Annotated in this window: 204 protein-coding genes, 1 tRNA gene, 3 pseudogenes and 1 riboswitch (2 of these 209 running past the window's edge); of the genes and pseudogenes, 145 read left to right on the top strand and 63 right to left on the bottom strand. The window is 48.1% G+C overall.

What is annotated here, in order from left to right:
• The 3 genes in view from ACYVUU_RS06635 to ACYVUU_RS06625 are tightly spaced (each overlapping or abutting the next) and all read left to right on the top strand, a layout consistent with a single transcriptional unit that may run on beyond the window.
• A protein-coding gene (locus ACYVUU_RS06635; protein ID WP_484500401.1) for a class A sortase crosses the window boundary here: on the top strand, positions 1 to 33 show its final stretch. The gene continues 669 nt to the left of window position 1, outside the view; only the last 33 of its 702 coding nucleotides appear in the window; the start codon falls outside the window, past its left edge; the stop codon is at positions 31 to 33.
• On the top strand, positions 30 to 2,306 hold the full coding sequence (gene recJ / locus ACYVUU_RS06630) for a single-stranded-DNA-specific exonuclease RecJ (protein WP_484500400.1): 2,277 nt from the start codon (positions 30 to 32) through the stop codon (positions 2,304 to 2,306). Before ACYVUU_RS06635 ends, recJ begins: the two co-directional genes overlap by 4 nt.
• Positions 2,296 to 2,823: an adenine phosphoribosyltransferase gene (locus ACYVUU_RS06625; protein ID WP_439775577.1), complete on the top strand. Its 528-nt coding sequence runs from the start codon at positions 2,296 to 2,298 to the stop codon at positions 2,821 to 2,823. The genes recJ and ACYVUU_RS06625 overlap by 11 nt, the downstream gene beginning before the upstream one ends.
• Before the next feature lie 86 nt (positions 2,824 to 2,909).
• On the opposite strand, the gene ACYVUU_RS06620 is transcribed toward ACYVUU_RS06625, so the two are convergent.
• Positions 2,910 to 3,212, bottom strand: coding sequence for an ArsR/SmtB family transcription factor (locus tag ACYVUU_RS06620; protein ID WP_439775576.1), 303 nt, complete (start codon positions 3,210 to 3,212; stop codon positions 2,910 to 2,912).
• Positions 3,213 to 3,326: 114 nt separating this feature from the next.
• On the opposite strand from ACYVUU_RS06620, the gene ACYVUU_RS06615 reads away from it, so the two are divergent.
• From ACYVUU_RS06615 to ACYVUU_RS06605, 3 genes are all read left to right on the top strand, one after another.
• Positions 3,327 to 4,214 (top strand): cation diffusion facilitator family transporter, encoded by an 888-nt coding sequence (locus ACYVUU_RS06615; protein WP_484500399.1) that lies wholly within the window; start codon positions 3,327 to 3,329, stop codon positions 4,212 to 4,214.
• A 202-nt stretch (positions 4,215 to 4,416) separates the two neighbouring features.
• Positions 4,417 to 5,442 (top strand): branched-chain amino acid aminotransferase, encoded by a 1,026-nt coding sequence (locus tag ACYVUU_RS06610; RefSeq protein ID WP_484500398.1) that lies wholly within the window; start codon positions 4,417 to 4,419, stop codon positions 5,440 to 5,442.
• A 117-nt stretch (positions 5,443 to 5,559) separates the two neighbouring features.
• Positions 5,560 to 6,693, top strand: a complete 1,134-nt coding sequence (locus tag ACYVUU_RS06605; protein ID WP_484500397.1) for an AI-2E family transporter — start codon at positions 5,560 to 5,562, stop codon at positions 6,691 to 6,693.
• Between the two features lie 119 nt (positions 6,694 to 6,812).
• Here ACYVUU_RS06605 and ACYVUU_RS06600 read toward each other — a convergent pair whose 3' ends face one another.
• Both ACYVUU_RS06600 and ACYVUU_RS06595 read right to left on the bottom strand, forming a co-directional pair.
• A complete protein-coding gene (locus tag ACYVUU_RS06600) occupies positions 6,813 to 7,760 on the bottom strand; it encodes an LCP family protein (protein ID WP_484500396.1) in 948 nt (315 codons plus the stop codon).
• A 60-nt stretch (positions 7,761 to 7,820) separates the two neighbouring features.
• The gene (locus tag ACYVUU_RS06595; protein ID WP_484500395.1) at positions 7,821 to 10,079 is read right to left on the bottom strand and encodes an HAD-IC family P-type ATPase; all 2,259 of its coding nucleotides are present in this window, start codon (positions 10,077 to 10,079) and stop codon (positions 7,821 to 7,823) included.
• Between the two features lie 194 nt (positions 10,080 to 10,273).
• On the opposite strand from ACYVUU_RS06595, the gene ACYVUU_RS06590 reads away from it, so the two are divergent.
• A complete protein-coding gene (locus ACYVUU_RS06590; RefSeq protein ID WP_484500394.1) occupies positions 10,274 to 11,125 on the top strand; it encodes a LysR family transcriptional regulator in 852 nt (283 codons plus the stop codon).
• A 133-nt stretch (positions 11,126 to 11,258) separates the two neighbouring features.
• Positions 11,259 to 12,443 carry a class I SAM-dependent methyltransferase gene (locus tag ACYVUU_RS06585; protein WP_439776294.1) on the top strand — a complete coding sequence of 395 codons (1,185 nt, stop codon included), beginning with the start codon at positions 11,259 to 11,261 and terminating at the stop codon, positions 12,441 to 12,443.
• Between the two features lie 47 nt (positions 12,444 to 12,490).
• Here the strand turns inward: ACYVUU_RS06585 and ACYVUU_RS06580 are convergent, their stop codons facing one another.
• Both ACYVUU_RS06580 and ACYVUU_RS06575 read right to left on the bottom strand, forming a co-directional pair.
• Entirely contained in the window at positions 12,491 to 13,993 is a 1,503-nt protein-coding gene (locus tag ACYVUU_RS06580; protein WP_484500393.1) for an ABC transporter substrate-binding protein/permease, read from the bottom strand.
• Positions 13,994 to 14,015: 22 nt separating this feature from the next.
• Complete coding sequence (locus tag ACYVUU_RS06575; protein WP_439776296.1) at positions 14,016 to 14,756, bottom strand: amino acid ABC transporter ATP-binding protein; 741 nt, start codon at positions 14,754 to 14,756, stop codon at positions 14,016 to 14,018.
• A gap of 517 nt (positions 14,757 to 15,273) precedes the next feature.
• Between ACYVUU_RS06575 and ACYVUU_RS06570 the strand changes: the two genes are divergently transcribed.
• Complete coding sequence (locus ACYVUU_RS06570; RefSeq protein WP_484500392.1) at positions 15,274 to 15,882, top strand: DUF4230 domain-containing protein; 609 nt, start codon at positions 15,274 to 15,276, stop codon at positions 15,880 to 15,882.
• Positions 15,883 to 15,966: 84 nt separating this feature from the next.
• On the opposite strand, the gene ACYVUU_RS06565 is transcribed toward ACYVUU_RS06570, so the two are convergent.
• The 3 genes from ACYVUU_RS06565 to eno form a co-directional block, all read right to left on the bottom strand.
• Positions 15,967 to 17,457: a DUF6693 family protein gene (locus tag ACYVUU_RS06565; protein ID WP_484500391.1), complete on the bottom strand. Its 1,491-nt coding sequence runs from the start codon at positions 17,455 to 17,457 to the stop codon at positions 15,967 to 15,969.
• Between the two features lie 34 nt (positions 17,458 to 17,491).
• Positions 17,492 to 17,881 carry a DUF2752 domain-containing protein gene (locus ACYVUU_RS06560; protein ID WP_484500390.1) on the bottom strand — a complete coding sequence of 130 codons (390 nt, stop codon included), beginning with the start codon at positions 17,879 to 17,881 and terminating at the stop codon, positions 17,492 to 17,494.
• A 161-nt stretch (positions 17,882 to 18,042) separates the two neighbouring features.
• Entirely contained in the window at positions 18,043 to 19,320 is a 1,278-nt protein-coding gene (gene eno / locus ACYVUU_RS06555; RefSeq protein WP_002879863.1) for a phosphopyruvate hydratase, read from the bottom strand.
• Positions 19,321 to 19,623: 303 nt separating this feature from the next.
• Here eno and ACYVUU_RS06550 point away from each other — a divergent pair, with 303 nt between their 5' ends.
• A complete protein-coding gene (locus ACYVUU_RS06550) occupies positions 19,624 to 20,460 on the top strand; it encodes a DegV family protein (RefSeq protein WP_439776300.1) in 837 nt (278 codons plus the stop codon).
• A gap of 96 nt (positions 20,461 to 20,556) precedes the next feature.
• Here ACYVUU_RS06550 and ACYVUU_RS06545 read toward each other — a convergent pair whose 3' ends face one another.
• Positions 20,557 to 21,144, bottom strand: coding sequence for a phosphatase PAP2 family protein (locus tag ACYVUU_RS06545; RefSeq protein WP_439776301.1), 588 nt, complete (start codon positions 21,142 to 21,144; stop codon positions 20,557 to 20,559).
• 247 nt (positions 21,145 to 21,391) lie between these two features.
• Here ACYVUU_RS06545 and ACYVUU_RS06540 point away from each other — a divergent pair, with 247 nt between their 5' ends.
• A complete protein-coding gene (locus ACYVUU_RS06540) occupies positions 21,392 to 22,216 on the top strand; it encodes a hypothetical protein (RefSeq protein ID WP_484500389.1) in 825 nt (274 codons plus the stop codon).
• A gap of 70 nt (positions 22,217 to 22,286) precedes the next feature.
• Here the strand turns inward: ACYVUU_RS06540 and ACYVUU_RS06535 are convergent, their stop codons facing one another.
• The gene (locus ACYVUU_RS06535; protein ID WP_484500388.1) at positions 22,287 to 23,189 is read right to left on the bottom strand and encodes a LysR family transcriptional regulator; all 903 of its coding nucleotides are present in this window, start codon (positions 23,187 to 23,189) and stop codon (positions 22,287 to 22,289) included.
• A gap of 404 nt (positions 23,190 to 23,593) precedes the next feature.
• Between ACYVUU_RS06535 and ACYVUU_RS06530 the strand changes: the two genes are divergently transcribed.
• The 3 genes from ACYVUU_RS06530 to ACYVUU_RS06520 all read left to right on the top strand — a co-directional run bounded on the left by ACYVUU_RS06530 (position 23,594) and on the right by ACYVUU_RS06520 (position 31,425).
• Entirely contained in the window at positions 23,594 to 25,333 is a 1,740-nt protein-coding gene (locus tag ACYVUU_RS06530; protein WP_484500387.1) for an ABC transporter ATP-binding protein, read from the top strand.
• Entirely contained in the window at positions 25,330 to 27,099 is a 1,770-nt protein-coding gene (locus tag ACYVUU_RS06525) for an ABC transporter ATP-binding protein (protein ID WP_484500386.1), read from the top strand. Before ACYVUU_RS06530 ends, ACYVUU_RS06525 begins: the two co-directional genes overlap by 4 nt.
• Positions 27,100 to 27,354: 255 nt before the next feature.
• Positions 27,355 to 31,425, top strand: a complete 4,071-nt coding sequence (locus ACYVUU_RS06520; protein ID WP_484500385.1) for an EAL domain-containing protein — start codon at positions 27,355 to 27,357, stop codon at positions 31,423 to 31,425.
• Positions 31,426 to 31,459: 34 nt separating this feature from the next.
• On the opposite strand, the gene ACYVUU_RS06515 is transcribed toward ACYVUU_RS06520, so the two are convergent.
• On the bottom strand, positions 31,460 to 32,359 hold the full coding sequence (locus ACYVUU_RS06515; RefSeq protein ID WP_439775489.1) for a YitT family protein: 900 nt from the start codon (positions 32,357 to 32,359) through the stop codon (positions 31,460 to 31,462).
• 74 nt (positions 32,360 to 32,433) lie between these two features.
• Between ACYVUU_RS06515 and ACYVUU_RS06510 the strand changes: the two genes are divergently transcribed.
• A complete protein-coding gene (locus ACYVUU_RS06510; protein WP_484500384.1) occupies positions 32,434 to 33,624 on the top strand; it encodes a CCA tRNA nucleotidyltransferase in 1,191 nt (396 codons plus the stop codon).
• A gap of 25 nt (positions 33,625 to 33,649) precedes the next feature.
• Here ACYVUU_RS06510 and trhA read toward each other — a convergent pair whose 3' ends face one another.
• Complete coding sequence (gene trhA, locus ACYVUU_RS06505) at positions 33,650 to 34,312, bottom strand: PAQR family membrane homeostasis protein TrhA (protein WP_484500383.1); 663 nt, start codon at positions 34,310 to 34,312, stop codon at positions 33,650 to 33,652.
• Positions 34,313 to 34,447: 135 nt separating this feature from the next.
• Between trhA and ACYVUU_RS06500 the strand changes: the two genes are divergently transcribed.
• The 24 genes from ACYVUU_RS06500 to gtfB all read left to right on the top strand — a co-directional run bounded on the left by ACYVUU_RS06500 (position 34,448) and on the right by gtfB (position 61,902).
• A complete protein-coding gene (locus tag ACYVUU_RS06500) occupies positions 34,448 to 35,293 on the top strand; it encodes a DegV family protein (RefSeq protein WP_439775505.1) in 846 nt (281 codons plus the stop codon).
• A gap of 3 nt (positions 35,294 to 35,296) precedes the next feature.
• A complete protein-coding gene (locus ACYVUU_RS06495) occupies positions 35,297 to 35,527 on the top strand; it encodes a YozE family protein (RefSeq protein ID WP_439775506.1) in 231 nt (76 codons plus the stop codon).
• A gap of 74 nt (positions 35,528 to 35,601) precedes the next feature.
• Positions 35,602 to 36,459 (top strand): ribosome biogenesis GTPase YlqF, encoded by an 858-nt coding sequence (gene ylqF / locus ACYVUU_RS06490; RefSeq protein WP_439775507.1) that lies wholly within the window; start codon positions 35,602 to 35,604, stop codon positions 36,457 to 36,459.
• Positions 36,449 to 37,219 carry a ribonuclease HII gene (locus ACYVUU_RS06485; RefSeq protein WP_484500382.1) on the top strand — a complete coding sequence of 257 codons (771 nt, stop codon included), beginning with the start codon at positions 36,449 to 36,451 and terminating at the stop codon, positions 37,217 to 37,219. Before ylqF ends, ACYVUU_RS06485 begins: the two co-directional genes overlap by 11 nt.
• Before the next feature lie 96 nt (positions 37,220 to 37,315).
• The gene (gene dprA / locus ACYVUU_RS06480) at positions 37,316 to 38,155 is read left to right on the top strand and encodes a DNA-processing protein DprA (protein WP_484500381.1); all 840 of its coding nucleotides are present in this window, start codon (positions 37,316 to 37,318) and stop codon (positions 38,153 to 38,155) included.
• 126 nt (positions 38,156 to 38,281) lie between these two features.
• Complete coding sequence (topA, locus tag ACYVUU_RS06475) at positions 38,282 to 40,456, top strand: type I DNA topoisomerase (protein ID WP_439775510.1); 2,175 nt, start codon at positions 38,282 to 38,284, stop codon at positions 40,454 to 40,456.
• Between the two features lie 137 nt (positions 40,457 to 40,593).
• Complete coding sequence (trmFO, locus tag ACYVUU_RS06470) at positions 40,594 to 41,913, top strand: methylenetetrahydrofolate--tRNA-(uracil(54)-C(5))-methyltransferase (FADH(2)-oxidizing) TrmFO (RefSeq protein ID WP_439775511.1); 1,320 nt, start codon at positions 40,594 to 40,596, stop codon at positions 41,911 to 41,913.
• Positions 41,913 to 42,800, top strand: coding sequence for a tyrosine recombinase XerC (gene xerC, locus ACYVUU_RS06465; protein ID WP_484500380.1), 888 nt, complete (start codon positions 41,913 to 41,915; stop codon positions 42,798 to 42,800). The genes trmFO and xerC overlap by 1 nt, the downstream gene beginning before the upstream one ends.
• Before the next feature lie 116 nt (positions 42,801 to 42,916).
• Positions 42,917 to 43,450, top strand: coding sequence for an ATP-dependent protease subunit HslV (gene hslV, locus ACYVUU_RS06460; protein ID WP_003618695.1), 534 nt, complete (start codon positions 42,917 to 42,919; stop codon positions 43,448 to 43,450).
• A gap of 2 nt (positions 43,451 to 43,452) precedes the next feature.
• A complete protein-coding gene (hslU, locus tag ACYVUU_RS06455) occupies positions 43,453 to 44,847 on the top strand; it encodes an ATP-dependent protease ATPase subunit HslU (RefSeq protein WP_484500379.1) in 1,395 nt (464 codons plus the stop codon).
• 63 nt (positions 44,848 to 44,910) lie between these two features.
• Positions 44,911 to 45,807, top strand: coding sequence for an aldose 1-epimerase family protein (locus ACYVUU_RS06450; protein ID WP_439774645.1), 897 nt, complete (start codon positions 44,911 to 44,913; stop codon positions 45,805 to 45,807).
• 182 nt (positions 45,808 to 45,989) lie between these two features.
• Positions 45,990 to 47,345, top strand: coding sequence for a Rib/alpha-like domain-containing protein (locus ACYVUU_RS06445; RefSeq protein WP_484500378.1), 1,356 nt, complete (start codon positions 45,990 to 45,992; stop codon positions 47,343 to 47,345).
• 151 nt (positions 47,346 to 47,496) lie between these two features.
• Entirely contained in the window at positions 47,497 to 48,231 is a 735-nt protein-coding gene (locus ACYVUU_RS06440) for a TFIIB-type zinc finger domain-containing protein (RefSeq protein WP_484500376.1), read from the top strand.
• Between the two features lie 128 nt (positions 48,232 to 48,359).
• Positions 48,360 to 48,431, top strand: a tRNA-Gln gene (locus ACYVUU_RS06435).
• Positions 48,432 to 48,571: 140 nt separating this feature from the next.
• The gene (lysA, locus tag ACYVUU_RS06430) at positions 48,572 to 49,882 is read left to right on the top strand and encodes a diaminopimelate decarboxylase (RefSeq protein ID WP_484500375.1); all 1,311 of its coding nucleotides are present in this window, start codon (positions 48,572 to 48,574) and stop codon (positions 49,880 to 49,882) included.
• A 180-nt stretch (positions 49,883 to 50,062) separates the two neighbouring features.
• On the top strand, positions 50,063 to 51,247 hold the full coding sequence (locus ACYVUU_RS06425) for an aminotransferase class I/II-fold pyridoxal phosphate-dependent enzyme (RefSeq protein ID WP_484500374.1): 1,185 nt from the start codon (positions 50,063 to 50,065) through the stop codon (positions 51,245 to 51,247).
• 247 nt (positions 51,248 to 51,494) lie between these two features.
• The gene (gene secY2 / locus ACYVUU_RS06420; protein ID WP_484500373.1) at positions 51,495 to 52,706 is read left to right on the top strand and encodes an accessory Sec system protein translocase subunit SecY2; all 1,212 of its coding nucleotides are present in this window, start codon (positions 51,495 to 51,497) and stop codon (positions 52,704 to 52,706) included.
• 18 nt (positions 52,707 to 52,724) lie between these two features.
• Positions 52,725 to 54,290, top strand: coding sequence for an accessory Sec system protein Asp1 (asp1, locus tag ACYVUU_RS06415; RefSeq protein WP_484500372.1), 1,566 nt, complete (start codon positions 52,725 to 52,727; stop codon positions 54,288 to 54,290).
• Positions 54,290 to 55,843, top strand: a complete 1,554-nt coding sequence (asp2, locus tag ACYVUU_RS06410; protein WP_484500371.1) for an accessory Sec system protein Asp2 — start codon at positions 54,290 to 54,292, stop codon at positions 55,841 to 55,843. Before asp1 ends, asp2 begins: the two co-directional genes overlap by 1 nt.
• A 2-nt stretch (positions 55,844 to 55,845) precedes the next feature.
• Positions 55,846 to 56,463 carry an accessory Sec system protein Asp3 gene (gene asp3, locus ACYVUU_RS06405; RefSeq protein ID WP_439775103.1) on the top strand — a complete coding sequence of 206 codons (618 nt, stop codon included), beginning with the start codon at positions 55,846 to 55,848 and terminating at the stop codon, positions 56,461 to 56,463.
• A 4-nt stretch (positions 56,464 to 56,467) separates the two neighbouring features.
• Positions 56,468 to 58,855, top strand: coding sequence for an accessory Sec system translocase SecA2 (secA2, locus tag ACYVUU_RS06400; protein ID WP_484500370.1), 2,388 nt, complete (start codon positions 56,468 to 56,470; stop codon positions 58,853 to 58,855).
• Entirely contained in the window at positions 58,848 to 59,054 is a 207-nt protein-coding gene (locus ACYVUU_RS06395; protein WP_484500369.1) for a hypothetical protein, read from the top strand. The genes secA2 and ACYVUU_RS06395 overlap by 8 nt, the downstream gene beginning before the upstream one ends.
• Before the next feature lie 9 nt (positions 59,055 to 59,063).
• On the top strand, positions 59,064 to 60,569 hold the full coding sequence (gtfA, locus tag ACYVUU_RS06390) for an accessory Sec system glycosyltransferase GtfA (RefSeq protein ID WP_484500368.1): 1,506 nt from the start codon (positions 59,064 to 59,066) through the stop codon (positions 60,567 to 60,569).
• The gene (gene gtfB / locus ACYVUU_RS06385; protein WP_484500367.1) at positions 60,562 to 61,902 is read left to right on the top strand and encodes an accessory Sec system glycosylation chaperone GtfB; all 1,341 of its coding nucleotides are present in this window, start codon (positions 60,562 to 60,564) and stop codon (positions 61,900 to 61,902) included. The genes gtfA and gtfB overlap by 8 nt, the downstream gene beginning before the upstream one ends.
• A gap of 856 nt (positions 61,903 to 62,758) precedes the next feature.
• Here gtfB and ACYVUU_RS06380 read toward each other — a convergent pair.
• From ACYVUU_RS06380 to ACYVUU_RS06355, 6 genes are all read right to left on the bottom strand, one after another.
• Positions 62,759 to 63,043, bottom strand: coding sequence for a hypothetical protein (locus ACYVUU_RS06380; protein WP_484500366.1), 285 nt, complete (start codon positions 63,041 to 63,043; stop codon positions 62,759 to 62,761).
• A 21-nt stretch (positions 63,044 to 63,064) separates the two neighbouring features.
• The gene (locus ACYVUU_RS06375; RefSeq protein ID WP_484500365.1) at positions 63,065 to 63,352 is read right to left on the bottom strand and encodes a hypothetical protein; all 288 of its coding nucleotides are present in this window, start codon (positions 63,350 to 63,352) and stop codon (positions 63,065 to 63,067) included.
• A gap of 837 nt (positions 63,353 to 64,189) precedes the next feature.
• Positions 64,190 to 64,510, bottom strand: coding sequence for a hypothetical protein (locus tag ACYVUU_RS06370; protein ID WP_484500364.1), 321 nt, complete (start codon positions 64,508 to 64,510; stop codon positions 64,190 to 64,192).
• Between the two features lie 750 nt (positions 64,511 to 65,260).
• A complete protein-coding gene (locus ACYVUU_RS06365; protein WP_484500363.1) occupies positions 65,261 to 65,473 on the bottom strand; it encodes a hypothetical protein in 213 nt (70 codons plus the stop codon).
• Between the two features lie 420 nt (positions 65,474 to 65,893).
• The gene (locus ACYVUU_RS06360) at positions 65,894 to 66,376 is read right to left on the bottom strand and encodes a hypothetical protein (protein ID WP_484500361.1); all 483 of its coding nucleotides are present in this window, start codon (positions 66,374 to 66,376) and stop codon (positions 65,894 to 65,896) included.
• 237 nt (positions 66,377 to 66,613) lie between these two features.
• Positions 66,614 to 73,054 (bottom strand): MucBP domain-containing protein, encoded by a 6,441-nt coding sequence (locus ACYVUU_RS06355; protein ID WP_484500360.1) that lies wholly within the window; start codon positions 73,052 to 73,054, stop codon positions 66,614 to 66,616.
• Positions 73,055 to 73,148: 94 nt separating this feature from the next.
• Here ACYVUU_RS06355 and ACYVUU_RS06350 point away from each other — a divergent pair, with 94 nt between their 5' ends.
• The 3 genes from ACYVUU_RS06350 (at position 73,149) to ACYVUU_RS06340 (ending at position 75,160) form a co-directional block, all read left to right on the top strand.
• Positions 73,149 to 73,730 carry a hypothetical protein gene (locus ACYVUU_RS06350; protein WP_484500358.1) on the top strand — a complete coding sequence of 194 codons (582 nt, stop codon included), beginning with the start codon at positions 73,149 to 73,151 and terminating at the stop codon, positions 73,728 to 73,730.
• Positions 73,731 to 73,939: 209 nt separating this feature from the next.
• Positions 73,940 to 74,824: a YitT family protein gene (locus ACYVUU_RS06345; protein WP_439775545.1), complete on the top strand. Its 885-nt coding sequence runs from the start codon at positions 73,940 to 73,942 to the stop codon at positions 74,822 to 74,824.
• A 66-nt stretch (positions 74,825 to 74,890) separates the two neighbouring features.
• Positions 74,891 to 75,160 carry a PepSY domain-containing protein gene (locus ACYVUU_RS06340; protein WP_439775546.1) on the top strand — a complete coding sequence of 90 codons (270 nt, stop codon included), beginning with the start codon at positions 74,891 to 74,893 and terminating at the stop codon, positions 75,158 to 75,160.
• Between the two features lie 59 nt (positions 75,161 to 75,219).
• Here ACYVUU_RS06340 and ACYVUU_RS06335 read toward each other — a convergent pair whose 3' ends face one another.
• Positions 75,220 to 76,077: a pyruvate, water dikinase regulatory protein gene (locus ACYVUU_RS06335; RefSeq protein ID WP_439775547.1), complete on the bottom strand. Its 858-nt coding sequence runs from the start codon at positions 76,075 to 76,077 to the stop codon at positions 75,220 to 75,222.
• A 168-nt stretch (positions 76,078 to 76,245) separates the two neighbouring features.
• On the opposite strand from ACYVUU_RS06335, the gene rpsU reads away from it, so the two are divergent.
• From rpsU to lpdD, 17 genes are all read left to right on the top strand, one after another.
• Positions 76,246 to 76,422 carry a 30S ribosomal protein S21 gene (rpsU, locus tag ACYVUU_RS06330; protein WP_002880182.1) on the top strand — a complete coding sequence of 59 codons (177 nt, stop codon included), beginning with the start codon at positions 76,246 to 76,248 and terminating at the stop codon, positions 76,420 to 76,422.
• A gap of 154 nt (positions 76,423 to 76,576) precedes the next feature.
• Entirely contained in the window at positions 76,577 to 77,524 is a 948-nt protein-coding gene (locus ACYVUU_RS06325) for a PhoH family protein (RefSeq protein WP_296226704.1), read from the top strand.
• Positions 77,524 to 78,048 carry an rRNA maturation RNase YbeY gene (gene ybeY / locus ACYVUU_RS06320; RefSeq protein ID WP_484500357.1) on the top strand — a complete coding sequence of 175 codons (525 nt, stop codon included), beginning with the start codon at positions 77,524 to 77,526 and terminating at the stop codon, positions 78,046 to 78,048. Before ACYVUU_RS06325 ends, ybeY begins: the two co-directional genes overlap by 1 nt.
• Before the next feature lies 1 nt (position 78,049).
• Positions 78,050 to 78,469 carry a cytidine deaminase gene (gene cdd / locus ACYVUU_RS06315; RefSeq protein ID WP_484499026.1) on the top strand — a complete coding sequence of 140 codons (420 nt, stop codon included), beginning with the start codon at positions 78,050 to 78,052 and terminating at the stop codon, positions 78,467 to 78,469.
• Positions 78,453 to 79,358 carry a GTPase Era gene (gene era, locus ACYVUU_RS06310; protein WP_484500356.1) on the top strand — a complete coding sequence of 302 codons (906 nt, stop codon included), beginning with the start codon at positions 78,453 to 78,455 and terminating at the stop codon, positions 79,356 to 79,358. Before cdd ends, era begins: the two co-directional genes overlap by 17 nt.
• Positions 79,358 to 80,107 (top strand): DNA repair protein RecO, encoded by a 750-nt coding sequence (recO, locus tag ACYVUU_RS06305; RefSeq protein ID WP_484500355.1) that lies wholly within the window; start codon positions 79,358 to 79,360, stop codon positions 80,105 to 80,107. The genes era and recO overlap by 1 nt, the downstream gene beginning before the upstream one ends.
• 265 nt (positions 80,108 to 80,372) lie before the next feature.
• Positions 80,373 to 81,284, top strand: coding sequence for a glycine--tRNA ligase subunit alpha (gene glyQ / locus ACYVUU_RS06300; protein WP_003618715.1), 912 nt, complete (start codon positions 80,373 to 80,375; stop codon positions 81,282 to 81,284).
• Positions 81,277 to 83,343 carry a glycine--tRNA ligase subunit beta gene (glyS, locus tag ACYVUU_RS06295; RefSeq protein ID WP_484500354.1) on the top strand — a complete coding sequence of 689 codons (2,067 nt, stop codon included), beginning with the start codon at positions 81,277 to 81,279 and terminating at the stop codon, positions 83,341 to 83,343. The genes glyQ and glyS overlap by 8 nt, the downstream gene beginning before the upstream one ends.
• Before the next feature lie 25 nt (positions 83,344 to 83,368).
• Complete coding sequence (gene dnaG, locus ACYVUU_RS06290; protein ID WP_484500353.1) at positions 83,369 to 85,207, top strand: DNA primase; 1,839 nt, start codon at positions 83,369 to 83,371, stop codon at positions 85,205 to 85,207.
• A gap of 4 nt (positions 85,208 to 85,211) precedes the next feature.
• The gene (gene rpoD / locus ACYVUU_RS06285; protein WP_484500895.1) at positions 85,212 to 86,297 is read left to right on the top strand and encodes an RNA polymerase sigma factor RpoD; all 1,086 of its coding nucleotides are present in this window, start codon (positions 85,212 to 85,214) and stop codon (positions 86,295 to 86,297) included.
• A gap of 41 nt (positions 86,298 to 86,338) precedes the next feature.
• The gene (gene rpoD / locus ACYVUU_RS06280; protein ID WP_484500352.1) at positions 86,339 to 87,460 is read left to right on the top strand and encodes an RNA polymerase sigma factor RpoD; all 1,122 of its coding nucleotides are present in this window, start codon (positions 86,339 to 86,341) and stop codon (positions 87,458 to 87,460) included.
• Between the two features lie 35 nt (positions 87,461 to 87,495).
• On the top strand, positions 87,496 to 88,632 hold the full coding sequence (locus ACYVUU_RS06275; protein ID WP_484500351.1) for a sigma-70 family RNA polymerase sigma factor: 1,137 nt from the start codon (positions 87,496 to 87,498) through the stop codon (positions 88,630 to 88,632).
• 155 nt (positions 88,633 to 88,787) lie between these two features.
• Positions 88,788 to 89,522 (top strand): DUF554 domain-containing protein, encoded by a 735-nt coding sequence (locus ACYVUU_RS06270; protein WP_484499027.1) that lies wholly within the window; start codon positions 88,788 to 88,790, stop codon positions 89,520 to 89,522.
• A gap of 110 nt (positions 89,523 to 89,632) precedes the next feature.
• Positions 89,633 to 90,511 carry a LysR family transcriptional regulator gene (locus ACYVUU_RS06265; protein ID WP_484500349.1) on the top strand — a complete coding sequence of 293 codons (879 nt, stop codon included), beginning with the start codon at positions 89,633 to 89,635 and terminating at the stop codon, positions 90,509 to 90,511.
• Positions 90,512 to 90,601: 90 nt separating this feature from the next.
• Positions 90,602 to 92,086, top strand: a complete 1,485-nt coding sequence (locus ACYVUU_RS06260) for a UbiD family decarboxylase (protein ID WP_484500348.1) — start codon at positions 90,602 to 90,604, stop codon at positions 92,084 to 92,086.
• Positions 92,087 to 92,101: 15 nt separating this feature from the next.
• Positions 92,102 to 92,668, top strand: a complete 567-nt coding sequence (locus ACYVUU_RS06255) for a UbiX family flavin prenyltransferase (RefSeq protein WP_484500346.1) — start codon at positions 92,102 to 92,104, stop codon at positions 92,666 to 92,668.
• Positions 92,665 to 93,075: a prenylated flavin chaperone LpdD gene (gene lpdD / locus ACYVUU_RS06250; protein ID WP_484500345.1), complete on the top strand. Its 411-nt coding sequence runs from the start codon at positions 92,665 to 92,667 to the stop codon at positions 93,073 to 93,075. The genes ACYVUU_RS06255 and lpdD overlap by 4 nt, the downstream gene beginning before the upstream one ends.
• Positions 93,076 to 93,189: 114 nt before the next feature.
• Here lpdD and ACYVUU_RS06245 read toward each other — a convergent pair whose 3' ends face one another.
• The gene (locus ACYVUU_RS06245; protein ID WP_484500344.1) at positions 93,190 to 94,635 is read right to left on the bottom strand and encodes a 6-phospho-beta-glucosidase; all 1,446 of its coding nucleotides are present in this window, start codon (positions 94,633 to 94,635) and stop codon (positions 93,190 to 93,192) included.
• A 475-nt stretch (positions 94,636 to 95,110) separates the two neighbouring features.
• On the opposite strand from ACYVUU_RS06245, the gene ACYVUU_RS06240 reads away from it, so the two are divergent.
• The 9 genes and pseudogenes from ACYVUU_RS06240 to ACYVUU_RS06200 all read left to right on the top strand — a co-directional run bounded on the left by ACYVUU_RS06240 (position 95,111) and on the right by ACYVUU_RS06200 (position 103,970).
• Positions 95,111 to 95,431 (top strand): PTS sugar transporter subunit IIB, encoded by a 321-nt coding sequence (locus tag ACYVUU_RS06240; RefSeq protein WP_439775666.1) that lies wholly within the window; start codon positions 95,111 to 95,113, stop codon positions 95,429 to 95,431.
• A gap of 162 nt (positions 95,432 to 95,593) precedes the next feature.
• Entirely contained in the window at positions 95,594 to 95,914 is a 321-nt protein-coding gene (locus ACYVUU_RS06235; protein ID WP_439775672.1) for a PTS lactose/cellobiose transporter subunit IIA, read from the top strand.
• A gap of 21 nt (positions 95,915 to 95,935) precedes the next feature.
• Positions 95,936 to 96,475: a hypothetical protein gene (locus ACYVUU_RS06230; RefSeq protein ID WP_484500343.1), complete on the top strand. Its 540-nt coding sequence runs from the start codon at positions 95,936 to 95,938 to the stop codon at positions 96,473 to 96,475.
• 65 nt (positions 96,476 to 96,540) lie between these two features.
• Entirely contained in the window at positions 96,541 to 97,899 is a 1,359-nt protein-coding gene (gene celB / locus ACYVUU_RS06225) for a PTS cellobiose transporter subunit IIC (protein WP_439775668.1), read from the top strand.
• 143 nt (positions 97,900 to 98,042) lie between these two features.
• A complete protein-coding gene (locus ACYVUU_RS06220; RefSeq protein WP_439775669.1) occupies positions 98,043 to 98,369 on the top strand; it encodes a heavy metal-binding domain-containing protein in 327 nt (108 codons plus the stop codon).
• A gap of 5 nt (positions 98,370 to 98,374) precedes the next feature.
• On the top strand, positions 98,375 to 99,097 hold the full coding sequence (locus tag ACYVUU_RS06215) for a PTS sugar transporter subunit IIA (RefSeq protein WP_484500341.1): 723 nt from the start codon (positions 98,375 to 98,377) through the stop codon (positions 99,095 to 99,097).
• 22 nt (positions 99,098 to 99,119) lie between these two features.
• A pseudogene (locus ACYVUU_RS06210) lies at positions 99,120 to 99,920 on the top strand (glycoside hydrolase family 36 N-terminal domain-containing protein); the annotation flags it as partial.
• Between the two features lie 217 nt (positions 99,921 to 100,137).
• On the top strand, positions 100,138 to 101,463 hold the full coding sequence (locus ACYVUU_RS06205; RefSeq protein ID WP_484499781.1) for an RNA-guided endonuclease InsQ/TnpB family protein: 1,326 nt from the start codon (positions 100,138 to 100,140) through the stop codon (positions 101,461 to 101,463).
• A gap of 767 nt (positions 101,464 to 102,230) precedes the next feature.
• The gene (locus tag ACYVUU_RS06200) at positions 102,231 to 103,970 is read left to right on the top strand and encodes a sensor domain-containing diguanylate cyclase (protein WP_484500340.1); all 1,740 of its coding nucleotides are present in this window, start codon (positions 102,231 to 102,233) and stop codon (positions 103,968 to 103,970) included.
• A gap of 47 nt (positions 103,971 to 104,017) precedes the next feature.
• On the opposite strand, the gene ACYVUU_RS06195 is transcribed toward ACYVUU_RS06200, so the two are convergent.
• The gene (locus ACYVUU_RS06195) at positions 104,018 to 104,890 is read right to left on the bottom strand and encodes an AraC family transcriptional regulator (RefSeq protein WP_484500339.1); all 873 of its coding nucleotides are present in this window, start codon (positions 104,888 to 104,890) and stop codon (positions 104,018 to 104,020) included.
• Positions 104,891 to 104,894: 4 nt separating this feature from the next.
• Positions 104,895 to 105,785 (bottom strand): alpha/beta hydrolase, encoded by an 891-nt coding sequence (locus ACYVUU_RS06190; RefSeq protein ID WP_484500338.1) that lies wholly within the window; start codon positions 105,783 to 105,785, stop codon positions 104,895 to 104,897.
• A gap of 210 nt (positions 105,786 to 105,995) precedes the next feature.
• Between ACYVUU_RS06190 and ACYVUU_RS06185 the strand changes: the two genes are divergently transcribed.
• The 5 genes from ACYVUU_RS06185 to ACYVUU_RS06165 all read left to right on the top strand — a co-directional run bounded on the left by ACYVUU_RS06185 (position 105,996) and on the right by ACYVUU_RS06165 (position 111,659).
• On the top strand, positions 105,996 to 107,192 hold the full coding sequence (locus ACYVUU_RS06185; protein WP_484500337.1) for an MFS transporter: 1,197 nt from the start codon (positions 105,996 to 105,998) through the stop codon (positions 107,190 to 107,192).
• Positions 107,193 to 107,319: 127 nt separating this feature from the next.
• Complete coding sequence (locus tag ACYVUU_RS06180) at positions 107,320 to 109,209, top strand: alpha/beta hydrolase family protein (RefSeq protein WP_484500336.1); 1,890 nt, start codon at positions 107,320 to 107,322, stop codon at positions 109,207 to 109,209.
• Positions 109,210 to 109,332: 123 nt separating this feature from the next.
• A complete protein-coding gene (locus tag ACYVUU_RS06175; protein WP_484500335.1) occupies positions 109,333 to 110,196 on the top strand; it encodes an aldo/keto reductase in 864 nt (287 codons plus the stop codon).
• Positions 110,197 to 110,333: 137 nt separating this feature from the next.
• Positions 110,334 to 111,179 (top strand): alpha/beta hydrolase, encoded by an 846-nt coding sequence (locus ACYVUU_RS06170; protein ID WP_484500894.1) that lies wholly within the window; start codon positions 110,334 to 110,336, stop codon positions 111,177 to 111,179.
• A gap of 18 nt (positions 111,180 to 111,197) precedes the next feature.
• Entirely contained in the window at positions 111,198 to 111,659 is a 462-nt protein-coding gene (locus ACYVUU_RS06165) for a GNAT family N-acetyltransferase (RefSeq protein WP_484500334.1), read from the top strand.
• A gap of 55 nt (positions 111,660 to 111,714) precedes the next feature.
• Here ACYVUU_RS06165 and ACYVUU_RS06160 read toward each other — a convergent pair whose 3' ends face one another.
• A complete protein-coding gene (locus tag ACYVUU_RS06160) occupies positions 111,715 to 111,933 on the bottom strand; it encodes an antitoxin of toxin-antitoxin stability system (RefSeq protein ID WP_439775963.1) in 219 nt (72 codons plus the stop codon).
• Between the two features lie 394 nt (positions 111,934 to 112,327).
• On the opposite strand from ACYVUU_RS06160, the gene ACYVUU_RS06155 reads away from it, so the two are divergent.
• The 3 genes from ACYVUU_RS06155 to ACYVUU_RS06145 all read left to right on the top strand — a co-directional run bounded on the left by ACYVUU_RS06155 (position 112,328) and on the right by ACYVUU_RS06145 (position 114,921).
• A complete protein-coding gene (locus tag ACYVUU_RS06155; RefSeq protein ID WP_484500333.1) occupies positions 112,328 to 112,762 on the top strand; it encodes a hypothetical protein in 435 nt (144 codons plus the stop codon).
• Positions 112,763 to 112,855: 93 nt separating this feature from the next.
• Entirely contained in the window at positions 112,856 to 114,046 is a 1,191-nt protein-coding gene (locus tag ACYVUU_RS06150; protein WP_484500332.1) for a glycosyltransferase family 2 protein, read from the top strand.
• A complete protein-coding gene (locus ACYVUU_RS06145) occupies positions 114,043 to 114,921 on the top strand; it encodes a hypothetical protein (protein WP_484500331.1) in 879 nt (292 codons plus the stop codon). The genes ACYVUU_RS06150 and ACYVUU_RS06145 overlap by 4 nt, the downstream gene beginning before the upstream one ends.
• A gap of 88 nt (positions 114,922 to 115,009) precedes the next feature.
• Here ACYVUU_RS06145 and ACYVUU_RS06140 read toward each other — a convergent pair whose 3' ends face one another.
• Positions 115,010 to 115,681, bottom strand: a complete 672-nt coding sequence (locus ACYVUU_RS06140; RefSeq protein WP_484500330.1) for a hypothetical protein — start codon at positions 115,679 to 115,681, stop codon at positions 115,010 to 115,012.
• 143 nt (positions 115,682 to 115,824) lie between these two features.
• On the opposite strand from ACYVUU_RS06140, the gene ACYVUU_RS06135 reads away from it, so the two are divergent.
• From ACYVUU_RS06135 to ACYVUU_RS06090, 10 genes are all read left to right on the top strand, one after another.
• Positions 115,825 to 116,406 carry a TetR/AcrR family transcriptional regulator gene (locus ACYVUU_RS06135; protein WP_484500329.1) on the top strand — a complete coding sequence of 194 codons (582 nt, stop codon included), beginning with the start codon at positions 115,825 to 115,827 and terminating at the stop codon, positions 116,404 to 116,406.
• Entirely contained in the window at positions 116,393 to 117,010 is a 618-nt protein-coding gene (locus tag ACYVUU_RS06130; protein WP_484500328.1) for an MBL fold metallo-hydrolase, read from the top strand. The genes ACYVUU_RS06135 and ACYVUU_RS06130 overlap by 14 nt, the downstream gene beginning before the upstream one ends.
• Positions 117,011 to 117,080: 70 nt before the next feature.
• Positions 117,081 to 118,481, top strand: coding sequence for a hypothetical protein (locus ACYVUU_RS06125; RefSeq protein WP_484500327.1), 1,401 nt, complete (start codon positions 117,081 to 117,083; stop codon positions 118,479 to 118,481).
• A 36-nt stretch (positions 118,482 to 118,517) separates the two neighbouring features.
• Entirely contained in the window at positions 118,518 to 119,654 is a 1,137-nt protein-coding gene (locus ACYVUU_RS06120; RefSeq protein WP_484500326.1) for a sigma-70 family RNA polymerase sigma factor, read from the top strand.
• Entirely contained in the window at positions 119,647 to 122,952 is a 3,306-nt protein-coding gene (locus ACYVUU_RS06115; protein ID WP_484500325.1) for a DEAD/DEAH box helicase, read from the top strand. The genes ACYVUU_RS06120 and ACYVUU_RS06115 overlap by 8 nt, the downstream gene beginning before the upstream one ends.
• Positions 122,953 to 123,281: 329 nt before the next feature.
• Positions 123,282 to 123,845 carry a restriction endonuclease subunit S gene (locus ACYVUU_RS06110; protein ID WP_484500324.1) on the top strand — a complete coding sequence of 188 codons (564 nt, stop codon included), beginning with the start codon at positions 123,282 to 123,284 and terminating at the stop codon, positions 123,843 to 123,845.
• Positions 123,838 to 125,280: an N-6 DNA methylase gene (locus tag ACYVUU_RS06105; protein ID WP_484500323.1), complete on the top strand. Its 1,443-nt coding sequence runs from the start codon at positions 123,838 to 123,840 to the stop codon at positions 125,278 to 125,280. The genes ACYVUU_RS06110 and ACYVUU_RS06105 overlap by 8 nt, the downstream gene beginning before the upstream one ends.
• Positions 125,281 to 125,359: 79 nt before the next feature.
• On the top strand, positions 125,360 to 128,560 hold the full coding sequence (hsdR, locus tag ACYVUU_RS06100; protein ID WP_484500322.1) for a type I restriction-modification system endonuclease: 3,201 nt from the start codon (positions 125,360 to 125,362) through the stop codon (positions 128,558 to 128,560).
• A 19-nt stretch (positions 128,561 to 128,579) separates the two neighbouring features.
• Positions 128,580 to 130,028, top strand: a complete 1,449-nt coding sequence (locus ACYVUU_RS06095) for a class I SAM-dependent DNA methyltransferase (protein ID WP_484500321.1) — start codon at positions 128,580 to 128,582, stop codon at positions 130,026 to 130,028.
• Positions 130,018 to 131,466, top strand: coding sequence for a restriction endonuclease subunit S (locus ACYVUU_RS06090; protein ID WP_484500320.1), 1,449 nt, complete (start codon positions 130,018 to 130,020; stop codon positions 131,464 to 131,466). The genes ACYVUU_RS06095 and ACYVUU_RS06090 overlap by 11 nt, the downstream gene beginning before the upstream one ends.
• 543 nt (positions 131,467 to 132,009) lie before the next feature.
• Here ACYVUU_RS06090 and ACYVUU_RS06085 read toward each other — a convergent pair.
• Positions 132,010 to 132,882 carry a helix-turn-helix transcriptional regulator gene (locus ACYVUU_RS06085; RefSeq protein ID WP_484500319.1) on the bottom strand — a complete coding sequence of 291 codons (873 nt, stop codon included), beginning with the start codon at positions 132,880 to 132,882 and terminating at the stop codon, positions 132,010 to 132,012.
• A gap of 129 nt (positions 132,883 to 133,011) precedes the next feature.
• Here ACYVUU_RS06085 and ACYVUU_RS06080 point away from each other — a divergent pair, with 129 nt between their 5' ends.
• The 6 genes from ACYVUU_RS06080 (at position 133,012) to ACYVUU_RS06055 (ending at position 140,412) form a co-directional block, all read left to right on the top strand.
• Entirely contained in the window at positions 133,012 to 134,742 is a 1,731-nt protein-coding gene (locus ACYVUU_RS06080; RefSeq protein ID WP_484500318.1) for an FAD-dependent oxidoreductase, read from the top strand.
• A 96-nt stretch (positions 134,743 to 134,838) separates the two neighbouring features.
• Positions 134,839 to 135,462 carry a CatB-related O-acetyltransferase gene (locus ACYVUU_RS06075; protein ID WP_484500317.1) on the top strand — a complete coding sequence of 208 codons (624 nt, stop codon included), beginning with the start codon at positions 134,839 to 134,841 and terminating at the stop codon, positions 135,460 to 135,462.
• A gap of 178 nt (positions 135,463 to 135,640) precedes the next feature.
• The gene (locus tag ACYVUU_RS06070) at positions 135,641 to 137,377 is read left to right on the top strand and encodes a mucin-binding protein (protein ID WP_484500315.1); all 1,737 of its coding nucleotides are present in this window, start codon (positions 135,641 to 135,643) and stop codon (positions 137,375 to 137,377) included.
• A 361-nt stretch (positions 137,378 to 137,738) separates the two neighbouring features.
• The gene (locus ACYVUU_RS06065; protein WP_484500314.1) at positions 137,739 to 138,938 is read left to right on the top strand and encodes a hypothetical protein; all 1,200 of its coding nucleotides are present in this window, start codon (positions 137,739 to 137,741) and stop codon (positions 138,936 to 138,938) included.
• Between the two features lie 20 nt (positions 138,939 to 138,958).
• The gene (locus ACYVUU_RS06060) at positions 138,959 to 139,186 is read left to right on the top strand and encodes a hypothetical protein (protein ID WP_484500313.1); all 228 of its coding nucleotides are present in this window, start codon (positions 138,959 to 138,961) and stop codon (positions 139,184 to 139,186) included.
• A gap of 170 nt (positions 139,187 to 139,356) precedes the next feature.
• Positions 139,357 to 140,412 (top strand): bifunctional transcriptional activator/DNA repair enzyme AdaA, encoded by a 1,056-nt coding sequence (locus ACYVUU_RS06055; protein WP_484500312.1) that lies wholly within the window; start codon positions 139,357 to 139,359, stop codon positions 140,410 to 140,412.
• A gap of 48 nt (positions 140,413 to 140,460) precedes the next feature.
• Here ACYVUU_RS06055 and ACYVUU_RS06050 read toward each other — a convergent pair whose 3' ends face one another.
• Together ACYVUU_RS06050 and ACYVUU_RS06045 are read right to left on the bottom strand one after the other, a co-directional pair.
• A complete protein-coding gene (locus tag ACYVUU_RS06050) occupies positions 140,461 to 141,291 on the bottom strand; it encodes a M23 family metallopeptidase (RefSeq protein WP_484500311.1) in 831 nt (276 codons plus the stop codon).
• Positions 141,291 to 141,731, bottom strand: a complete 441-nt coding sequence (locus ACYVUU_RS06045) for an NUDIX domain-containing protein (RefSeq protein ID WP_484500310.1) — start codon at positions 141,729 to 141,731, stop codon at positions 141,291 to 141,293. Before ACYVUU_RS06045 ends, ACYVUU_RS06050 begins: the two co-directional genes overlap by 1 nt.
• Positions 141,732 to 141,875: 144 nt before the next feature.
• Here ACYVUU_RS06045 and ACYVUU_RS06040 point away from each other — a divergent pair, with 144 nt between their 5' ends.
• From ACYVUU_RS06040 to pepT, 3 genes are read left to right on the top strand one after another with little or no spacing between them, the layout of a single operon-like run.
• On the top strand, positions 141,876 to 142,568 hold the full coding sequence (locus tag ACYVUU_RS06040) for a tRNA (adenine(22)-N(1))-methyltransferase (RefSeq protein WP_484500309.1): 693 nt from the start codon (positions 141,876 to 141,878) through the stop codon (positions 142,566 to 142,568).
• Positions 142,561 to 143,361 carry a Nif3-like dinuclear metal center hexameric protein gene (locus ACYVUU_RS06035; RefSeq protein ID WP_484500308.1) on the top strand — a complete coding sequence of 267 codons (801 nt, stop codon included), beginning with the start codon at positions 142,561 to 142,563 and terminating at the stop codon, positions 143,359 to 143,361. The genes ACYVUU_RS06040 and ACYVUU_RS06035 overlap by 8 nt, the downstream gene beginning before the upstream one ends.
• Before the next feature lie 40 nt (positions 143,362 to 143,401).
• Positions 143,402 to 144,640 carry a peptidase T gene (gene pepT / locus ACYVUU_RS06030; RefSeq protein WP_484500307.1) on the top strand — a complete coding sequence of 413 codons (1,239 nt, stop codon included), beginning with the start codon at positions 143,402 to 143,404 and terminating at the stop codon, positions 144,638 to 144,640.
• Positions 144,641 to 145,016: 376 nt separating this feature from the next.
• Here pepT and ACYVUU_RS06025 read toward each other — a convergent pair whose 3' ends face one another.
• The 4 genes from ACYVUU_RS06025 to ACYVUU_RS06010 form a co-directional block, all read right to left on the bottom strand.
• Positions 145,017 to 145,202: an LBP_cg2779 family protein gene (locus ACYVUU_RS06025; protein ID WP_439774892.1), complete on the bottom strand. Its 186-nt coding sequence runs from the start codon at positions 145,200 to 145,202 to the stop codon at positions 145,017 to 145,019.
• 69 nt (positions 145,203 to 145,271) lie between these two features.
• Complete coding sequence (gene lepB / locus ACYVUU_RS06020) at positions 145,272 to 145,841, bottom strand: signal peptidase I (RefSeq protein WP_439774891.1); 570 nt, start codon at positions 145,839 to 145,841, stop codon at positions 145,272 to 145,274.
• 75 nt (positions 145,842 to 145,916) lie between these two features.
• The gene (lepB, locus tag ACYVUU_RS06015; RefSeq protein WP_439774890.1) at positions 145,917 to 146,483 is read right to left on the bottom strand and encodes a signal peptidase I; all 567 of its coding nucleotides are present in this window, start codon (positions 146,481 to 146,483) and stop codon (positions 145,917 to 145,919) included.
• Between the two features lie 43 nt (positions 146,484 to 146,526).
• On the bottom strand, positions 146,527 to 147,363 hold the full coding sequence (locus ACYVUU_RS06010) for a site-specific integrase (protein ID WP_484500306.1): 837 nt from the start codon (positions 147,361 to 147,363) through the stop codon (positions 146,527 to 146,529).
• Between the two features lie 227 nt (positions 147,364 to 147,590).
• Here ACYVUU_RS06010 and ACYVUU_RS06005 point away from each other — a divergent pair, with 227 nt between their 5' ends.
• From ACYVUU_RS06005 to ACYVUU_RS05980, 6 genes are all read left to right on the top strand, one after another.
• Entirely contained in the window at positions 147,591 to 148,430 is an 840-nt protein-coding gene (locus tag ACYVUU_RS06005) for an alpha/beta hydrolase (protein ID WP_484500305.1), read from the top strand.
• A 37-nt stretch (positions 148,431 to 148,467) separates the two neighbouring features.
• Positions 148,468 to 148,659 carry a hypothetical protein gene (locus ACYVUU_RS06000; protein ID WP_439774888.1) on the top strand — a complete coding sequence of 64 codons (192 nt, stop codon included), beginning with the start codon at positions 148,468 to 148,470 and terminating at the stop codon, positions 148,657 to 148,659.
• A gap of 60 nt (positions 148,660 to 148,719) precedes the next feature.
• A complete protein-coding gene (locus ACYVUU_RS05995) occupies positions 148,720 to 149,310 on the top strand; it encodes a sugar O-acetyltransferase (RefSeq protein WP_484500304.1) in 591 nt (196 codons plus the stop codon).
• A gap of 187 nt (positions 149,311 to 149,497) precedes the next feature.
• Positions 149,498 to 151,381 (top strand): sugar MFS transporter, encoded by a 1,884-nt coding sequence (locus tag ACYVUU_RS05990; RefSeq protein ID WP_484500303.1) that lies wholly within the window; start codon positions 149,498 to 149,500, stop codon positions 151,379 to 151,381.
• A gap of 3 nt (positions 151,382 to 151,384) precedes the next feature.
• Positions 151,385 to 154,402, top strand: a complete 3,018-nt coding sequence (lacZ, locus tag ACYVUU_RS05985; RefSeq protein WP_484500302.1) for a beta-galactosidase, LacZ type — start codon at positions 151,385 to 151,387, stop codon at positions 154,400 to 154,402.
• A 49-nt stretch (positions 154,403 to 154,451) separates the two neighbouring features.
• Positions 154,452 to 155,459 carry a LacI family DNA-binding transcriptional regulator gene (locus ACYVUU_RS05980; protein WP_439774884.1) on the top strand — a complete coding sequence of 336 codons (1,008 nt, stop codon included), beginning with the start codon at positions 154,452 to 154,454 and terminating at the stop codon, positions 155,457 to 155,459.
• Positions 155,460 to 155,522: 63 nt separating this feature from the next.
• Here ACYVUU_RS05980 and asnS read toward each other — a convergent pair whose 3' ends face one another.
• From asnS to ACYVUU_RS05965, 3 genes are all read right to left on the bottom strand, one after another.
• Complete coding sequence (gene asnS / locus ACYVUU_RS05975) at positions 155,523 to 156,821, bottom strand: asparagine--tRNA ligase (protein ID WP_484500301.1); 1,299 nt, start codon at positions 156,819 to 156,821, stop codon at positions 155,523 to 155,525.
• Positions 156,822 to 156,880: 59 nt separating this feature from the next.
• On the bottom strand, positions 156,881 to 157,897 hold the full coding sequence (gene asnA, locus ACYVUU_RS05970; RefSeq protein WP_484500300.1) for an aspartate--ammonia ligase: 1,017 nt from the start codon (positions 157,895 to 157,897) through the stop codon (positions 156,881 to 156,883).
• A 363-nt stretch (positions 157,898 to 158,260) separates the two neighbouring features.
• A complete protein-coding gene (locus ACYVUU_RS05965) occupies positions 158,261 to 158,875 on the bottom strand; it encodes a DedA family protein (protein WP_484500299.1) in 615 nt (204 codons plus the stop codon).
• Between the two features lie 400 nt (positions 158,876 to 159,275).
• Here ACYVUU_RS05965 and ACYVUU_RS05960 point away from each other — a divergent pair, with 400 nt between their 5' ends.
• The 6 genes and pseudogenes from ACYVUU_RS05960 (at position 159,276) to ACYVUU_RS05935 (ending at position 162,613) form a co-directional block, all read left to right on the top strand.
• Entirely contained in the window at positions 159,276 to 159,776 is a 501-nt protein-coding gene (locus ACYVUU_RS05960; RefSeq protein ID WP_484500298.1) for a hypothetical protein, read from the top strand.
• 85 nt (positions 159,777 to 159,861) lie between these two features.
• Complete coding sequence (locus ACYVUU_RS05955; protein ID WP_439774649.1) at positions 159,862 to 160,362, top strand: GNAT family N-acetyltransferase; 501 nt, start codon at positions 159,862 to 159,864, stop codon at positions 160,360 to 160,362.
• A pseudogene (locus tag ACYVUU_RS05950) lies at positions 160,352 to 160,483 on the top strand (plastocyanin); the annotation flags it as partial. The gene ACYVUU_RS05955 and the pseudogene ACYVUU_RS05950, both read left to right, overlap by 11 nt.
• A 172-nt stretch (positions 160,484 to 160,655) precedes the next feature.
• Positions 160,656 to 161,132, top strand: a complete 477-nt coding sequence (locus ACYVUU_RS05945; protein WP_439774650.1) for a Panacea domain-containing protein — start codon at positions 160,656 to 160,658, stop codon at positions 161,130 to 161,132.
• On the top strand, positions 161,125 to 161,550 hold the full coding sequence (locus tag ACYVUU_RS05940) for a hypothetical protein (RefSeq protein ID WP_439774651.1): 426 nt from the start codon (positions 161,125 to 161,127) through the stop codon (positions 161,548 to 161,550). The genes ACYVUU_RS05945 and ACYVUU_RS05940 overlap by 8 nt, the downstream gene beginning before the upstream one ends.
• 151 nt (positions 161,551 to 161,701) lie before the next feature.
• Positions 161,702 to 162,613 (top strand): M48 family metalloprotease, encoded by a 912-nt coding sequence (locus tag ACYVUU_RS05935; protein ID WP_484500296.1) that lies wholly within the window; start codon positions 161,702 to 161,704, stop codon positions 162,611 to 162,613.
• A gap of 41 nt (positions 162,614 to 162,654) precedes the next feature.
• On the opposite strand, the gene ACYVUU_RS05930 is transcribed toward ACYVUU_RS05935, so the two are convergent.
• Both ACYVUU_RS05930 and ACYVUU_RS05925 read right to left on the bottom strand, forming a co-directional pair.
• A complete protein-coding gene (locus ACYVUU_RS05930) occupies positions 162,655 to 163,515 on the bottom strand; it encodes an SDR family oxidoreductase (RefSeq protein ID WP_484500294.1) in 861 nt (286 codons plus the stop codon).
• Positions 163,516 to 163,537: 22 nt separating this feature from the next.
• Positions 163,538 to 163,999: an Rrf2 family transcriptional regulator gene (locus tag ACYVUU_RS05925; RefSeq protein WP_484500293.1), complete on the bottom strand. Its 462-nt coding sequence runs from the start codon at positions 163,997 to 163,999 to the stop codon at positions 163,538 to 163,540.
• Between the two features lie 337 nt (positions 164,000 to 164,336).
• Here ACYVUU_RS05925 and ACYVUU_RS05920 point away from each other — a divergent pair, with 337 nt between their 5' ends.
• The 4 genes from ACYVUU_RS05920 to ACYVUU_RS05905 all read left to right on the top strand — a co-directional run bounded on the left by ACYVUU_RS05920 (position 164,337) and on the right by ACYVUU_RS05905 (position 169,388).
• Positions 164,337 to 165,260, top strand: coding sequence for an ATP-binding cassette domain-containing protein (locus ACYVUU_RS05920; RefSeq protein WP_484500292.1), 924 nt, complete (start codon positions 164,337 to 164,339; stop codon positions 165,258 to 165,260).
• 3 nt (positions 165,261 to 165,263) lie between these two features.
• Positions 165,264 to 166,784, top strand: a complete 1,521-nt coding sequence (locus ACYVUU_RS05915; protein ID WP_484500291.1) for an ABC transporter permease/substrate-binding protein — start codon at positions 165,264 to 165,266, stop codon at positions 166,782 to 166,784.
• Between the two features lie 100 nt (positions 166,785 to 166,884).
• Positions 166,885 to 168,315, top strand: coding sequence for an NADP-dependent glyceraldehyde-3-phosphate dehydrogenase (locus ACYVUU_RS05910; RefSeq protein WP_484500290.1), 1,431 nt, complete (start codon positions 166,885 to 166,887; stop codon positions 168,313 to 168,315).
• 161 nt (positions 168,316 to 168,476) lie between these two features.
• On the top strand, positions 168,477 to 169,388 hold the full coding sequence (locus ACYVUU_RS05905) for a homoserine O-succinyltransferase (RefSeq protein WP_484500289.1): 912 nt from the start codon (positions 168,477 to 168,479) through the stop codon (positions 169,386 to 169,388).
• Positions 169,389 to 169,463: 75 nt separating this feature from the next.
• Here ACYVUU_RS05905 and ACYVUU_RS05900 read toward each other — a convergent pair whose 3' ends face one another.
• Positions 169,464 to 170,216: a PrsW family intramembrane metalloprotease gene (locus tag ACYVUU_RS05900; protein WP_439774659.1), complete on the bottom strand. Its 753-nt coding sequence runs from the start codon at positions 170,214 to 170,216 to the stop codon at positions 169,464 to 169,466.
• A 240-nt stretch (positions 170,217 to 170,456) separates the two neighbouring features.
• On the opposite strand from ACYVUU_RS05900, the gene ACYVUU_RS05895 reads away from it, so the two are divergent.
• From ACYVUU_RS05895 to ACYVUU_RS05855, 9 genes are all read left to right on the top strand, one after another.
• Complete coding sequence (locus ACYVUU_RS05895) at positions 170,457 to 170,654, top strand: hypothetical protein (protein WP_439774660.1); 198 nt, start codon at positions 170,457 to 170,459, stop codon at positions 170,652 to 170,654.
• Between the two features lie 106 nt (positions 170,655 to 170,760).
• A complete protein-coding gene (locus tag ACYVUU_RS05890) occupies positions 170,761 to 171,501 on the top strand; it encodes an SAM-dependent methyltransferase (RefSeq protein WP_484500288.1) in 741 nt (246 codons plus the stop codon).
• Positions 171,501 to 172,475 carry a hypothetical protein gene (locus tag ACYVUU_RS05885; protein WP_439774662.1) on the top strand — a complete coding sequence of 325 codons (975 nt, stop codon included), beginning with the start codon at positions 171,501 to 171,503 and terminating at the stop codon, positions 172,473 to 172,475. The genes ACYVUU_RS05890 and ACYVUU_RS05885 overlap by 1 nt, the downstream gene beginning before the upstream one ends.
• Complete coding sequence (locus ACYVUU_RS05880) at positions 172,468 to 173,892, top strand: RsmB/NOP family class I SAM-dependent RNA methyltransferase (RefSeq protein ID WP_484500287.1); 1,425 nt, start codon at positions 172,468 to 172,470, stop codon at positions 173,890 to 173,892. The genes ACYVUU_RS05885 and ACYVUU_RS05880 overlap by 8 nt, the downstream gene beginning before the upstream one ends.
• A 46-nt stretch (positions 173,893 to 173,938) precedes the next feature.
• Positions 173,939 to 174,787 carry an LD-carboxypeptidase gene (locus ACYVUU_RS05875; RefSeq protein WP_484500893.1) on the top strand — a complete coding sequence of 283 codons (849 nt, stop codon included), beginning with the start codon at positions 173,939 to 173,941 and terminating at the stop codon, positions 174,785 to 174,787.
• Between the two features lie 309 nt (positions 174,788 to 175,096).
• Positions 175,097 to 175,819, top strand: a complete 723-nt coding sequence (locus ACYVUU_RS05870; RefSeq protein ID WP_484500285.1) for a Fic family protein — start codon at positions 175,097 to 175,099, stop codon at positions 175,817 to 175,819.
• Positions 175,820 to 175,947: 128 nt separating this feature from the next.
• Positions 175,948 to 180,399 carry an Eco57I restriction-modification methylase domain-containing protein gene (locus ACYVUU_RS05865; protein ID WP_484500284.1) on the top strand — a complete coding sequence of 1,484 codons (4,452 nt, stop codon included), beginning with the start codon at positions 175,948 to 175,950 and terminating at the stop codon, positions 180,397 to 180,399.
• Positions 180,399 to 181,133 (top strand): DNA methyltransferase family protein, encoded by a 735-nt coding sequence (locus tag ACYVUU_RS05860; RefSeq protein WP_484499129.1) that lies wholly within the window; start codon positions 180,399 to 180,401, stop codon positions 181,131 to 181,133. Before ACYVUU_RS05865 ends, ACYVUU_RS05860 begins: the two co-directional genes overlap by 1 nt.
• A 129-nt stretch (positions 181,134 to 181,262) precedes the next feature.
• Positions 181,263 to 181,832 carry a GNAT family N-acetyltransferase gene (locus ACYVUU_RS05855; RefSeq protein WP_484500283.1) on the top strand — a complete coding sequence of 190 codons (570 nt, stop codon included), beginning with the start codon at positions 181,263 to 181,265 and terminating at the stop codon, positions 181,830 to 181,832.
• 1 nt (position 181,833) lies between these two features.
• On the opposite strand, the gene ACYVUU_RS05850 is transcribed toward ACYVUU_RS05855, so the two are convergent.
• Positions 181,834 to 182,409, bottom strand: coding sequence for a hypothetical protein (locus ACYVUU_RS05850; protein ID WP_484499131.1), 576 nt, complete (start codon positions 182,407 to 182,409; stop codon positions 181,834 to 181,836).
• A gap of 93 nt (positions 182,410 to 182,502) precedes the next feature.
• Between ACYVUU_RS05850 and ACYVUU_RS05845 the strand changes: the two genes are divergently transcribed.
• From ACYVUU_RS05845 to ACYVUU_RS05810, 8 genes are all read left to right on the top strand, one after another.
• A complete protein-coding gene (locus ACYVUU_RS05845; RefSeq protein ID WP_484500282.1) occupies positions 182,503 to 183,231 on the top strand; it encodes a hypothetical protein in 729 nt (242 codons plus the stop codon).
• A 169-nt stretch (positions 183,232 to 183,400) separates the two neighbouring features.
• Entirely contained in the window at positions 183,401 to 184,186 is a 786-nt protein-coding gene (locus ACYVUU_RS05840; protein WP_484500281.1) for an exonuclease domain-containing protein, read from the top strand.
• A 144-nt stretch (positions 184,187 to 184,330) separates the two neighbouring features.
• Positions 184,331 to 184,771 carry a LytTR family DNA-binding domain-containing protein gene (locus ACYVUU_RS05835; RefSeq protein WP_484500280.1) on the top strand — a complete coding sequence of 147 codons (441 nt, stop codon included), beginning with the start codon at positions 184,331 to 184,333 and terminating at the stop codon, positions 184,769 to 184,771.
• Between the two features lie 12 nt (positions 184,772 to 184,783).
• Entirely contained in the window at positions 184,784 to 185,218 is a 435-nt protein-coding gene (locus ACYVUU_RS05830; RefSeq protein ID WP_484500279.1) for a DUF3021 domain-containing protein, read from the top strand.
• 130 nt (positions 185,219 to 185,348) lie between these two features.
• A complete protein-coding gene (locus ACYVUU_RS05825; RefSeq protein ID WP_484499135.1) occupies positions 185,349 to 186,680 on the top strand; it encodes a dihydrolipoyl dehydrogenase family protein in 1,332 nt (443 codons plus the stop codon).
• A 270-nt stretch (positions 186,681 to 186,950) separates the two neighbouring features.
• On the top strand, positions 186,951 to 187,895 hold the full coding sequence (locus ACYVUU_RS05820; RefSeq protein ID WP_484500277.1) for an AAA family ATPase: 945 nt from the start codon (positions 186,951 to 186,953) through the stop codon (positions 187,893 to 187,895).
• Positions 187,864 to 189,495: a VWA domain-containing protein gene (locus ACYVUU_RS05815; protein WP_484500276.1), complete on the top strand. Its 1,632-nt coding sequence runs from the start codon at positions 187,864 to 187,866 to the stop codon at positions 189,493 to 189,495. Before ACYVUU_RS05820 ends, ACYVUU_RS05815 begins: the two co-directional genes overlap by 32 nt.
• Before the next feature lie 8 nt (positions 189,496 to 189,503).
• Positions 189,504 to 190,772 (top strand): hypothetical protein, encoded by a 1,269-nt coding sequence (locus ACYVUU_RS05810; protein WP_484500275.1) that lies wholly within the window; start codon positions 189,504 to 189,506, stop codon positions 190,770 to 190,772.
• A gap of 64 nt (positions 190,773 to 190,836) precedes the next feature.
• Here ACYVUU_RS05810 and dapF read toward each other — a convergent pair whose 3' ends face one another.
• Both dapF and ACYVUU_RS05800 read right to left on the bottom strand, forming a co-directional pair.
• On the bottom strand, positions 190,837 to 191,823 hold the full coding sequence (gene dapF / locus ACYVUU_RS05805; protein ID WP_484500274.1) for a diaminopimelate epimerase: 987 nt from the start codon (positions 191,821 to 191,823) through the stop codon (positions 190,837 to 190,839).
• A 1-nt stretch (position 191,824) separates the two neighbouring features.
• Complete coding sequence (locus tag ACYVUU_RS05800) at positions 191,825 to 193,198, bottom strand: aspartate kinase (protein WP_484500273.1); 1,374 nt, start codon at positions 193,196 to 193,198, stop codon at positions 191,825 to 191,827.
• A gap of 225 nt (positions 193,199 to 193,423) precedes the next feature.
• Positions 193,424 to 193,600: riboswitch (Lysine riboswitch) on the top strand.
• Positions 193,601 to 193,720: 120 nt separating this feature from the next.
• Between ACYVUU_RS05800 and dapD the strand changes: the two genes are divergently transcribed.
• From dapD to ACYVUU_RS05760, 8 genes are all read left to right on the top strand, one after another.
• On the top strand, positions 193,721 to 194,434 hold the full coding sequence (dapD, locus tag ACYVUU_RS05795; protein WP_484500272.1) for a 2,3,4,5-tetrahydropyridine-2,6-dicarboxylate N-acetyltransferase: 714 nt from the start codon (positions 193,721 to 193,723) through the stop codon (positions 194,432 to 194,434).
• Positions 194,435 to 194,494: 60 nt separating this feature from the next.
• Entirely contained in the window at positions 194,495 to 195,649 is a 1,155-nt protein-coding gene (locus ACYVUU_RS05790; protein WP_484500271.1) for an N-acetyldiaminopimelate deacetylase, read from the top strand.
• 22 nt (positions 195,650 to 195,671) lie between these two features.
• Positions 195,672 to 196,601, top strand: a complete 930-nt coding sequence (dapA, locus tag ACYVUU_RS05785; RefSeq protein ID WP_484500270.1) for a 4-hydroxy-tetrahydrodipicolinate synthase — start codon at positions 195,672 to 195,674, stop codon at positions 196,599 to 196,601.
• Position 196,602: 1 nt separating this feature from the next.
• Positions 196,603 to 197,382, top strand: a complete 780-nt coding sequence (dapB, locus tag ACYVUU_RS05780) for a 4-hydroxy-tetrahydrodipicolinate reductase (RefSeq protein ID WP_484500269.1) — start codon at positions 196,603 to 196,605, stop codon at positions 197,380 to 197,382.
• A gap of 37 nt (positions 197,383 to 197,419) precedes the next feature.
• Positions 197,420 to 198,601 carry an aminotransferase class I/II-fold pyridoxal phosphate-dependent enzyme gene (locus ACYVUU_RS05775; RefSeq protein ID WP_484500268.1) on the top strand — a complete coding sequence of 394 codons (1,182 nt, stop codon included), beginning with the start codon at positions 197,420 to 197,422 and terminating at the stop codon, positions 198,599 to 198,601.
• 98 nt (positions 198,602 to 198,699) lie between these two features.
• A complete protein-coding gene (locus ACYVUU_RS05770; protein WP_439775078.1) occupies positions 198,700 to 199,287 on the top strand; it encodes a peptidylprolyl isomerase in 588 nt (195 codons plus the stop codon).
• 31 nt (positions 199,288 to 199,318) lie between these two features.
• Positions 199,319 to 199,855, top strand: coding sequence for an SLAP domain-containing protein (locus tag ACYVUU_RS05765; protein ID WP_439775079.1), 537 nt, complete (start codon positions 199,319 to 199,321; stop codon positions 199,853 to 199,855).
• Positions 199,856 to 200,079: 224 nt separating this feature from the next.
• On the top strand, positions 200,080 to 200,637 hold the full coding sequence (locus ACYVUU_RS05760; protein ID WP_484500267.1) for a GNAT family N-acetyltransferase: 558 nt from the start codon (positions 200,080 to 200,082) through the stop codon (positions 200,635 to 200,637).
• A 244-nt stretch (positions 200,638 to 200,881) separates the two neighbouring features.
• Here ACYVUU_RS05760 and ACYVUU_RS05755 read toward each other — a convergent pair whose 3' ends face one another.
• Complete coding sequence (locus tag ACYVUU_RS05755; RefSeq protein ID WP_484500266.1) at positions 200,882 to 201,733, bottom strand: diacylglycerol/lipid kinase family protein; 852 nt, start codon at positions 201,731 to 201,733, stop codon at positions 200,882 to 200,884.
• 214 nt (positions 201,734 to 201,947) lie between these two features.
• On the opposite strand from ACYVUU_RS05755, the gene ACYVUU_RS05750 reads away from it, so the two are divergent.
• Positions 201,948 to 202,490 (top strand): hypothetical protein, encoded by a 543-nt coding sequence (locus ACYVUU_RS05750; protein ID WP_484500265.1) that lies wholly within the window; start codon positions 201,948 to 201,950, stop codon positions 202,488 to 202,490.
• Between the two features lie 49 nt (positions 202,491 to 202,539).
• Here the strand turns inward: ACYVUU_RS05750 and ACYVUU_RS05745 are convergent, their stop codons facing one another.
• Complete coding sequence (locus tag ACYVUU_RS05745) at positions 202,540 to 202,812, bottom strand: hypothetical protein (RefSeq protein WP_484500264.1); 273 nt, start codon at positions 202,810 to 202,812, stop codon at positions 202,540 to 202,542.
• A 102-nt stretch (positions 202,813 to 202,914) separates the two neighbouring features.
• On the opposite strand from ACYVUU_RS05745, the pseudogene ACYVUU_RS05740 reads away from it, so the two are divergent.
• A pseudogene (locus ACYVUU_RS05740) lies at positions 202,915 to 203,628 on the top strand (transposase); the annotation flags it as partial.
• 224 nt (positions 203,629 to 203,852) lie between these two features.
• Here ACYVUU_RS05740 and ACYVUU_RS05735 read toward each other — a convergent pair.
• From ACYVUU_RS05735 to ACYVUU_RS05720, 4 genes are all read right to left on the bottom strand, one after another.
• The gene (locus ACYVUU_RS05735; RefSeq protein WP_484500263.1) at positions 203,853 to 204,149 is read right to left on the bottom strand and encodes a YjcQ family protein; all 297 of its coding nucleotides are present in this window, start codon (positions 204,147 to 204,149) and stop codon (positions 203,853 to 203,855) included.
• A gap of 49 nt (positions 204,150 to 204,198) precedes the next feature.
• A complete protein-coding gene (locus ACYVUU_RS05730; RefSeq protein WP_484500262.1) occupies positions 204,199 to 204,438 on the bottom strand; it encodes a crAss001_48 related protein in 240 nt (79 codons plus the stop codon).
• Positions 204,439 to 204,507: 69 nt separating this feature from the next.
• The gene (locus tag ACYVUU_RS05725; RefSeq protein WP_484500261.1) at positions 204,508 to 204,816 is read right to left on the bottom strand and encodes a hypothetical protein; all 309 of its coding nucleotides are present in this window, start codon (positions 204,814 to 204,816) and stop codon (positions 204,508 to 204,510) included.
• On the bottom strand, positions 204,813 to 205,913 hold the full coding sequence (locus ACYVUU_RS05720; protein WP_484500260.1) for a hypothetical protein: 1,101 nt from the start codon (positions 205,911 to 205,913) through the stop codon (positions 204,813 to 204,815). The genes ACYVUU_RS05725 and ACYVUU_RS05720 overlap by 4 nt, the downstream gene beginning before the upstream one ends.
• 170 nt (positions 205,914 to 206,083) lie before the next feature.
• On the opposite strand from ACYVUU_RS05720, the gene ACYVUU_RS05715 reads away from it, so the two are divergent.
• The gene (locus ACYVUU_RS05715) at positions 206,084 to 206,548 is read left to right on the top strand and encodes a pyridoxamine 5'-phosphate oxidase family protein (RefSeq protein ID WP_484500259.1); all 465 of its coding nucleotides are present in this window, start codon (positions 206,084 to 206,086) and stop codon (positions 206,546 to 206,548) included.
• A 62-nt stretch (positions 206,549 to 206,610) separates the two neighbouring features.
• Here the strand turns inward: ACYVUU_RS05715 and ACYVUU_RS05710 are convergent, their stop codons facing one another.
• The 11 genes from ACYVUU_RS05710 to ACYVUU_RS05660 all read right to left on the bottom strand — a co-directional run bounded on the left by ACYVUU_RS05710 (position 206,611) and on the right by ACYVUU_RS05660 (position 221,337).
• Positions 206,611 to 208,485, bottom strand: coding sequence for an FtsX-like permease family protein (locus ACYVUU_RS05710; protein ID WP_484500258.1), 1,875 nt, complete (start codon positions 208,483 to 208,485; stop codon positions 206,611 to 206,613).
• Between the two features lie 22 nt (positions 208,486 to 208,507).
• Entirely contained in the window at positions 208,508 to 209,260 is a 753-nt protein-coding gene (locus ACYVUU_RS05705) for an ABC transporter ATP-binding protein (protein WP_484500257.1), read from the bottom strand.
• Between the two features lie 155 nt (positions 209,261 to 209,415).
• On the bottom strand, positions 209,416 to 210,486 hold the full coding sequence (locus ACYVUU_RS05700) for a hypothetical protein (protein ID WP_439775364.1): 1,071 nt from the start codon (positions 210,484 to 210,486) through the stop codon (positions 209,416 to 209,418).
• A 37-nt stretch (positions 210,487 to 210,523) separates the two neighbouring features.
• Positions 210,524 to 210,922 (bottom strand): arsenate reductase ArsC, encoded by a 399-nt coding sequence (locus ACYVUU_RS05695; RefSeq protein WP_439775365.1) that lies wholly within the window; start codon positions 210,920 to 210,922, stop codon positions 210,524 to 210,526.
• 12 nt (positions 210,923 to 210,934) lie between these two features.
• Positions 210,935 to 211,363, bottom strand: coding sequence for a hypothetical protein (locus ACYVUU_RS05690; RefSeq protein ID WP_439775366.1), 429 nt, complete (start codon positions 211,361 to 211,363; stop codon positions 210,935 to 210,937).
• Positions 211,364 to 211,503: 140 nt separating this feature from the next.
• On the bottom strand, positions 211,504 to 212,364 hold the full coding sequence (locus ACYVUU_RS05685) for an ABC transporter permease (protein ID WP_484500256.1): 861 nt from the start codon (positions 212,362 to 212,364) through the stop codon (positions 211,504 to 211,506).
• The gene (locus ACYVUU_RS05680) at positions 212,361 to 213,275 is read right to left on the bottom strand and encodes an ABC transporter ATP-binding protein (RefSeq protein ID WP_484500892.1); all 915 of its coding nucleotides are present in this window, start codon (positions 213,273 to 213,275) and stop codon (positions 212,361 to 212,363) included. The genes ACYVUU_RS05685 and ACYVUU_RS05680 overlap by 4 nt, the downstream gene beginning before the upstream one ends.
• 319 nt (positions 213,276 to 213,594) lie before the next feature.
• Positions 213,595 to 215,001 carry an aldehyde dehydrogenase family protein gene (locus ACYVUU_RS05675; RefSeq protein ID WP_484499151.1) on the bottom strand — a complete coding sequence of 469 codons (1,407 nt, stop codon included), beginning with the start codon at positions 214,999 to 215,001 and terminating at the stop codon, positions 213,595 to 213,597.
• A gap of 138 nt (positions 215,002 to 215,139) precedes the next feature.
• Entirely contained in the window at positions 215,140 to 215,385 is a 246-nt protein-coding gene (locus ACYVUU_RS05670) for a hypothetical protein (RefSeq protein WP_484500255.1), read from the bottom strand.
• Positions 215,386 to 215,421: 36 nt separating this feature from the next.
• Entirely contained in the window at positions 215,422 to 216,204 is a 783-nt protein-coding gene (locus ACYVUU_RS05665; RefSeq protein ID WP_484500254.1) for an SDR family NAD(P)-dependent oxidoreductase, read from the bottom strand.
• A 177-nt stretch (positions 216,205 to 216,381) separates the two neighbouring features.
• Positions 216,382 to 221,337 (bottom strand): Cna B-type domain-containing protein, encoded by a 4,956-nt coding sequence (locus ACYVUU_RS05660; RefSeq protein ID WP_484500253.1) that lies wholly within the window; start codon positions 221,335 to 221,337, stop codon positions 216,382 to 216,384.
• Between the two features lie 413 nt (positions 221,338 to 221,750).
• Here ACYVUU_RS05660 and ACYVUU_RS05655 point away from each other — a divergent pair, with 413 nt between their 5' ends.
• From ACYVUU_RS05655 to kefF, 5 genes are all read left to right on the top strand, one after another.
• On the top strand, positions 221,751 to 222,179 hold the full coding sequence (locus ACYVUU_RS05655; protein ID WP_484500252.1) for a GNAT family N-acetyltransferase: 429 nt from the start codon (positions 221,751 to 221,753) through the stop codon (positions 222,177 to 222,179).
• A 180-nt stretch (positions 222,180 to 222,359) separates the two neighbouring features.
• Positions 222,360 to 222,872: an SRPBCC family protein gene (locus tag ACYVUU_RS05650; protein WP_439775998.1), complete on the top strand. Its 513-nt coding sequence runs from the start codon at positions 222,360 to 222,362 to the stop codon at positions 222,870 to 222,872.
• 28 nt (positions 222,873 to 222,900) lie between these two features.
• The gene (locus tag ACYVUU_RS05645; RefSeq protein ID WP_484499153.1) at positions 222,901 to 223,728 is read left to right on the top strand and encodes an SDR family NAD(P)-dependent oxidoreductase; all 828 of its coding nucleotides are present in this window, start codon (positions 222,901 to 222,903) and stop codon (positions 223,726 to 223,728) included.
• Between the two features lie 33 nt (positions 223,729 to 223,761).
• The gene (locus tag ACYVUU_RS05640; protein WP_484500251.1) at positions 223,762 to 224,271 is read left to right on the top strand and encodes a MerR family transcriptional regulator; all 510 of its coding nucleotides are present in this window, start codon (positions 223,762 to 223,764) and stop codon (positions 224,269 to 224,271) included.
• Between the two features lie 35 nt (positions 224,272 to 224,306).
• Positions 224,307 to 224,870: a glutathione-regulated potassium-efflux system oxidoreductase KefF gene (kefF, locus tag ACYVUU_RS05635; RefSeq protein ID WP_484500250.1), complete on the top strand. Its 564-nt coding sequence runs from the start codon at positions 224,307 to 224,309 to the stop codon at positions 224,868 to 224,870.
• Positions 224,871 to 225,093: 223 nt separating this feature from the next.
• Here kefF and ACYVUU_RS05630 read toward each other — a convergent pair whose 3' ends face one another.
• The 5 genes from ACYVUU_RS05630 to ACYVUU_RS05610 all read right to left on the bottom strand — a co-directional run bounded on the left by ACYVUU_RS05630 (position 225,094) and on the right by ACYVUU_RS05610 (position 228,861).
• Positions 225,094 to 225,735: a tyrosine-type recombinase/integrase gene (locus ACYVUU_RS05630; RefSeq protein WP_484500249.1), complete on the bottom strand. Its 642-nt coding sequence runs from the start codon at positions 225,733 to 225,735 to the stop codon at positions 225,094 to 225,096.
• Between the two features lie 317 nt (positions 225,736 to 226,052).
• Positions 226,053 to 226,373 carry a hypothetical protein gene (locus ACYVUU_RS05625; RefSeq protein ID WP_484500248.1) on the bottom strand — a complete coding sequence of 107 codons (321 nt, stop codon included), beginning with the start codon at positions 226,371 to 226,373 and terminating at the stop codon, positions 226,053 to 226,055.
• 11 nt (positions 226,374 to 226,384) lie between these two features.
• Positions 226,385 to 226,789, bottom strand: a complete 405-nt coding sequence (locus ACYVUU_RS05620; protein ID WP_484500246.1) for a helix-turn-helix transcriptional regulator — start codon at positions 226,787 to 226,789, stop codon at positions 226,385 to 226,387.
• Positions 226,790 to 227,018: 229 nt separating this feature from the next.
• Entirely contained in the window at positions 227,019 to 227,957 is a 939-nt protein-coding gene (locus ACYVUU_RS05615; RefSeq protein WP_484500245.1) for an ATP-binding protein, read from the bottom strand.
• Positions 227,958 to 228,123: 166 nt separating this feature from the next.
• A complete protein-coding gene (locus ACYVUU_RS05610; RefSeq protein WP_484500243.1) occupies positions 228,124 to 228,861 on the bottom strand; it encodes a MerR family transcriptional regulator in 738 nt (245 codons plus the stop codon).
• 94 nt (positions 228,862 to 228,955) lie between these two features.
• On the opposite strand from ACYVUU_RS05610, the gene ACYVUU_RS05605 reads away from it, so the two are divergent.
• Positions 228,956 to 230,293: an MATE family efflux transporter gene (locus tag ACYVUU_RS05605; RefSeq protein WP_484500242.1), complete on the top strand. Its 1,338-nt coding sequence runs from the start codon at positions 228,956 to 228,958 to the stop codon at positions 230,291 to 230,293.
• A 46-nt stretch (positions 230,294 to 230,339) separates the two neighbouring features.
• On the opposite strand, the gene ACYVUU_RS05600 is transcribed toward ACYVUU_RS05605, so the two are convergent.
• Positions 230,340 to 230,686, bottom strand: the final stretch of a protein-coding gene (locus ACYVUU_RS05600) for a DUF554 domain-containing protein (protein WP_484500241.1). 379 nt of this gene lie beyond the right edge of the window; 347 of the gene's 726 nt are visible here — the last part of the coding sequence; its start codon lies beyond the right edge, outside the window; its stop codon occupies positions 230,340 to 230,342.

The raw sequence follows: 230,686 nt of genomic DNA, 5'->3' as shown, positions 1-230,686 counted from the left end.
AAGCAGAATTTGGAGATGTTTAAACTTCGATGAAATGGCAAGAAAGAACAGCTGCTCCTTTGGCAAGCAGCTTGGTTGAGGAATTCCAACTTAGCCCGTTAACGGCTAAGTTGTTTTCTTTGCGGGGAATTGACAGCGAAGAAAAAATCGACTACTGGCTCCGCGCCACTGAAAATGACCTGGCTGACCCTTTTTTGATGCATGACATGGACAAGGCTGTGGGCCGGATCAACCAAGCCTTAGATGAGGGCGAAAAGATTACCATTTACGGTGACTATGATGCTGACGGGATTACCGCTACGGCGATTATGACAGAAATGCTGTCAATCATGGGGGCTGACGTCCATTATTTCATTCCTGACCGCTTTAAAGACGGCTACGGGCCAAGTCTGGACCGCTACAAGGAAATTGTGGCCGATGGGACCAAATTGATCATCACCGTTGACAACGGGGTAACCGGGATTGAAGAAGTTGCTTATGCCCAGTCCCAGGGCGTTGACGTGATCGTTACCGACCACCACACCTTCAAAGACGAGATGCCAGATGCCTATGCCCTGGTGCACTGCAATTACCCGGGCCAGGCTTATCCTTTTGACGACTATTGCGGGGCCGGGGTGGCTTATACCATCGCCCGGGCTGTCTTAGAAGACACGGCCAGCGAATTTTTGGAATTGGCCATGATCGGGACTATTGGGGACATGGTCAAGGTCTCCGGTGAAGGGCATATTATCGTCAAGCGGGGCCTGGAGATGCTGAATGAAAGCTCCCGGCCAGGCTTAAGAGCCCTCATTCACAATGCCGGCCTTACTCCGGGGATGATCGATGAAGAAGACGTTGGCTTCAGCATTGCCCCGCGGCTAAACGCCTGCGGGCGCCTGGCAGATGCCAGCCTGGCCGTAAGGCTGCTTTTGGCGGAAAGTCCGGGTGAGGCCCAGGAATTGGCTGACCAGATCGAAAAACTGAACAATGAGCGAAAAGAGTTGACCCAAGCGACCATGCAGGCGGCAGAAGCCCAAATCAAGACCCGGGGCTATCAGAAAGACGCGACTCTGACTCTTTACGATCCTGCCTGGCATGAAGGGGTCATGGGGCTGGTAGCCAACAAGGTGGTTGAAAAATACCACAAGCCGACCTTGATGCTGACGAAAAACGAAGCCGGCATAGTCAAGGGCTCTGGCCGGTCCAGTGAAGGCTTTAACCTTTTCAACGCCTTAAAGCCTTTTGAAGGCAAGTCCATTACCCAGTTTGGCGGCCACGACTTTGCCTGCGGCCTGTCGACGACAGAAGAAAAATTGAATCAGCTGCGCCAGGACTTTAACCATAGCTTTAAGGCAGGGGAGAAGGCTCCGGAAAAGGTCCAGGAATATGATGGCACGATCAGTCCTTTGGACGTTGATTTGACCAGCGTTTATGACCTGGCCCAGGCTGGGCCTTTTGGCACGGACAACCCTCAGCCGGTCTTTTTGCTTGACAAGCCGCAGATCTCTGGCTTCCGCCCCATGCGGAAGGGCTGCAGTTTCCAGGTGGGCCCGGTCAGGGCGGTTGATTTTGACCATGGCTTAAACCAAACCATTTTGCCTTACCTGCAGCAGATGCTGGTCAAGCTTGCTTCTAACACCTTTAAAGGCAAGACGAATGTCCAGTTCCGGATCGTTGACCTGCATTACGGACAGTCCCTGTATGCTCAGCCGGCCCGGGTCGTTGACTTCCGCGGCCAGGAGACCTTGCTCGGCTTTGCTGACAAGTATCTCTTGTTTGATGAGAAAAATCTCACCCAGGCCATGAACCATTTTGGTATCAGCAAGGAGCAGATTTCCCTGGCCAAGGACAATGAAGACCTTAGCCAGCAGATCGTGTCTGTTCTTGACGTGCCAGCCAATGAAGCCCAACTCAATTTTGTCCTGGCAAAACAATACCGGCAGCTTTACCTCCGCTTTCAGCTGGATCAGCTGCCAGGAGAGGCTCTGCCCAGCCGGGGAAATTTTGGCCTGGTCTGGCAGTACTTTTTGGCCCACCCAGGGCTAAAGCCGAATGATTACATGCAGGCTGCCAGCCAGCTGGGGATGGATCCGGACAGCATCATGTTTATTTTGAGGGTGTTTTTTACCCTTGATTTTGTTAAAATGGAAGAGGACAGATTGCTCCCTAAGCCGAGTCCGGCAAAGAAGTCTTTGGACGATTCAGCCTACTACCGGTCAGTGAAAGCAGAATATGCCTTCGTTAACAAATTACGAACAATCTCTTCGAATGAATTAATTCGCTATGCCAATGGTCTAGCAAATGGAGGATTACAAAATGTCAATTGATTTTAAGAAGTACATTGCCAGCATCAAGGACTTCCCGAATGAAGGGATCATCTTCCGGGACATCACCCCGATCCTGCAAGACGGCGAAGCCTTCGCGGCAGCTACTCACGAAATTGCTGAATACGCCAAGAGCAGGCAAGCTGACGTGATCGTCGGACCAGAAGCCCGGGGCTTTTTGGTCGGGACTCCGGTAGCAATCGAACTGGGTATCGGCTTCGTGCCAGCCCGTAAGCCCCACAAATTGCCACGTGAAGTCGAAGCCGCGGCTTACGACCTGGAATATGGCTCAAACGTGCTGGAAATGCACAAGGATGCTATTAAGCCTGGCCAAAGAGTAGTCATCTGCGACGACTTGATGGCTACGGCCGGCACCTTGCACGCTACTAAGGAATTGATTGAACGCTTGGGCGGGAAGGTTGTTGGGGCAGCCTTCTACATCGAACTGACTGACCTTAAGGGCAGAGAAAAGTTCCCTGACGTGGACATCTTCTCCCTGGTTCAATACAGCGGGTCTTAAGCGCTGAAAAAGAAGAGACAATTAGAAAAACGGCTTTTACGAAAAGGTAAAAGCCGTTTTTATTTGTATTAAAAATTAAAAGTAAACTACTGCAGCTGGTCCAGGTGGTCCAGGTGCTCGGTCATCGCGTCGATGATCTGCACGATATCCTGGTCGTTGATGGAATAGTAGACAAAAGTGCCTTCTTTGCGCTTTTGCACGAAATCATACTGCTTCAAAATGCCCAGCTGCTTGGAAATCACTGGCTGTGAAACGCCCAGGTGGTCAACTATCGCGGAAACCGGGCTTTCGCCATGAGTTCTCAAGTAAAAGAGAATGTGAATCCGCAGGCTGTTGCCCAAGACCTTGAAGAGGCGGGCCGCCTGGTCGATCAGTTCTTCATGTGTCATGAGGGCCTCCTTTCCAGTTATCCCCCTTGATTATATATCATTTTTGGTATATAGTGTAGGTATGATGAAACATACCAAAAACGATATATATTCTAGATTGCGCAGGTACAAATCATGAAAGACCAATCTTCTAAAAGATATTTGTGGGTAACAATTTTCAATGTCGTCATCACCGCCGCGGAAATTGTCGGTGGGATCGTCTCCGGTTCCCTGGCCCTTTTGTCAGATGCCTTGCATAACTTGAGTGATGTCATCTCAATTATTGTGGCCTTTGCGGCCAATTTGATTGCGAAAAAGAGCAAGGATCAGCATAAGACTTTTGGCTACAAGCGGGCTGAAACTCTGGCAGCTTACACCAACGGCCTCTTCTTGCTGGTCATCAGCATCTATCTCTTTATCTCAGCCATCCAGCGCTTCAGCAAGCCTGAGCCGATTGAAGGGGGAGTCATGTTCATCGTCTCCCTGGTTGGCTTAGCCGGCAACTTGATCTCCATGCTGATTTTAGGCAAGGGGAGCAAGGAAAACTTGAATGCCCGGGCTCTTTTTTTGAACATGATGTCGGACACCTTATCCAGCGTTGCCGTCGTTGTGGGCTCACTCTTGATCTACTACCAGAACTGGACCCTGGTGGACCCGATTTTGACTATGGCCGCGGCAATTTTCCTCTTGAAAGAGGCTTTTGAAGTCACCAGAGACTCAGCAAATGTTCTGATGGAAACTAACCCTAACCTGGACCTGGCTGCCATCGAAAAGGCGGTTTTGGCCTTTAAGGAAGTAAGACAGCTCCACCACCTGCATGTTTGGCGCTATTGCGACGACACCATCATGCTGGACGCCCACATTGTCGTTGACTCTGGTCTTACCGCCAAGCATATTGAGGAGCTTGATGAAGAGCTTGCTGCTTGCTTGAAAGAAAAATTCGGCATTAACCACGTCACCCTGCAGGCAGAATGCAGCCGGGGGTTGGATGAGGACCTTTTGTCAACCAACAAGGAAAATTAAGAAATAATGAGCTAGCTTTAGAAAATGAGGAAATAGGGGCAAAAAGCTTGATTTCAGCAGGTGTTTTGCCTTAGGAGAATTAAAGTTAGCGAAAAATAGCAAGAAAATGAAAATAATTTTAAAAGGCCCTTGCCAACTTTCAGAAAGAGTATTATAGTTACTTCTATAAAAACTAGTGATTGAATTTTTAGGAGGTAATATCATGGCTAAAAAAGATCTCGATTGGGCAAATATCGGCTTTGGCTATCATCAAACCGACAAGCGATACGTGGACTATTTCCACGACGGCGCCTGGGAAGGCGGCAAGCTGATCGATGACCCAAACGTTGTTTTAAATGAATGTGCTGAAACCCTGCAATACGCCCAACAGGTTTTTGAAGGGATGAAGGCCTACACCTGGAAGGATGGCTCTGTTGTTGTTTTCCGGCCAGACCAAAACGCGGAACGGATGTACAACTCTGCTAAGCGGATCGAAATGGAGCCTTATCCAAAGGATAAGTTTGTTGATGCCATCGACCAAGTAGTCAAGGCTAATGTTGACTGGGTACCGCCATACGGCTCAGGCGCGACTCTTTACCTGCGTCCATACGAAATCGGCACGACCCCAATCATCGGCGTTGCTCCGGCAACTGACTACATGTTCAGAATCTTTACGACTCCTGTTGGCCCATACTACAAGGGCGGGGCTACTCCAGTTGCCGTACAAGTTGCGCAATACGACCGTGCCGCACCTCGCGGGACTGGTCACGTTAAGGCCGCTTTGAACTATGCCATGAGTTTGAAGGCGACTGTTACTGCCCACCAGGCTGGTTTTGCTGAAAACATGTACCTGGACCCAGCTACTCAAACCTACATTGAAGAAACGGGTGGCTCAAACATTATCTTCATCGACCAAAACAACCACTTGGTCGTTCCTAAGTCAAATTCAATTTTGCCATCAATCACTAGACGCTCCATTGTATACTTGGCTGAACACTATCTCAACTTGACGGTTGAAGAAAGAAAGGTCCGCTTTGACGAAGTTCCATCCTTCAAGGAATGTGCTTTGGTCGGCACGGCTGCCGTATTGTCACCAGTTGGCCGCATCGTCAACGGCGACCAGGTCATCGACCTGCCATCAGGCATGGACAAGCCAGGCAAGTTCATGGAAGAGCTTTACAACACTTTGACTGGCATCCAAAACGGGGAAGTCGAAGCCCCAGAAGGCTGGATCCACCACGTGATGTAAAATCATCAATAAAAATATGATAAAAAATAGCAGTTTTGCAACTGCTATTTTTTTATTGCTTTGGCCAGGGGGAGAAACTGTTATAATAAAAGCTAGTCAAACTAGCGAGGTGGAATGATGAACAAATTTTGGAACCACATTGATCAGAAGTATTTTAAGATTGCCCTCTACTGTCTGGGCACGGTCTTTGCCGGTCTCTTCATCCTGCTTTTGGCCTATGAGTCAACTGGCTTCTGGGTCAGGGTAGGCAAGATCCTGGCGGCGATTGCCCAGCCTCTGACCTATGGCCTGGTTTTAACCTATCTCTTGCTGCCTTTGACCAACTTCTTTGACCGGAAGTTTTCCAAAGGCAGCAGCCGGGGAGCAGTGGCGACAGCCAGCCGGTCAGCCGCGGTAGCCTTGACCCTGCTCTTGCTTTTGCTGGTTATTTTACTGGCCGCGACAGCGGTTTTCGTAACTTTTTCAAAGCAGCTGAGCCATTTCAGCCTGGACAGCCTGCAAAGTCTTTATGACCAGCTGAAGGCCCAGTACAGCAGCTTTATCAACGAAATCATGGCCTACCTGCAAAAGCAAGGCTGGTCGACTAGCGGTATGGTTTCCTACCTGCAAAAAGGGGTTGGCAGGGTAACTGGCTTTTTGAGCGACTTCTTCTTCGGGGTGATTTTTGCCATCTACTTCCTCTACGACGGCCAGCGGATCGCGGCTTACTGGAAGAGAAACCTGGGCACCCTCTTAAACAGAAAAGTCATCAACGGGATCAAAGTCTTCCTGGCTGACGCTGACCGGGCCTTCTCTGGCTATATCAGAGGGCAGATCGTCGACGCTTTTATCGTTGGCCTCTTGGTCAGCCTGGCCATGCTGATCGCCAAGGTCCCATATGGCCTTTTGATCGGACTGGTGACCGGACTGGGGAACCTGATCCCCTACTTTGGCCCGATTTTAGGCTATGGGATGGTAATTTTAGCCTGCACCCTCAGCCAGAACATGACGGCCCTGATCGTGGGGATGATCATACTTTTGCTGATCCAGGCGATTGACGGCAATATTCTCAACCCCAAGCTTTTATCTTCAGCCATCCATATCCACCCTCTGTACGTTATTGCCTGCGTGATTGCCGGCGGGGCCATGGGCGGCTTTGTCGGGATGCTGATTGCCGTCCCAATGGGGGCCTTGCTGAAAACTGAATTCGAGCGCTTGATTGCCTACCGGCAAAAGCAGCTGGACAAAAGCAAGCAGGTAAGGGAAGATTAATCAGCAAGTAGAAAAAACTAACAGCAAAGTAAAAGGACTCGCGAAAGCGGGTCCTTTTTGACAGATTAAACAGTAATAAGTATCAAGCATTTAGTATTTAGTAGTTAGTTAAGTTTGCCTTACTGGCCATTAGCCAGCTGGACTTTTTTGAGGCCCGCAGCCTGCCGAACCAGGTTGCTGATTCTCTGCCGCTCTGCCAGGGTGATGTGCTGGTAGGAGACTCCATCTTGGTTAAAACCGCTCCCGTGGGTGTAGTCGGTTTCCAGCTGGTCGCCGCTGGCCAGGTAAGACTTGGCCATCTGGGTCAAGTCACTGAAAGTCAAATCAGTTCTGACCTGGCTGGAGACAGAATTAAGGAAGGCAGGCTTTAAGAGGCTCTGGACATCGGCTCCGCTCTTAATAATGGCGGTCAAAACCTGTCTTTGCCGTTTTTGCCGGCCGTAGTCGCCTTTAGGGTCGTCATAGCGCATCCGGCAGTATTCCAGGGCCTTGTCCCCGTTCATGTGGGTCGTCACGCCCTTTTTGTAGCTGTAGCCTTCGTAGTCAAAGCTCATGAGGGGAGTGATGTCGACTCCGCCCAGCTGGTCGATGATTGACTTCATCCCGCCCATATTGATCAAGGCATATGCATTGACAGGGATCTTGAAATACCGATCCAAGGTTTGGCTGAGTAGCTTGACCCCGCCATAAGTATAGGCGGCATTGATTTTAGAAGGGGAGTATTGGGGATATTGGGGGAAGTTGACCTGGAAGTCCCGCTCGATGCTGACGATGGTTGACTTCTTGGTCTGGGGGTTAAGGACCAAGACCATGATGGAGTCGGTCCGCCCCTTGTAGTCCCGGCCCAGGGCCCCGGTGTCAGTTCCCATCAAGAGGACGACCAGGGGCCTGTTTTTCTTTAAAACTTCCTCCTTGCTGCCATTTTCAGCCGCCTTTAAGCCGCTTTTTTGGTAGGACCGGCTTACGGCTCTTTCCACATTGAAGTAGCTGTAGGCCAGCATGCCGGATAAGATGACCAGCAACAGAATTGCCAGACTCATGATGATTCTAAAAATTCGCTTACGCATTAAATTCTTCTTTCCCTGTAAAGTTAATTGTCAAAAAATTAGCAAACACACATTTATTTGTTACTTGTTCTTCATGACCGGCTGGTAGACCAGGTCGATCAAGACGGCGGCCAGGAAGGCCACGGCCAAAGAAGTCAAGAGCTCCTTGATCCCGATGGCCGGCATGGCGATCCCGCAAAGAGCCAACAGGCAGGTCAAAAGGATATCGGCGATCTGGACACTGGCTACCGGCTTAGATGGGGCGGACTGCCAGAAGAAGCGCTTGGTCCGGGTGATTAAGACGATCATCATGGCGCTCATAACTAAGAAGACGTAGACCATGGTGCCAACTTGATCATGATTTACCTCGGCCTTTGTTAAGGCAGACACGAATGCAAAGCCAATGACGGTCCAGGCAGCGGCCAAGGAAAAAGCAATTTTAGCCAGCTTGCCCATGTCCCAGTTTTCCGGCTTATAAGTGATGTGGGTATTGTCGGTCCCAATCATCATGGTGACCATGTTGTTCATGATCGTGTAGATGACCATGGCATTCAAGGCCATTGGCAGGTAGCCGAAAATAAGATAAGAGAAGGTCAAGAGCATGGTCAGTTCAGCTGTTCTAGCCAGTTTGGTCAAAGACCAGGTGGTCATCCGCTGGTAAACCCGGTGGCCGGCATCCAGGATCTTGACGATCGGCGCCAGGCCGTCGTCTAACAGGACCATCTTGCTACTCTTTTTGGCTACGTCAGCGGCATTTGACACGGCGATGCCGACTTCAGCCTGCTTGAGGGCAGGGGAGTCGTTGACTCCGTCCCCGGTCATGCCGACGATGTAGCCGGCCTTTTGGAAGTATTTCACCATAGCCAGCTTGTCTTCCGGCAGAACATCGGCAATCCCGGCCAGGTCTTCCGCCTTTACTCCCTCTTTAAAGTCGCTGATGGAGATGACTTTGCCAGTCAAGCCGACTTCTTCAGCCACGCTGGTGGCGGTTTTCTGATTGTCCCCGGTCAGCATGATCGGCTTGATCCCCCGCTTGACCAGTTCGGCCAAGGCAGCCTTTGAATCAGCTCTGACCTTGTCTTTAGTGATAAAAATCCCTGCCAAACGGTCATCGAGCAAAATCCCAACTGACCGGCCCAGGCTGAGGTCGACAGCCGCCAATTTTTCAGAAACAGCCGGATCAATCTTGCTGAGCTGCTTGACTGAACCCAGCTTGACGTCGTGGTCGCCAGCTTGCCCTTCAGAATAGCCCTGGCTGGAAGTGAAGGGGGTAAAAGCTTCTGCTTCTTTAACTTGAATCTTTTTCTCTTGCAGGTAGTCCATTAAAGCCAGGTCGATTACGCTTTGGTTGCGCTGGTCGATGGCCAGGCTGGTCAAGGCCAGGACTTCTTCATCTGAGAGCTTTGAAAAATTCGCAAAAGAGGCAACGGCTGTCTTATTTTCAGTAATGGTCCCGGTCTTGTCCAGCAAGAGCAGGTTCAAGTTAGCCGCGTCTTGAATCCCGGTCAGGTCACTGGTCAAAACGCCCTCTTTAGACAGGCGGGTAGCCTCAAAGGAGTTGGAGAGGGCAAAAGTTGAGGGCATGGCCACTGGGATAGAAGCGATGAACATCATGGCCAGGAAGGGCAACATTTCAAGAATGTTTTCGCCCCGGATCACGGCCGCGATCAAGAGGATAACCGTCAAGACTCCGTCCAAAAGGCAGAGGTAGTAGATGATCTTGGTCAAAAGCTGTTGCAGGTGGCCAGGTGCCGCGGACGTGTTGATCAAATTGATGGTCTGTCCGCTTCTTGAATTGGTCCCGGTCGCGCTGACCCTGCCCAGGGCTTCGCCATCCATGACGGTCGTGCCCGCAAAGGCGGTGGAGCCGGCTTTTTTGTGGACATTCTTGGCTTCCCCGGTGATTGAGGATTCATCCAAGGTCAAGTCCCCGTCCAAAAGGTCAATGTCGGCAGCTAAAATGTCCCCTCTTTGCAGGTTGACAATATCGCCAACTACCAGGTACTTGGAGTCGATCTTTTGCCAGTGGCCGTCTCTTAATACGGCGACTACGGGGGTCAGCTGCTGGGAAATCGAGCTCAAGACCTTGCGGGACTTCTTCTTCTGCGTGGCTCCGTTGTAGGCGGCAAAGAGCAGCATGAGCAAGACGAAGAGGGACTGGATCCACTTGCCCAGGACACATTCAAGCAGCAGGGCTGCTTCCAGAATCCAGGCACTGAGATTCCAGAGCTTGCCGGCAAATTCCTTCCAGAAGCTGAATTCTGGTTCCGGGACTTGGTTGAGCCCGTCTTTTTTCAGGCGCAGGTCAGCTTCGGCCTGCGTCAAGCCTTTTTCATTCATTCAAACATCTCCTTGTAATTATTCTTCAGTCGTGACGTGTTACATATAGAAGTTATTTTTCTCACTGTTTATTGTAGCCCCTGGGTTGATATAAATAAAATACTGATTTATGATGTTAGATATCGAAAAAGCTGATATCTGTTAACCGGAGAAAGCAAAGAATAAGAATGATGAAATAGAAAAGAGAGGGAAAAATGAATTTCAAGCAGCTTAATTACTTTCTGGTCGTAGCTGAAGAAGGGCAAATTACGTCAGCCGCCAAGCGGCTCTTTGTCGGCCAGCCGGCCCTCAGCTACCAGTTAAAGCAATTAGAAGAAGAATTGGGGGCAAAACTTTTTGTCCGCCAGCCCTACGGAATCGAACTGACTGAAGCTGGCAAGAAGCTGCGGGATTATGCCGGCCAGATTTTGACTTTGGCTAAAAACGCCCAGACAGAAATTACGGAGCTTGACCGGGGCGGGCGGGGGAGAGTCAAACTCGGTTCCGTCTCTTCTTCAATCGGTGAACTCCCTTCAGCCCAATTGACGGCTTTTGCCCGCCAGCACCCCGGCGTCTCCTTTGATATCTACGAAGACAATACCTTCGGGATCCTGGACAAGCTGCAGGGCAATCTGCTGGACTTGGCCATTGTCCGTACCCCCTACAACCGGGTCAACTTGAATTTTGTCGACATCAGTGATGAACCGATGACCGCGGTTACCTGCCAGAATTTTTTCCCTGGCAAAGAAAAGGTAGGCCTAAAAGACCTGGCCGGCCAGCCCCTGGTCATCTACCGCCGCTTTGAGGACATGTTCAAGGAGGCTTTCGCGGAAAAAGGCCTGACCCCAAATTTCGTGGTTACGTGCGATGATTCCAGAACCGCCATCCGCTGGAGTGACTCCGGCCTGGGGCTTGCCCTGGTGCCAGAATCAATTGCCAAAACTTACGCCAAAGGCCGCCTTTACCCGGTTGACCTAGCCAAATGGCGGACCCGCCTGCAGCTGGTCTGGCGCAAAGACCGGGTGGTCACCCCGCTTATGCGGCAGATAATCTCCCTCTATGATTAATTTGCAAGCTGGTATGACAATAAAGTATTATGAAAAACAGATTTTTACATTATAATAGATAAGGATAGTCTTTTTCATTATTTGCTGGAGTTGGCTGAAAAAAACAAATGCATCATGAAAGAGGGAATGCTAAATGTTGGAAAAGACCTTTTATAAGACCCTGCTGAGTCACTCCTTCAACATTCCAGTCAAGGTCAATTACTGGGATGGCAAGTCCGACCTGTACGGCGATGGTGATCCGGAAGTAACCATTACTTTTCATGAAAAGCTTCCGGTCAAGGAGATCACCAGCAACGCCTCCCTTGCTTTGGGTGAAGCTTACATGGACAAGAAGATCGAGGTCGACGGCAGCCTGCAGAAACTGCTCACGGCGGCTTATGAAAGTTCTGAAAGTTTTATGCGGTCGGCCAAATTCCGCCGCTTTTTGCCTAAACAAAGCCACTCAGAAAAGCAGTCAGCCAGTGATATTCAGAGCCACTATGACGTCGGCAATGACTTTTACAAGCTCTGGCTGGACGACAGTCTGACTTATTCCTGCGCCTATTTTACAGATGGCAATAAAGATGACCTAAAAGCTGCTCAGTTGGCCAAGGTCCACCATATTTTAGACAAGCTGCATCCAGATAAGGGCAAGACTCTCTTGGACATTGGCTGCGGCTGGGGCACTTTGATGCTTACGGCAGCCAAGGAATACGGTTTGAAAGTCACCGGGGTTACCTTGAGTGAAGAACAATACCGGCTGGTAAAAGAAAAAATTTCCGAGCAAGGTCTGGAAGACGTGGCTGAGGTCAAGTTGACCGACTACCGGGAACTGGGTGACCAGGAATGGGATTACATCACCTCTGTAGGGATGTTTGAACATGTCGGCAAGGAAAACATGGGCCTTTACTTTAAAGATGTCGCTCGCTACCTTAAGAAAGACGGGGTGGCCTTGATCCACGGGATTACCCGTCAGCAGGGCGGAGCGACCAACGCCTGGATCAACAAGTATATTTTTCCGGGCGGCTATGTGCCAGGCCTGGAAGAAATGGTTGGCCACATCGTGGAAAACGGCTTGCAACTGGCAGATATCGAAATGCTGCGCCGCCACTACCAGCGGACTTTGGAAATCTGGGACCAGAATTTCAACCTGCACAGAAGCAAAATCCAAGAGGAATTCGGGGAACGCTTTACCCGGATGTGGGACCTTTACCTGCAAGCTTGTGCCGCTTCTTTTGAATCAGGCAATATCGATGTCATGCAGTTTCTTTTGACCAAGGGCCCTTCTGGCAAAAATCTGCCAATGACCCGGGACTACATGACTGGTCATAGAGCTTAAAAATGCAAAGCAAAAACTGGAAGCCGAATCAACGGTTTCCAGTTTTTTTATGCCCGACTTGAAGTCAGGTTCATCCGCCGTTCAAAGTAGTTGAGCAGACGGGTCAGAATAAAGGTAACCACGAAGTAGATGCACATGGTGATAAAAAGTGGCATAACCCCGCGGTAGGTCGCGGTTTGAACCAGGCCGGTCTCGTACATCAATTCCCCAACCCCGATGACGGAAACCAGGGAGCTGTCCTTGGTCAAAGTGATAAATTCATTGCCCAGGGCTGGCCAGATGTTCTTCAAGGCCTGAGGGAAGACCACGTAGCGGTAGGTCTTGGCCTGGCTGAGGCCCAGGGACCGGGCAGCTTCCGTTTGCCCCTTGTCCACGGAATTGATCCCGGACCGGATGTCTTCAGCCACGTAGGCCCCGGAGTTAAGGCCGATGGCGATGATCCCGGCAGCCAGGGCCGGCATATTTTTGATCAGCATCCCTACCCCAAAGTAGACGAACATGATCTGAACCATCTGCGGGGTGCCCCGAAGAAATTCGATGTAGCAAACGGCGATAGCGTACAGAAGCTTATTTTTAGACAGCCGCATCAAGGCAAAGATGACACCCAGGATCAAACCAATCGTGATGGAGCAAATCGTAATGATCATGGTGTAGCCCAGGCCAGTAGCAAAGTAGCTGGCGTATTTGCTCATGGAGTTGTTCGTCTTGCTTGAAGCCTGCTTCATGGCCTTGGCAGCGGCGGGGATGTACTTCTTGTTAAAAAGGTCCTGCTTTTGGCAGTTGTTGATGGTCTTGTTGATGGCCTTGACCAGGTCGCCTTGCCCCTTGGCTATACCGACAGCGTTGCCCATCTGAGCCTGGCTGAGGCTGGACTTGACCAAGGAAAGGGAAGTGTCGTTAGTGGCGTAAGTCTTGGCGTTCAGTTCACCCAATAAAACCGCGTCAACCTTGCCGGACTTAAGGGCCATGAGCAGGTTGCTGATCTTGGCCAGGCCCTTAAGCTTGATTCCGCTCTTAGCAGCGTTTTTCTTCAAAGAAGTGTATTGAAGCGACCCGGTTTGGGCACCAACCGTCTTGCCCTTGAAGGAAGAAGTGCTGGTGTATTTGGCCTTGTTGGTCTTATTGATGACAAAGTAGTCGGACTTTTCAGCGTAGTAGATCTTGGAGAAGTCGATGCTCTTCTTCCGTTCTGCCGTTGGCGTCATCCCGGAAATGATGACGTCGATCTTGCCGGTTTCCAGGGCAACCAGGAGGGAGTCAAAGTCCATGTTCTTGATTTCCAGCTTGACTCCCAGGTCCTTGGCGATTTGCTTGGCCAATTCCACGTCGACGCCGACGTACTTGTTTTTGCCGTTGACGTTCTTGGTAAATTCCAGTGGCGGATAGTCAGCTGACATGCCGACGACCAATTTGCCGGACTTTTTGATTTTCTTCATGACCGTGCCGCTGGCCACTTTCTTGCTGCTTGCGGCATCAACAGCTGGAACTGCCGCGGTAAAGAGACCGGCCAAGAGCAGGAGGGCGGTCATAATTTTAAAAAGTTTCTTCATCTTGCTTCTCATCCTTTGCTAGCTACGCTTCCAAAATCTTTGCCAAAAAGTCCTTGGCCCGGTCACTTTGCGGGTGGTCGAAGACCTGATCGGGACTGCCCTTTTCCAAGAGGTAGCCGTCGGCCATGAACCAGACTTCATCAGCGACTTTTCTTGCAAAGCCCATTTCGTGGGTGACGACGACCATGGTCATCCCGGTTTGGGCCAAATCCTGCATGGTCTTTAAGACTTCCCCGACCATTTCCGGGTCTAAGGCACTGGTTGGTTCGTCAAAAAGCATCATGTCCGGCTGCATGGCTAAAGCCCGGGCAATGGCGACACGCTGCTGCTGGCCACCGGACAGGCTGGCCGGGGAGTGGTCGGCAAAGTCATCCAGGCCAACTTTTGTCAGGAGCTCATGGGCTAATTTATCAGCTTCCTGGTCGCTCATTCCCTTAACCTTCATCGGGGCCAGCTTGACATTTTCAATGACGGACATGTTGGGAAAGAGGTTGAAGCTTTGGAAGACCATGCCCATCTTCTGCCGCAATTGGTCCAGCTCTTCTTCTTTAAGGTCGGTCAGTTCGGTGCCTTCAAAAATTACCTGGCCGCTGGTCGGCTTTTCCAAGAGGTTAAGGCAACGCAAAAAAGTACTCTTGCCTGAACCAGATGGGCCAATAACCGTGATGACTTTTCCTTTTTCGATGACGGCATTGATGTCCTTGAGAACTTCCTTGTCGCCGTAATTCTTCTTCAGATGCTTAACTTCGATGATCTTGTTCATGTTTAATCCTTCGTCTAAAAGGACACAAGCAATGAAGAGCTGACAAGCGGCAAAGTTCTGGGCAAGAGTACTTAAAAATGTTCAAGTTGACAGTAATGAAATACTGGAGCCAATGAGCGACTTATGACTGTGACAGCTTTTCATTGCCAGTCCTTGCCTTGCAATGAAACAGCTTCAGTCACCATCATGGATGGTGCTATGTTCGGTGGTGGTAAGTCCTCGTCCTCATTTTGATTTGCTCCTTTTTGAAAAAATAAAAAGTAAAGTAAAGATAAACTTGTAATTAAATCTCTTATTGATTTTTAATTTTAGCGCAAACAGAAGGCAGATGCAAGAGCAAATGACAACTTTCATGAAAAATGTTGTAAAAATAAGTAAAACAAGCAGATATCCGTATACAGCTAGGAAAAGCAGCTTTTTCCCGGCAAATTACTAAGATATTTAGAAATGACGGCCTTTCTGATTGTTTTTTTCAAGCTGCCTTGCTATGATAGGGGGCACGTAAGGAGGGACTTTTTTGCAAAAAAGAACAGATAAAGGGTCCGGCAGAAGGACAGGATTTCTCCAAAAAATAATCGGTATCTTGATTGCTGTGGTATTTTTGGCCGGCGGGATCATAATCGGCCAGCACTTGCCCAGGAAAAGCCGGGACCAGGTAACGGTAGCCACGGTTTCCGCCAAGTTAAAGGCCATCGGGGAACTGGCGACTGAGCAGTACACCTATACCGGCATTTACAAACTGTCTAACGGGCAGATCCCTTTTATCACCAAGAAGGGATTTACCATGGTCTATACGGCGAATTTCAAGGCCGGAGTCAAGGTCAAGGACATCAAGGTGCAAGTTAATAAAGAGCAGGTAACCGTGACTCTGCCACAGAGCCAGCTGCTGGACAAGAAGATTGACCCGTCTTCAATCAAGTTCTATGACCAAAGCTATGCCCTTTTTAACTGGAACCAAAAAGAAGACATTATTAAGGCTGAGCAGGCGGCTTTAAAGAAGGCAACAGGCGCAGCCAAAAAGTCTGGCCTCTTGTCCCGGTCGCAAAAGAATGCCAAGAAACTGATCAAGCAGCTGCTCCAGGGGACCCTGGACGGAAGGAAATTGGTCATCAAGACGGCTGAATAAAGAAAAAAGTAAAAAATAAATAAAATACGGCATAAAAATACGCTCAAATCAGACTGATCTGAGCGTATTATTTTTTGTCAACTGTTATTCTGCAGGACTGTGGTCAACATGGGTGTGGGAGTATTGGTAACGCCACAGCCAGCAATATAGCCAAGGGGATGCCAGGAAGCCAAAGGGAATTGCCAATACAATCACGAAGACAAGTCCCCGCCATAATATGCCTAAGGCAGTCCCGTCATAAATCAAGCGGTCATTGTTAATGATCTGGTGCTTGGTCTGCCAGCGAAGAATCATATTGTGAGTCCATGGGTAGGCCAGGCCAAAAGTCACTACTAAGAACAGGAATTGGACGATGTTGTAGCCAATGTACTGGAAGGTGTTACCGTCAAAGCGGGAATCTTCTGCGCCTTTTTCACCTTCATAGTAGGTGTGGTTCATGTTCCATTTTTGCAGGCCAACAGGGATGAAGAAGGCAAAAAGCCCGCAAGTAATAATTGTTAGGAATTCCCACAGAATCCAGTGGCCCAAAAGAGAAGCACCAGTCCCATTAAAAGTTACCCGCTTGCCGTCAACCACCATGTGCTTGGTTCTCCAGCGCTGAATAGCGCAGTTGAGCCAAGGCGCGGCGAAGCCGCAGGTAATGATGGTTAAAAGGATATAGAGCAGATAAGTGCCAAACAAGGCAGCTCCAGTCCCGTCAAAGTAGGAGACAGGGCCTGCTTGACCATTCTTGGCTTTCTCAATTTCTTCCTTTTCAGCTTTTTCTTCAGCTTCATGCTTGGCCCGGTAGGTCTGGTAAAAGTCCTGGTAGGCGGCCAGGTCCCGGCTGATGATCGGTTCAACGGCAATGCCTAAGTTTTGCAGCAGGACACGGGAGCAGGTATCGATTCCCCAGACAACGGCCACCCAGCCTAAGATCTTGAAGGTCTGCGTCAAGCCGGGATTGTAATAATTATATGAATATGACTGGTTGATCCCCAGACAGCCCAGGAAGGATAAAACTGAAGCCGCGCCGGTAATCCAGCCCCAGACCGTCCGCTTGCTCTCGTCTTTATACAAAACATGGCCAACTGCTCCAACGCCCAAGGCCGACCCGACCAGGAAGATGGCTCTGACCAAAAAAGTAGCAACCATGAAAACTGCGTAAAAGATATCATTTAAAGGCAGCAGGTACTGGCCATAGATCCAGCCAGACAGGCGGTTCAGCAGCCACAAAGCCACCGTCATGAAAAGAGGGAAGAGGAGGGCAACGCTGGCAAATTTCTCCAAATTGTCAGGCGTCAAGTAGTCCCGCCAGTTTTCCCAGAAATCTCCTGTCTTTTCGCCAGTCGTCTTTAAACCGGAAGTGATGTCTTTGGCGGCATCATCAATGCCCTGGCCTATTTGCTCGCCCATCTGGTCAATGCTGTTGTCAACCTGGCTTATCACTGATTGATCTTTTGGTGCTGTATCTTTGGCTGGAGCCTTTGCAACTTCTGCCTTAGCATCTGACTCAACTTTCTCAACTGGTGCCCCGCACTTTATGCAAAAGTTGGCACCCTCGGGCAATTTAGTCCCGCAGTGTATGCAATACATTATTCCTCCTAAAATAGATAAAAAGCTAAAAAATTTACAGATTTCTGCCCACACCAAAGGAGACCGCGATAAGGAGAAGGATAAGCAGAAAGAGAGTTTCCCCCAGCTTGAAATCTTCTTCTCCCTTGAGAACGTAACGGCCTGCCTTATAGAGCAGGTAGATGGCAAAAATCGGCAGCAGGGTCAAGGAAAGGGGATTATACTGCCAAGCCTTGGCAAAATTTCCCTCCAAAATAGCAAGAGCCGCCCGGGTCATCCCGCAGCCGGGGCATAAATAGCCCGTCATTGCCCGAAAAAGACAGGGCAGACCGTGGCCAGTCAAGTGGTAGCTGGCCAGCAGGGCCGAAGCCGCGGCAATTATGATACTCCCATTGCCGATGACTTCTTTAGCTCGCTGTTTAACACTGCCGTTTTCTATACTCATCTGATTAATACTTTTCTTAGGCATTCTTATCTTTATACAAAATTACAAATTATCATTACTAGTATAAAGAGCAGGGGATTAACTGTCAATTCAACTGGCGGAATTTGGGCACAAAAAAAGATCCGCATAAGCGGATCTTTCTTGAGCTAATCTTTTAATGATTAGTCTTGAGCTGGGAAGAAGTCGAGACGTTCGCCGTCACCGAGTTGTTCTTCGATTCTCAACAATTGGTTGTACTTTTCAACACGTTCTGAACGAGCTGGGGCACCAGTCTTCAGTTGGCCGCCGTTAGTAGCAACAGCGAAGTCAGCGATGAAGGTGTCACCAGTTTCACCTGAACGGTGAGAAATCATGGTGTTGTAGCCGTGCTTACGTGAAATCCGGATGGTTTCCAAAGTTTCAGTTACAGTACCGATTTGGTTCAGCTTGATCAATGAAGCGTTACCTGCGCCTTCCTTGATGGCCTTTTCCAGCAAGCGTGGGTTAGTGCAGATAAAGTCGTCAAGAACGATTTGCAGACGGTCCTTGTGGCTTTGAGTGAACTTAACCATGCCTTCAGTGTCGTTTTCGTCGTATGGGTCTTCCATTGAGATCAATTCTGGGAATTCTGCGAGCAGCTTGTCGTAGTATTCTGCCAATTGGTCACCGTCAAGAACCTTGCCTTCCAGGTGGTACTTGCCGTCTTCCTTGTTGTAGTAGTATGAAGCAGCACAGTCACAAGCGATGGCAATGTCTTCGCCAGGAACGTAACCAGCACGTTCGATAGCTTCGTGCAAAGCCTTCAAAGCTTCTTCTGAGTCCTTCATGTTAGGAGCGAAACCACCTTCGTCACCCAAGCCAGTTTCGTAACCCTTTTCTTCCAAAACCTTCTTCAAGGTGTGGTAAGTGTTAACGATCTTTTCGAAGCCGTCACGGAATGAGGTCTTCTTAACTGGAGTGATCATGAATTCTTGGATGTCGATGCCGTTGTCAGCGTGTTCACCACCGTTGATAACGTTGTGGAAAGTTTGAGGCATTGACAAGTCAGTACCACCAAGGTAACGGTAAAGAGGTTGGTGGGTAGCCTTAGCAGCTGCTACAGCAGTAGCCATTGAAGTACCCAAGATAGCGTTGGCGCCCAACTTACCCTTGTTTGGAGTACCGTCAAGTTCGATCATAGCCTTGTCGATAGCTGGTTGGTTGAATGGGTCTGCACCTTGCAGTTCGTTGTTGATGGCAGTGTTAACGTTGTTAACAGCCTTCATAACACCCTTGCCGCCCAAACGTGAGCCACCGTCACGCAATTCAACAGCTTCGTTTTCACCAGTTGAAGCACCAGATGGAACTTCAGCGCGGCCAACTACGCCGTTTGACAGAGTAACTTCAACTTCAACAGTTGGGTTACCACGTGAGTCAAAGATTTCTCTAGCATGAACGTTTTCAATAACAACCTTGGTCATTAAAAAATCCTCCTTAAAATACGCTGTTGAAGGAATCCTTCGACAGCAAGAGCATTCGCTCTGTAATTATTTACAAGTTCATTATAGTATAAGCTTGTGAATCCGTAAACAGCTGATTTGTTGAAAACGGATACAATAACCAACTTTTTACAAATTTTACTTTTTGCCAAGAATTTTGCCAGCTTTTTTATCTTGAAAGCGGTTAGTGAAAAAATCCCCCAGTACGGCAAAAACTGTTAAAATAGATTTAGAAACAGGTAAGGCAGAAGAAGCTGCCGGAAAAAGTAGAATCGGGATAATATTATGGAAAACGTGAGACTGATAGTTGATTCAAGCGCCAATACTTTGAGCGATCCAAGCCGCGGCCTTGAGGTCGTGCCATTGACTTTGACCATCGGCCAGGAAAATTGGCTCGATGACGAGCAGCTGAACATGGCTGCTTTTTTAGGCAAGATGGAAGCCAGCCAGGAAGCAGGCAAGACTGCCGCTCCAAGCATCCAGCGCTGGCTAGACAGTCTGGAAGGCTGCGAGAAGGCAGTGATTGTGACGATCACCAGCGGTTTGTCGGGGACGTACTCTTCAGCCTTGCAGGCCAGAGACATCTATTTAGAAACCCACCCGCATGCCCAGATCGTCGTGGTTGACTCCCGGTCAGCGGGGCCTGAATTGGAAGTAATTCTGGAAGGAATCGAAGAAATTCTTAAAGATGACAAGCTGCGTTTTGCTGACTTGGAAGCAAGAATTGCCGACTACCGGACCCAGACCCACCTGGTTTTCGTCCTCCAGTCGCTGAGAAATCTGTCTTTAAATGGCCGGGTTTCCCCAGCTGTAGCCAAAATCGCGGGAATGCTGAAGATCAATTTGATCGGGACGGCCAGCGTTGACGGTGACCTGCAGCCTGTAACCAAGGCTAGAGGGATGAAGAAGGCCTTGCGGGAACTGGTCAAGCAGATGAAAGAAGAGAAGTACCAGGGCGGCCGGGTAGTGATTGACCACTGCGAAAATAAGGCCGATGCTGAAAAGCTGAAGGAAATGCTTTTGGCTGAATTCCCCGATGCTGAGATTTCCATCCGGCCGATGCGGGGCCTGTGCTCTTTCTACGCGGAAAGAGGGGGGCTCATGGTCGGCTTTCACAATTAAAAGCAAGAATAAAAAGTCCAGAGTTCTGTTAAATTAGAACTCTGGACTTTTTGTCTCTATTATTCTTATCGTCTATTGTTATCGGTACTATTATTTTTACTTCAAAAAGAGGGCGGCGTAGATTGTTTGCACGACTGTAAAACAGAAGACTGACAGAGCAACCGCCCCGATCACGTCAGAAGGGTAATGAGCCCGGAGATTGAGGCGGGAAATGACGACAAAGAGCCAGTAGATGATGAGAAATACGGCGAAATACTGGTCAAACAGCCGGCGCAAAAGAGCGTAGAGAATGAGGCACATGGTTGTCGCCCCTAAGACGTGGCCGCTGGGGAAGCTGTAGCCCTCTTCTTCTGACAGGTGGGCATGAGGGCGGCTGCGCTTGACCAAATGCTTGATGATCACACCCGCCGCGTCGGTCACCCCCAGGGTGGCCAGGACCCAAAGGCCCAGGCGGTAGTTGCCTTCATTTAAGAGGAGGCCGGCGATCAAGACATCCCAGACAATGACCAGTTTTGGCTCGTTGATAAAGGCAATGATCTTCCAAAAAATATTCTTCTGTGTCCGCACCAGTTTCTTGTGCAGCTTCTTGTCCAGGCGGTTGAAGGCCGGAGAGTAGAGAATGTTGAGAATCAAGACCAGCAGGACCAGCCCTGAGATTGTCAGTGAAATAAGGTCGATTCGCAAATTTTCATTTTCTTTCTAACAAAATTTGACTTGTCCAGTTAAAAATACAACTGGACTTTTACGGAAAATATTCTACACGTCAGCGGCTGGAAAATCAACCATCAAAGGGAAGCGCATACAAAGCTGATAAAAGTTGACCAAGTTTAATGAAACCGCTTGCTTCACAAGAGCCTTTTTGTTAAATTAGACCAGGAGAAAATAACAGTTTATAAGTGATAAACAGTGTTAGGAGCACATTTAGGGAAAAATGAGAACTAAAAAGAGAATATGTGACATGAATGTGGCGATGATTGACCGGCAGAATCTGCCGGTCTTGCTGGCGGAAGGGAAAATCGCGGCCCGGGCGGAAGAAGACTACCAGATAAACCAAAATACGGCCGCGGCCTATGACTTCCAGATGGACCAGCTCTTAGGCAAGTATAAGACAATCGTTTATGATGCTGAAGCCGGCTGGGTCTTGCTGAAAAAGAAAACTTGCCGGCGCCTGGTTCATGAACTGAGAAAGAAGGAACCTGCTCATGAACTGACCATCAAAAAGCAGCTCTGCCGGCAGCTTGGGATGTCCGACCAGTACGTGCAGTCCTTTGGCTCGCATGCTTATTTTTCTTTCTTCATCATGCGCCACAAGCCGCTTGACTTGGTGGGCCTGCACCAAATGAAGCGGTTTGAATGCCTGGACAATTGCGGCCTGTTTTTAACTTTAGACCGGCAATACTGCTTCAAGCTGGACATGCCCAGACAGTCAGGCCGGGGCCAGCAGATCCTGCAGGACTGCATCACCCACAATGCCGCCTTTTTGCACGTGGCAGCTGCCCGGGCAGCCAGCTGGGGATGCCAGTTAAAGCCTGTTACCCGCAAGTCTCTTTTGAATGACCATGCTTATATCAGAGAAAGCCGGCTGGCAGAAATCAAGGCCATGGACCCCCGGCAGATCCTGGAAGAAGCAGAGGACCACTACTTGAACTACTGCTCTGAAGAATTTTTGAAGGAATTCCGGGCCTGGAACTGGGGCAAGCAGGACATGCGGCAATTGATCAACTACTGCAATAAGTCCTTTAACGAAATCAAATAGGATAAGGCAGAAAAGTGGTAATGAAAAATGCTCATCAAACGATGAGCATTTTTTGCATATGATTATAATTTTAGCCCAGGTTTTGTGCCTTGAGCCAGTTCATCAAGTCCAAAACGTGTTCGTTGAGGACATCCTTGCAAGTAAAGAGGGTCAAGTCTGAGCTGACCTTGACGTCAAGCGGAACCCGCTTTAGGCCGTTAGTTTCGCAATTGTCATCGTCAAGCGGGCCAGCGTATGGCTGGATGGCCAGGCCTTGCTGGGTGTAGACCATCATGGTTTGGGCCACGACGTTGTTGGCGAAGAAGATCCGGCTTTGCTTGCAGTTCTTTTCGATCCGGTCCTGCATCAAGGTAATCAGCGGTGAAGAACATGAAAGGTCCAGGAAGACCAGGTCCTTGCCATCTAGGTCCTTTTCTGAGAGCAGGTCCTTTTCAGCCAGTGGGTTGTCGCTTGGCACCAGGGTGCACCACTTTAATTTGCCGATCGTGTAGGAGGTGAAGTCCGGGTATTTTGGCATGGCTTCCGGGGTAGACAAAACCAGGTCCAGTTCATGGGAGGCCAGCTTTTCAAACAAAACCGGGCTGCTTTCAACGAAGAACTCAATGTTGACGGTATCCCGGCTTCTGCGGAACTGGCGGATGAGGCCAGGAAGGATCTGCTGCTCGGCCAAAATCCCAATCAAGCCGACCTTCAAAGTGATTTGCCCTTCTGACATGGCGATCCGCTTAGCCTTGGAAACAGCGGTCCGGTAGTCGTTAAGCTCGCTCTTGATGCTGTTGTATAAAGACCGGCCGGCCGGGGTCAGCAGCATCTTGCGGCGGGAGCGGCTGAACAGCTGGTAGCCCAGTTGCTTCTCGATTGAGGATATAGCCAGGGAAACCGCTGGCTGGGACATGTTCATGTTTTGTGCAGTCTTGGTAAAGCTCTGCGTCTGCGCGGCGTTTACAAAGATCTCTAGGTGTTCAATTCTCACGGGTTTACTAAGCTCCTCATAATAAAAAGATTGAAATGTCAGATAGATATATGCTACGCGTATCAAACAGTTCTGATATAATAATATATCAATTCCACAAGAAATAAAAACACTTGTTATTAAAAAAATCGAAACTTTTAAAAAAAGCAATTTTTCTCTAACAATTTCTAATTTTTGCGGCTAAAAAGCGCTGCCAGAAAATAGAAATAGAGATATTTGCTATTAAAAAGTGATTTTGCTTGATATTATGACTAAACTTTATTGCTAATCAAAGAAAAAATCAAGTGGGAAAGCTGGAAAAATGATAGACTTAGAAATAATTTTAGAAAAATCCCATTGTCAATTTTAATAAGAATAAAGTATGATAGAATCTTGAAGTATCAAAGAATTTAAGGAAGTGGCATATGAAATACGTCTTTAGCTATCTCAAAGACTTTAAAAAAGAGAGTATTCTGGCTCCGCTGTTCAAGCTGCTGGAAGCTCTTTTTGACCTGTTCGTTCCCCTGGTTGTGGCCAGAATTATCGACTATGGGATTAAAGAAGGAAACCGGGCTTATGTTTTCCAGCAGACCGGTCTTTTGGTAATATTGGCAATTTTGGGCATCAGCGCCAGCATTACGGCCCAGTGGTTCGCGGCAAAGGCCAGTGTCGGCATTGCCAGCCAACTGCGGCAGGTGACTTTTGACAAGGTCGAAAACTTCAGTTTTGCCAACCTGGACCAGCTGCCGCCCAGCACCTTGATCACCCGCTTAACTAGCGATATCAACCAGGTGCAGACCGGCTTTAACATGGCCCTGCGGCTCTTATTGCGAAGTCCCTTTATCGTTTTCGGCTCAATGATCGCGGCTTTTACGGTCAACTTTAAAGCAGCTTTGATCTTTGCCGTGGCGATTCCGCTTTTGGCCCTGGTCGTTTTTGGCATTATGCTGATCAGCATCCCCCTTTACCGGAAGGTACAAAAGCGGCTGGATGAAATTACCCGCCTAAGCAATGAAAACCTGGCCGGGGTCCGGGTTATCCGGGCCTTTAGAAAAGAAAGATCAGCCGTGGCCAAATTTGATGAAAAGGTCTCAGCCATGACCAAGCTGAACGAGTTTGTCGGCCGTCTGTCAGCCGCCATGAACCCGGTAACCTATGTCATGATCAACATCGCGGCTATCGTCTTGATTCAAGTTGGCGCTGTTCAGGTAAATACCGGCTCCATGGCGCAGGGGCAAGTAGTGGCTCTTTACAACTATCTGGCCCAGATGATCGTGGAACTGATCAAGCTGGCCAGCCTGATTATCACTATCAACCGGGCCTGGGCCTGCGGGGACCGGGTTGGCCAGGTCCTGGCCACGGAAAATGGCTTGACCTATCCAGAAGAAGGGCCTAAGGTCAAAAACAGTCAGGTCGACTTTAAGAACGTATCCTTCACATACCCGGAAGCTGCCGCGCCAGCCGTCGCCGGCTTGACTTTTACAATTAAGCCAGCTTCAACCGTCGGCATTATCGGAGGTACGGGCAGCGGGAAGAGCACCCTCTTGCAGCTGCTCACCCGTTTTTATGACTGCGGGGAAGGGGAAATTAAGCTGGGCGGTACTTCTTTAAAAGATTTGACCAAAGAGGAACTGCTGAACCAGTACGCGCTTGTGCCGCAAAAGGCCCAGCTTTTTGCCGGCAGCATCCGGGACAACTTGCTCATGGGCAATCCTAAAGCCAGTGACGATGATCTGTGGCAGGCTTTGGAATTAGCCCAGGCTAAGGAGGTCGTCTTGGCTAAGCCCGGCCAGCTGGACTTTAAACTGGAGCAGGAAGGACGCAACCTGTCCGGCGGGCAAAAACAGCGCTTAACGATCGCCCGGGCCCTGGTCAAGCAGGCTCCCTTATTGATCCTGGATGACAGCGACAGCGCCCTGGACCTGGCGACGGGAGCGCGCCTGCGGCAGGCTCTGGCCAGCTTAAAGGACGTGACCAAAATCCTGGTTTCCCAGCGGGCTTCCAGCATCATGCAGGCTGACCAGATTCTGGTCTTGGATGATGGCAACCTGGTGGCCAGCGGCAAGCACGAAGAGCTTCTGGCCAATTGCCAGGTCTACCAGGAAATCTACTACTCCCAGTTCCCTGAGGAGAAGAATAATCAAAACAAGGAGGAAACGCTGTGAAGAAGCAAGACAAAAAAATGGACAGCTGGCAGGCAATGAAGCAGCTGCTGCCAATCATCGGCCGCTACCGGCTCCTCTTGGTCATCAGCATCATATTAGCGGCAGTTTCCGTTATCCTCCAGCTTTATGTGCCGATCATTTTTGGCCGGGCCATTGACCAAATCGTTGGCCAGGGCAGAGTTGACTTTCCGGCTATTGGCCAGGATTTGGTCCAGATCTTGCTTTTGGTTCTGGTCTCAGCAGCTGCTACCTGGCTGATGGGCCTTATCAACAATAAACTGACTTACCGGACTGTCCAGGACATCCGGGAAAAGGCCATTCGGCAACTGCAGCTTTTGCCTCTGTCATATTTAGACCAGCACCCAAGTGGGGACATCGTCTCCAGAATCATCGCGGACACTGACCAGCTCTCTGATGGTCTTCTCTTGGGCTTTTCCCAGCTTTTTACCGGGTTGATCACCATTGTGGCCACCTTGGTCTTCATGTTCAGCCAGTCGGTGGAAATTACCCTCCTGGTTTTAGTCCTAACTCCTTTGAGCTTCATCGTGGCCCGCTTTATTGCCAGCCGGTCTTACCAAATGTTCAGAAAGCAGAGCCAGACCAGAGGCGAGCAGACCAGCTTGATTGAGGAAATGGTCAATGGGGTTAAGGTGGTCAAGGCTTTTGGCTATGAAAAAACTGCCTCAAGCCGCTTCGCTGAAATCAACCACCGCCTGCAAGAATACAGCCAGCAGGCGACCTTTTATTCCAGTTTGACCAACCCGGCAACCCGCTTCATCAATTCCCTGATCTATGCCCTGGTTGCCTTGGTGGGCGCTTTTGCCATCATGGGCGGGCGCTTGACCGTTGGGGGCCTTAGCGTTTTGCTTAACTACTCCAACCAGTATATGAAGCCTTTTAACGACATCAGCTCAGTCATTACAGAGCTGCAAAATGCTGCAGCCTGTGCCGGTCGGGTCTTTGAACTGATCAATGAAGAGGCGGAAGTTGACCCGGTTGACTTAAATAAATCCGATGAAAATCTGGGTGAGGTCAAAACGGCTTCAGTTGTCTTTGATCACGTGAACTTCTCCTACCAAAAAGACAAGCCTTTGATCCGCGACTTCAACTTGACTGCCAAGCCGGGGATGCGGGTTGCCCTGGTTGGGCCGACTGGCTGCGGGAAGACGACCACTATTAACCTCCTCATGCGTTTTTATGATGTTGATTCTGGCGGAATCTATTTAGGCGATACCAACATCAAGGATATGTCCCGCCATGCCTTAAGACGCAATTTTGGCATGGTCTTGCAGGATACCTGGCTGGAAGAGGGGACTGTCCGGGACAATCTGGCTTACGGCAAGGAAGATGCCACGGATGAGGAAATTATCGAGGCAGCTAAAGAAGCCCACAGCTGGGGCTTTATCCGCCGCCTGCCGCAAGGGCTTGATACGCCTCTTTCCGCTGACAGCCTGAGTGCCGGGCAAAAGCAGCTGCTCTGCATCACCAGAGTCATGCTGCTGGATCCGCCAATGCTGATTTTGGATGAAGCAACCAGTTCAATTGATACTAGAACTGAAATGCTGATTCAAGCAGCCTTTGATAAATTGATGCAGGGCCGGACCAGCTTTATTGTCGCCCACCGCTTGTCGACGATCGTTAATGCTGACTTGATCTTAGTCATGAAGGACGGGCAGATTATTGAACGAGGCAAACACGATGACCTGTTGGCCAAGGGCGGCTTTTACAGTCAACTATACTACAGCCAGTTTGCCAAATTGGCATAATAATGAAAAAATTACCGCTCTCGGGATTGAGAGCGGTTTTTTCTGTGCTAAGACAGGTGTTATCGTGTTTTTTGTTTTACAAAAAATTGTTAAACAATTATGATTTCCCCAAAAAGTATTGAGGAATTTAGTATAATTAGCTTGTGAACATATCTTATTACGTAAATTGCTTAGATAGAAGCTGGTAAAATGATTGAGAAAGATAATCTGACAAATTTCTTGCGAAAGTCTTTTACTTATATTCGAGAGCCCTTTATGGTTTTGGAAGTCAAAGACAGACAAATGGAAATTGTCTATGCCAATAAAAAGCTGCTGGACCTGTTTGCCTGCGAAGACTTGCCTCAATTTGCAATATTTGCCCAGGAAAAATTGCTGCCGCCTTTGAAAGAACAAGAGCCGGATCACGCGGGAGCTGTGCTTGACAGTGACAATGCGGTGATAGAGCACCTTAGCGTTGAGGATCGCGTGGGTCAAGAGCATTTGCTTAATTTGGAAATCCGCAAGGCAGAAGCCGCTGGTTTTGATCTGCGTCTGTGCTACATCACTCCGATCAACATCAACCGGGACCTTTTGACTGGCTTGCTGGATTTGCGCTCTTTCCAGGAAGTTGGCCAGACCCGGACAAAAGAAATGATCAAGCAAGGCAAGCACGTTTCCCTTATCTCTTTTGACTTGGTGGGGATGAAGGACTACAACAACCAGTATGGCTTTAAACAAGGCGATGACCTGCTTCGTTTTGTCGCTGACTGCATCAAGGAGAGTTTTGGCGACCAGGCCTGCACCCGGTCGGGGGAAGACCGCTTTTATGCCTACTGCGAGGAATATGGCCTGGAAGACAGGCTGAAGGAATTGGTTGACCGGATCAGAAGCCGGCGGGAAGTCCGGGTTGGAGTGGCCAACCTGGATCTGGCCAAGAGCGATTTTGACAGTGCCTGCAACCAGGCCCGGGTGGCTTGCGAATCTTTGGAAGACCCTTATAAATCTGGAATCGTCTACTATGATGAAAAACTGGACCAAAGACACCGCCTGCAGGAATACATCTTAAACCACATTGATGAGGCCCTGGAGAAAGGCTGGGTTCAAGTTTACTTCCAGCCTGTCATCCGGACTTTGACAGACAAGGTCTGCAATTTGGAGGCTTTGAGCCGGTGGATTGACCCTAAATATGGGATGATCTCTCCAGGTGTCTTCGTACCTGTTTTGGAAGGGGCTAACCTGTCCTACAAGCTGGACTTGTTTGTCTTGAACTACGTGGCTAAAATGCTGGCCGACCGTTTTCAAAATGGCCAGGATGTGGTTCCAGTTTCGATTAACATTTCCCGGTCTGACTTTACTGTGATTGATCCGGTGCAAGAAATTTCCCAAGTGGCAGATCATTACCAGATCAATCATCAGCTGCTCTGCATCGAAATCACTGAAACTGCCGTAATGCAAAGCCAGCACGACATTGTTGAGGCGATTGACCGCTTCCACCAGCTGAATTTTGAAGTCTGGATGGACGATTTCGGCAGTGGCTATTCCTCTTTGAATGCCTTAAAGGATTTTGACTTTAACGAAATTAAGATCGATATGGCCTTTATGCGCGATTTTAATGACCGGTCTAAAAAGATCGTCTCTAAAGCCGTGGCCATGGCCAAGTCTTTGAAAATCCATACTTTGACGGAAGGGGTGGAAACTGAAGAGCAGGTTGCTTTCTTAAAGAGTATCGGCTGCGAGCGGATTCAAGGCTTTTACTACGGAAAACCTCAACCAATGAAGGAGCTGGAAGCCAGTCTGGCCTTCAAGAAGCTTTCCTTTGAGAATCCAGAAGAAGCCAAGATGTACAGCAAGCTGGGCCTCATTGACGTGATGGTACCCCAGCCAATCACGCTCTGCGCTTATGATGGCCAGGAGTGCCGGATCTTTTTTGAAAATCAGGCTTTTAAGGAGCTCCTGGGCAAGAATAAGATTGACCAAGACTGGTTGATGAAGATTGCAGAAATGGCAGTCGTCCAGCATCAGAAGGTTGCCAAGACCTTTATCTATGACAACCGCTATTCCCAGATATCTCTTTTGCCAGTTGTTGAAGGGCACAATGTCTGTCTGATGGAAATGCGCATTGATGGGACGATTGGCGAGGTTGGCGACCGGGAATTTGCCTTGAATTCTTCTTTAAAGAACATTTTGCCAATTTACAACCGGATCTACTTGCTTGATTTTGCCAAAGACAGCTGGGACGTAATCGCCAGCGATTTGCCGGGGGAAAAGACGGGGATCCAGCGCAACGGCATTCAGAGCTTCCGCTATGATTATGGCTTAAGATGCGTGATGCATGATGACCTGGCCAAATGGCGCAACCTGCTGGATTATCAAAGTTTGCAGGACCGGCTGGACAATCTGGACAACAAATGGTTCACGACCAGCTTGCGTACTCAAATTAAAAACGGCGACTATGCCTGGGCCGATTATACGGTGATCAGCTACCAGAACCAGCAATACATCCTCTTGGTCAAGATCGACACCCAAATTGAAGAAAGCCAACGTGAAGGTTTGCTGAAAAACATCATGAAAAATCAGCACCAAAGCTTGGATAATGCTTTTGGCGACGTGGAAAACCAGGTCTGGAAGACGATTATCAAAGAAAGTAATCTGAAAATCTTCTGGAAGGACGCGCAAAGACGCTTTGTTGGCGTCAGCCAGGCTTTCTTGGACTTCTACGGCTTCAAGAGCCAAAGTGAGCTGCTGGGCAAGACGGATGATCAAATCGGCTGGCACGTCAACAATAAGCCTTTCAGAGACGATGAGTTGGAGGTCCTGCAGACGGGCCAGCCTGCCGTAAATGTCAAAACCACGGCGATAGTCAAAGGTGCTCTTCATCAAATCGTTGCTTCGAAGTTTCCAGTTTTTGAAGACGGCAAGGTGATCGGTCTGGTCGGCTACTTTGACGACGTCAACTTGAAAAAGACCGAAAGCCACAAGCCACTGGAGAGCAGGGGCTTTGACTACCTGGCCAACTTCCTCGATGCCTCCAGCCTGGTGCCAGAACTAGCCCAGTTTGATACGGCTTGGAAGCACGATAAGCAGAGTTATACCGTCTGCTGGTTGGAAATCAGCAATTATAGCAACTTGCAGATGAAATATGGTCAACGTTTTTGCCAGCTTTTGATTGAAAAGTGTGCCAAGCTGATCAGCCAGCAGGCAAGCAAGAGTGCTATTTTGGCCCGGGTTAAGGATGCGTCTTTCATCATCATCAGCAACTTCTTGGCCAAAGAAGAAATGCAGACAGAAGTCGATCAGCTGCTCAAAGAATTAAAAGGAGTCTGGAATATCGGTGGCTTTGATTGCAAGTTGAAGCCAATTGCCGGCCTGGCCCAAGCCAGTGAAGTTGCTAATGGCCAGGAGGCAATCAACCTGGCTAACCGCCGCAGCCAAAGCCAGACGGTCAATCCAGTCGATTTCCAGGTCTTTGACGAATACTTGGACCTTCCTTTGCCAATGGTAGTCAACAAGCCACTGCTTAGCGCCCACGGCGACAAAGTAATTGATACTATCAACATCTTTACCAATGAGCGCTATTGTGAGCTAGTTGGCGTCAATAAGGGGCAGCTGTTTGGTGAACGTTATCTTGATTATGTCTCCGGTGAAGAAGAGTGGATGACAAGCAGCTTGAAGGCCTTAAAGGGCTATGCCGTAAGCGGCCAGTGCTATTGCCGGGCCCTGCGCAGCTGGGTCAGCTACTACAGCAAGGCGTCAACCGTGCCAAACTGCGTGGTGACAGTCTTTGCTGTGGATGATAGAGACAGTGCAGAAATCAAGCGGATCGTGGCAACTGATGCTGAGTTCTTTGAAGCTAACCAGCAGCTTCTGGATGACCGCAAGTACTTCAGAGCAATCCAGAATGCCTTGCAGGAAATTGGTGACGTGACTCAGGCTTCGCACGCGGTGCTTTTGGAAATCGGAACTGACAGCTTCTCAATTAACTACGAATGGACAGCTCCTTATGCCCAGCCGGTTGAAGACAGGCTCGAAAACATCAGCAACCGCTTCTTGAAGCCTTTCAGCGACTTGCTGCAAAGGAAGGATTATCTGCTGATTCCTGATGTCAAGGAATTTGCCCAGAAGCAGGCTGATTTCAGTGAACAGGAAGAATTTTTGGATAAGTACGCTATTGACCAGCTGCTGCTTGTGCCCGTGAAGAATGAGCTTGGCAAAACGATAGCTTACTTGATGCTCAGCAATGCTTATGTCAAGGGCCAGATCGACCCGGTTCGCTTGCTCAAGCATTTGGCTCCAGTATTTGCCAAAAAGCTGCGGACAGCAGCAGAGCGGATTGGAAAAGACGATTAATGTATGAAAAAAGGAGTCACATGCGTGACTCCTTTTACTTTCTGATAAATAAGCTGGATTGTTTGGTCTTGTAACTGAAGCCTTCGCCCAGAGCTTCGTTGACGTCAAAGAAAGTGATGAAGGCTTTGGGGTCTTCTTGCTTGACGATTTTCTTTAATTCCGGGATTTCCCTTGGCGACAGGACCAGGTAGATCATGTGGCGGGGATCGCTTGAATATCCGCCTTCAGCATTGATGTAGGTAAAGCCGCGTTCCAGTTTCAAGTCGATCAGTTTGGCGATATTCTTGTAGTTTTGGGAAATGATGAAGACCCCCTTGGCCCGGGTCCCGCCTTCAGTTACCAAGGCCATGACCTTGGAGAGAATAAAGCAAGACACCATTGTGTAGCCAACGTGGAAAAAGTCCAGGTAGGACAAAGAGCAGGCCAGGGCTAAAAAGTCCAAAGCCAGAAGGCCCTTGCTGGGGGTGATAGCATATTTTTCCTGCAAAACCCGGGCGATAATATCACTGCCCCCAGTCGTGCCGTTAAAGCGGAAGACCAGGCCTAATCCCAGTCCCGACAAGCATCCGGCCGTGACCGTGGCCAGGAAGGGGTCGTGATGGAGGGGAACTTGGTCTATAATAGACTGCAGGGTCCACGCGCTCAAGAAGAAAGACAGGCAGAGGGTTCCCCAGACGGTATAAATCATGGCCCGCCTGCCCATATACTTAAAGCCTAAAAAGATCAAGGGAATGTTGATGATGAAGGTGCTGATACCAGGGTTGATGCCCCAGAAGTGGCGGATAATCAAGGTGAAACCCGATAGCCCCCCGTCAGCCAGCTTGTTGGGAATCGACACCATGTCCACGCTGAAGGCGTAGATGGCTGAGCCCAGGGCAATCATCAGGATATCGATCGTGTCACTAGTGGTCCATTTGAATTTTGGCTTGTTCATTTCGATACTCCTTTCTTTTATAATTCCCCATGCGTAATCAATTTTAGCAAAAAACAGTCAAGGTGGAGAAGAAGATGACTAATACTCGTATAACTGAAGTTTTTACCCAGGCCATGCCGGTCCTGGAAAAGTTGGAAGAAGCTGGTTTTGAAGCCTATTTCGTCGGCGGCTGCGTCCGCGACCTGCTCTTAGAGCGGCCGATTCATGACGTGGACATCGCGACCAGTGCTTATCCGGAAGAGGTCAAGGAGACTTTTGCCAAAAGCATTGACACTGGCATCCAGCACGGAACCGTGACCATCCTTTATGGAGGCTCCAGCTACGAAATCACGACTTTTAGAACCGAATCCGGCTACCAGGACTTCCGCCGGCCGGACAAGGTCACCTTCGTGCAGAACCTGGATGAGGACCTAAAGCGGCGGGACTTTACCATCAATGCTTTGGCCATGAACCGGCAAGGGGAGATTATTGATCTTTTTGACGGTCTGGGCGACTTAAAGCGCCACGTTATCAAGGCGGTCGGAGTGGCGGAAGAACGTTTCCACGAGGATGCCTTGCGGATGATGCGGGCAGTCCGTTTCATGAGCCAGCTTTCGTTCAGCCTGGAAGAAAAGACCAGGCAGGCAATTATTGACAACCACGAGCTTTTAAGCAAGATTTCCGTGGAAAGAATCAGAGAGGAGTTTGTCAAGCTGGCTCTGGGCAAGGACAGCCGCCGGGCCTTCCAGGACTTTTTGGCAACGGGCTTGAGCGAAGAATGCCCGGGCCTGGCGGGGAAAAAAGACCAGCTCTCCGTCTTCACTGATCTTAAGGCGGGCCCAGACGACGAAGCAGTTTTTTGGAGTTTGATCGCCGTTTTAATCAACCTGCCGGCTGATCAGATCTCAGCTTTCATGCGGGCTTGGAAGAACTCCAATGCCATGAACCAGCGGACCAGGCAGATCGTGGCTGCTTTTGACCTTTTGTGCCGGGGGAAAGTAAGCGACTTTGACCTTTTTGAAATTGGCCAGGAGAACCTGGAGGCGGCTTTAAAGCTGGCCAGCCTCCTGGGTCAGCCACTGCCTACCCAGGTCCTTTTAGACCGGTATAACCGTCTGCCAATCAAGGAGGCGGGGAAGTTGGCCATTGACGGCCAGTGGCTAATTAAAGAGGGCGTTAAGCCTTCACCCGAACTGGGCCAGCTCTTGCGTAAGGCTCTTGAGGGAGTAGTCAGCGGCCAGGTGGAAAACAACCCAGAAGCAATCGCGGAATTTTTGGCAATCTAAAAGGCGCTGGTGACCAGCGCCTTTTTTAGACATAAAACAAGACTGAGAAGAAGATCAAGATGGAGCCCAGCAGAACGAAGAGGTGCCAGATAACATGGCTGTAAGGCAAGCCCCGCATAGAAAAGAAGAGGCAGCCGAAGGTATAAGCAATGCCTCCCCAGACTAAGAGCCAAAAGCCGGTTGGCCCCAGGCTGTAATAAAGCTGGCTGCCTGCCAGAATCACCATCCAGCCCATGGCGATATAAAGGATGGTGTCGCCGATCACATGCTTGCCTTGGTTAAAGATATAATAGAGGATCCCAAAGACCGTCAAGGCCCAGATAATGCCGAACATGACCCAGCCCTTTGCCCCGCCGATGGTGACCAGGGTATAAGGGGTATAGGAGCCGGCAATGGCGATAAAGATCGAGGAGTGGTCAAAGATCTGGAAGACCTTGTTTGCCTTGGTAAAGACCAGGCTGTGGTAGAGGGTTGAGAAGAGGTAAAGCAGAATCATGCAGGAGCCGTAGATGGCAAATGTGGTCACTCTTAGGGCGCTGTGGGTGTGGGCGGCCCGGATTACTAAAACGACCAGGCCAGCGATTGAGAGGCCAAAGCCAATCCCGTGCACGACGGCTGAGAGCACATTGTCAATGATATAGTAAGATTTGGGCCGGTCTTCAGCCGGTTGCCAAGGATTAAAAGCCATATAAAGTACCTTTCAGTTTTGATCAATTAATTATAATTTTTAGCCGAAAATTTGCTATACTAAACTCTGTATTAAGTCTAATTCTATCACAACAGAGAAGCTGATAGGATAATTTGGAAATTGAGGTCAGTTAAATTGTCTAAGATCAAGATCATGACGGATTCCTCAGTACAGCTGAGTCCGGAAGAAATTGAAAAATACGGTATTACGGTGGTGCCCCTGTCGGTGACGATCGACGGACATACCTACACGGATGGCGTTGACATTACCCGGGCCAACTTTATCCAAAAAATGGATGAGGCGGAAAAACTGCCCAAGACCAGTCAGCCCCCGGTCGGCTTGTTCGTGGAAAGAATGGAAGAACTGACGGCTGACGGCAGTGAGGTTTTGGGAATTTTCATGGCCAAGACCCTGTCCGGGACGGTTGACTCCGCCCGCCAGGCAGCGGAAATGGTAGCTGGCAAGATCACGGTCATCGACTGCGGCTACACTGACCGCTCGCAAGGCTACTACTGCATTGAGGCGGCCAAGGACGCGGAAGCGGGCAAGGAAATGGATGAAATCCTGGCCCACCTGGACCAGATCGGCAAGAACATGTACCTGGAAATGATGGTGCCCAACCTGCAGAACATTCTGGCTGGCGGCCGCTTAGGCAAGTGGGCCGGCCGGGTGGTTTCAGCATTGAACTTCCATGTCGGCCTGACCATGAAGGAAGGCAGCTTAAACGTTCCTTACCGGGGCCGGGGCAAGAAGTTCATCAAGAAGTTCGACGACATGCTGGTCGACCAATTAAAAGAACTGGGCGACAAGGTCAAGTACGTCGGCATCTCTTACGTTGACACCAGAGACAAGATGGAAGAACTTGCCCAGCGCTTCAAGGAAGTCAACCCGGGCCTGGAGATCCTGGTCCAGGAAACCAGCCCGATCATCATCACCCACGCTGGCCATGAGGCCTACGCGGTCATGTTTTACACGGAGTAATATATGGCATACCGACAAAGTTTTTACCAGTTTCTGATGACTCTGCGCGATCCGGATTCAAATAGCGACCTGGCTCAGTTTGCCAATAATGCCCAGTTTGACTCGACCTTCCCCAGACAGGAACAGGACCGGACCAAATTGTCAGAATACTTGGAAGAAAATGCCGCCTACCTGCCCAGCATGACGATTTTTGACGATGCTTACCAGGCTTACGAAGAGAAAATGCAGTATTAGTAGTATTTTTAGGATTCAATGAAAAGCACGAAAGGGAGCCCAGGCTTCCTTTTCTGCTGTTATTGGGAGGAAAAATGACTAAAATTCAATGGTATCCAGGCCACATGAACAAGGCCAGGAATCAACTGGAAGAAAAATTAAACTTGATTGACGTTGTTGTCGAAGTTTTGGACGCGCGGATTCCCAGCGCTTCCAGAAACCCGATGATCAGTGACCTGGTTGGCGACAAGCCCCACTTGATTATTTTGAACAAGGCCGACCTGGCTGACCCGGTGATGACCAAGCTCTGGCAAAAGAAATTGCAGGGGCCGCGCACCTTGGTCATGGCCATGGACGCCCAGCACAACACCAACATGCAGGCTCTGATTACTCTGATCAAGAAGGCAGCCAGTGAAAAGGTTAAGAAACTGGAAGAGAGAGGGGCCTCCAACCCGATCATCCGCATCTGCTTAGTTGGCGTGCCAAACTGCGGCAAGTCCACCATCATCAATCGCCTGGTTGGCCGCAACGTCGCTATCACCGGGGACCGGCCAGGGGTAACCAAGGGCCAGGCCTGGCTGAAGACCCCTTACGGCATTCAGATTCTGGACACGCCAGGGATTCTCTGGCCGAAATTTGAAGACCAGGACGTGGGCTATAAGCTGGCTGCTTTTGGGGCGATCAAGGACACGATTTTCCACGCTGACGACGTGGCTCTTTTCGTCATCAAGCAACTGCGCCAGTACTACCCGGCCTACCTGGCCAAGTTCGCCAACTGCACTAAGGACAAGCTGGAAAATATTGGGGATACCGACCTGCTTTTGGCCATGACCCAAAACAACGGGATGCGGGATGACTATGACCGCTTCTCTCTCTTTATGCTACAGCGGTTAAGAAAGGGCAAGCTGGGCCGGATCAGCCTGGACCGGCCAAGTGCGAATAATGAAAATTAATGAAATTAAAGACCTGCTGCAAGCAGATTCAGTCGCGCCTGCCATCTTGGCGGAGTTAGCCAAAGATGACCGCAAAGGGGTTCAGAAGCTGCTGGAGAGCTACCAGCGCCGGCAGGAAAAGCTGGCTAAGCAGAAAGAGGCTTTTTTGGCCCGCTTTTCCTATGAAAAAGACTTTTGGGCAAAGGGGCAGCTGGTGGCCGGGGTCGATGAAGTCGGCCGGGGACCCTTGGCTGGACCGGTAGTGGCTGCAGCCGTGGTCTTGCCGGAAGATTTTTCCTTATTGGAAGTCAATGACTCAAAGAAGCTGAGCCCGCAAAAGCGCCTGGCCCTCTATCCCAAGATCCTGGAGCAGGCGATTGCCGTGGGCGTCGGGGTCATGGACAACAAGGTGATCGACCAGATCAATATTTACGAGGCTGACCGCCAGGCCATGAAGCAGGCCGTGGAAGCTTTGAGCACAAGGCCAGATGCTCTTTTGGTCGACGCCATGAATGTCCCGGTGGACTTGCCGCAAGTAGAATTGATCAAGGGGGATGCCAAGTCCAACTCAATTGCCGCGGCGTCAATCGTGGCCAAGGTCTTCAGAGACTCCTTGATGGACGATTACGCCCGTCTTTATCCAGACTATGCCTTTGACCATAATGCCGGCTATGGAACCAAGGATCACCTGGAAGCATTAAGAAAATACGGTCCAACCCCGATTCACCGCCTGACCTTCAGTCCGGTGAGCGAGATGGTGGGACTTAAAAAGGCTGACTAGTTCAGCCTTTTTTCTTTTAGGCAAAAAAGCCGAAAATTTTGCAGAGATAAAGGAAAAAATGGTCTTTTTGGCGTAATAGTAAGTGGAGGGAAAAAGATGAACAAAACCGAATTCTTACTGCGCCTAAAGCTGCAAAAGGGCCTCAGCTATCTGAAGATATTGCAGGTCATGCAGCAGATGCCCCCGGATGAGGACGTGGACCATGAATGGCTGAACTGCCTGGAACTACCAGATGAAATCCTCTACCGGGTGGAGGGGGCCTTTTTAAGCGATCGCTACGAAAGTGCCATTGAAAACTTACAAAAGAATTTCAAAATAATCAGTTTCTTTGACGATGCTTATCCGGTACGTCTAAGAGAAATTTATCGGCCGCCGATTCTGCTTTTTGCTAAAGGGGACTTGTCTTTGCTGGAAAAAGAGGTGACGGTGATCGTGGGTTCAAGAACGCCCAGCCCGTATTCCGGCAGGGTGATTGAGAACCTCATGCCTGTTTTGCTGAAGAAAAAGCAGGTGATTGCCAGTGGCCTGGCTAAAGGCGTTGATGCCATAGCCCACCAGAATGCCTTGAATTTTGGCGGCAAGACCATCGCGGTCGTGGCTAACGGACTAAATTATTTTTACCCCCGGGAAAATACTATCCTGCAGCAGCAAATCGCTTCCCGGGGCCTCCTGCTTAGCGAATACCTGCCCGACACGCCGCCAAGGCCCTTCCGCTTTCCAGAGCGCAACCGGATTTTGGCCGGGATTTGCAAGAACGTGATCGTGACCGAAGCCAAAGCCCATTCAGGATCTTTAATTACGGCAAATCTGGCCCTGCAGGAAAACAGAAATGTCTTTGCTGTTCCAGGCGCCATCACCAGCCCCTTGTCGGCGGGCACCAATCAGCTGATTTCAGCCGGGGCGACCCCGGTCATCGACAAGGAAATCAACCTGTGAAAGATTAAATTCAAGTAAAAATTGCCTGTCTGCTCCCTTAAGTTAATTTTCTTTTGGTTGACAATTCCGGAAATTATTTCTATATTGAAGAAGATTTAATTTCAATTTTAGTGAAAGGGGCATTTGATGCCTGCTACAGCAAAAGAAGACAAGAGCAAGAGCAGTAAAAAGACCACGGCTGCCAAGAAGAGCAGCCCGAAGCGGAAAAAGAGCAAGGTGAAAAAAGACCTGGTCATCGTGGAATCTCCAGCCAAGGCCCACACTATTGAGAAGTACCTGGGCCGGAAGTATCACGTGATCGCCTCTAAAGGACACATCCGGGACTTGCCAAAGTCCCAGATGGGGGTCGACATTGACCATGACTACCAGCCAAAATACATCTCCATCCGGGGCAAGGGTGACACCATCAAGGAACTGAAGTCTGAAGCCAAGAAGGCCAATAAAGTCTACCTGGCTTCCGACCCTGACCGGGAAGGGGAAGCTATTGCCTGGCACGTGGCCCATGTTTTAGGTTTGGACGAAAAAGAAGCCAACCGGGTAACCTTCAACGAAGTTACCAAGGACGCGGTCAAGGATGCCTTTAACCACGCCCGGACCATCGACATGGACACGGTTAACGCCCAGCAAGCCCGCCGGGTCCTGGACCGTTTAGTCGGCTACTCTTTATCGCCGATTCTCTGGTCCAAGGTCAAGAAGGGCCTGTCAGCCGGACGCGTTCAGTCAGTTGCCTTGAAGCTAGTCATCGACCGGGAAAAGGAGATCAAGGCCTTTAAGCCAGTTGAATACTGGACGATTGAGGCCGAATTCGCCAAGGGCAAGGACAAATTCCAAGCGTCCTTTTACGGCGAAGACGGCAAGAAGACGGAATTGCCTAATAACGAGGCCGTCCAGAAGCTGCTGGCCAAGTTTGACAAGAAGCAGCCATTTACGGTCAGCAAGGTAGTCAAAAGAGAAGTCCGCCGGCAGCCAGCCGCGCCTTTTACGACTTCCACCATGCAGCAGGAAGCCAACCGGCGCTTGAATTTCCGGACCTCAAAGACCATGAACATTGCCCAGCACCTGTATGAAGGGATCTCCCTGGGCAAGGAAGGCACGGTCGGTTTGATCACCTACATGAGAACTGACTCCAAGCGGATCTCACCGGTTGCCCGCCAGGAAGCAGCCAAGTTTATCGACGAGGAATACGGCAGCGACTTCGCGGTTAAGAAAGAGCGCCATTTCAAGAACCAGGGTGACGCCCAAGACGCCCACGAAGCCGTCCGGCCGACCAGCGTCTACCGGACGCCGAAGTCCCTGGAAAAGGTTTTGACCAAGGATGAACTCCGCCTCTATACCCTGATTTGGAGCCGCTTTGTGGCCAGTGAAATGACTCCAGCCGTCTTTGACACTGTCCGCTACGACTTGACCCAAAACGGGGTGACCTTCAGAGCCAGCGGGTCAGTCATGAAGTTCGCCGGCTACACTAAGGTCTACGACAACAGAAGCGAAAAGAACGTGGCCTTGCCGGCACTTGAAGAAGGTGACGAGGTCAAGCTGACCAAGTCAGACAACAAGCAGCACTTTACCCAGCCACCGGCCCGCTATACTGAAGCCAGCCTGGTCCGGGCTCTGGAAGAAAACGGGGTTGGGCGGCCGTCAACTTACGCGCCGACCATCCAGAACATCCAGTCCCGGAACTATGTCAAGCTGGAAGGGCGGGCGATCGTGCCAACTGAACTGGGCGAGATCGTTGACGGCCTGGTTGAACAGTTCTTCCCGGACATCACCAGTGTTGACTACACGGCCAAGCTGGAAGATGAACTCGACGAAGTCGAAGAAGGCAAGAAGGACTGGGTCAGCGTGGTTGACCAGTACTACAAGCCATTCTCCAAGGAACTGGAGAAGGCGGACAGCGAGATCCAGAAGATCCAGATCAAGGACCAGCCAGCTGGCTTTGACTGCGAGATCTGCGGGGCGCCGATGCTGGTCAAGATGGGCCGCTATGGCAAGTTCTACGGTTGCTCCCGCTTCCCGGACTGCCGCCACACCCAGACCATCGTCAAGAAGGTCGGCGTTACCTGCCCGAAGTGCGGGAAAGGGGAAGTATTGGAGAAGAAGTCCAAGCGGGGCCGGAAATTCTATGGCTGCTCCCGCTATCCAGACTGCGACTTTGTCTCCTGGGACAAGCCGATCAGCCGGGTTTGCCCGAACGACGGCCACTTCCTGGTTGAAAAGAAGCGCAAGGACGGCATTGTCGTTCTCTGCCCGAACGGCGACTACAAGGAAGAACCTAGAGAAGAACAAGGCGAAGAAGCCGAATAAGCAGAACAAGCCAATAGATAAGCAGAAATGTCACCAATTCCTTGGTGGCATTTTTATATAGAGCGTGCGAATAGGCAGGGAAGAGCTTTTTCGGTAAAATAGCAAGTAGATAATTTTTAAGCGAAGGATTGAAACAAATGACAGAAAAAGTTACGGTAATCGGCGCCGGTCTGGCCGGCAGCGAAGCAGCTTGGCAGCTGGCTAAAAGAGGGATTAAGGTCGACTTGTATGAAATGCGGCCAAAGAAAATGACCCCGGCCCATGAAAGCGGCAATTTCGCGGAATTGGTTTGCACCAACTCCATGCGGTCCAACCAGCTCTCAAACGCTGTTGGCCTTTTGAAAGAAGAAATGCGGCAGATGGACTCCCTGATCATGCAAGCCGCTGATGCCTGCCAGGTTCCAGCTGGCGGGGCCCTGGCAGTTGACCGGGAGCTTTTCTCCAAATACGTGACTGACAAACTGACCAGCCTGCCGGAAGTGACTATTCATGATGAAGAAATCACCGACCTGCCAACTGAAGGCATCACTATTATCGCGACTGGACCATTGACCAGCGATGCTTTGGCTGAAAAGATCCAGGATTTTGAAGGGACAGACAGCCTCCACTTCTTTGACGCGGCAGCCCCAATCATCGCGGCTGACTCCATCGACATGGACATCGTCTACAAGAAGAGCCGGTATGACCGGGGCGAAGCCGCCTACCTCAACTGCCCGATGACCAAGGAAGAATACGACCGCTTTGCTAACGCCCTGGTTCACGCGGAAACGGCAGAAATGCACGGCTTTGAGAACAGTGAAGTCTTTGAAGGCTGCATGCCGATTGAAGTCATGGCTGCCCGGGGGGCCAAGACCATGCTCTTTGGTCCTTTAAAGCCTGTTGGTCTGGAGAACCCGAAGGACGGCAAGACCCCTTACGCGGTCGTCCAGCTCCGCCAAGACAATGCCGCTGCCTCCATGTACAACATCGTGGGCTTCCAGACCCACCTCAAGTATGGGGAACAAAAGCGGGTCTTCCAAATGATTCCGGGCTTGGAAAATGCCCGCTTCGTCCGTTATGGCAAGATGCACCGGAATACTTACATGGCCAGCCCGGAAGTGTTGAAGGCCAGCTACGAAGCTAAAAAGCAGCCGGGCCTCTTCTTTGCCGGCCAGATGACCGGGGTGGAAGGCTACGTGGAAAGTGCCGGCAGCGGCCTGGTGGCCGGAATCAACGCGGCCAGAGAAGCATTGGGCAAGGACACGGTTGAATTCCCGGTAACGACGGCTCTTGGCTCCATGGCCCACTACATTACGACCACTGACGCCAAGCACTTCCAGCCGATGAACGCCAGCTTTGCCTTGATCCCGGGTCTGGAAGGCAAGAAGATCAGAAACAAGCGCGAGCGCCACGAAAAGATCAGCGAGCGGGGCCTGGCAGACCTGGCCGCCTTTAAGGCAGAGAAGCTGGCTGACTAATGACCCTTGAAGAGCAGTTTCTTTCTTACTTGAAAAATGAGCGCTCTTACAGCCCTAAAACCATTCTGGCCTACCAAAAGGACATGGCGGCGGCTGAAAAATTCTGGCAGGAAAATGGGGGCTTTCCCGGCTGGGATAAAATTTCCCGCCGGGACCTGGAAATTTACCTGCAGGCGCTTGGGCAAAAGCTGGCTTCCAGCACCTTGTCCCGGAAATTGTCCAGTCTTAAATCTTTTTACCGCTTTTTGACCAAGCGGGGCCTGGTTAAGGCTGACCCGACCGTGGTTATTCAGCTTAGGCGGGGGAAGAAAAAGCTGCCTGAATTTTTCTACCAGGATGAAGTTGGCCAAGTCATCAAGACGTTAAATGATGGCAAACCGTTAACAGTCCGCAACCGGGCAATCCTGGCTCTTTTTTACGCGACCGGGATGCGGCTGAGCGAGCTGACGGATTTGAAAATCAGCCAGCTTGACCTGGAAAACGGCATGATTTTAGTGCACGGCAAGGGCAACAAGGACCGCTATGTCTTTTTTGACCAGGAGAGCAAAAAGTACCTGGAAGATTATCTGCAAGCTGCCCGGCCAAGTTTATTGAAAAATGAGGCAGATACTGGGGCAGTTTTTTTAAATAGCCGCGGCAAGCCAATCTCAAGCCGGGGGGTAGCCAAAGTCGTCCAGCAGATCTTTCAAAAAGCCGGCCTGACGGCCGGCGCCCATCCCCATGAACTTCGCCATAGCTTCGCGACCGCCATGCTCAACAACGGGGCGGATTTAAGGAGCGTGCAGGAGCTTTTGGGCCATAAGGACTTGTCAACGACTCAGATTTACACCCACGTCAGCATGCAGCAGCTGACGGCAGAATATCGCCAGCATTTTCCCCGAAAATGAGGAAAAGTGTTATTATGAAAATAGCTGGAAAGCGTCAATCATTTTGGCTTTTCAGCAAGAATTTTAAATGACGAAAACAAGAAAACAAACAGAAAAGCCAAAAAACGGAGGAAAAAATGACAACGATTTGTTCAGTGAAGTACAATGGCCAGACGGCCATTGCCGGTGACGGCCAGGTGACCCTGGGCAAGAGCATTATTGCCAAGACAACGGCCAAGAAGATCCGCCGTATTTACCATGACCAAGTAGTGATCGGCTTTGCCGGCGGGGTGGCGGATGCCGTCAGCCTGCAAGAAATGCTGGAAGGGAAGCTGGAAAGCTACAGCGGCGACTTGCGCCGGGCAGCGGTGGAAATGGCCCAGTCCTGGAGAAAAGACCCGGCCTTGCAGAAATTGGAAGCCATGGTAATTGCTTTTAACGACCAGGATCTGCTCTTGATCTCCGGGAACGGGGAAGTACTTGAACCAGACGAAAGCGTAGTGGCGATCGGCTCTGGCGGCTACTATGCTCAGGCGGCAGCCGTGGGGATGCTGCGGCACGCCAGCGGGATGACGGCCAGTGAAATCGCCAAGGAAGCGGTCAACATTGCTGCTGACATCGATGTCTTTACCGACCACGAAATTGTTACGGATGAAATCGAGGAAAAATAGGGATGAGAGAGAAAACGCCAAAGCAGATCGTTGAGCTGCTGGACAAGTACATTGTCGGGCAAACTGAAGCCAAGAAGTCAGTGGCTATTGCCCTGTACAACCGCTACCGCCGGGCCCAGCTGCCAGAAAACGTGCAAAAGGACATTACGCCAAAGAATATCTTGATGGCTGGGCCAACTGGGGTCGGCAAGACCGAAATTGCCCGCCGCCTGGCGGACATCGTCGACGCTCCTTTCGTCAAGGTTGAAGCTACCAAGTTCACTGAAGTCGGCTACGTGGGCCGGGATGTGGAATCGATGGTCCGGGACCTGGCCAATGAAGCTGTCCGGATCGTGGAAAAAGAAGAGTTCGCCAAGGTTGAAGGCCAGGCCATCCGCCAGGCCAACAAGACCCTGGTCCGCCTGCTGGTGCCGGGCGTGAAGAGAAACAACCGGCAAAACCAGATGCAGCAGATGCAGGAAATGATGCAGAGCCTGCTGGCTGGCGGCGGGATGCCGGAAGAAACTGAAGAAGTCACTGACGAAATCAGAAACCAAAGACTCAGCGTGGCTGAAAAGCTGGACCGGGGGCTCCTGGAAAACGAAGAAGTCACCATCGAAGTCGAACAAGCGCCTAAGGCCAACCCAATGGGCGACATGATGGGGCAGATGGGGATGGACATGTCCAGCATGCTGGGCGACATGCTCCCTAAGCGGAAGGTCAAGCGGACCCTGCCGGTCAGCCAGGCCAGAAAGCTTTTGGTCCAAGAAGAAGAACATAAGCTGGTCAACTATGATGACATCTACCAAAAGGCCATGGACCGGGCCGGCCAAAGCGGGATCATCTTCATCGACGAAATTGACAAGATTACCGCGGCTGACAAGCGCAACTCCGCCGGCGTCTCAAGAGAAGGGGTTCAAAGAGACATCCTGCCGATCGTTGAAGGTTCAACCGTAAGCACCAAGTACGGTCCCCTGTCAACCGACCACATCCTCTTCATCGCGGCCGGGGCCTTTGCCGAAAGCAAGCCGAGCGACCTCATTCCAGAACTGCAGGGCCGTTTCCCAATCAGAGTTGAGCTGAATGCCTTGACCAAGGACGACTTCGTCAGAATCTTGAAGGACCCGCAAAATTCCCTCTTGAAGCAGTACATTGCCTTGCTGAAGGCTGACGGGGTGGACCTGGTCTTTACGGCAGAAGCAGTCGACAAGATTGCCGAAATCGCCTTTGAGGTCAACCAAGGGACTGATAACATTGGTGCCCGCCGTCTGGCCACTATCTTGGAGAAGCTGCTGGAAGAAGTTCTCTATGAAGGGCCGGACATGGAAATGGGGCAAATTACCATCACCCAGGCCTATGTTGAACAGAAGTTAAGTGATATCGTCAAGAATAAGGACTTGACCAAGTTCATCCTGTGATAAGTGTAAAAATGCAATTGAGTTTAGAAAAAAAGAAAAAATAAGAGTATTAAGGGGCAAATAATGGATTATACTATCGAAAATGAAATTCTTAAGGTTACGGTGTCAAGTCACGGGGCAGAACTCCAGAGCGTCATTGGCAAGCATATTGGCAATGAATACATCTGGCAGGCTGACTCGGAAGTCTGGGGCCGGCATGCTCCAGTCTTGTTCCCAATCGTGGGCAAGCTGAAAAACGATGAGTACAGCTATCAAGGTAAGAGCTACCACATGACCCAGCATGGTTTTGCCCGTGACATGGAATTTGCCCTGGAAGAGCAAAGCAAGGAAAAGCTGACCTTCCTTTTGACGGACACGGAAGAAACCAGAGCCGTCTATCCCTTCAAGTTTGAATTCCGGGTCAGCTACGAGCTTTTGAACAACATGATCAAGGAAAGCTTCCACGTCACCAACAAGGGTGAAGGGGACATGATCTTTGGCGTCGGCGGCCACCCAGGCTTTGCCCTGCCAGTTGAAGATGGGGTCAAGAAGGATGACTTTTACCTGCAGGTCAACCCGGCAAAGCCGCGGGCAATGGTGCCGCTGGAAAACGGCCTGCTCAACTGGGAAAAGCGGTCCCTAGCGCCAACTGAAAGCATGATCACCATTACTGACGACCTGTTCAAAAATGACGCCATGGTGCTGGTGATGCGGCACCCGGACAACAAGTTCTCCATCAAGACGGAAACCAGCCGCTTCCATATCAATGTCAGAACTGACTCCGCACCATACGTGGGTGTTTGGTCCCAGTATCCAAAGACCGGCAATTACGTCTGCATCGAACCTTGGTGGGGGATTGCTGACCTCACTGATACCGACGGGAACCTGGAAAACAAGAAGGGGATGAACCGCTTGGCCAGTGGGGAAGACTTTGAAGCCAGCTTCCGCATGTCCTTCCACAGCAAGGTCCGGAGCGAATAAAATAGAGAAAAGCAAAAGTGATTTTTTGCATGAGCTGCCTGAAGCGGGCAGCTTTTTTTATACCCAAAAAGGTCAAAAATATTCTGAAAGCGGGAACAAAAATCAAACGATTTGGACTATAATTAGGGCATAAAGTATGTGTTTGTAAGAAATAGTTGAATTGTGTTTTGGAGGAATAAAAAATGAAGAAGCTGTACAGCGCCCTCGCGGCAGCCGCTTTGACTCCCCTTTGCCTTTTAACGGGCCAGGTAAGTCAGGCCAGTCAGGCAAGCGAATATAATCCGGAGGTCAGAAACTTGCAGGTACGGGAAGGCAACTACCGGATTGCCCGGGACCTGGTCAAGAATGCCAACAAACTGCCAGCCAACACGGTTTATGAATTCGTGCCCGAGCCCAATTTCGCCAAGGCGGGGACCTATCAGACCAGGATCCGCCTGCTTTACCCGGACAACTCAATGGAGACCAGCCAGCAAGTGACCGTCAGCGTTTATGACCATGCTTGGAAGGCTAAGAAGACGGTCAAGAAGCATAAAAAGGTTAATAAGAAGAAGGCCAAAAAGCGGGTAAAGGATGCCAAGCGCTACCAGGCTAAGGTGACGGGGAAGACGACTGCTTTTGGCCAGGCTTTTAAGTCAAAGCGCCTGGTCACCAACCGGGCAAAATTGCCGAAGAAGACCAGCTTCCGCTTCGCCAGAGTGCCAAACTTCAAGCGGGCCGGGACTTACTACACGGCCGTATTAGTCACCTATCCAGACAAGAGTCAAGAATATACTCGCCAGGTCAAGGTGACGGTCAAGCGGCAGACGGACAAGAGCAAGTACCAGCCGAAGATCAAGGGCAAGACCGTCGCTTATGGGGCAAAATTGACTGCTAAGTCCTTAATTAAAAACGCCAAGTCCTTGCCTAAGAAGAGCAAGTACCGGCTCTCGCAAAAGATCAACACTAAGCAAGCAGGGACTTACTTGGTCGCTGTCAAAGTGACTTACCCGGACAAGAGCTGGGAAGTGACGCCTTTTGTTAAAGTCAAAGTCAAGCGGCAGACAGACAAGGCCCGCTACCAGGTCAAAGTCCGCTCAGGAGTGGTAAAGGCCGGGCAGAAATTGACTCCGGCTCAGCTGGTAACCAACCTTTCCAGTCTGCCAAAGAAGAGCAAGTTTGCCTTCACTGCCCAGCCAAATTGGCAAAAGGCTGGCAGCTACCGGACCAAAATCCAGGTAACTTATCCGGACAAGAGCAAGGAGACCAGTGCCTTTTTGACGGTAACTGTTAAAGATCCAGCTGATTCCACCCGCTACACGCCGGTCCTTTTGGCTGCCCAGACGCAAGCGGGCAAGCCAATCGCGGCTTCCAGCTTGATCGCCAACTTTGCTTCTTTGCCTGACGGCAGCCAGGCCAGTTTCGTAACGGCGCCAGATTTTGCCAAAGCAGGCAGCTATAAGACCCAGATCAAGGTGACTTACCCGGACAAGTCGACCTGGACCAGTTCTGAATTCATTATTGAAGTTGCTGCTCCGGCCGCAAGCACACAGAAAAACTGATATTTTTAAGAATATTTTTCAAAATCAAGACTTTTCCGGTCTTGATTTTTTGTTTTTTAACCTGCCTTTTTATAGGAACTTTTGTTATAATAGCGGTTAGTAAGCGGTTACAAAGGAAAGCGTAAAAGATCAAGAAAACATGGGGAAAACAATGAGGAAAATCAAATGTGAGCTTTGCGGGCAAAGAGATTTATTAAAGGAGGGCGGGCGTTTTGTCTGCCAGTCTTGCGGGGCAGCCTATTCAGCCAGTGAACTGCGCCGGCAATTTGACTTGAAAGACCTGGCAGAAATTTACGCTGAAGCCAAGCAGGCCTACCGGGCTAAACGCTTTAAGCAGGCCAGGCAGCTTTACCTGGCCCTGGCAGATGAAGGGGACCAGCAGGCAGCTTTTTACGCTGCCCTTGCTGGCAGCCAGCTCGATTCCGCGGCTGATTTTGCCCCACTTTTGGGTCAGCTGCGGGCGGCTTTGGCAGCCAGCCGGAAAAGTGGGGGAGAAAGCTACTTTGCTTTTGCCAGCCGGGCTCTGGGTGAAGTGATCGTCTTTGCCCTGGCACTTGAAGAAGAATACGAAGAAGATTTCCAAAAGCAGGCTCAGCGCTTGGAACTGAGCTCTAGGCAGACTTTAGAGAAGGCCCACCGGAAGATGCAGGAAGAAGCAGGCCGGGCCTGGCTCTTGATGAGCCGAGCAGCCCACCTCTGCGTTGGGGAAAGTGATGATTTGGCAGCAGCCAATTCATACTTTTGGGAACTGATCGATGCCATTATCGATGACTTGAGCATCAACCAGAAGCGGGGCACGATTGTCATCGGCAATGTAAATGAAGAGAGAGCATATTTTGCAGGCTTGAAGGCCGAGGAAAAGGCCAAAAAACTGGTCAATAGTTAACTTTTTAAAGTGATCGCGGGAGAAAGCAAATTTTTTGTAAAAAAAGGCTTGCCAAGAATTAAAAAGTTAAGTATCATATAACTTGATCGGGGGATGCGAGGAGCCGTCCCTTGGTTGAAGTTTGAGATTGCGTTATAGCCAAGTGGTAAGGCAACGGTTTTTGGTACCGTCATGCGCTGGTTCGAATCCAGCTAACGCAATTGTAAGGAAGACACCCAGCTGGGTGTCTTTTTTGTTTTTCTGCTTTACTAAATCACCTGCCTTGACCGGATTCGGCAGGAAGGATAAACTTATTACTTAAGTTGATTAGATTTTTTAGAAAAAAAGATGAGGTAAGACCGTGAACGGATTAATCAAAGCAAGCGATGTCAATCAAGCCGGCCATTTGCAAATTGCCGGGGTAGATGCCCTGGAACTGGCGGCCAAGTACCAGACTCCCCTGCAGGTGTTTGACGTGGGCAGAATCCGGCAGGCAATTCGGGCCTTCAAGCGGGTCTTTGAAGAAGAAGGAGTAGACTACGAAGTCAGCTATGCCTCAAAGGCTTTTTCCTGTCTGGCTATCTACCAGGTGATCAATGAAGAAGGCGGCCATACCGACGTCGTTTCCGGCGGGGAACTCTGGACGGCCATGAAGGCGGGCTTTCCCATGGATAAGGTGAGCTTCCACGGCAACAACAAGAGCCGGTCAGAACTGGAATTAGCCGTTGATCAGGGAGTCGGGGTAATTATTGTCGACAACTTCCATGAAATCGACTTGCTCAGCCAGGTTCTGGAAGAAAAAGACGCAAGCAGCAAGGTCATGCTCCGGGTTACTCCCGGCATCAGCGCCCACACCAACGAATACATCCAGACTGGACAGGTTGACTCCAAGTTTGGCTTTGACATGGAAAGCGGCCAGGCGGACCGGGCTTTAGAACTTGTCTTGGCCAATCCCCGGATGAAGATGGCCGGTATCCACGCCCATATCGGCTCGCAGATTTTTGACGTCCGAGGCTTCGTGGGCTGCGCTGACAAGCTCTGCCAGCTGGCCACGGCCTGGAAAGAAAAGTATGGCTATGAAGCTGACATCTTGAACGTGGGTGGCGGCTTCGGCATCCACTACACCGACCAAGACCAGCCGCTTCCAGCTGAAGAATTTGTCCGGGCCATCGTCAAGGAAGTCAAGAACAAGTGCCAGGAGAGCGGCTTGAAATTGCCGGCTATCTGGATTGAACCAGGCCGGTCAATCGTCGGCCCTGCTGGCTGGAGCCTCTACACGGTCGGCTCAAGAAAGGACCTGCCGGGTTACCCAAGCTATGTTGCCCTTGACGGGGGGATGGGGGACAATATCCGGCCAGCTCTTTACCAAGCCGAATATTCAGCTGTTGTCGCTGACCGCCCCCAGGCAGAAGATGAAGAAAGGGTCAACCTGGTTGGCAAGTACTGCGAAAGCGGGGATATTTTGATCAAGTCCTGTCCTTTGCCAAAAACCGAACCTGGCGACCTAGTTGCCCTGTTAAGCACAGGTGCCTATGGCTACTCCATGGCGTCAAATTACAACCGCAATCCCCGTCCAGCCGTGGTTTTCGCTGAAGACGGACTTGACCAGCTGGTGATCAAGCGGGAAAGCTACGACGACTTGATTGCCAATGACTTAAAATACCAAAAATAATCCTGGCATATTTTTAACAAAATAAACTTTTAGCCGGCGCAGAATTAAGAAAATGATTTTTCATTTGAGAAAAAATAGACAAAGTTAGCATTATCTGCCGCTTTGCTTAACAAACTATGCTAAAATAGGCTTAAATGTTAAGTTGCTGTTCTTTTTGATTTGAATGAAGAGGTTTTTCGAATGCCAAAATTAGCGCAAGATTTACTGCCGATTATCAACCACAAGCTTGATGCTGTGGTTCCTTCAGATATCCGCCGTTTTGACAAGTACGTTTCCCAGTTTGACGACGTCGTTAAACTGACCCTGGGGGAACCGGACTTGAATACCCCGGAACACATCAAGCAGGCAGCCATCCGGGACATTGAAAACAATGACAGCCACTACGGCCCGCAGTCTGGTAAGCCGGAACTGCTCAAGGCCATCAGCAAGTACGTTAAGGGCTTAACCGGCGTTGAATATGACCCGGAAAGTGAAATCACGGTGACAGTCGGGGCAACTGAAGCCTTGACCTGTACCTTGTCGGCTCTGTTGAATGACGGCGACAAGGTGATCGTGCCAACTCCAGTCTGGTCAATGTATATGCAGCTGGTCTGCTTGACCGGGGCTACGCCAGTTGAAGTTGACACCTCAGACACCGGCTTTGTCTTGACTCCAGAGAAGCTGGAAGAAGTTATTGAACGGGAAGGCAAGGGGGTCAAGGCGATTATGCTGAACGACCCGACCAACCCAACCGGGGTAACCTACCCTAAGGAAGTCATTGAAGGTCTGGCTGAAGTGATCAAGAAGCACCACATGTACGCCATCAGTGACGAAATTTACTCAGAACTGATCTACGGGGATGCCAAGCACTACTCCTTGTCTATTTATATCCCAGAGAGAACTATCTTTATTTCCGGTCTGTCCAAGTCTCATGCCATGACTGGCTGGCGGCTGGGCTACATCTGCGGGCCAGCTGAAATTATGGCCAGCGTGCGGAAGATGAATGACTTCATGATCACGGTCGTGACCAACAACGTGCAAGCCGCTGCCATTGAAGCTTTGACCAACGGCCTGGATGACCCGAAGGAATTCAGAGACATTTACCAGCGCCGGGTAAACTTCATGGAAAAGGGCTTGAAGAAGCTGGGCTTTGCCATGGCCTTGCCGCGCGGCGCCTTCTACATCTTCGCCAAGATTCCTGAAAAGTACCAGGGTGACGACGTTGGCTTTGCCAAGGCTTTGGCCAAAGACGCCAGAGTTGGCGTGATCCCGGGCAGCTACTTTGGTGCTGGCGGGGCAGGCTACGTCCGGATGTCCTACGCTTCCAGCGATGAAGCCCTGCAAGAGGCCCTTAAGCGGATTACCAAGTTTGTGGAAGCAGAATAATAAATTTTATTAGATTATTAAAGTACGGTATCTTCGCAGAAGCCGTGCTTTTTTCTTTAGCGGCCAAAAAGTGGCGGAAATTACCATAAGGGCTGGCCCTATGTTATTATTTAAATAGTAAGCAATGCCGGGTTTGCGTGACCTATTTTCAAAAGAAAAGACAATATGAAATGATTTCTTCTATAGGATAAAGGAAATAACGTGCCGGGCATGCTCCGAAATCTAGTGAAATGTAGTGATGATAATTATGGGTAAAAAGGCCTCTTTAAAAGATTTGGGAATAAGCACGATTCTGACCAAAGCATGGTGGTCCGTGCTTTATTTAGGGATCTTTGTTTTTGGCAAGCATATTCCCCTGCCTTTTGCCAAAATGCAGACCGGCCAGCCAAATGTTTTGCTCGTGGCAACGGGGGGCGACAGCAGTCAGGCCAGCCTCTTTTCTTTAGGGATCAGTCCTTGGATGTCAGCCATGATCATCACTGGGATGCTGGCTCAGCTCCGTCTGCCGATGATGTCTAAGATGACCGAGAAGAAGATGGACATCTGGCAAAAGACCTTGACCTTTTTCTTGACCGTGATTCAAGCAACGGTGATGCTGCGGGAGTTCCAACTGACCAGCAGCAGCTTTGGCACCCGTCTGGCTGCCGGCCTTTTCCTCATGACAGGCAGCTTTCTGTTGATCTGGCTGAGCGTTGAAAATGACAAAAATGGCCTGGGCGGAATCAGCTTGATTCTGATGGCCAACATGTTCTTTACATTAATGAAGTCTTTTGCCAATGGCCTCATCCCGGGCCTCAGCGCCCAAAGCGCCAACATTGTCCGGGCCCTGGCTCTCTTTGTCATCCTCCTTTTGGGAGTAATTACAGTTATCTTGACCAACGCTGAGCGCCGGGTGCCGGTAACCAAGCTCTTGATCAGCGCGGAATTTGGCTCAGAGTCCTACCTGCCGATCAGAATCCTGCCAGCCGGCTCCATGCCAGCCATGTTTGCCACGACCATGTTTGTCTTGCCAAAATATCTCTTGCAGTTTTTCTACAATTTGTCTTCTTGGAAACTGTTCAAGCAGTTAGCCAATGCCTTTGACTTAAGCCAGGTCAGCGGCCTTATTCTTTACTGCTTAATCCTGGTGGGGCTGACTTACGGCTTTTCATATATCTCAATTGACCCGGTCCAGCAGGCTGACGACATGCAGAAGTCAGGTGACTATGTTCCTGGCTACCGGCCGGGCAAGGAGACGGAAAAATACCTCCGCCACTTGATCAATATTTTTTCTTTCGTCAGTTCGATCTATTTCGTGGTCTTTACTGGTCTGCCGCTGGGCCTCACTCTGCTTGACGCAAAATTGTCCAGCTTGGTCATGCTGCCCAACTACGTCATTATCTTAGCTGGCTTTGGGGCAGCGATTGCTGAGCAGATTGAAGTCCTGCAAATCAGAGGCCAGTACCGGGGGCTGCTTTAGGAGAAGGGAGGAAAAAGGATGTATTATTTCGTGCCATCGTGGTACAGACGCGACCGGACCTGGCTCAGCTACGGGCAGATCTGGTTTTTGAACAGCGGCCTTATTCACTTTGACTTTGACGACAGCATCAACCAGATCAGGATGTTCAAAGATGAGGGGCAGCCGGTCAGAATTCTGACTTTGGGCTACCTGCCCAGCATTGGCAACTTCCTCTTCCGGCACAACATTCTGGACGCGGAAAGCGACAATATTTTTGACCTGATGCAGGGGATTCCGGCCGACCAGGTGGTCAGAAACGTCAACTACCTGGACTTCAACTGGCCCAAGGACTGCAGCTTCGTCTACAATGCCTTCAACATCCTGGTTTACCGGGAAGATGAGCTTTACGCCCGGATCCGGATGGGGGTTACCGGCAATTTGATTCAGATCGAATTTGTCCGCCAGGGCTACAAGTACCGGACCATGTTCTTTGACTGGCGGGGCTTTTTGTCCAGCATCCTCAACTACGACAATGAAGGCCGCTTTGAAAGCCGGGTCTTTCTGAACCCGGAAGGCGAGGAAGTTTTCCGCAACAACAAGGATGATTCGGTGACCATTTTTTCCGCGGCCCAGGATCGCTTTAAAAAGAGCCACTACGACTCGATCACGGACATGATCAGCGAGTATTTGGACAAGTATTTTGCCGAGAATCTAGAGCCTGACGACTCCTTTATCATCGCTGCCAGCCGCCGGCACGACCAGTTCCTTTTGGAAAAATTAAAAGACTACAAGACAGTAATTTCTTATTACGGCCACCGGACTAATTTTGATGACCCCCATGTTTTTGAAACGGCCAAAATGGCCAGCATGGTCATCGCCGATTCCGACTATACGGTCAATTTGATGAAGGAAAACGGAGTTGAGCACGTCGTCCAGCTGCCTCCCCTTGATACGGACTTGACTATGGGTGAAAGCGACCGGGAACGCCTGCTCAAGGTCATGTTCATGACGGGCGGCTTATCTGAAGAAGTGATCAAGCTGGCTTTAAAGGAGCTTTTTGACGTGATGGAAAGCAATAAGCTGGTTGAGATCAACTTCGCTGACTACGCCGGCTTTGACCAGTTTGGCATCCTGGACCGCTTGATCAAAGATGAAATGGCCAAAAGAGACTGTAAGTATCGCTACTGCTTTTTAAGGGCCAACCAGTCCCTGCCTAAGGAAATGGAAGCAGATGACGATGATGAAGAAAACCGGGTCCGCCGGATCAACTATGTCACCATTCACTCGGACACGGACTTGATCAAGATTCTCAAGCCTATGCGGCTCATTGTTGACCTGTCAGCCAGACCGGAAATTTTCCTGCAGGTGGTCGGCATCAGCACTGGCATCCCCCAGATCAACCTGGTTGAGTCCGATTATGTCGATGACGGCAAAAACGGCCTCCGGATTGGGCAGATTTCGGATCTTGCCGGGGCCCTGCACTACTATTTGGACGGGCTCAGCAACTGGAACCGGGCCAAGATGTACTCAGTCGGCAAGATCAACAACTACACGGCCGCCAAGATCGTGAAGGAACTGTCAGACGCGGTAGGAGGGAAGGGTTAATGGATTATTTTTTGCTTTATGGGGTAAAAGAATACCTGCCGCCCGTGCCTGATCGGGAAAACGCCAAATGGTTTCGGGCAGGCTACGGGGAAATGGATGACTTGATCAAAGAGCTGAAAGCAGACAAAAAGCTGGGCTTCAGGGGCTTTCAAGGGGCCTGGCTGATCGACTTGCCAGAAGATGAGGATATACCCGCCCTGGCCAAAAATTTAGATGCCTACACGATCATGGTGGATGATGACTTGAAAGATGAAGAACTGACTGAAAAAGCCGCCTTCTTTTTTAAGTCCAAGCAGGTCCGCTTCGTGCACTTTGCCAGCAACAACCAGGCCTTTGACTGGATCGAAAGCCGTCTGTTTGGCGGCCAGGTCGGCAGCAAATTGGATGTCTCCAGCATGGAAGTCAACCCCCTCTTCAAGGGCAGAGTAGAGTTTAACGGCTTTGAAAATGTCCGCCTCAGCGGGAACTTCGGTGACGAATTCTGGCCGGTGATCAACTGGCGGTGGGGGATGTACTGCGACAAGGACCGGACCCTGGAACTTTGGCCCCAGTTCTTCAAGGATGCCAGCGTGGATATCCGCCTGGCCGTTTATGAGAACAACCCCGGCATTGCGGATAATGTCCGCCGCCGGGTCGTGTTCACGGAAGCTGACATGAAAAAGTGGCTCCTTTTTGAAGGAACCAACCCCGGCTCAATCTTAAACGTCAGCTTAGAAGCCAGAGGCGAAGGCAACTTGACCATGGGCAACATCCACTACCGCTGGTCCAGACGGGGCCTGGGCGCCTTTATCGCGGGCGGGGAAGACTTGGTCGACAGCAAGCGCGACCCTTTGATCACCTACTTTAACCCTGGTGACCTTAAACCGCCACTAAATATCTACTTTTCCGGCTACCGGACGGCGGAAGGCTTTGAAGGTTTTTACATGATGCGGTCCATGAAGGCGCCCTTTATGTTGGTTGGCGACCCCCGCCTGGAAGGCGGCGCCTTTTACCTGGGCAGCCAGGAACTGCAAGAGAAGCTTGTGGCCAGAATCCAGGAAAAACTGGACTGGCTGGGCTTTGACCACCATCAAGTAACTATGTCCGGCCTGTCGATGGGGACCTTTGGGGCCCTTTATTACGGCTCAAAGATTGAGCCAGGAGCTATCGTGGTCGGCAAGCCACTGGCCAGCCTGGGCAAGATGGCCCAAATGGAAAGAGACTACCGCTATGGGATTTTCCCGACGGCTTTAGACGTTTTAAACGCTGGTTCTCCAGATGACAACTGGCGGGGAGACTTTGACGAAAGAGCTAAGGCTTTGGATGACATGTTCTGGACGGCTTTTGACAAGGCCGACTTTTCTAAAACTACCCTGGCTATTGCTTATATGGAGGACGACGACTACGACCCCCATGCCTACCGGGACATTATGCGCAGCTTCAGCCGGCGCAAGCAGGACAGCAAGATCATTGCCAAGGGCTTTCCCGGCCACCACAATGACGCAACCGGCCCCTTGGTCAAATGGTTCAGAACCCAGTATGGGGCAATTTTGAAGGATGAATACGGGCGATAGAGATGCAGAGCATTTATTGGAATGAAAATTGCAGTCCTTTTTGGCGGGGGATCTCCGGCCGGGACCAGCAGAAATACCGGAGCGGCTTTGCTTATACGGGCAGCACGGTCAAAGCGACTGGCCACGCCTATATGTATGGCTCCAAGATCATCCGCCGGGCCAGAGACGACGTCTTCTTTTATAACGGAGCTCTGCCGGCTGGCTCGGTCATCTATAAGTGGGACATGGTCTACAGCTACAGCACCGCCCACGCCATCCCGTCACTTCCGCTTTTGATCAATGGTCGCAAGTACCTCTTCCGGATTCTGGCCGAGGCTGACCAGGAAGCGGGCTTTTACCTGCGCCTGGTGGCTTTTGACCGGGAAGACCACATGGTTAAGCTGCAGATCATTCATGGCCAAGAGGGAATTTTTGCCTTTCCGAAAGAGGCCAACTACTATACGATCGAACTGGTTGGGGCGGGCTGCCACCAGCTGGTCTTCCACCGGATTGACGTGGAAGAGATTACTGATGAGACGGACATCAGCCAGATCGACTGGGAAAAAATGCATGAAGAAAACGAGCACCGGCGGCTCTTGGCGGCCCAGGTAGTCGACCGGTACTTGCGCAGAAGGGAGTAAGGCCATGGCCGCGATTGGAAGTCTGTTTTCAGCGGATTACTGGGATCTGAGGAAGATCCGCCAGGTCTTAAAGAAAGTCAACCGGCTTAAAGAGCCCATGCGGCAATTGACTGATGACCAGCTCAAGGGAAAGACTGCTGAATTTAAAAAGCGGATAAAGCAAGGGGCCAGCGTGGACAGTTTATTGGTTGAAGCTTACGCTGTCGTCCGGGAAGCCGACTGGCGGGTTTTGGGGATGTTTCCCCATGACAGCCAGGTGATGGGCGCGATCGGTCTTAACTACGGCAATATTGTCGAAATGAAGACCGGGGAAGGCAAGACCCTGGTCGCCACCATGCCTCTTTACCTTAATGCCTTAAGCGGAGACGGGGCGATTTTGGTGACGACCAATGAATACCTGGCCAACCGGGACGGGGAAGAAATGTCCCAGGTCTACCGCTGGCTGGGCCTTACCTATGCCACCGGCTTTAGTCTGGAAGGCGAGAAGCTGAAGGTCAAGCAGAAGAAAAAAATCTACAATTCTGACATCGTTTATTCAACCAGCGGGGCCCTGGGCTTTGACTATCTTTTGGACAACATGGCCCAGGAAAAAGACGAAAAGTACATGCGGCCTTTTAACTACTGCATTGTCGACGAAGCCGACTCAGTTTTGCTGGACATGGCCATTACTCCCCTGGTCATTGCCGGCTTGCCCAAGGTCAAGTCCAACTATATCGGAGTAGCTGACGAATTCATCTACTTTTTGTCAGAAGATGATTATGAATTCAACGAAGAGCATAACAATGTCTGGCTGACTGAAGCTGGGGTCAAGAAGGCAGAAGAATTTTTCAGCCTGCCCAATCTCTATGACGGCGAGCATACGGAATTAGTCCGTTGCATCAACCTGGCCTTAAAGGCCCACTGCCTCTTTGAAAAAGAAGAAGCCTACGTGGTCGGCGCTGACGGAGAGGTTGCCCTCTTGGACAAGGAAAACGGGCGGATCCTGGAAGGGATGAAGCTGCAGGCTGGCCAGCACCAGGCTATTGAAATGAAAGAGCAGCTGGATTTGTCAGATGACCAGCAGGCCATGGCTTCAATTACTTACCAAAGTCTCTTCAGAATGTTTAAAAAGCTCTCCGGCATGACCGGGACTGGCTATTCTGCCCGGGATGAATTTTTCAAGATTTACGGGACCAAGGTGGTCCGGATTCCGACCAACCGGCCGGTCATCCGCAAGGACCTGCCAGACCGGATCTATCCAGATCTGCCAAGCAAGCTTTTAGCCTCACTGGAAGAGGTCAAGCGCCTGCATGCCTTGGGGCGGCCGGTTTTGATCATTACCGAATCGATTGCCGTTTCTGAAATCTATTCAGAACTTTTGCTGAGAGAGCAGATCCCCCACAATGTCTTGAATGCCAAAAACGCGGCCAAGGAAGCCACCATCGTCAAAGAAGGCGGTCAGGTCGGGGCCGTTACGGTGGCCACGACCATGGCTGGCCGGGGGACCGACATCAAGCTGGGGCCGGGCGTGGCTGAACTGGGCGGCTTAGCCGTCTTAGGGGTGGCCAAGATGAGCTCCAGAAGAATTGACGACCAGCTGCGCGGCCGGGCCGGCCGGCAGGGCGACCCGGGAACAAGTGAATTTTTCGTTTCCTTGGAAGACGATGTGGTCATCAAGTACGGTCCCTTGTGGCTGGACCGCTACCGGCAAAAGTACCATTCAGAAGACTTGAACCTGACTCAGGTCCATGAACTAAAGAACTGGCGGATCAGGGAGGCTCTTAATTCTGCGCAAGTCAGAAGTGACGAAAGCGACTATGATATCCGCAAGCAGCAATTGTCCATGGGAGCCAGTGACGAGATCCAGCGTGAGCAGGTATATGAGACCCGGAACCAGATTATTTTTTCTGATGGGCTCAATTACGATTTAGAAGGCTGGATGAAGCAGCTTTTCAGCGATTTTGTCCGCCAGCATCCGCGTTTGGAGAAAAGGAAACTGCGCCGTTTTATCTTGGACAATCTTTCCTATGGTTTTGACGATGACTTAAGCCAGCTGGATTTGAATAATTCAAAGGCGGTTGTTGCCTACTTGCTGGCTGTAGCTGAACAAGAACTAAAGCGCAAGGAAGAATACTTTGACGATGAAGCGGAGAAAAAGCGCTTCTACAATCTGGCAGCTTTAAAGGCCATCGATGTCTGCTGGATCAAGCAGGTTGACAATCTGCAGCAACTGCGGCAGATGGTGGCCATGCGGACATCGGCGCAAAGGGACCCGATGAATGAGTACCATCACGCGGCTTTAAGCTCATATAAGAAGATGTGCCGGGAGATCAAGCGGCTGACCATTCGCAATGTATTGATGAGCAGTATCACGATTGACAAGTTCGGAAAAAAGGATGTTTACTATGTCTGAGATTGATAAGCAGGAAAAGCAGAGAAGCGATGAGCAAAAGGATCTCTTGACGGCCCATATGAACAGCCAGCTCAAGGGAGCCAGGAACCAGTACGTCAAGCCCGCCAAGCCGAAAAAGACCATCTACCGGACTTTCGGTTTGGTAATCACGGCGGCGATCATTATCAGTGTTTTGCTGGCGATTTTTAAAATGATCTAGGTAATTAACATGACAGTTTACAGCATCAACAAGGGAATCGGCTGGGCTTCCAGCGGGGTCGAATACGCCCAGGCCTACCGGGGACAGGTTTTCCGCAAATTGGGCGTGAAGGCCAAGTTTATTTTTACTGATTGGATCAGCTATGAAAATATTGCCCACTTGACTAGAAATCTGGGCTTCAAGGACCGGGAGATCATCTGGCTGTATACCTTTTTTACCGACTTTGAAGTCAGGGCGGGCAGCTTCACTCTGGACGACTTGGAAAAAGTCCTGCCACCGATTCTTGAGCGCAAGCCAATGAACAAGGCGGTCCGCTACATATTCGCCAATGACTTCTGGGCCACGGCATATTTGAAGGATTTGACTTCGGGCATAGTTGACCGGGTTGAATACGTGTCCGGGGCCAACCTGGTCAGAAAGGACTATTACAGCTACGGCCGCTACTGCAGCGAGTTTTATGCTCCGGAAAACAATCGGGCCAAGCTCTACCAGCGCCGTTTTTACAATGAAGATGGGACGGCAGTTTATGATGAAATCATTGATGGTGACCAGGAAATCTTCAAGTTCAAAGATGACATTCTTTACTCTAAACATGAGCTCTTGATTAAGATGCTGCGGGAATTGAATTTTTCCAAAAAAGATATCATCTTGATCGACCGGGCTGAAGACCAGGGCCAGGAAATCCTGGAGAACCGGGGCAAGGCCCGGGTAGGGACGATTGTCCACGCCGACCACTTCAGTGAAGCAGAAACCAATGACGACACCATCCTTTGGAACAATTACTATGAGTATGAGTTCCAGCATGCTGACCAGATCGATTTTTACGTAACGGCGACAGACCTCCAAAAAGAGCTGATGGAAGAGCAGTTTTTAAAGTATAAGGGCAAAAAGCCCCAGATCTATGCGATTCCAGTGGGCAGCTTGAAAGAATTGAAAAAGCCGGATTTTGCCAGCCGTCAGCCTTTCAGTCTGGTGACGGCCTCCCGTTTGGCCAGCGAAAAGCATCTGGACTGGGCTATTCGGGCGGTGGCCAAAGCCAAGAAGGCCTTGCCGGAACTGACTTTGGACATTTACGGGTCGGGCTCGGAGCGGGCCATGCTGGAGGACGTGATTAAGGAAGTCGGAGCTGAGGACTATATCCATTTAAAAGGACACCAGCAGATGGATGATATTTACCAGCACTACCAGGCCTATTTGACCTGCTCAACCAGTGAGGGCTTTGGCCTTACCTTGATGGAGGCAGTGGGGTCGGGCCTGGCTATGGTCGGTTTTGACGTCCGCTACGGTAACCCGACCTTTATCGCTGATAGGGAAAACGGCCTGCTTTTGCCATATGACCGGCTGGCGACCGTGCCAGAGCATGTTAGCGAAATGTCCCGAGCGATCGTTAAGCTGTTCTCTTCAGACTTGCCTGCCATGTCGGAGAAGTCCTATGAGATCGCTGGCAAGTATAAGGACAAGCAGGTTGCCAAGTTATGGAAAAAGGCCATAGAAAGTGAGCTGCACCGTGATTAATCTTTTCTATGAATACAATGAAAAAAGCCAGGACCTGGAAAGGTCGTTGAAACTGGCTGGCTATCAGCAGCCGAGCGTGGTGATAATGGACAACGGCTTTTTGCCAGAGGGAGTCGAATCGCCGCTTAAGTACTTTTTAGGCCTGGCTGGATCTGAATTTACAGGCCGTCCCCGCTACTTTAACGAGATTGACCTGCCGGAATTCTGGGAGATCAAAGCTGACTCGCAGAGCGGGGAAGTGCTGGATCATGGGCAGAAGCGGGCCAACATCCGCTACTGGAAAAATAACCGCCGCCGGCAGGTCAGCCAGGTTGAATGGCTGGATAATTCCGGCCGGATCCGGGTAATTGACCACTACAATCAGTGGGGCTGGAAGTACGCGATAACGAGCTGCGATAACAGCGGCCGGCAGGCAATGACCAGCTATTTTGCCTCTAACGGCCAGGAAGTCTTGATCCAGAACCATCTAACCGGGGATTATACTTATAATCTGCCAGATGGGGGCATCTACAACTTTAAGAACATCAACCAGCTGACGGCCTATTATCTGGAAGAAGCTGACTTTGACCTGGATGAAGTGATCTTCAATTCCTTGGGCAACTGCCTTTTTACCTTGATCCAGCTAAAGAAAAAGCCGTCCCGCAATCTGCTTTTCTGGCAGGAAATCAGTCAAGGAAATGTGCCGGAAAACATGCTGTATCTTCTGGAAGACAACCTGCCAGGCGGCCGGGTGATTATCCAAGACAGGGCTGAATATGAAAAGATCACCGGCCAGCTGGACCGGCAGATGGCTGAGAAGGTCAAGTACCTGGGGACAGTGTATCCGTTCAAGAGGGAAAACCAGGCCAGAAAACGGGCCTTGATCTTGACCAATTCCGACCAGATCGAGTGTCTCAAGCAGCTGGTTGAAGGCTTGCCGGACTGGCACTTTGACATTGCCGCCGTAACGGAAATGTCCGGCCGATTGATGAATTTTGGCCATTACGAGAACGTGGCCCTGTACCCGGTGGCAAGAAATAAAGATGTTGCCCGCCTGCTGGAAGAAGATGACCTCTACTTGGACATCAACTATGCCAATGAAATCCTGCAGGCCGGCCGGCAAGCCTTTGAAAACCGGCTGTTGCTGCTTGCTTTTAGGGACACTCTGCATTCGCCAGAATACGTGGCAGCGGAGAATATTTTCGCGGCCGGGGATGCGGCAGGGATGATTGACGCTATTAAAGATTTGGCAGATCCTCAAGAATATGCCCGCCTGCTTAGCTTGCAAGAAGACCATGCTGGGTCTGAAAAGGCAGAGCATTTCCGGGAACTTTTGGCAAAGAGCCTGCAATAAGAAATTTTTTAAGTCCGCTTTCAAGAGCGGGCTTTTTTGATAGCGCTAAAAAGGTTGAAATAATAGCATTTTTGTAAACATCTATGACTATTTGTTCTAGCGGTCGTGTTATAATTAAAAAATAAAGGCCCATTTTAACTTTTTAGCCGGACGGGCGGATTTAAAGACAAGCTAGCTAGCGATAATAGGCGTCTGCCCGGCTTTTTTACACGATAGGGCAGAAGAAACAATAATACTTTAAATATAGTGAAATGTACATGATTAGCTTATATCTTGCGTAAGAAGTTATAAGCAACTGTTTAAATGCGAGCATTGGGAGTTGATGAAAGATGTCGAAATCCAAGAAAAACAAGAAAGAAAAGAGAGAGGTCCAATTCTCTGCCAAGGCCAAGGAAGCTATCAAGAAAGAGGAGAAGGACAGCAAGCGCAAGCTGAATAAGGAGAACGCGGTCAATGCCAATACTCGCGCGGCGTTAAAGGGGATCACTGCTTTAGGCGCCTTTGCCGGCGGGACGGCAGCGGCCAACGCCTTGATCGACAACAAGGCATTTGGGATTACTTCTCAAGTTGAGGCGGCGGTTGACGCGACCAAGGATACGGCCAGCTTGAACTCTGTTGAAGTGAGTTCTAATGAGAATGTCAATGAGTCTTCTCAGTCAGACACTTTGAGTCAAAGCCAGAGCCAGTCAAAGCAGCAGTCATACGCGGATTCAAGCACAGCTAGCCAGACCCAGAGCGAATCACAGACGACCTCTCAAACTGAATCACAGACTAATTCACAATCTGAATCAGCCAGCGAGTCAGAAAGCTTGTCTGTAAAAGACAGCCAGGAACAAAGCAGCAGCGTCAGTGAAAGTCAATCGGCAAGCTCAAGCCAGTCAGAATCTACTAGCCAAGCTGCCAGCAAGTCTGCATCTGAATCTAATTCAAAGTCAGAAACTGTATCTGAATCCAAGACAGAGTCTGAATCCGAATCAAAGTCGGAAGCAGAATCCGAATCAAAGTCAGAAACGACCTCAGAATCAAAGTCGGAAGCAGAATCTGAGTCAAAGTCAGAAACTAAGTCATCATCTGAAACGCAATCTGAGTCAAAGAGTGAAGGCAGCCAAAGCGAAAGCCAGACGGCCAAGGCTAAGATCAATCTCTTTGCTGTTCCGGCAAATCAGGCAAACACGACCAGCATAACTTTGTCAGAAAGCCAGGACAGCCAGCAGACCAGTACGGAAGCTTCAGCCTCCCAGTCACTGTCTGAAAGCTTAGAGCAGCAAGCTTCTATTGACCAGTCCCAATCAGCCAGTGCTTCAGAAGAAGCCAGTCTGTCAGCTTCAGCCAGCGAGTCAGCCGCGGTTGTTGAATATAACAGCAACCTGCAGGTGGCCCAGGCAGAAGCAAGTAAAACCCAGCTGCAGACCTTGTCAACGACTAAGTACTTTGGAAGCAATGTTGACAATGGCAAGTACCAAGATCAAAACAATTACACAAACGCTAATATCATTTACGGGAATTACGGCTACTCCTACTACACAGGCGGCTACAGCGGCACTGGCACTAACATGAGCCAGACTACGGTTGGCTTTGATGCTTCTACTGGCAAGACTACCTACTTAATTGAAGTTAACCCAACAGGGACCGCTGAAGGTACGCAAAATGTGACGATCTCCGGCTTGAGCAGCAATGCAACTGTTAAGCTTTACAAGACCAGTTCTAGCTATTTGAGCTCACAAGACGTTAACACGGTTATTGACCAACTGGATGACCAGGACAATTTCAGTCAAGTAAGTGTAAATGCTGACGTTTCAAACGGTCAAACCAGCTTTAGCGTGGATACTGACAGAACGACCGGCTACTGGATCTTCACTAATACTGAAACTGGCTACTACTCATACGTAGCTGTAGTTGAAGATACGACCGATCTGACAGCAGGCAGTCAAGTGGCGACAACTGTCCAGCAGGGTTCACAGACCGCTGGAGTTACGACTAGTTTTGATGCAAGTCAATACCAAGCTGACAGTCAGTCCCTGTCAACAGAAGCATCTGGCTCAATTGAAGAAAGCCTGTCGACTTCTGTGTCAGAACATGAGTCTCAGTCTAAGTCAGTTAGCGCGGTTGCTTCTGAGAGCGAGTCTTTGAGCAAGAGTCTGTCTGAAAGCGAAAGCCAAGCGGCCAGCCAGTCAGTTTCTGCTGCGGAATCAGAAAGTATGGCCAACAGCCTGTCAGAGTCTGTCCGCTTGAGCACTTCGGCTTCTGAAAGCGAGTATTTAAGCAAGAGCCTGTCTGAAAGCAAAAGTCAGTCAGTATCAACTAGTCTTTCAGAAAGTGAACTGGCGGAAAAAGATGCTGAAGCCAGCTTGAGCCTGCAGGACAGGGATGCATCACTTTTGGCAAGCAAGGAAGACGCGGAAGATGCTTCAGAAAGCGCCAGCGCGTCAACCAGCACCAGTTTGTCAGAATCAGCAGATGCATCACAGTCAGCCAGCGCGGCAGAATCTCTGTCTAAAGAAGAAGCCAGCGAATCAGAAAGAGTTTCAGCAAGCACTTCCGCGGTTGCGTCCGCATCAGCTTCTGTTTCAGAATCACTCTCAGAATCAGTCAGAGAATCTGAAAGCACCAGCAGATCAAGAGCTGAAAATTACTCCCTGAGTGTTGCGGACTCCATGAGCACTTTAGCCAGCCAGACGGCAGCCAACAAGGGCTTCTTGCTGTACGAAATTAAGAATACGACTCTCGGCAGCGGCTTCTACAGCGCGAAAACTCTGTCAGACCTTAAAGGGTACATGAACTTGTCAACTGGGGTTATTACCTGGGAAGTAACATACCAGCCGAAAGTTCAGTCGGGAGAAGACGCATACTTTGGTTTCTTCGTAAACAGCATGTCTGGCTTGGAAAAGGCTGATAATATTACTGTATACTCAGTCGCTACTGGCGCGGTAGTTGCAGCATACAGCTCAAGCAGCAGTAACAACACTCTTTACAACGTCAACAACACTTTTAGTAGAAATGACGGCAAGGGCAAGCAGGCGCTGGGCTTTAACGTTAACAGTTCCCAAGTCGACGAAAGCAAATTCTATGGTCGTTACTACGGGGATGCTTATACGACTAGCAATAAGATTGATACGTCAAGTGGCGTGGTGGTTACTTTCACTACTAAGATCCCAACTGATAATTTGAGCGACTTTGCGTCAATTGTTAACAACGTCCTCGTTGAAGTTCAGGCAGACGAAAGTGCAACTTCATCTGTTGTCCACGCTACTGGTGCTGAACAAAACTCTGGGCAACATAACCTGGGTGCCATCATGGCGGGTTACAAGAACTCCTACGTTAAGAATGGTTTTGACAACTCCAACAGTGAGGCTCAGTCTCAATCAGTCAGCCGGTCAACTTCTGAATCACAAAGCCAGTCAGAAGAAGCTGAACGCAGCAAGTCAGCTTCAACTAAGCAAAGTGAAGAAGACAGCCGCAGTGACAGCCGGTCCAAGTCATTGGATGAAAGTTCATCAGAATCTGCTTCTAGAAGTGAATCAGCATCCAAATCTGCTGAAGAATCTGCTTCAACCAGCGAAGCTAAGAGCACGAGCAGATCACTTTCCAGAAGCGAATCCCGTTCCAAGCGTGACTCAGTTTCCAACTCTATTTCAGAGAGCAAGTCTTTGTCGACTTCATTGAGTGATTCTATCTCTAACTCAGAATCTGAAAGCATCAGTGAAGAAGCAAGCAAGAGCGAATCTATCAGTGCAAGCGAATCAGCAAGCTTGAGCAAGAGTGCATATGAATCGACTAGCAGCTCCCAGTCCGAAAGTCAGTCTAGAAGTCTTGCTTCAGAATCTGACAGTCAAAAGGCAGAGAGCGACTCAATTTCAGCATCACAAAGCTTAAGTCAGCAGATTTCGGAAAGTGAAAGTGCATCAAAGAGTGCTTCTGAGGCTAGTGAATCAGCATCCAAGTCACTTAGTGAATCTAAGTCAACTAGCGTGAGCGAATCGGTTTCTAGCTCTCAAAAGTTAAGTGAATCAGTTTCAGCATCAAAGAGCGCGAGTGAGTCAGAATCTGCTTCTGTCAGCCAGAGTCGGTCTAACTCAGTTAGCCAAAGCAAGTCTGCAAGCCAAAGTGTTTCAGCTTCTAAGTCAGCTAGCTTGAGTGAATCTGCAAGCCAGTCAAGAAGCAAGTCTGAATCAATTAGCACAAGCAGATCCGTCAGTGCTTCTGTCAGCCAGTCTAAGAGCAAGTCTGAATCTGAATCAGCAAGTACGTCACTGAGTGAAGAAATTTCTAAGGTTAAGTCTGAATACGAGTCTGACTCAACTAAGATTTCGGAGCGGTTGAGTACGATTGAATCAGCCAGTTTGTCAACTGCAATTTCTAAGAGCACGATCAGCAGCAAAGAAGCTTCTGAGAAGCTCTCAGAAATGGAAAGCCAATCAACTTCGTACTCTGAAAAGATCAGTAAGTCAATTAGCGCGTCAGAATCAACGAGCAAGGCGGAATCAGAAAGTGCAAGTCAATCAACGTCTAAGTCTTTGAGCGACTCAGCAAGCCAGTCGACTTCAACGTCTAAGTACTTGAGTGAGTCAGAATCGACGAGCAAGGCGGAATCAGAAAGTGCAAGTCAATCAACGTCTAAGTCTTTGAGCGACTCAGCAAGCCAGTCGACTTCAACATCTAAGTACTTGAGTGAGTCAGAATCGACGAGCAAGGCAGCATCAGAAAGTATAAGTCAATCGACGTCTACATCACTGAGTGAATCAATTTCAGATAGTGAGTCAAAATCTACTTCAGCAAGCGAGTCGGAATCAACTTCAACAAGCGAATCCGAATCCGCTTCTGAGAGTGAATCGATCTCAACTAGTGAATCTGAATCAACGTCAGCAAGTGAGTCCGAGTCTGAATCAACTTCGGAAAGCGAATCTGAATCCACTTCAGTAAGCGAATCCGAGTCAACTTCGGCAAGTGAATTCGAGTCCACTTCAGCAAGTGAATCTGAGTCAACTTCAACGAGCGAATCCGAATCTGAATCAACTTCAGAGAGTGAATCAGAATCCACTTCAGTAAGCGAATCCGAGTCAACTTCAACGAGTGAGTCCGAATCCACTTCAGCAAGTGAATCAGAATCAACTTCAACGAGTGAATCCGAGTCCACTTCAGCAAGTGAATCTGAGTCAACTTCAACGAGCGAATCCGAATCTGAATCAACTTCAGAGAGTGAATCCGAATCCACTTCAGTAAGCGAATCTGAATCCAAGTCAACTTCAGCAAGTGAATCAGAATCAACTTCAACGAGTGAATCCGAATCCACTTCAGCAAGCGAGTCGGAATCAACTTCAGAGAGTGAATCTGAGTCCGAATCCACTTCAGCAAGTGAATCTGAATCCGAGTCCACTTCGGCAAGTGAATCAGAATCAACTTCAACGAGTGAATCTGAATCAACTTCAGAGAGTGAATCAGAATCCACTTCGGCAAGTGAATCAGAATCCACTTCAACGAGCGAATCCGAGTCCACTTCAACGAGTGAATCTGAGTCCACTTCGGCAAGTGAATCAGAATCCACTTCAACGAGCGAATCCGAGTCCACTTCGGCAAGTGAATCAGAATCAACTTCAACGAGTGAATCAGAATCAACTTCAGAGAGTGAATCAGAATCCACTTCGGCAAGTGAATCAGAATCCACTTCAACGAGCGAATCCGAGTCCACTTCAACGAGTGAATCAGAATCCACTTCAGTAAGCGAATCCGAGTCAACTTCAACGAGTGAGTCCGAATCCACTTCAACGAGCGAATCCGAGTCCACTTCAACGAGTGAATCCGAGTCAACTTCAGCAAGTGAATCTGAGTCAACTTCAACGAGCGAATCCGAATCTGAATCAACTTCAGAGAGTGAATCCGAGTCCACCTCAGCAAGTGAATCAGAATCCACTTCAGTAAGCGAGTCGGAATCAACTTCAACGAGCGAATCTGAATCCGAGTCAACTTCAACGAGCGAATCCGAGTCCACTTCAGCAAGTGAATCAGAGTCCACCTCAGCAAGCGAGTCGGAATCAACTTCGGCAAGTGAATCAGAATCCACTTCAACGAGCGAATCCGAGTCCACTTCAACGAGTGAATCTGAATCTGAATCAACTTCAGAGAGTGAATCAGAATCAACTTCAACGAGCGAATCCGAGTCCACTTCAACGAGTGAATCAGAGTCCACTTCAGCAAGTGAATCCGAGTCCACTTCGGCAAGTGAATCAGAATCCACTTCAACGAGCGAATCCGAGTCCACTTCGGCAAGTGAATCAGAATCAACTTCAACGAGTGAATCTGAATCTGAATCAACTTCAGAGAGTGAATCAGAATCCACTTCAGCAAGCGAGTCGGAATCAACTTCAACGAGCGAATCCGAGTCCACTTCAACGAGTGAATCAGAATCCACTTCAGCAAGTGAATCAGAATCAACTTCAGAGAGTGAATCTGAATCAACTTCAACGAGCGAATCTGAATCCGAGTCAACTTCAACGAGCGAATCCGAGTCCACTTCAGCAAGTGAATCAGAGTCCACCTCAGCAAGCGAGTCGGAATCAACTTCGGCAAGTGAATCAGAATCCACTTCAGTAAGCGAATCCGAGTCCACTTCAACGAGCGAATCTGAATCCGAGTCCACTTCAGCAAGTGAATCAGAATCCACTTCAGCAAGCGAGTCGGAATCCACTTCAGTAAGCGAATCCGAGTCCACTTCAACGAGCGAATCTGAATCCGAGTCAACTTCAGCAAGTGAATCCGAGTCAACTTCAGCAAGTGAATCAGAATCCACTTCAGCAAGCGAATCCGAGTCCACTTCAACGAGCGAATCTGAATCCGAGTCAACTTCAGTAAGCGAATCAGAATCAACTTCAACGAGTGAATCAGAATCCACTTCAGCAAGCGAGTCGGAATCCACTTCAGTAAGCGAATCCGAGTCCACTTCAACGAGCGAATCTGAATCCGAGTCAACTTCAGCAAGTGAATCAGAATCAACTTCAACGAGTGAATCAGAATCCACTTCAGCAAGTGAATCTGAGTCCACTTCAACGAGCGAATCCGAATCTGAATCCACTTCAGTAAGCGAATCAGAGTCCACTTCAACGAGCGAATCTGAATCCGAGTCAACTTCAACGAGTGAATCTGAGTCCACTTCAGCAAGTGAATCCGAGTCCACCTCAGCAAGTGAATCAGAATCCACTTCAGTAAGCGAGTCGGAATCAACTTCAACGAGCGAATCCGAGTCCACTTCAGCAAGCGAGTCGGAATCAACTTCAACGAGTGAATCTGAATCAACTTCAGAGAGTGAATCAGAATCCGAGTCCACTTCAGCAAGCGAGTCGGAATCCACTTCAACGAGCGAATCAGAATCCACTTCAGTAAGCGAATCCGAGTCAACTTCAACGAGTGAGTCCGAATCCACTTCAACGAGTGAATCCGAGTCCACTTCAGCAAGTGAATCTGAGTCAACTTCAACGAGCGAATCTGAATCCGAGTCAACTTCAACGAGCGAATCCGAGTCCACTTCAGCAAGTGAATCAGAGTCCACCTCAGCAAGCGAGTCGGAATCAACTTCGGCAAGTGAATCAGAATCCACTTCAACGAGCGAATCCGAGTCCACTTCAACGAGTGAATCTGAATCTGAATCAACTTCAGAGAGTGAATCAGAATCCACTTCAACGAGCGAATCAGAGTCCACTTCAACGAGTGAATCTGAATCTGAATCAACTTCAGAGAGTGAATCAGAATCCACTTCAGCAAGCGAGTCGGAATCCACTTCAGCAAGTGAATCTGAATCCGAGTCCACTTCGGCAAGTGAATCAGAATCAACTTCAACGAGTGAATCTGAATCAACTTCAGAGAGTGAATCAGAATCCACTTCAGCAAGTGAATCTGAATCAACTTCAGAGAGTGAATCTGAATCAACTTCAACGAGCGAATCTGAATCCGAGTCAACTTCAACGAGCGAATCCGAGTCCACTTCAGCAAGTGAATCAGAGTCCACCTCAGCAAGCGAGTCGGAATCAACTTCGGCAAGTGAATCAGAATCCACTTCAGTAAGCGAATCCGAGTCCACTTCAACGAGCGAATCTGAATCCGAGTCCACTTCAGCAAGTGAATCAGAATCCACTTCAGCAAGCGAGTCGGAATCCACTTCAGTAAGCGAATCCGAGTCCACTTCAACGAGCGAATCTGAATCCGAGTCAACTTCAGCAAGTGAATCAGAATCCACTTCAACGAGTGAATCAGAATCCACTTCAGCAAGTGAATCTGAATCCACTTCAACGAGCGAATCCGAATCTGAATCCACTTCAGTAAGCGAATCCGAGTCCACTTCAACGAGCGAATCTGAATCCGAGTCAACTTCAACGAGTGAATCTGAGTCCACTTCAGCAAGTGAATCCGAGTCCACCTCAGCAAGTGAATCAGAATCCACTTCAGTAAGCGAGTCGGAATCCACTTCAACGAGCGAATCCGAGTCCACTTCAGCAAGCGAGTCGGAATCAACTTCAACGAGTGAATCTGAATCAACTTCAGAGAGTGAATCTGAATCCGAGTCCACTTCAGCAAGCGAGTCGGAATCCACTTCAACGAGCGAATCAGAATCCACTTCAGTAAGCGAATCCGAGTCCACTTCAACGAGCGAATCTGAATCCGAGTCCACTTCAGCAAGTGAATCAGAATCCACTTCAGCAAGCGAGTCGGAATCCACTTCAGTAAGCGAATCCGAGTCCACTTCAACGAGCGAATCTGAATCCGAGTCCACTTCAGCAAGTGAATCCGAGTCCACTTCAGCAAGTGAATCAGAATCCACTTCAGCAAGCGAATCCGAGTCCACTTCAACGAGTGAATCTGAATCTGAATCAACTTCAGAGAGTGAATCGGAATCCACTTCAACGAGTGAATCTGAATCTGAATCAACTTCAGAGAGTGAATCGGAATCCACTTCAACGAGCGAATCTGAATCCGAGTCAACTTCAACGAGCGAATCCGAGTCCACTTCAGCAAGTGAATCCGAGTCCACCTCAGCAAGCGAGTCGGAATCAACTTCGGCAAGTGAATCAGAATCCACTTCAACGAGCGAATCCGAGTCCACTTCAACGAGTGAATCTGAATCTGAATCAACTTCAGAGAGTGAATCAGAATCCACTTCAGCAAGCGAGTCGGAATCCACTTCAGCAAGTGAATCAGAATCAACTTCAACGAGTGAATCTGAATCCGAGTCCACTTCAGCAAGCGAGTCGGAATCCACTTCAACGAGCGAATCCGAGTCCACTTCAACGAGCGAATCCGAGTCCACTTCAGCAAGTGAATCCGAGTCCACCTCAGCAAGTGAATCAGAATCCACTTCAACGAGTGAATCCGAGTCCACTTCGGCAAGTGAATCAGAATCCACTTCAACGAGTGAATCTGAATCAACTTCAGAGAGTGAATCCGAATCCACTTCAGCAAGCGAGTCGGAATCCACTTCAACGAGCGAATCCGAATCCACTTCAGCAAGCGAGTCGGAATCCACTTCAGCAAGCGAGTCGGAATCCACTTCAACGAGCGAATCCGAATCCACTTCAGTAAGCGAGTACGAGTCCACTTCAACGAGCGCAAGCAGCTCTGAATCCACTTCACCAAGTGAGTCTGGTTCAACGAGCACCAGTGGTTCCGAATCAGCTTCTTCAAGTGAATCTAGTTCAACGAGCGCAAGCGGCTCTGAATCCACTTCACCAAGTGAGTCTGGCTCAACGAGCGTGAGTGGCTCCGAATCCACTTCACCAAGTGAATCTAGCTCAATGAGCACTAGCGGGTCCGAATCAACTTCTTCAAGTGCGTCTGGTTCAACGAGCACCAGTGGTTCCGAATCAACTTCTTCAAGTGAGTCTGGTTCAACGAGCATCAGTGGCTCCGAATCAACTTCTTCAAGTGAGTCTGGCTCAACAAGCACCAGCGGTTCCGAATCAGCTTCTTCAAGTGAATCTAACTCAACGAGCACCAGTGGCTCTGAATCAACTTCCACAAGTGAATCTGGCTCAACGAGCGCAAGTGGTTCCGAATCAGCTTCCTCAAGTGCATCTGGTTCAACGAGCACCAGTGGCTCCGAATCAGCTTCAACAAGCGCATCTGGCTCAACGAGCGCAAGTGGTTCAGAATCCACTTCCACGAGTGAGTCTGGTTCAACTAGTGCAAGTGGCTCCGAATCCGCTTCAACGAGCGCAAGTGGTTCCGAATCGACTTCAACCAGTGAGTCTGGTTCAACAAGCGCAAGTGGTTCCGAATCGACTTCAACCAGTGAGTCTGGTTCAACAAGCGCAAGCGGCTCCGAATCCACTTCAACAAGTGAGTCTGGTTCAACGAGCACCAGTGGCTCCGAATCCACTTCCTCAAGTGCATCTGGCTCAACTAGTGCAAGTGGCTCAGAATCAACTTCCACGAGTGCATCTGGTTCAACGAGCGCAAGCAGCTCCGAATCCACTTCAACAAGCGCATCTGGCTCAACGAGTACAAGTGGTTCAGAATCCACATCCTCAAGTGCATCTGGTTCAACAAGCGTAAGTGGTTCAGAGTCCACTTCCTCAAGTGCACCTGGTTCAACGAGCACAAGTGGCTCCGAATCCACTTCAACAAGCGCATCTGGCTCAACGAGTTCAAGTGGTTCAGAATCCACTTCCTCAAGTGCATCTGGCTCAACTAGTGCAAGTGGCTCAGAATCCACTTCCTCAAGTGAATCAAGTTCAACTAGTGCAAGCGGCTCAGAATCCACTTCCTCAAGTGCATCTGGCTCAACGAACACCAGTGGCTCAGAATCCACTTCCTCAAGTGCATCTGGCTCAACTAGTGCAAGTGGCTCAGAATCCACTTCCTCAAGTGAATCAAGTTCAACTAGTGCCAGTGGTTCAGAATCCACTTCAACCAGTGAGTCTGGTTCAACAAGCGCATCTGGCTCAACGAGCACAAGCGGTTCAGAATCAGCTTCAACAAGCGCATCTGGCTCAAATAGTGCAAGTGGTTCCGAATCGACTTCAACCAGTGAGTCTGGTTCAACTAGTGCAAGCGGCTCAGAATCCACTTCCACTAGTGAATCTGGCTCAACGAGCGCAAGTGGTTCAGAGTCCACTTCAACAAGCGCATCTGGCTCAACTAGTGCAAGTGGTTCAGAATCAACTTCCACTAGTGAATCACTTAGTGTAAGTGAATCGGAAAGCATTAGTCAATCTCAGAGCGTAAGCAGTTCTACGAGTGAAAGCCAATCGACTAGCGAATCCTTGAGCACCTCTGCAAGTCAAAGTGCAGCCCAGATTCCTAACACTGGCAACACTCCAATCGTTCCAACGATCCCGGCTACTAACACGCCAACCACGCCAACTGCTCCAGCAACGCCGACCGCAACTGCAACGACTAACGCTGCAACTCCTGCAGCTACCGCAACGACTGCCGGTACGACGACCGTCCAAGGCACTGCGGCTACGACTAACGGTACTACCAACGCTGGTAACACAACTAATGCAGGTAATACCACCAACACTCCAGCTCAAAACTCTACGAGCACTAGCGTTGGTTCTATCACTGCTGACAGTTCCGAAGGTTCAGTAACTGCTTCCGTTGGCAACTCTGAAAGCACTAATTCTGAATACCAGGCTTCCGTGAGCGCATCAATTTCTCAATCAGAGCTTGAGAAACTGCAAATGTCCGCTTCCGAACTGGCAAGTATGAGTGACCCGACCTCCGCTGAACAAAGTGTCGTAACTTCTGTCTCAGCTAGTGCGTCTGTCTCAACTTCAGAATCAACATTTAATTCAAGTGTGGCTAGCTCCCAGAGCAACAGCCAAATTAACTTGAATCGGTAATTTCTATAATCAATAATTGATTTGAAAGCGTCTAAACTCTTATAGGGTTTAGGCGTTTTTTTATATAAAAAGTTGTGGGAAAAGCCCCAATAATTTATGAAAAAGCTGTATCATAAATAAGGATGTTCATTGCTTTGTCTTCTAATAGGCGGGGCAAGGCCAGTGGCCACAGGTTGCTGATCCTGTTACGACGGAAAGGAAAGCAGAAAATGAAGTTATTTGATTTGAATCGCTTGTCACGAAATTACGGCTTTTTGGTAAAAATTGGTACGGCGATTCTTTACTCAGTCATGGTTGCCGTAGCCTTGAACTTCTTCTGGCATCCCGGCCACATCTATTCTTCCGGGATCACAGGTTTCGCGCAGATCGTCAACACCGTGACCAGCCGCTACATGCCATTTACCATCCCAACTGAAGTGATGTACTTTGCCTTGAACGTGCCGCTCTTTATCCTGGCCTGGTTCAAGATCGGCCGCGAGTTCACCGGCTATACCATCTTCGCGGTTGCCATGTCCACGATCATGATGCGCTTTATCCAGCCAACTCATTTGAGCCTGGACCCAATCCTCTGCGCCATCTTCGGGGCAGCTGTCAACGGGATCGGGACGGGTATGGCCTTAAAGAGCGGGATCTCTACGGGTGGCTTGGACATCTTGGGTATCGTTGTCAGGAAGAAAACTGGCATGAACTATGGTAAGTTCAATATCTTGGTCAACTTGATCATCGTTTTGATCGCTGGCTTTCTCTTTGACTGGTCCAGAGCCCTTTATACGGCCTTGAACATTTTTATCAATGGCCGCTTCATCGACTCAGTTTACACTCAGCACAACAAGTTGCAGGTAATGATCGTTACAGAACATCCCAATGACATTATTGAAGGGATTCAAGAAAAAATGCACCGCGGGATCACCATCTTCCATGACGTGGAAGGGGCCTACGGGCACACTGAAAAGACCGTCCTTTTAACCATTATCGACACTTACGACCTCTACGACATCCGGACCACAGTAGAAAAATGTGACCCCTTTGCCTTCATGAGCGTAACCGAAGTGCAGAAAGTTTATGGCAGATTTAGAGAACAAGAAGTTGTTTAGCTATTGAAAAATATTAAAAAGCAAATTATACTTGTGTTATACAGAATAAGTGAGGTGGTGAAATAGATGCCAGATGGAAGGGACAACGGCCGCTATCAACCTAAATATATTGGCTTGGATTTGGCGACTGAGATCGCCACTACTTACGCTAAACAGCACGGACACCACAATGTCAAGCTGCTGATGACCAAGACAAGCCCTGACAAACGGTCAGAGTATTTTTACGTCTTCAGCGTAACTGACAGCATGAGCGAGAACGGCAAGAAGGAATATTTCATTTTAGTTGATCCAGTTTCTGGAGAAGTCTTCAGAGTGGATGAAAGTCCGCTGAGATAAAAGAAAAACGCGCGCTTACGTTTCCTGTAAGCAGCGCGTTTTTTTACGCAAATATTTGATTAATCTTCTTCGTAGCCCAGGTGGTTCATAATCAAAGCCGCGGTTTCTTCGATTGACCGTTCAGCCACGTTGATCACGAAGCAGCCCAGCTTCTTATACAAAGCCATGGCACTGTCCAGTTCGGCATTGATTGAGTCCATGTTAGAGTATGCCGTGTCCGGATCCATCCCGTAGCTGATCATTCTTTGCCGGCGGATGCGGTTGAGCACTTGCGGGTCGTTGGTCAAGCCGATGATCTTCTTCGGGTCGATTTGATAGATTTCCTTTGGAATGTGGGTTTGCGGCACCAGCGGCAAGTTGGCAACTTTCAGCCCCTTGTTAGCCAAAAGCAGGGAAAGGGGAGTCTTGGAAGTCCGGGAGACCCCTAAGAGAACAACGTCAGCTTCCAAAAAGCCCCGCGGGTCCTTGCCGTCGTCGTACATAACCGCGAATTCCATGGCGGAAATCCGGTTGAAGTACTTGTTGGTCAGTTGGTGGTTGGCACCAACCACGCCGCTTGGCTTCATATGGGTCGTCTGGCTGATGGCCTCAATGATCGGGGACAGAATGTCGATGTACTTGGCCTTGTGTTCCCGGGCAAATTTGATGATTGGCAATTGCAGCTTCTCATCAATCATGCTGTAGACAATGACCAGGTTAGGGTATTGCTCAATTTCTTCCAGGGTAGCGGCCAGCTTCTTTTCATTGGTCATGAAAGGATAGCGGCGGTAGTTGACTTCCGCGTCAGGGAATTGAACGGCAGCTGCTTGAGCATTGTTGAAAGCCGTTTCCCCGGCTGAGTCGGAAATAATGATAATGTTGATTTCCATCTTTTCTGTCTTTTCCGTTTGCTTGTTTTCTGCTTTATTTTCAGTCATATAGATCACCTCATCAATTATATTATACCGGATAATGCGCTTTCTGGATCTTTGCCGAAAAAACTTTTCAAAAAATCTGCCCAGGCTATTGACGATTAGTCGATTTTTGCTATAATTTAGATAAATGTTTATGGCAGCAATGCCAAGAAATGGAAGGAGGGATCACACATGGCTAAGACTATCGTTCACGAAAACGAGTCTATTGATGATGCTCTTCGTCGTTTCAAGCGTTCCGTTTCTAGAAGTGGTACTTTGCAAGAATACCGCAAGCGTGAATTCTACGAAAAGCCAAGCGTTCGCAGAAAGTTAAAATCTGAGGCCGCTCGCAAGCGTAGACATTATTAATCGACTGAAGCTCTCGTGAAAACGGGAGCTTTTTTCTTGCTTGATTTTCCGTGTTCTCTTTTGGCCTAAATCGTGTATCATTGGTTTAGAAGAGTATAGTCTGGCGGGGAGAGATGTGCTTGCCCGCTGGTTTGAAAATGAAGGAGTTCTTTTATTGGAAAAGAAGTTTTTGCCCCACAGCAGCGAAAATATCCAGAAGCTGGTGGGCGTCAATGACAGCAATTTGAAGCTGATCGAAGAAGGCTATGAGGTTACTGTTACCGACCTGGGCGGCCAGATCAAGGTCGCTGGTCCAGAAGAGCAGGTAGAGACCGTTTTGCGGGTCTTGAAAGCCTTGGATGGGGTAGCTAGCAACGGGATCAACTTAACCCCGGCGGATGTGGTCAGTGCCATGAAAATGGCTGACCGGGGGACAACTGAATACTTTGGCGACCTCTATAAGCAGATCTTGATCAGAGACGCCAAGGGCCGGCCAGTCCGGGTCAAGAACATGACCCAGAAAAGTTACGTTGAAGCCATCAACAAGAGTGACGTGGTCTTTGGCATTGGACCCGCCGGGACTGGGAAGACCTTCCTGGCTGTCGTCTGCGCGGTTGCTGCCTTTAAGCGGGGGGAAGTTTCCAAGATCATCCTGACCCGGCCAGCAGTTGAAGCTGGGGAATCCCTAGGCTTTTTGCCAGGGGACCTTAAGGAAAAAGTTGACCCTTACCTGCGGCCAATCTATGACTCCCTTTACGCCATCTTAGGGCAGGGACCAACTGACCGCTTAATGGAGCGGGGCGTTATCGAAATCGCTCCTTTGGCTTACATGAGAGGGCGGACCTTGGAAGAAGCCTTTGTCATCTTAGACGAAGCGCAAAACACGACTGATGCCCAAATGAAGATGTTCTTAACCCGGCTGGGTTTTAACTCCAAGATGGTGGTCAATGGTGACATGACCCAGATCGACCTGCCAGGCAAGGCCCACAGCGGTTTGATCACGGCCCGCAATATCCTGCAGGGGATCGACCAGATCAAGTTCGTGGAATTCAGCGCGGCTGACGTTGTCCGGCACCCGGTCGTGGCAAAGATTATCAAGGCATATGAAGAGGAAGGTAAATAATGCAGGGAATTGACGTAAGCTACAGCGATGAAGTCGGCTTTTTGACTAAGGGAGACCGGGACTGGGAAGACTGGATCATGCAGCTGCTCCTCATGGCGAAAAAGGAAATCGGCAAGGACAATGCCCAGGAAATGAGCATCAACTTTGTTGACGAAGACCGGTCGCAAGCCATCAACCGTGATTACCGGGACAAAGACCGGCCAACCGACGTGATCTCTTTTGCCATTGAAGACGGCGACGACGGCCTGGACCTGGCCATGTTCACCCAGGACGCGGACTTCACTGAAGATATCGGCGACCTGTTCATGTGCCCGAGCGTTATCGAGCGCCACAGCAAGGAATATGGCACCGGCTTTGACCGGGAATTTGGCTACACGATCGTGCATGGCTATCTGCACTTGAATGGCTATGACCACATTGAGCCGGATGAAGCCAAGGAAATGTTTGGCATCCAGGGCAAGGTCTTGGAAGAATACGGCCTGCCCCTTTACCCGGACCAATTAGACGAAGGAAGAGGGAAGTAGCATGAACGAGTTAGAGGAAAAGCTTTTCTCACTGGCTAAGGATCATTTGGCTGACGCCTATAGTCCTTATTCGCACTTCCACGTGGCCAGCGCTTTGGCAACGGAATCGGGGGAGATTTTTACCGGGGTCAATATCGAAAATTCTTCTTTTGGCCTGACCAACTGCGCTGAACGGACGGCGATCTTCTCCTGGGTCAACGCTGGCCGGCCGGGCAAGATCAAGTGCCTTTTGATCATCGGCAACACTGACCGGCCGATTTCCCCTTGCGGGGCCTGCCGGCAGGTAATGAGCGAGTTCATGGATCCGGATACGGAAGTAATTCTGACCGACAGTCAGGGTGACTTTGAGCGCTTTACAGTCGAGCAATTGATACCATACCACTTCACAGAAAAGGACATTCAAGATGGGGCAAATAAGTAAACACAAGTCAGGTTTCGTAGCACTGGTCGGCCGGCCAAATGTCGGCAAGTCAACCTTGATGAACCGCTTAATCGGGCAGAAGGTGGCGATTACCTCAGCCAAGCCGCAAACCACTAGAAACAAGATTTCCGGCATCTACACTGAAGATGACATGCAGGTTGTCTTCGTTGACACGCCAGGGATTTTCAAGAGCCATTCCGACCTGGACGAATACATGGACAAGGCCAGCCTGTCTTCTTTAAAGGACGTTGACTTAGTCATGTTCATGGTTGACGCTAAAAAGGCCGGCAAGGGCGAGGAATACGTGGCCAGCCTTTTAAAGGATTTGGATATTCCGGTATTTTTGGTCATCAACAAGATCGACCAAGTACACCCAAATGACCTTTTGCCAATCATCGACTCCTACCAGGCCGTGGGCAAGTTCGCGGAATTTTTGCCAATTTCCGCCCGGCAGGGCAACGGGGTCGACGACTTGCTCAAAACCTTGAAGGACTACCTGCCAGAAGGGCCGCAATACTACGCTTCAGATGAAGTGACTGACCGGCCGGAATACTTCGTAGTGGCCGAAATGATCAGAGAGCAGATTCTCCGTTTGACTGACCAGGAAGTTCCCCACTCAACTGCCGTTTGGGTCGACCAGATGAACCAGCGGATCAATGGCAAATTGCAGATTGACGCGACGATTTTTGTGGAAAAAGACGGGCAAAAGCGGATCATCATCGGCCAAAGAGGGGCCATGATCAAGCAGATTGGGATGCGGTCCAGAAAAGAAATCGAAAACTTGTTGGGCGAGAAGGTCAATTTGAAGCTTTGGGTCAAGGTGCGGCGCAACTGGCGGCAGGATCCGGCCTTCCTCAAGTCCATCGGCTATGACAAGAAGGAACTTTAATGGCCGCTGACCTGCTCGACGTTCACGGCCTGCTGTTTAAAAGGCAGCAGTATAAAGAAGCTGACCTCTTGGCCAAGCTTTGGACCAAGGAACTGGGAATCGTCACGGTCATCGCCAAAGGCGGAATGCGGCCCAAGTCCCAGCTGGCCGCGGCTGTCTTGCCTTTTACGGAAGGGACTTTCGGGATCTTGACCCGCTACAAGGGGATCAGCCAGCTGCGGACTTATAAGAAGCTCAGCCAGCATGATGAGCTTTTTACCGATTTGGACAAGAATGCCTACCTGTCCTATCTTTTTGACTTGGCTGACCATGCCTTCAGTGAGTACCAAAAATTAGGCGGCTACTATGACTTATTGCTGGTGGCTTTTGACCGGATCGTGGCTGGCCAGGATCCGGAAATCATTTGCCAGATCGTTCAGCTGCAGCTTCTGCAAGCCTTCGGGGTAGCTCCTCAGCTAGGGGCCTGCGTTATCTGCGGCAAGGAAAAAGGAATTTTTGACTATTCTATTGCCGCCGGAGGTGTGGTCTGCAGCGACCATTTCCGCTCTGTCAGCCGCCTGCACCTGTCGGCAAAGGCCACGGCCTTGCTCAGAACCTTGGGCCTTTTGCCAATCACCCGTTTAGGCAACATCCAGATCAGCGAAGATTTGAAAAAGGAAAGCCGGCGGGCTATAGCCCAAATATACCAGGCAACCGTTGATTTGAACCTGCCCAGCCTTCGCTTTTTAAATGAGGTCCGGGGCAGCTGATTTTCCTAAAAAAACATGAAAAGAAAAGGAATTTGTGGTAAAATAGCCTGTATATTGGTAATGATGAGGAAATAGAAAAGTACCGCGGCAGCGAGTATCGGTTGGTGGAAGGATACAGCGGGAAAAGGCCCCTCTAGCCAAGCTAATTAAGAGCAGGAGGCAAATAGGCTTCCTGAATTAGGGTGGAACCGCGAATACTTTTTTCGTCCCTATGCAAAAGTGAAATTGCATAGGCTTTTTTTATGGCCTTGCATAGGAGGTAACTATGGCACAAAAATTAGATATTCAGACCATGATCTTCAAGCTTGAACAGTTCTGGGCTTCAAAAGGCTGCATGATCATGCCGTCATATGATGAAAACAAGGGTGCGGGGACGATGAGCCCTTACACCTTCTTGCGGGCAGTCGGGCCAGAACCTTGGAAGGCCTGCTACGTTGAACCTTCCCGCCGGCCTGCTGACGGACGTTACGGGGACAACCCGAACCGGCTCTTCCAGCACCACCAGTTCCAAGTCGTTTTAAAGCCGGCTCCGCTGGAAATCCAGCAATACTACCTGGATTCATTGAAGGTTCTGGGCATTGAACCTTTGGAACACGACATCCGTTTCGTTGAAGACAACTGGGAAAACCCATCCATGGGCTGTGCCGGTGTCGGTTGGGAAGTCTGGCTGGACGGGATGGAAGTTTCCCAATTTACTTACTTCCAAACTGTCGGCGAACTGGACGTTAAGCCTACCATGGGTGAAATCACCTACGGGGTTGAACGTCTGGCTTCCTACATCCAGGACGTCAACTCAGTCTTTGACCTGGAATGGGGCGACGGCGTCCTTTACCGGGACATCTTCAAGGAACCTGAATACGAACACTCCAAGTACGCTTTTGAAGAAAGCGACCAGAAGCAATTGCTGGAATTCTTCGACACTTACGAAAGAATTGCCAAGCGCCTTTTGGGCCAAAACCTGGTTCACCCGGCTTACGACTACATCTTGAAGTGTTCCCACACCTTCAACCTGCTGGACGCCCGCGGGGCAGTTTCAGTAACTGAACGGGCAGGCTACCTGCACCGGATCCGCAACATGGCTCACGAAGTAGCGGTTAAGTTTGTGGAAGAACGTGAAAAGCGCGGCTTCCCATTGTTGAAGAGTGCACAAGCAAAGGCGGAGGCAAGCAATGACTAAAGACTTTTTATTTGAAATCGGCGTTGAAGAAATGCCAGCCCACGTGGTCAGCAAATCAGTCAAGCAGCTGGCTGACAGAACTGGCAAGTTCTTGAAGGAAAACGGCCTGGGCTTTAAGGAAATTCAAACCTACTCAACTCCCCGCCGCCTGACTGTCCTGGTCAAGGACCTGGATGAAAAGCAGGCTGACGTGGATGAAGTTAAGAAGGGGCCGGCCAAGAAGATCGCCCAAGACGCTGACGGCAACTGGACCAAGGCCGCTATCGGCTTTGCCCGCGGCCAGGGGATGAGCGCCGACGATATTTACTTTGAAGAACTCAAGGGCGTTGAATATGCCTACGTGCACGTGCAAAAGGCCGGCAAGGAAGCCAAGGAAATCCTTTTGGGCCTGGACGAAGTAATCAAGGCCATGACTTTCCCGACCAAGATGCGCTGGGACTCCCAGGACTTTGAATTTGTTCGCCCGATCCACTGGCTGGTCGCTCTTTACGGCAGCGAAGTAGTGCCAGTTCAGTTCCTGGACATCACTGCTGGCCGCAAGACTGCCGGTCACCGCTTCCTGGGCGACAGCGTGGTTTTGGCCAACGCTGACGACTACGTGGAAGCTCTCCGGGACCAATATGTCATCGTTGACGCTAACGAACGCAAGGACATGATCGTTTCCCAGATCAACGACCTGGTAAACAGCCACAACTGGCAGATCAAGCTGGACGCCAGCCTTTTGGAAGAAGTCAACAACCTGGTTGAATACCCGACTGTTTTTGCCGGCTCATTTGACCAAAAGTACCTGGAAATCCCGGATGAAGTCTTGATCACTTCCATGAAGGACAACCAGCGCTACTTTGAAGTCTATGATCAAGAAGGCAAGCTGATCAACCACTTCATCTCAGTCAGAAACGGGAACAAGGACCACCTGGAAAACGTGATTTCAGGTAATGAAAAGGTCCTGGTTGCTCGCCTTGACGACGCGGTATTCTTCTACGATGAAGACCGCAAGTACCCGCTCAGCCACTTCGTTGACCGGATGGACAGCGTTTCCTTCCACGACAAGATAGGTTCTATGGCGGAAAAGATGACCAGGGTCCGGATCATCGGCGACTACCTGGCTAAGCGTTTCGGCTTGTCAAGTGAAGAAGTGGTTGACTTTGACCGGGTAAGCGGCTTGTACAAGTTTGACCTGGTAACCCAAATGGTTGGCGAATTCGCTGAACTGCAAGGGGTTATGGGGATGCACTATGCCCGTCTGGCTGGCGAAAACGAAAACGTTTCTGTCGCTATTAAGGAACACTACATGCCAACCACGGCGGAAGGCGAGTTGCCAAAGACCAAGGTCGGCGCCCTTTTGTCAGTTGCTGACAAGCTGGATACCATCATCGCCTTCTTTGGTGCCGGGATGATTCCTTCATCATCAAACGACCCATACGCTTTGCGCCGTTACGCTTACGGGATTGTCCGGATTCTCTTGAACGAAAACTGGTCCCTGCCATTTGACCAGGTTATTCCGGAAATCGTTGAACTCTTGTCAGGCAAGACCCCGGCCAAGCTGCCGCAAGGGGCTGAAGCAGACAAGCAATTGGCTGACTTCATCCGTGACCGGATCAAGCAGTTCTTGCAAAAGAACAACTACCAATACGACGTTATCGACGCCGTTCTGGCCTCAAGCGAACAAGACCCAAGCCAGATCCTGGCCGCAGCCAAGGTTTTGCAGCAGCACCACGACGACGAAGCCTTCAAGCCAGTCGTTGAAAGTCTGACTAGAATCGCCAACATCTTGAAGAAGGCTAAGTTCACTGACGCCAAGGCAGTTGACCCGAGCTTATTTGAAGACAGAAGCGAACAAGACCTTTATAATGGAGTTGAAGCTTTGGCCAATGTCAAGGACCATGCGGAACTTTATGAAGCCTTCGTTGCCTTGCAAGGGGTAATCGACCGCTACTTCGACGTCAATATGATCATGGCTAAGGACGAAGCAGTCAAGAACAACCGCTTGAGCCAGTTGGCAGCTGTCAATGACCTGGCCAAGCGCTTGGGCGACTTGAGCAAGTTGGTTATCAAGTAAATTTTTGAATAAAGGGTGAGGCAAATTGGCTGGAAGAATTTCGGAAGATTTTATCAATGAAGTTCGGGGCAGCGTAAACATTGTTGACGTGATCAGCCAGTATGTATCACTGGAGAAGAGAGGCAAAGACTATGTAGGTCTTTGCCCTTTTCATCAAGAAAAGACCCCTTCTTTCAGCGTCAACCCGGACAAGCAGTTCTTCTACTGCTTTGGCTGTCACAAGGGCGGTAATGTCTACAAGTTCATCATGGAAAAGGAGGAAGTCACTTTTCCAGAAAGCGTTGAAAGAGTAGCGGAATTCGCCAATATCCCCATGCCCCAGGAATACCAAGACCAGCCGGTCAAGCTGAACCCCTTGATGCAGATGCATAAGGACGCGGCGGACTTTTACCAACAGGTTCTGCTGACCACAAAGATTGGGGAAAGGGGCCTGGAATATGCCAGACAGCGGGGTCTGGACGATGACCTGCTCAAGCACTTCAAGATCGGCTATGCCCCAGGCAAGTCGGACCTGCTTTTGACTTACTTAAGAGGCGAAGGCTATACGGAGGACCAGCTGGAAGAAAGCGGCCTCTTTGTCAAGAGCCAGGACGGCCGCCTTTTTGACCGCTTCAGAGACCGCTTGATGTTTCCAATGAGCGATGAAAGCGGCCACCCAGTAGCTTTTTCAGGCAGAAGAATCAGCGATGACCCGGAAGAGCCCAAGTACTTGAACAGTCCGGAAACCAGCATCTTCAACAAATCCGACCTCCTTTTCCACTTCTCTGAAGCCAAGAAGCATGCCAGAAAAGAAGGACACCTGGTCTTGTTTGAAGGGCATATGGACGTGATTTCCGCCTACAAGGCCGGGATCAAGACAGGGATTGCCTCCATGGGGACCAGTTTGACCCAGCAGCAGGTCTACATGATCCGCCGGATCACCAAGCAAGTCGTCATCAACTACGACGGCGACGATCCGGGCCAGCACGCTACTGAGCGGGCAGTGGGCCTCTTCAAGCAAGCTGGCAACTTTGACCTGGGGATCGTGATCTTGCCAGACAAGCTTGACCCGGATGAATACGTCAAGCAGTACGGAGCTGACAGCTACCAGGCCGCAATCAAAGGTGCCATTTCAACCACCGACTTTTTCCTGCAGCGCTTGAAGAAGAAGTACAACTTAAACAACGAGCGCGAACAGGTGGCATATTTAAGCGAGGCAGTCGCCGAGATCGCTGCCCTGCCCAATCCGGTTGAACAAGACTTGTATGTCAGCCGCTTAGCTAAGGAAACCGGCGTTTCGCTGGATGCTTTGAAGGTTAACCTGTCAAGGGCCCGCCGCAAGCAGCGCCGGGTTGTCCAGCACACAAATAACGAAGTCCTGCCAGAGCCAGCCCCCTTGGCGCCAGCAGAAGCTCCCCAGCCGGTTACCCGGGCGTTAAAAGCACAGCAGCGCCTGCTTTATGCCTACATCTATTCTGATGAGGCCCGCGACTACTTGCTTATCAATGGCTTTGTTTTTCCCAACCCGGAATACGAGCGCCTGGCCAAACTTTGGCTCAATTACATTGAAACTCATGAAAATGTTTCATTAAGCGGCTTTTTAGATTTTATTCCTGAAGAACTTCAGAGTATAATTGTTAGTACTGACATGACCGAGCTGCCGGGAGAAATTACCCTGGAAGAGCTCGAAGCGCAGGTACGGGTACTCAACCTGTGCAAGATAGATGATGAGATCGACCGCCACATGCAGGCGATTGCAGACGCGCGTCGGCGAAACGACCAAACGGAAATTTTGCTGGAAACACAGGCAATTTTGCAGCTAAGACAGCTGAAGCTGCAAGAAGAGGAGGCAGTTAGTGACAAAAGAAAAGCAAGCCAAGGCTAATGAAATGTCCCTGGAAAAGGCGGTTAAGCTGGTTGTTGAAGGAGTAAAGGCCAGCCACCAGATCACGGAAGCTGCTTTCACCGATCGCTTGATCAAGCCTTATAAGCTGGAAGGCAAGGCAGTCGATCAGCTGGTCCAGGAATTTGAAGATAATGGGATCAGCATCGTTGATGAGGCCGGCAAGCCTTCCAAGCTGGCCCTAACCAAGCAGAAAAATGTTGAAAAGGCTGAACTGAACAATATGGTGGCCCCGACCGGGATGAAGATGAATGACCCGGTCAGAATGTACTTAAAGGAAATCGGCCGGGTGAACCTTCTGACCAGTGAGGAAGAGGTGGCCCTGGCCAAGCGGATTGAAGCCGGCGATGAGGAAGCCAAGCAGGAACTTGCCGAAGCCAACCTGCGTTTGGTGGTCTCGATTGCCAAGCGCTATGTCGGCCGGGGGATGAACTTTTTGGACTTGATCCAGGAAGGGAATATGGGCCTCATGAAGGCGGTCGACAAGTTCGACTACCGGCTGGGCTACAAGTTCTCAACTTACGCGACCTGGTGGATCCGGCAGGCCATCACCCGGGCGATTGCAGACCAGGCGCGGACGATCAGAATCCCGGTCCACATGGTGGAAACAATCAATAAACTGATCCGGATCCAGCGCCAGCTGCTCCAGGATCTGGGCAGAGACCCGGAACCGGAAGAAATCGGGGCAGAAATGGACCTGCCGGTCAAGAAGGTCAGAGAGATCTTGAAGATTTCCCAGGAACCGGTTTCTTTAGAGACACCAATTGGGGAAGAAGACGACTCCCACTTGGGCGACTTTATCGAAGACAAGGACGCGATGAGTCCTGAACAGCACGCGGCCAACGAGATGCTGAAAGAGCAGCTGGCTGAAGTTTTGGACACCTTGAGCGACCGGGAAGAAGAAGTCCTGCGCCTGCGCTTTGGTTTGGACGATGGCAAGACCAGGACTTTGGAAGAAGTCGGCCAGCATTTTGAAGTGACCCGGGAACGGATCCGGCAAATTGAGGCCAAGGCTCTCAGAAAGCTCCGCCACCCGAGCCGGAGCAGCCAATTGCGGGATTTCTTAGATTAATGTGCAGCAAGATGCTGCTGTGATAGAGTGAAGGCAATCAAATGACAGACAAAGCAAAGCAGACAGGAAAGGCAAACCAGGTATCCCTGGCTGATGCCGTTAAGTTAGTTGTTAAGGATGTCAAGAAGAGCAAGCAAATTTCTGAAAAGGAATTTACCGACCGCTTGCTGAAGCCTTACCAAATCGAAGGCCGGGCGGTCGATCAGCTGGTGCAGGAATTTGAAGACAACGGGATCAGCATTGTCGATGACAAGGGCGAACCGTCCAAATTGGCCCTGGCCAAGCAGAAAAATGTTGAAAAGGCGGAGCTTGAGCACTTGTCAGCTCCAGGCAGCCGGATGAATGACCCGGTCCGCCAGTACTTAAAGCGGATTGGCCGCGTCAGCCTGCTCAGCGGGGATGAAGAAGTCCAGCTGGCCAAGCGAATTGAGGCTGGCGATCAGGAAGCCAAGGATGAACTGACCAATGCCAACCTGCGTTTGGTGGTTTCCATCGCCAAGCGCTATGTTGGCCGGGGGATGAGCTTTTTGGACTTGATCCAGGAAGGGAATATGGGCCTGATGAAGGCGGTCGACAAGTTCGACTACCGGCTGGGCTTCAAGTTCTCGACCTATGCGACCTGGTGGATCCGGCAGGCCATTACCCGGGCGATTGCTGACCAGGCGCGGACGATCAGAATTCCGGTGCACATGGTGGAAACCATCAATAAGTTGATCCGGATCCAGCGCCAGCTTCTCCAGGACTTGGGCAGAGACCCGGAACCGGAAGAAATTGCTGCGGAAATGGATTTGCCGGTCAAGAAGGTCCGGGAAATCCTCAAGGTGGCGCAAGAGCCAGTTTCGCTTGAGACGCCGATTGGGGAAGAAGACGACTCCCACTTAGGCGACTTTATTGAAGACAAGGACGCGACCAGTCCAGAGCAGCATGCGGCAAGTGAATTGCTGAAAGACCAGCTGGCTGAAGTACTTGACACTTTGACTGACAGGGAGGAGAATGTATTGCGTCTGCGTTTTGGTCTGGACGACGGCAATCCCCGGACTTTGGAAGAAGTCGGCCGGGTCTTTGGGGTGACCCGGGAGCGGATCCGGCAGATCGAGGCCAAGGCCTTGCGCAAGCTGCGGCATCCTAGCCGGAGCAACCAGTTGCGTGACTTTTTAGAGTAGTAAATTTTTAGCAGAATAAGAACAGGGCGGATTGAATGGCAAAAGAAAATGCTTCTAACGTAAATGATTTTCCACTGGAAAAAGCAGTTAAAATGGTGATTACCGGTTTAAAGAAGACCAAGCAGATCAGCGAAAATGATCTGAAAGCACGGCTCTTGGTGCCGTATGGTCTGAACGATGCCGAAACTGCCAAGCTGGTAGAAGAGTTTGCGGACAATGGGATTAGTATCGTTGATGACCAGGGTGAACCGTCTGCTCTGGCCCTCAAGGCTGAAGAAGAAGCTGAAAAGAAAGAACAAAAAGAACTGGTCGCTTCCAGCGACAATGACCGGGTTTATGACTCGGTCCGGATGTATTTGAAGGAAATCGGCAAGGTTCCGCTATTAAGCCGGTATGAAGAAGTAGAAGTAGCCAAGCGGATTGAAAACGGTGACGAATCAGCCAAGGATGAACTGGCCGCCGCCAACCTCCGTCTGGTGGTCTCCATCGCCAAGCGCTATGCCAAGCACAACGGGAAGATGGGGATCCTGGACTTGATCCAGGAAGGCAATATCGGCTTGATGAAGGCAGTCGACAAGTTCGACTACTCCAAGGGCTTTAAGTTTTCAACTTATGCAACTTGGTGGATCCGGCAGGCCATTACCCGGGCTTTGGCTGACCAGGACCGGATGATCAGAATTCCGGTCCACGTGGTGGAAAGCATCAACAAGATGAACCGGATCCAGCGGACCCTGCAGCAGGATTTGGACCGGGATGCCAAACCGGAAGAACTGGCCGCGGAAATGAATGAGCCTTTGCAAAAGGTGCAGGAAATCATCACGGTGGCCAAGAACCAGGAAACCGACTCTTTGGACAAGCCAGTCGGTGAAGAAGGGGATTCACAGTTAGGGGATCTTTTAGAAGATAATAAAGCGATCAACCCGGAAGAATATACCGCTTTTGAAATGCTGAAGGATCAACTGTCCGGCATGATGGGTGAATTCTTGACTGACCGGGAAGCTAAGGTTTTGAAATTGCGCTTTGGCCTGGAAAATGACGAACCGCATACCTTGGAAGAAGTTGGCCGCAGCCTGGGCGTTACCCGGGAACGGGTCCGGCAGATTGAAGCCAAGGCCGTCAAGAAGCTGAAGCACCACTCAGACCTGCTTCAGGACTACTTCTCAGCAGAATAATATATTTGACTAAGAACATGTTTCCAGTTATTGGAAGCATGTTTTTTTGCTTCGTATTCCAGGCCCGAATAGATAGAAATTAAATGCGAATTGTTGCCTGGCGGCGAGTTTGCTAAATTAAAAGCAAGCTATTAAGATTTTTAGGAGGTAGAAAAATGCCAACAGGCGCGATTGTCGATGCCTTGTCCGTTTTGATTGGCGGACTTTTGGGCGCATTTGGTGGCCACTTGTTAAGTGACGAATTTAAACGGGATTTGAACTTGATCTTCGGGATCTGTTCGATGGGTATGGGGGTCATGGCAATTGCCCCGATGAAGAACATGCCCGCGGTAATTTTTGCCTTGATTTTGGGGACAGTGATTGGCCTCGCTTGTCACTTGGGCCAGCTCTTCAACAAGGGGGCCATGCTCATGCAGGCTCCGATCAGCAAGCACTTTCCAGCTGAAAAGCTGGGTTTGACTCATGATGAGTTCGTCAATCAACTGGTTACCAGCATTGTTCTCTTTTGTGCCAGCGGGACTGGGATCTATGGGAGCCTGACGGCAGGGATGACGGGTGACAACTCGATTCTGTTCTCTAAAGCGATTCTCGATCTCTTTACGGCGGCTATCTTCGCCTGCAATTTGGGCTATGTGGTCAGCCTGGTCGCGATTCCGCAATTCTTGGTTTTGTTCTTGCTTTTCGTTTTGGCCCAATTCATTCTGCCTTTAACCAACAACACGATGATTATTGACTTCAAGGCCTGCGGGGGCTTTTTGATGCTGGCAACCGGTTTTAGAATGGCCAAATTGAAAAACTTCCCGATTGCTGACATGATACCGGCCATGATTCTGGTAATGCCATTCTCCTGGTTCTGGGTCAACGTAGTCTTAAAAGCCCTGGGGGCGTAAATATGATAGAAAATGGACGGTTTTTCCGTCTGTTTTTTGTTTTTGACAGAAAAGTTGAAAAGGCAGATAATCTTTCATAAAGCAAAACAGTGAACAGAATGGAGAACAGCGTGTTAGACAAAATCCAAGCTTTCGTTGCCCTGGCCGGCAGTTTGAGCTTTTCGCAGACAGCTGATGAATTGTATACCAGCCAAAGTACGGTTTCCAAGCATATCGCGGCTCTGGAGAAAGAGATCGGGATGAAGCTGTTTGAAAGAAGCAGCCGCCGGGTCCGCTTAACCAAAGAAGGCGAGTACCTGCTCCCCTATGCCCAGCGCCTTTTAGCGGACAGCCGGCAGTTTGACCAGGCAGTAGCTGATTGCCGGCAAGAGCGGACTATGACCCTGGACCTGTACGCGATCCCTACCATGACCAATTATGATTTCTTCAAAGCCGTAACAGCCTTTATGGGCCGGCATCCAGAGCTTGACCTGCTTTTTCATGAAGGTGAGTCTCAAGACTTGGCCCAAAAGCTCCGCCGGCCCCAGGACCTGCTTTTTTTGCGCAAGTGGGATGAAAAACTGGATCCGCGTTATGACTATCTCTTTTTTGAAGACGATGAACTGGCCCTCTTTGTTTCAAGCAAGTCCCCCCTGGCTCAAAAGCAGCGGGTAAAATTGTCAGATCTGGCTGGAGCCCGTTTTTTGACTTTAGGTGAACGGACCTATTTTGAAGAGAAAATTGTCGCTGCCTGCCAAAAAGCTGGTTATGAGCCGAATTTCGTCTACCAGGGTGAGCGGATTGAGGCTATTTTGGAAATGGTCCGCCAGCAGCTCGGGATTGCCCTTTTGATGAAAAAGTCTGTTTCTGCCAGCCAGCTTGCTGGTCTCAAGTGCCTGGATTTGACAGAAAAGATCGAAAGCCAGCTCTGCTTGGTCCGGCTGAAGGGGCGGCACAACCAAGCCCAGGAGCTTTTTTGGCAAGAAATGAAGAATTCCAGTTTGGAATAGATCGCTAGCGACTTAGAATTGCAAGTCCGGCTCCCGAAATCTACAATTACAGTAATGACAGACAAATTTGCAATTAAGGAGTGCGAAAAAATGACTGAAAAAATTACTGATCCTTGGGACCTGCGCAAGGTCCTGCGGGAAATCGCCGACGATCCGGAAAATTATCATGAAACAAACGTAGCAATTGACCCGGACGCGGAAATTTCCGGCGTCTACCGCTACATTGGGGCTGGCGGTACTGTTGAACGGCCGACCAAGGAAGGCCCGGCCATGATGTTCAACAACTTGAAGGGCTTTGACAATACGAGAGTCTTGATCGGCCTCATGGCCTCAAGAAGACGGGTTGGCAAGATCCTCCACCATGACTGGCAGACCCTGGGCCGCTTCTTGAAAGACGCCGTTGAAAACCCGGTACACCCAATTACCGTACCCAAGGAAGAAGCCCCAGTCCAGGAAGTAGTCCACCTGGCAACTGACCCGGACTTTGACCTCAGAAAATTGGTACCAGCCCCAACTAACACTGAATATGATGCTGGCCCATACATCACCTGCGGCCTGGTCAAGGGGTCAATGCCAGACAAGTCCATGACTGACGTTACCATCCACCGGATTTGCATTGAAGGCAAGGATACGATGGGGATGTACATCATGCCTGGCGGCCGTCACATTGGCCACTTCCAAAAGGAATTCGAAAAATTGGGCAAGCCGATGCCAATTACCATCAATATTGGCTTGGACCCGGCCGTAACGATTGGGGCAACTTTTGAACCGCCAACAACCCCGCTGGGCTATGATGAACTCGATGTGGCAGGTGCTCTGCGCCAGGAACCGGTCCAGCTGGTCGATGGGGTGGCAGTTGACGAACAAGCCTTAGCCCGCGCCGAATACGTCATTGAAGCTGAAATCATGCCAAATGAGACCATCGTTGAAGACATCAACACTCATACCGGCCACGCCATGCCGGAATTCCCAGGCTACAACGGGGATGCCAACCCAGCCGTTAACCTGGTTAAGGTCAAGGCCGTAACTTGCCGCAGAGACAGACCAATCATGCAAAGCGTGATCGGGCCAAGTGAAGAACACGTATCAATGGCCGGGATTCCGACTGAAGCATCAATTTTGGAACTGGTCGACAAGGCCATCCCAGGCAAGGTGGTCAATGTCTACAACCCGCCAGCCGGTGGCGGCAAGCTGATGACCATCATGCAGATTCACAAGGAAAATGAGGCTGATGAAGGGATCCAGCGGCAGGCAGCCATCCTGGCCTTTTCCGCCTTTAAGGAACTGAAGACGGTCTGGCTGGTCGATGAAGACGTGGATATTTTTGACATGAATGACGTCGTTTGGACCATGAATACCCGCTTCCAAGGGGACATGGACATCATGGTCCTGTCAGGGATGCGGAACCACCCGCTTGACCCGTCAGAGCGGCCGGAATACGATCCTAAGTCCATTCGCTTCAGAGGGATGAGTTCAAAGACGGTGATCGACGGGACCGTGCCATTTGACATGAAGGACCAGTTTGAACGGGCCCACTTCAAGGAAGTGCCGGACTGGAAAAAGTACTTGGACTAAAGAAAGACTGAAGAGATGAAGAGAATCGTTATTGCCATGACTGGGGCCAGCGGGTCAATTTACGGGATCGACCTGTTGAAAAAGCTTAAAACCATGCCGGAAGTCGAGACCTGGCTGGTCATGAGCGACTGGGCCAGAAATAATATTGAAATTGAGACTGACTATACCGTAAAACAGGTAGAAGACCTGGCTGACCATCTGGCTGACAACGGCAACCTTGGCGCGGCGATCTCTTCAGGCTCTTTCCAAGTCGACGGGATGGTGGTAGCGCCGGCCAGCATGAAGACAGTAGCTGGGATTGCCTTTGGCTTTGACCAGGACTTGATCATGCGGGCCAGCGGAGTCATGATTAAGGAGCAGAGGAAGCTCATTCTGATGCCGCGGGAAACTCCCTTGTCAGCCATTCACTTGGAAAACTTCCTAAAATTGGCCAGACTGGGCGTCCAAATCATGCCTCCGATTCCCTCATTTTATGGCCGACCGGAAACGATCCAGGACCTGCTGGATCAGACCAACATGCGGGTCTTGGACAATCTGGGCATTGCCAGCAATTTTGCCAAAAGATGGGGGGAAGGGCAATGAATCAGAAGCAGATTTTTACCGTCAAAGAAGCCGGCTATGAAATCCAGGCAGAAGTGACCTTGGCTAATAAAGACCTCCTGGTCAACCTGCTAGGCGGGGACCTGCCGCATTTAGGCGGAGTCTTAACCTATGACGCGTCCAGCCAGGAAGTTGAGGAAGTCAAGCTTTTCAGCCATGATGGCCGCTACCACAAGGATATCCTCCTGGCTCAAGTCTTTTTTGAAAAAATCAAAGCCGACTTGCCCGGCAGCATTACAATCTCGGCCGGTGTCCATGTCGACGGGATCAGCCAAGAGCAGATCGCGGCGTCTATGGCAATGACGGAAGAGCTGGCAAGGCAATGTACTGCCTGGCTCAAGGAGCAGAAGGGCTTCAAAGAACCGGTCTACAGCAGCCACTTCAAGTAGAAAAAGTAAAAAAACAGAGATAAACAGAAAAAAGCCAGCAAGATCACAAGCAGATCTTGCTGGCTTTTCGCGTTTTTGTCTAGGGTTTGGTATGGCAATAATAATTAAAGAAGATTAGTCAAGGTCTTCCCCGTTGGATTCGATGACCTTCTTGTACCAGTAGTAGGAGTCCTTTGGGGTTCTGCTGAGGTCGCCAACGCCTTCGTCGTTCTTGTTGACGTAGATGAAGCCGTAGCGCTTGTCCATTTGGCCAGTCCCGGCAGAAACCAGGTCGATTGGCCCCCATGGCAGGTAGCCCATCAGGTCAACGCCGTCGATGGCCACAGCCTTTTCCATTTCGCTGATGTGCTTCTTGAGGTAGTCAACCCGGTATGGGTCGTGAATCTTGCCGTCTTCGACCTTGTCGTAGGCACCCAAGCCGTTTTCAACGATGAAGAGCGGCAGGTGGTAGCGGTCAGTCAAGTGGTTCAAGGAAAGGCGGAGGCCGACTGGGTCAATTTCCCAGCCCCAGTCGCTTCTTTTCAGAGTTGGGTTAACGGCCACAGCCTTTTCCAGGTCGCTCAGTTCATCGGCTGAGACCTTTTCGCTGGAGACAGTAGTTGATTGGTAGTAAGAGAAGGCGACGTAGTCAACAGTCCCTTCCTTAAGGACAACCCGGTCTTCGTCAGTGATGTCTGGCCGGTAGCCATGCTTTTCAATGTAGGCTTCAACTGCCTTCGGGTATTCGCCAAAGACTTGGACGTCAGAGAAGAAATCCCGGTGCTGCTCGAACTTGTCGGCCAAAAGGGCGTCTTCTGAGCTTGGAGTCAGTGGGCGGACTGGTGAGTAGTTGATCATCAAGCCGATCTTGAAGTCAGGGTTGATCTTGTGGCCGATCTTGACTGCCAGGGCGCTGGCCACAAATTCATAGTGAGCAGCTTGGTACATGGCAGCTTCTTTTTCTTCGTCGGTCATGCCGTCCTTAAAGAGGATGCCGGAGTTGGTTGCCATCAAGAAGTCGTTGTTGAAGGCACTCTGGTTGTCGATTTCGTTAAAGGTCATCCAGTACTTGACCTTGTCCTTGTAGCGCTTGAAGCAGACTTCAGCGAAGCGGACGAAGAAGTCGATGGTCTTGCGGTTGGTGAAGCCGCCGTAGTTCTTGGCCAGGTTGAATGGCATTTCAAAGTGGCTCAAAGTGATGACTGGTTCAATGCCGTACTTGTGCATTTCGTCAAACAGGTCATCGTAGAACTTCAAGCCTTCTTCGCTTGGTTCAGCGTCATCACCATTAGGGAAGATTCTAGTCCAGGCAATGGAGGTTCTGAAAGCCTTGAAGCCCATCCCGGCCAGGAGCTTGATGTCTTCTTTATAGTGATGGTAGAAATCGATGGCTGAGTGGTTCGGGTAGTTCTTCCCTGGCAAGACACCGTCAGTGATCTCCCGTGGCTTAGTAGCTGAACCGACCGTCATGACGTCAGCAACGGACACGCCCTTGCCGCCAACGTCCCAGGCACCTTCCAATTGGTGGGCGGCTACCGCGCCGCCCCATAAAAATCCTTCTGGCATTTTAGCAGAATACATTGAGCAAAACCTCCATTACTAATTTCACTTTTTCGCTATTTTCATTACTCGAGTGCTTACTTACAAGTTTTCATATCTTGGTAAGTAACCGCTTTCGACTCTGATTATAGATTGTATTCACGGTTATTGCAAGTTGCGAAAAGAAAAAATATTGCACTTTTTCTTCTTAGAGAAAGAAAACTGAAAGATGTGAAAGCAAGAAACTAAAGTTGAAAGCGTCATAACAGGCTTATTGCTTTGCCAAAAACTTACTTCTTAAGTCCAAAATAAGAGTCTTAAGTCGATAAAAACATGTTCTTTTATTTTTTCTAAAAAAATAAAATAGCGATTCAAGGCTGATATTACGCGGATTTTAGCCTGTTTTTACTCAGCAGGCAGAAGAAAAATGTAATGAAAGCCATTTACTTTCAGCTGAAAGCGGTATACACTGTAAGCGTAAACAAACAACACAAAAAAAGTCTAGGAGGAAATAATTATGGCTACTAAAACCATTATGTTGAACTGTGCGGCTGGTATGAGCACCAGCTTACTCGTTAAGAAGATGCAAGAAGCTGCCAAGGCTCAAGGCAAGGACTACGAAATCTTTGCCTGCCCGGCTTCTGAAGCCGACACCAAGCTGTCCACCATGGATATCAGCTGCGTATTGCTTGGGCCACAAGTTGGCTACATGAAGGGCGACTTTGAAAAGAAGCTTGAAGGTACTGGCATTCCAATGGGCGTTATCCCAATGCAAGACTACGGGATGATGAACGGCAAGAAAGTTTTGGAATTTGCTGACAGCTTGATGGCTGAATAGGATGATATAAATGCTTTTGGCAGAAGGGGAGAGCTGCTAAGGGCATGTGATGATGAGTAGAAGTAGAAATAAGGTAATTGAAAAATGGCTGAATTAAACGATACTTCAGAAACTTTAAAGCAAGCAGCAGAAAACCAGCAAAGCCGGGAAGAAGAAACTTTGATGGCTGCCATGGGCTTGATTGCCAACGGCGGTAACGCCAAGAGCTTGGCCTTTGAAGCAATCCGCCTGGCTAAGGTTGGCAAGATCAAGGAAGCAAGAGAGAAGCTGGAAGAAGCAGACAAGTCTCTGCTTGACGCCCACAACTCACAAACGGACATGTTGACTAAGGAAGCCCAAGGCCAGCACACCCACGTGACTCTTTTGGTTGTCCACTCACAAGACCATTTGATGAATGCCATCACCTTCCGTGACTTGGCGGGAGAAATGGTTGACTTGTACGAAAAGCTTTACGCAAGCGGTGCTCTGAAGACCGAAGCGTAAGCGCAAGGGAGGAGAGCAAGCATGTCTGCAAAAATCAAGAAGCAAAAGCAAAAAATGAAGCAAGACCAGACATATGTGGACAAACGGCATGATGACCGGGTGCGCTACGCGTACTTTGCCCGCTACATGATGGTTCGCTACTTCGTCATTGCTTTCTTTTTCGCCAATTTCTTCTGGCTGCTGGTTAGCTATTCAGCCAATACCCAGCCGGGGATGATTTTGTCGGCTGTAGCTACCGTTTGGTGCATGGTCAGCGTGATTGAGCAGCTGGGCAAGCTGCACAACAAGCAGGCAGATGTGCCAAAAACTCGGCACTACCTCATTTTCCAACTTGGCCTCAATTTGGTGATGAGCATATGCTTGTTTACTCCTTTGAAGAGTTTGATCTATCCTTTCGCAAGCAGTAAGAGTTCTGTTCAAGCCTTGCTCTGCATTTTGTTGATCGGGATGGCCGCTGCGGCAGCTGCCCTTGTCCGGATTCATAATATTTGTCTGGGGAGAGACAAATATTTGCCGCTGATCCGCAATGCGGAAAAGAGTCGGGCTTTGGATCAGGAGTAGGTCCTTATTGCAATTCAAAGAGGATTATCGAAAGTTAATGAAGAGAAAAAATAGGGGAGAATATCATGGCTGAAGCACAAAGCTCATTCAGAGATAAACTCGCGACTGGCATTGGGAAGTTTGCTGGTTCACGTTTTGTTAGATCAATTATCGATTCAGGTTATGCGGTAATTCCATTCACTATCGTCGGGGCGATTTTCTTGATCCTGACTGTTCTGCCGCAGGCCTTTCCAATTCCAGGATTTGCTGCCTTGTACGCAAATACGCTCGGCAAGTTCTCAAACATGTTCACGGTTGTTTACAACGCCAACATGGGTATCCTGTCACTGATCTTTGGTGGGCAGTTTACTTACTCATACGCTAAGATCTACCAACAAGAAGAAAAGATCAACATTGTGCCACTTAACGCCTTGTTCATGATGCTGATGGCAATGTTCATCACTGTGCCGCAAATGGTCTTCAAGAACGGTTCAATTCAATTCGTTCAATCACTGAAGGCTGACAACATCATCGGTGGTGGTATCCAAGTTTCAACTTCAGGTGTTACCAGAATTGGTACGACTGGTCTGTTCACGGCGATCGTGATCGGCTGGCTGACTGTACAGATCTACCGCTTTACGGTTAAGCACAACTGGCAAATCAAGATGCCAGATGTCGTTCCAGCTGGTGTTTCCAACTCATTCAGTTCATTGATTCCTGGCTTCTGCGTTGCATTTGTAGTTGCTACTATTAACTTGATCCTTGTTCTGATGGGCACTGACATCTTCAAGGTTATGTACGTGCCATTCTCATTTGTCGGCAACATTGCCGGTACTTGGTGGGGGTTCTTGATTATTGTCTTCTTCATCCACTTCCTGTGGTGGTTCGGTATCCACGGTGCCAACATCATGAATTCATTCTACACTCCAATCGCTTTGGCCAACCTTGCTGCCAACGTTAAGGGTGCTCACAACTTCTTTGCTGGTGACCCAATGAACGCCTTCATCATCCTCGGTGGTTCAGGTTCAACCCTGCTGATCGCTTGGTGGATGGCTGGCCGCGCCAAGTCAACCCAGCTGCGGGAAATCGGTAAGGTTGAAGCTGTTCCAGCATTGTTCAACATCAACGAACCATTCCTGTTCGGTTTGCCAGTAGTCTACAACGTTAACTTGTTTGTCCCATTCATCGGCGCGCCAATGGCTACTGCCATCGTTGCTTACATCTTCCACGCAATCGGTTTCATGCCTGACATCAAGGTGCAACAACCATGGCCAACTCCAATCGGCCTTGGTGGTTACCTGGCTACCTTGTCATGGAGAGGTGCTGTTGTAGCGATCGTCTGCGCGCTCGTAGCCTTCGTAATTTGGTATCCATTCATGAAGCGCTTTGACCTTAAGACTTACAAGAAGGAACAAGAAGAAGCTAAGCAAAACGCTAATGCTTAATTAGCAATAGATTAGCAAAAAGCTGCCTTAGGGCAGCTTTTTTCATTGCTTTATAATGCTACAAAAGTATAGAAAAAATCCTTCAAAAGCCTTCTATTTGTGCTACAATCTAGGAAACGTTTAAAGAAAACGAGGTAATTGAAATGGAAAACAAAATGTTGGTTGTAACGACGGAATCCATCCCTGGCCGCAAGTACGAAGTGATCGGTGAAGTGTTTGGCGTAACCACTCAGTCAAAGAACTTTGCCTCTGACTTTGGGGCTGGCCTTAAAAGCATGATCGGCGGGGAAATCAAGGCCTACACCAAGATGCTGACGACTTCAAGAGAAGTGGCCCTGGACCGGCTCAGAGAAGAAGCAAAGAATGTTGGTGCTGATGCCGTGGTCATGATGCGCTTTGACTCAAGTTCAATCGCTGGTGATATGCAGTCAGTCGTAGCTTACGGGACGGCTGTTAAGTTTGTAGATTAAGAAGTTTGACAGCAATAAAAATACTGGAATCAGTCGATTCCAGTATTTTTTATTTTGCGGTAATTATTACAGCAGCTAACCAGGTCAAATTCAAGATTGCCATGCTGCTTTTGCCTGCGATTTTCCTGGCCTTAAGCATGCTGATGTTTGCCAAAAAGGTGATTTTGTCAGATCAAAAGCATGCGGAAATCGTTGCTGAATTAGAGAAAACTTGGGGTAAGCAGTTTGAAAATGATGGTGCGGAAACTAAAACAGATTCAGCCAAAGATGTAAAGCAATATTTGACAACGCCAGTAGCAGGTGAATTATTACCACTTAAAGACAGCAGTGATCCAAACTTTGCCAGTGGCAAGATGGGCCGTTGCTTTGCTATCAAACCTAATGACGGCCGAGTTTACGCTCCGTTTGACGGGGAAGTTGCGGCCAGCTTCGCAACTCGGCACGCGATCAGTCTTAAGAGCGCTGATGGTTTGACGATCTTGATCCATATTGGGATTGACACGGCCAAGCTGAACGGCACTGGCTTTGTACAGTATGTTGTCCAAGGGCAAAAGGTCCAGAAAGGCCAAGAACTTATTGAATTCTGGGACCCAACCATCAAACAGCACGGCTTAGATGATACTGTGCTGGTCACCGTCTTAAACTCAAAAGACTTTGAAAAGCTGGCAGTTACTGAAGAATATGGCAAGACAGTCAAAGCCGGTGATCCGATCATGAAAATCAAATAAGTGGCAGCAAGAAGGAGAAAAAATGTCAGAACTGATTGAATATGATGCAAAAGAGCAGGTCTTTCACCTGCACAACCAATCTATTTCTTATCTATTTTCAGTTGTTAAGGGCGGCACATTAAGCCATCTGTACTTTGGTAAACGGGTTAAGGGCTACCATGGCGAGTTAACCTACCCGGCGGTGGATCGCGGCTTCTCCGGCAACCTCCCAGGGGATTTGGACCGGACATTTTCCCGGGATACCTTGCCGAAAGAATATAGTACTGCTGGTGAGATGGACTACCACTCACCGGCAACAGTTGTCCGTCAGTCTAATGGGTCTAATGCCCTGTTCTTACACTATACTGGTTATGAAATCGCGCAGGGCAAGCCCAAGCTTCAGGGACTTCCAGCAGCTTACGTCGAAAAGGAAGACGAGGCTGAAACTTTAACGATCAAACTTACCGATGACCTAACGGGACTGAAATACCATCTGCTTTATACTATTTATCGCGACCGGAATGTGATTGCCCACAGCGTTCAGGTATGCAATAAAGGCGAAGAGAATGTCTACCTGGAAAAAGTTGCTTCCATGCAGATAGATCTGGTTGGCCAGGATTTGGAAGTCATTACTTTGCCTGGCGCGCATGCTAATGAACGCCATCCACAAAGATGTGGCTTGGTGCAAGGCCGGCACGTGTTTGAATCACGCCGGGGCTCATCGGGCCATCAAATGAATCCCTTTGTGGCTTTGGTTGAGCCAAAGACTGATGAGTTTAGCGGTGAAGCCTGGGGACTTGCTCTGGTATATTCCGGCAACCATGAATTCGAATTGGAAAAAGAGTTACTAATTAGTAATAAGTAATATAGAACTATATCGAAAAACATAGCATAATGTTCTTGTGAAAGAAAACGAATCTATTTCAATAGAATTTAACTGTGTTGCACCTATGATTTTAATCAAAAGATGCAACAAATTTTTTGGCTCTTTTTCAAACGTATGTTTGGAAAAGAGCTGGGATACGTGCTAAAATATGCTTGTCGAAAAGAGGTGAAGACAAATGGCAACCAAAAGGACTCACGTATATCGTTTATATCCAGATGCTACTATGGCTCACGTCTTGGACCAGTGGTGTGACTATCGCCGTTATTGCTACAATAAGGCCCTAGAACTTTGGAATTCTACCTATTCGGAATATCGTATGCTGGTTAGTCCAGAGATTCTGGCGGAATTCAAGAAGCCAAAAGAAGAACGGCAATTTACTGAAGAGCAGGAGCTGTTTATTTCCAATTACTACCCAACCGCAGCACTGATTCAGAAAAAGCTTACGGCAAGCAAACAGTCATGGGAAAGGCAGATTTCTTCGCGTATCCTGCAGCAAGCATGTGCTGACTTGGGCAAATCGTTCAAGAAGTTTGCCAAAGATAAGGCACTCAAAGTAAAAAATGGTGCCGGGCACCCCGTTTTTCAATCTAAGAAAGCCAAACGTCAAGGCTTTAAGTTGAATCAAGGCGTGGTGCTCGCGAAGGAAGGCAACCACGGAAAGCTGACCTTGCCTGTCCCAGCACCTTATAAGGGTGAGTGGCATAGCATAAGATTTTCTGAAATCCCCAAAAATACCGAATTTGGGACGATAAGCTTTTACCGTGAACACGGCCATTACTACATGGCGGTTCCTTACAAGTATGAGACGCCACCATACATTCACAAGCATACGGGTAAGAAGACAGGAATTGACGTCAATGTCAGCCATTTCAATGATGCAGAAGGAGAACACTATTTTCTGCACAAAGGAAACAATGGCGCCGTCAAGCTGGCAAGAGTCTATGAGAACATCAAGCACCAGCAGCGGATTCTGGCAAGAAAGCTGGAAGAAAATGGCCAGATTGCCGGGAAGCGCTCAAAAAGCTATCAAAAAGCGAGAATCAAGCTTCAGAAGCTTTACGAGCGTGCTCACCGCATGCAGGATGACGCGATGCACAAGTACACGACTCACCTTGTCAGAGAATATGATGCAATCTGCATTGAGGATCTGGACGTCAAGGGCATGCTTATGAGCCATGTCGCTTCAAAAGGCGTGCACCGTGCGCTGTTTGGACGCTTTCGCAGCTATCTCGAATACAAGTGCAAGTCTGCCGGGGTCAAATTGGTGATTGCCAATCGCTTTTATCCAAGCACCCAGCGCTGTGCAGCGTGCGGCAACGTCAAGAAGGACGATGAGAAGATTACTCTTTCTGGCAATAAGAAGCATGGCACCAAGCACAATGAATATGTGTGCTACAACAAAAAATGCCCGAACTACAATAAGGTTGTAGATCGGGACATGAATGCAATGATGAATCTTACTTTTTTGATTGATCATCCAAGATACAATAAAGCATTGTAAAGAATTGAAGGATCCACAAGGATCCATGCGGGCAGGCTAATGGCCGGAATGCCATCTGTTACTTGAGCAGTTGCGTAAGCGGCTGTTTCGGTGCAGATGGCTCACCGGACGGGAAGCCGATAAGTTGTTTTGGCAGCAATCGGTTTCTACGACCGCGCATGCAATTCCTCAAATGGAAGAACATGCGAGAAGCGAGTTCAGAACTCGTGAGACAGTTCGGTTGCTCATCTTCGGATAAAGGCATTGTCTGCGGCTTCAGCCGTACAGGTGATGTGAGCATATCGAGTGCAGAGATCGCCCACGCTGTCAATGCGAAAGCTTGGCAGTGAACGCTCGTGAGAGAAATGGAAGCCGGCAGAGTCCTATGTTATGTGCTGGGTATGTTCCAGCCAGGCTTGTCGGTGCTGGAAGTAGAGATATCGATGATGTGATAGTCGCAAAGCTGAATATCTTGACCATAATGTGAACCAGCCGGTATCAAGCGCACATTCTTCCACATTTCTTATAGCACTTTTCATCAAAGATTTACCACTTTAAGGCAATTGTGGATTAATTGCATTATTGCCATGAACTTCTCTAAAACAAATAAGTTAGGTACAGCGAAAAAGCAGTTTCCTTCGGGAAGCTGCTTTTTGTCTGCATAAAGATATATCAATAAAATAGACAGCAAATTATCATAGAAAACAGAAGATCCGGTTGTCAAAAGGCTTTTTTAGGATAATAATGGTTCATATAGAATAAAAGACTTATGGATATTGGATGTGTTGATGAGAATGAAAAAGAGATGGTGGATTAAGCTGCTGGTGGTGCTATTTGTGTTCTTCACCAGCGCGGTGGTCATTGGTATTAATGTCTACAGGACCGGGCAAAACCTTGCCCAGCGCTACCAGGCACGGACAGAGCTGAACGCTCAGCTGGCCAGCGACTATTTTAAAAAGGAGCTGGAAGAGGGGCAAAACGTTACTGAAAACATTGAATCAGGTACTGTCGGCAATGAAGGCAATACGGCTGTCTTTACCAGAACAGCCAAGTATATGCTGAAGAGATATGACGGTATCTATTCTTTGCAGCTGATCCACAAAGGGCAGAGCCAACGGGTTTACCAGGACAAGGCCAGTGAAAGAGGGAAATCCAGCCTCCTGGCTGATCCCCAGGTCAAGGCGGCTTTCAGCTATTGCCGGCAAAAGAAGATCAATGGCATTGTTGGCCCAATCAAGACTGGGGAGGGCCGGGATTCGCTTGCGGTTTGCCAGCCGGTTTTCATCAAGGGCAAGTTCTGGGGTTATTCAGTTGCCTTGATTAAGAAAAAAGATCTGTTTGAACCAACCTTTAAGAAGTTGGACAAACTGGGCTATTATCACTGCTTGTCTAAAACACATATAGTGAATGACAGCTATTATGTCTTAGACTCAAACATGAAAACTGTAGGCCCACGTTCAGCAGTTTCTTTCCGCTTGGGGGGATGCACGTGGAAGCTGGAGGCAGTCAGAAAAGATGCTGGGCAGATGCCGCGGGAAATCAAATCCAGCCTCCTGACAGGCATTTTGACGGTGGTGATCAACACCGCTTTGGCGGCTATCCTGGTCAATTATTTTGAAAGAGGCCGGAAACTGGCCAAAATAGTTGACACTGACTATTTGACTGGTTTGATGAGCCGGCAGGCCTTTGACCGGGAAGTCGGCAAGTACTTTGCGAACAATACAGGTAAGCCGGCAATCGGCGCCTTGATCGACATCGATGACTTCAAGTACATCAACGACCTCTATGGCCATGAGGCAGGCGACGCGGCTCTTAAGTCCTTTGCCCGGGTTTTAGATGAGAATTTCGACCAGCTGGGCCTGGTTGGCAGAAATGGCGGTGATGAGTTCGCGGTCCTTTTGGAGCAGACGACGCTGACAGAAGGGCGGATGATTTTCAATAAGCTTTTTAAGCAAAAACTGACCTTCAACTACCAAGGAAAAGATTATCCTTACTCGATTTCCTTGGGCTTTGCCGCTTATCCTGACCAAAGCCAATCTAGAGAAGAGCTGATGTACAAGGCTGATGTGGCTCTGTACGCCGTCAAGATGACCGGAAAAGGCGCGATGGCTGGCTATCACCCAGATATGATGAAAGAAGGGCGGGCGCAATTGGGCTTCAACCTGCGGGATCTGGCGGTTAACCTGCCAGGCGCCTTCTTTATCTACCGGGAAGACGACGGGCGGATCCTTTTTGCCAATAATGAGCTCCTCAGGATCATGGAGTGCTCCAGCAGGGAAGAGTTTATCGAATATGTAGGCCAGAAGGTTAAGGGCTTGATTGCTCCAGAGGACTATGACCAAGCTGTTAAGACCTGCAAGGAGCAAGTAGGAGACGGCGATGAAGGTTTGGCTAAGCTTGACTACCATGTCATCACCAAAGAGAGCCATAAGCGGATCTACATGCATGCCGTGGCCCACATGGTCAAAAATGACTACTTTGGCAAGATTTATTACGTCATTATCGGCCCGCGGCCAGTGCAAAAATAGAAAAATAGCAAGCGAAAACGCGTCCTATTAAGCAAGGACGCGTTTATTTATTGTCTGAAGTTTTTGGAGTTCTTTTGCCTGATCTCGCTGGCACTTTCCTGGTAGCATTCAACCAGTGCCCGGTTCATGGACCTGAGACCACTAAAGCCGCACTGCTCAGCGATCGTTTCCAATGTGCCTGGATCGGTTAGAAGCAGTTTCCTGGCCGCGCGGGCTCGCAGATTCCGCAGATAGGCGGCAACGGTGATCCCCATGTTCTTCTTGAAAAAGCGGGCCAGGTATTCCTTAGAGATATGGGCGTGAGCCGCGATCTCGCTTAAACCGATTGGAGTTTGATACTGGTCGTAGATATAGTCCAGTATCTCCTGCATCCTTTGGGTGATAAAGAGCTTCTTTCCCAGCTCCAGCTGGCGGGGAATCGTGAAGTCTTCCAGCAAGATTTCCAGCACTTCCAGGCTTAAAGCGCAAACCTTGATTTCCCGCAAATCATCTTCCGGTCTTGACCAGGAGTCGTAGATGGCCCCCAGCTTCTTTTGCAGGAGCTGGTAAGCAGCCTGCTGCATTTTTGAAAAAGTTCCTGGATCATTGATCGCAAATTCCAATTCGCTAATTTTCGGGAAAAGACCAGAGACGAAGTTGTAGGGATAGATCATGGACAGGGCCTGGCCATCTTGGTTAGTCTCAATGCTGTGAACGGACTGAGAGTTAACCACGATAATCCGGCCAGGAGAGGTCTGGTAGGTCTGGGCGTCAATCTGGAACTGGTCGATTGACCCGGCCACCGTGTAGCTTATTTCGATTCCTTGATGCCAGTGAGGCGGGATTTCGCTAGGCGTTTCACCATCTGGCAAGGGAAAAGTCATCAGCCAGATAGGCAGGTTGCCGGTTGGCTTGACCAGTTCGTGTTCCAGTTCAGCCATGCTGTTACTTCTTTAAATACTTTCTGAAGAAGTTAAGTTCATCCAGGTTGCATTGCTTGGCGATGTCGTCTCTTTGGTTGCAGTGGAAGACGTGGCCGCGCGGGTTGTCGTTGTCGCCATAAATGTGCAATTCATGCGGGATTTCCTTGGCCAAAAGGTAGCCGTCCAAGCGAACAGCAGAATCGTGCAAAAAGTCCTGGTTGGCGGTCATGATGAAAAGTGGCGGCAAGTTTTGGGTCAAGTACTTCTCCGTGTCCAGCATCTCTTCTTTGCCCTTGACTGCTTCCGGGGTAAAGTAGGCGCCAGGTGCTCCATTGGTAAAGCCCGGTGTGAGCATGAAATAGGCTCCGCAGTTAAGCGCAGCTGCTCTAATTGTCAATTTAGGCAATTCGTAGGCAAAAAGTTGGCGGAACTTATCGTTAGTCAAGATGGCCAGGTACTGCTCTTCCATCTGCCCGCCGGCTGAGTCGCCGACCAGGAAGACATTGTCAGTGTCCAGGTCGTATTCAGCTCCATGTTCAGCTACCCAGTGCATGACGCGGTTGACGTCATCCAGCTCGCTTGGGAACTGGACGTCTGGAGCCAGACGGTAGTTGAAGTTGACAAAGGCAAAGCCTTCCTTAGCCAGGCCCATTCCGTAGAACTGGTAGGTTTCTTTAGTCCCATAGACCCAGCCGCCGCCATGGATGCTGATGATGACTGGCACTTTGCCAGTCCGGTCTTTAGGCAGGTAGATGTCCAGCAGGTTCCACTTTGGGTCTGGCCCGTAGCTGATGTCATTGATTCTTTCTACCTCTGGAATTTCGGTTGGCAGGCCTTCGTCACGTTTGTCGTCGCCGGCCTTGAATTCACTGCGCAGCTTAATAACTGCTTCTGCTAATTCTTCTTTAGTCATGATATTCTCCTTTCATTTGTAAGCGTTTAACTAGATTATAGTCATTATCCCAGGAATTGGCTAGGGCAAAAAGTTGACCGCAAAGAGGCGGAAATTGATCTAAATAAAAATAGCAAGGTCAACAAGCGCCGGATTTCTGACAAGTTATGACATTGAAACCGCTTGCTCAGAAAGCTATCATAGTTAGCAAACAAGCAGGAGGTTTTGAAAATGTCTGAGAAGAAAAATGTTAAAGACAAGGCGATTTTTAAAGTTTCGCTTTTGTCCATATCTTTGTTTTTGATGATGGCTCCGCAGATTGCTTCGGCTCTGCCCTTGATGTACAAGGCTTTTCCAGAGGTAAGCAAGGCCGGGGTTGAATCTTTAGCCACGGTGCCGAACTTTGGGATTATCTTGGGGTTAGTAGTCAGTCCGGTATTGATTCGCTTTATAGGGGAGAAGGCAACGATTATTTTTGGACTGCTCTTGACCCTTTTGGCTGGGACCTTCCCAATGTATGCAAGTCAATATGGGCCGATCCTGATTTCCAGATTTTTGATCGGGCTAGGAATTGGTCTATTTAATTCCCTGGCCGTCAGCTTGATTCCACAGTTCTACAAGAGCGATGAAGAAGAAATGGCAACTATGATTGGCTATCAAAATGTGATGGGCAGCGTTGGCGCGGCAATTTCATCCTTCTTGATCAGCTACTTGGTTACGATCAGCTGGCATGCCGCTTTCGCGATCTACTTCCTGGTCATCCCGTCCTTGATTCTTTTTGCAATCTTCGTTCCTTTGCCAAAGAAGCAGGCAGATGTAGCAAGTAAGCAAAAGAAGTCTAAGCAGCGGATCAATGGCAAGGTTTGCTTGATTGCGGCCTTGATGTTCTTGATCTTCCTTTTCTACATGCCGATGTCCTACAAGCTGCCGACTCTGATTGTTGAAGAGCACCTGGGCTCTTCCAGTACTCCGGCCCTGGTAGCAGGGATTTCCACCTTGATCTCGATTCCGATTGGGGCTAGTTTCGGTTTCTTCTTTAAAAAGCTGCATGACAAGATTTTCCCAGTTGGTTTTTCGATTGTTACCCTGGGCTTTTTGATTACGACTTTTGCCAGCAGTCTGGTCATGCTGTTTATCGGCGTGATCGTCCTGGGCTTTGGCTTCGGTTTGGGCGTGCCTTACATGTACAACTGGCTTGACTGGGCAGCCCCAGAAGGCAGCGTCAACTTAGCCACGACTATCGTTCTGGTCCTGGTCAACCTGGGCTGCTCGGTTTCGCCAACTGTGGTTGACTACTTAAGCGGCCTCATGGGCAGCAGCAGCTCCCGGACAGCCATGCTGGTCAGCACCATCTTCTTTGCCTTGATCACGGTTTACGCTTTTGTTCACTATCTCAGGGTGCACAGAGTGGCTGTCAAAGCAGAATAAAATGAGTATTCTAAAAGAAAGCTGGCTTTGTCCAGCTTTTTTTGCTAAAAATTAAGTCCAGCTGAATCCTTTAACTTTGCTATAATGAAGTCACCTTTAAAAGTAAAAGCAGGAGGAAAAAGAAAAAATGGAAGCAGTCAAAGCAGAAGATTTGTATCAGGTTGTCAGCCTGGGCAACTTGCAGGCTAAGGGCAAAAGGGCAATACTCGCCAGAAACCAGGCCAAGGCCGATGGGGAAGGCTACTGGAACTGGCTGGATGTCTTTGAAAATGGCGAGCTCAAACGCTTGACGACTTTAGGGCAAGAGAAGAGCTATGCCTTAGTAGAAAAGGCGGTCTACTACACGGCTCAAGATGGCAAAGGAGGCAGCTTGCTCTATAAGCAAGAACTGGACCAGGCTAGTCCAGCAAAAGTTGCTGAGTTCAAAGAAGCTGGCTACCAGGTAATCAATTCAGTAAAAGACCGCTACCTACTTTTAAGCAGACGGGCGGACCTGGCTGAAGGGAAATCGACTGACTACCAAGTCCTGGATGAATTGCCTTATTACTTCAACGGCCAGGGTTACATCAACAAGCTCCGCGACCGCCTTTATGTCTGGGACTTAGAAGAAGAAAAGCTGACTGAACTTTTCAAAGCTGAGCCAGACTTTACGGTTATGGAGACCTTTGTAGTTGGTGAAAAAGTCTACGTGGTGGGGGTCAGCTACCAGACCCGGCGGCCCTTTGACGGGACGGTCTATGAAGTTGACCCAAGAACAGGAGAAGCCAAGCAGCTTTTAGCAGCAGGCAAGGCTGAAGTATCGGCAATTTTTGCCTTTAAAGAGCAAGTCTACTGCTTCGCCAACACCCATAAAAAGACCGGCTTAAACGAAAATCCGGAATTCTACCGGTTAACGGAAAAGGGCCTGGAATTGGCAGCCCACTGGGATAATTCCGGCCAGAGCGCTATTGCCGGGGACTGCTCCGTCATTGCCGGCAACTCATTTGACGTCTATGGTGACAAGTTCTACTTCGTGACCACCATCGTTGACCACGATGAAATCTACGTTTTTGACGGACAGGAAGTTAAGCCCTTTTTCGCCACTGACGGGATCATCAAGGGCTTCCGTTTGACAGGGGAAGACGAATTTTTCCTGGAAGCGGCCTTTGCCAACGAACTTTTGGAATTCTACCAGGTGAAAAATGGCCAGGTAGAAAAATTATCCAGCTACAATGACCAACTTTTAGCTGGCAAATACGTAGCCAAGGTCAACCAAGTTGAATATGAATCAGTTGAAGACGGAAAGCAGCACGGCTGGGTGCTCTTGCCAAAGGACTACCAGGCAGGCAAAAAGTACCCGGCAATCCTGGATGTTCACGGCGGACCCCGCGCTACTTACAGCAAGGCCTTCTTCCATGAAATGCAGGTTTGGGCCGGCAGCGGCTATTTCGTCTTCTTCTGCAACATCCACGGGTCAAACGGGCAGGGGAACCAGTACGGCGACTTGCGGGGCCGCTACGGGACGGTTGACTACGAGGACTTGATGAAGTATACCGACGCGGTTTTGGCCGCTTATCCAGACATTGACCAAAGCCGTTTGGGGATCACTGGTGGCTCTTACGGGGGCTTCATGACCAATTGGGTGATCGGCCACACCGACCGTTTCCAAGCGGCAGCTTCCCAGCGGTCTATCTCAAACTGGCTCAGCTTTGAACACTTGTCTGACATTGCCCCGGAATTCTGCGTTGACCAGGTGGGGGCAAGTGAAGATGATGATCCGGAAAAGGTTTGGCTGCACTCACCGCTCAAGTACGTGAAAAACGTGAAGACGCCGACCCTGTTTTTGAATTCGGATGAGGACTACCGTTGCCCGGTCGAAGAAGGGATGCAGATGTTTCATGCGCTTCTGTCCCACGGCACGGAAAGCCGGATGGTGGTTTTCCACGGAGAGAACCACGAACTGTCCAGAAGCGGCCGGCCAAAGAACCGCTTAAGCCGGTTAAATGAAATCCAGAACTGGTTTGACGGGCACTTGTGATAATGAAAAACTCCCTGAAGCAATATGCGGTAAATGCATAACAGACCATCAAGAATAAGCATTGTACATATTATTTCCACCTTCCTATAATTAACATAGAATTGAAATTGAGGAGGAAAAAACATGTACGACAAGCTGATGACTTTAAGTAATGGAGTGCAGATTCCCCAGATGGCTCTGGGTACTTGGTTTATTGCTGATGACAAGGCGGCAGAAGCAGTCCGGGAAGCGGTAAAGATCGGCTACCGGCATTTTGACACGGCCCAGGCCTACGGCAATGAACGCGGGGTCGGCGAAGGGGTCCGGACGGCAGGGATTCCAAGAGAAGAAATTTTTGTTACCTCAAAGGTTGCTGCGGAAAACAAATCCTATGAATCAGCCGCGGCTTCAATTGATGAAAGCCTGGAAAAGCTGGGCCTGGACTATATCGACTTGATGATCATCCACAGCCCGCAGCCATGGAAAGAAGTCAACCAGTCAGACAACAGATATTTCGCGGAAAACCGGGAAGTCTGGCGGGCGCTGACTGATGCCTACAAGGCAGGGAAGGTCAAGGCGATCGGTGTTTCCAACTTCTTGAAAGAAGATATCGACAACATTTATGACTGGGCAGAAGTAAAGCCGATGGTCAACCAGATCCTTTGCCACGTGTCAAACAGCCCGCTTGACTTGATCGATTACTGCCAGAAGAAGGATATCGTTGTTGAAGCATATTCCCCGTTGGGTCACGGCGAAATCATGAAACAGCCAGAATTGGTTGAAATGGCCAAGAAGTACGGGGTAACTGTTCCTCAGCTCTGCATCCGTTATGACATCCAGCTGGGGACGGTCGTTTTGCCAAAGACAGCAAATCCTGAACATATGAAGATCAACGCGGATGTGGACTTTGTGATCTCAGACGAGGATATGGAGACTTTGAAGAATGTCAAAGTGATCAAAGATTACGGAGACAGCGGCGTCTTCCCAGTCTACGGCGGAAAGATGTAGCAATAGTTTTTGAATATAATCTGCCCTGCAATGTCAGACAACGCTTTTGCTGCTTGCAGGGCATTTTTATGCTTACTGTTTGGCCAAAAGAATACATCCAGGTAGAATAGAAATTGGCAAATAAACAAATTGGAGAGATGAAAAGAATGAAGACAAGAAGCAAGCATTTGGCAAAAATTATCCCGCTTATGCTGACCGGTTTGCTTTTCCTGGCGGGATGCCAAAGACAGCTGACTAAGACGGAGAAGAAAGCTCAGGCAAAGGAAACGGTGACCTTCTTCTTCCATGGCTACGGATCCAGCATCAACGCGGAAAAACATATGGCTGAAGCGGCCAGACAGGCGGGCAAGACCAATGAAGTTTTGGAAGCTACGGTCAACGAAAACGGGTCAGTCAAAATCAAGGGCAAGTTCGCTAAGAAGCCCAAGAATCCAGTCGTTTTAGTCGGTTTTGCCGACAACCAAAATCCCGACTACCATAAGGACGGCTGGTATGCCTACAAGGCAGTCAAAACGGCCCAGAAGAAGCTGGGCTTTTCCAAGATGAACCTGGTTGGCCACTCCATGGGCAACATGGCCATCAGCTACATGATCATGGATTATTCTGCTAAGAAGAATTTCCCAAAGATCAAGAAGCAGGTTGACATCGCCGGCCACTTCAACGGGATAATTGGCTTTGACAAAAATTCAAACTCAAGTCTGGATGCATCCGGCAAGCCGAAGAAGATGAATTCGACCTATCAAGAACTGACGCGGCTCCGGCAGGTCTATCCAAAGGGAATTGACGTCCTTAACATTTACGGTGATACTGGTAAAAAGTCAGACGGCCGGGTCTACAACAATTCCTCTAAGTCGCTCAAGTACCTTTTAGTCAAGGCCAAGAGTTACAAGGAATTGAAGATCACTGGCAAGGGTGGCCAGCACAGCCACCTGCATGAGAACAGCCAGGTGGACCAGGCCCTGCAGAAGTTTTTGTGGGAGTAGGAAGGAAAGAGGCAGAGCATGACAGCGGAACTCATAGAACTTGATGAAACATTTGCAAACGATTTTTGGCGGCTGAGAAAAGAGCTGTTTACGGAACTGGGGGAGGTCGCTGAAAAAGAAGATTTGTCCGCCCTGGAAGAAGCAACAAAGCAGTACTATCTGGCCCACATTGGGCGGGATTTAATCAGCTGGGGGATGCTGGAAGACGGAAAACTGGCGGCAACTGGTTCGCTTTGCCTTTTTAGCCGGATTCCCTACGCGGAGAACCTAACCGGACAGGAAGGCTATATCTTGAACATCTACACTTCACCTAAGTCCAGAAAGCAGGGCTACGCCAAGCAAATTGTCGATGAAATAATCGACTATGCCCGTAGAACCGGAATCAAACGCCTTTGGCTGAATGCCAGTGAAGACGGCGAGAGCGTATACGAAAAGAAGGGCTTCAGTAAAAAGAATAACGAGATGGAGCTGTTTTTGTAGAAAAATAAGGCCAGGCGCTATGGTAAGTGCCTGGCCTTTGTGCTATGCTTCCGGTCTATGTTAATCCTCTGAACGCTTCTTCCTGCTTACATTCAGTGTATTTTTTGTCCCAATCTGGATCACGGAATGGATTTAAACTCTCTGGAACAAAAACGATTATTCCATCTCTTCCCTGGTAGACGCTGTACTCTTCAGCATCAGCTACGATATTCTTCGGAATCGGGAGAACTTTCGAGTCGCCAACTTGTCTTATTTTTGCTCTGTTTTCTGTCATTTGGGGTCTCCTTTCAATTCCATTGCTTACACAAAGTATATACCGGAAAAGACAATCAAGCCAAAAGATTCCGAGCGGCAAAACATGTCCTTTAGGAAATATCTACCCAAAACCTTTCAAGCAAACTGCTTGGAAGGATTTTTTGTGGGAAAAACAAGATCCGTGTAGCAGGTTGGCCCGAAAAAGTCAAATTCAATAAGTAAGAAATAATGTGAATTGCTGCCAGAATCTAAATATTTCGCGAGAGACCGGGACTTTTCTTAAAGGCTAATTAAATAAGTTGGGTATTTTATTATACTTTCATACCGATATTGCAATCAGATTTGATGATTATTATAATATGCATTAGAAAGAATAGGATTATTACTTATAAGAGATGAGAGAGGACCGAACCATGAACATCAAAAAGATTGTTAAGTTGGCTATCCTGCCAGCATCACTGATTGCTTTATCACAGACCAGCCTGCCAAGCGTTATTGCCGACGCCTTGACTCCAGCTTCTACTGGCAGTACGGCAGCCGTAGCGCAAACCGCCAAAAGCGCTGACGTGGCCAGCATCGCTGCTCTTGCCGCAAAGGCAGAAGGCGGAAGCGGCGCGCTTGGTGAAGGCTGGGTAGTAGTTCCAGGCATCCCAGCTAAGCCAGGTATTCCAGCTAAGCCAGGCGTACCGGGCAAGCCAGGTATTCCAGGCAAACCAGGCATCCCAGGCTACGGGTCTCTTGCTTCAACTGCGGCAACTGCAGCCACAGCCGCAACCGCGGCGACTGCCGGCACTGCAGCAACGGCTGCAACGGCTGCTACTGCTCCTACGGCAGTCAAGGTCAAATAGCCCCCAGTCATTCAAAGGGGGTGGTGATTTATCAGTCAGACGATTTTTGAAATATCACTAACGGGCGTAATCATTTATGTCCTCTGGGTCTTCTTGCTCCTGGCCGCGGGGCAAAACGGCAAGTCAATTGAGCTTGATCCCTTATTAACCAAGGGCTACCAGTTGGTCTTGCTGGTCCCGGCCATGAATGAAGAAGGCATCATCGAGCAGACGATGCGCCTATTTTTAAGGGAAACGGCGAATTTACCTAATGTAAAAATGGTCATCATCGATGACGCGTCCAGTGACGACACGGCCTTCTTGGTCAAAAGCTTTAGCAAGCGGGCTGGCGGGAAAATCCAGCTTCTGCAAAGGCGGCTGCCCCAGGCCCAGACAGGCAAGGGCAATGCTCTTAACTGGGCCTACCAGCAAGTCGTTATGGACAATAGCGACCCGGACCATTTGATCTGCGGCGTTTTGGACGCGGATGCCTATATGGCAGAAGAAAGCTACCAGAAGGTCATCCAGTATTTTGCCCAAGATGAAAAACTGGACCTGCTCCAGACACGGGTAGGGATGCTGGAGACCAGAAATTGGCTGCAGATCATGCAGGACATTGAGTTCACGGTCATCAACGACTGGATTCAGAACACCAGAAACCGCTTGGGCAACGCGGCGGCATCGGGCAATGGCCAGTTTATTCGGGTATCCTCGGTGACGGCCCAGCGGCCATGGGGCAACGCCTTGCTGGAGGATTTTGAGTTCAGTACCCGCTTTTTGCTAGAGGGGAAGAAGACTTTATATGCCGGGGATGCGGTGGTTTATCAAGAAGCCATCGACAAGCCCCGCCCCTTTATCAAGCAGCGGGCCAGATGGACGCAAGGAGGGCTTGACTGCCTCTTTGGCTACTGGCCGAGAGTTTTAAAGAGTCACCGGATCAACCTGCCAGCTAAGGCGGAGATGTCATTTTACATGCTGATACCTTTTGTCACCTTGGTTACAGGGATTGCCAGCTTGATCGTTTTTGCCTTTACCTTGAGCAATTTCGATGACTACTGGAGGCTCTTAGCGGTGATCGTGGCAGTCAACATGATTTTCAACATGTATATCATTGTCCAGTACCAGCGGGCCAGCCAGACAAAGCAATATGGGCTTTTGATCTGGACCGTGTTAACTTTTGCTTTTTATAATTACTTGCTTTACCCGGCGATCGTGATCGCTTTTTATAAAAAAATCAGCGGACGGACCAACTGGGTTAAGACAACACATGGAATTAAGAGAAAAATCGGGAGGAAAGTCTCATGAAAAAATGGAAGTCAACTTTAATGGTGGCAAGCGCCACTTTAGGGATGTTCTTTGCCTTTGGCAACAGCAGCGTTAAGGCTGATGACGTAAACGACACGGCTAACACGACTGCCGTGCAAACGCAAACTGCGCAAACCACTCAAACTACTCAAACTGCTACTGAACAGACAACTGGCAGCAGTTCAGAAACAGCTGCTACGGCTAGTCAAGCAACTGAAGCTACTACTGCCAGCGAAGCAACCACTGCAAATCACGCAACTGAAGCAACGACCGCAGATACGGCAAGCAAGGCTGAAAACGCGGCAACTTCAGAAAAGTTAGCAACTGACTTAGTGGACACGGCTGCAACTGCCGGCACTGCCGAAACTGCAGCAACCGCTCCAACTGCAGGCACTGCTGAAACTGCGGCTACTGCACCGACTGCTGGTACTGCTGGCACTGCAGCTACTGCTCCAACTGCTGGTACTGCCGGAACTGCTGGTACTGCTGGCACTGCCGGAACTGCTGGCACTGCCGGTACTGCCGGTACTGCCGGAACTGCTGGCACTGCCGGAACTGCTGGCACTGCCGGTACTGCCGGTACTGCTGAAACTGCACCGACCGCCCCAACTGCCCCAACTGCACCTACTGCCCCAACTGCTCCAACTGCACCGACTGCACCTACTGCCCCAACTGCGCCAACCGCGCCTACAGCACCTACGGCTCCAACTGCCCCAACTGAACCAACTAAGCCAACCACTCCAACTTGCCACCGCTACGTTGTCGTTGTAATTGTCCGGGTTCACTACTACAGTTACCGCAGCTACAGCTGCCGTCCATTCTTTGCAATGCACCATTGCTTCCGCAGCTGCGCTTGGATGCCATTCTTCTTCTAAGCCGGCAGCTCTGACTTAAATACATTTTTTCTCCAATACAAATCAACTCTCTCTATTTGCTTAGAGAGAGTTTTTTGATGCAACATTATTATTTCATTTTCTGGATATATTGATTGTAAAAGCCATGGTTGGTCCAGCCATAGGGGTTATCCGTGCTCTTGAGAACTTTTTCCGGCAAATTGACCAGCAGTACTGATAACACGACAAGAATGATGATCCCGCCGGCGATGTCAGTCAGCTTAAGCCGTTTTTTGACGAAGCAAACCGTATAGGCAATCCCTAAAGGCAGCCAGCAGGCAAGGGCAGTGACCAGTCCAGGCGCGTAAAAGCCGGTGTTAATACCCATGTGGGCAAAAATTTCCATTGAGTGCCGGGCAAGATAGAGGTGAATGAAGCATTCAAAGTAGGAAAAAATCATAACTCCAAAGCTCATCTTGCGGCCATATTTGCCAGCTTCCACCAGGATAAACCAGAGCAGAGCCCCGCCGAAGTTCGTAATCAAGTCAGTGAGCTTGTTCATGGGATAGAGGCCGCGCAAAGCCGGAGATGAATTGATGTTATAGATATAATGAAATCCCCCAGGGATCACCCATTCTTCCCAAACGTGCAGGGTTAGGGTGATCACGGTGAAGGCCCCAAGTTTCCGCCAGCTGTCCCAATTTTTCCATTGAGTGATCAGCTGCACGGTTAAAATGATGCTCATGATGATCATGCAGTAGAGCCACCCCCAGGACACAAAGTAAAGCCATGTATGCCACATTTGTCTCTTCCTCCTTAGCTTGTTTCGCTACATTTGTTGCGTTTAATCATATGATGTGCTAGGATTCGCTTTGATACAAGCTTTTTTAAAAAATCCGCTTCACGGCAATGGAATCTTGTAGCGAAACGGAGCAGGAGGGGAAAATGTACCATATCAGCAATGACGCGCGGACAAAAAGGTCGGCAGAAAGGGCCTGGCTGGCGGTGAAGAAGTGTCTTGAGCAGAAAAGTTTTGCGGATATAACTGTGATGGACCTTGCTAAACAGGCGGGCATGGCGCGGACGACATTTTACCGGTCTTTTGATAATACGGCGGATGTGCTTGTCTGGAAGTGTGAGGAGAGTTTCCGCGAAGTGATGGATAGTTACCGGCCAGAGAAATTTGGCGGTGAACTGGACTTAGCCCGGCACTTTTTTGCCTATTGGGCAGACCATTATGAAATCCTGGAGCTCTTGCTGAAAATTGGCCGGCAGGACATCATTTACAGCTGCCATATGAAAAACGCGGAGCTTTTGGCCAGGCGATATGGAGAAATGCCAGGTTTGCCAGAGGCGCATAAGAATTACTTTATGGCGGTCAGGACAGGTTTTATGATCAGTATCTTGACTGCCTGGATCAAGGGAGGAAGAAAAGAAAGCGCGGGCGAGCTGCTGGCGATTATGGAAGAACAGATTGTTTTGCTGGGAAAAGGGATGGGGAAGAGAATTACCGATGTGCGAGATTAGAGACAAGGAGAAAAATATGACCGACGTGACAGAACTGACTTATGGCCGGACCAAGACTTTCTTAATCAATGGCAAGCTGCTGATCGATACAGACTGGGCTGGGACTTTGCCTGCTTTTTTAAACTGCATCAAAGAGCAGGGAATATCCTTAGATGGCATCGAGTATCTGCTGGTCACGCATTATCACCCGGACCATATGGGGATCGCGGCGGACTTGATGGCACAAGGCGTTAAGCTCTTGGTGATGGATGTACAGAAGAATTTCATTCACCGGCCAGACGCAATTTTTGCCAAAGAGAAGAAGACCAGGTTTACCCCGATACCAGATGAGCAGGCCATTTATTTGAAGTGCGAGGATAGCAGGGATTTTTTGAAAAAGCTGGGGATTGAAGGAGAGATTATCGCTACGCCTGGGCATTCTGATGACAGTATCAGCTTGATCCTGGACGACGAAAAAGCTGCCTTTATTGGCGATATTCCGCCGCTTGAGCAGATTGAATACTATCATGATCCAGTTTTGAAAAAGAGCGTGGAGACGATTTTAGCGCGGGGAGTGACAACCCTCTACCATAGCCATTGGCCAGAGGAAGAAATTATGGATTAGAGAAAGCGGTGACATACTAGGGTATAATTAAAGCAGTACGTTTTGGAGAAGTGAAAAAGGGGGACTAAAAATGCTGCTGTATTCGACCATGCTTGATGTAAACGATACGCTGACTAAGGAAAAATTCATCCAGTTAGTGATCAAGTGGAACCAGGAGAGCCAGTACGAGGAGAATGTGATTCCAGGGCTAGCCTGGGACGGGCAGATGAATGTCAGGTACGGGGATGACCAGCATTGGCTGGAGATCGAGGAGTACAGAAACGGGAATACTGTCGCTATCCGCTATCAAAAGGTTGAGGAAAACGGCCGGATCTGGAACAGCGATTATGTCATGAATTTTACCGCGGGCAAGATGCACATTCAGCTGGACCGGAGCTTCACGGGGGATGCAAATGACCTGGACCAGGAATTTTCCACCCCGCACTTTTTGACCTTCTTGATTGAGGAGGGGCATCTTAAAGCAGATGAAGATCTGCCAGTTACTAGAGAGCCGATTTATGTTGGCAAAAATAACTTTGATCTGCTGGCGAAAGTGATTAAAGGCGAGTCATCCCACCAGCTGCCGGTGGTGTATGTGTCAAAAAACAAACGGGGCCAGTATCCAGTTGACGTGAATTTACTGGCCAGCAAGCTCAAGGGCGTGGCACATGTGCTGGTTCAAGAGAGCCCGAACTATGACGTAACAATCAAAGATCTGAAGGAGCATCACGGGGCAGTTGGGGTCTACTATCCAAACAAGGCCGTTCAGCCGAAGCATTTTTGGTATAAGGATACCACGGCGCAGAGGAAAAATATGCTGGATAGCGTAATATACTCGGTGATGACCTATTGCAACTGCCAGCAGGTAGATGGAGCTTATACTTGGGATGGCGTGCTTAACTCGATTTCCAGGGACCGGCTGGAGAGCCAGCGGGAAGAGCGGGAGCAGGCTGAAACGGAGAAGGAACAGGTCTACTCAGAATTTGATGATGAGCTGAGAACTTTGCAGGAGCGGATTGACAGCTTGACCCAGGAAAACGAGGCTCTGCGGGCAGAAAACGCGGGTCTGCACAGCAAGTTTGGTGAGATGGACAAGCGGCCGGTTTTGGTTATGGGGGATGAAGAGGATCTCTATCCAGGCGAGATCAAGGAGCTGGTGCTGTCGGTCATAGCTGATGAGCTGGAGCGCCGGGTTGCGAAACAAAGCAGACGAAGTGATGTTTTTTCAGACCTGATCGAGAAGAATGGCTATCAAGGCGTCTACCGGAAAAAGAAGGCTGAGATTCAACGGATTCTGAAGAATTACACTATTATGGACGCCAAGACCCGGAAGGCTCTGCAGGATTTCGGCTTTAGGATCGAAGAGGACGGCAAGCACTACCGGCTGACCTATTTCGGTGACGCCCGCTACAACACCACGGTGGCCAAGACGCCGAGCGATGCCCGCGCCGGAAAGAATATCGCGCACTATATCGAGCAGACGATGATGTAAAATAAAACTTAGGTATAGAAAAATGGGGTTAGGAAAATGAATGATGTTACTGTTCTAAATATTGTGCAGCCATATTTATATGGCGGGAAAGTAAATATTTCGGATCTTGAAAATAAAATTCTCCCACAATTTTCTAAGCAGCAAGGGTATGAATTCGTTAATATCTTAGCCGATCATCATATTGAAATTGATTACGGTGATCGTCCTACAGATGCAAGTGATGCTACTAAAATTACTGAAAGTGCTGATAAAACGCAATCCCACATTGCTCAACAAGGGCCAATGCTCTTTGGTAGTGAAGGTAATTTGAGTGAAGTGTTGAATAGCTCAGATTTTAAAAAGCAAGTAGAGAATAGCAAGATCGAAGCGGATTATCACGACAATTTTGAATTGATCAAGGACTATCGTGATCAAGAATTAACGGATGAGGAAAAAGAAGATGCACGTGATCAGATCTGGCTTGTAAATAAACGATTAGTACAGAAAGTTGCGTGTCATTATTATAAAACTCATACCACTGGGTCGATGTCTTTGGAAGACCTGATTGTAGAAGGGTATTTTGGTCTAGACAAAGCAATCGATAAATTTGATCCCAACTTGGGGTACGAATTTTCTACATATGCGGTTTGGTGGATAAAGCAAAGTATTGACCGTGCTGCTAAAGATAAGGCCTATACTGTTCGGCTACCTGTCCATGTTCAAGAATCGATAGTTAAGTTGACAAGATTGGAAAGAGAAAATCTGACGGATGATCAAATTATTGAGCAAATGTCAATTTCCAAAAGTACTTTGCACGATTTACGCACAAATCGTGCAGTATTTCAAAACATGGTTTCGATAAATATGAAAATTGGGTCCGAAGAAGATGGTGATACATCTTTGGAAGACTTTCTGAGCTATTCCAATGATTTTATGCATGATGATGAGCAGTCACCAGAAGATCTTGCTTTAAAGGTCGATGAGGTAGAGGATATATCTAAAATGTTGCACACCGAACTAAAGACTCGCGAAGAAGAGGTTTTGCGGATGAGGTTCGGCTTTAATAACCAAGAGCCAATGACTTTAGAAGCAGTTGGGAAGAAGCTTGGCATAACTCGTGAGAGAGTAAGACAAATTGAAGAGAAAGCTTTAAAGAAACTGAAAGCATATGAAGCAAGGTTAGAATATGAGTGATTACAAAGAGATCTTAACTAAAAAAATTTCCGAGACTATTAAGCAAAATGAAAGTAGTACTTTAAAGAAGACTCTGTTTATACCCGTGGGGGTTGATTTAAGCGCGGAATACCCAGAGAATAAATTTTCCAGCCTTAATACTGATTCATCTTTGCTAGATGTGGTTGAGTATACAAAAACAAACATCCATCAAGACATTGTAAATAATTACAGTAACAACAAGTCGTGGATGTGGCTTAGCTACGAAGAATACAGCCAGTGTCGAGAAATCATAGATGGTTTCTTTGAAGTCAAATTTCTTAAGAATAATCTTTATTACAATTTCTATCCGTTGAACCAGAATTTAGATTTAGCTGAACTGGCATATGAAAAAGACGGTGAAGAGATTGAAGACGAGCAACAAAGCCAATTGGACTTATTTTATAGGTTTTATGGTAGTGTTTTGCGTACAGATGCTGGGAGATACTTTGTGTCTTATCAGCTTGAGCCATCAGATGATCAGCTAATAGAAATATTTGCTCCTCAACCGAATCTTGGCTTACTTGAGGACATAAATGATTCAGCAAAGCACGTAGAATTGGAATCTGAAACTGACTTCTTGGATTTAACGGCTGACATCTTAGTGGGCAAAAGCTTTAATCATATTCAACTTTTAACGGAAACACAAAATTTGAATAACATCCCAGATAAGTTGCTTGAACGTGTAGAAATTTTATTGGATCTTCTTCCAACAAAGAATTCGTTGGGTATTGTCATTGTCAGACCAGAACAAAAGCCAATACAACATTCTGAAGAGTACCATCGAATCTTATCTGAGTATTGGGGATACCCAAGTTTTCGTGACTTGGAAATCTATAAAGATGTACAGAAGAGTAAAGCAATTATCAATGTCTCTCAAGAGGCTATTATTGATAGCATCGTTTCTCAAGCTGAGCAGGCTCTTAAAGGTGAAAGTTATCGAGATGTGTTTGTTACCTCTCCAACTGGTGCAGGTAAATCGATAATGTTCCAAATCCCAGCGATATACATGGCAGAGAATTATTCTGACGAAAAGCCGTTAACCTTAGTTATCTCGCCATTGATCTCGTTAATGCAGGATCAAGTTGCAGGGATGCAAAAGAAGCAATATAACAAAGCAGCTACGATAAATTCAAACCTGTCAATAATAGATAAGAACAGAATAGTTAATCAGATCAAGAATGGAGAAATTGACATTCTGTATTTGTCTACCGAAACGTTACAGAATCGTTCGAATATCAGCGATTTGATCGGGGACAGAAAGATCGGATTATTCATTGTTGACGAAGCCCACATTGTTACTACATGGGGTAAGTCGTTTAGAGCTGATTACTGGTACATGGGCATCTATCTTCAGAAACTTCGGCAAAAATACAACTTTCCGATAGTAACTTTTACAGCAACAGCCATTTATGCTGGTGTGGAGAACATGTACGCGGAAATCCGCACAAGTCTGAATATGGTTCGCCCAATTACTTACTTCGGAAAAGTTAAGCGTAACGATATTTACATGGAAGTGTTTGATGAATCCCATGAGGATTTAAAGGGAAAAGACTATCTTACTACGAAGTACAACCTGGTTCTCTCAAGGTTAAAGCTGTTTAGTAAAAATAACATGAAGACGTTAGTTTATTTTCCAACAGTAAAGACTCTTTTAGCGGTACACAGTTTCTTAAAACAGTCTCCAGAGATATACGATCAGACTAGTGTTTATTATGGACCGCTTAATAAAGAACTCAAGGAAGAAGCATATCAAGATTTTAGGTCAGGAAAGAAACCATTTATGCTGGCAACTAAGGCGTTTGGGATGGGGATTGATATTTCAGACATTCAAAATGTCTACCATTATGCCCCAACAGGCGACCTACTAGATTATATCCAAGAGATTGGACGTGTGGCTCGTGATGAGAGACTAAATGGTTACGCTTGGGTTGACTATTTCAAGAATGACCTATTTGAGATACAGCGTATGCATGGTATGTCAGCAATCCGTAAGTACCAAATCTTAGCTGTCATGGAAAAAATTCGTGAGATTTACCATACGAAAAAGACTCGTAACTTGATAATGAATGCGGACGACTTCCGCTATTTACTGCAGAATGCAAATTCAGAAGATGATTCAAGCATAGACAATCGACTGAAGATTATTCTTTTGATGATTGAAAAGGATTTTGAGCAGAAATATGGCTACTCTGCGTTCTATGCTCGTCCTCGTCAATATTTTGGCAAAGAACTTGTCTTTGGTAATGAAGAGCAACGTAAACTTTGGAAAGAATATGGTTATGATGGATATCTAAGTCGAGTTGATTCGCTTATCAATTACGATAAGTATGACTCAGTATATGCATTCAATTTAGTTGCTTTTTGGGAAGATCGCTATAAGAATATTTCTTACCCGCAATTTAAGTACTTTGTATTTACTGGTGCGAGTTTGGACAATAAACTTAGTCAGTCAGATCGAGAATTTTTTGGAAAATTAAACTTTTGCTCTGGCTTGAAATATAAGCTAACAGTTTCGGCTAGCCAAGCACTAGCAGATTTCAAGAGGAATCTTAAAGTGCTAGATGATTTCTTGATGCAATGCCAGATTGGTCGGAGATATTTTGATAGAAAAATGTTAGCTAGCTTTTTGCAAAAGAAGCTGAAGATAGATTCGTCTAAGGCATCAAGACTTAGTGACTCAATAATCAACAATTTATTGCAGTATCAAGATTCAAGACAAATAAGAGCGATTATGGAGAAGCCACGCGGTAAACAGATGATGTATAGCGTGTTGCTAAACTACGATCAGTTGTTGGATGGATTAGAGAGTGTTGCACGTAATCTCTTAATCAAGTGCTTTAACAAGGGCACTGCGGATGAAGAGAATGTAGTCTTGTATCGTTGGAGAATCTTTGCGAATAGCAAAACTCGTGGAGCAAACACGGAAGTTATTGTGTTGGGGCTAATGGAGAGCTTTGGACTGTGCAGCTATGAGGTCATCAGTAGTGATAGCCCGGAAATATATATTAGGGTGAACAGTATGTACCCTATTGAGCGTGCATTGGAGAATCCAGATCAATATCAAAATCAACTTCTAAGTGATGTAGCAAAGAAGTACTATATCTCAGTTGGGATGTTCAAATATTTGTTTACGATGCCAAAACATGGTAATAATGAGATGGAAATTGTTACGAATTATACCAATGAATTTTGGGACATCGTTGAAGACTATTTCTTTGGTAAATTTCCTGCAGCTGTTGAGAAAGAGATTTACCAACCGAGAGGAAGATCACATTAAATAGGTATACCTAGTTGAGCATGGTTGCTTGAAGTGTAGGTCTGAGAATCGAATTGATTGCAACTACTGGACAAGGATGGACTATAGCTAAGTAGATGTATCCCCCTAACGCGAATTTAGGTGCTAGGGGGATGTTTTTTGCTACCATATTTTTGTAATTTAGTTTAACAACAGTTGAAATGAGGAACTAGAAGTAGTATAGTTAAGTTGTTCGGAAGTGTAATTAGCCTTTACAACAATCTAAAAATGCTTCTTTGAAAGTAAACGAAGGCTTCTTACACTCTTTATAAAATGTAATTAAACAATACAACAAGAAGAGAGAAATTGTGATGGAAACGAAGGAACTGAAAGAGATTGCCGAATTATCTTTTGGTAAAAACAGCAGCAGAATGACCAAGGAAGAGCAGGAAAATATCTATAATGTAGATTCGCTTAGACAAGATCTTAATTATCTAGGTGAAATTAAAACGTCAAAGCAGGTTGGCACTCCAACCACCTTTAATGAAGGGGATATAGCCTTACGACTTATTAATCCTCAAGCAGCTGTGGTATCGCCAGTTACTGCGGGTTCGATCCTTTCATTGAACTTCGCAAAGATCGTTCCTAATCGGACAAAGGTGGATGAATGGTATCTTTGCTACTACTTAAATGAAGCAGAAGATGTTCAAAAGCAAATCGAATTATCAGCGCAAGGGCAAGTCTCAACGATTAAGCGCTTGGGAGCAAAGTTTTTGCGCGAGCTGAAAATTGTCTTGCCTGATCTGGACAAGCAAAAGGAATTAGGTCAGATTTATCGCAATTGGTTGATCTATCGGCATCAAATTGAAGAAGCCCTTGTACAGCAAGAACAATTAGTTTTCAACGCAATTGCTAAGGAGTGCACCAATGATTAGCAAAGAAAAAATTGATCAAATCAGCAAAGATATAATACTGAGAAGTGGATTCGGCTTTGAAAATGGCAGTGCTACTTTCGGATTGGTAGCTTACAAGATCTTGTCTGATCGACAAAAAGCAATAAAGCCGGTAGACGAAGATGAATCAAAAGATAAAATTGGCTACTACATTGAACCTAACTATTTGTTTGAGAAGGTTGCTCAAAGAGCTCGCACAAATTCAGAAAATTGGAATGAAGCATTTCAGAAGTTCGCAGTCACCAACCCACTGCTTTCAGATATGTTTATCTCAGAGTATCCGCATCTTGGCGAAATCAAAGATAAGTCATTAGAAGACTACCTTACGACTTGTGATTTCACGGGATTTTCTGTAACTGAATCAAGTTACTTATTTGATAAACTGTTGGAAAATTATTATTCAGATCAAAGAAAGATGTATTTAGGCGATGCCCCCGTACAGACGAGAAAATTGATTGCTGAAATTTTGGCCAGTGAGGCAAAGAAAGGGAAGGTATCAATATTTGACCCTGTAGCAATGTCTGGATCACTCTTGCTAGCTATGAAAGAAAAGTTTCAAAGTCAAGTGGAACTGTTTGGTGAAGAATTTTCTCCAAATACACTTCGTTTGTTAAAAATGAATATGCTGGTTCATGGGATAAACACTCAAATAATTCATGATAACTTCGTTAGGGGAGATTTTCTGAAAGACGAAGAGCTTGGCGCAAACAGTAAATTTGACATGATTCCAATGATACCGCCATTTTCAAGACATTGGGATGCAAATCCAGAATTTTTGAACGATCCTTGCTTCTCTGAGGTTGGAGTATTACCTCCTAAGTCTAAAGCTGACTACGCGTATGTGTTGAGAGGATTACAACATCTGAGTGAAGATGGAACTATGGCTGTAATGTTGCCAACTGGCGCACTGTTTAGATCAGCGGCTGAAGGTGAAATTCGAAAATACCTTTTGGAAAAGCAAAATATCCATGCAGTAATTTCACTGCCACAAGGTGCACGTAATTTCACTGCTATCTATACCGTGCTACTTATTTTCAAAAAAAAGAAGACAGACAAGATATTATTTATTGATGCAAGTCGAGATGGAGTAAAGAACGCTACTCGCTTAAAACAGAATTTTCTTACCGAAGAAGGGGTTAATAAGATACTGCATACTTACCGCAACCGAGAAGAAGTAGATCGTTATTCAAGATTGGTCAACTTAGATGAAATTCGTGAGAATGACTATAATTTGAACATTCCACGCTATATCGACACGTTTTCTGAGAAAAAGATCGATGTTGAAGCAACGATGTCATCCATATCAGCGAAGCAGAAGGTAATTGAACAGAGCAAAAAGGAAATGATCGAGCTGCTGAATAAGCTTGACACTCCAGAAGCCCGCCAGGCCATCAAAGCCGTAAGTATCTCTGAATAATTGCGAAAAAGTCGGTATAATTAAGCTAGCAATAATTCAATAATAGATATGTGTGGCTGAAATAAGACGAGGGATTACAATGAGCAACTTTAGTTATAGCGGACAAGATTACCAAAGATACGCAGACTTAGCTATGTCCGCGGAAAAAATGATTTTTGATAGCCCAGAAGCCAGTCTAGTATCATTTGGCATCTTTGCTGAGCAGCTGACTCAAGAAATCTTTAAACTTGATGGCCTGGTTGACTGGAATTTGAATCAAAAAGAACGTATCGACAAAATGCGGCGCTCCTCCAACGATTATCCTGACAGTGTGACCTATTACTTAGACGACATTCGCCGGCGGCGGAACAAGGCTGCTCACGACAGTAGCTATCGGCCGACAAAAGATGCTGCTTTAAAGGTTGATAAAGAAGCGTACGTCATCTGGACCTGGTTCTTAGAGACTTTCACCCAAGCTGAAATTTCAGACTACGTAGATCCAGTTGACAGCCATAAGGCCGTGGTTAATGAATCTGAAAAAATCAAGCAGCTGGAAGCTGAGATTGCAAAATTGCGCCAGCAAACTCCTGTCCAACCAGTTTCAGCAGAGACCAGACAGAAGCGGCATGAGATCAACCTTGATTTTGCTAGACGGCATAAACTGACTGAGGATGAAACCAGAGAGTTGATCGACCAGCAGCTGAGGGATGCTGGTTGGGAAGTTGACTCTAAGAAGCTGAACAATTGGACTAATCATACCGTGCCCGAAAGCGGCCAGAATGTCGCCATCGCTGAGTGGAAGTTCAAAGATGGCGAGAGAGCGGACTACGTTTTGTTTATGAACAAAAAGGCTGTGGGTATTATCGAGGCCAAAAAGTATGACCAAGCCGTGCAAGGCGCTTTGGAGCAAGCCCGGGACTATTTGAAGGATGCCAAAGCAGAAGCAGACTCTGATCCATATAAGGTTTCAGAGGCAGATTTTATCTTTAGCACCAATGGTCGGCCTTATCTTGAACAATTTAAGGAGCAGTCTGGCATCTGGTTCTGGGATGCCCGCAATCCTGACCACCCCGACCGGGCTCTGGAATCTTGGTTAACTCCAGCTGACTTGAAAATGAAGATGGATGCCGAAGTCGAAAAGACCGCGGATGAAAGCTTAGCCGAGGACACGGATTATCCAGATTTTGCGGCTCGTGACTACCAGATTGCAGCTATCAAGTCGATTGAAGAAGCCATTCGTGATCATAAATCAAAAATCTTGTTGGCCATGGCCACTGGTACGGGTAAAACTAGAACTGCAATTAGTCTGATGTACCGTCTTCTTAAGCATAAGCGGGCCCGCCGGATTCTCTACCTGGTTGACCGGCAATCCTTGGCTGATCAAACAGCAATTGCCCTTAAAGATGACAAAGTCAATGGCCAATCAGTTAGCGATATTTACAGCGTTGCTGAATACTCGCAAAAGGTTCCGCAATCAACAGACAAAATCCATATATCAACTGTCCAAGGGATGGTCAACCGGCTCTTTAATACGGAAGATGGAGAAAGAGAAATCTCTCCTGGTACTTATGACTTCGTGATTGTCGATGAAGCTCACCGGGGCTACTTTGAAGACAAGGAAATGTCTGATGAGGAAGTCAAGTTCTATGACCAAAGTGACTATGTCAGCCAATATCGGCGGGTTGTCGATTATTTTGACGCAGTTGCAATCGGTATGACGGCAACCCCAGCCTTGCAGACAGTTCAGATTTTTGGTCAGCCTGTCTACACCTACAGCTACCGGCAAGCAGTCTTGGATGGTTACTTGATGGACCACAATGCTCCGCACGTTATCAAAACCAAGCTCTTAGAAGAAGGAATTCATCTGAAGAAGGGGGATCATGCAAATGTCTACAACTATGACAAGCAAACCCTTGAACAGGTAGAATTGCCAGATGACCTGGATTTTGACGTCGATTCCTTTAACAGAAAGGTCGTTAACGAGAGCTTTAACCGAATCGTTTGCCAAGAATTGGTCAAGCAGCTTGATCCAACTGATCGGGACTTAGGCAAAACCTTGATCTTTGCGACTAGGGATGATCATGCCGATATGATTGTTCGATTGCTGAAAGAAGAGTTTGCTAAAGCTGGTCGTCCAGTAGGAGCGAACGTGATTATGAAGATTACGGGTCAAGACCGTCACCGTGAAGATCACATCAAGGAATTTAAGAATGAAGAGTTCCCTAACATCGTTGTCACGGTTGACTTGCTGACGACAGGGATTGACGTGCCATCAATTGCCAACCTTGTTTTCTTGCGGCGGGTGAAGTCCAGAATTCTCTTTGAACAGATGCTGGGTCGGGCAACCAGAAAGTACGAAGGTATTGATGCCTTCAACATTTATGACGCGGTTGGCCAGTTTGAAAGCATGGCTAAGTATACTGACATGGGCCAAGTGGTTAAGGAAAAGTATGTCCACAGAAGCATCATGGATATGTACAAAATGATCGAAAAATCTGAAGATGAGGACGACTACCGCGAGTACCGGACGCAGCTGGTAGCTAAGGTGCAGCGTAAGCTTCAGCGAATGGACGACAAGCAGAAAGAAAAATTGGCTAAAGCGGGTCAATTCCAGGAAGACTTGACTGTTTGGACACGTAAGCTGGAAAACATGGCAAAAGAAGAGCTTTTGGCTACGAAAAATAAACTCGATTTAATCGAAGAATTTCGGTTAAAGGAGAATAAAGCTGTGATCTCAAATGAAGAAGACAAGCTGATTTCAAGTGAACAGGTTTTTGGCGATAAATTGGAAGAGCCAGACGACTACTTGGAAAGCTTCAATGCTTTTATAAAGAACAGCATCAATGAAGTAGCAGGCCTGCAGCTGTTGATCAACAGACCAAGAGACTTGACTTTGAATGATCTTAACCAGATCTGCGAAACCCTGGAAGCTAGAGGCTACCGCGAGCAAGACTTGCAGACGGCTTGGAAGAAGACGAACAAGGAAGCAACGGCTGCTAACATCATCAGCTTTATCCGCAAGGCGGCGATTGGTACGCCTCTTCAATCAGAAGATGAATTGATCAAGCGGGCCATGGACAAGGTTTATGGAATGGCTGATTGGACTGTTCCGCAAAAGAAGTGGCTGCAGAGAATTGAGAAGCAGCTGAGAGAAAACAATATTTTAGGGCCAAACGCGCAAGAAGCATTTGATGAGAACGCGACCTTCAAAGCTAAGGGTGGCTATAAGATGATGCAGCGGGTATTTGACAATCATGCTGATGACATCGTAAATACGATTAACGACATAATGTTTGCCTAAAGAGTAAGAGAGGAAATACATGAATAATCAAGAAATCGTTCAGCGGTTATGGAATGAATGTAACGTTCTGCGGGATGATGGGGTTACCTATCTGGACTATCTGACGGAATTGACCTACATTCTGTTCTTAAAGATGAGCAAGGAACAAGGCCAGGAAGAGCAGATTCCGGAACAGTACCGCTGGGATGAACTGGTCAAGCGGGATGGTGAAGACCTGCAGCAGTACTACAAGCAGATGTTGCTGGACTTGGGGGATGCAAGTAAGACCCCAAATAAGAAGCTGAATGTTATCTACGCTAACGCGACGACAAGTATCAAGGATCCAAAGAATTTGTACAAGATCATCCATGTTATCGATGACCTGGACTGGTTTACGGCTAAGGAAGAAGGCTTAGGCGCGCTTTATGAAGGGCTCTTGGAAAAGACAGCTAATGAGACCAAGTCAGGGGCAGGTCAATATTTCACTCCGCGGCCACTCATTAACATGATGGTTGAAATGGTTCAGCCTAAGGTTGGGGAAAGACTGAACGACCCGGCTGCTGGGACTTTTGGCTTTATGGTTGCTGCCAACGATTACTTAAGAGAGCAAACTGATGACTACTTTGACCTCTCAGCTAAAGAACAGGATTTTGAAAAGCACGAAGCTTTTTCCGGGATGGAATTAGTGCAAGACACCCATAGATTGGCATTGATGAACGAGTATCTGCATGATATGGATGGCCGTTTGGAATTGGGTAACTCCTTGTCTGCTGCTGGTAAGTGGATGAAGGACTTTGATGTTGTTCTGACTAACCCGCCTTTTGGTACGAAAAAGGGTGGTGAAGGGGCAACTCGTGACGACTTGACTTATTCAACGTCTAACAAGCAGCTGAACTTCTTGGAAATCATCTATAACTCACTGAACCGTAGCGGTCATGCCCGTGCAGCCGTCGTTGTGCCGGACAACGTGCTTTTTGCGGATGGCGTGGGTGAAAAAATCCGGCTTGACTTGATGAATAAGTGCAACCTGCATACGATTCTGCGCTTGCCAACGGGGATTTTTTACGCGCAAGGCGTGCAAACCAATGTACTGTTCTTTGATAGAGGGACGACGGATCAAGATAACACCAAGGAAGTTTGGGTCTACGACATGCGCCATAACATGCGGAGCTTTGGTAAGCGCAATCCTTTGAATAAGAAGGACTTTGAAGGATTTGAAAAAGCCTACTGCGTTGATGATCGAAGCAAGCGGGTGGAAGACTATGACGCGGAAAAGAACCCGAATGGCCGCTGGAGAAAGTTCAGCATCGATGAAATCAAGGCACGTCCTAATACCAGCTTAGACATCTCTTGGATTGGCGACGAGGAAGACAAAGAGGATCGTCCATTAAGCGAATTGCTAAGCGATATGGTGGAGAAGTCGCAAAATATTGCTGACGCGGTTAGTGCTTTGCAGAAGGCCTTAGAAGGGGTAAGCGATGAAGACTAATCTGAATGTTGATACGCAAGCGCTTAGAGAGAAGATTCTTGATCTAGCCATGCGGGGGAAGCTGGTTGAGCAGGATGCTGGGGATGAGCCGGCTGGTGTACTGCTAGAGAAGATTCGGGCTGAAAAAGCTGAATTGGTGAAAGAAGGGAAAATTAAGAAGAGCAAGAAACTTTCCGAGATCACTGACGAGGAGAAGCCGTTTGATATTCCAGGTAGCTGGGAATGGGTAAGACTGGGGGATATATCAAGTATTCACAATGGCGATAGAGGAAAAAATTATCCTGGAAAAAAGTATTGGATAGAGGAAGGAATTCCATTTGTAAATGCAGGGGCGCTGGGGAATAGTATGATTGTTGATCATCAGCAATTGAACTATATTTCAGAGGATAGATATAAAATGCTTAGGGCGGGCTTTATTAATAAAGGTGATATTTTCTTTTGTATCAGAGGATCACTAGGCAAATGCGCAATCTCTGACATCGGAATTGGCGCAATTGCTTCTTCTCTGGCAATAATTCGCGCCATTTTGCTTTCAACGGAATATATATATTTTGTTTTGAAATCAAGTCTAGGTAAAATGTTTATTAATGAACACAGAAATGGGAGTGCACAGCCGAATATTCCTGGAAAAGACCTGCATAACTTCTTAATTCCACTCCCTCCACTGGCAGAGCAGAAGCGGATCGCAGATAAGGTGTCAGAGCTGTTCAAGCAAGTTGATGTCATTGAAAAGAACGTTGCTGAATATCAAGACCTTGAACAAGCAATGAGATCTAAGCTTCTTGACTTGGCAATGCGCGGTAAACTTGTTGAACAGGATCCATCTGATCAACCTGCTAGTGAGTTGCTGAAGCAGATTCAAGCTGAGAAGGCTGAGTTGGTGAAGGAAACTAAGATCAAGAAGAGTAAGAAACTTTCCGAGATCACCGATGACGAGAAGCCATTTGATATTCCAGATAGCTGGGAATGGGTAAAGTTAGAAAACGTTGCATATACTATTGGAAATAAGAAAAATCAAATTAAAGAAAGTAATGTGGAACCTAGTGGAAAATATAAAGTAGTTAGTCAGTCTCAGAAGATGATAATCGGGTATACTGATGATGAAGATAAAGTGCTAAAGATTAATAAAGATTGTCTTGTATTTGGTGACCATACAGCGATAGTTAAGTATGTTGACTTTGATTTTGTAATAGGTGCAGATGGAGTAAAAATCTTTGAATGTTTACCAAGTATGTATACTAAATATTTATTTTATGCTCTGTCATATAATTTGATAGGTGTATCGTCCATAAAAGGATATTCGCGGCATTACAAATATATTAAAGAAAAACTAATCCCCCTTCCTCCACTTGCAGAGCAGAAACGGATAGCCGACAAGTTGACAAGGTTGTTTGAAGATCTAGATACAATAAAACAAAATCTGGTGACTGCTTCATAGAAATAGTTAGGGGTCTCTTCCATGCCGTATCTGAAATTGCAGTCAAATGACTTTACGATCTACTTTTGTCTCGACAAACGTAATACCAATTCAGAGTGGATTGATTCCTCAGTTGAAGTTATTCATAACGAGAGTCAAGTCTTCTCAGTCAAACCATTATGGTACAACAATGAGCCGGAGACACTACTAAGTGAGGTTGAAGCTTTTCTCCAAGGTAGAGCAAGAGATGAGCAATTTTCTTTAATAGATGATCCCACAGTCGAAATTTCATTTGATTATGAGAACCAACTATTGATCTTTCGGCTATACTATAGTTTTGACTTAGCAGATCACTTAACGATCTACTTAGAAGATGATCAAGTAACCTACCTATGTGAGTATCTAAAGTTCTTTCTCCATAAGAGGAAAAAGAGTTCGGAAACTGTTCAAGAATTGTATGATGCTGGTATTTTTCAAGGAGACTGAAGGCCTACCGTAAAGAACTAGCCAAACCACCAAATGGCTCCGGTACAACACCGGAGTCATTTTTCTTTCAGCCGAACTTCATCCCTCCCGCCGCATCTTCCTGTACTCGCTCGGCGTCAGCCCGGTGGCCATTTTAAAGGCCCGGTAATAGGTACTGACGCTAGGGTAGCCGACGATCTCACTGATCTCCTCGATGCTCTTGGTCGTCAGCTCCAAGAGCGATTTGCTGATCGACACCCGGGTCTCCGTCTTCAGCTGGCTGAAAGTCTGGTCAAAAAGCTGCCGGATCAAGCGGGACAGATACTTAGGCTGGTAACCGAAGTGGGCAGCCATTTTTTCCAAAGTCACGTCTTGAATATTAGCCACCAGATAGTTCATGATCATCCCCGTTCTGGTCATCGGATTAGCATAGTGGACATTGCTGCTGGGAAAGCGCGATGAATCCAGCCGGACTCTGGCGTGATAGTGCCTAGAAAGCTCTGTCAGAAAGCCCGCGCAGGCCAGAGACAGCTCATAATCCACGAAATAGCTGTCTTCACCTGCCTCAGCAATCTTCTGGCAGAAGTTCAGCCCCTCATGACAAATCATGTTGTCCAGGCCGGTATAGTGCACGTAGCTCTCTGCCTGGTCCAAGTCCTTAAAGACGTCGTGCACCAGCCCGTTATTGGCCATGGTGAGCATGTCGAGCACCGCCTGCCGCTTAAAGTCCAGACTGACCAGTCTTATTCTGAAGTCATCTTTGTTGAAAAAAGCCAGCCGGGGAAACTTCCTTGAGATCACGATATCATAGGCAGCCAGCTGACAGGGCAACTTGTTTAAGACTGCATGACAAGGAGAGAGGACTTCAACTAACTCCAAGTGAAAGTCTGAGCTATTTTCTTCGCTATCTTTCTCAATAAACGAATCATGGCTAATCTCAATACTGTCAATGACTTCCAGCTCTTTAAACATTTTCTTGCTCCCTTAAATAGTTACTTTTTGCTAATGATTTAGATACCTTGCTTAATTACTATTATACTTTCTTCACGATACAATGTAAGCGGTTAAAGAAAATGAGTAAGGAAAGCAAGGAGAACTACCATGTCATATCAAGACGGAAAGTACCAAACTGAAGCAGAAGGCCTGCACGGCCCGGTTAAAGTCGCTACCACCATTACTGGCGGGAAGATCAGTGCTATCGAGGTCCTGGTCGGGGCTGGTGAATACCAGTCTAAGGCTAACGACGTCATTGCCAACGAAATCATCGCCGCCCAGTCAACGGATGTCGATGCTGTTTCTGGCGCCACGGTCTCTTCTAACGCCATCATGACCGCTGTTAAAAAGGCCCTGCAGGAAGCCAGCGGGGAGAGTCAAGACAAGACCAGCGAAGAATTGACCACTGACCTGGCGATTGTCGCTGCTGGCCCGGCCGGCTTAGCCGCAGCCGTATCTGCTGCTGAACAGGGCGTTAAGGTCCTGGTTTTTGAAAAAGAAAAGATCACCGGCGGGACCGCAAACATGGGTATGGGGCCGCTGGGGATCAACACTAAGATCCAAAAGGCCAACTTCAATGAAATCTCAGTTGCCGATGCCTTGAAGAACCAGATGGAATACACTCACTACCGGGTTAACGGCCGCCTGGTCGCCCGCTACTTCAAGCAGTCTGCCTCAACAATCGACTGGCTGGAAGGCATGGGGGTAAAGTTCGCCGGGGCTTTCCGCTACTTCAAGGAATCTAATGCTACCTGGCACATCGTTGATCCAGGTGGCGGCAAGATCGGACCAGGCTGCGCCTCTGCCATGAACAAGGCCTTGACCAAGCGGGCTGAAGAATTGGGCGTTAAGTTCTACTTGGAAACTCCAGTTAAAAAGCTATTGACTGAAGATGGCAAGGTGACCGGCTTAGTTGCTGAAAGTGAAGCGGTCAAGTACACCGTCCATGCTAAAGCCGTTGTGGTGGCAACCGGCGGCTACGGGTCAAATGCTGAGATGCTGAAGGACCGTCTGGGCTTTAACCTCGACAAGGACTTCTTCACCTTCAACGTGCCTGGCATCAATGGCGAAGGCTTGAAGATGATGTGGGAAGCCGGTGCCCAAAAGTACGGTGATACGGTTGAAATGATCTATATTCTCCCGCACAACCTGGAATACATGGTCGCTGACGGCGTCCTGCGTCAGCCAAACTTGATGATCAACCAGAAGGGCGACCGTTTTATGGATGAAGGGATGCTGGGCAATACTACTTTTTCCGGCAACGCCATGTTCCTGCAGCCGGGCCACTACGCCTATGTCATTATGGACCGGGCGATTTTGCAAAAGTACCAGGAGGGCGGCCCAGACATCATGGACATCGTCCACCCGGCCGCTGGCTTCAAGATGCTGGACCCGGTGATCAAGAAGGCAGAAGAGAATGGCTATGAGGCCATCATTACGGCTGACAGCGTCGGCGAATTGGCTGAAAAGTTGGACATCCCAGTAGATAAACTCCAAAAGACCATCGACGATTACAACAGCTACTGTGATCATGGCCAGGATAGAGAATTTTTCAAAAATCCTGACTACCTCCACAAATTGACCGGGGAAGGCGGCTACCTGGTCGGCAAGTTCTACAGCGGTGCTTATGGCACGGTTGGCGGCGTTAAGATTGATGAGAACTGCCAAGTCCTGGATGACGAAGACCAGGTTATCCCAGGCCTTTTCAGTGCCGGCTCTGATGCTAACACCATCTACGCCGACAGCTACAACTTTACCCTGCCGGGCAACACCATGGGCTTTGCCGTAAACTCCGGCCGCATCGCCGGCCTGGAAGCAGCCAAATTCATTGAGGAATAATTTTTCTGCAAAATCCAACAGATGTGCTGAAACTGTGCTTTTCTTTTCATGTCTTTCTGGCGCATAATAATGGCCATAGACGAAAGGAACACAATTATGAAAGAAACAGAAATGATTTACCTCAAGGACACAGTGAAAAGCAGCAACATTATCGCCGGAAAGTACACCTACTATGCCAAGGAAAAGGCGGATGAAGATTTCGAAGAAGACTGCGTCCTTTATAACCGGGAAGACCGGGCCAAACTGATCTTTGGCAGCTTCACCAGCATCGCTAATGGCGTCCGCTTCATTATGCCAGCAGCTAACCACTCCATGAACTCTATTTCCACTTACCCCTTCATGGCTGTCAAAAAGGACTGGTACGAAAGATCCAGCATGCGGGCTGAAGACATGCCGGTCAAGGGGGACACGGTGATCGGCAGTGACGTCTGGATCGGCCGGGGAACAACCGTCATGCCAGGCGTCAAGATCGGCAATGGCGCTGTCATCGGCAGCCGGGCGGTTGTTGCCAAAGACGTGCCAGATTACGCTATCGTTGCCGGTAACCCGGCCCGTCTCATCCGCTACCGCTTCGACCAGGAAACGATTGCTTTTCTGAACAAGCTGGAATGGTGGAACTTCTCTGATGAGCAAATCGAAGAAGCCATCCCGTTTTTAACCAACCTTGACTTGGAAGAATCAAAGGCAGGCCTCTTAAATATCAAGAATAGGGCAAAGTAGACAGAACAATAGAACAGCAAAAGACGACTGACCTGGGTCAGCCGTTTTTTTCGTCTCGAATAATTGATGAAGCATTATTCTTTCTTTACGATAGTCTGGGGTGCTTGTATTATGGCGATTGCTTGTGTGATATAATTTAATTACGGAAATGATTTGTCTAATTTAGGAGAACAGAAAAATGGAACTCACAAAAATTATCACTGGCGTATCAGCCTCAGTCGCACTGCTTTCAGCAGGTGCTTTTATCTCTGTAGTACCGCAAGCAAGCGTACAAGCCGCATCTAAGTACCAAGTACGTGTATCTAAGAAGGCTTATGTCTACACCTCAAAGGGCAAGAAGACCAAGAAGTCTTACAAGAAGAATGCCAAGCTGACCGTTTACGGTACTAAGACTATCAAGGGGAAGAAGTACTATAGCCTTGGCAAGGGGCGGTACATCCGTACTAGCAATGCCAAGAAAGTATTTGTTCGCTACAGCTATTCCACGCAGACTAAGAAAATCACCAGAACTATTAAGCTCTTTCAGCCAACAGGTGAGAAGAAGGTAATTCAGAATGCCTACATCAAGCGGAGTGTGAAGACTGATAACAAGACCAAGAAAATGACTTATGGCAAGTGGAGTACTTCTTTTTGGAAGAAGTATACTGTAGCCAAGGTAGAAGGCTATACCGCCAGTCGTTCTAGCGTAGGTGCGGCTAAGGTAACTTACAAGCGAAAGAATCAGACTATCAAGGTGACCTACAAGAAGAATGCTTCAGCGGCTAACAGCAGCTCAAGTACTAACTCATCTTCTACGTCTAAGCAAACTAATAGTGGATCAAATGCTTCTAGTAGTTCAAGTTCTGTTAAGAAGACCTTTACTGTAAAAGCAAATAAGGCAATAACAACGTCTCGTGGAAAAGAATACAAATACACTATGTATTCAAGAAATGGTTCTTCCTTTGTAAATGAAGGCGAAACTACAGCGATGGATGGTGAACAGACATTTAAAGTTTCTAAGCAAGCAACTGATTCAAAAGGAAATACCTACTATTATGTTACAGATACGGATGACAATAAATATTGGGTATTATCAACTGATACAGATAAGCCAGTTACACCACCAGCTGTAAAGAACACTTTATCCATCATATCTGCAAACTTCAACGTTAAGAGAGATATTAGCTCAGCAGACGGAAGCAAGAATATTGATATGTTTACTTTGAATTCCGATAACACGCTGAGTAGAAAGAAGAATGCTGCAACAACGGAATATTTTGAAGGAGCCTACTACCCTATTGTTTATCACGTATCAGCAACTGCTACGGACAAGAATGATGTGAAGTGGTACAACATTGCTGATCCCTTGGATAACAACGGTTCTGTTTGGGTAAAAACGGACGGCTTTATTAATACAGACCAAGCCGTTGGTTCAACTCATCCAACTTTAGTTTGGGACGAAAATTGGCAGAAAAAGACCTCCGAAGATTTTCTTAAGTTATTGAACGATATTAGAGCTAAAGCTGGAAATGGAGCTAAGCCATTAGTTTATGCATATGATAAGCAAGATGAAGTAAATCGAGTTGTAAAGAAATATGCTGAAAAATCAGCTGCAAGTGGATATGAAAATTTTTACCACACTACTAATGGTATTGATATTAAAAGGGATGCTGAGAATAATAATGGAGTGTCATTAGGAAAGAGTATGAACGATGTTAGTTCAGCCAAGATGGCGTATTCCCTATTAGATTCTTTTAAGCAAGCTATTAGGGCAGAAAAAGAAACCTATGATACGGGCCATACTGGATTTGGCCAAACTACTGGTCACTATATCAATATCATTAATCCTACTTTTAAAAAAGTATGTATTGGCTCAACTGCTGTTACTATCAATGGTAAAGCATATGTCGTTGAATACCAAGAATTCTGGAAGTAATATTAGCGGCTAAGCTTGCAATTACCCGTTAAACCCCGTAAAATTGACTTAGGTCGGGTTAGCACGACCTAGTAGTATTATTTTTTGGTCGGCCGTCCTTGTGACGGCTTTTCCTTTACCCTTCTGAATAGCATTACATCAAGATAACTAAACCAGAAAATAGCATATAGATGGCAAAAGGCTCTGAGTACCCAAACTTAGGGCCTTTTGTTACGCCTTATTAGATTTGCATTTACCGCTTCTAGCTCTAATAGAGTACCTATCTTGGAAAATGTGCCTACATTTCTATTCATATATGTTCCATTTTAGGCACAATAATGGTATACTGTAGGTACAGAAAGTTGAAAGGAATGACCAAAAAATGACTACTACATTTGTACAAAAAGTTAACGTAAAACTCGTCAAGAAGGGACGTAAGTATTGGAGCTGTATTCAGCATTGGCAAGGCCATGGCGGCATTGAACGTGATTACGAAGTCAAAATGCTGATCGATGATTCCAACAAGGATATCGAGGCAGGAACAGAACTCACTGACTACCTGGTTGAAGTCCAAAAGGAAGAGAGCAGATACGGCACTAAGCGCCTCCTTGTCCCAATCGGCAGTAAGCAATACGAAGATGAGCGTTCTGAAAGCATCTATAACGCCTTCAAGAACAAGTGGGAGGATGAGAGTTTTATTCCTTCTCCTAGTGACGTTAGATATGCTGAAGATCAAAGAGAAGAACTCAAAAACCTCAACGTCACTGAATATGACGAAGAGATCAGTAAGCTTGTACGCTTAGGCGTTGCCAGACGGAATATCAAGTATATCCGTGAGCAGTTCGCTGATGACATGTACATCAACGAAAAGAGAATCGATAATCTGCACAAGCTTGGTTGCTTTGACTATGATGATGAAATTGCAGAAATGCGGCGTAAAAAGGAAGAAGCTCAGCAAGCTGAACGTGAAGCCAAACGGGCAAAGAGAAAGCAGTGGCTGAAAAATCACTTCACTCGCCAGATTCCAGCAGACCGCAGCTCTGAGCCTAAAATTGGTAGCATGACTGTCGTGGCCAAGAAGACTGTAGATGGAGAAACTACTTACCGTGCAGGGAAGTGTATCTCAAGCCGCTTTATCAGTGACGAAGACAATGTATCTGGCTATGGTGACATCTACTATGTAGAGTACGAAGATGTCTCTGATACTGATGCAGGCAAGGAACTGATTGAAAAGTACAAGGCCCAAAAGGAAGCTGGCAAAAAGGCAAAGGAATGGCGTAAGTCACTGCGTAATTTAGCAAGCTGGGTAGAAGAAAACAATCAGCTGGACGATAAGCGCATCAATTTGAGACTTAATGACTTAACCATGCTTTTTGACGATCAGAATATCTATGGTGGAGGTGAAACTATCGCCTTAGACACTGATAAGAAGCAAGTTTGGTACATCGTCCATCACCATGCGGACGGTGACAACTGGGCTGCTAACAATATCTACTTTAGTGAGCAGGCACCAGATGGCTTCGGTGACGCTGAGCTCGCCAAAAGCGGCGTTAACTGCGTCTCCTTGAAATTGTCAGCATAACTAAAAAAGAGGTAAAAAATGTGGACAAGATAGAGCTAAATGAGGAAAGCTTGAAATACATTCATAAAGCAGAAGCATTGCTTAAAAATCAAAATAACAGTCGGAAGATGATTGCTGAAAGAACAGGGATTCCATATCAGACAGTACGTCATTTTGTATCTAGTCCTGAGCGCTTAATGCACACCAAGTGGCCCTTGGTCATGCTGCTGGCACAGCTTTATGATGAATTAAGTGAAGAATCAAAGTAGAAAGTAAAAAATCAGCAAAAGAACGACTGACCTAACTCAGCCGTTTTTTCGTCCCAAGCAATTGAATCTGCCTTTTTCAGAAGCAAAAACTGGCTAAATATGTTAAAGTTTCATATAGATGAAAGTGCTTTTTGAAAACTTTCTACTGCTTGACAACGAGGAGAAGAGCTATGGATGACAACGAAATGTGGCAGGCAGTCCAAACTTGCGACCAGGCTTATGATGGAAAATTTTATTATGCCGTGAAGACTACCAAAATCTTTTGCCGGCCTTCTTGCAAATCAAAAGTTCCTAAAAGGGCCAATGTTGAATATTTTACTACGCGGGAAGCAGCAGAAGCAGCTGGCTACCGTCCCTGCAAGCGTTGCCGGCCTGACTTGCCTGCCTATGATCCGGACCGTGAGCTGGCTGAAGCAAGCAAGGCCGTGGTTGATCACTATTTCAGCGACCAGGAACAGCTGAATAATAAAATTAAAGAGCTTGGCGCAAGTAAAAAGCACTTGTCGTTGCTGTTCAAGCAATATTATGAAATGCCGGTCAAGGATTATTTGACCCAGGTGCGCACTGATGCCGCCAAACAGGCCTTGCAGGCTGGGGCCAGCGTTCTCGATGCAGCCGGCGCCGCTGGGTATGAAAATATATCAACTTTTTACGCGCATTTTCGCCGGCAGACCGGAATGCCGCCGGCAAAGTACAGGCAGATTTTTGCCAGCAATATCAGCCGAGCCGTGATGGACACGCCAATTGGACCGCTCAGGATTATTGCCTCGCAAGACGCCATTCTCTGCATTGAACCAGCAGGCGTGCAGCAAAAGCTGGCTGGCAGGGATGCAGACAAAATCCCGGCTGACCGGATCATCCCCGGCGACCCGTCAAGCGACTTGGTCGAGGCCTGCAAAGCGGAACTATCTGAATATTTTGCCGGCCAAAGGCAAGACTTTGATCTGCCTTTGAATCCGAAAGGAACGGATTTTCAGAAGAAAGTTTGGGAGCAGCTGCGGCAGATCCCGTATAGCGAAACCAGAACTTACAGAGAACTGGCGGAGATGACGGGAAGCAAGGAGGCCTCACGGGCCGTGGGCATGGCAAACCACTGCAACCCAATCTTGATCTTAATTCCTTGCCACCGGGTCATTGGGGCTGACGGAAGCCTGACTGGATACGCGGTGGGCCTTGAAGCTAAGCGTTATCTATTAGACCTGGAAAAGGGCGGGGTAAAAAAGTGAGCAAACTAAAAGACGGCTGATTAATTTCAGTCGTCTTTTTCTCTATCTCTATTTGATAAATGACTTCAAGTAGTGGTAAGGGTGCTTGCTTTCTTCCGCCTTCAGCTTTTTCTTCTTAGCCGCCAGCTTCTCGTTGTAGCTGGTCGCCTTGGCATTGTAGCTAGTTGCCTTGGCGTTGTATTCCTTGACATCTGCTTGCAGCTTCAAGCTGTCAGTAATCACCTTCATCGGGTTTAGCCAGGTGCCGTTGTCCCGCCAGTAGTTCTTGTAAGGGTGACCATGCTTGCTGATGTAGTCAGCGCTAGTCTTGGTGATCCCCAGGTGCAGGTGGGAGTCAGTCAGCCGGCCAAGCTTATCGCCCAGCTTGACCTTCTGATCTGCCTTAACCATAATGTCGGACCGGTTAGCAAAACCTTCCTGGTAAACTTCCACGTAGCCATCTGGAGAAACGACCCAGATGTACCAGCCAAGACCCGTGCAGTAGGCAACTTTCTTAACCGTCCCCGGGTGAATGGCCAAAACCGCTGCCTTGTTGCCGACCTCGCTCCAGCCAAAGTCCCAGCCGTCATGGAAGTAGGACTTCTTCGGGTAGACCCGCCGGCAGACGTCGGTCTTCCCGTAGCGCTGGCCAGACAGGTACTTGATCTTCTTGGTGTAGCACTTGGCGAATGGATAGCCCCAGATGTCCTTTTCAGCCACCGTCTTCTTGGCCTTCAAGGCCTTGGGCTGGGTCGCCACCAGCTTGATATCCTTTTCCACCGGATAGTTCTTGATGTAGAGACCCGCGAAAGCGAAGAGGGCGGCAAAAAGTGCCACCGTCACGACCCCGCCCCAGATCCGCTTGCTCTTTTTCTTATTATTTTTCTTTTTCTTGCTCATTAATATAAAAAGTCCTTCTTGTCCAACAATACATGCTCATCAATGTCACTTTTTAAAAAGACTTCCAGGTCCCGGTCAAAGTTGTAGGCTAACTGCCGCTTAGGCAAGTCGCTGATCTTGACCCATTCCAGTTTGCCTTCCCTTGAAGCGTGGAGACTCCCTGAGAACTGGTCGGCCCGGTAGAAGAAGACCAGGTAGCGCCGGTCCAGCTTGTCAAAAAACTGCTTGAAGCCGACCAAGCGGGGACTGACTATGTCTAAGTTGGTTTCTTCTTTGACCTCGCGAATGACTGAATCATGAAAAGACTCATGCTTTTCGATGTGACCGCCCGGGAAAGCCAGGCCTGGCCAAACCGGGTCCTCCCGGTCAATGGTCAAGACTCGGTCCTGGTCCACGATCATACACATATTTGTTAAAGTTGTAGGCTCCGTCCGATCCATTTCCCTTTCTCTTTGCCTCCTGTCATCCAAAATGCTGACAAAACTACTCCCAATTATAGCACACAGATTATTTTTGTGCAGAAACCGCTTTTTCCCAGCTGACTTATGATAGAATTTACTTTTGGATAAAGGAGCGCTTTACTTATGAATTTAAGACTTAACAGACTTGCCGAAATGGTTGATCAAGGCAGTCGCTTGGCCGATATCGGCACCGACCACGCCTACCTGCCCATCCTCCTGGTAGAGAGCGGCAAGATCAGCCACGCCATCGCCAGTGACGTTGCCGCTGGCCCCTTGGAGAACGCGGAAACGGACATCGCGGCCGCGGGACTTTCTGACCAGATTGAAACCCGCCTGGGTTCAGGCCTGGAAACCATCAAAGACAGCGATCAGATTGACACGGTCGTCATCGCCGGCATGGGCGGCAAATTGATGGTCAACCTGCTCTCAGAAGCTGCCTCCCGGGGCGTCTACTACCCAACTTTGGTTCTTGAAGCCAATATCGGGGAAAACACCGTCCGCCGCTGGTTGATGGAGCACAAGTATGAAATCGTCGCTGAAGACATCGTCTATGAAGCAGGCCACATCTATGAACTGATCAAGGCTAAACTGACTGACCAGGTTCACGAATTGACTGTCCGCGAGCAGGAATTTGGTCCCTTGCTCTTAAAGAACAAGACTGATGTTTTTTATAAAAAGTGGCAGGGACAGGAAGCCTACTACCAAAAGCTCTTGGCTAACCTCAACAAGGCCCGGGAAAAGGACTTGACCCGGATCAAGGAAGTCGAAGACTTGCTGGCCATGATCAAGACTGAATTAGGTGAGGAAAATGACTAAAGTAAAAGACATTGTTGCTAAACTCAATGAAGCTTTCCCGGAAAGCATCGCCAGCGCCGGTGACCCAGTCGGTCTGCAGATCGGCAGCCTGGAAGCACCGGTCCACAAGATCCTGGTGACTTTGGACGTCCGGCCAAACGTGGTTGATGAAGCTATCAAGCGGGGAGCTGACCTCATCGTCAGCCACCACCCCTTGATCTTCCGGCCGGTTAACAACCTGGACTACAGCGACCCGCAAAAGGCCATGTACGCCAAGATTATCGCCAGCGGCATCACCGTTTACTCCATCCATACCAACTCCGACAAGGCCCAAGACGGGTCAAGCGACTGGCAGGCTGAAGAGCTTGGCCTGGTCGATGTAACCGGCTTTGCCCCGGATGACGACGGCATCGCTATTGGCCGGAAGGGCCGCCTGCCAAAGGCTTTGAAGGCCATTGATTTTGCCCACTACGTCAAGGAAAAGATGGGGGTGGACATGGTCCGCTTGATCTGCGCTGACCAAGATAAAATGGTGGAAACTGTCGCCTTTGTCTGCGGGGACGGGAATAAGTTCTGGAAGCAGGCTTTACGAGACAACTGCGACGCCTACATTACTGGTGACGTCTACTACCACACTGGCCATGACATGATTTCGTCTGGTTTGGTAGTGGTTGACCCGGGCCACTACACGGAGAAGCTCTTCAAGTATGAAGCTGCCAAGCGCCTTAGAGCCTGGCAGAAGGAAGAGGGCTGGGAGCTAGAGTGCATGATCAGCGCTGAATCAACCGATCCCTTCCAGAATATTTTTGACTAAGTGAAATATTTTCGATTATGTAAAGGTAAAAGGAGAAAAAATGGAATACCCAACTTTGCTGCCAAGATTTTTGAAGTACGTCAAGATCAACTCCCGGTCAGACGAGCACTCTGACCGCTTCCCATCTACCCAAAGAGAAGTGGACTACCAAATGGTCATCATGAAGGAACTGGAAGAATTGGGCTTAAGTGACGTTCACTACAACGAAAAGGCCGGCACGGTCATCGCTACTCTTCCTTCCAACGTTGACTGGGACGTGCCGGTCATGGGCTTTTTGGCTCACTGCGACACGGCTGACTTCAACTCAGAAAACGTTAAGCCACAGATTACTGAAAACTACGACGGGGAAAGCAAGATCCAACTGGGCGACAGCGAGTTCTACCTGGATCCGGACGTTTTCCCGAACTTGAAGAAGTACAAGGGGCAGACCATCATCTCAGCTTCTGGTGACACACTTTTGGGCGGGGACGACAAGTGCGGGGATGCCGAACTGGTAACCTTTGCTGAATACCTCCTGGCTCACCCGGAAATCAAGCATGGGGAAATCCGCTTGGGCTTCACGCCAGACGAAGAAATCGGCACTGGTGCTCAGCACTTTGACGTGGATGACTTCAACGCTGCCTTTGCCTTCACGGTTGACGGGGAAGGCCCGGGCAAGCTGGACTGGGGGACCTTCTCTGCAGCTCAGTTTGAATTGGACATCCAAGGCGTTAACGTCCACCCAGCTGTAGCCAAGGGGCAAATGATCAACGCTATCCAAGTCGGGATTGACTTCCAAAACTCCCTGCCGCAAGACGAAGTGCCGGAAAAGACTGAAGGCGAAGAAGGCTTCTACCACTTGATGGACTTCTCTGGTACGGTTGACAACGCCCACCTGGCCTACATCATCCGTGACTTTAAGCGTGACGGCTTGGAAGCCCGGAAGAACCTGGTCAAGGAAAAGGTGGCTGAACTCAACGCCAAGTACGGGGAAAGAATCAAGTTGAAGATGTGGGACCAGTACTACAACATGGCTGATGAACTGGCCAAGCACATGGAAATCATTGATCTGGCCCGGGATGCATACAGAGCCTGCGGTTTGACTGAAATCAATGAAGAACCAGTCAGAGGGGGCACGGACGGGTCACAACTGACTTACATGGGTCTGCCATGCCCGAACCTCTTTGCCGGGGAAGAAAACATGCACGGCCGCTACGAATACACGGTTCTGGAATCAATGTGGAAGGCTGTCGACGTCATGATCAAGATGGCTGAGCTGCAAGCTGACCGGAACAAGTAAGAGAAAGAAGAAAAGAATAACTGAAGGATAAGAGCTGCTCTAGGGCGGCTCTTATTTTTTACCTGTGAATAACTTGGCCATAGATAGGGTAAAAAGATACCGTGGAACAAAAATCGGAGTAAAAGGCTTACAGAGCTGAAAAGGAAAATACTGTAATAGCAAGCTTTAACGCTTGTGATAGCGGGTTAAAGTTAAATGATAAAAAATGGCAGCTGTTAAGAAAATAATAGCTATTATCCTTGATATAACAAACTTTTTGTCCTTTTACACTTTACGCAAAATGTAAAATAGTTAGCGTGAAACAATGAAGGGATAAAAAGAAATGAGTGAGTAAAGAAAAAGGGCAAAATAAAACCGGGCCGTTTGGCCCGGTTGATTACATTTGGCTCTGGAGATAGTCCAGCATCTGGTTGATTTCATCGCTGGTAAAGTTGCCCCGCCCTTGCTTCATGGCGTGCACCTTTTCCACTGAGAGGTGACTGGCAAAGGCCAAGTTAGTGTCGCTCACAGCGTGCTTGCTTTGAAATTCGATAATTGCATCCGAAAGTTCTTCTGGTTTCATTGATCTTCACTCCTTAATAACTTTATTTTACCATTTTTTTAAAAGCTAGTGAGGGAGCTTCAGATTTTTTTAGTAAAAGTTGGTGCTGATCTGGGTAACTGGCCAGTAGCGCAGAACTACCTTGCTTAAGATTGAGCTTCTGGAAACCGCGCCGAAGCGGCGTGAGTCGTTAGACACGTCCCGGTGGTCACCCATGACCCAGTACTGGTTCTTCTTCAGCTTGACCTTGAAGTTATTAGTATAAGTTACCCCAGCTAAGTGGTCGGCTTTTTGATATTTATTGTTTAAATACGGCTGGGCCGTCTTCTTGCCGTTGATGTAGAGGACGTCGTTTTTGGACTGGACCGTGTCACCAGGCAGGCCAATCAGGCGCTTGATGTACATGGCTCCTGGCTGGTTAGGCGCCTTGATGATGACAACATCGTTTCTCTTTGGCGTAAAGCGGCGGACGGCAATCAAGCGGTCACCATCTTCAAAGGTCGGCTGCATGGATGGGCCGGATACCACTTCATTGGCTAAGAAGAAGGAGAAGACTACATAGTAGACTGAGACGAAGACCAGGAACATGACCAAGACGTCCCGGAAAAACTTGCCCCAGCTCTCTTCTTCAGCTGCTTGCTTATTCTTTTTACTTGTCATTTTCTGTATTTTTTGCTCTCTCTGTCACACTCTGATAATTAGATCCCTTTGCTTGCTTCTTAATAGAATTGCTTCTTAATAGAAGTTGGTACTGATCTGGGTAACTGGCCAGTAGCGCAGAACTACCTTGCTCAAGATCTTGCTCCGCTTGACTGGGCCAAAGTAGCGGGAGTCCTTGGAAACGTCCCGGTGGTCACCCATGACCCAGTACTGGTTCTTTTTAAGTTTGATCTTAAAGTTGGTCGTGTAGTTGGTCCCGGCTAAGCGGTCGGCTTTCTTGTACTTGTTGTTAAGGTATGGCTGGGCAGTTTTCTTGCCGTTGATGTAGAGGACATCGTTCTTTGACTGAACCGTGTCACCTGGCAGGCCGATCACCCGCTTGATGTACATAGCGTTGGCCTGGTCTGGCGCCTTGATGATGACAACGTCGTTTCTCTTAGGAGTAAAGCGGCGGACAGCGATCAAGCGGTCACCGTCTTCAAAGGTCGGCTGCATGGATGGGCCGGATACCACTTCATTGGCTAAGAAGAAGGAGAAGATCACATAATAGATTGAGACAAAGACCAGGAACATGACCAGGACGTCCCGGAAAAATTTGCCCCAGCTTTCTTCTTCAGCAGCTTGCGTATTCTTTTTCTTCATTGGATTAAAAATCTCCTTTACTGACTATTAACATAATTATAGCCTATTTTTTTGCAGGGGCGGCGTCTGGGCCGGCCTTTTTTAGCATCTCTTCAGAAAATGGAATGAGATTGCACTGGGCCGCGTTGTACTGGTAGTAGGCCAGGCGCTTTGGCGGGCAGCGGAAAATCTCCAGGAGCTCCTTGTCAGAATATTTCTGCTGGCTGATCATGGAATAGATATAAGAGAGGCGGAGATTGGTCAAAGTGATCGGCATGGGCGAGAGGAGGTCCTTGTCGGCCTTGACCAGCTGCATGATATTGTTGGTACTGGCGTATGCTACACCGGACCTTGAGGCGAAAATATAAGGATCTGGGTCCTTCTCAAATGAGAGTGTTCCAGTCAGGTAGTCAGACATCTCAGCCAAATTGTCCTTTACATCGCTATAGCGAATTCCAAGGAGCTCCTTGGCCTGGTAGCCCAGGGCAAAAAGCTGCAGCAGCCACAGAGTCAGCGGCTGCTTGACGTAGGGGATAAGGGCAGGCAAATGATCCTGCCAGCCGATCACGTAGGTCTTCCGCCGCTCAAAAGAGTAGCCTTTGAGGTCCAGGAGCCGATAGGTTGGGGTGATTCCGGCCAGGGCCAGGTAGTAGAAGTACTTTTTGATGTAGGAGAGGTACTTGTTGACGGTCGTGACCTGCAGGTTTTCTTTAGTTGATAATTGCTGCAGGTAGTCGCGGACGTTGCTGGCCGTGATTTCATTGACATCACTGGATGGAAAATTTACTTCAGCATAGGTAAAGAAGTGGTCCAAACAGTAATCGGCATTCTCAATTGACTTGGGGCTGAGCCTTTGCGGGCCCCGACACCAATTTTCAAAGCCTTCTTGGTGAGGATACATGACGTGCTCCTTTCTTTTTTGCCTTTATTTAAGCATCCTAATTGTTACTACAATAATTATAACACACTAACGCGGCTTCGCCGCGCCCAATAAAACCTCGTTAGCAAAAGGTCGAGTCTACTTTATTAAGATTGTCCTGTTCGATTGACTTCCCAGCAAAAAATCCAGTAAAATTGAAGCAAATTAGAGAAAAAGATGAAGAAAGATAGAACAAGGGGATAGTTTATATGGACAAGCATTTAAAGAAAACCGGGATAGCCGTCGCTTTATTATTAGCGACGCTGGGTCTTTCGGGTTACCAGCAGCAAAAAGTAGAAGCCGCATCAAGCAAGCGGGCTCTGCGGCCTACTTTTTTTATCCATGGCTATAGCTCTAGCATCAAGGCGGAAGAATTTTTGGCCAAAGAGGCTGTTAAGTCAGGTGCCTGCAAGCAAGTCATCAAGGCTGAAGTTGACACCCGTGGCCATGTCAGATTAAGTGAGAAACTGTCCAGAAAGGCTAAGAACTCATTGGTCCTGGTTGGCTTTAAAGACAATCGCAATCTCAACTACAATCGCGATGCCTGGTATGCCTACCAAGCAATCAGAGCAGTCAAAAGAAGCCAGAATTTCAAGCAGATGAACTTGATTGGCCACTCAATGGGGAACACGACAATCAGCTACATGCTGATCAACTACGGACAAAAGAAGTCCTTCCCAAAGCTTAAGCGGATGGTCAGCATTGCCGGCCACTACAATGGAGTGCGCGGGCAGGGACTGAAAACTTCAAAAGACAGAAAGAATGGCCGCCCATATAAATTGAGCAGAAATTACCGCCATTTACTGGTCTTGCGGAAGATTTTCCCTAAGGCCCGGGTACTGAACATCTACGGTGATTTGGAAGACGGCAGTCACTCAGATGGTCGGATCAACAATTCTTCAACCCTGTCCATGCGCTACTTGGTTAAAGCTAGAGCAAAAAGCTACCGGGAAAAGAAATTTACCGGCCCAATGGCTCAACACAGCCGCTTGCGGGAGAACCCAAAGGTCTTGAAGACAGTGGTTAAGTTTCTTTGGCCAAATAAGTAAGAATGCAGAGTTGAAATCGTATTTTTAGGTAACTAAGATGAAAGAACAAATTCTAGATTTCTGCCAGTTGTTCTACGCTGTGTTCAGCATGATTGTTTACGGCAACTTGTGGCTGAACCCGGGCAATTTTCTTTTCCGCGTTCTCTTCACCTTGATGTTTGCCTATTCAGCCTATCTGCTGGTCCTCTCTAGCAAAAAGATTTGGCAAAAAATTCAAAATAAGAAATGACCTGTGATTAATCTCCAGTGCTAAACTGAAACTGTAGCTTAATAGAAAATAGGTGAAAAAATGACGACAGAAAAAGAAAAGATGCTGGCAGGCCAGGTCTACAATCCTGGCCAAGACGAAGGCTTGATGGCAGAACTGGCTGCCTGCAAGGCCAAGTGCCTCCGCTACAACCAATTGACGGCTGGAGCTGAAAGAAGGGAGCTCTTAAAGGAAATCCTCGGGCAAACTGGTGAAAACTGCCATATTGAACCAAACTTTTGGTGCGACTATGGCTGGAATATCAAGGTTGGCGAAAACTTCTACGCCAACCACAACTTGACTGTCCTGGATGCCGGCGGGGTGACTTTTGGCGACAATGTATTCATCGGCCCTGACTGCGGCTTCTACACTTCCGGCCACCCGCTAGACGTGGAAAGAAGAAAGGCCGGCCTGGAATATGCCTATCCGATTACTGTCGGGAACAATGTCTGGATCGGCGGGGGAGTCCGGGTGGTGCCAGGCATCTCAATCGGTGACAATTCCGTTATCGGGGCTGGCAGCGTCGTGGTCAAAGATATCCCGGCCAACTGCGTGGCTGCCGGTAATCCTTGCCGGGTCATCCGGGAAATTACTGAAGATGACGCGACCAGTGACTTGAACTGGAAGAAGTAAGAGATAAGAATAATCGGTAAAAACTAAATTCAGTCAGTACAAGTAAATAGCAGCAAATGACTCTTTGTAAACAGCAAAGAGTCATTTTTTGTTTACTAAAAATATTTTTGGTAAAATACCTTGATTTGTTTAGTAAACAAGTCTATACTGTAAGCGTAAACAAGTTAAAGATCCAAAGGAGAAAATCATGAAGAAAAAGCTTGTCTCACGCTTGTCGTACGCGGCCGGTGCCTTTGGCAACGACGTCTTCTACGCGACTCTGTCAACCTACTTTATCGTTTTCGTCACCACCCACCTCTTTAATGCCGGTGACCACAAGATGATCTTTATCATCACCAACTTGATCGCGGCTATCCGGATCGGAGAAGTCCTGATCGACCCCTTGATCGGGAACGCAATCGACCGTACTGAAAGCCGGTGGGGAAAGTTCAAGCCCTGGGTTGTGGGCGGGGGGATCATCAGCTCCCTGGCCCTCCTGGCCCTCTTTACCGACTTTGGGGGACTCAACCAAAGCAATCCTGTTGTTTACTTAGTAATCTTCGGCATTGTTTACTTAATCATGGACGTCTTTTACTCTTTTAAGGACACTGGCTTCTGGGCCATGATCCCGGCTTTGTCCCTGGATTCCCGGGAAAGAGAGAAGACCTCTACTTTCGCCAGAGTCGGCTCTACTATCGGGGCTAACCTAGTCGGGGTGGTCATCACTCCAATCGTCCTCTTCTTTTCGGCTAGCAAGGCCAACCCCAACGGGGACAAGCAGGGCTGGTTCTTCTTTGCCTTGATTGTTGCCACAATCGGGATTCTGACCTCAATTGCCGTTGGCCTGGGCACGCATGAAGTTAAATCAGCTCTGCGGGAAAGCAAGGAGAAGACGACTTTGAAGCAGGTCTTCAAGGTCCTGGGGCAGAACGACCAGCTCCTCTGGCTGGCCTTTGCCTACTGGTTCTACGGCTTGGGCGTCAACACCTTGAACGCTCTTCAGCTTTACTACTTCTCATACATCCTGGGCGATGCCCATGGCTACAGCCTCTTGTACACCATCAACACCTTCGTCGGCCTGGTTTCTGTTTCCTTCTTCCCATCACTGGCCAAGAAGTTCAACAGAAAGCGCCTCTTCTACGCCTGCATCGCGGTAATGCTTTTAGGGATCGGCATTTTCTCAGTTGCCAGTGGTTCCCTGGCCTTGTCCCTGGTTGGTGCTGAGCTCTTCTTTATTCCGCAGCCTCTGGCCTTCCTGGTCGTTTTGATGATCATCTCTGACGCCGTTGAATACGGGCAGCTGAAGACGGGCCACAGAGACGAAGCCTTGACCCTGTCTGTCCGGCCTCTGGTCGACAAGTTAGGTGGGGCACTGTCGAACTGGTTCGTTTCCTTAATCGCCGTTACTGCCGGCATGACTACTGGGGCAACTGCCTCAACCATTACCGCTCATGGCCAGACAGTTTTCAAGCTTGCCATGTTTGCCTTCCCGGCTGCCATGCTCTTGATCGCAGTTTTGATTTTTGCAAAAAAGGTCCTCTTGACCGAAGAAAAGCACGCAGAAATTGTTGACCAGCTGGAAGCCCAGTTCAGCCAAAGCCATGCTCAAAAGCCAGCACAAGCTGAAAGCTTCACCCTGGCTAGTCCCTTGTCCGGTCAGTTGATGAACCTGGACATGGTAAACGACCCGGTCTTTTCAAAGAAAAAATTAGGCGACGGTTTTGCCCTGGTGCCAGAAGACGGAAAAGTCTACGCGCCATTTGCCGGTTCTGTCCGCCAGCTGGCTAAAACCCGGCATTCCATTGTTTTAGAAAATGAACACGGGGTCTTGGTCTTGATCCATATTGGCCTCGGTACGGTCAAATTGAACGGGACCGGCTTTGTCAGCTATGTTGAAGAGGGCAGCCAGGTAGAAGCCGGACAGGAGATCCTGGAATTCTGGGACCCGGTCATCAAGCAGGCCAAGCTGGATGACACGGTTGTCGTGACCATCATCAACAGTGAAACTTTCGCAAATAGCCAGCTGCTCTTGCCAATTGGCCACAGCGTCAAGGCTCTGGACGATGTATTTAAGTTAGAAGGGAAGAAATAGATAATGAACAATAAGCAAGTAAAGAGAGTTGACCAGGCAGACCTGGCCTGGCTGACTGATCCGGAAGTCTATGAAGTCAATGCAATTCCTCCGCACTCAGACCATGAGTCCTTCCAAAGTCTGGAAGAACTGGAAAGTGGAAAATCCAGTTTAGTTCAGTCCCTGGACGGGGACTGGCTGATCGACTACGCTGAAAACGGCCAGGGACCAGTCAACTTCTATGAAGAAGGCTTTGACGACAGCAATTTTAAGTTTGTCAAAGTACCAGGCAATCTGGAATTGCAAGGCTTTGGCCAGCCGCAGTACGTTAACATCCAATACCCATGGGATGGCAGTGAAGAGATCTTCCCGCCGCAAGTTCCAAGCAAAAATCCTCTTGCTTCTTATGTCAAATACTTTGACCTGGATGAAGCCTTCTGGGACAAGGAAGTCAGCTTGAAGTTCGATGGGGCGGCAACAGCCATCTATGTCTGGTTGAACGGCCACTTCGTTGGCTACGGGGAAGACTCCTTTACCCCTAGCGAATTTATGGTCACCAAGTTCCTCAAGAAGGAAAATAACCGCCTGGCTGTAGCTCTTTACAAGTATTCTTCCGCTTCCTGGCTGGAAGACCAGGACTTCTGGCGCCTGTCTGGAATTTTTAGATCAGTTACCCTCGAGGCTAAACCAATTCTGCACTTGCAAGATTTGAAACTGACTGCCAGCTTGACAAATGACTACCAAAAGGGGAGTTTGCAGGTCGAAGCTGATATTGCCTACCGGCTGCCAAATGCCAGCTTTAAGCTGGAACTGCGGGACAGCAGAGCTGACCTGGTGGCTGAAAAAGTTGGTCCGATCAGAAGCGGAAAGCTGGAATTTACCTTAACTGATTTGCCGGTCAAGCCTTGGAGCGCGGAAGAGCCAAACCTTTACCAGGTCCGCTTGTCCCTTTATCAACTAGGCAGTTTGCTGGAAGTCAGCCGGCAGGATGTTGGCTTCCGCAACTTTGAATTAAAAGATGGGATCATGTACCTCAATGGCCGGCGGGTCATCTTCAAGGGAGTCAACCGGCACGAGTTCGACAGCAAATTAGGCCGGGCCATCACTAAAGAAGACATGATCTGGGACATCAAGACCATGAAGCAAAACAATATCAATGCCGTCCGCTGCTCTCACTACCCGAACCAGTCTCTCTTTTACCGTTTGTGCGATAAATACGGTCTTTACGTTATCGACGAGGCCAACTTGGAAAGCCATGGCACCTGGGAAAAGGTCGGCCACGAAGATCCAAGCTTCAACGTGCCGGGTGACGACCAGCGCTGGCTTGGAGCCAGCCTGTCCCGGGTAAAGAATATGATCGCCCGGGACAAGAATCATGCTTCAATCTTGATCTGGTCTTTAGGCAACGAATCATACGCCGGCACCGTCTTTGCCCAAATGGCTGACTATGTCAGAAAGGCTGATCCGACTCGGGTCCAGCACTATGAAGGGGTAACCCACAACCGGAAGTTTGATGACGCGACACAGATCGAAAGCCGGATGTACGCTCCTGCCAAGGTGATTGAAGAATACCTGACAAAGAAGCCAGCCAAGCCGTTTATTTCAGTTGAATACGCCCACGCCATGGGGAATTCAGTTGGCGACTTAGCTGCCTACACGGCCCTGGAAAAGTACCCGCACTACCAGGGCGGCTTTATCTGGGACTGGATCGACCAGGGCTTGGAGAAAGACGGTCACCTTCTTTACGGGGGAGACTTCGATGACCGGCCGACTGATTATGAATTCTGCGGGGACGGCCTGGTTTTTGCTGACCGGACTCAGTCGCCGAAACTGGCCAATGTCAAGGCTCTCTATGCCAACCTCAAGTTAGAAGTAAAGGATGGGCAGCTCTTCCTCAAAAACGACAATTTATTTACCAACAGCTCAGCCTATTACTTCTTGACCAGCCTCTTGGTTGACGGTAAATTGACCTACCAGAGCCGGCCTCTGACCTTTGGCCTGGAACCAGGTGAGTCTGGCACCTTCGCTTTGCCTTGGCCGGAAGTTGCAGATGAAAAAGGGGAGATCGTCTACCAAGTAACAGCCCACATAAAAGAAGACCTGCCATGGGCACCAGAAGGCTTCACGGTAGCTGAAACAGAAGAAGCAGCTGAGAAACTGCCGGAATTCAAGCCAGAAGGGCGGCCGGAATTAGTTGATTCTGACTTCAACCTGGGCCTTAAGGGGAAAGATTTTAAGATCCTCTTCTCTAAGGCCAAAGGCTGGCCGGTTTCCATCAAGTATGCCGGCCGGGAATACTTGAAGCGGCTGCCAGAATTTACCTTCTGGCGGGCACTGACTGACAACGACCGGGGAGCTGGCTACGGCTATGACCTAGCTAAGTGGGAAAATGCCGGCAAGTATGCCCGCTTGAAAGATATTGGCTACGAGATCAAGGAAAACTCTGTTTTAGTTAAGACATCCTTCTCACTTCCAGTTGCCTTAAAGGGCGACTTGACTGTGACTTACGAAGTAGACGGCCAGGGCAAGATTGCAGTCACCGCAGACTTCCCGGGAGCAGAAGAAGCTGGCCATTTGCCAGCCTTTGGTCTGAACTTTGCCCTGCCAAAAGAACTCAGCGCTTACCGCTACTATGGCCTGGGGCCAGGCGAAAGCTACGCTGACCGCTTGGAAGGCAATTATCTTGGCATTTACCAGGGAACAGTTAAAAAGAACTTCACTCCATATCTGTGCCCGCAAGAAGCCGGCAACCGGAGCCAGGTCCGCTGGTACCAGCTCTTTGATGAAAAGGGCGGCTTGGAATTTACTGCTAACGGGGCAGATTTAAACCTGTCTGCTTTACCATATTCTGTAGCACAAATTGAAGCAGCTGATCATGCCTTTGAACTGACTAATAGTTACACCTGGGTCAGAGCTTTAGCGTCCCAGATGGGGGTCGGCGGGGATGACTCATGGGGGCAGAAGGTTCACCCAGAGTTCTGCCTGGATGCCCGGCAAGCCCGCCAGCTCCGTTTGGTAATTCAGCCCCTTTTTACTGAATGACATGCTACAATTAACTTAACAGCATGAAATTTTAGTAAAAGTAAAGCGAGTGAAGAAGATGGCAACAATCAGAGAAGTGGCCAAGGCAGCCGGCGTATCGCCAGCAACGGTTTCCCGGGTCTTGAACTATGACCAGACCTTGTCGGTCAATGAGGCAACGCGGCAGAAGATATTTGAGACCGCTGAAGCCATGCACTACCATAAGAGCCGTAAGACCAGAAAGAGCAAGCAAAAGCGCCTGGCTATCTGCCTCTGGTGTGACCAGGAGCAGGAGATCAAGGACCTTTATTACTACTCAATCAGAAGCAGCGCGGAAGCTGAAGCCAAGAAGCAGGGCCTGCAGAGCCAAGTCGTTTACGTGGGCGATCCTTTGCCCGATCCGGCTGCTTTAAGCGGGATCATCATGATTGGTTACCAGCAGTATCCAGCCAGCCGCTTAAGAGAAGTCCAAAAGACAGGCCTGCCCCTGGTCTTTGTCGATACGGACACCTTGAAACTAGGCTATTGCTCAGTTGTTGCCGATTTTGACCAGGCCATGCAGGAGGCTTTAGAAGTTTTTTGGCGGCAGGGCAAGGAGCGGATCGCTCTCTTAGATGGTGATTTAGACAGTAATTTTGACAAAAATAACTTGATCGACTTCCGCTTCCGCGACTATAAGAAGAGCCTCAAAGCCCGGGAGCAATATGACTCGGACCTGGTTTACGTAGGAAACTTCACCCCTCAGTCTGGCTATGAAGCCATTAAAGAAGCCCTTAAGTCCGGATCTTTCCCTGAAGCCTTGATCGCTGCCAATGATGCTATGGCTATCGGGGCCTTGAAGGCTTTTAAAGAGGCCGGGATCAAAGTGCCAGAAGAGGTTAGTCTGATTTCCTTTAATGACACAACTGCCGCCGAATTTGCCAACCCTGCCTTGACCAGTGTGCATGTTGAAACCCAGCAGATGGGCCGGGCCAGCGTCAAGGTCATGAAAGACCTGCTGGAAGATGATGAGGCAGGTATTTATAAGGTCACTTTCCCAACTAAACTCGTTTACCGGGAGTCCTGCCCAAGAGAATAGGGCATAATGACAGCAAAGAAATAGCTTGGAGATCAATTTTCTCCAAGCTATTTTTCGTATATATTATGGCTGCATTCTGTTGATCATTCTTGGGAATGGAATAGCTTCACGAACGTGGTCCAGCTTGCAGATCCAGGCGATAACCCGTTCAAAGCCCATCCCGAAGCCTGAGTGTGGCACGCTGCCGTACTTTCTCAAGTCCAGGTACCAGGAGTAGTCATCCAGGTTGAGGCCTGCTTCTTCTATTTGCGCCTTCAAGGTGTCGTAGTCAGCTTCACGTTCTGACCCGCCCATAATTTCCCCGTAGCCTTCTGGCGCTTCCACGTCGGCACAGAGGTAAGTCAATGGGTTTTCCGGGTTCTTCTTCATGTAGAATGGCTTGATTGCTACCGGGTAGTTGACGATGAAGAATGGCCGGTCGAATTGTTCTGACAGGAAGGCTTCGTCTGGCGCGCCGAAGTCGTCGCCCCACTTGAAGTCCTTGCCGGCTTCTTGCAGCATCTTGACCGCGTCATCGTAGGACAGGCGGGTGTAGTTGCCCTCTGCGGCTGGGCGCAGCTTGTCAAGGTCCCGGCCCAGGATACTTAATTCGTATTCACAGTGCTCCAGGACTTGGCCAACTACGTAAGACAGGAAGCGCTCTTGCAGGTCCAGGGATTCATCTTGGTGCATCCAGGCCATTTCCGGTTCCATCATCCAGAATTCAGTCAAGTGCCGGCGGGTCTTGGAAGCTTCTGCCCGGAAGGTTGGCCCAAAGGTAAAGATCTTGCCGAAGGCTTCTGCCCCGACTTCCCCGTAGAGCTGGCCGGATTGTGACAGGTAAGCATCGTGGTCGAAGTAGTCAATGTGGAAGAGTTCCGTGGTCCCTTCTGGTGCTGAGTGCATCAACAAGGGAGCATCAAACTTCACGAAGCCTTCGTTTTCAAAGAAGTCGACCGTGGCCTTGAAGATCCGGTTTCTGATCTGCATGATGGCAAATGGCCGCCGGCTTCTCAGCCAGAGGTGACGGTGGTCCAAAAGGAAGTCGATCCCGTGTTCCTTGTTGGTGATCGGGTAGCCTTCGTTGTTGGAAACAACTTCCAGGTCGCTGATCTGGATTTCGTAGCCAAAGTGGGACCGGGCGTCTTCATGGATGGTCCCAGTGATGTAGAAGGAAGCTTCCTGGCGCAGGCCCTTAGCTGCTTCAAAAACTTCCTCGCTGACATTGTTCTTGCGGACAACGCCTTGGAAGAAAGCCGTACCGTCTCTTAATTGCAGGAAGACGATCTTCCCGCTGGACCGCTTGTCAGTCAGCCAGACATGCATTCTGACTTCTTCATCTACGTGCTTGCTTGATTCTCTGATTGAAATCAATTCTGTCATGTTTATCTCTTTACCTCGGTATTTTGTTTGTATAGTTTGTTGTTTTTGTGTTGATTCTTTTACAGAAGCTGGATTCTCGCTGCCTGGCATTTTTCTACGATGTCGTCAGGCCAGATGCTGGCTTGGACTTCACCGATGTGGGCCTTGCCCAAAAGCAGCATGCAAAGTCTTGACTGGCCGATCCCCCCGCCGATTGAGTAAGGAAGCTCACCCTTAAGTAGTTCCTGGTGGAAAGGCAGAGCCAACCGGTCTTCAGCACCGGCAAGCTTCAATTGCTCTTTCAAGCGGTCTTCATCAACCCGGATGCCCATGCTGGAGACTTCAAAGGCCCGTTGCAGCGGTTCGTACCAGAAGAGCAGGTCACCGTTTAAAGTCCAGTCATCGTAGTCTGGTGCCCGGAGGTCATGCGGCTTCTTGGAAAGCGGGAGGACGCCGCCGATGTGTTCCAAAAAGACTGCTCCCTTTTCCTGGCAGATCTTGTCTTCCCGCTCGCTTGGAGTCAAGGATGGCCAGCGGGCTTCCAGTTCTTCGCTGGTTACGAAGCTGATTTCTTCTGGCAGGTGGTAGGCGGCTTGCGGGTAGAGGGCACGGACGTGGTATTCCATCCCCTTGATGGTTTCGAAAATCCGCTGAACCGTTTGGCGGAGGGTTGCTTCAGTCCGTTCGCTCTTGTCGATGACCTTTTCCCAGTCCCATTGGTCAACGTAAACTGAGTGGAGGTTGTCCAAGACTTCCTCGTCTTTTCTAATGGCGTTCATGTTGGTGAAGAGACCTTCGCCGCGCTTGAAGCCGTATTGCTTGAGGGCCCAGCGCTTCCACTTGGCCAGGGAGTGGACGATCTGCAATTCGCCTTCATCCCCGTCATGCAAGGTAAAGGAAACGGGCTTTTCCCAGCCAGAGAGGTTGTCGTTTAAGCCGGAAGACTTTTTGACAAACATGGGAGCGGAAATTCTTTCCAGATTCATCGCGGTCCCAAATTCAGTCTGGAAGGTTTCCCGGATGTAGCGGATTGCCTTTTCCGTTTCGCGGATGGTCATTTTCGGATCGTAATCACTTGGAATAACTAATTTAGCCATATCTTTTGCCTCTGCTAAAAATCTAATACTTGTCAAAGGGCATAAAAAGAGCCTTTCATCCCCAAAAACTACAGGGACGAAAGGCTTCTTTCCGCGGTACCACCCACCTTGTTCTAAACGAACCACTTCGAGCACTAACATGCTCTAGCAGGGTAACGTCCTGCAGGCGGCACGGCTTACTGCGACTTCAGCCGGCGATCTGGAAAAAGTGTTATTCAAAAAGCCAGGGTCTGTTGCCTTTCCACCAGCCGGCAACTCTCTAAAAGATTGTGCTTTCCTACTCGTCTTCTTCATCTTTGCGTTATTTGATTAAGTAAAATTCTAATACGGATTTAATTTTTGTCAAGATCAAAGGCAAAAAAATTATTTTTTAAAGAGCAAGCCCTTTTTCTTGAGCAAGTAGACAGCGGCGGCAATGACCACGAAGGTGAGCAAAATGATCATGCTGAGGCCTTCAAATTCCTGGACGACTTGCTGGTAGGCGCTGCCGGCAAAGCGGCCAGCGTAGATCAAGACCGTGTTCCAAATTGCCGTGCCCAGGATGGTGTAGAAGCTGAAGCTGATCAGCGAGAACCGGCTCATGCCGGCAGGCAGGGAAATCAGGCTGCGGACGACGGGAATAAAGCGACCGAAGAAGGTGGCTGTGCGGCCATGGGCATTGAAATAGGATTCGGTCTTGGCAATTTTTTCTGGGGAAAGGCCGAAGCGGCGGCCTAGTTTGCTGGCGGCAAAACGGGAAAGGCGGTCTTGATCAAAGAAGCTGCCGATCCAGTAAAGGACGATCGCGCCGATGAAGGCACCGATTGTGGAGGCAACGATCGCGCCAGGGATGGACAGGTTGGCCGACAGGGTCAGGAAACCCGTAAAGGTCAGGATCAATTCGGAAGGGATTGGGGGAAAAATATTTTCAGCTGCAATCAACAAGGCAACGGCGACATAGCCATAGTTTTGAATCAGCTGCGTGATTGTCTCGTTCATGAGTTGTTCTACCTCTAATCTATTCTATCTGTACTTTCGTAAATCCAGAATAACAAAATAAAGGGTGGAAGAGGGGATTTGCCCGGCATCTTTAAGAGATAATTTGGAATTGCTTTACAAGTATTTAACTTTACTTTTTTAAGCACACAACAGAATTTGTTGAAGCTTTTTTAGTCTTTTGCTTAAGAAAAACAAGAAAAGAAATTAAACAATTTTTATGCACAATTTTGGGAGATTGTCTGTTATAATCGTTTCAACGCATTAAGGAATTGCCTTATAGAAATAAAGAAAAGAAGCTTACAAGCTGTTTTTTCTGACTAAAGGCGAATCTTGATGCCAGGAAAATTGAATATCATTCGTACTATACTATGTCATTAAATTTATTCAAGGAGAGGTAAATATGACTAACGTAACTATCGAACAAGCAGTTAAGGGCTATCTTGTATTCTCAGCTAAGGAAGGCAAGCTCTTCCGTGAAGGCCGCAGCTACCTGGCAGGCAAGACCTACCACAACCGCTACCTGGCTATCTACGAAAAGCTGGAAGACGCTGTTGTCAACGCCAGCCAATACCCAAGCCAAGAAGGCATCACCATTTACGAAGTAAGTGGCTGGGGTCAAGTAACTGACTTTGGCAAGAGCAAGGTTACTGAATGGCTGAAGCTGGACCAAATCGTAGCTAAGAAGGAATGGGTTGCTCTCTTGGGCAAGCACACTAACTCAAACTACGCAAGCCTGCGGATCCTGGCAGCCAAGCTGAGCGAAGACGCAGCTGTATTGAAGAAGCTCGCCCAAGACAAGAACCAGCAAGTTCGCAGCGCTGTAGCTAAGAACGTCAACACTCCAGCTTTGGTTCTGGCTAAGTTGGGCGTGGCTGCTGAAGTTAATGCTATGGCTATCTAAAGGCTGACAATTTTTACAAAGAAATAAACGAGGCGCGTTCTCTGGATATCAGAGGCGTGCTTTTTGCATTCAAGGAGAAAAAGCATTGAAATTCGACCAAGCAAGAGCAGAAGATTTAGGCAGAATCGTGGAAATCGAAAGAGCTGGTTTCAATGAGGCAGAAGCCGGAAGTCCCGCTCAGTACAAAGAGAGAATTCAGAAATTTACCGGGAGCTTTTTGGTAGCCAGAAATTTGAAAGATGAAGTTATTGGCTTCATTACCGGCCCAGTCGTTGCTAGCAAGTACGACTACATTGAAGATTGGATGTATGAGAAAGAAACGGAAAGTCTGCCGGGACTTGGCGGCAACCAGATGGTTTTGACTATTGCTGTTCACCCGGATTACCGGGGGCAAGGGATCGGCAGCCAGCTTTTGGCCAGATTCGCGGAAACCGCTAAGGAAATGAAGCGGGGGCGGATCGCCTTGACCTGCCTGGAGGACCGAGTGCCTTTTTACGAAAAGAATGGCTACGTCAACCATGGGCAAGCTGAGTCAGAGCATGCCGGGGAAATCTGGTACAACATGATTAAAGAGATTGAAGGCTAATGTGCCAAAGCGGCAGGGCAATTCCATCAAGTGAGGCGGCTTAAAGGAAAACGAGCTGCCGATGTGGATCGCTGAAATGGATTTTAAGATCGCGCCGGAAATCCTGGCCAGCATGGAAGAATTGGTAATCGACGGGATGCAAAGGCTGAAGCAGGGCGTACTTAACCTAAATAACTAAATGGTGAAATGCTGGTAGAACGGGGATTGAAAGACAAAGCCTGTAGCTTGCGAGACAAACTGTGTTGAACGTATAATAATAGGCAAAATAAAGGTTAATGAATGAGGGTAGAAAAATGACTTATAGTGTTTTTAAGGTTGTGAATTGGTTGCGGGTAAAAAACAACGCTGAGTTACGTTTGGACCCAAATGCTGAAGAATTAACACAGATGAAAGCCATGAAGCTCTTATACTATATTCAAGCTGCTAGTTTGGTAGTGACGGGCAAGCGGATGTTTGATAACGATATTGTTGCATGGAAGTATGGTCCTGTTGTGCAGGAAGTTCATGATCGTTACAAAGGCCAAAGAGAAATTGTTGGCGACATTTCGAAAGATCCACAGGCAGTAGAAGACTATAAAGAATTGCAGAACGACCAACAAACTGCTGATATCTTAAACAGTATCTACGACATTTATGGGCATAGTTCAGCGTATGATCTGATGCTTCAAACACATAACGAGAAACCGTGGCAAGACACTCCGCAAAGCCATGTGATCAGCGACGAAAAGATAAAATCGTTTTACAGCAAGGTGTTCGTTGTCGATGATTAAAAGCAACTTTCGGACACGCAAGTCTAATGGCTCAAGAATCAGAAGAACGTATAAGACATATTTTGCCTTTAATTTTTCTTTTCTCACAAGAGATAAACAATACAATCTTGATAAAAACAACTATAATATCAACAAGAGTGTCCGAGCGAAGTTGTTGGAGAAAATAGAAAAGCTTTCAATTGAAGAAATATCAGTTGTCTTAGGCTGGCCAAAAGAGCAAGGCCTCGAACAACTTCCTGATAATGTTGTTTCTTTAAGCATAAACCCATTTTTTTCAAGCTCCGGACGTTTAGAAGATTGTGGTGACGTCTACTGGGTATTTCGGTTAAATGACAAAGGTCGAGTAATTGGTAAAATCAATAGCAACATTTTCTATATTTTAGCAATCGACACAAAGTTCAATTTATATAAGCACTAGCTACTAGGCTCTGGATGATAATATATCGTTCGGAGTCTTATTTTTAACCTAGCAAGCAATATAACTAAATTGCTCTGTAATTATCTATTGCGCGAAAGCCGTCCAATTAGTATCCTTTAATTAGCTTTATAAAAAGAATTGAGGATGGAATATGCTTTATCAGCAAATCGAGCAAAACAAGCGCAATACCTGGATCGTGCTGGGCGGCTTTACAGCCCTGCTATTGGCTATTTCCGGCCTTTTGACAGTCTACTTAACCATCTGGGCCGGCGCGATCTTTTTAGCCGCGGGAATTATTTACATGGTCTATATCTACTTTTATTCGACCAGACACTTGATGCGGATCACCCATGCGGTGGAAATCACCCAAGACAACGTCCCTCAATTATACGAAATGGTGAAGGAGATGAGCCTGGCCGCCGGCATCCCTATGCCAAAAGTCTACGCCATTCCAAGCAATATCCCTAACGCCTTTGCGACCGGCCGTGATCCAGAGCATGCCAGCCTGGCTGTCACTTCCGGCCTTGTAAAAATCATGAACCATGATGAACTCCTAGGCGTGATCGGCCACGAGATATCTCATATCCGTAACTATGACTTGCGGGTAACGACGATTACCTCAGCTCTGTCCAGTTTTATTTACCTGGCTGCCATCTACCTCCTGGCTCTTGGCTGGACCTTGTTTAAGATGGATGGGGGAGTCATCACCAAGTGCATTTGCTGGTTCTTTGGCTCGATTGCCTTAGCAGTCGGCGCCGGCCTTTTCATCGTTGCCCTGCCAATCGCCAAATTGCTAAACTTGTCCATGTCCCGGCAACGGGAATATCTTGCTGACATCGGCTCAGTCGACTTGACTAGAAATCCAAAATACATCGTTGGTGCCTTGAAAAAGCTGGAAGCCATTGAGCAGCAATACCAGCAGCAAAAGGAAGACCCAATGGTCTCAGCTCTTGCCTTTAACAGCTTCCAGGTCAAGCACTGGTGGACCAACTTGATCTCTGACCACCCAACTTTAGACCGGCGGATCGAACGCTTGGAACATACGGCAGATTTGCCTGAATAAGGCAAAAAAGGATGCAACTCATATGAGCTGCATCCTTTTCTTTATTTCTTATAATTCTCTGCCAAAAAGTCCTTCATATTCTGCGGGGCATGGCCAGTGATCCGGGTGAAGTCGTCAGTAACGCCGTCCATCAAGCCCATGGCTGCCGCCTTATACATGGAGGCCAGTTCATCCCCGTCGCCTTCAAAGCGGTAGATATCCGCGAATTCCTCCAAGCTGACTGGCTGGTAGCCGATCTTTTCCCCGGTGACTTCGGTCATGATTCGGCTTAATTCAACCATGTTGTAGTTCTTTTCCTGGGTCAGAAGGTAAATCTGCCCCTTGTCTCTGAGATATGGCCGGACAGCAACGTTGGCAATAGCTTCCGCGCTGTCTTTCCTTGAGATAAAACTCATCGCTTGGTCGCCAACCGGGTAGATCACGTTTCCTCTTTCAATCAATTCCGGCAGGTAAGGGACCAGAGGATCAGCGTAAAGGGAATTTTTGACCACGGCATAGGACAACTTGCTAGAAGCCAGCCGCGCCGGCAGGTAGGCGTAGTAGCCTGCCATCTGGAAGGGGTTGTTGGCCTGGTCAGCCATGAAACTGACGTCAACCAGATGCTTGACTCCGGCTTCCATCATTGCTGCCAGGGAATTCTCGAATTCCTCGATCCGCTTGCCCACGTTATAAGTAATGCTGGGAATATAAATCAAGACGTCTGTCCCGGTAAAAGCCTCGACCATTGATGGAACATCGTAGTAGTCGCTATACATGACTTCATAGCCGGCTTTTGCAAAATTTTCCGCCTTCTGGGGGCTGCGGACAGCCAGGCGGATGTTCTTGATATCAGTTAATTTGCTTAAAGCTTTAACAACTTCTCTGCCTAAGTGGCCGGTTGCGCCAGTAATCGTATATTTCATTTCTCTTCCTCGCATTCTCTGTTTATTCTTTTGCTTTACTGTTTTCTGCCTGCTTTTTAGCGGTTTCCTTGACCAAAATCGTGTCGATCACGTCCTGCAGGCTGATCTTGCCTAAAATTGCCTCCGCCGCGGTTTCCGCGTGGGAGAAGTAGTCAGTCAAGGTTGGCTGAATGTTGCCACCGACGATGCATTTTGGATTGGTCTCATGGTCGATGGCGAAAAGGGGACTGCTTCCTTCAGTTGCCAGATAGATCTCCAGCAGGCTGATGTTCTTTGGTTCTCTTAAGAGCTCCGGATCTGCTGACCCGTGGGTCGTTTTGATAAAACCGGCATCCCTCAAGTTGGACATTAACCGTCTCACCACAACTGGCGAAGTGCTTAATGAACTGGCAATGACATTGCTAGACAGGGTGGTCTTTCCCTTATAGATCACCAGAAAGGCCAGCAGGTGGATGCTGTCACTGAAACGGGTCGATACTTTCATCTTTCTGCTCCTTGCACATGTAACTTTTCTAATTACTAATATAGAGCAGAGATGCGTAAAAAGCAAGTCCTTTTTAACTAGTGCTTTAACCGGTTTTTTAGCTAATTTTTGCAAAAATAAGGTGGGAATAACTTAGCTCTTTCATTATAAACCCTAAATTTCAAGGATGTTCGGGCAATAAAAACAGAATGCTCCCAAAGAAAAAACAAAAAAACTTGTATCTTTTGACTTTACAACTTTTGCTAAAGGTAATATGATTAGACAAGAAACTTTTGGAGTTACATGAATGAAGCACAGAGAGTAATGATCACAGAGGAAATTTACTAAGGAGAAAGAAATGATTGAATACCGCAACGTCGGGATGGCTTATGGAGACAACGTCATCTTGGAAAAGATCAACTTAACCATCAATGACGGCGAACTCTTCGTTTTAGTCGGCCCCAGCGGGAGCGGGAAAACGACTTTGCTCAGAATGATCAACCGCTTGACTGAACCCACCCACGGAGATCTCTATTTGGACGGTAAAAGAGTCAAGGACCACGACCTGCGCCAGCTCCGCCTGCATATGGGCTATGTCCTGCAGACCAGCAGCCTCTTTCCCAACTTGACAGTTGGCGACAACATCACCATCCAGCTGGAAGAAGCTGGGGGCAAAAAAGCTGAGCGCCGTAAGCAGGCTCTGACTTTACTAGACCAAGTTGGCCTGGAAGGCAACAAGTACATCTCCCGGCTTCCGCGGGAGCTCTCCGGCGGCCAGCAGCAACGCGTCGCTATTGCCCGGGCCATGGCCAGCCAGCCAAAATTGATCTTGATGGACGAATCCTTTAGCGCCCTAGACCCCGTCCTGCGCCGCCAGCAGCAAGAGCTCCTGCTTAAACTCCACCGGCAAAATAAAACTACAGTAGTCTTCGTCACCCACGACATGCAGGAAGCCCTGCACTTAGGCGACCGGATCGGTGTCGTCAAGGACGGGCACCTGCTCCAAGTCGGCAGCCCGGAAGACATCGTCCAGCGGCCGGCCAATTCTTTTGTGGCTGACTTCTTCAAGAGCGCCCGGCCGCGGCTTGGTACTGTGGCTGAACTTTTGGCTAGTCCTTACGTAAACAAAATTACAGAAGATGACTTGCCGCAAGTCGAAAAAGTCGAAGAGATCGCTGAATTGCCGGAAACTGATGGCTATCTGCAATTTGCCTACCAGGGGGAAAATTACCAGATTAAGGCCAGCGACCTGCTTCATTACTTCGGAAAATTGGGGGACTAAAGAATGAACGAATTGATTAATACCATATCCACCCACCAGGGGCAAATCATGCAGTCCTTGGGCGAGCACTTGCTCTTATCTATTGAAGCCCTCTTAATTTCTTGCTTGATTGCCATTCCCTTGGGTATGCTCCTGGCCCACAGCAAAAGAGCCGGGGAAGTGGTCTTCCAAATTACCAGCATCATCCAGACTATCCCAAGCCTGGCCCTGCTTGGCCTCTTGATTCCCCTGGTGGGGATCGGGACGACTCCGGCCTTGATCGCCTTGACGGCTTACGGGATTATGCCGATCTACCAAAACACTTACTCGGCACTTAGAAATATCGACCCCAACCTGGAAGAAGCCGCCGATGCCTTTGGCCTTAGCAAAAGACGCAAATTGTTCAGATTAGAAGTGCCTATTGCCCTGCCCATGATTCTTTCCGGCGTCAGCATCTCCTTAGTCATGATCATCGGGACGGCCACTCTGGCTGCCATGATCGGTGCCGGCGGGCTTGGTACCTACATCATGATCGGGATCCAGCAGAACAACAACACTTATCTCTTGATCGGTGCCGGTCTGTCTGCCATCTTGACTCTGGCCATGTCCGGCCTGCTCAAGTTCATGTCTTCCTCTAAGAAGCACTTCCAGATCACGGCGGCTGTTTTGGCGATTTTTGCCATCGGCCTTGGAATCAGCCAGGCACCGAAGCTTTTTGCCCCAAAGCAAGAAGAAATCGTTATCGCCGGCAAGCTGGGCAGTGAACCAGACATCTTGATCAATATGTACAAGGACTTGATTGAAAAGGACAATCCCAATGTCAAGGTGACCGTCAAGAACAACTTCGGCGGGACCAGCTTCTTGTTCAATGCTTTAAAGACGGAAAAGATCGACATCTATCCGGAATTTACCGGGACTGTCTTGCAAGGTCTGGTCAAGGAAAAAGTTGCCACTCCCCATGACCCGGTTAAGGCTTACAAGCTGTCTAAAAAACTTTTGCAAAAGGAATACCAGATGACCTTTTTGCCGCCAATGAAGTACCAGAACGGCTACGACCTGGCAGTTAAGAAGTCCTTTGCCAAGAAATACAACTTAAAAACCTTGAGCGATTTGACCAAATTGGATTCTACTCTGACTGCTGCCTTTGACCCGGACTTTGCCAGCCAGCAGGACGGCTACCTGGGCTTAAAGCAGGAATACGGCCTGAACTTGAAGGTCAAGACCATGGAATCAGCCCTCCGCTACAAGGCCATTGCCAGCGGCAAGGTCGAGGTCGTTGACGGCTACACGACCGACCCGCAGATCAAGCAGTATGATTTAGTCGCCTTAAAGGACGACAAGAGCTTTTTCCCGCCATACCAAGGAGCGCCTTTGATGAAGAGCTCTTTTGCTAAAAAGCATCCCGGCGTGGTAAAAAGCTTGAACAAACTGGCGGGCAAGATCACTGAATCTGAAATGCAGGAAATGAACTACAAGGTGACCGTCAAGCACGAAAGCGCCAGCAAGGTGGCCCGCCAGTACCTTAAAGGTCATGGTCTGCTCTAATCTAAAAATTGGTAGGTACTTTTTCTGCAAAAGGGCTTGAAAATGGTTAGAAAAGCATTAGAATGTAAATGTGATTAGATCCAAGAAAGGAGTTGCTCTCTTGACAGAACACTATTTAAACTATGTCAATGGCGAATGGCGGGACTCTGCTGACGCTATTGAAATTTTTGAACCAGCAACTGGCAAGTCCCTGGGCACTGTTCCAGCCATGTCCCACGAAGATGTGGACTACGTAATGGACAGCGCCAAGAAGGCTCTTCCTGCCTGGCGGGCTCTTTCATACGTTGAACGGGCCGCATACCTGCAAAAGGCAGCTGACATCCTCTACCGGGACGCTGAAAAGATCGGTTCTACCTTGTCCAAGGAAATCGCCAAGGGCCTTAAGTCCGCAATCGGCGAAGTTACCCGAACGGCTGAAATTGTTGAATACACGGCCAAGGTCGGCGTAACTTTGGACGGGGAAGTCATGGAAGGCGGCAACTTTGAAGCAGCAAGCAAGAACAAGATTGCTGTTGTCCGCCGGGAACCAGTTGGCCTGGTTTTGGCAATTTCCCCATTCAACTACCCGGTCAATCTGGCCGGCTCCAAGATCGCTCCAGCCTTGATGGGCGGGAACGTGGTGGCCTTCAAGCCGCCGACACAAGGGTCAATTTCCGGTCTGCTTTTGGCCAAGGCCTTCGCGGAAGCTGGCCTGCCAGCCGGCGTCTTCAACACCATTACCGGCCGAGGCCGGGTAATCGGCGACTACATCGTTGAACACCCAGCAGTCAACTTCATCAACTTCACTGGTTCCAGTGCTGTCGGCAAGAATATCGGCAAACTGGCCGGGATGCGGCCAATCATGCTGGAACTTGGCGGCAAGGACGCGGCTATCGTCTTGGAAGACGCTGACTTGGACTTGACGGCCAAGAACATCGTTGCCGGCGCCTTTGGCTACTCCGGTCAGCGGTGTACTGCCGTTAAGCGGGTTCTGGTCATGGACAGCGTGGCTGACGAATTGATCGAAAAGGTCAACGCCCTGGTCAAGGACTTGAAGGTTGGCATGCCAGAAGACAACGCTGACATCACTCCTTTGATCGACACCAAGTCTGCCGACTACGTGCAAGGTTTGATTGAAGAAGCTGAAGAAAAGGGCGCTAAGCCTCTGTTTGACTTCAAGCGCGAAGGCAACTTGATCTACCCAATGGTGATGGACCAAGTGACGACCGACATGCGTCTGGCCTGGGAAGAACCATTTGGGCCAGTATTGCCATTCATCCGCGTTAAGTCAGCTGATGAAGCTGTCAAGATCGCCAACGAATCAGAATACGGCCTGCAAAGCTCTGTCTTCTCACGGAACTTCGAAAAAGCCTTTGCCATCGCTGGCAAGTTGGAAGTGGGCACGGTCCACATCAACAACAAGACCCAAAGAGGTCCGGACAACTTCCCATTCCTGGGCGTAAAGAGCTCCGGGGCTGGCGTACAGGGGGTCAAGTACTCCATTCAAGCCATGACCCGGGTCAAGTCCGTCGTCTTCAACATCGAAGATTAATTTAAAAACAGTAAATTTGACTATCACATGTCTGCTAGAAGAAAGTCCGCTTTGGCGGGCTTTTTCTTTTTAGAAAAGTTCAAAAATCTTAATTCTTTTGTTAGCATTTTTTCAGAAAGAATGGTAAATTAAACAAAAGAATTTAGACAGGAGAACGCACTATGCCGATTACTTTAGACAAACAGTTAGCCGCCATTGACGTATTAAGGCAGGAGAATATTTTTGTCATGGACTCACAAAGAGCCATGACCCAGAACATCCGGCCCTTAAAGATACTGGTGGTAAACCTGATGCCTAAGAAGGCCAATACGGAAGTGCAATTGCTCCGCCACCTGGCCAACACGCCCTTGCAGCTGGAAGTTGAATTCCTCTACATGGCCAGCCACAAGTCAAAAAATACTTCTAACGAATACTTGCAGAACTACTACCGGACCTTTGCTGACATCAAGGAGAAGCGCTATGACGGGATGATCATCACCGGCGCCCCGGTTGAACAGCTGCCTTTCCAAGAAGTCGATTACTGGAGCGAGCTCTGCCAGCTGATGGAATGGTCCAAGACCCATGTCTACTCCAGCCTCCACCTTTGCTGGGGGGCGCAAGCGGCACTACATTACCATTTCGGGATCGACAAGCAGCCCCTGGAAAAGAAGCTGTCCGGCATTTATGAGCAGGAAGTAGTAGGGACTAGTCCGCTTCTTCGCGGCTTTGACGACTCCTACCGCTGTCCGCACTCCCGCTATACCACGATTTACCCAGACCAGTTAAAGGGCAGCAGCCTGCAGATTTTGGCAGAGGGAGCGGAAGTTGGCGTAGCGATCGCGGCCAGTTCAGACTTGCGGCAGATCTACAGCTTTGGTCATCTGGAATACTCCAGAGACACCTTGTCTGAGGAATACCATCGAGACGTTAAAGCTGGAATCAATCCGCTTTTGCCGGTTAACTACTTCCCAGATGATGATCCGGATAAAAAGCCGCGCTTGACCTGGAGTTTAGCCGCCTCAACCTTCTTCAGCAACTGGATCAACTACGCCGTTTACCAGGAAACGCCATACGATTTGGCAGAACTGGACTAATATATATTTGGGCAAAAAGAAATCTGCCCCTGCCAGGGAGGCGGGGACAGATTTTTTACTAGAAAATATTTCATGTTAGAAGCGGTAATTCCGCCGGTCGATTTGGAAGTACTTGTCGTTTTTGGACATCTTGTTAACCAAATGGAAGGAGATGAAGAAGAGGACGGCGATGAAGGCTAAGAAGATCCACTGGCCGTCAGCGGAATTAAGCGATGCTACATAGTCGTAGCTACCGTGCAGGGCGGCTGGAATGACGATCGCAAGGACGCGGAAGAACTTGGACCGGATGTTTTTGCCCAGGTAGGCATAGCCGCGGGCTAAGCCGTAGAAGATCCCCATGAAGACGCCAAAGCAGGCGTGGCCAGGGATGGCTGTTACGGCCCGGACTAAGGCAGTAGAGAAGCCGTAGATGGTGACATAGGAGATGTTTTCCCAAAGGGCAAAGCCTAAAGCTACAAAGACACCGTAGACGACCCCGTCGTACTGGCAGTTGAATTCCTGACTGAACCAGGACCGGCGTTTTAAGAAGAAGTATTTAGACCCTTCTTCAGCGTAAGCGACGATTACGAAGTACATGATGACGTTGTAGAGCGGGTCTTTTTGGGAGACAAAAGAAGTTAAGACGCCGTTGGCAATCCACTCAAGGATGCCGGCGGTTACGGCCGACCAGATTCCCCCGGTGACCATTCTTCGCAGGATATAGGGACTTTCCGGCTCCAGCCGGTCAGATTGGTAGACCTTGATCATCAAAAAGATGGCCGGGATGACCGCGGCCAAGATAAGGAGCCAGTTGTAGATCAATACTGGTTCAAGGAAGAAGAAAAACATGTTAGACCCACTTTCTATTGTTTGTACACTTATCTAGTTTACTAGCAAGCGGGACTTTTTTTCAAGAAAGTGCTTAAAAAATAAAAGCGGACGGGAAATTAATTTTTTAGGGAAAACCTGGCAAAAGTTTGGAAAATAAAGAAATCGCTGTCATTAGTATAAAATCAGCTTTCGCGCTTAAAATGGTGCTATAATATTCTTAAGCAAAAAAGCGCTTTACAGAAAGAAGGGCTGGTTAAAATGAGAAGCAAGGAAGAAAGCATGCTGATGGACACCATGATTGCCAATGGCGTCAGCAGCAAGATGACCGAGCAGGCAACTGGTCTTGCGGCTCCAAAGCCGGTGCAAAAGAAAAATGCAGCTAAGCTTGAGACGCGTGACATGCTGCTGGCCAACGGGGTCGACGAAGAAATGGCCGACCTGGCGGCAGATCTGTAAGTAATTGAATCGTTTAGACCTGGCAAAAAGCCGGGTCTTTTTTTGCAATCGTCCAGGCTACCTCAAACGCCAAGTAAATGATAAAATCAACTGGTGAGGAATACATATGACACAATTTATTGAAAAAATTTCTGCTTTAGCCAAAGAATTTGCTGATCCTGAATTAGACCGGCAAGTGAAAAAGATCAAAATGATCGACGAGTGCGTATCCAGCCAGCGGATGCTGCTTTTCGCGCCGGAAAGCCTGGGCATCAGTGATGAACGTTTTGCTGAAATGACCTGGGACTTGTCTGAAAGCCAGATCAAGGACCTGCGGGCTTTAAACAACCTGCTCAACAATGTCCGCCAGTACCTGTCCCTGGAATATGGGATCTGGTCTCTGCCCAACATGGAGACGGCTCAGCTGATCAGAGATGAATTAGGCGTTGAAACTGCCCTGGAAGTCATGGCCGGCAACGCATACTGGTCTAAAGCCCTAAGCGAGGCCGGAATCCAAGTCTGGGCTACGGATTCATTAGAATGGTCCAAGAGCTCTCAAACCGGCAAGAAGCCTTTTTATCGGGTTGAAAACCTGCCGGCTGACCAGGCAATCATGAAGTACGCGGCTTGCGACTTGATTCTTTGCTCCTGGGCCCCGAATTTCGGCAAGGCTGATCTGGAACTCATTGCCGCCAAGCAGCACTATGCTCCAGCGGCCCGGCTCTTGTTTATCGGGGAAAAAGGAGTCACCAACTCGCCGGGATTTTGGTCCAAAAAGCATTTTGTCAGATCAAGTGAACTCAGAAAGATCAACCGCAGTTTCAAATCATACGACTTCATCAAGGAAAAATTTTTTGAGGTGAGCTGATGAAAAGGCACAAACTTTTTGTTATCTTGTCCACCTTTTTCCTCTTCATCATGATCGGGATAGTCTGCTCTAACATGCAGTCCCAGCTGGCTGACCAAATTTTGCAGGCGCAGGGGATGAGCATGGAGGCCCGGATCGTCAAGCCCAAAAAGACGATGACGATTGCTTCCTTCCTTAAGTGGGTCAAGAAGGAATTCCCTAAGGAAAGCATCCAGATGCAGTTCAAGAGCAAGGAAGACAAGAACCAGGTTCTGGTCTGGTCGCAAAACCGTGACCTCAACTATTTCCCTGTTTCAAGCGGCCGCTTTTTCAGTGAAGACGACTTCAAGGGGCAGGTCACCATCGCGGCGGTCTCCCCATCTTCAGCCGCTTCCCAGATTAGGACTCAGGGCAATACTTACTTGATTGCCAATGGCCAGTACTACTCAGTTGTCGGCAGCCTTAAAGCTGTTCCATATCAGTCCAGCAAGGCCTACTACTTAACGACTGGTGTAAATCAAGAAACCGGGCAAAGCCGGATGAACCACTTTACCTTGTACGTTGACGCCAGCAGCCAGACGATTGGCAAGATCGCCAGCCACTTGAAGAGTGAGACCTACTGGCCGGACTTTGTCAAGCGGGGGAGGCAAAGACGGCTGACGCTGCTCATGCCGGAAGCTATCTTGATCCTCTTTTTGCTGGGAATCGGTGGCCTTTTGATGGGACTGATTGCCTGGCTGACCTGGAAAGAGGCGGACATGAGCCACGTAAAAGGGGATCTTTTGTCCAACCTCCTTTTAAACCGGAGCGGGCGCTTTATCGTCTTTATGGTGCTGGAAGGCTTTGCCTCCTACTTCCTCTTGGTGTGGAAGGCCTACTATGGCAACCGGAGCATTTTGGCCCTGCTTTTGCTGGGAACAGTCGTGGTTGAACTGGCGGTTTATGTCGCGATGATAGTTTATCTGTACAGAAAGGGGAAAATGGCGGATGCTTGAGATTCCAGACCAGTTTAAAGAAAAATTTACCCGCCTGCTTGGCCAGGAAGAAGCAGGCAAGCTGCTTGAATCTTTAAAAGAGCCAAGCAAAAAGGCCTACCGGATCAATACATTAAAGATGGGTGCAGTCACTTATCCGCAAGAAGAGCCAGTACCCGGCATCCCTAACGCTTATTACGGTGAAGTTTCCGGCAAGGACCCGGAATGGACCGCTGGCCTGGTTTACTCGCAAGACCCGGCGGCCATGTTCCCGGCGCAAGCGATTCCGGTTAAGCCCGGCGACAAGGTCTTAGACTTGTGCGCGGCTCCCGGCGGGAAGAGTACGGCTTTAGCCCAGAAACTTGAAGGTCAAGGGCTGCTGGTAGCCAATGAAATCTCGCCTTCCCGGGCCAAAATTTTGCGGGAAAACCTGGAGCGGTGGGGCGTAGCTAACGCTGTCGTCACCAACTGCGATTCTTTTGCCTTGAGCAGTCGTTTCCCGGGCTTTTTTGACGCGATCTTAGTCGACGCGCCATGCAGCGGGGAAGGGATGTTCAGAAAGAGCGATGACGCCATCAAGTACTGGAGCCAGGAGAATGTCGCCCTCTGTGCTGACCGGCAAAGGGAAATTTTGACTGAAGCGGTCAAGATGCTGAAGCCAGATGGCTATTTGCTTTATTCGACTTGCACCTTTTCACCAGAAGAAGACGAGGAGATCGTCAGCTGGCTGATGGATGAATGCGGCTTTAAAGTTTTGCCAATAAAGGCTGATAAAGCAGCGGCCGGCAGACCGGAATGGGGCAACGGGGATGCTAGTTTAAAGCAGTGCGCCCGCTTTTGGCCGCAAGACGGAGTCGGTGAAGGCCAATTCGTGGCCAGTCTGCAAAAGGCTGCTGGCGAAGAAAGCTATGAAGCAGAAGCAGCAGAAGCTTTTTCTCCTGCCAGAAAAAACAAGGATAAGAAGAAAAAGGGCAAAGGCAAGAAGAGAGAAGATAAAAACAGCTTGGAGCGGCCGGGCAAGGAAGAATCCGGCTATATCAGTGAAGCCATTGCCGGCTTCAACTGGCCGGAAAGTTTAGCTTCCTGGCCTAGCCAGATGCTGAAGAGCCAGGATCACGTCTTTGTGCCGGCGCTTGCGCCCGATAGATTAAAGGGGATCAAGGTTTTGAACAACGGCCTGGAACTGGGAATCTTGAAGAAGAAGCGCTTTGAGCCAAGCCACCAGCTGGCGGAAGTTTTAGGGCAGGTTGACCAGGAAAGAGTGGTTGACCTGACTGAAGAAGAATATGACCACTACCTGCATGGGGAAAGCCTGCAAGTTAACTCCAGTTTGAAGGGCTTTGTCTTGGTTTCCTGCCGGGGGATGATTTTCAGCTTTGGGAAATTATCTGGCAAAGGGCAGCTGAAGAACTACTATCCTAAGGGCTTGCGGCAATAGAAGACTAGCTTTACATATTTTTGCTTATGTGAAAAAAGGAGATGGCATAATGAAGGCAGCCTTGGTCGGGTGTTCAAATCCTTTAAAAGAAGCATATCTGCCAGTTGTTGACCAATTGGTTAAGATTCTGGAAGACCGGGGACTGGAAGTCGAAGTCAGTGAATTTTTGACCGATGACACTTTAATTGGCCGGGGAGAAAAGCGGGCCCGGGAACTGGAGGGCTTCTTCTTAGATCCGGAGATGGGACATATTTTTGACATCTCTGGCGGGGACTTGGCTAATACGGTTTTGGGACATTTGGATCTGGACAAGATCGAAGGCAGCCAGGCTGTTTTTTACGGCTACAGCGATTTGACCACGATCTTGACAGCACTGGCTAAAAACGGCAACAAGGCGGTCAACTTCCAGCTGCGCAACTGCCTGGTCAATCCTTGGCTCTTGGAGAGTGGCTACTTTGACCGCCTGCTGACTGGAAAAGAAGTAGCAAAAGAGCTAGGTGAGCTAGAAGTGACTTTTGTCCGGGGCAATAAAATGGCAGGTCCAGTATATGGGGGCAACCTGCGCTGCCTGCTGAAGCTGGCAGGGACGCCCTACTGGCCGGATTTTACAGGCAGCATTTTGTTGCTGGAAGCTTACCGGGGCCGGCCAGAATTGGTGGCTAGTCTACTTGAACAGTGCCGGGAGACCGGGATTTTTGACCAGATCAGCGGTGTTTTGCTCGGCACCTTTAGTGAGCTGGACAGGTTAAAAGCAAGTCATTTGCCAGCAGAAATTCTCGTGGACCTGCTGCCGGCAAATGTTCCAATTGCCAGGACCGAATTTATTGGCCACCGGCCAGATGCTAAGGCGATTAGGCTTGGGCAAGAGTGCATTTTCCAGGAAGCTGGCGTATAATAAAAGTATAAACCCGCCCGCTAAGTCCCGTAGAAATCGGGTGATTATGATGCTTAGCGAGAAGATTATTGACTTGTTGGTATGCTTTGTAGCATTCGTTGTATTTGCAATCGTCGTTTCTATCTATCCAGAGGAAATGTTTGCATTGTTGATTGCGACCGTTCTCTTGATTGGCATTTATGCCGTATGCAAGGAAGTGGTCAAGGACTGGTTGAAACACAACCATCGTTTCGGGGTTTAACGGGCGGAAAATAAGCGCGGACCTGGCAGGAGCCGGGACCGCGTTTTCTTTCTTGAGCGGAGAAGATTATGGAATACGAATACAGACTGGTTGACCGCGATTTGGCGGTTGACGGAGTAAAGAGGCTTTTGCCAGATATAGTTTGGAAGATCGCCAATACGGAACTGGTTGAAGGAATCGGGCTGCCAGAGGTCAAGATGATCTGCAAGGGCAAAGCAAGTGAAGGGATGACCGTTAAGGAAGTCATTACCGTGCACAATCTGAAGCTGGCTATGGAGTTCATGCTGGCCAACCTTGACCGGCCAGTTGATTTGGATCTGGTGAAGGAATACAACCGGATTATCGGGGGAAGCTTGTTTGAGGGGGCTGGTGAAATCAGAAGTTACCCGGTGAAGATTACGGGGACGGATTATCAGCCGGGGATGCCAGGTATTGGGAAGATCGAAGAAGTGTTGCGGCTGGCAAAAGAGATTGACCATCCAATTAAGCAAGGCTTTTATCTGTTTGGTCATATTACCAGAGAGCAGTGGTTTAATGATGGCAACAAGAGGACTGCCCAGCTGGTGGCCAACCATGTTTTTGTGCAAAATAACGCGGCCATGCTGGCGATTCCGGTTGAAGAGCGGGAAAACTTTTGGCACAAGCTGGTTGAATTCTATGAGACCGGGCAGCAAGATGACTTGAATGACTTCTTGTACCAGACCTCGGTTGGGATCATGCCGGGCGGTTTGACTATGGACAAGACCCGGGAGATTGAGGAAAGAAACAGAAAATGGCTGGGGCTGGAGTAAAGCAGTAAGGAAATTAACAGAGGCTAGACTAACTTTGTGTTGGTGCTAGCCTTTTTTAGTTCATGTTGCCCACAAAAAGCTTCACTCTTACTTTATAATGGTATATAGCTAATTAGAGGTAAGGGAAAATGAAGAGTAATTTTGACTTTTTAAACGGCGATGAGCCTGACTTCAAGAAATATTATGTCAATGCAGTGCGGGCTGAAATGCTGTATGCCAGAGGACTTTATTCTGAAGAGGTAGTCAACGTCAGAAAAATTGCTGAGCAGCTTGCAAGGGATATCATGGATCTAGAATACTTGCAGGTTGATGAGCGGTCAACATTTAACGATAACTTGAGCAGACTCAAGCGTGGCGCTTACGTAACCGACCGGGCGATCAATGTTTTCTACGAGGTTAAGCGAAGCGGGAACGTTCAAGCACACGCCCTTGAAGAAACTGCTACTAAAGACACTGGTTTAACTGAACTGAAGAATATCTGGTTCTTGCTGGCTGAGTTTGCTAACAAGTATTATGACGTTCATGTTGATACTCATAGCAAGTTTAATGAGCCAGAACTGGAAACAAACTACACATCTTCTGAGAGAAGATTGATTTACATTCAAACTGCTGACAATTCAAGTGGCAATTGGCCGGCTTATATTGGGGCAAGAAAAGTTGGTAAGGCATCTATTGAAGAGGACTTTAACAACGATTTAAGACCTAACAGCGATTATCTGCGTGACCGGGCTGATAAGCGAATTAAGCAGTATATGAGAACTGGTGGTGTACCATACGTTGTTGAATGGGCTGAATTGGGCTACTCACCAGTAACCAAGAGATGGTTTGGGGATGAGGCAGTTCATGAGGTCTTAGAGCGGTCAGGGATCAAGCATGCTGAAGGGCTAGAAGGCGATGAGTGGTATAAGGTTGATCTTGAAACTGCCAAAAAGGCCATTCAGGCGGTCAAAGATGGCAAGAGTGCCATTGAGCTTGATAACAAAACTCCTAAGCAGCAGAAGCCAATTGAAGTTAAGATCACTCTTAGACCAGAGCAGAGGGATGCGATTGACAAGACCAAGGCCGCATACAAGCACTACAACCGTATGCTTTGGAACGCAAAGATGCGCTTTGGCAAGACCATCACTGCTTTAAGTTTAGTAAAAGAATCTAAGTACAAGAAGGTCCTCATTATGACCCACCGGCCAGTGGTTAACGAGGGTTGGTTTGACGACTTTAACAAGATCGGTATGACCAAGGCTGGCTATCTCTACGGTTCTAGAAACCGGGGCCACAGATCAGTTGAGGAGCTGGAAAACTTAGGCCAGCCATACGTTTACTTTGCTTCCATTCAGGATCTACGGGGTTCAACGGAAATCGGTGGCAAGGTCAGTGACAAGAACCATGATGTTTTCTCAGTTGCCTGGGACTTGGTCATTGTCGATGAAGCCCATGAAGGGACGCAGACTGACTTAGCACAGAACGTACTTGATGCCGTGTTAAGCAATAAGCGGACTACCAAGCTTTTGGAACTGTCTGGTACTCCGTTCAACCTGCTATCAGACTATGACGAAGAGCAGATCTTCACTTGGGACTACACCATGGAGCAGGAAGCTAAGCTGGCCTGGTCAGAAGAGCACCCGAATGAAGTCAACCCATACGCTACCCTGCCAAAGGTTTCCATGTACACCTTTGAAATGAGCGATCACTTTAAAGACATCAACTTTACCGGGGATGGCTTAGGGAGATACTCATTTAACTTCAAGGAATTCTTCCGGACGGATGAGAATGGCAAGTTTGTGCATGAGAAGAATGTCCGCCAGTTCTTAAAGAACATTACTTCACCTGGTCCAACCAACTATCCATTTGCCAACCGGACTTTCCGGAACAACTTGCGGCATACTTTATGGATTCTGCCGGGGATTAAGGAATGTAACGCCTTAGAAGACTTGCTCAATGAACCTGGCACGGTCTTCCATGAAGAAGGCTACAAAGTAATTAACGTGGTTCGCGGAGATAAGACGGCGGATGAAGAAGCCAGTCAAAGCGATGTAGAACGCGTTAACAGAGCGATGGATCCAGATCCAGCAAGGACTAAGACGATTACCTTGACTGTGCGGAAGATGACCACAGGGGTAACGATTAAGCCTTGGACGGGTGTCTTGTTCTTGTCAAACACCAACAGTGCCATGCAGTATCTGCAGGCGGCCTTTAGAGCGCAAACCCCATATGCGTCAGAAACCTTCGGTCAGAAGACCAATTGCTACATTTTCGACTTTGCACCGGACCGGGCTTTGACAGTTATGGCCGAAGCAAGCAGTTTGTCGACTGGTGCTGGTAAGCTGAATAGCGGTGAACAGGAAGAGCGGATGACCAAGTTGCTTAACTTCTTGCCAATTATTGGTGAGAAGGGCAACAAGATGCAGGTTTACAACGTAAACACCTTGCTGACCAAGCTTAAAAAGGCATACGCGGAAAGAGCTGTTAGGTCTGGTTTTGATGACAATTCTATTTACTCTGACAAACTCTTGAATATTGAGAGCCAGGAGATTCTTGACAAGTTCAATAAGCTTAAAGCGATTGTTGGGACGACCAAGAAAGAAAAGCAAGAGACAAAGATTGACATCAACAATCAAGGTTTGACCGACAAAGAGTCAGAGACTGCAAGAAAGGCCAAGAAGAAAAAGCCGAAAGAGCGGACAAAAGAGGAGCAAGAAGCAATCGACAAGGTTAATGCTCTTAAGCGCCAGCGGCGGGCTTTGATCTCAATCTTGCGCGGGATTTCGATTAGAATTCCGATGATGATCTACGGGATGGACATTGACTTTGATGAAGACGTGTCAATTCAGCAATTTATGAACCGGGTTGACGACGTGTCGTGGCAGGAATTTATGCCAGCCGGCGTGACAAAGGAAATGTTCAAGCAGTTTATTCCGTATTACGATGCGGAGATCTTTGTCGAAGCCGGGAAGATCATCAGACGGCGGGTAAAAGAGCTGGATAAGGCTGATCCGCTTGACCGGGTTGAGAAGATCGCGGATATTTTCGGGACTTTTAGAAATCCTGACAAGGAAACTGTGCTTACGCCATGGCGCGTGGTTAACATGCATTTGGGTAAGACGATTGGCGGACTTGTTTATTATGACGACGATTATGAGACTCAGTATGTTGATGGTAAATCTGCGATGCATTGGGTATCATCTGAAGATACAGAGCGGGTTTATCATGAGAATACCCGCATTTTAGAGATCAACGCCAAGACTGGGCTTTATCCGTTGTTTGCGGCTGCATCCCTGTACTGGAAGGAATTCCAGAAGATGAATGATCAGACAGCTGGCAAGTTTAGTTTGATCGATGAGCAGTTCATTTGGCAGAAGATTCTGCGGGAAAACATCTTTGTCGTGGCTAAGACACCAATGGCAAAGGAAATCGCCATCCGGACGCTGAGGGGATATAACTCGGACTGGGATGTTAATGCGGAATACGTCGAAAATATTATTAAGGATGCTAAGGCCGACGTTGATGCTGAAGCTAAAAAGATTGAGAGGCTATTTGGAAACATGAAATTCGACGTCGTGATCGGTAATCCGCCGTATCAAGAAGAAACAAAGGGAAGCAGATCTAGCCAAAAATCTATTTATTATTTGTTCATGGAATTAGGTTTTAAGTTATCTGATTTAGTATCATATATTACCCCCGCAAGATACTTATTTAATGCGGGTGATACTCCTTCAGATTTTAACAAGAAACTTCTAAATTCAAGACATTTTAAGATAATAACTTTTGAGCAAGACTCTTCAAAGATTTTTCCGCGTACGGATATAAAGGGGGGAGTCTCAGTGTTCCTATATGATCAAAAAACTGAGTACGAACCAATTAAATTATTTATTCCGTTCGATGAGTTGAAATCTATCTATAAGAAGGTAGTACCAACCCTTGAAGTAAGCGGTAGCCTTTCAGAGATAATCTATCCAGCAAATAAACTTAACTTGCGAGCTCTCTACGAAGATTATCCTGAAGCAAAGAAGCAAATTAGTAGTAACGGTAGAGAAAGAAGACTTCAAAGCAATATCTTTAAGCTAGATGCATTTCATGATTCAAAAGAAAAAGATGACTTTGGTATTTATGGAGTAATTAAAAACAAGCGTATCATAAAATATATCAACAATAAATATATAGATACGGACTTTAACAACAATATTAATAGCTATAAAGTAATTTTACCGAAATCTAATGGATCTGGCTCATTAGGAGAAGTGTTGAGTACCCCCCTTATCGGGTCCCCCCTTATCGGGTCCCCCCTTATCGGGTATACCTATACTTTCATTGGGATTGGTAAATTCGGTGACAAATTTGCGGTTGAATCTACATTAAAATATGTTAAGAGTAAATTTGCTCGGGTTATGCTTGGGATATTAAAAATTACTCAAGATAATACCCCAGAAAAATGGAAACTTGTCCCTCTTCAAGACTTTACCCCTAGCTCTGATATCGACTGGACAAAGTCAATCCCAGAGATTGATCAGCAACTTTACAAGAAATATAATCTCTCTGAGGACGAAATCAACTTTATCGAAACGAAAGTGCAGGCAATGGATTAATGACTGATGAACGATTGATCAAATCGGCAGATCGGGTCAAGGATGTCGGTGAAGTTTTTACACCAAAGCGCATAGTTGATCTGATGCTGGATCAACCGGAAATTAGTGCTAAGGTAAATGACCTAACTGCTACTTTTCTTGAACCATCAGCTGGTGAGGGAGCTTTTTTAACCGAAATACTTACTCGTAAGATGCAGGTAGCACTTGAGGGCAGTACTTCAGTTGATAGCTATGAAGATAGAATTTTGCTGGCACTTTCATCTCTTTACGGCATTGAGTTGATGGAAGATAACTATAAAATGCTTCGGCACAACATGTACCAAACTTTTGTAGTCGACTACCTTCGGGGACTCAAGGCAAAGGGGCAGCCAGAGCATGGTAAGCGTAAGGTCTTGAAAAGCGCCAAAACCATCATCTATGCCAATATGGTTCAAGGCAACACTCTGACCTATAAGAACGTTCAAGATCAGCCTATCATTTTCAGTGAATGGGCTTCATATAAGCAAGATGGCCGCATTTGGGTTAAGCGCACAACTCAGACTTTTGAGTCGATTGTTGAAGGCGAGCAGACCGATAATGGCTTAGTCGTACCAGAGGATTCACAGCTCGACTTGTTTACTGATTTTGATCCAGATACCCATGAGGTAAAATCAAAGGATTCTTATCTCCAATATAAGCCTGTTCAAATTGTTGACGTCTACAAAGAAGAGTTAGTTGATACAAACAAAGAATAAGCTAAAAATGCATCCCTAAGTATGATCTTTCATGCCAGGGATGCATTTTCTGTCTCTTCCTAAGCCTTTGCCTCATGCTAAAATAGACGTATTGAGAAGTACGTTTTAGAATTTTTTACGGAGATGCCTATGCCTGAATTACAGCTAAGAGCTGCCCAAGTTGGGGATGCAGAAAGATTGCTTGAAATCTATGCCCCATATGTAGAGAAAACGGCGATCACTTTTGAAGATGAAGTGCCATCTGTTAGTGAATTCCAAGACCGGATCAAACGGACGCTAAAAAAGTATCCCTATCTTGTGGCGCTTAAAGACGGACAGATCCTTGGTTATGCATACGCCAGTCCCTTTAAGGAGCGGGTCGCTTATGACCACAGCGTGGAATTGTCCATCTATATCGATGCTAATGTCCGTCACCAGCATATTGGCAGATTCTTATATGACGCGATGGAAGATTGCTTAATGAAGCAGGGCTTTTTAAACTTGAACGCCTGCATCGCTGCTCCGATTGGCGAAGATCCGTATTTAGATGACAACAGCATTCGTTTCCATGAGCACTTAGGCTACAAATTTGTGGGCCGTTTCCACCAGTGCGGCTATAAATTTGACCGCTGGTATGACATGGTCTGGATGGAAAAGATGCTGGGCGAGCATACTGTACCTGCACCCAAGATTATCCCTTTTTCAGAGATGAATTTTTAGTCTAGATAAACACATGCTGGCCGCTAGAAGCAGCTAAGTCTGACTTGATAATGTCAACCAGTTCGTCCGGCTGCTCTTTTTTACCGTCTGAAACCCAGGCAATCAATAAAGCCACAAAGGCACCAATCCGCATATAGACGTGGTAATGGTAATTTGGGAGGGGCTTTTGGTATTGGTCTTTGAAATAGTCATGCAGGATCTCTGAGTTTTGGTAATGACTGCTGGCGATAATGTCAAACCGCTTTAGCTTGATCAAGACCTCCAAGATCTCAGCGTTGTCGTCTTTTAGCCAGAAGGCAAAGAAATAGTGCAAAAATTCATATTCTTCAGAGTCATGGCTTTCCTTTTCAACATAGGAAGTCATGACTTTTTTGTACATCTGGTCGCACTTCCAGGCCAAGATATCGATTGGCTGATCAAACAAGCGGTAAAAAGTTGCCCGGCTGACGGATGAAGCCCGCTGCAGGTCAGCAATTGATATTTCCGCAAGAGCCTCTTTTTTTAAGCATGCTGCCAGCCCCTGGTAGAGCAAGTCTGCTGACTTGTACATCCTCTTGTCCTTTTTGATGTGATACATTTTCCACCTCTACTGTCTTATAAGTTATGAGACTATTGTATCGTAATTTTGCCGGTGCTAGGATATAGAAAAATTGAAAGCGAGGCAGGGCAAATGAGAGAAATTGTTATTTCATACCGGGCAGGGGAGCAAGGTTTTGATAGGACTTTTGTGTTGCGGGAAGAAGCCAAGCGGGCCAGGAAATCTTTAGAGTTTTTGGGAATAAGTCCAAAGGGCGATTTGGCGGAGATGCGGCGGTTGCTTTTATCTCGGAAGCTGGAACTGGGTCATCAGAAAATTGAAGAATTGTGCAGGCGTGACGTGGCCAGATCAAAGCAGATGGAGAAAATCCTGCTTTTAGCCAGCCACGGGCCAGCTAAGCCTTGCTGCCTGGAATTGAGAGCTCAAGGCATTTCTGCCAAGGAATTCGTGGAGTGGTTTGAAGCAGTAAACGCGGCCAATGATGAAAAGGCAATGCTAGCCGCACATCCCGACCACTATTTAATTGACACGTCCCCTTCTGGTCAGCAACTGGTTTATGAGCGTTATGGCGGCTCACCTTTTGTTTCCAGAGCTGTGATTGATTTTGCCAACAATGATGACGTTTTGAAAAAAGCTGACCCAGAATACCCTTGGCGGATCGCCGGGGCAGCCATAAATGATTCCGGCAAAGCAATTGGCGGTGCCTTACACCAGTTTAAAGATATTCCAGGAGGGATGGAGGGGAAGCTGCAGATCAATTTTCCTTCGATGATGCCCAAGAAAATTGTCGAAGGACATAAGCTTCATCTGGCAATTGAATTCGGTAACTGGATTGAGGCAGCAGGAAGAAGCTTAGATTAGGCAAATTTTCGGTTGGCGTAAGCTGATCGCTTTTTTTGCGGCGATTTTTGCCTGGGGGATGCTGGACTGGTTATAATATTTGTAGATTAAGCATTGCATCCCCTTGATTCAGAGAAAAGATAGGGCCAAGCTGGTCTTGTAGGAGATTTTTTCAGAAAGAAGTGGAGAGATGAATCCTAAACTGCATGACTACACGGTTTTTGACTTGGAAACAACCGGGAAAAAGATCATCCAAATCGGTGCCTTAAAGGTCAGAGATGACCAGACCGTGGCGAAGTTCTCGACTTACGTTAATCCCATGGAGAAAATCAATGAATATGTCTCTCATCTGACTGGCATCAGCAATTACCAGACGGATGCTGCCCCAGTAATTGATGAAGTTATGCCAGACTTTCTGGACTTTATCGGCGACGATACTTTGGTTGGCCACAATATACTTAGTTTTGACTGTCACATTTTGGCTGACAACGGATATCCGCTGGCTAACCCGAAACTGGATACCTTGCTTTTGGCTAATAGTTACAAAAAGAGGGGCCTGTTTCTAGATTCTATCCCTAACGTCAGACTGTCGACTCTGAAGGAATACTACGGGATTAAGATCAACTCCCACATCGCTATCAGCGACTGTATCACCAACAATATCGTTTACCAGAAGCTCCGCGATGGCGATTTAGCTAAGGCCACGGAGATAATCGATTTTACCACCAAGCAGGTTGACTCTTGCTTGGCTGGCCAGCGCTTTGTGATTACCGGCCAGTTTCGCCAGGCAACCAGATATGAGCTGACCAGCTTGATTCAAAGCCACGGCGGCAAGGTGACCGGTTCGGTGTCCGGCGTGACTGACTACTTGCTGAAGGGCGAGCTGGATCATGTTACTGGCAAGTGCAAAAAAGCTGCTGAGAAAGGTACGGCAGTGATTGGATATGAGGACTTAATGTCACTTTTACAGAAATGAAATAGAGCTTCCAGATTTTTCCTGGAGGCTCTATTTGCATCTTAGGGGGCAATTTTTGCATCTTGCCGGAAAAGCTGGGACAAGACCGGCAAAAAACGATACGATAATATTGCAAACGAGCCAAAGAGAAAGAAGGTGGGCAGCATGAAGGTTAAAGTTGAGCTGAATAAAGACCAGGATTTGCCCCTGGCAGTGATCTATACCGACAAAATGACTGAAGAGGTTGAGCGGGTAGTTGCTTTCCTGGAAAACAGCGCCAGCTCTGCTCCTTTAATCGCCCAGCAGGAAGACCGCCTGGTCATCATCAAGCCTAGTGACGTCATCCTTGTCCGGGTCGAAGGCGGGGATACGGTCATCTACACCGGAAAAGGCAAGTATTTTTCCAGAAAGCGGCTGTATGAGGTCTACCAGCAGCTGGGCCAGGACTTCATGCAGATTTCCAAGCAAGCCGTCGTCAACTTGACTTGCCTGGAAAGCGTCGAAGCATCTTTTAACGGGACCATGTTTCTGCGTTTAGAGCATGGTCTGTCTGATTACATTTCCCGCAAATACCTGCCCGCTTTTAAGCAGTATTTGGGGCTTTAGGAGGGGATAAAAATGTCTGCCAAGAAAAATATTCTGGTCAGTTCCTTGATCGGAATTGGCATCGCCGCCGTCTCGTCCTGCCTGGTTGGCCTGCTGCTCTTAGCAAATGGCGCAGGCCGCTTGACCATGACGGTTGCTGAATACACGCAGATGCTTGCCGGCATCGTCTTAGTCGGCCTCGGTTTTGGCCTGCCCAGCATCGTTTATCAAAACGACAAGCTGGCACCGGCCTACCAGGTCTTGATCCACATGGGAACTGGCTGCCTGGTCATGACCCTGGTCAGCTTCTGGACTGGCTGGATCCCGGCTAAAGCTGGCTTTTGGCCAGCTTTCCTGACTATTGCTGGTGAAATCGCCGTAGCCTTTATCGTCTGGCTAATTTTTTACCAGCATGAAAAGAAGCTGGCTCAGAAGATGAACGATCGGATCAAGCAGCTGAAAAAGTAGCTATTAAGCAAGGTTGGAAGTGATTCCAGTCTTGTTTTTTCGTAGAAACAGGAAAGTTGAACTTGTAAAAAATAAGGAGTATCGTTTGTATATCTTTTAGATTCAATCTATAGAAATGTGAGCTAATGCAATGAAAAAATACGACTACATCATCATCGGCAGCGGCCCGGCGGCTAATCACCTGCTCTTCAAGTTAGCAAGAACTGACCGGACCGCCCTGGTCATTGAAAACAACTTGTGGGGCGGAACCTGCCCAAATACCGGCTGCCAGCCGAAGATTTTTCTGGAAGGCGCCGTCCGGCCGGTTTTGAACACTTATTATCTGACTGGCAAAGGAGTAAAAGAAGCCGCCAAGCTGGACTGGAAGACTTTGATCAAGCGCAAGAAAGAGATCTGGGCAGAATTTCGTCAAGAAGAGCGGGCCAGCATTGAAAATGACCAGGTAGACACTGTCTTTGGCAGCGGGGTGATCACTGGTCCGCATACGGTTGAGGCGGCTGGGGCGGAATATGAAGGCGAAAATATTGTCATCGCGACGGGGCTTCTTCCTCACCACTTGGAAGTGCCGGGCAGTGAGTATGCCATTACCAACGATGAATTTTTTGACTTGAATGAATTGCCGAAAAAGGCAGTCGTTATTGGGGGCGGCTATGTTGCCCTGGAGCTGGCCACGATCTTGCAGGCAGCTGGGAGTGAAGTCACGGTCTTGCAGCACTCTGACCGTTTGCTGCGGCCTTTTGACCAGGAATACGTTGAAAAATTGACGCAAATGATGGAAGAGCGCGGCATTGCGCTTCATTTGAACACGCCAGTTAAGGCAATAGGTAAAAATGCTGCTGGTTATGAAGTGACGGCAGAAAACGGACAAAAGTTTGCAGCTGACCTGGTGATCGACGCTTCTGGCCGGCGGGCTAACGTAGACGGCTTGGGCCTGGAAAAATTAGGGATCAAGTTTGATCCGGTCAAGGGCGTGGCAGTCAACGAGCACTTGCAGACTAATGTCCCGAGTATTTTTGCCGCTGGGGATGTCGCTGACAACGGGCAGATGAATCTGACGCCGGTTGCTTGGGTTGATTCCTACCACATTTATGATTTTGTCGAAAATGGTCTGACTGAAGGAGTTAAGTATCCTGCCGTAGCTACCAGCACCTTTACCTACCCGCAAGTCGCCCAGGTAGGCAAACGGGAAAGTGAAATGGCAGCTGGCGATACGGTCAAAAGAATGAAGCTGGGGTCGACTTTTGCCTCCATGGGTGAAGGCGATGAAGAGTCAGAATTAAAAGTCATCTTCAACAAGGCTGGCGAAGTGGTCGGCGCTTCAGAAATCAGCATCAATGCCGGGGATGACATCAATCTCTTCGCCCCGCTGATTGGCAAGAAGGATCCGGCAGAATTTGCCATGAACAATCTGGGCTTCGCCTTCCCGACTCTGGCCAACAAACTGGACGTTCTCTTCCGGTAAGTGTGACAGTAAGTAAAATTTGAAAAATTTTGAATTTAAGCAAAGGTTTATCCTTTGCTTTTTTCTTTGCCCGCGGATTGAAATTTGGCTGCTTTTACAGATTGATCTGCCTGTAAAAAGACCGTCAGACCGGGCTTTTTAGCTGATGACATGCGACTTTTTCCTTTGGTAAAAATCTGCTTTAATCAAAACTGAGCTTCGAACATTTGGTCGAATTGCTAAAAGTAAAGCAGTTAAGTGATGAATGTGAAAACAGAAAGGATAAAAGTGATGGCGTATTCAATTCAGCAAATCCGGGAGGGCTTAGAGAAAGCCGGCTATGTGGCTAATGACGAAATCACGACCGCCCTGTGGGCCAGCGTGAGCCGGGGCCGGCCCTTGCTTTTAGAAGGAGCTGCTGGGACTGGCAAAACTAGTCTGGCTAAGGCACTGGCAGATGGCTTAAGTCTGCCTTACCAGCGGCTGCAAATGTATGAAGGTTTGAGCGATGACAAGATTCTGTTTGACTATGACTACCAAAAGCAGCTGCTGGTTATTGAGATGCTTAAGCCGCGCTTGATGGAGGAATGCAAATGGATGAATCTCAAGGAAGCTGAGCAGTACGCTCTTAATAAGCTTGATTTCTACGGGGATGACTTTCTCTTAGAGCGGCCAGTCTTAAAGGCAATTAGGTCGAAAAAGCAGACTGTCCTCTGCATCGATGAGCTTGACAAGGCAGATGAAGCAACTGAATACATGCTCTATGAGTTTTTAGAGAATTACTCCTTATCCATCCCGCAATACGGAACAGTTACCTGCCAGCCAGATGAGCGGCCCATCGTCATCATTACTTCAAACGGCTATCGTGAGCTCTCTGGCCCCTTGCGTCGGAGGTGCAACTATCTTTACTTAAAGCGGAAGAAGGCGGCTGAGATGGCCAAAATTTTAGCTCTGAAGGCAAATGTTGACCGCAGCCTGGCTTTCGGCATTGCCCTGGTAGTTTCAAAAATGACTAATCTGCACTATCAGCCGTCACTTGCTGAAGCGATTGACTACGCGAGATTCCTCAGCCAGCAGGAAGACATCAGCAAAGAAACCGCCCTTTCGGCTTTGAGCATCTTGCTTAAGGATAATCGGGATTATGACAAGGGCAGGAACTTGCTCTTGAAGCACGGCGGGGAGATCTGGAGCAGAGGCAGTGACGATGAAGACGACAGCGGAAACGGAAACGATTGAGCTGAAAAGCAGCTTTTTGCCAGACCTGCTAGCCTTTGGCGACTACCTGGTTAAGCTGGGCTACCAGCTGATGCCGAATTATGCGGAAGAGATTTTGGCATTACTGGCAGACAGCTTCTTTGACCAGCCCGATGTCAGCCTGTGGAATTACCAATTGCTGCTGAAGCCCTTAATGGTCAAAAGCCCGGCTGAAGCTCAGCACTTTCAAGAAGATTTAAGGAATTATTTGCAGCTGAAAAACAGCTTGCGGGATAAAGAAGAGGCCTTAGCCAGAAATCATGAGGAACTTGAGGGCGTCATGCGCAAGTTTGACCAGGAAGAGGCCAGTCTGGAAGAAGAAGGCAGGCAGCTTGCTCAAGAGAAGAATGGTTTGCCGGGCAGCTTTAAGATTCCAAAGACCTGGCTTAAGCGTTTAGATAAGCTGCAAGCCGAAAATACTGCAGCCTTTAAAGCCTTGTTTGCGGATAGTCCTAAGCAGGAGATATTTGCAAAGATGGCTAAGACTCTGGCAGACAATGACCAGTCTGGCAAAAGAGAGATTTTTGACCAGCGGAAAGATCTGCTGGCTGAGTTAGAAAAGGCGGCTGGCAAACTTACTGACCTGCCAGACCCCATGGCCGGCATGCAGCTCTTAGAAGAGCTGGGCAAGATCTTGAAAAGAATCGACCTCCAGGACAAACGGCTGAAAAGAGCAGGAATCAAGCAGGAGAAAAAGCAAGGCGATTTAGAGCAGAGCCGGCAAGATGCCGGGCAAGAAGCTGGCCGCCTGCAGATGAGGATTAACGAATTGCAGAGCAGGTTAGCATCCCCAGGAAAGCGGGAGTGGAGCAAAGAAGCAAACCAGGGGATGAACTTCGTTGACAATACTGACCTGTTAGCCAAGCCCTTTGCCAGCTTGTCCAAGCTTGAACGTGAACAGATCAGTGACTATGTCAATTTGTACGCTTATAAGTTCAAGGCTCAAGTTGCTAAAAGACTGATTAGTCCTAGGAAAGGGAGGATTGATCTTGCGGCCAGCATCAAACTGGCCTGCAAAAGCGGCGGTATCCCTCTTAAGCTGCAATACCAGCACCCCAAGAAGCGTCCTTGCAAGCTGGTGATCTTTTTAGACGTGTCAGGCTCCTGCATCAAAGCAGCTGAACCGCTCTTCTTATTCGCCTGCTGCTTAAGAGAGCTTTTCCCGGCAGGCTGTGAGCTCTATGCCTTTGTTGACCACCTGGTGGATCTCTCAAGTGACTTAAAGGCGGGGATGTCCTATGGCGAACTTACAGAAGTATTGTGGAAGGTGCCAACCATTGGTGTGTACTCGGACTACGGCAAGCCGTTAAGAGAATACAAAGATAAACAGGGGCAGCTGAACAAGCGGACCATCATGCTCTGGATGGGGGATGCCAGAAACAACCATTTGCCCAGTGAGGAGAAGATCTTCAAGGATTTGTGCCAGCGGGTGAAGAAATGCTACTGGCTTAATCCTGAAGCTAAAAGCAAATGGGATACCGGGGATTCAGTCATTGGCAGCTATGCCCCATATGTCAATGAATTGGCTGAGGTCACCAACCCGGCCTCTTTGATCAAATTTTTGTGTGAATTACAGAATTGAGGATGAAGATGAAAGAAGAAAGCAAAGTCTTAACTGAAAAAGAAGTAGACCAGCTGAGCAGTGATTTCTTTGAAAATTACGAAAGCTACTTTGACCAGCCTTTTTACTTGAAAGTGCTGGCGCAGCCTCTGGCTAAGCAGTATCTCCGACCCAGCAGCTTGAAGGTTTGCCTGGCTTACCAATTACTGACTAAGGAGTGGCTGAAAGCTGAGCTTGCTGAGCGGACTTTCCATGAGAATAAAAACAACCAGCGCATTTACCTGGAGCCTGGCAAGCTGAAGAAATCTTTGTCTAAAGAAGATTGGGATCTGGCTAGTGACTACCTGTTCCCAGGAGACAAGCAGGCTTACCTGGAACTGACAGCTGATGGGAAAAAGCTCCTTTTACCGAGCAACAAGCGCCAGCAGCTTCAGCACTTTAAGACCAGTTTGGCGAATTGCCAGTCCTGGCAAAAGCTGCTTGACCATATCAAAGAAAATCATGCCGATCTGTCGCTTAATTGGCATTTCAAGAACCAGTCCAAGCTCGAAGTGACTTTGACAGGGAGAAAGGATCACGAGCATGCTTTCGCCTTAAAAGAGCCAGAGGCGATGGAAGAGGAGTATGACAAGTTTTTAGCCAATTCGAAGAAGAAAGAGGCAAATTACAAGAAAAAGATCAAAGAAAAGGTTGCTGCTTCTAAGCTGCGGGGGGACCTGTTAGCGCGGGCAATTGCCCAGCTTGCTTTGAGAAATGAGACGCGGATTACGCCTAACAACTGTCTGAAGATTCTGCGGGGACTGTCATATCCGGATTACGATGCCATCAACCATAGTGACTATGACAGACGTTTTCGCTTTCTGCCAAACAAGGCGATTCTGCAGGTAATTGACGCCATGCAAAAAGACGGACTGATCGCGGCCGAGGAACGCTTTTATTCTGACTATCATGTCTATTACCATGAATTGGTGCCGACTGATCTGACTGAGGAATTTCTGAATGCTGAAGCAGCTGAGGGATCAGATCTGGCTTTGCTGAAAGAGATCAATGAGTCTGCGGACAAGAGTGATCTTTCTGCTTTTAACGTTGTCAAATTAAGCCAGGAACTTCTGCAGCATCCCGCTTTGGTTTGCGTTGATCAGAGTTACCAGGCCTTTATCGACCAGCATGACTTGGCCAGAGAATACTTGAAAACTCGCCTGCAGCTGACGACCAGCAAGTTTACTAAGAAGTATCTGCGCCTGCTTTTAGAGGGGGATGCAGAAAAAAGCATCCCTAGTCAAACAGTGAATGCTTGATTGGGGATGCTTGAGAAATTTGTAGTTAGTATTTAGTAATTAGTATTTAATTCGCTGAGGGATGCTACTTGGCCAGCTGGTCAACGAAAGTCAGGTATGCTGCTTGCTCACCAGTTTCAACGGCCTTTACCTCACCCAGTTTAACCTGCCCGCTATGCAGCTGATCTTCTGGGATTTCAACGGTATGGGTTTCAGTCGCGTTGCCGATCAGTTCGATCCAGTAGCTGTGGTCCTTTTGGTGCAAGATGGTCTTGACCATGCCGCCAGGATTATAGACAGAGATCTCTTTTTCAAAGTGGCCCAGGTCCGGGTGCGTCAAGGCGAAGGCCAAGGAGCTGGCTGACATCCCAGTCCCGCAGGCATTGGTAAAGCCAACGCCCCGTTCATAGGTTCTGACAAAAAGCTGGCTGTCGCCGCGGATAACGGTGTAGTTGATGTTGACCCCGTCTGAGAAGTAAGGATTCTCGCCGTTCAAGTAGGCACCAAGCTCTCCTAAGACCGGGCTGTCCAGATCCTCTTCTTTGATAAAAGCGATGAGGTGGGGATTAGGCACGGCCAGAGCGCTAAAACGCCAGCCTGGAACCAGTTCCGGAACCAGTGTGTCCAAAAGGCGGTCATGGCCCAGATTGTCAAAAGGCAAAGCCTCTTTGTTAAAGCGGACAGGGGAGATTTCCACCCCGAAAGCCGGCACGCCTGCGGCAAAGTCTTCGGCTTGCCGGACGGCCAGGTCAGCGTACATGGTTTCCACCTTAAACTGGCTTTCTCCGGTCTTTTCGTGCAGGTAGCGGGCAACAGTTCTAAGGCCGTTGCCGCACATTGAAGCTTCACTGCCGTCAGCATTGATTACCCGCATTTTGCCTAAAACGCCAGGGTGACTTGATTCTTCAACTGACAGGATGCCATCAGCCCCGCCAAGCAGGCCATTTTCCCGGTCAGTAAGGGTCTGGGTCAACTTCCGCAGTTCACTATCAGTCAGCGGATTTTCCAGTTCGGTCTGGTCCAGAATGAAGAAGGAATTCTGTGACCCGTGGACTTTCAATAATTTAGTCATTTTATTCTCCTTGTGCTTCTTGCTTGAAAAAGTAGTCGTAAATCGCGGCTACTGCCCGGTCTGCATCTTTAGCAGCTGTACCGAGCATGATGGAAATTTCGGAAGCCCCTTGGTTGACCATCCGGAAGGAAATTCCTTCTCTGGCAATTGGAATAGCGATGTCCCGAATGACACCAATCCGGTCCCGCATGCCTTCGCCAACCAGCATGATGATCGCGTAATCACTGATCCATTCCAAGTGGTCGGGGTTGACTTCATTTTGGATCTCATTGCAGACTTGGTCGATCAATTCGTCGTTCAGAGCATCTCTGTCAAAGATGATCGTTAGGTCGTCAATCCCAGTTGGCATGTGTTCGTAGGAAAGCTTGTGCTTGCTTAAGATCTGCAGAATACGGAGGGTAAAGCCGATTTCCTTGTTGAGCAGGTACTTGTGCAGGTAAAGAGCACCAAAGTGCTTGCCGCTGGCGATCCCAGTAATGATGGTTTCCGGCTTGAAGCCTTTTTCCGGCACGATCATGGTCCCGCGCTTTTCCGGGTGCTGGGTGTTCTTGACGTTGATTGGAATCTGCCCTTGAATAGCTGGGATCAAGGCTTCATCGTGAAAGACAGAGAAGCCAGCGTAAGACAGTTCTCTCATTTCCCGGTAGGTCATCGTGTGAATCGGCTGAGGCTGGTCAACCACCTTAGGGTTGGCTGAGAAAATAGCATCAACATCAGTAAAGTTTTCATATAGATCAGCGTGGAAGCCTCTGGCCAAAATAGCCCCGGTAATGTCTGAACCGCCTCTTGAAAAAGTGGCGATGTGACCGGCCAGAGTATAGCCGTAAAAGCCTGGGAAAATCAGCTTTTCGTCGGCATCGTAGGCAAAGTTATCCAAGAGCTGGTAGCTTTCCGGGTTGACAGAGGCGTTATTTGGACTCCCAGTGACGATAAGCCCGGCCTCTTTAGGGTCGACGTAGCGGGCCTTTACTCCCTGGCTTTGCAGAATCTTGGCGATCAACTTGGCATTTAACCGTTCGCCGTGCGCCTTAAAGGCCGCTTGCAAGTAGTTTTTGTTTGGATATGGCTGCTTTGGCAAATCCAGCAGAATTTCTTTCAAGGGCAAGAGCTCTTCCATCGGCAAGTTAAAGTATTCGCCAATTTCAACGTAGCGCTGGAAGATCCGGTCAGCAACTTCAAGTCCGTGTCTGCCATGGTTGATTTCATGGGCATACTTGATCAAGAGGTCGGTGACCTTGATGTCATCATCAAAGCGTTTGCCTGGGGCAGACGTAACGACAACTTGTCTTTCAGCTTCAGCGGTGATGATCTTTAAAGCATTTTCTACAGCAGGGCCGCTAGCCAGGGAACTGCCACCAAACTTAACTACTTTCATCTTGCTACTCTCTTTCATGTTCAGTCTTTTAATCAGAATTTAAGTTTAATCAGAATGGACTTTACCATTTTTCTCCGGAAAATGCAAAAAAAGATTCCGATAATTCATGGAGAATCGCACCTATTCACTGTTATGCCAAGGAATCGGGCAGGCTATGAATAAAAAATATGCAAATAAAAGATAAAAAAGCCGTTGACAAGATGAAGCTAGTATTATAAACTGATTACAAATTGAAGAGGCGCAACCGACAAGAGTAAGGCAAGAGAGCCCGCCAGGCGAAGAACTTGCAAGAAAGGGGAGGTTGCCGAAGCGTCCGCATTGGCAAGGCGGATTGGCTGGGCTATGGCTTAAGAGGCCATGGACTGTCGCAGGGAAGGTACCTGCGTTGCGCTTGCAATTTGACGTGAAATTTAATTTTGAATTTTTCGGGCTCCAGATTGTTAAGGCGATCTGGAGCTTTTTCTTTGCCTCTTCGAAGTAATCATCAACAGAAACAGAATAGTTTAGAAAGAGAAAGATACCATGGCAGAATTAGACGCACAAAGCATTATCAACTACATTGGCTCAGCACCAAAGAAGACCCCAGTCAAGGTTTACTTGAGAGGAGCAGGTCTGGACGAGGTCACTTTCCCAGAAGGCACAGATCCTTTTGTCAGCGGTCAAGCTGGGGTAGTCTTCGGTGACTGGCAAGTTCTTAAGCCATTTTTGGCAGAACATGAAGCTGACTTTGAATCAGTCCGTGTGGAAAACACTGCCCGCAATTCCGCTGTTCCTTTGCTGGATCTCAAGGAAATCAATGCCCGAATTGAACCGGGCGCTATCATCCGTGACCAAGTCTTGATTGGTGACAACGCGGTTATCATGATGGGGGCCGTGATCAACATCGGCGCGGAAATCGGTGCTGGCTCCATGATCGACATGGGGGCAATTTTAGGCGGCCGGGCCATCGTTGGCAAGAATTGCCACATCGGTGCCGGTACGGTCTTAGCCGGGGTAGTTGAACCAGCTTCAGCCTTGCCAGTCCGCGTCGACGATGACGTTTTGATCGGTGCCAACGCGGTTGTTTTGGAAGGCGTTCACGTTGGTGAAGGCGCTGTTGTCGCAGCCGGCGCGGTCGTAACCAAGGACGTGGCTCCGCACACGGTTGTTGCCGGTGTTCCTGCCAAGGTAATCAAGGAAGTCGATGCCAAGACTGAAAGTAAGACTGGTCTGGAAGAAGACCTGCGCAAGCTGTAAAGAAAAAGAATCGATTAGTCCAAGCAAACAGAAGTTAGTCCACATTAAGGAAGTTTTTATATGGCAGTATTGACCGAAGCCGAGTTGCTTCAAATCCGGCGCCAGCTCCACCAGATCCCGGAATTGGCCTTAGAAGAATATCAAACCCACGCTTATCTCTTGGATGTGATCAAGCAGATGAAGCAAGACTACCTGGAAATCAAAGAGCCGGCTGAATTGCCAACCGCTCTCCTGGTTCTGGTGAAGGGGTCAAAGGCCAAACGGACCATTGGTTACCGGGCTGATATTGACGCTCTGCCGGTAACTGAGTCAACCGGCCTGCCATTTGCTTCCAAACATCCGGGCGTAATGCATGCCTGCGGACACGACATCCACATGACTGTGGCCTTGGGCATCCTTAGCTATTTTAGTGAGCATCAGCCAACTGACAACCTCCTTTTCTTCTTCCAGCCGGCTGAAGAGAGCGAGAGCGGCGGCATGAAGGCCTACCAGCTGGGACTTTTCACTGGCAAGTGGCATGTTGATGAATTCTACGGCCTGCACGACAATCCAAGCCTGCCAGCTGGAGCGATTGGCTGCCGGAATGGCACCTTGTTTGCCGGGACGACTGAAGTCAACATCGATATTCAAGGCAAAGGCGGGCACGCTGCCTTCCCGCAGCTGTCAAATGACGCGGTTGTCGCGGCAGCTGCCTTGATCATGCAGGTTCAGACTATCATTTCCAGAAATATCGACCCGATTCAAAGCGGAGTTATTACTTTGGGCAAGGTTACTGCCGGCAAGATCCGAAACGTAATCGCGGATTCAGCCAGAATTGAAGGCACGATCCGGGGCCTAACCCAGAGCATGATCGAACTGATCGATAAAAGACTGGCTGAAGTCTGCCAGGGAATTGAGCTGAGCTTTGGCGTCAAAGTCAAGCTGGAACTCAACCAAGGCGGCTACTGGCCGGTTGAAAACAACCCGGAATTGACGAGAAACTTCATTAATTACATGGAGCAGGCTGACGGAGTTGAATATGTCGAAACAGCACCAGCCATGACCGGGGAAGACTTCGGCTACCTCCTGGCCCAGATCCCGGGAACTATGTTCTGGCTGGGCGTTGAAGACGATTCACCCCTGCACTCAGCAACATTAAAACCGCAGGAAAGTTCAATCAGCCGCGGTATCGCGGCAATTACCGGCTTTTTGGAATACCGGATGACGGAAGACTAAATATACATTAGAGGCAAAGACAATGAACCAAAACTTACAAAACGCGGACTTACTGACAGCAATCATTACGCCTTTTACGGAAGACGGAGAGATCGACTTTGCCAGCTTGACTGAATTAACCAATAATTTGATTAACCAAGGCTCTAACGGCTTTGTGATCGGGGGGACAACCGGGGAGACGCCTACTTTGACCCACGACGAAAAGATCGCCCTGTACACCCGCTTTGGCCAGATTGTAAACGGCCGGGTGCCGGTTATTGCCGGCACTGGCAGCAATAATACGGCTGAAACCATTGCTTTTACGGAAGAAGTCGCCCAAATTCCAGGCATTGACTATGCTTTGGTCGTCGTTCCCCCATACAACAAGCCAAACCAGCGGTCAATGATTGCCCACTTTACAGCAGTAGCTGACCAGGTTCACATTCCAGTAGTCATCTATAACATCCCTGGCCGGACTGGGGTTAAAATGGAAGTGTCAACTATTTTACAGCTGGCCCAGCATCCCAATATTGCCGGTATCAAGCAGTGTGCCAGTCTGGAAGAAATCGAAGAGATCGTGTCCGGCCGGCCAGTAGACTTCGCCGTCTTTACTGGTGAAGATGCCCAGGCACTTACTGCCAGAGTTTTGGGCGCTGACGGGGTCATTTCAGTTGCCAGCCACCTGTATACGCCAAGAATGCGGGAGATGTACGATGAACTTTACGCGGGCAATTTTGCCTTGGCCGGCAGCCTGCAGCGCTGGCTGACCCCGCGGATGAACGCTTTGTTCATGTTCCCGTCCCCGTCCCCAGTTAAGGCAGCTTTATCAGCCTTAGGCTACCAGGTAGGGGGCTTACGGTTGCCACTTGTAGCCTTGAATAATGAAGAAAAGGAAGAATTGGCAACAGCTTTGAAGCTGCCAAAGGATGCATTAGCTGGCCAGCTGACGCGTGAAATGTTAGAAGGAGAGTAAGATGCAAAGAATTTTATTGGCCGGTTTTGCCGGCTCAATGGGGCAGCAAGTCGTTAAATTAGTAGAAAGCCTGCCAGACTTTGAAATTACGGCTGGCCTGGCCCACCATTTAAAGAGCAGCGATCCAGCAGACTATGGCCTGCCAGCGGATGCTAAGCTCTACAGCAGTCTGGACGACATTCCGGCAGCTGCCGCCGACATTTGGGTTGACTTTACTGTTCCAGCCTCTGTCTATCAAAACGTACGTTATGCCTTGGAAAATGGCTACCGGCCAATCGTGGGGACGACTGGCTTGACTGACCAGCAAGAAGCAGAGCTGAAGCAATTAGCCAAGGAAAAGGGGACAGGCGGTTTGATCGCGCCAAACTTCGGCATGTCAGCTGTTTTATTGATGAAGTTTGCCCAGGAAGCAGCCAAGTACTTCCCAGACGTTGAAATTATTGAAATGCACCACGAAGATAAGAAAGATGCTCCATCAGGCACGGCTCTGGCAACGGCCAAGTTGATTGCGGAAGTCCGCGAGCCCCACCAAACTGCTCCAGAAACGACAGAAAGCCTGCCAGGCGCAAGGGGCGGTGATTACCAAGGCATCAAGCTGCACGCGGTTCGTTTGCCCGGCTACGTTGCCCATGAACAGGTTCTTTTTGGCGGCAAGGGGGAAGCCTTGACCATCCGGCAGGACTCCTTTGACCGGTCATCCTTCATGAGCGGGGTCAAGGTTGCCTTGGAAAAGGCAGCTGACTTAGACCAGCTTTATGTCGGCCTGGAAAACATTTTGTAGAAAGTATCTTTTGTTTTTAGATAGAAAGACGATCATCATGCCAGAAACAGATCCTAACTTGCGGGATTTAGGCAACAAAAATCTTGCTAAAATCGCGCCTTCAGCCATCCGGGCTTTTGACGAAGAAATTTCCCAAATCCCGGGAATCATCAAGCTCACCTTGGGCGAACCAGACTTCGCAGTGCCAGACCATGTTAAAAGAGCCGCTATCAGAGGAATTGAAGCAGATGACTCCCACTATGGGCCATCAAAGGGGAAGCTGGCCCTGCGCCAAGCCATCAGCAAGTACCTCTTGTCAACCAGACAGGTTGACTACGACCCGGAGACTGAAATCATCGTAACTGACGGGGCTACTGAAGCAATTACGGCTACTCTGCTGGGACTTTTAAATCCCGGTGACAAGGTTTTAGTGCCAACACCAGTCTTTTCCCTTTACTTCACCAACATTGAAATGGCAGGCGGGGAAGTGGTGATGATCGACACTTCAGATACTGGCTTCAATTTAACGCCAGAACGGCTGGAAGCAGAAATTAAGGCGGCCGGTGACCGGGTTAAGGCAATCATGCTCAACTACCCCTGCAACCCAACAGGGCGGACTTATTCAAAAGATGAATTAACTGCTTTGGCGGAAGTGATTAAGAAGCACCACTTGCTGGCAATCTGTGATGAAATCTACAGTGAACTGACTTACGACCAAGAACACTTCTCCTTGGCAAGCCTACTGCCTGGGCAGGTAATCTTGATCAGCGGCTTGTCTAAGTCACACGCCATGACTGGCTACCGGCTTGGCTATATCGCGGCTCCGGCAAGTTTATTGCCAAATGTCGCAAAGGCACACAGCTTCATGGTGACCTGCGTGGACAACATTGCCCAAGATGCGGCGATTGAAGCTTTGACAAATGGTCTTGCGGATCCAAAGGAATTTAAGGCTGCCTACCAACGCCGGCGGGATTTCATGGTTGAAAATTTGACCAAGCTCGGTTTTGAAATGGCCGTTCCGCAAGGGGCATTTTATATTTTTGCCAAGATTCCGGAGAAATTCGGCAGTGATGACTTTGCCTTTGCCAAAGATGTGGCCAGAAAGGCACGAGTGGGTCTGATTCCAGGCAGCGTATTTGGCGAAGGTTCAGCTGGCTATGTCCGCTTCTCTTATGCGGCAGCTGACGACAAGCTGGCAGAAGTAGTTAAGCGGCTTGGCGAATATGTGACTCAGCTCTAATATTTTTCCTAAGACAGCTCTTCGCTGTCTTTTTTGGTGCCGAATGATATAATTTAGAAAGAATCTAAAGAATCAATATGACAAGGAGCATTTAAATAATGTCTGAATACCCACAACTTAACCTTGACCAAGTCAAGGGCCCAAAGGCGACTATCAAGACCAACCACGGCGACATCGTCATCCAGCTTTTCCCAGAAGAAGCACCAATGACCGTTGAAAACTTCGTCCGCTTGGCACAAAAGGGCTACTACGACGGCGTAACCTTCCACCGGGTGATCAGCGACTTCATGATCCAAGGCGGGGACCCGGAAGGTACTGGTGCCGGCGGTCAAAGCATCTGGGGCCACAACTTTGAAGACGAATTCTCTAACGAACTCTTCAACCTGCGCGGGGCTTTATCAATGGCCAACGCTGGTCCAAACACCAACGGCTCACAATTCTTTATCGTGCAAAACAAAAACATGCCGAAGCGCTTCATTCAACAATTGCGCGATGCTCAATACCCAGAAGAAGTTGTCAAGGCTTACAAGCAAGGTGGCACGCCATGGCTTGACCACAGACACACTGTTTTTGGCCATGTAACTGACGGCATGGATGTTGTTGACGAAATTGCCAAGGTTGCCAAGGATGGCAACGACAAGCCACTTGAAGACGTGGTAATCACGACTGTTGAGATTGCTGACTAAGAGTAAGTAAGAAAGGTTTGCGTGAACAAGAGTGAAGTTAAAACGGCTTTGGCTCGTTAAGTTATTATTTGTACTGGCTTTTGCCATTATTTTGGCGCCAAAGGCAAAGACTACGGCAGCTTCAGATGCTGACAAACCGTTTTACAAGAATGCCATGGTCAACACTTATGTCTACGACGAAAAAGGCAAACGGACCAAGGACAAGAAGATCACGGCCGGCAAGGCCGTTGGTTGCTACAGCTTGATCAATTATGTCGATGACAAGCCGTATATCATGATCGGCCAGAACAAGTATGTGGCATATATGAACGTGATTGGCTTGGATTGCCAGCTGAACCACAACAGCTACATTTATTCCAGCAGCGGCAAACGGATGAAAAATTCCGGAGTTTTGCTGAAGAATGGCTCGGTAACTGTCTACGGCGGCAAGAAAAAGATCAATGGCAGCAAGTACTGGGCAATTGGTGTTGGCTTGTATGTCAAGGCAAGCAATATCGAAACGCCTAAAGGCGAAGTGACTAGCGATCCAACTACGCAGAACCAAACAACTGAACCGCAAACATCTTAAACTTGAGCACTGCAAATGCAGTGCTTTTTTGTTTGGAGGGGATACGATTTCGTTTTAATCTAATAGTTCGAATAATACATATTATGTAAAGTTATGTAGAAGAATCTGCGCGAGAGGACGCTGATTACCGCAGATGGTCATTTTGCACGGTAGTATTTGATACTGAGCTCTGATATAATTCAGATAATCTTTTTGACAATTGCTTTTAGATTGGAGATGAGTTTATGTTTAGCTACAAGATCAACGATGAATTAGAGTTAGCCGTGCCAAGACTGACTGATGGCGAAGCCTTGTATGACTTGATTGACAGAAACCGGGACAATTTGTCCTACTACTTGCCTTGGGTTGATCACGTTCATGACGTGCAAGCTGAGACTGACGCTATAAAGCGTGGTTTAGTCAGGTTTGCTGAAGGCAAAGCCTTGGACCTGCACATTTGGTATCATGGCAGATTAGCTGGTAAAGTCAGCTTAAATTCAATTGATGCGATGTATTCTGAGGCAGATATCGGCTACTTTTTGGGCAAAGAATTTAGAGGCACGCGGGATCATGACGCTGGCTCCCGGGCAATTATTGATATCGCCTTTGAGGAATATGGCCTGCATAGAATTCAGCTGCAGTGCGCTGTAGACAATCTGCCAAGCAATAATGTGGCTAAACGGCTGGGGATGCGGTTTGAAGGCTGCCATAAGGGCCGGCTGATCCTCAGAGACGGCTACCATGACAGCAATGAGTACGCGGTGCTTGCTGAAGAATGGCCTGATTTACAGGAAAAGTTCTGATCTGCCCTTGCTTAGAGTTCCAAGTTTTAGTGCTGATTTTACGTGTGTGTTAGTTTAAAACTATAATTTTAATGACAGAAGTTTGAAATGCTCTTTTGGCTCAAGGATTTGCTTTTTAGCAAGTTTACTGAGTTTTTGAGCATTTTTTCTTTTATTTCTCGTTTTTGATTTCTGTTTTTCCGTTCTGTTTGATCAAGCTAAAAATATCTGCCGTGATTTCGGCAGATTCTCTAGCTAAGACTTGTTAGATGACCAAGTTTAAAGATTTGGGCTGAACGACCAGATGATACTTGGCAGCCTCCTTCTTTTCGCCGTCAAGATTCATTGCTGCAGGCGTTGTTATTACGCATTCTTTCACCTGCTTCACTACTACATCCTTGCAGCTGGTTAGGTCCTTTCGCAGAATCTTATAGATATAATATGGCGCGAATAAGCGGTTTACTTTTGGGAAGATTACCATGTCAATCAGACCGTCATTGATCTTTGATTTTGGTGAAATTTGGAAGCCCCCGCCGTAAAAACGTCCATTGCAGAAGGCACAAAGAGTGACGCGGTCGTTAAAAAGCAGGCCATTTTGGCCCATAACCTTTACTTTGGCAAACTTATAGCGGCTGATATTGCGCAGGATTGAAGCCACATATGCCGCGCTTTTAGGCGTTTTAACGTCATGTACCGTATTGGCAATCAAGGCATCAAGCCCAAAGCAGCCAACGTTCACGCAGTAACGTTCATCATTGACCAAAATCGTGTCAATTGGAATCGCAGGCCGGTCTAAAGTCGCTTTGAGGATGGCTTCAGGACTCATATGACGGTGAATCGCGCGGGAAAAGTCATTGCCCGTCCCAAATGGCAGGCAAACGACCTCATGCTCTGTGTGCACGAGATTTTGGATGACCTGGTTGAAAAAGCCGTCTCCACCAACTGAGTAGAATCGGGTCTTTTCCGGGTAGTTTTTGACAATTTCTTTTACGTGGTCCTTGTACTCACTAATGTAGATCTCATAGTCTCTCCCCTCCATCACCCTGTTGATGTTTTTGACAAGGGAATCACTTCTGGACTGATCTGGACTTGGCTTGATTAGAAAAACATGCTTCATGTATGATATCGACTTCCTTTTACAATAATTTAATGTAAGCACAATCTTGCTGATTTGTACAGAAGGCGCAGCAAAAAGGAGGCAGCAAACTGCCGCCTCCCCTGTTCCCTCCCCCGCTCGTTGGGGTGAGGTGGTAGTATCTGTATGCTATTTAGTGGCATCTTTTCTAGCTTGGTGACATAATTGCACATGAAAGTGGCAAGGAGGTTTGAACATGTCCTACATCAAAAATTTTACGACGGAATACTCATTTGACGGCAAGACATACAAGATTACTGCACCAGCACGCTTTGATGATGAAACAGATCAGCCAATTTACGATGCTGAACTTGATGAACGTGCAACTGAAATGGCTAGACAAGCTTATCGCAACGACATGGGACTTGTGTCACCTGTCGATTTAAAGAGATTCCGGTATAAGTTTGGCCTCTCTCAGCGTGATCTGACGGAATTGACAGGACTTAGTGTGAAAACTGTTGCTTTGTATGAAGCTGGTGCCTTTCCATCAGAGGAAGACAATAAGATGCTAAAAGATTTGCTTTCTACAGGTACATTGCCAAGTCAAAATTCCTTGAAAGAATCAAAGAAATCTCCAAAGTACACTGCGGGGCAACTAGCAAACTGGCTGCGAGTAGAGAACTACTTTTGTCATGAACAAGATACCGAGAAGCCAACTGAGGAAGCGTTTAATGACTACAATTTGGTATCCCAGGATTCGGAGACTTGCCAATTGCTAAGAGCTGAAATTGAAGGGTAAGGCGGCTCTAATCATTATTTGTCGTTTGCTTCATCATCACTTGGTCAAGTTAGGCTTGCAGCTTGTTGGCACGCTCGTCAGCCTGCTTCTGCAATTCTTGGGCTTTCTCTGCCTCTGAAAGGCCAGCCAAGCGTTGTGCTTCCAGCTCTTTCTTGGCCTGCTTGCTTGACCATTTCTTGAACTTCTCATCGATGATCCGGTTGACATCTTCACCGGTGTACTTGAGTTCTTTCTTTGGTGAGTTTTCGCCAGCTTGCTTGTCTACTTGAGTGTCGACTGATTCAGTAGGCTCAGCAGTTGGCATTGGTTCTTGCTTGTCCATTGTGGTTTCTCCTTGTCCATATCTTTTTAAGCGATAAATACTTGCGCTCTAACAAATCCATAGCTTTTATCGACGTCCATGCCTGGTCGATTTTGGGTATAAAAAAAGCACTGGAGTATTGTTCTCAGATTCCCACATCCAGATATCGTACTAGAAACAAAAGAAGCCGATATCATCGACTTCTTAAAAGGCTTATCTGGTATTGGTAAAAAGCGCGCTAACGACATAGAGCAAAGTCTTATTCAGTTGGCTAAAGTCGCATGTCCAGCGGTCAAAAAGAACAGTGCCCATGTTCGTGGCCTCAAAATGGCTATTAACAACATTCTGAGCGCTGAAGAAGAGTGCCAGACTGCTTTACAGGAGATGGCTAAACTGGCTCCTAAGCGGGATCTAGAGATCCTCACAAGCATTCCAGGCATTGGCGAAAACACTGCTCTAAGAATCATAAGTGAGCTTGGAGATATCAGACGTTTTAACAACCCTAGCCAATTAAATGCCTTCGTTGGTGTTGATCCTCAAGTTTATGAATCTGGCAAGCTCACAGCCCACCTGTCAATTTCAAAGCGTGGGACAGCTATTGGCAGAAAGGTACTGTACTTGGCCATAAACCAAATTCAGTCGGCTAAGAAAGCAGGAAATCCTTGCCATATTGCGGATTATTACGAGAAACGAAAACGGTCTTCTGAGACTGCAAGTCACAAGAAGGCCGCTATCGCATCGATCCATAAATTATTACGGACGATCTTCGCTTTAATTAAGAATGATCAATTGTATAGCTATGACGTAGCCAAACATAACCAAAGACTTTTGTCATAAAAATTGATCCAATAGATATTATAACAGCCTCTTTTTCGAAATTACAGAAGGTGGCTGTATTTACCATGCCCTAAATCAGATATTTGACTTGATTCTCCAGGAGCCATTTCCCGATTAGGCCTTTATTTCAAAATAAAATTGCCTAAAATCGTTGATAACACTTGACTTAGAGTAGAAAAAGCACTCGATTGAGTGCCAATTTGATGTCAATTTGAATTAGTGAATCATCTGGAGCCAGTCTCTAGCTTCAGATAAGCTCTGAGATATTCAATACCAAGGCGGGTGATTCTCCAAGTTCCAGGGGTGTTCATCACGATTCGTTCAAGAGGAATTGTTTCTTGAAATCTTACTCCCTTAACAAAGCCATCAAAATCCGCTGTTTGCATTGCATGATAAAACTGAAGCGGGCTGATTCGTAGCTTTGAAGCGTTTAGCTCGTCAGCGTCTGGACATTTGTCATTTTCATAGCAATCATTGAGATACTTTAGAATTTTGATTGTAACTTCCTCGCAACTTGCCATGTTTCTTACTCCTAGTAGATCACTGTCTTGTACTAATCGCTGAAAATTATCAGTGCAACTTGATGTTCTCAATTTCTGCGCGAGTTTCCAGGATTTCGAGGTACTTGGTCATAGCATCTTCTTGTTCTTGCAAGAGCTCAGCTGGACAATTAGGCTTGAAGTCGAGTGTGCCCGCCTTGTGCTTGATGTTCATAGTGTGGAGCTTTGATACCTTTTCCCGCAGCCTTGAATACTCTTTGATTAATCTTTCTTCGTAATCCATATTTGGCAGCCTTTCATATCTTTTCATCTTTAGCATACGCTTCCTTAGCTTCAGCCGGTGTCGTCCGGTATAAAGCTGCTGCTTTTAGCCGGAACGTTATTGCCCGTCATCGTCTACTTCTTTCAAGACGTCCTTTGGGACCATCGTTCTGGCTTTTTCATAATACGGAGTAAGGAATTTAATGAATCCTTCAGTATCTTTTGTGTTGTGTTCTTCCAAGAACATCATCACTTCGTAATCGTTAAGCAAATTAAACATTTTTGGATTTTCTGCTTCCCAGGCCTTCGCGAATTTTTCGTCTTCGCCAAACAAAGCGTTAAAATCAAAGCTAAAATCCCAAAAGTCTTTAAGCTCACCACTTACAGCTTTCCGTAACATCTTCAAAACAACTTCGCTGTATTTCATTTCTTCTTGAACCCCTTAATACTCGTTCTCTTCATCATTGTCACAACAACACCGGTGTCTGGTTCCGAAACATACAAAATATTTTTGTAATATCTCGCATCCCTGCCATCTTTTTCAGATACATAATTTGGTGGATTGGCGAATGCCTTTTTGACAGTGACGTAATTGTAGATAAGCGAACCGTTTTTGCGCCTCATGCGTTCAACATATCTCGCTATACCATGATCTGTGAAGATTATACCGTCTTTTTTGAAATTGAAATAAGCTTCAACTGCCAATACTTTTTGACGTTCACTAAGTGACTCGGAAATTTCACCGCTAAAATACTTAACTACTCTAGCATCGAGATTTGCTAAATATTCATCTTCACCGTCATTGTACTTCTGACTGGTTGAGCTATCAAGGATTACGCGCTCCTTATCTGAAGAGTCACTTCTGGAGTGCTGATATTCCAAGTGGCTGTCATCTGGATCTGCACTGTTTGATTGAGCCAAATGGGCTAATGCAGCTCCCGCCACCAAACCAAGCCCTCTTAAATCAGCCTTATCGCTTGGCACCTTCGCGCATCTGCAGTTTGGGTGCGAGTCAATCACCAAAGCTGGAGCTTTATCGATCGGATATGGCCCAGATTCCTTCAAGCTGACACACTTGCTACATGCCCCAGGCTCGATGACCCAATTAACATATTCAACACCGGCCTCTTTATAAGCAGCAGTATCGATTTCATCGATCATCTTGGCCGACTCGCTGCGGATTAGCCTATCGACCTTTGATTCTGCTTGTGCCATCCGGTCAGCAATGTTTGTACCTGGCGTTGGCTTGACTTGGCGTATCAGCTTTTGCCGCAACTCATCAAGCGACTTACCTGTCTGGTAGCACTTGAACAGCTCCGTTCTTACATCATCGATTAAGCGGTCGCCATCAATCCAAATGCTGTCACTGAGCACTTTGCCAACACTTGCGGTGTTATAAGCGCCAGCTGCCAGCTTGTGGCTGCTTAAGAAGTCTTTCTCGCCTTTAGCAACGTTGCCTGCTCTCTTTTGCGATCTCTTGACCGCTTTGTTTAGCCAAGCAATGATGCCAAGTCCTGCAATCACAGTTTGCCTAAAATCGGTGTCCTCAGTTTACAGCTTGAGCATTCATACTTTACATAATCAAAAATATGACCAGTATAACTAGCATCCCCCACCCCCATTTTTCCTCCCAAAAAGGTGCTATAATGAACATGTAAATCTTAGAAATACATTACCCACAGGAGGAAAATCCCATGCGCAAAGCAGTACCGATGCTGGACAATAGCTTAACTACAGTAGAATTTTTAGACTTGATCCCATCCGCCTTCCAATCTGTCGTCTTTGGCACGATTGCCAACGGCCGGCCTTATACTAACGTTGCCGATATTGAACTCTGCCTTAATGGCAAGCTCTACTTCGCGACGACTTACCAAAAGAGTTTTTACCAGCGCCTGCACTCTCTTCCCTACGTCTCTATCACCGCGCTTAAAGGTGAAGAGACCATGTCCAGCGTTGGCTTTACCTTAAACGGGACGGTCAAAGAAGTCGACCTCTCCTACCTTGACAAGATCTATGATCAGCATCCCGAAATGCTGGAGATCAACAAGACGGACTCTGAACGCCGGGAACTGCTCCGGCCATTTGAAATCACCCCTACTGATGGCTTTGTCTACGACCTGCGGCAAACCCCAATTTTTCAAAAGGCCTTCACCTTTTAATTCCATGCAAAAAGCGACCGAAACTATATCATGTTTCGATCGCTTTTTTGCTGAAAAATCTATTAGTCTTGCTTAATCTCCTCTAAAACGATCCCCTGGTAAAGCTTGACAGTTACTAAGTAGTAAACCAGGTACAAGAGGAAGAAGGCCAGGAACGGAACCCAAATCTTGTAGTATGGGTCTGGCAAAAGAAGCGTGAAGAACTTCAAGCCAAAGAGCACGTCCAGGCTGCCAAGCACCGCCGGTGCTACAAACAGGATGGCAATTTCCTTTCTGATCGCCCCCTTCAAGACACTGTTTCTAGCCCCAAGCTTGTAAAGCATCTTGTAGCGCATTTTGTCACTGGCTGCTGCTGACAGGATCTTAAACATCAGAGTTGAAGCCAGCATCATCAAGAAGGACAAGCCGAGGAAGAGTCCCATGAATTCAAAGCCTGAGCACATTGCCGCGATCTGCTGGTACAAAACAGGTTTGGTGAATTCGAGATAACCGTAAGTCATGGAATCTTTCTTAAACTGCTTCATTTCTTGATCAGTAAGTTTGAGAAGAAGCTTGTTGTTTTTGGCAAAATCCTTAACCTTGTAGAAAGTGATGACCTTGGTTGTCAGCTTCTTTTTGGCAAAAGCTGCATCTGACAAGGCAACAAAGCCCTTTGAAGAATCTTCTGGAAACAGGCTGGCTGCTTGGGCAGAGTGCTGAACCGTAGCCGAAGTCTGCTTGCCAGTTAAAGTCATGGAATTTACCTTAACCGTGTGGTAGATCCGCCCTTCCTTGTCAATCGTCTTCTTCTTGTCTGAAGAAGCAGCGTTATATTCTTGGATCTTGAGCGGTGTCTGGTCAATTTCACTTTTCTTGACATAGAGGACGCCGTTTTTCTCATCAGCCTTGTAGCTGTAAGTAACTTTTTCCTCTGTACCGATTTTTTCAACCTTGTCAGCCAGCTTCTTCTGCTTGCCAACTAAGACAAAATCGTAGTACTGAACGTCAGTCATGGCATTCTTTAAATTGTTGAAGTTGATGCCGACTGTAATAGCGCCAAGGGCCAGGGCCAGCATAATTGAAATAGCTGACAGGATTCTGGTATAGCCATGCAGGCGGAACTTGAGTTGGCCCAAAGTGTATGGCCGCATCCCCTTGTAGAGGAAACCGTGTCTTTTCCGCAAAAAGTCGATCACTGTCACGAAGAAGGCGTCAAAGATGAAGTAACTGCCCAAAACGATAGTAACCAAAGCAATCGGAATTGCCTTCAGCTGCAAAGTAGTTACATTTCCCATTGCCCAGTAGCCGGTAGCCAAAAGAACTACACCAGCGATAGCCTGGATAGTCCGCAAGACTGGCCGACTCTTCAGCTTGCTTGGCTTTTGGTCTTCTTTTAAGAGATTGATCAAGGTAGTCTTGGTCAGCTTGACCGCGTTCCAAGAAGCGGCCAGGAAGAACAAGGCGACAAAGAAGAGCAAGGTCCAGAGAACTGCTGGCAGGTAAAGCGGGTTAAAGTGAGCCAAAGTCAGCCCTAGCTGCTTGACCATCAAGGCTGAAACCAGTTCAGTTAAGCCTACGCCCAAAACAATCCCGATCCCGGTTGCCAAAAGGCCAGTCACCAAAGTTTCAGCGAAGATCAGCTGGCCGATCTTGCCGCTTTTTGCCCCCAGCATCATGTACATGCCGTAGTCCCGCTTTCTCATGTTCAAGAGGAAGCTGTTGGCATAGGCCAGGTAGACCAGGGTCAAGATGGCCAGAAGGACGATCCCGAAGGAAAAAATAAACTTAGTCGCTGCCATGGTCAGCTGGCCGGCAACACTGGACTTCAAGAAAGACGGGTTAGCGGCCAGAGTCAAGAACATGTAGAAAATCATGCTGGCGGCGCTAAGGCCGGAAAATAGGACCAGGTAGTCTTTTAGCCGGCTTTTGAGCCCGGTCATTGACAGTTTGAAAATCATGTTAATCTCTTTCTCTACTCAACTAATCGGCGTTTTCGCTGAGCTGACTGATCAGCTTCTTGTAAAAGCCCTGCCGCTTCATGTCCCCGCGCTTGATCTCTTCATCAATCAAGCCGTCTCTGATAAAGAGAATCCTGTCAGCAAAAGACGCTGAAAACGGGTCGTGAGTAACCATCAAAATCGAAACCTGGTCTTTCTCATTAAGCAATTCCATCGTGTCCAGCAAAGCTCTGGAAGACTTGGAGTCCAGAGCCCCTGTTGGCTCATCGGCCATCAAGATTGCCGGCTCATGAACCAAGGCTCTGGCAGCAGCAACTCTTTGCTTCTGCCCGCCGGAAATAGCGGCTGGGTACTTTTCCAAGACTTCGCTGATGTTGAGCTTAGCGGCAATCTTATCGACCTTGGAGTCAATTTCTGAGCTCTTTACCCCTTGCAAAGACAGTGGCAGAGCGATGTTTTCTCTAGCGGTTAGGTTGTCCAGAAGGTTAAAGTCTTGGAAGATAAAGCCAATTTCTTTAGCTCGGAAGTCAGCCATCTGGTTCTTCTTCAGCTTGGCAATGTCCTTCCCATTGATCGTAACCTCGCCGCTAGTCGGTTTATCCAAGGTAGACATGATGTTCAAAAGCGTCGTCTTACCAGAACCGGAAGTCCCCATAATGGCGACGAATTCACCCTTGCCCACGCTAAGCGAGACTCCTTTTAATGCCTGGTACTGCTTCTCCCCTTTTTTACCGTAAGTCTTCGTCACATTGTTGACTGTCATCACTTTTTCCATAGTTACCCCCTAAATCGTATCGGTGTATTACTGTTGTGATACACTAAATGATACTGGACTATTTTAGAATCGTCAATAGATTTTTTGCGCTTTGTAAAAAAAGCTGTAACAAAAAGCCACTAAAGCTTTTTAGTGCTTCAGTGGCCTTTTATTCTTCAGTTTTCCTGAGTTTTCGGGTCGATAAACAAAATTCTGACTCTGCAACGGATATGGTGCTGGTAGTCCATTTGGCAGATCTCGCTAAAAATCTGCAGTTTCTTGTTGCAGCGCATGGCTAGGGCGGTGTCCTGCTTATTCAATTTTCCCAGTTCATCCCCTTCCAGGGTGCAGACCGTAATCTGCTCGTAAGGCGGGTTTAGCTGCAAAGATAAGAGCTGTCCTACTTCTGCCTGCTCAAGGTGTTTTTGCCGGCTCTCTCCTACAATGTCTTCACCATCTGTTTCTAAGAGCCAGCTTTCGATGTGTGGAAGATTCGCCAGAACCGGTTCAGTCATTTTCTGGTAGATGGCTAAACCAAGCTGGATGACCTGTCTTTTTTCATCAATAGCCTTGATAAAGGCGAAAGTTTTTTGCTCACGGTTAGCTATAGCAGCTTTAACCAGGTTCGCGATGCGCGGGTTCGGCAAATAGCCCAGGATCTGTCCTTGGCAGGCAATCAGTACATTGTCGCCATCGTCTACAAAGTTGACTTCCATTTCTGGTTGGAGCAGGTACCACTCTGGCGTGCACTTACTGCCTCTCAGCTCGATAGTTTGGAAATACCGCATTCTGTAGTGGTTGTCGTCAAAATGTTCAGCTTGCCCCCGGGTGTATCTAAAGGCCCCGTACAGACGCTCATATTCGCGTTTAGCAGCTAAATCTTTTTGCCGACCATCATAGACGGACTTGCTGGCGATCTTTTGAGTCAGGTAATTGACGATCTGGACTACTTCGCCAGTCAGTTCCGGATCATAGGGGAAAAACAGAGGCTCGTTGGCGGGGATGCCCGGCCCTTCCTCATAGCCGAATTCCAGCAAGGGCTCAGCGACATATAGATTGCTGACGCTAGTAAGGCAAAAATTAGCCAGGTCAGCTGTATCACAAGGGATGATGAAGTTTGAGTCGTCTTTTAAGTCAGTAAACTTGATCGCCTTGCTGGTTATGGTCAATATTGCGTTTTCGTCTTTGATTTGCCAGCTTTCACCGGCTTCAATCCGGCTGACTGGGCTGTTATTTTGGCTCGTCATCCTGTTTACCTCAGTTAATCAAAGGGGTCTTAAGTGGTTACTGCAGTTCCTGTTTCAATTTAAGTATTTTGCTCTCGATTTCTTTAATCACCTGCATAAAAGTCTCATCATCTTGGCCAGTTGGATCTTCAAGTCCCCAGTCTACCCGCTTTTTTGCAGGCAAATAAGGGCAGCGGACGCCGCAGCCCATGGTGATTACGTAATCAACGCTAGGCAGATCAGCGAGGGTCTTAGGCTTTTGCCCATCGGCCAGCATATCGATGCCATAATGCTCTTTGATCAACCGAACCGCGTCGGGATTGATCTGATCTTTCAAGTCAGTGCCGGCTGAATAGGATTCAAAGACATCCCCGGCCAACTTTTTGCCTAAGGCTTCAGCGATTTGGCTCCGGCAGGAATTGTGGGTGCAGATAAAAGCTACTTTTGTTTTGGTCATGATATTCTCCTGTTATTTTTTCTCAAGCAGGCTCAGGCCGCTGATGGTAAGGTCACTAGAATCGTTGACGAAAGAGAAAGTTGGGATGCTGTCCATGCCTTCATCTAAGGCTTCCATCAAAATCATGGCAAAAAATTCAAACCAGCTATCCGTTGGCACATCATTTCTATCATCTTGTGGGGTCAGCCAGAATTTAGTCGCTGCTTTTCTTGTTTTGATATTAAGCGCCAGGCCTATTGCAGTGTTATAGAAGTCAAAAGTGGCTTTGAAAGAATGAACATCTGGATCATTGATCTCAATTCCTAATTCTTCGGGGATCTCAGTTTCCGTGATCATCATTCTGCCGGTGATCTTACCATATTTTTCTTCAAAATTTTGGATCGAACCACGTTTTTTAAGTTCAGCTTCTACCTCGTCAAACAAAGCTTCGTTCTCTAGCATACCAATTTCCTTTCCAGCAAGCTGTAACCGATTGCTTATGATCTCTATTATAAACTAAAAGCAGCATCCCCTGCACTAAATACAGATGAATGCTGCTAATTGTACGCAGTTTTCCATATTATTGATTATGTAAAATGTATCTAAATTTCATTTTGCTTTCGGGTCATTACCAAAACCGCCAGTGAATAGAAAACTAGCCCGGTAACTAACAGAACAACAACTGACACCCAGGCTGGCGCGGTATGGCCGTCATAAACGAAAACAATTCCCAAGATCTCCTTGATCTTTTTCAAGACAGTTGCAGGTTGGTTAGCAAAGTTTTCCTTGATCGCTGCTTTCATTAACAATTGCCGGTAAAGTACTGCTGAGTGAGCACATGGGAAGTACTTGACCAGCCATTGAACGTTGTCTGGCAAGTTGCCAATTGGGATGTATGCTCCAACCAAGAAGCCGATTAAGGTACCGACAATGGTACTGGCAGCTGAGTAGGAACTGTTGGTTTTCAAGAAAGAAATTATGAAGGAAGCAATTGCCGATGAAGCAAAGGCTGACAAGACAATTACACCAAATAACTTTAGTAAAATCTCTATATCCAGCACCGCTCCGCCGGCCAGACCCAGGTAGAATTCCCCAAAAAACAAGGTAAAAATAGACATGATGATGCTGATGATGAAGCCGGTCACGATATAGCCGCCCGCGACCTGTCTTCTGCTGACCGGGGATGAGTAAAAGTCCTTGATCGTCTTATTTTCCCGGTCGCTGATCATTACCCCATAAGCTCCCAAACTGGTTGTGATCGACGCCGAAGCCAGCATCCCCGCTAGCATCCAAGCTCGCATGAGTCTGTTGGGGTGCGGGAGAAACTTTAAGCCACTGTTAATCGAATCGCCGATGAAGAAGATATACAGGGCAAAAATAATGATGACGCTCAGCATCGAGAAGAAAACCGAAGCCCTGTCTCTAAAGTAAATCTTGAGATTTCTTTTGACCATCGCGCTCATTCTCTTAACCTCCTCCCTGTGATGTTCAAGAAGACGTCATCCATCGTTCCGTGCAAGACTTCAAAGCTCTGCAGCTGGTCCCGCACCTCTTCTACGATATCGATGGCGTCCATGGTGTTCGCTAATTCAACCTCATAGTGGTCTGCTTCCTGCTTCCACTTAAGCGAAAGAGTCGTCAGTATGTTGTCTAAACCTTGTCCTTGTTTTGGATACAGTTTCAACCGGTCGTAACTGTAGCGCTCCTTCAAGCTGATTGGACTGCCTTCGGCAACAATCTTTCCTTGATCTAGAATCACCACATAATCAGCCGCGGCAGCTTCTGCCATATAGTGCGTTGTCAAAAAGATTGTCATTCTCTGCTCTTTTCGCAAACGCTGGATTGTCTCCCAGATATGCTGCCTGGTTTGCGGGTCAAGTCCAGTTGTTGGCTCGTCTAAAAAGAGAATCTTCGGCGTGTTTAACAGCGCTCTGGCGATATCTACCCGCCGCCTTTGCCCGCCGGACAATTTTCCGTATTGCCGCTTAAGCAGGTCTTTAATCACAGTATATTCAGTTGCCCGGGCAACCGCAGCTTCCACTTTTGCCTTGCTGCGATAGTAAAAACCAGCTCGAAGTGTCAAGTTTTCAAGAACTGTTAGCCTTTTATCCAGCAGTCCCTCTTGAAAGACGATTCCGATCTTCTGCTTGATCGCTTGGGCCTGTGACTTCATGTCAAGACCGGTCAGCTTGATCTCACCGGAATCAAACTTGGTCAAAGTCGACAGGCAGTCGACCGTTGTTGACTTGCCGGCCCCATTTGGGCCTAGGAAGGCAAATAACTCGCCCTCACGGACTGCAAAAGAAATGTCATTGACAACCTTCAAGTCTCCATAGGACTTAGAAAGGTTCTTAACTTCAATAGCATTCTTCATCATTTTGCAACCCCTTTCTATTTATATTTCTAAAATAATTTTACATCTGCTAGGATTTTCTTGGGTAAAATCTAGGTAAGATGCCAAAATACGGGACTAAGTTGCGGAGGTACAAGAAAAGGCCACGCTGGTTAGGCGTGACCTTCTGAGTTGTGTTGTGTTAGAGTTGTGTATCTTAAAGGTTATTTCAGAATGAATTTTTCGAGTATTTAAAAGAAAATATCACTTGTTATGTATCGAGTAAGTGAGTTGAATTTAATTGATCTAGAAATATAGTCAATAAGCAAGAGAGAGTGAAGATTTAAACTATGTTGAAGTCTTAGAATTCTTCAAATACCTTGGTCATGTCGATTTGAGCACTGTTGATGTACTTCTCGTTGGTGAATTCACGGATGCCCTCCGCGCCCATTTCACGGCCAAAGCCTGAAGTCTTGATCCCGCCGAATGGGATGGCTGGGGATGCCATGGTTGGCTGGTTGATTGATACGGCACCTGATTCCATGGCTGCTGCCAAGCGGGCTGCGTTAGCTGGGTCTTCAGTGTAAACTGAGCTGCCCAAACCGAAGTCAGTACCGTTTGCCAGTTCGATTACTTCGTCTTCAGTCTTGTATGAGAACAGCATCAATACTGGCCCGAAGATTTCTTCGTTGAAGATTGGGTTGTCTGGAGTTACACCAGTCAAGATAGTTGGTTGTACCCAAGCGTCGCCTTCTGGCACCTTTGGACCTACTTCTTCTGCAGTTGCCCCGTTTTTTACTGCCTTGGCGATTTGTGCCTTGATCTTGTCGGCTGCCTTCTTTGAGCTGACTGGTGACAGAGTAGTGTTCGGGTCAAGCGGATCACCGGCTACCATGCCGTTGATTGCCTGTTCTACGCCGCCCTTGAAGGCGTCAAAGAGGCTTTCGTGGATGAACATCCGCTTGTCACCGGCACATACTTGGCCGGAGATAGTCATTCTGCCCATGATGGCGCCTTGAACTGCCTTGCCCAAGTCCGCGTCTGGGAGTACGACCATGGCGTCTGAGCCACCAAGTTCCATAACGCACTTCTTCAAGTTCTTGCCTGATTCAGCTGCGATTTGCCGGCCGACTGGAGTTGAGCCAGTCAGAGTTACGCCGCAGATCCGCTTGTCAGCGATCAATGCGTTTGATTGTTCATAGTCAATGAAGAGGTTGGTGAAGCAGCCTTCTGGGAAGCCGGCGTCACGGTAGAGCTTTTCCATTGCCAGTGCTGATTGCGGGCAGTTGCTTGCGTGCTTAAGAACAACTACGTTACCAGCCATCAATTGAGCGGCACTTGGACGGGTCATTTGGAAGAATGGCACGTTCCATGGTTCAACCATGTAGATGATGCCCAGTGGCTGGTAAATGCCGACAGCGTCACCGGCCATTTCATCAGTGGTCTTTACGTAGTGAGGCTTAAGCAGGTCCTTAGCGTTGTCTGCGTAGTATTCCATGATGTCTGCACAAAGGTTCATTTCCCAAGCAGCGATAGTAACCAGTTTGCCAGTTTCGGTTGCGTTGATGGCTGCAAGTTCATCTCTGCGTTCTCTTGCCAATTGTGCAGCCTTCTTCATCAAAGCTGCCCGTTCTTCAAAGGTAGTCTTTGACCATTCCTTGTAGGTTTCGTTGGCCTTAGCCAGCTTGCCTTCAAGTTCTTCGTTGGTCAAGTTGTCGAATTCTGCCAGTACTTCGCCGGTGTATGGGTTAGTAGTCTTGTAAGCCATGTTTGTTTTCTCCTGTTTCTATTTTCAGTTTGTTTCGGTTATCTATTTTTTGATCTCTTGATCATGCTTTTAGTTTACGAGCTTTAGGCTTCTTTCTGAACATCATATCCTGCCTAAAGCCAATCACTTCGTGCCAAGTTACATGTGATGCTTGGCCATTCTTTCTTCGAAAATGTCGTTGACGATCTTGCGCATCTGCTCTTGGGCATCAGCGCTAACTTCTGCTTTTTCAAATTCAGCGTAGATCTCCGGGAACTCCCTGGCGATCAGCTGACAGGTCTTGCCAGTCGCGTGATTTCTGACAAAAGAAGGAATTCTTTCCATATATTCTTGCTTGACCAGGTCAATGATCCGCTTGTTTGCTTCGGTGTTTATTGCTATCATTTCCTTTCAATTGAGCTGTTGTATTTATAGCTTCAATTACTTCTTTGAGCTGCCGCGAACTTGCATGTTGTAGACATTGTTCATCAGCATCTTCTTTGGCATCATTGGTGACATTGGCAGGAAGATCTTCTGCATCCCTACCAAGCCAGAAGTCACGTTCAGTTCACCCTTGAGCATTCCTTCGTAGCCGTCCTTGGCAACTGGCATTGGGCTTTGCGCCTTGTCAAACAGAGCAGTGTCGCCCAGACCACCTGCGCTGACAAAACCAGTAGTCATCGCACCAGGCATCAGGCAAGTTACAGTTACGCCCGTGCCTTCCAATTCCCGCCAAAGTGCGTTTGAGAAGCTAGTCATGTAGGCCTTTGTTGCGTAGTACACTGCTTGCAGTGGCCCTGGCATTACGGCAGCGGTTGAAGATACGTTCAAGACCTTGCCGCTGCCCCGCTTGATCATATCCTTCAAGATTCTGGTTGGAGTTTCAACGTTGACGGCGATCATGGACATGTCCTGTTCCATGGTCCGTTCTCTGGCGAAGTCCCCTTGGCCACCGAAACCGGCATTGTTGATCAAGATGTCTGGCAGCACATTTTCTTTCTTAGTAAAGTCGTAAATGGTTTGAGCTGCTTCTGGCTTTGAAAGGTCAACTGCCAGAGTCAAAACATTGACGTCGTACTTCTTCTTGGTTTCTTCAGCTTGCTTGTTCAGTTTTGCCTGGCTGCGGCCAACCAGGATCAAGTCGCCGCCCTTTTCAGCGTGGATGTTGACGAAGCAAGTACCCAGACCGCCATATGAACCAGTGATTAATGCTACATTCTTCATGTTGTGCCTCCGTATTGTTTAGATGTTTTTCTTTCTTGCTTGATTTGTTGAGATAATCATACCAAGATCAATGGCGGCAAAATACATCATAAGATTCTATCTTGCAATCAGATCGCGCCAATTTACAACACAAAAAACGACCAATGGATATACCATTGATCGTCTGAAATTATTGGACTAATTTCGGTCTTCTGTTCGGTAGATATAGAGAGAAGCAACTGAAAGGAACAGTAGCAACAAACCTATCATCTTCAAGAGAACAGAATCATTTTCGCCAGTGCGTGGGAGCCGCTTCTGACTTGAGTTAGTCTTCTCACTAGAATTATTAGCATACTCCTTGGCTTTTTGGCTTGGCACATTAGGCTTAGTTGGTTGAGAAGGAATCCTGTTATTTGTTTTGGGTACTTCGATTTCAGCTTTCTTACCTGTGTCATTACCTGGACTTGGGAAAATCGGCAATGAAGGAACAAATGGTTTGTATGTGTTAATCAGTAAAATATTTTCTGGATCAGAGTAGTTAACGGTTTTCGTGTATCCTTGCAGTGTATCAAGTTCATCAACCGTATAACTGATTTTCTTGCCAGAATTAAAGACTGGCAAATCATTAATCACTTGAGACCAGTCATTTTCATCGCTAAGTTCAATTTCAGAGCCAAACTTCTGATCGTTGGCGTAGAGTTGAACTCTAATAGATTTCGGACGAATGCCATCTCTATCGTTCATGTCCTTCCAAACTTTGGTTATTCTTATTGAATGAGTAGTTGGAACATGTGTGTTAGTGATGTCATATCCGTCTACTTGGCTTTCATAGCCAGCAATATCGTCTTCTCTTACTGAGTAAACAATCTTCTTGCCAGCCTTATACTCTGGCAAGTTGTTGAAGCTGTACTGCCACTTGTCAGCTGCAGTAACCTTCTGACTCTTTACTTCCCTACCATCTACGAGAAGGTGGACAGTGATAGAGTCTGGACGAAGTCCATCTTGGTCATCATTGTCCTTCCAAGACTTTTGACCAGCTACAGTCGTGGTAGATGGCTTATGAGTGTTTGTCACATTGAAGCCATCAATTTCGCTGCTGTAGCCCTTAACCGCACCTTCCTTAATGGAGTAAGTAATCTTCTTACCGTCCTTGTATTCTGGCAGGTTGTCAAAGCTGTACTGCCACTTATCAGCCGCAGTAACCTTCTGACTCTTTACTTCCTTACCATCTGCGAGAAGGTTGACAGTAATAGAGTTTGGACGGATGCCATCTTGGTCGTTGTTGTCCTTCCAGGTCTTCTGACCAGCTACAGTCGTGGTAGATGGCTTGTGAGTGTTGGTCACGTTAAAGCCATCTACTTCGCTGCCGTATCCTTCGACCGCATCTTCCTTAATGGTGTAAGCGATCTTCTTGCCATCCTTGTATTCTGGCATGTCAGTGAAAATATACTGCCAATTAGTCAAGGCAGAAACTGTTTGCTTGGCAACTTCTTCGCCATCGGCCAAAAGATGAATTGTAACTGAACTTGGTCTTAATCCATCTTGGTTATTCTGGTCATTCCAAGTCTTAACCCCGGCAATCGAATTCTTGCCTGGCGCATGGCTGTTAATCAAGTCATAACCTTGAATTTGACCAGTATAACCAGCTACTGGGTCTTCTTTAATTGAGTAGGTAATTTGCTTGCCGTGATCAAATTTTGGAAGATTGTTGAAAGCATAGTGCCAATTGGTTGCTTCAGAAACAGTCTGTTGAGCGACTTCTTGACCATCGGCTAACAAATGAACCGTAATCGAAGCTGGGCGCAGACCGTCTTGATTATTTCCATCAACCCAAGTCTTCTGACCCAGTACAGCTGTGGTTTCCGGCTGGTGGGTATTAGTTATATCGTAACCATCGACTTTAGAATCGTATCCTTCGACCGCATCTTCCTTAATGGAGTAAGCAATCTTCTTACCGTCCTTGTATTCTGGCAAGTTGTCAAAGCTATACTGCCACTTGTCAGCTGCAGTAACCTTCTGACTCTTTACTTCCTTACCATCTGCGAGAAGGTGGATAGTGATAGAGTCTGGACGAAGTCCATCTTGGTTGTCATTGTCTTTCCATGACTTTTTTCCAGCTACAGTCGTAGTAGACGGCTTGTGTGTATTTGTCACATTGAAGCCATTTACTTCGCTATCGTAGCCCTTAACCGCATCTTCCTTGATGGAGTAAGCGATCTTCTTGCCATCCTTGTGTTCTGGCAGGTTGTCAAAGCTGTACTGCCACTTGTCAGCCGCAGTAACCTTCTGACTCTTTACTTCCTTACCATCTGCGAGAAGGTGGACAGTAATAAAGTCGGGACGCAGACCATCTTGGTTGTTGTTGTCCTTCCAAGACTTCTGACCGGATACAGTCGTAGTAGACGGCTTGTGAGTGTTGGTCACGTTAAAGCCATCCACTTCGCTGTCGTATCCTTCGACCGCATCTTCCTTAATGAAGTAAGCGATCTTCTTGCCATCCTTATATTCTGGCAAGTTGTCGAAACTATACTGCCACTTGTCTGCTGCAGTAACCTTCTGACTCTTTACTTCCTTACCATCTGCAAGAAGGTGGATAGTGATAGAGTCTGGACGCAGACCATCTTGGTCGTCATTGTCTTTCCAAGACTTTTGACCAGTTACAGTCGTAGTAGACGACTTGTGAGTGTTAGTCACGTTGAAGCCATCAATTTCGCTGTCGTAGCCCTTAACCGCATCTTCCTTGATGGAGTAAGCGATCTTCTTGCCATCCTTGTGTTCTGGCAGGTTGTCGAAACTATACTGCCACTTGTCTGCTGCAGTAACCTTCTGACTCTTTACTTCCTTACCATCTGCAAGAAGGTGGATAGTGATAGAGTCTGGACGCAGACCATCTTGGTCGTCATTGTCTTTCCAAGACTTTTGACCAGTTACAGTCGTAGTAGACGACTTGTGAGTGTTAGTCACGTTGAAGCCATCAATTTCGCTGTCGTAGCCCTTAACCGCATCTTCCTTGATGGAGTAAGCGATCTTCTTGCCATCCTTGTATTCTGGCATGTCGCTAAAAGCGTACTGCCAATTAGTCAAGGCAGAAACTGTTTGCTTGGCAACTTCTTCGCCATCGGCCAAAAGATGAATTGTAACTGAACTTGGTCTTAATCCATCTTGGTTATTCTGGTCATTCCAAGTCTTAACCCCGGCAATCGAATTCTTGCCTGGCGCATGGCTGTTAATCAAGTCATAACCTTGAATTTGGCCAGTATAACCAGCTACTGGATCTTCCTTAATTGAGTACGCAATTTGCTTGCCATGATCAAATTTTGGAAGATTGCTGAAAGCATAGTGCCAATTGGTTGCTTCAGAAACAGTCTGTTGAGCGACTTCTTGACCATCGGCTAACAAATGAACCGTAATCGAAGCTGGGCGCAGACCGTCTTGATTATTTCCATCAACCCAAGTCTTCTGACCCAGTACAGCTGTGGTTTCCGGCTGGTGGGTATTAGTTACATCGTAACCATCGACTTGTGAATCATAGCCTTTGACTGCATCTTCCTTGATGGAGTAAGCGATCTTCTTGCCATCCTTATATTCTGGCAAGTTATCGAAACTATACTGCCACTTGTCTGCTGCAGTAACCTTCTGACTATTGATTTCCTCCCCATCCGCTAAAAGATGAACTGTGATCGAGTCAGGACGCAGACCATCTTGGTCGTCATTATCTTTCCAGCTCTTTTGTCCAGAAACTGTAACCTTTTTGGCTTGCTTATTAGTGATTGTAAAGTCATTTCCAGTGTTGGAGACACTGCTTTCGTACCCATCAGGCACGTTCACTTCTTTCACCGTATAAGCAATTTTATTGCCATGAACAGCTTTGACCAGTTTATCCCAGGTGTATTTCCAGCCATCTGCTGCTGTCAACGTCACCGGATCACCAGTTGGATTACCATCGGCATACAACTGGACTTTAATGCTTTCCGGCCGGTCGGATTTATCATCCCCAACCCAGTCTTTTTTTACGCTGACGCTGGTCCGATTGCTGCCATCCACCCCGCCGTCAGCGTTGACATTGGTTACCTGGAAATTGAAGTCTTTCCCTGCAACAGCTGAATCACCTGAAATCTGATACCAAGCTTGGCTGTTGTTAGTGAACTTCTTCTGATTGTAATCAATGATCGAAGTCTTGTAGTTGATCACAATGTTGTTTCTGGAGACATGACGTTCTGGCAAAACTACGTTGATATTCTGTCCATCAACCTTGATTTCTGAACCTGGATATGCAGCTTCAAACTTACTGATTGCATCATCCCCATAGAAAAAGTCATTATTCCGACCTGAAACTGTAATCTTAAAACTGCTTGTATCGAGCTTTTGTCCTGGCTGAATTTGGTCAAGAAGCTTGGTGTCACCAATGACTTGATCTTTAGTGTTGTTCACGCACAAGAACCAGCGAACGTGGTCAGTATCCGATGGAAGCATGTCACCAGTCTTGTAGTAAAACGGGTTTCCACCACTACCAGAATCGCCAGACTTTGGTTTCGTAATCTCAATGTCGTTATACTTGGACCCGCTGCTAATTCTAACCGTACCAATTGACTCAGATGTAGTGTTCGTTACGTTGCGTCCTAAGATTTCAAATGATGCCCAGCCATTAACGTTGTCAAGATCCTCGATATTCTTATTAAAAGAGACGACCGCACTGTTTTGTGTGATCTGTAAAGTACCGACGTTTACACCGTCAATGTAAAGATCTTTGTTAAGCTGATAACCTTCGGCAAAAACTGTACTGCTACCTGTCCATTTCACTGAGATCTGGTCGCCTTCTTGCATCTTGACAGCATGGTCATCAAAATTGAATTTCACTTCAATTCTTTCGCCATCATTCACATGTGATTTTGAAACCGTCAGACTGGTGATGTTTGAACTGACATCCCTGCCGGAAGACTTTTGCGACGGAGCACGTGCTTGGTTAGTTCTTAAACGGTCCGTATTACTTGACTGTGCCTGGCTGCTGCTTATGGAGTTTGCTTCTGAAGCAGCTTCAGTATTAGTGGAAGTCTCCTTTTCTTCCTCATCTCCTTCCGCTTCGGTAGATGATGTTGTTTCTGTTGTTGCCGCAATGGAGTTGGTTACATTAACGGACAAGTTTCCCAACAACATCAAGACAATCATCTGCCAGGCTAGGAATTTCCTAAGCCTTTTTACTTTTTTCCTTTTCCTCGTAAAAATACCTCCCATTTTTTCTATTCAAGGCACAAAAATCTGCATTGCAATCAGGTTATATCTGTTAATTTATAATAGTGCTCAAAAAAAGAGCTCGGTAGCCCTAAAAACAGCTATAACAAGTTAATCTAATTTGTAGATTGATAATACCTTGCGTAATATGTTAGCGCTATTTTTTGAAAAAGTCAAAACCTTTTTAAAAATTAGAACGGACCAATTTTGCTTTAAATCAGATCTAATTTCATTACTATTTTTAGCAGAAAATAGTGTTAAAATATCAGAAATACTTAATTTAAGAGGTGCACAAAATGAATATACGGCGCGCACGGGATAAAGATGTCCCAGCAATTATGAATTTACTCAACGAAGTGCTTGAAATCCATGCTTCTATCCGGCCGGATGTCTTTATTCCTGGTACAACCAAGTACACGGTTGAAGAACTGATGGAATTGTTAAAGGACGATCAAAAGCCAATTTATGTTGCGGTTAACGAAAATGATGACGTATTAGGCTATGCCTTTACGCAGCTTCAAGAGCAGCCTTTTTCTACAAACATGGTGCAGTTCAAGTCACTCTTTATAGATGATCTGTGCGTTGACAGCTCCCGCCGCTCTCAAGGCGTCGGCCGGGCTTTGCTGGATTTCGTCAAGCGCGAAGCCAAGCGCCTAGGATGCTATGAAGTGACTCTAAACGTTTGGGCCGGCAACGATTCCGCCATTCGCTTCTATGAGAAAAACGGCCTCAAAGTCAAGGAAACTACGATGGAATACATTCTGTAGCCACTAAAACTACAAAACGACCCGTGGAGCAAGTGCTCACGCGGTCGTTTTTTGCTTATTCAAGTACTATTTTTAAGGAGTCAGTGCAATTCCCCCAAAAAATCAAAATAATGCTTGACCTAGAGCTAGCTCCAGGTTTTACAGTAATTACTATCAAGTTAACGAAAGAAGGAATTACACATGCATTCAATTAGCTTTCCAAGCCGTTTTTTGCCTGGAACGACTGACAATTTTGTTTCTAATGAGGTTATTGTTAAAGATCTGACAGTTTTTGACATCTGGCACTATCTTATAGATACTGCTGAATGGGAAAAGTACTACGACAACGCCGCTAATATTGAACTTACCAACGGCGAAAACAGCGATCTTCACTACGGCGAACGTTTCCACTTTGATACTTTCGGCTTTCCGATCGATGCCCAGGTCATGGAACTGGTCAGCCCGACGGTTGACAGTCCGGTAGCCAGAATCGCCTGGCATGGCTGGAATGACGGGGATGAAGACTCTTCAATCGACGTATACCACGCTTTCTTGATCGAACAGCTGCCTGACAATCGTGTCCGCCTCTTGACCCAGGAATCTCAGCTGGGCAAGTCTGCCGCTGAACTGGCCGTAACTGTCCCAAACCCAATGCTTAACGGCCACCAGGCTTGGCTTGACGGCTTGTTAACTGCAGCTAGAGAACAATATTAACAATTGTAGACAAGGAGGTAAATTAACCATGAAAACTTGGATGATTACTGGTACTTCAAGCGGTTTTGGCAAGGCCTTGGCAAGCAAGCTGGCCCAGGAAGACGGCGTCAGCGTCATCGCCACCGCCCGTAAGGAAGCTGATCTTGACTATCTTGATCAGTACGATCACGGTCAGATCAAAAAAGTCATCGTTGACGTGTCTGATCCGCAAGCGGTCAAGCGGGCAGCTGCAGAAGCCCTGGCATTTTCGCCAAAAATCGATGTCTTGGTCAATAATGCCGGTCTGGGCTATTTCTCAACGATTGAAGAAAGCGACCTGCAGGAAGTGCGCTACATGTTTGAAGTTGACTTCTTTGGCCTGGCCGAAATGACGGAAGCCTTGCTGCCGCAGTTCCGGGCTAACAAGAGTGGTATAATTGTCAATATTTCATCGGCTCTGGGCTTGACTACTCTGCCAACCATGGGCTACTACAGTGCCGCAAAGTTTGCGGTTGAAGGCTATTCTGATGCCCTGCGCCAGGAAGTAGCTGACCTTGGAATCAAGGTATTGACGGTTGAACCGAGCGGCGCGCGGACCAACTGGGCTGGCTCTTCATCTGAAAAGAAGGTGCCGGAAATCGCTGACTATGCCAAATTCAAGAACATGGTTGCAACGACTGACCAGGCGGTTGACAATGCACCTGGGGATCCAGCTTTGATTGCCCAGGCAATCATTGACGCAGTTAACAGCGACGAGATGCCAGACCACCTGCCGCTTGGTGAATTTGCCTACAACGGCAGCCTGGAAAAGCTGCGCAAACTGGCAGCCGAAATTGAGAGCAATCGCGCCATCTCTCTGTCAACCGATGACAAGTAAGTGACTAAAAACAGATAAGCATTGGAGGAAAAGATGAGCTACAGCATCGGTCAAGTTGCGGCAAAACTAGGTATTTCTATTGACACGATTCGTTACTATGACAAGGAGGGCCTTCTGCCCTTCATCCAGCGCAACGGAAACGGCCGGCGCGTTTTTTCCGAAAATGACGTTCACTTGATGCGCACGATCATCTGCCTTAAAAACGCCGGCGTGCCGGTGACCGATATTGCTGACTTCATCCAAATGCGCCTGCAAGGCGACAGCACTCTTGAGGACCGCTACCAGCTCTTGAAAGCACACGAAAAGGACCTGCAGACACAGATCAGCGACCTGCAGGATACCTTGTGCTACTTGAAGTTTAAGGAATGGTATTTCGAGACCGCGATTAAAGCCGGTACCGAAAAGATTCACTTCACTCCTGGCAGTAACGAAGTCGTGCCTGACTTGGCCGACCAGTACAGCCAGTATCTGGAAGAGAGCGGCCAAAGTGAGGAACTGGCCCGCTTCAAGAGCGTCAAGGACTACCGGAACCGCAGCCATTAATTTTCCCCGTGAAAAAAGAAGGCAAAAAAATCTCCATGAAAACTTTGATCATTTTCGCGCACCCGCATCCGCGCGCTTCAAAGGTCAACCGTCCGCTGCTCGAAGCAGCCGCAGCCCTTGACAACGTTACAGTGCGCGATCTCTATCAGCTCTATCCTGACTTCAAAATCGACGTAGCGGCTGAACAGGCAGCGCTTGAAGCTGCCGACCGGGTCGTACTCCAATTCCCGATCTACTGGTACAGCAGCCCGGCCCTGCTAAAACAGTGGGAAGATGACGTGCTGACTCACGGCTGGGCCTATGGCAGCAAGGGCAAAGCCTTGCATGGCAAGGAGCTGCTGGTCGCAGTTTCAGTTGGCGGCGGGCAGGAACATTACACCCGGGAAGGCCTGCACGGCTACCGGCTGGCGGAATTGCTCCGGCCCTACCAGTCAATGGCCGGCTTGACCGGCATGAAATACGTCCGTCCCTTTATGACTTTCGGTGCACGTACGATTGCCGATGAAGACCTGCAGAGACAACAGAGGCGCTATCGCAGGCTGCTGCAGACCGCGGATCCGCTTCCCGCGTACGGACTGCTTGAAACTGAGAGCAACTGATAACTATTTACTTAATTCCCTACTCTATCTAGCGAAAAATCCTTCGAAAAAATTCGAAGGATTTTGTTTTAGTTGATTTTAAGCTTACATAATTATTGTTATGTCTATATAATTGCTAACTTTTTATCAGTGCTGAGAGGGCGATTCTGCTGCGCTTAAAAAGCTAGAAGTGATCAGTTGCACATTTAAGCGCAAATAATTGCAAGTTCAAAAATGCTATCTTTTATCCTAATCGGAAAGTCTTTAAATCTTCTTCCATGCTCTCGTCCTCCAGACCGATGTAGCGCAAAGTCGTCGTCGGGCTGCTGTGGTTCAGCATCTTCTGCAGCTTGTACAAGGCCCGGGGGTCCGGATCGCCAGCCGGGGTGGTCGCGCTCTTGATATAGTGATAGCCAAAAGTTTTGCGCAGGGTGTGTGTGCCGACAGTATTCGGATCAATGTCACACTGCCGGGCTGCCCGCTTCAAGTCCTTGTAAAAAGACTTGCCTTCAATATGCCCCTCCCCTTTTCTGGAAGGGAAAAGCCAGTCATCTGGCTTTAGCTGCATTTGCGCGATGTAGTTGGCCAAATCCTGGCTGATATTGCCAATGTATGCATGTCGGTTCTTGTGGGTTTTGGTTTCAACCAGGTTGTACCATTCTCCGTCCTCGATATCTGAGACCTTGGCCTTGACGATATCGGAAATCCGGAGCCCCGTGTTGATCCCAAAGACAAAAATCATGGCATTCCGCAAGCCATTTCTGTTTTGCCCAGTAACCGTCCCGGTTCCAAATTGGAGAGCCCGCTTCATGGCGTTAATTTCTTTTGCTGTCTTCAACGGCCGGATATTTCTACTGCTTTCCGTTTTCTTGACTTTGCGGCCCATTTTGCTGTTAAAATCCTCCCCTCTTTGAATGCGTCTTTATGTATTTATTCTATCATAAAGGTGCATTGAAGTGGCAAAATTGTCCAAAAATCCGTCCTAGCCAATTAAGATTTGAATGCGTAAAAATGCCTATTTCTACGCATTCGGTAAAAAACTGTTTTTGCGCGTAAAATGCTGAGAAAAGCTCTCATTTGCGCCCAAACTTTTCCTCCCTGGAGACTTGACCGTTTATCGCAACTCAGAATCAAAATGCAAAAAGCGGCAATTTTTAGCTTGCCGCTTTTTAACAATCTGCCGAAATTCCGGATTAGATAATTCTAGCTGATGCTCAAGCCAATAATCGCGATACATGCGCCAACGGCCATGAAGACTATTCCAAGGCAGGCTTGTTTTTTTAGCTGGTCGCTTTTTGCCCGGTCTTTGGGAGTGAGCGAAGTCAAAGGATATTTTTTCCGGTAGATCAAGTAGGCCAGGAGTCCTTCCCCTCTTTGACCGCTGCTGAGAAACAAGGCGGTTCCTTTGGGATGCGGAATTCCGCGCATCTCCGCATCAAGGCGCATTAAAGAATAGATTTGGTACCAAGTATAAAAAATACCGACAAAAGTGACTGCCAGGCCAATTAAGATTAACAGATTCATGATTATCCCTCCTAGATTCTTTTAACAATCTGCATCAGCAAAAAGGACACGCTGGCGACCAAGGAAACAAACAGAATTATATAGGCAGCTTGACTTGCCGCGTAACGTAAAACCACCGCGCCAATGACCAGCAACAATAAGTTGACCAGTAAAGCCGCTGTCAGTTGCTTACCTTGTTTTACGGTGTCCATTTTGTCTTCCATGTGCTGGACCAGGTCCTGGTCACCTTTTAGCAAGGCATCTAGACTGATCTGGTAGAGATCGCTGATGGCCAGTAAACTGACCAGATCAGGATAAGTACGATTATTTTCCCAGTTGGACAAGGTCTGACGAGAAACCTGCAACTTGTCAGCCGCGGCTTCTTGCGTTAATCCCGCTTGCTTGCGAGCTCTTTTCAATCTTTCTCCTGTATTCATTTTTCTGCTCCTTTCTGTCTTAATTAAGCCGTATTTTTTGCAAAAGGTCCAGCTAATTTCTTTGACATCTCCGTCTTTTTCTTTGTCAAAATCCTTTGACATCCGCGATGTTACAGGAATTTCTTACGAAATCACTCTGTTATTGCCCATCCTTGATCGAATACAAAAAAGCAGCATCCCCTTCTCGAAGGAATCGATCAAGGATGCTGCATTTTTGCCATTATTTTTTCTACTTCGATAACTGATATTTTGTGCCTCTGCCTTCCCCGACTTTGAGAAGGTACCCCTTCTTTACCAAAGAGTTAATCAACTTTAAGGTTTTGGTTCGACCAAAGCTGACCTCTTCATTTATCTTGCTGGTAGTTTCGTTTCCAGATTGAACTGCTTGATAAATTTTACCTTCATCTTTAGAAAGATTGACTGGTACTGATTGTAAAAGCGGCAAAATTATCACGATTGAGTTCTCAAAGATTTTAAATTGAGGTTGAATAACGCTGCCTTGATAACTACTGATAATTCTGCGGATTCCCGTACCAAATTGTTCAATTAAGCCTAAACGGTAAAACACATTCGCCAAAATCGGGTTGCGCAGTATTGAAATTTTCCCTGAGAGATACTCCTCTTTGCTCAAGCCACTTGGCAAACCACCGGGTGAAACAATTTCAATTCTGTTGTCAAACATTGAAATTTTGATTTGAGAGTTCACATTCCAAGTCCGATGTACCAATGCGTTAGCAACTGCTTCTCTGAAAGCCTCCTCAGGTATCTCTGTTACCAGTTCTCTGTTAAAGCCCTTGATTTCTTCGTATTGGTAATACTGTCGATACATGTTAATGGAGAGATTATATTGATCTAAAACAGAAATACCTTCATAATCTTTTCGATCCAGCATGATATTAAGATTTGCTCCAAAACGAACCAAATTGATACCACGAAAATGATTGTGATCAGCCAAAAGTGCCCCAGCGTTGGTGTATCCGCTACCCTTGCGAAGCAAATCCAAAGTTATCAGAATATCTTGATTCAGCGCCTCTATGCCAAGCTTATCCTTTAAAGCAGTTTCCAAGCTAGAGAAAGTTAAATTTTGCTCCTGGGCTTGCAGGCTATCAAAAGTCTGATTCTTGCCTTTGAGTATCAAGCGGGATAATAAATCCTTGGTCTCACTCATGGTTCTCACCTCCCCCTAATTATAGCAATTGGAGCGAAAAAACGATAGATTATCTTTTCAATCGCATTTACGCTCGTTTAGAAGCGCTTTTTTGATCAAAAGTGAGTGCAAATTCAAAAGCAGCATCCCTTCACGCGAAAAAACTGTAGAGTTGCCGCTTATTTGCTCACAGATCCAGCTTAGCAGAATACTTGATGATCACAGATCCGCCATGACCCAGGACTGAACTGCTGAAATCTTCTTGATAAAAAGGCGGCAGCACCCTTGCTTGTTTTTGCATAAATTCCAGCGCGCGTGGTCCGTTGGCCGCCACTTGTTCATTCTCCAGTTCCTGGTAAAAATAAGCATATTTGCCTGCTGCTTTGACAAAATTGCCTTCCCCTGCACTGACCACTTTGAAAAAGCGGCTGATCGTTGCCTGGGCAAAATCATCAGTCATCACCCCGTAGCGGGGACCAAAGTTGATCGGATTCAGCGAGACGCCCCGCCTAAACGGACTTACCTCAAGATACTCCGTCGGGCAGCTTTCAATGGTCAGATTCTGGCAGCCTAATTTTTCAAAATCATCTATTCGCTTGTCAAAAAAGAGTAAGCTGCTTTTGATCCGGCTTAGCTGATTCAATGCGTCTTCAACCGCATCCTGCTGTTTGAGCAGGTAGCTGCGGCGGTCCTGCAGTTTGGTCAAGGCAAAAAAGCGGCCAACTTCATCCAGGCTGCTGCCCAGTTTTTCCAGCAGGCGGATGGTCGCTACCTGGTCCACCTGCTCCAACCGGTAGTAGCGGTAGCCGTTGTCTTTGACTAATGCCGGCAGCAAAAGCCCCTTGGCTTCATACAAATAGAGCGCCTTCTTGCTGACAGCGCACATTTTGGCGAAATCGCCAGTCTTGATCAAATTTTCGTCCATCGAATTTTCCTTTCAAAAAACAGGTTCCAGCCTTGACTATGCCCTTAGGGCATAGTTTACCCTAAAGGTAAGCAATTTGAAAGCAGGTACAGAGATGACAAGTGAATTAAGAAGAAAAGTCTGGAGCTTCAGTCTGCCGATGATCTGTGAACTGGTCGTCCAGCAGCTCTACAGCGTGATTGACATGGCAATCATTGGCCGCTATCTTGGGGCCAGACAGCTCGGTGCCGTCGGCAACGCTGCCAGCGTGATCATGCTGTTTCTGGTGGTTTCGGGTGGCTTTGAGATGTCGGTTGACGTCACGGTTTCCCGCCTTTTAGGCGCGGGCAAGTACAAGGAAAAGGCAGCGATGGCCCGCGACACGCTTTTTCTTAGCGCGATCAGCGGCTTGATTCTGGTGGTGATTGCCTGGATTTCCCTGCCGGCCCTCTACAAGGCGATCTCACTGCCGGAAAACATGATGGGGGATGCCCTTCTGTATGGCCGGGTTTACCTTTTTGCCCTGCCGATCATTTATATTTACGATGTTGGCCGGGCCATCCTCATTTCCAATGAGCGGGCAAAAATCTCCTTCTACCTGCTGGCTGCCTCCAGCGGCTTGAACCTGCTCTTGAACCTGCTGTTCATTCTGGTCCTGCACCTGGGTGTTTTGGGTTCAGCTCTCGGAACGGTTCTGGCGCAAGGGATGATGATGCTGGTGACTCTTTGGCTGTTGGCCAAGATGGACCAGCAGGAAAAAGAACCGATCTCTCTTAAGCCGGACCTCTCTTTTGATAAGATCAAGCTGATCATGCACATTGCCCTGCCGACGATCGTCCAGCAGTTTGCGGTAACTTTTGGCGCCACCCTGGTCCAGGCCTGGGTCAACCCCTTCGGCCAGGAAGCTATCCTGGGCTATGTAGCCATCGTCAAAGTCATGAACTTGGCGACCATCGTCCTGGTTGGTTTTGCCCAGACATTGACCCTAATGACTGCCCAGCTTTTAGCAGGCAAAAAGTACTCAGCTGTCAGAGCTGTCTACCGCTATTGCAGCAAGATTTCCTTGATCTACTGGCTAATCAGCTCCGTTTTGATGGTTCTGGCCAGCCGCGAGCTGGCCGGGCTCTTCTTTGATCCGGCGCAGAACCAGGCAGCTTATGGCTTCTTCAAGGTCTACCTGTTGGCTTTCGTTGGCATTCAATTGCTTTCTGTTTTCAAATTCTTGAACGAAGGCCTGCTCAGAAGCATGTTTTTAATGAAGGAATACCTCTACTGCAATCTCGGAGAACTGGGCCTCAAGCTGGCGGTCAACTGGCTGCTGCTTGCACCTTTAGGAACGAATTCTTTCTGGAGTTCCCAACTGGGCACCAGACTCCTCTGCGTATTAGGATCGACAATCCTGATCTTAAAAGAACTGCAGCGTTTGGAAGCAGAAGAAAAAGCCGGCGAATAAGCCGGCTTTTTCTTGTTCAATGCTTTACAGTATTTGAATCTGATCATCAGCCAATTACAGGAATAAAAGCAAAAATCCAAGCGACGACTAAGGCTGGCAAAAAGTTGGCAACGCGTACCTGCTTGTCCCATAGCAAGTTGACTCCAACGCAGAAAATCAAGACTGAACCGACTAAAGAAATGTTAGCCAAGGCAGCGGTAGTCATAACTGGCTTGATATAGTGAGCCAGCAGGGTCAAGCTCCCTTGCAGCAGGCCGACTGACACAAAGGAAAAAATGCAGCCCTTTCCTTCAGCGCTGGTCATCACCATGACAATGACAAAGTCAAGAATGGATTTCGCGATCAAGGTGTCTGGCTTATGATAGATACCGTCATTGATGGAGCCAACGATAG

The sequence above is a fragment of the Lactobacillus sp. WILCCON 0058 genome (genome assembly GCF_057198005.1).
The sequence above is the reverse complement of the archived record's forward strand: the minus strand, read 5'-3'. Positions and strand labels throughout refer to the sequence as shown.

What these genes read in the sequence shown, in the direction of transcription:
- ACYVUU_RS06425 (WP_484500374.1), top strand. Translation starts at nt 50,063, where the DNA reads ATGCCAAAATTAGCGCAAGATTTACTGCCGATTATCAACCACAAGCTT.
- ACYVUU_RS06600 (WP_484500396.1), bottom strand. Translation starts at nt 7,760, where the DNA reads ATGCGTAAGCGAATTTTTAGAATCATCATGAGTCTGGCAATTCTGTTG.
- xerC (WP_484500380.1), top strand. Translation starts at nt 41,913, where the DNA reads ATGACCCTTGAAGAGCAGTTTCTTTCTTACTTGAAAAATGAGCGCTCT.
- ACYVUU_RS06625 (WP_439775577.1), top strand. Translation starts at nt 2,296, where the DNA reads ATGTCAATTGATTTTAAGAAGTACATTGCCAGCATCAAGGACTTCCCG.
- ACYVUU_RS05770 (WP_439775078.1), top strand. Translation starts at nt 198,700, where the DNA reads ATGTCTGAATACCCACAACTTAACCTTGACCAAGTCAAGGGCCCAAAG.
- ACYVUU_RS05835 (WP_484500280.1), top strand. Translation starts at nt 184,331, where the DNA reads ATGAAGGTTAAAGTTGAGCTGAATAAAGACCAGGATTTGCCCCTGGCA.
- ACYVUU_RS06605 (WP_484500397.1), top strand. Translation starts at nt 5,560, where the DNA reads ATGAACAAATTTTGGAACCACATTGATCAGAAGTATTTTAAGATTGCC.
- ACYVUU_RS06035 (WP_484500308.1), top strand. Translation starts at nt 142,561, where the DNA reads ATGACTAAAGTAAAAGACATTGTTGCTAAACTCAATGAAGCTTTCCCG.
- ylqF (WP_439775507.1), top strand. Translation starts at nt 35,602, where the DNA reads ATGACTAAAATTCAATGGTATCCAGGCCACATGAACAAGGCCAGGAAT.
- ACYVUU_RS06135 (WP_484500329.1), top strand. Translation starts at nt 115,825, where the DNA reads ATGTACCATATCAGCAATGACGCGCGGACAAAAAGGTCGGCAGAAAGG.
- secA2 (WP_484500370.1), top strand. Translation starts at nt 56,468, where the DNA reads ATGGCCGCGATTGGAAGTCTGTTTTCAGCGGATTACTGGGATCTGAGG.
- ACYVUU_RS06175 (WP_484500335.1), top strand. Translation starts at nt 109,333, where the DNA reads ATGTACGACAAGCTGATGACTTTAAGTAATGGAGTGCAGATTCCCCAG.
- ACYVUU_RS06155 (WP_484500333.1), top strand. Translation starts at nt 112,328, where the DNA reads ATGAACATCAAAAAGATTGTTAAGTTGGCTATCCTGCCAGCATCACTG.
- ACYVUU_RS06050 (WP_484500311.1), bottom strand. Translation starts at nt 141,291, where the DNA reads ATGAGCAAGAAAAAGAAAAATAATAAGAAAAAGAGCAAGCGGATCTGG.
- ACYVUU_RS05680 (WP_484500892.1), bottom strand. Translation starts at nt 213,275, where the DNA reads ATGAAGAATGCTATTGAAGTTAAGAACCTTTCTAAGTCCTATGGAGAC.
- ACYVUU_RS05845 (WP_484500282.1), top strand. Translation starts at nt 182,503, where the DNA reads ATGAGAGAAATTGTTATTTCATACCGGGCAGGGGAGCAAGGTTTTGAT.
- ACYVUU_RS05755 (WP_484500266.1), bottom strand. Translation starts at nt 201,733, where the DNA reads ATGAAGCATGTTTTTCTAATCAAGCCAAGTCCAGATCAGTCCAGAAGT.
- ACYVUU_RS05725 (WP_484500261.1), bottom strand. Translation starts at nt 204,816, where the DNA reads ATGAAATACAGCGAAGTTGTTTTGAAGATGTTACGGAAAGCTGTAAGT.
- ACYVUU_RS05995 (WP_484500304.1), top strand. Translation starts at nt 148,720, where the DNA reads ATGACGACAGAAAAAGAAAAGATGCTGGCAGGCCAGGTCTACAATCCT.
- ACYVUU_RS05880 (WP_484500287.1), top strand. Translation starts at nt 172,468, where the DNA reads ATGCTTGAGATTCCAGACCAGTTTAAAGAAAAATTTACCCGCCTGCTT.
- ACYVUU_RS05620 (WP_484500246.1), bottom strand. Translation starts at nt 226,789, where the DNA reads ATGAATACAGGAGAAAGATTGAAAAGAGCTCGCAAGCAAGCGGGATTA.
- glyS (WP_484500354.1), top strand. Translation starts at nt 81,277, where the DNA reads ATGACTAAAGACTTTTTATTTGAAATCGGCGTTGAAGAAATGCCAGCC.
- ACYVUU_RS05905 (WP_484500289.1), top strand. Translation starts at nt 168,477, where the DNA reads ATGCCGATTACTTTAGACAAACAGTTAGCCGCCATTGACGTATTAAGG.
- ACYVUU_RS06010 (WP_484500306.1), bottom strand. Translation starts at nt 147,363, where the DNA reads ATGTATCCTCACCAAGAAGGCTTTGAAAATTGGTGTCGGGGCCCGCAA.
- ACYVUU_RS06105 (WP_484500323.1), top strand. Translation starts at nt 123,838, where the DNA reads ATGATTAGCAAAGAAAAAATTGATCAAATCAGCAAAGATATAATACTG.
- lpdD (WP_484500345.1), top strand. Translation starts at nt 92,665, where the DNA reads ATGAATCAGAAGCAGATTTTTACCGTCAAAGAAGCCGGCTATGAAATC.
- ACYVUU_RS05935 (WP_484500296.1), top strand. Translation starts at nt 161,702, where the DNA reads ATGCTTTATCAGCAAATCGAGCAAAACAAGCGCAATACCTGGATCGTG.
- ACYVUU_RS06085 (WP_484500319.1), bottom strand. Translation starts at nt 132,882, where the DNA reads ATGTTTAAAGAGCTGGAAGTCATTGACAGTATTGAGATTAGCCATGAT.
- ACYVUU_RS05895 (WP_439774660.1), top strand. Translation starts at nt 170,457, where the DNA reads ATGAGAAGCAAGGAAGAAAGCATGCTGATGGACACCATGATTGCCAAT.
- ACYVUU_RS06550 (WP_439776300.1), top strand. Translation starts at nt 19,624, where the DNA reads ATGGAAAACGTGAGACTGATAGTTGATTCAAGCGCCAATACTTTGAGC.
- ACYVUU_RS05870 (WP_484500285.1), top strand. Translation starts at nt 175,097, where the DNA reads ATGGAATACGAATACAGACTGGTTGACCGCGATTTGGCGGTTGACGGA.
- ACYVUU_RS05745 (WP_484500264.1), bottom strand. Translation starts at nt 202,812, where the DNA reads ATGGACAAGCAAGAACCAATGCCAACTGCTGAGCCTACTGAATCAGTC.
- ACYVUU_RS06540 (WP_484500389.1), top strand. Translation starts at nt 21,392, where the DNA reads ATGAGAACTAAAAAGAGAATATGTGACATGAATGTGGCGATGATTGAC.
- ACYVUU_RS05775 (WP_484500268.1), top strand. Translation starts at nt 197,420, where the DNA reads ATGCCAGAAACAGATCCTAACTTGCGGGATTTAGGCAACAAAAATCTT.
- ACYVUU_RS05840 (WP_484500281.1), top strand. Translation starts at nt 183,401, where the DNA reads ATGAATCCTAAACTGCATGACTACACGGTTTTTGACTTGGAAACAACC.
- rpoD (WP_484500352.1), top strand. Translation starts at nt 86,339, where the DNA reads ATGACAGACAAAGCAAAGCAGACAGGAAAGGCAAACCAGGTATCCCTG.
- ACYVUU_RS05830 (WP_484500279.1), top strand. Translation starts at nt 184,784, where the DNA reads ATGTCTGCCAAGAAAAATATTCTGGTCAGTTCCTTGATCGGAATTGGC.
- rpoD (WP_484500895.1), top strand. Translation starts at nt 85,212, where the DNA reads ATGTCCCTGGAAAAGGCGGTTAAGCTGGTTGTTGAAGGAGTAAAGGCC.
- ACYVUU_RS06395 (WP_484500369.1), top strand. Translation starts at nt 58,848, where the DNA reads ATGTCTGAGATTGATAAGCAGGAAAAGCAGAGAAGCGATGAGCAAAAG.
- kefF (WP_484500250.1), top strand. Translation starts at nt 224,307, where the DNA reads ATGAAAACTTTGATCATTTTCGCGCACCCGCATCCGCGCGCTTCAAAG.
- ACYVUU_RS05920 (WP_484500292.1), top strand. Translation starts at nt 164,337, where the DNA reads ATGATTGAATACCGCAACGTCGGGATGGCTTATGGAGACAACGTCATC.
- ACYVUU_RS05610 (WP_484500243.1), bottom strand. Translation starts at nt 228,861, where the DNA reads ATGGACGAAAATTTGATCAAGACTGGCGATTTCGCCAAAATGTGCGCT.
- ACYVUU_RS06070 (WP_484500315.1), top strand. Translation starts at nt 135,641, where the DNA reads ATGGAACTCACAAAAATTATCACTGGCGTATCAGCCTCAGTCGCACTG.
- ACYVUU_RS06530 (WP_484500387.1), top strand. Translation starts at nt 23,594, where the DNA reads ATGAAATACGTCTTTAGCTATCTCAAAGACTTTAAAAAAGAGAGTATT.
- ACYVUU_RS05940 (WP_439774651.1), top strand. Translation starts at nt 161,125, where the DNA reads ATGATTAAAAGCAACTTTCGGACACGCAAGTCTAATGGCTCAAGAATC.
- lepB (WP_439774890.1), bottom strand. Translation starts at nt 146,483, where the DNA reads ATGAAGAAAAAGAATACGCAAGCTGCTGAAGAAGAAAGCTGGGGCAAA.
- ACYVUU_RS06610 (WP_484500398.1), top strand. Translation starts at nt 4,417, where the DNA reads ATGGCTAAAAAAGATCTCGATTGGGCAAATATCGGCTTTGGCTATCAT.
- lacZ (WP_484500302.1), top strand. Translation starts at nt 151,385, where the DNA reads ATGAACAATAAGCAAGTAAAGAGAGTTGACCAGGCAGACCTGGCCTGG.
- ACYVUU_RS05815 (WP_484500276.1), top strand. Translation starts at nt 187,864, where the DNA reads ATGAAGACGACAGCGGAAACGGAAACGATTGAGCTGAAAAGCAGCTTT.
- asp3 (WP_439775103.1), top strand. Translation starts at nt 55,846, where the DNA reads ATGCAGAGCATTTATTGGAATGAAAATTGCAGTCCTTTTTGGCGGGGG.
- ACYVUU_RS06615 (WP_484500399.1), top strand. Translation starts at nt 3,327, where the DNA reads ATGAAAGACCAATCTTCTAAAAGATATTTGTGGGTAACAATTTTCAAT.
- ACYVUU_RS06485 (WP_484500382.1), top strand. Translation starts at nt 36,449, where the DNA reads ATGAAAATTAATGAAATTAAAGACCTGCTGCAAGCAGATTCAGTCGCG.
- ACYVUU_RS05615 (WP_484500245.1), bottom strand. Translation starts at nt 227,957, where the DNA reads ATGAGTGAGACCAAGGATTTATTATCCCGCTTGATACTCAAAGGCAAG.
- ACYVUU_RS06335 (WP_439775547.1), bottom strand. Translation starts at nt 76,077, where the DNA reads ATGACTGAAAATAAAGCAGAAAACAAGCAAACGGAAAAGACAGAAAAG.
- ACYVUU_RS06220 (WP_439775669.1), top strand. Translation starts at nt 98,043, where the DNA reads ATGGAAAACAAAATGTTGGTTGTAACGACGGAATCCATCCCTGGCCGC.
- ACYVUU_RS06575 (WP_439776296.1), bottom strand. Translation starts at nt 14,756, where the DNA reads ATGAACAAGATCATCGAAGTTAAGCATCTGAAGAAGAATTACGGCGAC.
- ACYVUU_RS05730 (WP_484500262.1), bottom strand. Translation starts at nt 204,438, where the DNA reads ATGAAAAGATATGAAAGGCTGCCAAATATGGATTACGAAGAAAGATTA.
- ACYVUU_RS05640 (WP_484500251.1), top strand. Translation starts at nt 223,762, where the DNA reads ATGAGCTACAGCATCGGTCAAGTTGCGGCAAAACTAGGTATTTCTATT.
- ACYVUU_RS06190 (WP_484500338.1), bottom strand. Translation starts at nt 105,785, where the DNA reads ATGACTAAAGAAGAATTAGCAGAAGCAGTTATTAAGCTGCGCAGTGAA.
- pepT (WP_484500307.1), top strand. Translation starts at nt 143,402, where the DNA reads ATGGAATACCCAACTTTGCTGCCAAGATTTTTGAAGTACGTCAAGATC.
- rpsU (WP_002880182.1), top strand. Translation starts at nt 76,246, where the DNA reads ATGGCTAAGACTATCGTTCACGAAAACGAGTCTATTGATGATGCTCTT.
- ACYVUU_RS06170 (WP_484500894.1), top strand. Translation starts at nt 110,334, where the DNA reads ATGAAAAGAATGAAGACAAGAAGCAAGCATTTGGCAAAAATTATCCCG.
- trmFO (WP_439775511.1), top strand. Translation starts at nt 40,594, where the DNA reads ATGACAGAAAAAGTTACGGTAATCGGCGCCGGTCTGGCCGGCAGCGAA.
- ACYVUU_RS05705 (WP_484500257.1), bottom strand. Translation starts at nt 209,260, where the DNA reads ATGGAAAAAGTGATGACAGTCAACAATGTGACGAAGACTTACGGTAAA.
- ACYVUU_RS06510 (WP_484500384.1), top strand. Translation starts at nt 32,434, where the DNA reads ATGACTAATACTCGTATAACTGAAGTTTTTACCCAGGCCATGCCGGTC.
- ACYVUU_RS06450 (WP_439774645.1), top strand. Translation starts at nt 44,911, where the DNA reads ATGGATTATACTATCGAAAATGAAATTCTTAAGGTTACGGTGTCAAGT.
- ACYVUU_RS06275 (WP_484500351.1), top strand. Translation starts at nt 87,496, where the DNA reads ATGGCAAAAGAAAATGCTTCTAACGTAAATGATTTTCCACTGGAAAAA.
- ACYVUU_RS06000 (WP_439774888.1), top strand. Translation starts at nt 148,468, where the DNA reads ATGAAAGAACAAATTCTAGATTTCTGCCAGTTGTTCTACGCTGTGTTC.
- ACYVUU_RS06145 (WP_484500331.1), top strand. Translation starts at nt 114,043, where the DNA reads ATGAAAAAATGGAAGTCAACTTTAATGGTGGCAAGCGCCACTTTAGGG.
- ACYVUU_RS06195 (WP_484500339.1), bottom strand. Translation starts at nt 104,890, where the DNA reads ATGGCTGAACTGGAACACGAACTGGTCAAGCCAACCGGCAACCTGCCT.
- ACYVUU_RS06565 (WP_484500391.1), bottom strand. Translation starts at nt 17,457, where the DNA reads ATGTATTGCATACACTGCGGGACTAAATTGCCCGAGGGTGCCAACTTT.
- ACYVUU_RS05800 (WP_484500273.1), bottom strand. Translation starts at nt 193,198, where the DNA reads ATGAAAGTAGTTAAGTTTGGTGGCAGTTCCCTGGCTAGCGGCCCTGCT.
- ACYVUU_RS06495 (WP_439775506.1), top strand. Translation starts at nt 35,297, where the DNA reads ATGGCATACCGACAAAGTTTTTACCAGTTTCTGATGACTCTGCGCGAT.
- ACYVUU_RS06040 (WP_484500309.1), top strand. Translation starts at nt 141,876, where the DNA reads ATGAATTTAAGACTTAACAGACTTGCCGAAATGGTTGATCAAGGCAGT.
- ACYVUU_RS05630 (WP_484500249.1), bottom strand. Translation starts at nt 225,735, where the DNA reads ATGGGCCGCAAAGTCAAGAAAACGGAAAGCAGTAGAAATATCCGGCCG.
- dapA (WP_484500270.1), top strand. Translation starts at nt 195,672, where the DNA reads ATGAACCAAAACTTACAAAACGCGGACTTACTGACAGCAATCATTACG.
- ACYVUU_RS06120 (WP_484500326.1), top strand. Translation starts at nt 118,518, where the DNA reads ATGAATGATGTTACTGTTCTAAATATTGTGCAGCCATATTTATATGGC.
- ACYVUU_RS06230 (WP_484500343.1), top strand. Translation starts at nt 95,936, where the DNA reads ATGTCTGCAAAAATCAAGAAGCAAAAGCAAAAAATGAAGCAAGACCAG.
- ACYVUU_RS05865 (WP_484500284.1), top strand. Translation starts at nt 175,948, where the DNA reads ATGAAGAGTAATTTTGACTTTTTAAACGGCGATGAGCCTGACTTCAAG.
- ACYVUU_RS05990 (WP_484500303.1), top strand. Translation starts at nt 149,498, where the DNA reads ATGAAGAAAAAGCTTGTCTCACGCTTGTCGTACGCGGCCGGTGCCTTT.
- ACYVUU_RS06130 (WP_484500328.1), top strand. Translation starts at nt 116,393, where the DNA reads ATGTGCGAGATTAGAGACAAGGAGAAAAATATGACCGACGTGACAGAA.
- hslV (WP_003618695.1), top strand. Translation starts at nt 42,917, where the DNA reads ATGACAACGATTTGTTCAGTGAAGTACAATGGCCAGACGGCCATTGCC.
- ACYVUU_RS05735 (WP_484500263.1), bottom strand. Translation starts at nt 204,149, where the DNA reads ATGGCAAGTTGCGAGGAAGTTACAATCAAAATTCTAAAGTATCTCAAT.
- ACYVUU_RS05960 (WP_484500298.1), top strand. Translation starts at nt 159,276, where the DNA reads ATGACTAACGTAACTATCGAACAAGCAGTTAAGGGCTATCTTGTATTC.
- asnS (WP_484500301.1), bottom strand. Translation starts at nt 156,821, where the DNA reads ATGACAGAATTGATTTCAATCAGAGAATCAAGCAAGCACGTAGATGAA.
- ACYVUU_RS05855 (WP_484500283.1), top strand. Translation starts at nt 181,263, where the DNA reads ATGCCTGAATTACAGCTAAGAGCTGCCCAAGTTGGGGATGCAGAAAGA.
- dprA (WP_484500381.1), top strand. Translation starts at nt 37,316, where the DNA reads ATGAACAAAACCGAATTCTTACTGCGCCTAAAGCTGCAAAAGGGCCTC.
- ACYVUU_RS06240 (WP_439775666.1), top strand. Translation starts at nt 95,111, where the DNA reads ATGGCTACTAAAACCATTATGTTGAACTGTGCGGCTGGTATGAGCACC.
- ACYVUU_RS06590 (WP_484500394.1), top strand. Translation starts at nt 10,274, where the DNA reads ATGAATTTCAAGCAGCTTAATTACTTTCTGGTCGTAGCTGAAGAAGGG.
- ACYVUU_RS05670 (WP_484500255.1), bottom strand. Translation starts at nt 215,385, where the DNA reads ATGATAGCAATAAACACCGAAGCAAACAAGCGGATCATTGACCTGGTC.
- ACYVUU_RS05925 (WP_484500293.1), bottom strand. Translation starts at nt 163,999, where the DNA reads ATGAAAGTATCGACCCGTTTCAGTGACAGCATCCACCTGCTGGCCTTT.
- ACYVUU_RS06515 (WP_439775489.1), bottom strand. Translation starts at nt 32,359, where the DNA reads ATGAACAAGCCAAAATTCAAATGGACCACTAGTGACACGATCGATATC.
- ACYVUU_RS06055 (WP_484500312.1), top strand. Translation starts at nt 139,357, where the DNA reads ATGGATGACAACGAAATGTGGCAGGCAGTCCAAACTTGCGACCAGGCT.
- ACYVUU_RS06045 (WP_484500310.1), bottom strand. Translation starts at nt 141,731, where the DNA reads ATGGATCGGACGGAGCCTACAACTTTAACAAATATGTGTATGATCGTG.
- era (WP_484500356.1), top strand. Translation starts at nt 78,453, where the DNA reads ATGGGGCAAATAAGTAAACACAAGTCAGGTTTCGTAGCACTGGTCGGC.
- ACYVUU_RS05710 (WP_484500258.1), bottom strand. Translation starts at nt 208,485, where the DNA reads ATGATTTTCAAACTGTCAATGACCGGGCTCAAAAGCCGGCTAAAAGAC.
- ACYVUU_RS06200 (WP_484500340.1), top strand. Translation starts at nt 102,231, where the DNA reads ATGAGAATGAAAAAGAGATGGTGGATTAAGCTGCTGGTGGTGCTATTT.
- ACYVUU_RS05890 (WP_484500288.1), top strand. Translation starts at nt 170,761, where the DNA reads ATGACACAATTTATTGAAAAAATTTCTGCTTTAGCCAAAGAATTTGCT.
- ACYVUU_RS05650 (WP_439775998.1), top strand. Translation starts at nt 222,360, where the DNA reads ATGCATTCAATTAGCTTTCCAAGCCGTTTTTTGCCTGGAACGACTGAC.
- ACYVUU_RS06075 (WP_484500317.1), top strand. Translation starts at nt 134,839, where the DNA reads ATGAAAGAAACAGAAATGATTTACCTCAAGGACACAGTGAAAAGCAGC.
- hsdR (WP_484500322.1), top strand. Translation starts at nt 125,360, where the DNA reads ATGAGCAACTTTAGTTATAGCGGACAAGATTACCAAAGATACGCAGAC.
- ACYVUU_RS05625 (WP_484500248.1), bottom strand. Translation starts at nt 226,373, where the DNA reads ATGAATCTGTTAATCTTAATTGGCCTGGCAGTCACTTTTGTCGGTATT.
- ACYVUU_RS06585 (WP_439776294.1), top strand. Translation starts at nt 11,259, where the DNA reads ATGTTGGAAAAGACCTTTTATAAGACCCTGCTGAGTCACTCCTTCAAC.
- ACYVUU_RS06180 (WP_484500336.1), top strand. Translation starts at nt 107,320, where the DNA reads ATGGAAGCAGTCAAAGCAGAAGATTTGTATCAGGTTGTCAGCCTGGGC.
- ACYVUU_RS05965 (WP_484500299.1), bottom strand. Translation starts at nt 158,875, where the DNA reads ATGAACGAGACAATCACGCAGCTGATTCAAAACTATGGCTATGTCGCC.
- dapB (WP_484500269.1), top strand. Translation starts at nt 196,603, where the DNA reads ATGCAAAGAATTTTATTGGCCGGTTTTGCCGGCTCAATGGGGCAGCAA.
- asnA (WP_484500300.1), bottom strand. Translation starts at nt 157,897, where the DNA reads ATGGCTAAATTAGTTATTCCAAGTGATTACGATCCGAAAATGACCATC.
- ACYVUU_RS05915 (WP_484500291.1), top strand. Translation starts at nt 165,264, where the DNA reads ATGAACGAATTGATTAATACCATATCCACCCACCAGGGGCAAATCATG.
- asp2 (WP_484500371.1), top strand. Translation starts at nt 54,290, where the DNA reads ATGGATTATTTTTTGCTTTATGGGGTAAAAGAATACCTGCCGCCCGTG.
- ACYVUU_RS05660 (WP_484500253.1), bottom strand. Translation starts at nt 221,337, where the DNA reads ATGTTGTTGGGAAACTTGTCCGTTAATGTAACCAACTCCATTGCGGCA.
- ACYVUU_RS06095 (WP_484500321.1), top strand. Translation starts at nt 128,580, where the DNA reads ATGAATAATCAAGAAATCGTTCAGCGGTTATGGAATGAATGTAACGTT.
- ACYVUU_RS05810 (WP_484500275.1), top strand. Translation starts at nt 189,504, where the DNA reads ATGAAAGAAGAAAGCAAAGTCTTAACTGAAAAAGAAGTAGACCAGCTG.
- hslU (WP_484500379.1), top strand. Translation starts at nt 43,453, where the DNA reads ATGAGAGAGAAAACGCCAAAGCAGATCGTTGAGCTGCTGGACAAGTAC.
- celB (WP_439775668.1), top strand. Translation starts at nt 96,541, where the DNA reads ATGGCTGAAGCACAAAGCTCATTCAGAGATAAACTCGCGACTGGCATT.
- dapD (WP_484500272.1), top strand. Translation starts at nt 193,721, where the DNA reads ATGGCAGAATTAGACGCACAAAGCATTATCAACTACATTGGCTCAGCA.
- ACYVUU_RS05850 (WP_484499131.1), bottom strand. Translation starts at nt 182,409, where the DNA reads ATGTATCACATCAAAAAGGACAAGAGGATGTACAAGTCAGCAGACTTG.
- ACYVUU_RS06595 (WP_484500395.1), bottom strand. Translation starts at nt 10,079, where the DNA reads ATGAATGAAAAAGGCTTGACGCAGGCCGAAGCTGACCTGCGCCTGAAA.
- ACYVUU_RS06345 (WP_439775545.1), top strand. Translation starts at nt 73,940, where the DNA reads ATGAAGTTATTTGATTTGAATCGCTTGTCACGAAATTACGGCTTTTTG.
- dapF (WP_484500274.1), bottom strand. Translation starts at nt 191,823, where the DNA reads ATGACTAAATTATTGAAAGTCCACGGGTCACAGAATTCCTTCTTCATT.
- ACYVUU_RS05860 (WP_484499129.1), top strand. Translation starts at nt 180,399, where the DNA reads ATGACTGATGAACGATTGATCAAATCGGCAGATCGGGTCAAGGATGTC.
- ACYVUU_RS06160 (WP_439775963.1), bottom strand. Translation starts at nt 111,933, where the DNA reads ATGACAGAAAACAGAGCAAAAATAAGACAAGTTGGCGACTCGAAAGTT.
- ACYVUU_RS06255 (WP_484500346.1), top strand. Translation starts at nt 92,102, where the DNA reads ATGAAGAGAATCGTTATTGCCATGACTGGGGCCAGCGGGTCAATTTAC.
- ACYVUU_RS05685 (WP_484500256.1), bottom strand. Translation starts at nt 212,364, where the DNA reads ATGAGCGCGATGGTCAAAAGAAATCTCAAGATTTACTTTAGAGACAGG.
- asp1 (WP_484500372.1), top strand. Translation starts at nt 52,725, where the DNA reads ATGTATTATTTCGTGCCATCGTGGTACAGACGCGACCGGACCTGGCTC.
- ACYVUU_RS06115 (WP_484500325.1), top strand. Translation starts at nt 119,647, where the DNA reads ATGAGTGATTACAAAGAGATCTTAACTAAAAAAATTTCCGAGACTATT.
- recJ (WP_484500400.1), top strand. Translation starts at nt 30, where the DNA reads ATGAAATGGCAAGAAAGAACAGCTGCTCCTTTGGCAAGCAGCTTGGTT.
- ACYVUU_RS06520 (WP_484500385.1), top strand. Translation starts at nt 27,355, where the DNA reads ATGGTTTTGGAAGTCAAAGACAGACAAATGGAAATTGTCTATGCCAAT.
- ACYVUU_RS05715 (WP_484500259.1), top strand. Translation starts at nt 206,084, where the DNA reads ATGCGCAAAGCAGTACCGATGCTGGACAATAGCTTAACTACAGTAGAA.
- ACYVUU_RS06245 (WP_484500344.1), bottom strand. Translation starts at nt 94,635, where the DNA reads ATGTATTCTGCTAAAATGCCAGAAGGATTTTTATGGGGCGGCGCGGTA.
- ACYVUU_RS06580 (WP_484500393.1), bottom strand. Translation starts at nt 13,993, where the DNA reads ATGAAGAAACTTTTTAAAATTATGACCGCCCTCCTGCTCTTGGCCGGT.
- glyQ (WP_003618715.1), top strand. Translation starts at nt 80,373, where the DNA reads ATGGCACAAAAATTAGATATTCAGACCATGATCTTCAAGCTTGAACAG.
- eno (WP_002879863.1), bottom strand. Translation starts at nt 19,320, where the DNA reads ATGACCAAGGTTGTTATTGAAAACGTTCATGCTAGAGAAATCTTTGAC.
- ACYVUU_RS06065 (WP_484500314.1), top strand. Translation starts at nt 137,739, where the DNA reads ATGACTACTACATTTGTACAAAAAGTTAACGTAAAACTCGTCAAGAAG.
- ACYVUU_RS05690 (WP_439775366.1), bottom strand. Translation starts at nt 211,363, where the DNA reads ATGCTAGAGAACGAAGCTTTGTTTGACGAGGTAGAAGCTGAACTTAAA.
- ACYVUU_RS05790 (WP_484500271.1), top strand. Translation starts at nt 194,495, where the DNA reads ATGGCAGTATTGACCGAAGCCGAGTTGCTTCAAATCCGGCGCCAGCTC.
- ACYVUU_RS05945 (WP_439774650.1), top strand. Translation starts at nt 160,656, where the DNA reads ATGACTTATAGTGTTTTTAAGGTTGTGAATTGGTTGCGGGTAAAAAAC.
- ACYVUU_RS06260 (WP_484500348.1), top strand. Translation starts at nt 90,602, where the DNA reads ATGACTGAAAAAATTACTGATCCTTGGGACCTGCGCAAGGTCCTGCGG.
- ACYVUU_RS06620 (WP_439775576.1), bottom strand. Translation starts at nt 3,212, where the DNA reads ATGACACATGAAGAACTGATCGACCAGGCGGCCCGCCTCTTCAAGGTC.
- secY2 (WP_484500373.1), top strand. Translation starts at nt 51,495, where the DNA reads ATGGGTAAAAAGGCCTCTTTAAAAGATTTGGGAATAAGCACGATTCTG.
- ACYVUU_RS06090 (WP_484500320.1), top strand. Translation starts at nt 130,018, where the DNA reads ATGAAGACTAATCTGAATGTTGATACGCAAGCGCTTAGAGAGAAGATT.
- lepB (WP_439774891.1), bottom strand. Translation starts at nt 145,841, where the DNA reads ATGACAAGTAAAAAGAATAAGCAAGCAGCTGAAGAAGAGAGCTGGGGC.
- ACYVUU_RS06445 (WP_484500378.1), top strand. Translation starts at nt 45,990, where the DNA reads ATGAAGAAGCTGTACAGCGCCCTCGCGGCAGCCGCTTTGACTCCCCTT.
- ybeY (WP_484500357.1), top strand. Translation starts at nt 77,524, where the DNA reads ATGCAGGGAATTGACGTAAGCTACAGCGATGAAGTCGGCTTTTTGACT.
- ACYVUU_RS06235 (WP_439775672.1), top strand. Translation starts at nt 95,594, where the DNA reads ATGGCTGCCATGGGCTTGATTGCCAACGGCGGTAACGCCAAGAGCTTG.
- ACYVUU_RS05675 (WP_484499151.1), bottom strand. Translation starts at nt 215,001, where the DNA reads ATGGCTTACAAGACTACTAACCCATACACCGGCGAAGTACTGGCAGAA.
- ACYVUU_RS05885 (WP_439774662.1), top strand. Translation starts at nt 171,501, where the DNA reads ATGAAAAGGCACAAACTTTTTGTTATCTTGTCCACCTTTTTCCTCTTC.
- ACYVUU_RS05665 (WP_484500254.1), bottom strand. Translation starts at nt 216,204, where the DNA reads ATGAAGAATGTAGCATTAATCACTGGTTCATATGGCGGTCTGGGTACT.
- trhA (WP_484500383.1), bottom strand. Translation starts at nt 34,312, where the DNA reads ATGGCTTTTAATCCTTGGCAACCGGCTGAAGACCGGCCCAAATCTTAC.
- topA (WP_439775510.1), top strand. Translation starts at nt 38,282, where the DNA reads ATGCCTGCTACAGCAAAAGAAGACAAGAGCAAGAGCAGTAAAAAGACC.
- ACYVUU_RS05820 (WP_484500277.1), top strand. Translation starts at nt 186,951, where the DNA reads ATGGCGTATTCAATTCAGCAAATCCGGGAGGGCTTAGAGAAAGCCGGC.
- ACYVUU_RS06270 (WP_484499027.1), top strand. Translation starts at nt 88,788, where the DNA reads ATGCCAACAGGCGCGATTGTCGATGCCTTGTCCGTTTTGATTGGCGGA.
- ACYVUU_RS06005 (WP_484500305.1), top strand. Translation starts at nt 147,591, where the DNA reads ATGGACAAGCATTTAAAGAAAACCGGGATAGCCGTCGCTTTATTATTA.
- ACYVUU_RS06110 (WP_484500324.1), top strand. Translation starts at nt 123,282, where the DNA reads ATGGAAACGAAGGAACTGAAAGAGATTGCCGAATTATCTTTTGGTAAA.
- ACYVUU_RS05695 (WP_439775365.1), bottom strand. Translation starts at nt 210,922, where the DNA reads ATGACCAAAACAAAAGTAGCTTTTATCTGCACCCACAATTCCTGCCGG.
- cdd (WP_484499026.1), top strand. Translation starts at nt 78,050, where the DNA reads ATGAACGAGTTAGAGGAAAAGCTTTTCTCACTGGCTAAGGATCATTTG.
- gtfA (WP_484500368.1), top strand. Translation starts at nt 59,064, where the DNA reads ATGACAGTTTACAGCATCAACAAGGGAATCGGCTGGGCTTCCAGCGGG.
- ACYVUU_RS05655 (WP_484500252.1), top strand. Translation starts at nt 221,751, where the DNA reads ATGAATTTACTCAACGAAGTGCTTGAAATCCATGCTTCTATCCGGCCG.
- ACYVUU_RS06025 (WP_439774892.1), bottom strand. Translation starts at nt 145,202, where the DNA reads ATGAAACCAGAAGAACTTTCGGATGCAATTATCGAATTTCAAAGCAAG.
- ACYVUU_RS06140 (WP_484500330.1), bottom strand. Translation starts at nt 115,681, where the DNA reads ATGTGGCATACATGGCTTTACTTTGTGTCCTGGGGGTGGCTCTACTGC.
- ACYVUU_RS05760 (WP_484500267.1), top strand. Translation starts at nt 200,080, where the DNA reads ATGTTTAGCTACAAGATCAACGATGAATTAGAGTTAGCCGTGCCAAGA.
- ACYVUU_RS06440 (WP_484500376.1), top strand. Translation starts at nt 47,497, where the DNA reads ATGAGGAAAATCAAATGTGAGCTTTGCGGGCAAAGAGATTTATTAAAG.
- ACYVUU_RS06340 (WP_439775546.1), top strand. Translation starts at nt 74,891, where the DNA reads ATGCCAGATGGAAGGGACAACGGCCGCTATCAACCTAAATATATTGGC.
- ACYVUU_RS05605 (WP_484500242.1), top strand. Translation starts at nt 228,956, where the DNA reads ATGACAAGTGAATTAAGAAGAAAAGTCTGGAGCTTCAGTCTGCCGATG.
- ACYVUU_RS06125 (WP_484500327.1), top strand. Translation starts at nt 117,081, where the DNA reads ATGCTGCTGTATTCGACCATGCTTGATGTAAACGATACGCTGACTAAG.
- ACYVUU_RS05700 (WP_439775364.1), bottom strand. Translation starts at nt 210,486, where the DNA reads ATGACGAGCCAAAATAACAGCCCAGTCAGCCGGATTGAAGCCGGTGAA.
- ACYVUU_RS06205 (WP_484499781.1), top strand. Translation starts at nt 100,138, where the DNA reads ATGGCAACCAAAAGGACTCACGTATATCGTTTATATCCAGATGCTACT.
- ACYVUU_RS06080 (WP_484500318.1), top strand. Translation starts at nt 133,012, where the DNA reads ATGTCATATCAAGACGGAAAGTACCAAACTGAAGCAGAAGGCCTGCAC.
- ACYVUU_RS06560 (WP_484500390.1), bottom strand. Translation starts at nt 17,881, where the DNA reads ATGAGTATAGAAAACGGCAGTGTTAAACAGCGAGCTAAAGAAGTCATC.
- ACYVUU_RS05900 (WP_439774659.1), bottom strand. Translation starts at nt 170,216, where the DNA reads ATGTTTTTCTTCTTCCTTGAACCAGTATTGATCTACAACTGGCTCCTT.
- recO (WP_484500355.1), top strand. Translation starts at nt 79,358, where the DNA reads ATGGCCGCTGACCTGCTCGACGTTCACGGCCTGCTGTTTAAAAGGCAG.
- ACYVUU_RS06185 (WP_484500337.1), top strand. Translation starts at nt 105,996, where the DNA reads ATGTCTGAGAAGAAAAATGTTAAAGACAAGGCGATTTTTAAAGTTTCG.
- ACYVUU_RS05645 (WP_484499153.1), top strand. Translation starts at nt 222,901, where the DNA reads ATGAAAACTTGGATGATTACTGGTACTTCAAGCGGTTTTGGCAAGGCC.
- ACYVUU_RS06165 (WP_484500334.1), top strand. Translation starts at nt 111,198, where the DNA reads ATGACAGCGGAACTCATAGAACTTGATGAAACATTTGCAAACGATTTT.
- ACYVUU_RS05750 (WP_484500265.1), top strand. Translation starts at nt 201,948, where the DNA reads ATGTCCTACATCAAAAATTTTACGACGGAATACTCATTTGACGGCAAG.
- ACYVUU_RS05825 (WP_484499135.1), top strand. Translation starts at nt 185,349, where the DNA reads ATGAAAAAATACGACTACATCATCATCGGCAGCGGCCCGGCGGCTAAT.
- ACYVUU_RS05930 (WP_484500294.1), bottom strand. Translation starts at nt 163,515, where the DNA reads ATGAAATATACGATTACTGGCGCAACCGGCCACTTAGGCAGAGAAGTT.